The organism is Synechococcus sp. A10-1-5-9, assembly GCF_047716785.1.
Taxonomy (GTDB): Bacteria; Cyanobacteriota; Cyanobacteriia; order PCC-6307; family Cyanobiaceae; genus Synechococcus_C.
The window spans coordinates 2175422-2397926 of sequence record NZ_CP180406.1; the positions used below are offsets into that span (position 1 = coordinate 2175422).

233 protein-coding genes, 3 tRNA genes, 2 pseudogenes and 1 riboswitch (2 of these 239 cut by a window edge) are annotated in these 222505 nt (G+C 58.4%); of the genes and pseudogenes, 125 read left to right on the forward strand and 113 right to left on the reverse strand.

Features of this window, described 5'->3' with window-relative positions; all coding sequences use genetic code 11:
• From ACLM45_RS11455 to ACLM45_RS11490, 8 genes are all read right to left on the reverse strand, one after another.
• Nucleotides 1–593, reverse strand: the 5' portion of a protein-coding gene (locus tag ACLM45_RS11455) for a phospholipase D-like domain-containing protein (protein WP_415409383.1). The gene continues 838 nt to the left of window position 1, outside the view; the window shows 593 of its 1431 coding nt (coding positions 1–593); the start codon lies at nt 591–593; its stop codon lies beyond the left edge, outside the window.
• 39 nt (nt 594–632) lie between these two features.
• On the reverse strand, nt 633–815 hold the full coding sequence (locus ACLM45_RS11460; RefSeq protein WP_415409385.1) for a hypothetical protein: 183 nt from the start codon (nt 813–815) through the stop codon (nt 633–635).
• Between the two features lie 10 nt (nt 816–825).
• A complete protein-coding gene (locus ACLM45_RS11465) occupies nt 826–1902 on the reverse strand; it encodes a DUF4912 domain-containing protein (protein ID WP_415409386.1) in 1077 nt (358 codons plus the stop codon).
• A gap of 158 nt (nt 1903–2060) precedes the next feature.
• Entirely contained in the window at nt 2061–2819 is a 759-nt protein-coding gene (locus ACLM45_RS11470) for a phycobilisome rod-core linker polypeptide (RefSeq protein ID WP_006043123.1), read from the reverse strand.
• A gap of 92 nt (nt 2820–2911) precedes the next feature.
• Entirely contained in the window at nt 2912–3502 is a 591-nt protein-coding gene (locus ACLM45_RS11475) for a phycobiliprotein lyase (protein WP_006043124.1), read from the reverse strand.
• Nucleotides 3503–3562: 60 nt separating this feature from the next.
• Nucleotides 3563–3940 carry a hypothetical protein gene (locus ACLM45_RS11480; protein ID WP_006043125.1) on the reverse strand — a complete coding sequence of 126 codons (378 nt, stop codon included), beginning with the start codon at nt 3938–3940 and terminating at the stop codon, nt 3563–3565.
• Nucleotides 3940–4605 (reverse strand): iron-sulfur cluster biosynthesis transcriptional regulator SufR, encoded by a 666-nt coding sequence (sufR, locus tag ACLM45_RS11485; RefSeq protein WP_415409388.1) that lies wholly within the window; start codon nt 4603–4605, stop codon nt 3940–3942. Before sufR ends, ACLM45_RS11480 begins: the two co-directional genes overlap by 1 nt.
• 41 nt (nt 4606–4646) lie before the next feature.
• A complete protein-coding gene (locus ACLM45_RS11490) occupies nt 4647–5720 on the reverse strand; it encodes a class I fructose-bisphosphate aldolase (protein ID WP_415409389.1) in 1074 nt (357 codons plus the stop codon).
• 209 nt (nt 5721–5929) lie between these two features.
• On the opposite strand from ACLM45_RS11490, the gene ACLM45_RS11495 reads away from it, so the two are divergent.
• From ACLM45_RS11495 to ACLM45_RS11515, 5 genes are all read left to right on the forward strand, one after another.
• On the forward strand, nt 5930–6289 hold the full coding sequence (locus ACLM45_RS11495; RefSeq protein ID WP_006043128.1) for a ferredoxin-thioredoxin reductase catalytic domain-containing protein: 360 nt from the start codon (nt 5930–5932) through the stop codon (nt 6287–6289).
• A gap of 5 nt (nt 6290–6294) precedes the next feature.
• Entirely contained in the window at nt 6295–7734 is a 1440-nt protein-coding gene (sufB, locus tag ACLM45_RS11500; protein ID WP_006043129.1) for a Fe-S cluster assembly protein SufB, read from the forward strand.
• 68 nt (nt 7735–7802) lie between these two features.
• Nucleotides 7803–8591, forward strand: coding sequence for a Fe-S cluster assembly ATPase SufC (gene sufC / locus ACLM45_RS11505; protein ID WP_415409390.1), 789 nt, complete (start codon nt 7803–7805; stop codon nt 8589–8591).
• A gap of 2 nt (nt 8592–8593) precedes the next feature.
• Nucleotides 8594–9790, forward strand: a complete 1197-nt coding sequence (locus ACLM45_RS11510; protein ID WP_415409392.1) for a SufD family Fe-S cluster assembly protein — start codon at nt 8594–8596, stop codon at nt 9788–9790.
• Complete coding sequence (locus tag ACLM45_RS11515) at nt 9787–11055, forward strand: SufS family cysteine desulfurase (RefSeq protein WP_415409394.1); 1269 nt, start codon at nt 9787–9789, stop codon at nt 11053–11055. The genes ACLM45_RS11510 and ACLM45_RS11515 overlap by 4 nt, the downstream gene beginning before the upstream one ends.
• Here the strand turns inward: ACLM45_RS11515 and ACLM45_RS11520 are convergent.
• Together ACLM45_RS11520 and ACLM45_RS11525 are read right to left on the reverse strand one after the other, a co-directional pair.
• Entirely contained in the window at nt 11019–11765 is a 747-nt protein-coding gene (locus ACLM45_RS11520) for a class I SAM-dependent methyltransferase (protein WP_415409395.1), read from the reverse strand. The two genes, ACLM45_RS11515 and ACLM45_RS11520, sit on opposite strands and share 37 nt — an antisense overlap.
• A 76-nt stretch (nt 11766–11841) precedes the next feature.
• The gene (locus ACLM45_RS11525; RefSeq protein WP_415409396.1) at nt 11842–13347 is read right to left on the reverse strand and encodes a sodium/glutamate symporter; all 1506 of its coding nucleotides are present in this window, start codon (nt 13345–13347) and stop codon (nt 11842–11844) included.
• A 14-nt stretch (nt 13348–13361) separates the two neighbouring features.
• Between ACLM45_RS11525 and mtnA the strand changes: the two genes are divergently transcribed.
• The 3 genes from mtnA to ACLM45_RS11540 are packed head-to-tail and all read left to right on the forward strand — an operon-like array spanning nt 13362 to nt 16671.
• The gene (mtnA, locus tag ACLM45_RS11530) at nt 13362–14462 is read left to right on the forward strand and encodes an S-methyl-5-thioribose-1-phosphate isomerase (RefSeq protein ID WP_415409397.1); all 1101 of its coding nucleotides are present in this window, start codon (nt 13362–13364) and stop codon (nt 14460–14462) included.
• A complete protein-coding gene (locus ACLM45_RS11535) occupies nt 14455–15117 on the forward strand; it encodes a class II aldolase/adducin family protein (RefSeq protein ID WP_415409398.1) in 663 nt (220 codons plus the stop codon). The genes mtnA and ACLM45_RS11535 overlap by 8 nt, the downstream gene beginning before the upstream one ends.
• Nucleotides 15118–15153: 36 nt before the next feature.
• Complete coding sequence (locus ACLM45_RS11540) at nt 15154–16671, forward strand: alpha/beta fold hydrolase (RefSeq protein ID WP_415409400.1); 1518 nt, start codon at nt 15154–15156, stop codon at nt 16669–16671.
• A gap of 8 nt (nt 16672–16679) precedes the next feature.
• On the opposite strand, the gene ACLM45_RS11545 is transcribed toward ACLM45_RS11540, so the two are convergent.
• A complete protein-coding gene (locus tag ACLM45_RS11545) occupies nt 16680–18602 on the reverse strand; it encodes a prolyl oligopeptidase family serine peptidase (protein ID WP_415409401.1) in 1923 nt (640 codons plus the stop codon).
• Between the two features lie 63 nt (nt 18603–18665).
• Here ACLM45_RS11545 and def point away from each other — a divergent pair, with 63 nt between their 5' ends.
• The 5 genes from def (at nt 18666) to ACLM45_RS11570 (ending at nt 20544) form a co-directional block, all read left to right on the forward strand.
• Nucleotides 18666–19271, forward strand: coding sequence for a peptide deformylase (gene def, locus ACLM45_RS11550; protein WP_415409402.1), 606 nt, complete (start codon nt 18666–18668; stop codon nt 19269–19271).
• Between the two features lie 4 nt (nt 19272–19275).
• Complete coding sequence (locus ACLM45_RS11555; protein WP_415411426.1) at nt 19276–19473, forward strand: hypothetical protein; 198 nt, start codon at nt 19276–19278, stop codon at nt 19471–19473.
• A 58-nt stretch (nt 19474–19531) separates the two neighbouring features.
• Complete coding sequence (locus tag ACLM45_RS11560; protein ID WP_415409404.1) at nt 19532–20098, forward strand: DUF3747 domain-containing protein; 567 nt, start codon at nt 19532–19534, stop codon at nt 20096–20098.
• A gap of 44 nt (nt 20099–20142) precedes the next feature.
• On the forward strand, nt 20143–20313 hold the full coding sequence (gene rpsU / locus ACLM45_RS11565) for a 30S ribosomal protein S21 (RefSeq protein WP_006043142.1): 171 nt from the start codon (nt 20143–20145) through the stop codon (nt 20311–20313).
• 87 nt (nt 20314–20400) lie between these two features.
• Nucleotides 20401–20544, forward strand: a complete 144-nt coding sequence (locus tag ACLM45_RS11570) for a hypothetical protein (RefSeq protein WP_198005752.1) — start codon at nt 20401–20403, stop codon at nt 20542–20544.
• On the opposite strand, the gene ACLM45_RS11575 is transcribed toward ACLM45_RS11570, so the two are convergent.
• Entirely contained in the window at nt 20529–22106 is a 1578-nt protein-coding gene (locus ACLM45_RS11575) for a YifB family Mg chelatase-like AAA ATPase (protein WP_415409405.1), read from the reverse strand. The two genes, ACLM45_RS11570 and ACLM45_RS11575, sit on opposite strands and share 16 nt — an antisense overlap.
• 70 nt (nt 22107–22176) lie before the next feature.
• Here ACLM45_RS11575 and ACLM45_RS11580 point away from each other — a divergent pair, with 70 nt between their 5' ends.
• Genes ACLM45_RS11580 through ACLM45_RS11590 form a run of 3 tightly spaced genes read left to right on the forward strand, consistent with a single transcriptional unit; the run spans nt 22177 to nt 24753 of the window.
• Entirely contained in the window at nt 22177–22518 is a 342-nt protein-coding gene (locus tag ACLM45_RS11580; RefSeq protein WP_006043144.1) for a histidine triad nucleotide-binding protein, read from the forward strand.
• Nucleotides 22519–22543: 25 nt separating this feature from the next.
• Nucleotides 22544–24541, forward strand: coding sequence for an ABC transporter ATP-binding protein/permease (locus ACLM45_RS11585; RefSeq protein WP_415409406.1), 1998 nt, complete (start codon nt 22544–22546; stop codon nt 24539–24541).
• Between the two features lie 8 nt (nt 24542–24549).
• On the forward strand, nt 24550–24753 hold the full coding sequence (locus ACLM45_RS11590; RefSeq protein ID WP_415409408.1) for a chlorophyll a/b-binding protein: 204 nt from the start codon (nt 24550–24552) through the stop codon (nt 24751–24753).
• Here ACLM45_RS11590 and ACLM45_RS11595 read toward each other — a convergent pair whose 3' ends face one another.
• From ACLM45_RS11595 to psbX, 4 genes are all read right to left on the reverse strand, one after another.
• Nucleotides 24754–25245, reverse strand: coding sequence for a TolB family protein (locus tag ACLM45_RS11595; RefSeq protein ID WP_415409410.1), 492 nt, complete (start codon nt 25243–25245; stop codon nt 24754–24756). It lies immediately after the preceding gene.
• Nucleotides 25242–25745 carry a TolB family protein gene (locus ACLM45_RS11600; protein WP_415409412.1) on the reverse strand — a complete coding sequence of 168 codons (504 nt, stop codon included), beginning with the start codon at nt 25743–25745 and terminating at the stop codon, nt 25242–25244. The genes ACLM45_RS11595 and ACLM45_RS11600 overlap by 4 nt, the downstream gene beginning before the upstream one ends.
• A 20-nt stretch (nt 25746–25765) precedes the next feature.
• Nucleotides 25766–26713 (reverse strand): Ycf66 family protein, encoded by a 948-nt coding sequence (locus tag ACLM45_RS11605; RefSeq protein WP_415409413.1) that lies wholly within the window; start codon nt 26711–26713, stop codon nt 25766–25768.
• 81 nt (nt 26714–26794) lie between these two features.
• Nucleotides 26795–26917 carry a photosystem II reaction center X protein gene (psbX, locus tag ACLM45_RS11610; RefSeq protein WP_006043150.1) on the reverse strand — a complete coding sequence of 41 codons (123 nt, stop codon included), beginning with the start codon at nt 26915–26917 and terminating at the stop codon, nt 26795–26797.
• A gap of 87 nt (nt 26918–27004) precedes the next feature.
• On the opposite strand from psbX, the gene ACLM45_RS11615 reads away from it, so the two are divergent.
• Nucleotides 27005–27334, forward strand: a complete 330-nt coding sequence (locus tag ACLM45_RS11615; protein WP_006043151.1) for a YggT family protein — start codon at nt 27005–27007, stop codon at nt 27332–27334.
• 21 nt (nt 27335–27355) lie between these two features.
• Here the strand turns inward: ACLM45_RS11615 and accC are convergent, their stop codons facing one another.
• Complete coding sequence (accC, locus tag ACLM45_RS11620; RefSeq protein ID WP_006043152.1) at nt 27356–28699, reverse strand: acetyl-CoA carboxylase biotin carboxylase subunit; 1344 nt, start codon at nt 28697–28699, stop codon at nt 27356–27358.
• Between the two features lie 147 nt (nt 28700–28846).
• Between accC and ACLM45_RS11625 the strand changes: the two genes are divergently transcribed.
• The 3 genes from ACLM45_RS11625 to msrB all read left to right on the forward strand — a co-directional run bounded on the left by ACLM45_RS11625 (nt 28847) and on the right by msrB (nt 30679).
• Nucleotides 28847–28928, forward strand: a tRNA-Leu gene (locus tag ACLM45_RS11625).
• A gap of 25 nt (nt 28929–28953) precedes the next feature.
• Nucleotides 28954–30240 carry a glycosyl transferase gene (locus tag ACLM45_RS11630; protein ID WP_415409414.1) on the forward strand — a complete coding sequence of 429 codons (1287 nt, stop codon included), beginning with the start codon at nt 28954–28956 and terminating at the stop codon, nt 30238–30240.
• Nucleotides 30241–30265: 25 nt separating this feature from the next.
• Nucleotides 30266–30679, forward strand: a complete 414-nt coding sequence (gene msrB / locus ACLM45_RS11635; RefSeq protein ID WP_415409415.1) for a peptide-methionine (R)-S-oxide reductase MsrB — start codon at nt 30266–30268, stop codon at nt 30677–30679.
• Nucleotides 30680–30699: 20 nt separating this feature from the next.
• On the opposite strand, the gene ACLM45_RS11640 is transcribed toward msrB, so the two are convergent.
• From ACLM45_RS11640 to ACLM45_RS11650, 3 genes are all read right to left on the reverse strand, one after another.
• A complete protein-coding gene (locus tag ACLM45_RS11640; RefSeq protein ID WP_415409416.1) occupies nt 30700–31755 on the reverse strand; it encodes a PRC-barrel domain-containing protein in 1056 nt (351 codons plus the stop codon).
• Between the two features lie 60 nt (nt 31756–31815).
• The gene (gene smc, locus ACLM45_RS11645) at nt 31816–35367 is read right to left on the reverse strand and encodes a chromosome segregation protein SMC (RefSeq protein ID WP_415409418.1); all 3552 of its coding nucleotides are present in this window, start codon (nt 35365–35367) and stop codon (nt 31816–31818) included.
• A 117-nt stretch (nt 35368–35484) separates the two neighbouring features.
• Entirely contained in the window at nt 35485–35886 is a 402-nt protein-coding gene (locus tag ACLM45_RS11650) for a hypothetical protein (RefSeq protein ID WP_415409420.1), read from the reverse strand.
• Here ACLM45_RS11650 and ACLM45_RS11655 point away from each other — a divergent pair.
• Both ACLM45_RS11655 and ACLM45_RS11660 read left to right on the forward strand, forming a co-directional pair.
• Complete coding sequence (locus tag ACLM45_RS11655) at nt 35869–36381, forward strand: hypothetical protein (RefSeq protein ID WP_415409421.1); 513 nt, start codon at nt 35869–35871, stop codon at nt 36379–36381. The genes ACLM45_RS11650 and ACLM45_RS11655 overlap by 18 nt on opposite strands.
• Entirely contained in the window at nt 36378–36776 is a 399-nt protein-coding gene (locus ACLM45_RS11660) for a phage holin family protein (RefSeq protein WP_006043159.1), read from the forward strand. The genes ACLM45_RS11655 and ACLM45_RS11660 overlap by 4 nt, the downstream gene beginning before the upstream one ends.
• Before the next feature lie 3 nt (nt 36777–36779).
• Here ACLM45_RS11660 and ACLM45_RS11665 read toward each other — a convergent pair whose 3' ends face one another.
• A complete protein-coding gene (locus ACLM45_RS11665) occupies nt 36780–37952 on the reverse strand; it encodes a THUMP domain-containing class I SAM-dependent RNA methyltransferase (protein ID WP_415409423.1) in 1173 nt (390 codons plus the stop codon).
• A gap of 553 nt (nt 37953–38505) precedes the next feature.
• Here ACLM45_RS11665 and ACLM45_RS11670 point away from each other — a divergent pair.
• Entirely contained in the window at nt 38506–38835 is a 330-nt protein-coding gene (locus ACLM45_RS11670) for a hypothetical protein (RefSeq protein WP_415409425.1), read from the forward strand.
• Between the two features lie 173 nt (nt 38836–39008).
• Entirely contained in the window at nt 39009–39857 is an 849-nt protein-coding gene (locus ACLM45_RS11675) for an FkbM family methyltransferase (RefSeq protein WP_415409426.1), read from the forward strand.
• Between the two features lie 242 nt (nt 39858–40099).
• On the opposite strand, the gene ACLM45_RS11680 is transcribed toward ACLM45_RS11675, so the two are convergent.
• The 4 genes from ACLM45_RS11680 to ACLM45_RS11695 all read right to left on the reverse strand — a co-directional run bounded on the left by ACLM45_RS11680 (nt 40100) and on the right by ACLM45_RS11695 (nt 44600).
• Nucleotides 40100–41989: an AAA family ATPase gene (locus ACLM45_RS11680; protein WP_415409428.1), complete on the reverse strand. Its 1890-nt coding sequence runs from the start codon at nt 41987–41989 to the stop codon at nt 40100–40102.
• Between the two features lie 47 nt (nt 41990–42036).
• Nucleotides 42037–42246, reverse strand: a complete 210-nt coding sequence (locus ACLM45_RS11685; RefSeq protein ID WP_415409429.1) for a hypothetical protein — start codon at nt 42244–42246, stop codon at nt 42037–42039.
• A gap of 525 nt (nt 42247–42771) precedes the next feature.
• Nucleotides 42772–44001, reverse strand: a complete 1230-nt coding sequence (locus ACLM45_RS11690) for a site-specific integrase (RefSeq protein ID WP_415409431.1) — start codon at nt 43999–44001, stop codon at nt 42772–42774.
• A 272-nt stretch (nt 44002–44273) separates the two neighbouring features.
• Nucleotides 44274–44600 (reverse strand): hypothetical protein, encoded by a 327-nt coding sequence (locus tag ACLM45_RS11695; RefSeq protein ID WP_415409433.1) that lies wholly within the window; start codon nt 44598–44600, stop codon nt 44274–44276.
• 78 nt (nt 44601–44678) lie between these two features.
• Here ACLM45_RS11695 and ACLM45_RS11700 point away from each other — a divergent pair, with 78 nt between their 5' ends.
• The 3 genes from ACLM45_RS11700 to ACLM45_RS11710 all read left to right on the forward strand — a co-directional run bounded on the left by ACLM45_RS11700 (nt 44679) and on the right by ACLM45_RS11710 (nt 47094).
• Nucleotides 44679–44876: a hypothetical protein gene (locus ACLM45_RS11700; protein WP_415409435.1), complete on the forward strand. Its 198-nt coding sequence runs from the start codon at nt 44679–44681 to the stop codon at nt 44874–44876.
• Nucleotides 44877–44945: 69 nt separating this feature from the next.
• Nucleotides 44946–45488, forward strand: coding sequence for a hypothetical protein (locus ACLM45_RS11705; RefSeq protein ID WP_415409436.1), 543 nt, complete (start codon nt 44946–44948; stop codon nt 45486–45488).
• A 1060-nt stretch (nt 45489–46548) separates the two neighbouring features.
• Nucleotides 46549–47094: a hypothetical protein gene (locus tag ACLM45_RS11710; RefSeq protein WP_415409437.1), complete on the forward strand. Its 546-nt coding sequence runs from the start codon at nt 46549–46551 to the stop codon at nt 47092–47094.
• 21 nt (nt 47095–47115) lie between these two features.
• On the opposite strand, the gene ACLM45_RS11715 is transcribed toward ACLM45_RS11710, so the two are convergent.
• The 3 genes from ACLM45_RS11715 to ACLM45_RS11725 all read right to left on the reverse strand — a co-directional run bounded on the left by ACLM45_RS11715 (nt 47116) and on the right by ACLM45_RS11725 (nt 50480).
• Complete coding sequence (locus ACLM45_RS11715; RefSeq protein WP_415409439.1) at nt 47116–47241, reverse strand: hypothetical protein; 126 nt, start codon at nt 47239–47241, stop codon at nt 47116–47118.
• Nucleotides 47242–47640: 399 nt separating this feature from the next.
• The gene (locus ACLM45_RS11720; protein ID WP_415409441.1) at nt 47641–49716 is read right to left on the reverse strand and encodes a 4Fe-4S binding protein; all 2076 of its coding nucleotides are present in this window, start codon (nt 49714–49716) and stop codon (nt 47641–47643) included.
• A gap of 302 nt (nt 49717–50018) precedes the next feature.
• Nucleotides 50019–50480 carry a hypothetical protein gene (locus tag ACLM45_RS11725; protein WP_415409442.1) on the reverse strand — a complete coding sequence of 154 codons (462 nt, stop codon included), beginning with the start codon at nt 50478–50480 and terminating at the stop codon, nt 50019–50021.
• Between the two features lie 545 nt (nt 50481–51025).
• On the opposite strand from ACLM45_RS11725, the gene ACLM45_RS11730 reads away from it, so the two are divergent.
• Nucleotides 51026–51511, forward strand: a complete 486-nt coding sequence (locus ACLM45_RS11730; RefSeq protein WP_415409444.1) for a phosphoribosyltransferase — start codon at nt 51026–51028, stop codon at nt 51509–51511.
• A 361-nt stretch (nt 51512–51872) separates the two neighbouring features.
• Here the strand turns inward: ACLM45_RS11730 and ACLM45_RS11735 are convergent, their stop codons facing one another.
• The gene (locus ACLM45_RS11735) at nt 51873–52334 is read right to left on the reverse strand and encodes a hypothetical protein (protein ID WP_415409445.1); all 462 of its coding nucleotides are present in this window, start codon (nt 52332–52334) and stop codon (nt 51873–51875) included.
• A gap of 535 nt (nt 52335–52869) precedes the next feature.
• On the opposite strand from ACLM45_RS11735, the gene ACLM45_RS11740 reads away from it, so the two are divergent.
• Nucleotides 52870–53610 carry a hypothetical protein gene (locus tag ACLM45_RS11740; RefSeq protein WP_415409446.1) on the forward strand — a complete coding sequence of 247 codons (741 nt, stop codon included), beginning with the start codon at nt 52870–52872 and terminating at the stop codon, nt 53608–53610.
• Nucleotides 53611–53815: 205 nt separating this feature from the next.
• Nucleotides 53816–53944 carry a hypothetical protein gene (locus ACLM45_RS11745; RefSeq protein WP_415409447.1) on the forward strand — a complete coding sequence of 43 codons (129 nt, stop codon included), beginning with the start codon at nt 53816–53818 and terminating at the stop codon, nt 53942–53944.
• Between the two features lie 237 nt (nt 53945–54181).
• On the opposite strand, the gene ACLM45_RS11750 is transcribed toward ACLM45_RS11745, so the two are convergent.
• Complete coding sequence (locus ACLM45_RS11750) at nt 54182–54604, reverse strand: hypothetical protein (protein WP_415409448.1); 423 nt, start codon at nt 54602–54604, stop codon at nt 54182–54184.
• 435 nt (nt 54605–55039) lie between these two features.
• Between ACLM45_RS11750 and ACLM45_RS11755 the strand changes: the two genes are divergently transcribed.
• A complete protein-coding gene (locus ACLM45_RS11755; protein WP_415409450.1) occupies nt 55040–55576 on the forward strand; it encodes a hypothetical protein in 537 nt (178 codons plus the stop codon).
• A 43-nt stretch (nt 55577–55619) separates the two neighbouring features.
• Here ACLM45_RS11755 and ACLM45_RS11760 read toward each other — a convergent pair whose 3' ends face one another.
• Nucleotides 55620–55910 (reverse strand): hypothetical protein, encoded by a 291-nt coding sequence (locus ACLM45_RS11760; protein ID WP_415409451.1) that lies wholly within the window; start codon nt 55908–55910, stop codon nt 55620–55622.
• A gap of 912 nt (nt 55911–56822) precedes the next feature.
• Here ACLM45_RS11760 and ACLM45_RS11765 point away from each other — a divergent pair.
• The 4 genes from ACLM45_RS11765 (at nt 56823) to ACLM45_RS11780 (ending at nt 60711) form a co-directional block, all read left to right on the forward strand.
• Nucleotides 56823–57770 carry a calcium-binding protein gene (locus ACLM45_RS11765; protein WP_415409452.1) on the forward strand — a complete coding sequence of 316 codons (948 nt, stop codon included), beginning with the start codon at nt 56823–56825 and terminating at the stop codon, nt 57768–57770.
• 849 nt (nt 57771–58619) lie between these two features.
• Nucleotides 58620–59252 carry an outer membrane protein gene (locus ACLM45_RS11770; RefSeq protein ID WP_415409453.1) on the forward strand — a complete coding sequence of 211 codons (633 nt, stop codon included), beginning with the start codon at nt 58620–58622 and terminating at the stop codon, nt 59250–59252.
• Nucleotides 59253–59426: 174 nt separating this feature from the next.
• On the forward strand, nt 59427–59675 hold the full coding sequence (locus tag ACLM45_RS11775; protein ID WP_415409455.1) for a hypothetical protein: 249 nt from the start codon (nt 59427–59429) through the stop codon (nt 59673–59675).
• Nucleotides 59676–60342: 667 nt separating this feature from the next.
• A complete protein-coding gene (locus ACLM45_RS11780; protein ID WP_415409457.1) occupies nt 60343–60711 on the forward strand; it encodes a DUF3764 family protein in 369 nt (122 codons plus the stop codon).
• Nucleotides 60712–61031: 320 nt separating this feature from the next.
• On the opposite strand, the gene ACLM45_RS11785 is transcribed toward ACLM45_RS11780, so the two are convergent.
• Nucleotides 61032–61607 (reverse strand): hypothetical protein, encoded by a 576-nt coding sequence (locus tag ACLM45_RS11785; protein ID WP_415409458.1) that lies wholly within the window; start codon nt 61605–61607, stop codon nt 61032–61034.
• Between the two features lie 704 nt (nt 61608–62311).
• On the opposite strand from ACLM45_RS11785, the gene ACLM45_RS11790 reads away from it, so the two are divergent.
• Nucleotides 62312–62476 (forward strand): DUF3764 family protein, encoded by a 165-nt coding sequence (locus tag ACLM45_RS11790; protein WP_415409459.1) that lies wholly within the window; start codon nt 62312–62314, stop codon nt 62474–62476.
• Nucleotides 62477–63519: 1043 nt separating this feature from the next.
• Here the strand turns inward: ACLM45_RS11790 and ACLM45_RS11795 are convergent.
• Entirely contained in the window at nt 63520–65160 is a 1641-nt protein-coding gene (locus ACLM45_RS11795) for a SulP family inorganic anion transporter (RefSeq protein WP_415409460.1), read from the reverse strand.
• A 4-nt stretch (nt 65161–65164) separates the two neighbouring features.
• Nucleotides 65165–65533: a hypothetical protein gene (locus ACLM45_RS11800; protein ID WP_415409462.1), complete on the reverse strand. Its 369-nt coding sequence runs from the start codon at nt 65531–65533 to the stop codon at nt 65165–65167.
• Nucleotides 65534–65650: 117 nt separating this feature from the next.
• Between ACLM45_RS11800 and ACLM45_RS11805 the strand changes: the two genes are divergently transcribed.
• From ACLM45_RS11805 to ACLM45_RS11825, 5 genes are read left to right on the forward strand one after another with little or no spacing between them, the layout of a single operon-like run.
• Entirely contained in the window at nt 65651–66640 is a 990-nt protein-coding gene (locus tag ACLM45_RS11805) for a DnaJ C-terminal domain-containing protein (protein WP_415409463.1), read from the forward strand.
• A gap of 50 nt (nt 66641–66690) precedes the next feature.
• Complete coding sequence (hemB, locus tag ACLM45_RS11810) at nt 66691–67692, forward strand: porphobilinogen synthase (RefSeq protein WP_006043203.1); 1002 nt, start codon at nt 66691–66693, stop codon at nt 67690–67692.
• Between the two features lie 56 nt (nt 67693–67748).
• On the forward strand, nt 67749–68009 hold the full coding sequence (locus ACLM45_RS11815; protein WP_415409465.1) for a hypothetical protein: 261 nt from the start codon (nt 67749–67751) through the stop codon (nt 68007–68009).
• 21 nt (nt 68010–68030) lie between these two features.
• Nucleotides 68031–68429 carry a VOC family protein gene (locus ACLM45_RS11820; protein WP_006043205.1) on the forward strand — a complete coding sequence of 133 codons (399 nt, stop codon included), beginning with the start codon at nt 68031–68033 and terminating at the stop codon, nt 68427–68429.
• The gene (locus ACLM45_RS11825; protein ID WP_415409467.1) at nt 68429–70813 is read left to right on the forward strand and encodes an endonuclease MutS2; all 2385 of its coding nucleotides are present in this window, start codon (nt 68429–68431) and stop codon (nt 70811–70813) included. The genes ACLM45_RS11820 and ACLM45_RS11825 overlap by 1 nt, the downstream gene beginning before the upstream one ends.
• Before the next feature lie 19 nt (nt 70814–70832).
• Here the strand turns inward: ACLM45_RS11825 and ACLM45_RS11830 are convergent, their stop codons facing one another.
• Nucleotides 70833–72065 (reverse strand): ABC transporter ATP-binding protein, encoded by a 1233-nt coding sequence (locus ACLM45_RS11830; protein ID WP_415409469.1) that lies wholly within the window; start codon nt 72063–72065, stop codon nt 70833–70835.
• 59 nt (nt 72066–72124) lie between these two features.
• Here ACLM45_RS11830 and obgE point away from each other — a divergent pair, with 59 nt between their 5' ends.
• Entirely contained in the window at nt 72125–73114 is a 990-nt protein-coding gene (gene obgE / locus ACLM45_RS11835) for a GTPase ObgE (RefSeq protein WP_415409471.1), read from the forward strand.
• Nucleotides 73115–73208: 94 nt separating this feature from the next.
• Nucleotides 73209–73391 (forward strand): hypothetical protein, encoded by a 183-nt coding sequence (locus ACLM45_RS11840; protein ID WP_006043209.1) that lies wholly within the window; start codon nt 73209–73211, stop codon nt 73389–73391.
• A 94-nt stretch (nt 73392–73485) separates the two neighbouring features.
• On the opposite strand, the gene ACLM45_RS11845 is transcribed toward ACLM45_RS11840, so the two are convergent.
• From ACLM45_RS11845 to ACLM45_RS11860, 4 genes are all read right to left on the reverse strand, one after another.
• Entirely contained in the window at nt 73486–73704 is a 219-nt protein-coding gene (locus ACLM45_RS11845; RefSeq protein WP_006043210.1) for a CP12 domain-containing protein, read from the reverse strand.
• A gap of 438 nt (nt 73705–74142) precedes the next feature.
• On the reverse strand, nt 74143–76053 hold the full coding sequence (locus ACLM45_RS11850) for an ABC-F family ATP-binding cassette domain-containing protein (protein ID WP_415409472.1): 1911 nt from the start codon (nt 76051–76053) through the stop codon (nt 74143–74145).
• Nucleotides 76050–76688, reverse strand: a complete 639-nt coding sequence (locus ACLM45_RS11855) for a DUF2301 domain-containing membrane protein (protein WP_415409473.1) — start codon at nt 76686–76688, stop codon at nt 76050–76052. Before ACLM45_RS11855 ends, ACLM45_RS11850 begins: the two co-directional genes overlap by 4 nt.
• A complete protein-coding gene (locus tag ACLM45_RS11860; protein ID WP_415409475.1) occupies nt 76685–77674 on the reverse strand; it encodes a glutathione S-transferase C-terminal domain-containing protein in 990 nt (329 codons plus the stop codon). Before ACLM45_RS11860 ends, ACLM45_RS11855 begins: the two co-directional genes overlap by 4 nt.
• A 50-nt stretch (nt 77675–77724) precedes the next feature.
• Between ACLM45_RS11860 and ACLM45_RS11865 the strand changes: the two genes are divergently transcribed.
• Complete coding sequence (locus tag ACLM45_RS11865) at nt 77725–78648, forward strand: aspartoacylase (RefSeq protein ID WP_415409477.1); 924 nt, start codon at nt 77725–77727, stop codon at nt 78646–78648.
• A 2-nt stretch (nt 78649–78650) separates the two neighbouring features.
• On the opposite strand, the gene ACLM45_RS11870 is transcribed toward ACLM45_RS11865, so the two are convergent.
• From ACLM45_RS11870 to ACLM45_RS11880, 3 genes are all read right to left on the reverse strand, one after another.
• Nucleotides 78651–79019, reverse strand: a complete 369-nt coding sequence (locus ACLM45_RS11870) for a hypothetical protein (protein ID WP_415409478.1) — start codon at nt 79017–79019, stop codon at nt 78651–78653.
• A 494-nt stretch (nt 79020–79513) separates the two neighbouring features.
• Nucleotides 79514–79873: a type IV pilus modification PilV family protein gene (locus tag ACLM45_RS11875; RefSeq protein ID WP_415409479.1), complete on the reverse strand. Its 360-nt coding sequence runs from the start codon at nt 79871–79873 to the stop codon at nt 79514–79516.
• 23 nt (nt 79874–79896) lie between these two features.
• Nucleotides 79897–80037, reverse strand: coding sequence for a hypothetical protein (locus ACLM45_RS11880; RefSeq protein ID WP_415409481.1), 141 nt, complete (start codon nt 80035–80037; stop codon nt 79897–79899).
• Between the two features lie 211 nt (nt 80038–80248).
• Here ACLM45_RS11880 and psbA (ACLM45_RS11885) point away from each other — a divergent pair, with 211 nt between their 5' ends.
• The 4 genes from psbA (ACLM45_RS11885) to ACLM45_RS11900 all read left to right on the forward strand — a co-directional run bounded on the left by psbA (ACLM45_RS11885) (nt 80249) and on the right by ACLM45_RS11900 (nt 85995).
• Nucleotides 80249–81328: a photosystem II q(b) protein gene (gene psbA, locus ACLM45_RS11885; protein WP_006040880.1), complete on the forward strand. Its 1080-nt coding sequence runs from the start codon at nt 80249–80251 to the stop codon at nt 81326–81328.
• 160 nt (nt 81329–81488) lie between these two features.
• A complete protein-coding gene (locus tag ACLM45_RS11890) occupies nt 81489–83027 on the forward strand; it encodes a bifunctional orotidine-5'-phosphate decarboxylase/orotate phosphoribosyltransferase (RefSeq protein ID WP_415409483.1) in 1539 nt (512 codons plus the stop codon).
• 154 nt (nt 83028–83181) lie between these two features.
• Nucleotides 83182–84261, forward strand: a complete 1080-nt coding sequence (gene psbA / locus ACLM45_RS11895; protein WP_006040880.1) for a photosystem II q(b) protein — start codon at nt 83182–83184, stop codon at nt 84259–84261.
• 192 nt (nt 84262–84453) lie between these two features.
• Nucleotides 84454–85995 (forward strand): TRIC cation channel family protein, encoded by a 1542-nt coding sequence (locus ACLM45_RS11900; RefSeq protein WP_415409484.1) that lies wholly within the window; start codon nt 84454–84456, stop codon nt 85993–85995.
• A gap of 78 nt (nt 85996–86073) precedes the next feature.
• On the opposite strand, the gene ACLM45_RS11905 is transcribed toward ACLM45_RS11900, so the two are convergent.
• Nucleotides 86074–87231 carry a DUF389 domain-containing protein gene (locus ACLM45_RS11905; protein WP_415409486.1) on the reverse strand — a complete coding sequence of 386 codons (1158 nt, stop codon included), beginning with the start codon at nt 87229–87231 and terminating at the stop codon, nt 86074–86076.
• An 82-nt stretch (nt 87232–87313) separates the two neighbouring features.
• Nucleotides 87314–87386 (reverse strand) — tRNA-Thr (locus ACLM45_RS11910).
• 82 nt (nt 87387–87468) lie between these two features.
• Between ACLM45_RS11910 and ACLM45_RS11915 the strand changes: the two genes are divergently transcribed.
• On the forward strand, nt 87469–87684 hold the full coding sequence (locus ACLM45_RS11915; RefSeq protein ID WP_415411427.1) for a DUF3493 domain-containing protein: 216 nt from the start codon (nt 87469–87471) through the stop codon (nt 87682–87684).
• Between the two features lie 48 nt (nt 87685–87732).
• Here the strand turns inward: ACLM45_RS11915 and ACLM45_RS11920 are convergent.
• From ACLM45_RS11920 to grrP (ACLM45_RS11970), 11 genes and pseudogenes are all read right to left on the reverse strand, one after another.
• A pseudogene (locus tag ACLM45_RS11920) lies at nt 87733–88293 on the reverse strand (low-complexity tail membrane protein); the annotation flags it as partial.
• A complete protein-coding gene (gene infB, locus ACLM45_RS11925; RefSeq protein ID WP_415409487.1) occupies nt 88293–91712 on the reverse strand; it encodes a translation initiation factor IF-2 in 3420 nt (1139 codons plus the stop codon). The gene infB and the pseudogene ACLM45_RS11920, both read right to left, overlap by 1 nt.
• A gap of 63 nt (nt 91713–91775) precedes the next feature.
• A complete protein-coding gene (locus ACLM45_RS11930) occupies nt 91776–92057 on the reverse strand; it encodes a YlxR family protein (protein ID WP_006043237.1) in 282 nt (93 codons plus the stop codon).
• Nucleotides 92054–93466: a transcription termination factor NusA gene (gene nusA / locus ACLM45_RS11935; protein WP_415409489.1), complete on the reverse strand. Its 1413-nt coding sequence runs from the start codon at nt 93464–93466 to the stop codon at nt 92054–92056. Before nusA ends, ACLM45_RS11930 begins: the two co-directional genes overlap by 4 nt.
• A gap of 48 nt (nt 93467–93514) precedes the next feature.
• Nucleotides 93515–93982 carry a ribosome maturation factor RimP gene (gene rimP / locus ACLM45_RS11940; RefSeq protein WP_415409491.1) on the reverse strand — a complete coding sequence of 156 codons (468 nt, stop codon included), beginning with the start codon at nt 93980–93982 and terminating at the stop codon, nt 93515–93517.
• Between the two features lie 315 nt (nt 93983–94297).
• On the reverse strand, nt 94298–95449 hold the full coding sequence (grrM, locus tag ACLM45_RS11945) for a cyclophane-forming radical SAM/SPASM peptide maturase GrrM/OscB (RefSeq protein ID WP_415409492.1): 1152 nt from the start codon (nt 95447–95449) through the stop codon (nt 94298–94300).
• Nucleotides 95446–95778: a GrrA/OscA1 family cyclophane-containing rSAM-modified RiPP gene (gene grrA / locus ACLM45_RS11950; protein ID WP_415409493.1), complete on the reverse strand. Its 333-nt coding sequence runs from the start codon at nt 95776–95778 to the stop codon at nt 95446–95448. Before grrA (ACLM45_RS11950) ends, grrM begins: the two co-directional genes overlap by 4 nt.
• Nucleotides 95779–95812: 34 nt before the next feature.
• Nucleotides 95813–96751 carry an extracellular substrate binding-like orphan protein GrrP gene (gene grrP, locus ACLM45_RS11955; protein ID WP_006043242.1) on the reverse strand — a complete coding sequence of 313 codons (939 nt, stop codon included), beginning with the start codon at nt 96749–96751 and terminating at the stop codon, nt 95813–95815.
• A 113-nt stretch (nt 96752–96864) separates the two neighbouring features.
• A complete protein-coding gene (locus ACLM45_RS11960) occupies nt 96865–97134 on the reverse strand; it encodes a hypothetical protein (protein ID WP_415409495.1) in 270 nt (89 codons plus the stop codon).
• A 52-nt stretch (nt 97135–97186) separates the two neighbouring features.
• A complete protein-coding gene (gene grrA, locus ACLM45_RS11965; RefSeq protein ID WP_006043244.1) occupies nt 97187–97549 on the reverse strand; it encodes a GrrA/OscA1 family cyclophane-containing rSAM-modified RiPP in 363 nt (120 codons plus the stop codon).
• 47 nt (nt 97550–97596) lie between these two features.
• A complete protein-coding gene (gene grrP, locus ACLM45_RS11970) occupies nt 97597–98502 on the reverse strand; it encodes an extracellular substrate binding-like orphan protein GrrP (RefSeq protein ID WP_415409497.1) in 906 nt (301 codons plus the stop codon).
• Between the two features lie 128 nt (nt 98503–98630).
• Between grrP (ACLM45_RS11970) and ACLM45_RS11975 the strand changes: the two genes are divergently transcribed.
• From ACLM45_RS11975 to rpiA, 5 genes are all read left to right on the forward strand, one after another.
• Nucleotides 98631–99335 carry a LuxR C-terminal-related transcriptional regulator gene (locus ACLM45_RS11975; protein ID WP_415409498.1) on the forward strand — a complete coding sequence of 235 codons (705 nt, stop codon included), beginning with the start codon at nt 98631–98633 and terminating at the stop codon, nt 99333–99335.
• 401 nt (nt 99336–99736) lie between these two features.
• On the forward strand, nt 99737–100003 hold the full coding sequence (locus ACLM45_RS11980) for a hypothetical protein (RefSeq protein ID WP_415409500.1): 267 nt from the start codon (nt 99737–99739) through the stop codon (nt 100001–100003).
• Between the two features lie 370 nt (nt 100004–100373).
• Nucleotides 100374–103673 carry a glycosyl hydrolase family 18 protein gene (locus ACLM45_RS11985; protein ID WP_415409501.1) on the forward strand — a complete coding sequence of 1100 codons (3300 nt, stop codon included), beginning with the start codon at nt 100374–100376 and terminating at the stop codon, nt 103671–103673.
• 36 nt (nt 103674–103709) lie between these two features.
• Nucleotides 103710–104858, forward strand: a complete 1149-nt coding sequence (locus ACLM45_RS11990; protein ID WP_415409503.1) for a trypsin-like peptidase domain-containing protein — start codon at nt 103710–103712, stop codon at nt 104856–104858.
• 36 nt (nt 104859–104894) lie between these two features.
• Nucleotides 104895–105611 carry a ribose-5-phosphate isomerase RpiA gene (gene rpiA / locus ACLM45_RS11995; protein ID WP_415409505.1) on the forward strand — a complete coding sequence of 239 codons (717 nt, stop codon included), beginning with the start codon at nt 104895–104897 and terminating at the stop codon, nt 105609–105611.
• Between the two features lie 2 nt (nt 105612–105613).
• Here the strand turns inward: rpiA and hisD are convergent, their stop codons facing one another.
• The gene (gene hisD / locus ACLM45_RS12000) at nt 105614–106882 is read right to left on the reverse strand and encodes a histidinol dehydrogenase (RefSeq protein WP_415411428.1); all 1269 of its coding nucleotides are present in this window, start codon (nt 106880–106882) and stop codon (nt 105614–105616) included.
• 163 nt (nt 106883–107045) lie between these two features.
• Between hisD and rpsT the strand changes: the two genes are divergently transcribed.
• The 14 genes from rpsT (at nt 107046) to ACLM45_RS12070 (ending at nt 124229) form a co-directional block, all read left to right on the forward strand.
• Entirely contained in the window at nt 107046–107354 is a 309-nt protein-coding gene (gene rpsT, locus ACLM45_RS12005) for a 30S ribosomal protein S20 (RefSeq protein ID WP_413330948.1), read from the forward strand.
• A 59-nt stretch (nt 107355–107413) separates the two neighbouring features.
• On the forward strand, nt 107414–108199 hold the full coding sequence (locus ACLM45_RS12010; RefSeq protein ID WP_415409507.1) for a TatD family hydrolase: 786 nt from the start codon (nt 107414–107416) through the stop codon (nt 108197–108199).
• 275 nt (nt 108200–108474) lie between these two features.
• On the forward strand, nt 108475–111768 hold the full coding sequence (gene rpoB, locus ACLM45_RS12015; RefSeq protein ID WP_006043256.1) for a DNA-directed RNA polymerase subunit beta: 3294 nt from the start codon (nt 108475–108477) through the stop codon (nt 111766–111768).
• Nucleotides 111769–111816: 48 nt separating this feature from the next.
• The gene (locus ACLM45_RS12020; RefSeq protein ID WP_006043257.1) at nt 111817–113721 is read left to right on the forward strand and encodes a DNA-directed RNA polymerase subunit gamma; all 1905 of its coding nucleotides are present in this window, start codon (nt 111817–111819) and stop codon (nt 113719–113721) included.
• A 51-nt stretch (nt 113722–113772) separates the two neighbouring features.
• Nucleotides 113773–117873, forward strand: a complete 4101-nt coding sequence (locus ACLM45_RS12025; protein ID WP_415409509.1) for a DNA-directed RNA polymerase subunit beta' — start codon at nt 113773–113775, stop codon at nt 117871–117873.
• Nucleotides 117874–117941: 68 nt separating this feature from the next.
• Nucleotides 117942–118094, forward strand: a complete 153-nt coding sequence (locus ACLM45_RS12030; RefSeq protein ID WP_006043259.1) for a high light inducible protein — start codon at nt 117942–117944, stop codon at nt 118092–118094.
• Nucleotides 118091–119143 carry a 23S rRNA (adenine(2503)-C(2))-methyltransferase RlmN gene (gene rlmN, locus ACLM45_RS12035; RefSeq protein ID WP_415409510.1) on the forward strand — a complete coding sequence of 351 codons (1053 nt, stop codon included), beginning with the start codon at nt 118091–118093 and terminating at the stop codon, nt 119141–119143. Before ACLM45_RS12030 ends, rlmN begins: the two co-directional genes overlap by 4 nt.
• A 34-nt stretch (nt 119144–119177) precedes the next feature.
• On the forward strand, nt 119178–120941 hold the full coding sequence (locus ACLM45_RS12040) for a sodium:solute symporter family protein (RefSeq protein ID WP_415409511.1): 1764 nt from the start codon (nt 119178–119180) through the stop codon (nt 120939–120941).
• Nucleotides 120942–120943: 2 nt separating this feature from the next.
• The gene (locus tag ACLM45_RS12045) at nt 120944–121117 is read left to right on the forward strand and encodes a hypothetical protein (protein WP_006043262.1); all 174 of its coding nucleotides are present in this window, start codon (nt 120944–120946) and stop codon (nt 121115–121117) included.
• Nucleotides 121118–121132: 15 nt separating this feature from the next.
• The gene (locus ACLM45_RS12050) at nt 121133–121942 is read left to right on the forward strand and encodes a HEAT repeat domain-containing protein (protein ID WP_006043263.1); all 810 of its coding nucleotides are present in this window, start codon (nt 121133–121135) and stop codon (nt 121940–121942) included.
• A 70-nt stretch (nt 121943–122012) separates the two neighbouring features.
• A complete protein-coding gene (locus ACLM45_RS12055; RefSeq protein ID WP_006043264.1) occupies nt 122013–122216 on the forward strand; it encodes a DUF2997 domain-containing protein in 204 nt (67 codons plus the stop codon).
• Nucleotides 122216–122608: a DUF1257 domain-containing protein gene (locus ACLM45_RS12060; RefSeq protein WP_415409512.1), complete on the forward strand. Its 393-nt coding sequence runs from the start codon at nt 122216–122218 to the stop codon at nt 122606–122608. The genes ACLM45_RS12055 and ACLM45_RS12060 overlap by 1 nt, the downstream gene beginning before the upstream one ends.
• Complete coding sequence (locus tag ACLM45_RS12065) at nt 122601–123023, forward strand: ferredoxin (RefSeq protein WP_415409514.1); 423 nt, start codon at nt 122601–122603, stop codon at nt 123021–123023. Before ACLM45_RS12060 ends, ACLM45_RS12065 begins: the two co-directional genes overlap by 8 nt.
• A 48-nt stretch (nt 123024–123071) precedes the next feature.
• Nucleotides 123072–124229 (forward strand): aldo/keto reductase, encoded by a 1158-nt coding sequence (locus ACLM45_RS12070; RefSeq protein WP_415411429.1) that lies wholly within the window; start codon nt 123072–123074, stop codon nt 124227–124229.
• Here the strand turns inward: ACLM45_RS12070 and rsmG are convergent.
• Nucleotides 124205–124969, reverse strand: coding sequence for a 16S rRNA (guanine(527)-N(7))-methyltransferase RsmG (gene rsmG, locus ACLM45_RS12075; protein ID WP_415409515.1), 765 nt, complete (start codon nt 124967–124969; stop codon nt 124205–124207). The genes ACLM45_RS12070 and rsmG overlap by 25 nt on opposite strands.
• A gap of 60 nt (nt 124970–125029) precedes the next feature.
• Here rsmG and ACLM45_RS12080 point away from each other — a divergent pair, with 60 nt between their 5' ends.
• Nucleotides 125030–125560: a J domain-containing protein gene (locus ACLM45_RS12080; protein WP_006043269.1), complete on the forward strand. Its 531-nt coding sequence runs from the start codon at nt 125030–125032 to the stop codon at nt 125558–125560.
• The gene (locus ACLM45_RS12085) at nt 125547–125768 is read left to right on the forward strand and encodes a DUF3143 domain-containing protein (protein ID WP_006043270.1); all 222 of its coding nucleotides are present in this window, start codon (nt 125547–125549) and stop codon (nt 125766–125768) included. Before ACLM45_RS12080 ends, ACLM45_RS12085 begins: the two co-directional genes overlap by 14 nt.
• Here ACLM45_RS12085 and bioA read toward each other — a convergent pair.
• A complete protein-coding gene (gene bioA / locus ACLM45_RS12090) occupies nt 125752–127038 on the reverse strand; it encodes an adenosylmethionine--8-amino-7-oxononanoate transaminase (protein WP_415409517.1) in 1287 nt (428 codons plus the stop codon). The genes ACLM45_RS12085 and bioA overlap by 17 nt on opposite strands.
• Before the next feature lie 28 nt (nt 127039–127066).
• Here bioA and ACLM45_RS12095 point away from each other — a divergent pair, with 28 nt between their 5' ends.
• Nucleotides 127067–127384, forward strand: coding sequence for a hypothetical protein (locus tag ACLM45_RS12095; RefSeq protein WP_415409518.1), 318 nt, complete (start codon nt 127067–127069; stop codon nt 127382–127384).
• A gap of 16 nt (nt 127385–127400) precedes the next feature.
• Here ACLM45_RS12095 and ACLM45_RS12100 read toward each other — a convergent pair whose 3' ends face one another.
• The 5 genes from ACLM45_RS12100 to ACLM45_RS12120 are packed head-to-tail and all read right to left on the reverse strand — an operon-like array spanning nt 127401 to nt 130849.
• Nucleotides 127401–127556, reverse strand: a complete 156-nt coding sequence (locus ACLM45_RS12100) for a hypothetical protein (RefSeq protein ID WP_006043273.1) — start codon at nt 127554–127556, stop codon at nt 127401–127403.
• Nucleotides 127553–128224 carry a dethiobiotin synthase gene (bioD, locus tag ACLM45_RS12105; RefSeq protein WP_415409519.1) on the reverse strand — a complete coding sequence of 224 codons (672 nt, stop codon included), beginning with the start codon at nt 128222–128224 and terminating at the stop codon, nt 127553–127555. The genes ACLM45_RS12100 and bioD overlap by 4 nt, the downstream gene beginning before the upstream one ends.
• Entirely contained in the window at nt 128221–128979 is a 759-nt protein-coding gene (locus ACLM45_RS12110) for a methyltransferase domain-containing protein (RefSeq protein ID WP_415409521.1), read from the reverse strand. Before ACLM45_RS12110 ends, bioD begins: the two co-directional genes overlap by 4 nt.
• Complete coding sequence (locus ACLM45_RS12115; protein ID WP_415409522.1) at nt 128976–129704, reverse strand: alpha/beta hydrolase; 729 nt, start codon at nt 129702–129704, stop codon at nt 128976–128978. Before ACLM45_RS12115 ends, ACLM45_RS12110 begins: the two co-directional genes overlap by 4 nt.
• Complete coding sequence (locus ACLM45_RS12120) at nt 129701–130849, reverse strand: aminotransferase class I/II-fold pyridoxal phosphate-dependent enzyme (protein ID WP_415409524.1); 1149 nt, start codon at nt 130847–130849, stop codon at nt 129701–129703. Before ACLM45_RS12120 ends, ACLM45_RS12115 begins: the two co-directional genes overlap by 4 nt.
• A 72-nt stretch (nt 130850–130921) precedes the next feature.
• On the opposite strand from ACLM45_RS12120, the gene ACLM45_RS12125 reads away from it, so the two are divergent.
• Both ACLM45_RS12125 and ACLM45_RS12130 read left to right on the forward strand, forming a co-directional pair.
• Complete coding sequence (locus tag ACLM45_RS12125; RefSeq protein WP_006043278.1) at nt 130922–131839, forward strand: bile acid:sodium symporter family protein; 918 nt, start codon at nt 130922–130924, stop codon at nt 131837–131839.
• Between the two features lie 9 nt (nt 131840–131848).
• Nucleotides 131849–134623 (forward strand): DEAD/DEAH box helicase, encoded by a 2775-nt coding sequence (locus ACLM45_RS12130; protein WP_415409526.1) that lies wholly within the window; start codon nt 131849–131851, stop codon nt 134621–134623.
• Between the two features lie 18 nt (nt 134624–134641).
• Here ACLM45_RS12130 and fumC read toward each other — a convergent pair whose 3' ends face one another.
• Genes fumC through ACLM45_RS12150 form a run of 4 tightly spaced genes read right to left on the reverse strand, consistent with a single transcriptional unit; the run spans nt 134642 to nt 137717 of the window.
• Complete coding sequence (gene fumC, locus ACLM45_RS12135; RefSeq protein ID WP_415409527.1) at nt 134642–136039, reverse strand: class II fumarate hydratase; 1398 nt, start codon at nt 136037–136039, stop codon at nt 134642–134644.
• The gene (locus tag ACLM45_RS12140; protein WP_006043281.1) at nt 136036–136137 is read right to left on the reverse strand and encodes a hypothetical protein; all 102 of its coding nucleotides are present in this window, start codon (nt 136135–136137) and stop codon (nt 136036–136038) included. The genes fumC and ACLM45_RS12140 overlap by 4 nt, the downstream gene beginning before the upstream one ends.
• A gap of 15 nt (nt 136138–136152) precedes the next feature.
• Nucleotides 136153–137448, reverse strand: a complete 1296-nt coding sequence (gene purB / locus ACLM45_RS12145; RefSeq protein WP_415409529.1) for an adenylosuccinate lyase — start codon at nt 137446–137448, stop codon at nt 136153–136155.
• A 50-nt stretch (nt 137449–137498) separates the two neighbouring features.
• Nucleotides 137499–137717 (reverse strand): hypothetical protein, encoded by a 219-nt coding sequence (locus ACLM45_RS12150; RefSeq protein WP_006043283.1) that lies wholly within the window; start codon nt 137715–137717, stop codon nt 137499–137501.
• Nucleotides 137718–137776: 59 nt separating this feature from the next.
• Between ACLM45_RS12150 and ACLM45_RS12155 the strand changes: the two genes are divergently transcribed.
• Nucleotides 137777–138649, forward strand: a complete 873-nt coding sequence (locus ACLM45_RS12155) for a TlyA family RNA methyltransferase (protein ID WP_415409531.1) — start codon at nt 137777–137779, stop codon at nt 138647–138649.
• A gap of 8 nt (nt 138650–138657) precedes the next feature.
• Here ACLM45_RS12155 and ACLM45_RS12160 read toward each other — a convergent pair whose 3' ends face one another.
• Both ACLM45_RS12160 and ACLM45_RS12165 read right to left on the reverse strand, forming a co-directional pair.
• Nucleotides 138658–138996 (reverse strand): P-II family nitrogen regulator, encoded by a 339-nt coding sequence (locus ACLM45_RS12160; RefSeq protein ID WP_006043285.1) that lies wholly within the window; start codon nt 138994–138996, stop codon nt 138658–138660.
• A gap of 330 nt (nt 138997–139326) precedes the next feature.
• Nucleotides 139327–139536: a DUF4278 domain-containing protein gene (locus ACLM45_RS12165; protein ID WP_369776005.1), complete on the reverse strand. Its 210-nt coding sequence runs from the start codon at nt 139534–139536 to the stop codon at nt 139327–139329.
• A gap of 61 nt (nt 139537–139597) precedes the next feature.
• Nucleotides 139598–139673, reverse strand: a riboswitch (Glutamine riboswitch).
• 158 nt (nt 139674–139831) lie between these two features.
• Here ACLM45_RS12165 and queF point away from each other — a divergent pair.
• Nucleotides 139832–140242, forward strand: coding sequence for a preQ(1) synthase (gene queF, locus ACLM45_RS12170; RefSeq protein ID WP_415409532.1), 411 nt, complete (start codon nt 139832–139834; stop codon nt 140240–140242).
• Here the strand turns inward: queF and ACLM45_RS12175 are convergent.
• The 7 genes from ACLM45_RS12175 to ACLM45_RS12205 form a co-directional block, all read right to left on the reverse strand.
• Nucleotides 140214–141506: a cytochrome c biogenesis protein ResB gene (locus ACLM45_RS12175; RefSeq protein WP_415409533.1), complete on the reverse strand. Its 1293-nt coding sequence runs from the start codon at nt 141504–141506 to the stop codon at nt 140214–140216. The two genes, queF and ACLM45_RS12175, sit on opposite strands and share 29 nt — an antisense overlap.
• Before the next feature lie 2 nt (nt 141507–141508).
• Nucleotides 141509–142177 (reverse strand): cytochrome c biogenesis CcdA family protein, encoded by a 669-nt coding sequence (locus tag ACLM45_RS12180; RefSeq protein WP_415411430.1) that lies wholly within the window; start codon nt 142175–142177, stop codon nt 141509–141511.
• Between the two features lie 103 nt (nt 142178–142280).
• A complete protein-coding gene (locus ACLM45_RS12185) occupies nt 142281–143516 on the reverse strand; it encodes an FtsW/RodA/SpoVE family cell cycle protein (protein ID WP_415409534.1) in 1236 nt (411 codons plus the stop codon).
• Nucleotides 143517–143645: 129 nt separating this feature from the next.
• Entirely contained in the window at nt 143646–143846 is a 201-nt protein-coding gene (locus tag ACLM45_RS12190) for a phycobilisome linker polypeptide (protein ID WP_006043293.1), read from the reverse strand.
• 5 nt (nt 143847–143851) lie between these two features.
• Nucleotides 143852–144340 (reverse strand): allophycocyanin subunit beta, encoded by a 489-nt coding sequence (apcB, locus tag ACLM45_RS12195; protein WP_006043294.1) that lies wholly within the window; start codon nt 144338–144340, stop codon nt 143852–143854.
• Nucleotides 144341–144379: 39 nt separating this feature from the next.
• On the reverse strand, nt 144380–144865 hold the full coding sequence (locus ACLM45_RS12200; RefSeq protein ID WP_415409536.1) for an allophycocyanin: 486 nt from the start codon (nt 144863–144865) through the stop codon (nt 144380–144382).
• Nucleotides 144866–145287: 422 nt separating this feature from the next.
• Complete coding sequence (locus tag ACLM45_RS12205) at nt 145288–148227, reverse strand: phycobilisome rod-core linker polypeptide (RefSeq protein ID WP_415409537.1); 2940 nt, start codon at nt 148225–148227, stop codon at nt 145288–145290.
• 159 nt (nt 148228–148386) lie between these two features.
• Here ACLM45_RS12205 and ACLM45_RS12210 point away from each other — a divergent pair, with 159 nt between their 5' ends.
• From ACLM45_RS12210 to ACLM45_RS12275, 14 genes are all read left to right on the forward strand, one after another.
• Nucleotides 148387–149607 (forward strand): class I SAM-dependent methyltransferase, encoded by a 1221-nt coding sequence (locus ACLM45_RS12210; protein ID WP_415409538.1) that lies wholly within the window; start codon nt 148387–148389, stop codon nt 149605–149607.
• 86 nt (nt 149608–149693) lie between these two features.
• Nucleotides 149694–150029, forward strand: coding sequence for a hypothetical protein (locus ACLM45_RS12215; RefSeq protein WP_006043299.1), 336 nt, complete (start codon nt 149694–149696; stop codon nt 150027–150029).
• Nucleotides 150030–150051: 22 nt separating this feature from the next.
• A complete protein-coding gene (atpB, locus tag ACLM45_RS12220; protein WP_006043300.1) occupies nt 150052–150780 on the forward strand; it encodes a F0F1 ATP synthase subunit A in 729 nt (242 codons plus the stop codon).
• Nucleotides 150781–150934: 154 nt separating this feature from the next.
• Nucleotides 150935–151183 carry an ATP synthase F0 subunit C gene (atpE, locus tag ACLM45_RS12225; RefSeq protein WP_006911576.1) on the forward strand — a complete coding sequence of 83 codons (249 nt, stop codon included), beginning with the start codon at nt 150935–150937 and terminating at the stop codon, nt 151181–151183.
• An 80-nt stretch (nt 151184–151263) separates the two neighbouring features.
• Nucleotides 151264–151728, forward strand: coding sequence for a F0F1 ATP synthase subunit B' (locus tag ACLM45_RS12230; RefSeq protein ID WP_006043302.1), 465 nt, complete (start codon nt 151264–151266; stop codon nt 151726–151728).
• A 2-nt stretch (nt 151729–151730) separates the two neighbouring features.
• Entirely contained in the window at nt 151731–152252 is a 522-nt protein-coding gene (locus ACLM45_RS12235; protein ID WP_038004701.1) for a F0F1 ATP synthase subunit B, read from the forward strand.
• Complete coding sequence (atpH, locus tag ACLM45_RS12240; protein WP_415409539.1) at nt 152252–152800, forward strand: ATP synthase F1 subunit delta; 549 nt, start codon at nt 152252–152254, stop codon at nt 152798–152800. Before ACLM45_RS12235 ends, atpH begins: the two co-directional genes overlap by 1 nt.
• A gap of 60 nt (nt 152801–152860) precedes the next feature.
• The gene (atpA, locus tag ACLM45_RS12245; RefSeq protein WP_415409540.1) at nt 152861–154381 is read left to right on the forward strand and encodes a F0F1 ATP synthase subunit alpha; all 1521 of its coding nucleotides are present in this window, start codon (nt 152861–152863) and stop codon (nt 154379–154381) included.
• An 11-nt stretch (nt 154382–154392) separates the two neighbouring features.
• Nucleotides 154393–155343 carry a F0F1 ATP synthase subunit gamma gene (locus tag ACLM45_RS12250; protein ID WP_415409541.1) on the forward strand — a complete coding sequence of 317 codons (951 nt, stop codon included), beginning with the start codon at nt 154393–154395 and terminating at the stop codon, nt 155341–155343.
• 119 nt (nt 155344–155462) lie between these two features.
• The gene (locus tag ACLM45_RS12255; protein ID WP_415409542.1) at nt 155463–156164 is read left to right on the forward strand and encodes a TIGR02466 family protein; all 702 of its coding nucleotides are present in this window, start codon (nt 155463–155465) and stop codon (nt 156162–156164) included.
• Nucleotides 156165–156197: 33 nt separating this feature from the next.
• Nucleotides 156198–156533, forward strand: a complete 336-nt coding sequence (locus tag ACLM45_RS12260) for a 2Fe-2S iron-sulfur cluster-binding protein (RefSeq protein WP_006043308.1) — start codon at nt 156198–156200, stop codon at nt 156531–156533.
• On the forward strand, nt 156530–156724 hold the full coding sequence (locus ACLM45_RS12265) for a hypothetical protein (protein ID WP_415409543.1): 195 nt from the start codon (nt 156530–156532) through the stop codon (nt 156722–156724). Before ACLM45_RS12260 ends, ACLM45_RS12265 begins: the two co-directional genes overlap by 4 nt.
• A gap of 4 nt (nt 156725–156728) precedes the next feature.
• Nucleotides 156729–157787: a DUF3326 domain-containing protein gene (locus tag ACLM45_RS12270; protein WP_415409544.1), complete on the forward strand. Its 1059-nt coding sequence runs from the start codon at nt 156729–156731 to the stop codon at nt 157785–157787.
• A gap of 10 nt (nt 157788–157797) precedes the next feature.
• Nucleotides 157798–158232 carry a YchJ family protein gene (locus tag ACLM45_RS12275; protein ID WP_415409545.1) on the forward strand — a complete coding sequence of 145 codons (435 nt, stop codon included), beginning with the start codon at nt 157798–157800 and terminating at the stop codon, nt 158230–158232.
• 5 nt (nt 158233–158237) lie between these two features.
• On the opposite strand, the gene ald is transcribed toward ACLM45_RS12275, so the two are convergent.
• Genes ald through ACLM45_RS12300 form a run of 5 tightly spaced genes read right to left on the reverse strand, consistent with a single transcriptional unit; the run spans nt 158238 to nt 164048 of the window.
• Nucleotides 158238–159377 carry an alanine dehydrogenase gene (gene ald / locus ACLM45_RS12280; protein WP_006043312.1) on the reverse strand — a complete coding sequence of 380 codons (1140 nt, stop codon included), beginning with the start codon at nt 159375–159377 and terminating at the stop codon, nt 158238–158240.
• Between the two features lie 29 nt (nt 159378–159406).
• The gene (locus ACLM45_RS12285; protein ID WP_415409546.1) at nt 159407–161140 is read right to left on the reverse strand and encodes an NAD+ synthase; all 1734 of its coding nucleotides are present in this window, start codon (nt 161138–161140) and stop codon (nt 159407–159409) included.
• A gap of 6 nt (nt 161141–161146) precedes the next feature.
• A complete protein-coding gene (locus ACLM45_RS12290) occupies nt 161147–161728 on the reverse strand; it encodes a nicotinate-nucleotide adenylyltransferase (RefSeq protein WP_415409547.1) in 582 nt (193 codons plus the stop codon).
• Nucleotides 161725–163041: a GTP-binding protein gene (locus tag ACLM45_RS12295; RefSeq protein WP_415409548.1), complete on the reverse strand. Its 1317-nt coding sequence runs from the start codon at nt 163039–163041 to the stop codon at nt 161725–161727. The genes ACLM45_RS12290 and ACLM45_RS12295 overlap by 4 nt, the downstream gene beginning before the upstream one ends.
• Complete coding sequence (locus ACLM45_RS12300) at nt 163038–164048, reverse strand: CNNM domain-containing protein (RefSeq protein WP_415409549.1); 1011 nt, start codon at nt 164046–164048, stop codon at nt 163038–163040. Before ACLM45_RS12300 ends, ACLM45_RS12295 begins: the two co-directional genes overlap by 4 nt.
• Nucleotides 164049–164101: 53 nt before the next feature.
• Between ACLM45_RS12300 and ACLM45_RS12305 the strand changes: the two genes are divergently transcribed.
• Nucleotides 164102–165454: an aminopeptidase P N-terminal domain-containing protein gene (locus tag ACLM45_RS12305; protein ID WP_415409550.1), complete on the forward strand. Its 1353-nt coding sequence runs from the start codon at nt 164102–164104 to the stop codon at nt 165452–165454.
• A 423-nt stretch (nt 165455–165877) separates the two neighbouring features.
• Here ACLM45_RS12305 and ACLM45_RS12310 read toward each other — a convergent pair whose 3' ends face one another.
• Nucleotides 165878–166651, reverse strand: coding sequence for a TIGR01548 family HAD-type hydrolase (locus ACLM45_RS12310; RefSeq protein ID WP_415411431.1), 774 nt, complete (start codon nt 166649–166651; stop codon nt 165878–165880).
• 64 nt (nt 166652–166715) lie between these two features.
• On the opposite strand from ACLM45_RS12310, the gene ACLM45_RS12315 reads away from it, so the two are divergent.
• Nucleotides 166716–167219, forward strand: coding sequence for a 30S ribosomal protein PSRP-3 (locus tag ACLM45_RS12315; protein ID WP_006043320.1), 504 nt, complete (start codon nt 166716–166718; stop codon nt 167217–167219).
• A gap of 125 nt (nt 167220–167344) precedes the next feature.
• Here the strand turns inward: ACLM45_RS12315 and atpC are convergent, their stop codons facing one another.
• Together atpC and atpD are read right to left on the reverse strand one after the other, a co-directional pair.
• Nucleotides 167345–167758, reverse strand: coding sequence for an ATP synthase F1 subunit epsilon (gene atpC / locus ACLM45_RS12320; protein ID WP_415409551.1), 414 nt, complete (start codon nt 167756–167758; stop codon nt 167345–167347).
• Between the two features lie 82 nt (nt 167759–167840).
• Nucleotides 167841–169304 (reverse strand): F0F1 ATP synthase subunit beta, encoded by a 1464-nt coding sequence (gene atpD, locus ACLM45_RS12325; RefSeq protein ID WP_006043322.1) that lies wholly within the window; start codon nt 169302–169304, stop codon nt 167841–167843.
• Between the two features lie 217 nt (nt 169305–169521).
• Between atpD and groES the strand changes: the two genes are divergently transcribed.
• The 3 genes from groES to ACLM45_RS12340 all read left to right on the forward strand — a co-directional run bounded on the left by groES (nt 169522) and on the right by ACLM45_RS12340 (nt 171965).
• Nucleotides 169522–169833: a co-chaperone GroES gene (groES, locus tag ACLM45_RS12330; RefSeq protein ID WP_006043324.1), complete on the forward strand. Its 312-nt coding sequence runs from the start codon at nt 169522–169524 to the stop codon at nt 169831–169833.
• A gap of 88 nt (nt 169834–169921) precedes the next feature.
• Nucleotides 169922–171556, forward strand: coding sequence for a chaperonin GroEL (gene groL, locus ACLM45_RS12335; protein WP_006043325.1), 1635 nt, complete (start codon nt 169922–169924; stop codon nt 171554–171556).
• 133 nt (nt 171557–171689) lie between these two features.
• On the forward strand, nt 171690–171965 hold the full coding sequence (locus ACLM45_RS12340) for a hypothetical protein (RefSeq protein ID WP_415409552.1): 276 nt from the start codon (nt 171690–171692) through the stop codon (nt 171963–171965).
• Here the strand turns inward: ACLM45_RS12340 and secG are convergent, their stop codons facing one another.
• On the reverse strand, nt 171966–172196 hold the full coding sequence (secG, locus tag ACLM45_RS12345) for a preprotein translocase subunit SecG (protein ID WP_006043327.1): 231 nt from the start codon (nt 172194–172196) through the stop codon (nt 171966–171968).
• 24 nt (nt 172197–172220) lie between these two features.
• The gene (gpmI, locus tag ACLM45_RS12350) at nt 172221–173852 is read right to left on the reverse strand and encodes a 2,3-bisphosphoglycerate-independent phosphoglycerate mutase (RefSeq protein ID WP_415409553.1); all 1632 of its coding nucleotides are present in this window, start codon (nt 173850–173852) and stop codon (nt 172221–172223) included.
• Nucleotides 173853–174005: 153 nt separating this feature from the next.
• Here gpmI and pyrR point away from each other — a divergent pair, with 153 nt between their 5' ends.
• Complete coding sequence (pyrR, locus tag ACLM45_RS12355; RefSeq protein ID WP_415409554.1) at nt 174006–174566, forward strand: bifunctional pyr operon transcriptional regulator/uracil phosphoribosyltransferase PyrR; 561 nt, start codon at nt 174006–174008, stop codon at nt 174564–174566.
• On the opposite strand, the gene ACLM45_RS12360 is transcribed toward pyrR, so the two are convergent.
• The 3 genes from ACLM45_RS12360 to ACLM45_RS12370 form a co-directional block, all read right to left on the reverse strand.
• The gene (locus tag ACLM45_RS12360) at nt 174551–174772 is read right to left on the reverse strand and encodes a ferredoxin-thioredoxin reductase variable chain (RefSeq protein WP_006043330.1); all 222 of its coding nucleotides are present in this window, start codon (nt 174770–174772) and stop codon (nt 174551–174553) included. The two genes, pyrR and ACLM45_RS12360, sit on opposite strands and share 16 nt — an antisense overlap.
• A gap of 30 nt (nt 174773–174802) precedes the next feature.
• Nucleotides 174803–175648 carry a hypothetical protein gene (locus ACLM45_RS12365; RefSeq protein WP_415409555.1) on the reverse strand — a complete coding sequence of 282 codons (846 nt, stop codon included), beginning with the start codon at nt 175646–175648 and terminating at the stop codon, nt 174803–174805.
• Nucleotides 175649–175753: 105 nt separating this feature from the next.
• On the reverse strand, nt 175754–177382 hold the full coding sequence (locus ACLM45_RS12370) for an Hsp70 family protein (protein WP_415409556.1): 1629 nt from the start codon (nt 177380–177382) through the stop codon (nt 175754–175756).
• Between the two features lie 39 nt (nt 177383–177421).
• On the opposite strand from ACLM45_RS12370, the gene ACLM45_RS12375 reads away from it, so the two are divergent.
• The 4 genes from ACLM45_RS12375 (at nt 177422) to ACLM45_RS12390 (ending at nt 178925) form a co-directional block, all read left to right on the forward strand.
• Nucleotides 177422–177706: a hypothetical protein gene (locus tag ACLM45_RS12375; RefSeq protein ID WP_006043333.1), complete on the forward strand. Its 285-nt coding sequence runs from the start codon at nt 177422–177424 to the stop codon at nt 177704–177706.
• Nucleotides 177707–177731: 25 nt separating this feature from the next.
• Nucleotides 177732–177959 carry a DNA-directed RNA polymerase subunit omega gene (locus ACLM45_RS12380; protein WP_006043334.1) on the forward strand — a complete coding sequence of 76 codons (228 nt, stop codon included), beginning with the start codon at nt 177732–177734 and terminating at the stop codon, nt 177957–177959.
• Entirely contained in the window at nt 177956–178345 is a 390-nt protein-coding gene (locus ACLM45_RS12385) for a DUF1818 family protein (RefSeq protein WP_006043335.1), read from the forward strand. The genes ACLM45_RS12380 and ACLM45_RS12385 overlap by 4 nt, the downstream gene beginning before the upstream one ends.
• Before the next feature lie 298 nt (nt 178346–178643).
• Entirely contained in the window at nt 178644–178925 is a 282-nt protein-coding gene (locus ACLM45_RS12390) for a DUF2811 domain-containing protein (protein WP_415411432.1), read from the forward strand.
• Here ACLM45_RS12390 and ACLM45_RS12395 read toward each other — a convergent pair.
• The 6 genes from ACLM45_RS12395 to ACLM45_RS12420 all read right to left on the reverse strand — a co-directional run bounded on the left by ACLM45_RS12395 (nt 178877) and on the right by ACLM45_RS12420 (nt 182988).
• Nucleotides 178877–179650 (reverse strand): hypothetical protein, encoded by a 774-nt coding sequence (locus ACLM45_RS12395; protein WP_006043338.1) that lies wholly within the window; start codon nt 179648–179650, stop codon nt 178877–178879. The two genes, ACLM45_RS12390 and ACLM45_RS12395, sit on opposite strands and share 49 nt — an antisense overlap.
• Entirely contained in the window at nt 179634–180080 is a 447-nt protein-coding gene (locus tag ACLM45_RS12400) for an EVE domain-containing protein (protein WP_415409557.1), read from the reverse strand. The genes ACLM45_RS12395 and ACLM45_RS12400 overlap by 17 nt, the downstream gene beginning before the upstream one ends.
• A gap of 38 nt (nt 180081–180118) precedes the next feature.
• Nucleotides 180119–181507, reverse strand: coding sequence for a UDP-N-acetylmuramoyl-L-alanine--D-glutamate ligase (gene murD / locus ACLM45_RS12405; protein WP_415409558.1), 1389 nt, complete (start codon nt 181505–181507; stop codon nt 180119–180121).
• A gap of 28 nt (nt 181508–181535) precedes the next feature.
• Nucleotides 181536–181607: transfer RNA gene (locus ACLM45_RS12410), tRNA-Val, on the reverse strand.
• A gap of 74 nt (nt 181608–181681) precedes the next feature.
• Nucleotides 181682–182461, reverse strand: a complete 780-nt coding sequence (locus ACLM45_RS12415) for a photosystem II S4 domain protein (protein ID WP_415409559.1) — start codon at nt 182459–182461, stop codon at nt 181682–181684.
• Nucleotides 182458–182988: a hypothetical protein gene (locus tag ACLM45_RS12420; RefSeq protein ID WP_415409560.1), complete on the reverse strand. Its 531-nt coding sequence runs from the start codon at nt 182986–182988 to the stop codon at nt 182458–182460. Before ACLM45_RS12420 ends, ACLM45_RS12415 begins: the two co-directional genes overlap by 4 nt.
• A 137-nt stretch (nt 182989–183125) precedes the next feature.
• Between ACLM45_RS12420 and serA the strand changes: the two genes are divergently transcribed.
• The 4 genes from serA (at nt 183126) to ACLM45_RS12440 (ending at nt 186565) form a co-directional block, all read left to right on the forward strand.
• Nucleotides 183126–184712 carry a phosphoglycerate dehydrogenase gene (gene serA / locus ACLM45_RS12425; RefSeq protein ID WP_006043343.1) on the forward strand — a complete coding sequence of 529 codons (1587 nt, stop codon included), beginning with the start codon at nt 183126–183128 and terminating at the stop codon, nt 184710–184712.
• Nucleotides 184712–185605 (forward strand): 50S ribosomal protein L11 methyltransferase, encoded by an 894-nt coding sequence (gene prmA / locus ACLM45_RS12430; protein WP_415409561.1) that lies wholly within the window; start codon nt 184712–184714, stop codon nt 185603–185605. Before serA ends, prmA begins: the two co-directional genes overlap by 1 nt.
• A 141-nt stretch (nt 185606–185746) precedes the next feature.
• Nucleotides 185747–186046 (forward strand): ferredoxin, encoded by a 300-nt coding sequence (locus ACLM45_RS12435; RefSeq protein ID WP_006043345.1) that lies wholly within the window; start codon nt 185747–185749, stop codon nt 186044–186046.
• A 102-nt stretch (nt 186047–186148) separates the two neighbouring features.
• Entirely contained in the window at nt 186149–186565 is a 417-nt protein-coding gene (locus tag ACLM45_RS12440; RefSeq protein WP_415409562.1) for a hypothetical protein, read from the forward strand.
• 33 nt (nt 186566–186598) lie between these two features.
• On the opposite strand, the gene psbV is transcribed toward ACLM45_RS12440, so the two are convergent.
• Both psbV and rnz read right to left on the reverse strand, forming a co-directional pair.
• Nucleotides 186599–187111, reverse strand: coding sequence for a photosystem II cytochrome c-550 (gene psbV, locus ACLM45_RS12445; protein WP_006043347.1), 513 nt, complete (start codon nt 187109–187111; stop codon nt 186599–186601).
• An 87-nt stretch (nt 187112–187198) separates the two neighbouring features.
• On the reverse strand, nt 187199–188170 hold the full coding sequence (gene rnz / locus ACLM45_RS12450; protein WP_415409563.1) for a ribonuclease Z: 972 nt from the start codon (nt 188168–188170) through the stop codon (nt 187199–187201).
• A gap of 88 nt (nt 188171–188258) precedes the next feature.
• Between rnz and ACLM45_RS12455 the strand changes: the two genes are divergently transcribed.
• The 3 genes from ACLM45_RS12455 to ACLM45_RS12465 are packed head-to-tail and all read left to right on the forward strand — an operon-like array spanning nt 188259 to nt 194133.
• A complete protein-coding gene (locus tag ACLM45_RS12455; RefSeq protein ID WP_415409564.1) occupies nt 188259–189647 on the forward strand; it encodes a SpoIID/LytB domain-containing protein in 1389 nt (462 codons plus the stop codon).
• On the forward strand, nt 189638–190447 hold the full coding sequence (locus tag ACLM45_RS12460) for a glucosamine-6-phosphate deaminase (protein ID WP_415409565.1): 810 nt from the start codon (nt 189638–189640) through the stop codon (nt 190445–190447). The genes ACLM45_RS12455 and ACLM45_RS12460 overlap by 10 nt, the downstream gene beginning before the upstream one ends.
• Entirely contained in the window at nt 190444–194133 is a 3690-nt protein-coding gene (locus tag ACLM45_RS12465; RefSeq protein WP_415409566.1) for a hydantoinase B/oxoprolinase family protein, read from the forward strand. The genes ACLM45_RS12460 and ACLM45_RS12465 overlap by 4 nt, the downstream gene beginning before the upstream one ends.
• Before the next feature lie 204 nt (nt 194134–194337).
• On the opposite strand, the gene ACLM45_RS12470 is transcribed toward ACLM45_RS12465, so the two are convergent.
• The 3 genes from ACLM45_RS12470 to truB all read right to left on the reverse strand — a co-directional run bounded on the left by ACLM45_RS12470 (nt 194338) and on the right by truB (nt 196370).
• Nucleotides 194338–194565: a hypothetical protein gene (locus ACLM45_RS12470; RefSeq protein ID WP_415409568.1), complete on the reverse strand. Its 228-nt coding sequence runs from the start codon at nt 194563–194565 to the stop codon at nt 194338–194340.
• Between the two features lie 102 nt (nt 194566–194667).
• Entirely contained in the window at nt 194668–195414 is a 747-nt protein-coding gene (locus ACLM45_RS12475; protein ID WP_006043353.1) for a YebC/PmpR family DNA-binding transcriptional regulator, read from the reverse strand.
• Between the two features lie 53 nt (nt 195415–195467).
• Nucleotides 195468–196370, reverse strand: a complete 903-nt coding sequence (gene truB, locus ACLM45_RS12480; protein WP_415409569.1) for a tRNA pseudouridine(55) synthase TruB — start codon at nt 196368–196370, stop codon at nt 195468–195470.
• Nucleotides 196371–196449: 79 nt separating this feature from the next.
• Between truB and ACLM45_RS12485 the strand changes: the two genes are divergently transcribed.
• Together ACLM45_RS12485 and ACLM45_RS12490 are read left to right on the forward strand one after the other, a co-directional pair.
• Nucleotides 196450–197208 (forward strand): class I SAM-dependent methyltransferase, encoded by a 759-nt coding sequence (locus tag ACLM45_RS12485; RefSeq protein ID WP_006043356.1) that lies wholly within the window; start codon nt 196450–196452, stop codon nt 197206–197208.
• Between the two features lie 87 nt (nt 197209–197295).
• Nucleotides 197296–197675: pseudogene (locus tag ACLM45_RS12490) on the forward strand (DUF2127 domain-containing protein).
• A gap of 13 nt (nt 197676–197688) precedes the next feature.
• On the opposite strand, the gene rpmA reads toward ACLM45_RS12490, so the two are convergent.
• Together rpmA and rplU are read right to left on the reverse strand one after the other, a co-directional pair.
• A complete protein-coding gene (gene rpmA / locus ACLM45_RS12495; protein ID WP_006043358.1) occupies nt 197689–197958 on the reverse strand; it encodes a 50S ribosomal protein L27 in 270 nt (89 codons plus the stop codon).
• Between the two features lie 43 nt (nt 197959–198001).
• Nucleotides 198002–198376: a 50S ribosomal protein L21 gene (gene rplU / locus ACLM45_RS12500; RefSeq protein ID WP_415409570.1), complete on the reverse strand. Its 375-nt coding sequence runs from the start codon at nt 198374–198376 to the stop codon at nt 198002–198004.
• 125 nt (nt 198377–198501) lie between these two features.
• On the opposite strand from rplU, the gene ACLM45_RS12505 reads away from it, so the two are divergent.
• The 3 genes from ACLM45_RS12505 to kaiC all read left to right on the forward strand — a co-directional run bounded on the left by ACLM45_RS12505 (nt 198502) and on the right by kaiC (nt 201353).
• Complete coding sequence (locus tag ACLM45_RS12505) at nt 198502–199392, forward strand: circadian clock protein KaiA (RefSeq protein ID WP_006043360.1); 891 nt, start codon at nt 198502–198504, stop codon at nt 199390–199392.
• Complete coding sequence (gene kaiB, locus ACLM45_RS12510) at nt 199389–199748, forward strand: circadian clock protein KaiB (protein ID WP_006043361.1); 360 nt, start codon at nt 199389–199391, stop codon at nt 199746–199748. The genes ACLM45_RS12505 and kaiB overlap by 4 nt, the downstream gene beginning before the upstream one ends.
• 66 nt (nt 199749–199814) lie before the next feature.
• A complete protein-coding gene (gene kaiC, locus ACLM45_RS12515) occupies nt 199815–201353 on the forward strand; it encodes a circadian clock protein KaiC (protein WP_006043362.1) in 1539 nt (512 codons plus the stop codon).
• On the opposite strand, the gene ACLM45_RS12520 is transcribed toward kaiC, so the two are convergent.
• The gene (locus ACLM45_RS12520) at nt 201354–203405 is read right to left on the reverse strand and encodes an ATP-binding protein (protein ID WP_415409571.1); all 2052 of its coding nucleotides are present in this window, start codon (nt 203403–203405) and stop codon (nt 201354–201356) included.
• 24 nt (nt 203406–203429) lie between these two features.
• Nucleotides 203430–204746, reverse strand: a complete 1317-nt coding sequence (purD, locus tag ACLM45_RS12525; RefSeq protein WP_415409572.1) for a phosphoribosylamine--glycine ligase — start codon at nt 204744–204746, stop codon at nt 203430–203432.
• A gap of 101 nt (nt 204747–204847) precedes the next feature.
• On the opposite strand from purD, the gene ACLM45_RS12530 reads away from it, so the two are divergent.
• From ACLM45_RS12530 to ACLM45_RS12570, 9 genes are all read left to right on the forward strand, one after another.
• Nucleotides 204848–205852, forward strand: coding sequence for a hypothetical protein (locus ACLM45_RS12530; protein ID WP_415409574.1), 1005 nt, complete (start codon nt 204848–204850; stop codon nt 205850–205852).
• Nucleotides 205849–206601: a phosphoribosylaminoimidazolesuccinocarboxamide synthase gene (purC, locus tag ACLM45_RS12535; protein ID WP_415409576.1), complete on the forward strand. Its 753-nt coding sequence runs from the start codon at nt 205849–205851 to the stop codon at nt 206599–206601. Before ACLM45_RS12530 ends, purC begins: the two co-directional genes overlap by 4 nt.
• Nucleotides 206602–206647: 46 nt before the next feature.
• Entirely contained in the window at nt 206648–208945 is a 2298-nt protein-coding gene (locus tag ACLM45_RS12540; RefSeq protein ID WP_415409577.1) for a BamA/TamA family outer membrane protein, read from the forward strand.
• Nucleotides 208945–209799 (forward strand): UDP-3-O-acyl-N-acetylglucosamine deacetylase, encoded by an 855-nt coding sequence (gene lpxC, locus ACLM45_RS12545; RefSeq protein WP_415409578.1) that lies wholly within the window; start codon nt 208945–208947, stop codon nt 209797–209799. The genes ACLM45_RS12540 and lpxC overlap by 1 nt, the downstream gene beginning before the upstream one ends.
• A 32-nt stretch (nt 209800–209831) precedes the next feature.
• Entirely contained in the window at nt 209832–210275 is a 444-nt protein-coding gene (fabZ, locus tag ACLM45_RS12550) for a 3-hydroxyacyl-ACP dehydratase FabZ (RefSeq protein ID WP_050752040.1), read from the forward strand.
• A gap of 2 nt (nt 210276–210277) precedes the next feature.
• Nucleotides 210278–211132 (forward strand): acyl-ACP--UDP-N-acetylglucosamine O-acyltransferase, encoded by an 855-nt coding sequence (gene lpxA, locus ACLM45_RS12555; protein ID WP_415409579.1) that lies wholly within the window; start codon nt 210278–210280, stop codon nt 211130–211132.
• Nucleotides 211132–212325, forward strand: a complete 1194-nt coding sequence (gene lpxB / locus ACLM45_RS12560; protein ID WP_006043372.1) for a lipid-A-disaccharide synthase — start codon at nt 211132–211134, stop codon at nt 212323–212325. Before lpxA ends, lpxB begins: the two co-directional genes overlap by 1 nt.
• On the forward strand, nt 212325–212960 hold the full coding sequence (gene msrA, locus ACLM45_RS12565) for a peptide-methionine (S)-S-oxide reductase MsrA (RefSeq protein ID WP_415409581.1): 636 nt from the start codon (nt 212325–212327) through the stop codon (nt 212958–212960). Before lpxB ends, msrA begins: the two co-directional genes overlap by 1 nt.
• Nucleotides 212961–213116: 156 nt before the next feature.
• Nucleotides 213117–213299, forward strand: coding sequence for a hypothetical protein (locus tag ACLM45_RS12570; RefSeq protein ID WP_006043374.1), 183 nt, complete (start codon nt 213117–213119; stop codon nt 213297–213299).
• On the opposite strand, the gene ACLM45_RS12575 is transcribed toward ACLM45_RS12570, so the two are convergent.
• Genes ACLM45_RS12575 through ACLM45_RS12595 form a run of 5 tightly spaced genes read right to left on the reverse strand, consistent with a single transcriptional unit; the run spans nt 213296 to nt 217060 of the window.
• Nucleotides 213296–213544, reverse strand: a complete 249-nt coding sequence (locus ACLM45_RS12575) for a hypothetical protein (protein WP_415409583.1) — start codon at nt 213542–213544, stop codon at nt 213296–213298. The genes ACLM45_RS12570 and ACLM45_RS12575 overlap by 4 nt on opposite strands.
• A 24-nt stretch (nt 213545–213568) precedes the next feature.
• Nucleotides 213569–215059: a leucyl aminopeptidase gene (locus ACLM45_RS12580; protein WP_415409584.1), complete on the reverse strand. Its 1491-nt coding sequence runs from the start codon at nt 215057–215059 to the stop codon at nt 213569–213571.
• A gap of 37 nt (nt 215060–215096) precedes the next feature.
• On the reverse strand, nt 215097–215684 hold the full coding sequence (locus ACLM45_RS12585; RefSeq protein WP_415409585.1) for a GIY-YIG nuclease family protein: 588 nt from the start codon (nt 215682–215684) through the stop codon (nt 215097–215099).
• A gap of 4 nt (nt 215685–215688) precedes the next feature.
• Complete coding sequence (locus ACLM45_RS12590; RefSeq protein ID WP_415409586.1) at nt 215689–216240, reverse strand: hypothetical protein; 552 nt, start codon at nt 216238–216240, stop codon at nt 215689–215691.
• 34 nt (nt 216241–216274) lie between these two features.
• Entirely contained in the window at nt 216275–217060 is a 786-nt protein-coding gene (locus ACLM45_RS12595; protein WP_415409587.1) for a helix-turn-helix domain-containing protein, read from the reverse strand.
• 68 nt (nt 217061–217128) lie between these two features.
• Between ACLM45_RS12595 and ACLM45_RS12600 the strand changes: the two genes are divergently transcribed.
• The 4 genes from ACLM45_RS12600 to ACLM45_RS12615 are packed head-to-tail and all read left to right on the forward strand — an operon-like array spanning nt 217129 to nt 219156.
• Nucleotides 217129–217455: a DUF1825 family protein gene (locus ACLM45_RS12600; protein ID WP_006043380.1), complete on the forward strand. Its 327-nt coding sequence runs from the start codon at nt 217129–217131 to the stop codon at nt 217453–217455.
• Between the two features lie 41 nt (nt 217456–217496).
• Entirely contained in the window at nt 217497–218741 is a 1245-nt protein-coding gene (gene tyrS / locus ACLM45_RS12605) for a tyrosine--tRNA ligase (RefSeq protein WP_415409588.1), read from the forward strand.
• 18 nt (nt 218742–218759) lie between these two features.
• Nucleotides 218760–218972: a hypothetical protein gene (locus ACLM45_RS12610; RefSeq protein ID WP_415409589.1), complete on the forward strand. Its 213-nt coding sequence runs from the start codon at nt 218760–218762 to the stop codon at nt 218970–218972.
• Nucleotides 218973–218982: 10 nt separating this feature from the next.
• Nucleotides 218983–219156, forward strand: a complete 174-nt coding sequence (locus tag ACLM45_RS12615) for a hypothetical protein (protein WP_415409591.1) — start codon at nt 218983–218985, stop codon at nt 219154–219156.
• Between the two features lie 80 nt (nt 219157–219236).
• On the opposite strand, the gene ACLM45_RS12620 is transcribed toward ACLM45_RS12615, so the two are convergent.
• A complete protein-coding gene (locus ACLM45_RS12620; protein WP_415409593.1) occupies nt 219237–219674 on the reverse strand; it encodes a cupin domain-containing protein in 438 nt (145 codons plus the stop codon).
• Nucleotides 219675–219699: 25 nt separating this feature from the next.
• Between ACLM45_RS12620 and pyrF the strand changes: the two genes are divergently transcribed.
• The gene (gene pyrF / locus ACLM45_RS12625; RefSeq protein ID WP_369776006.1) at nt 219700–220452 is read left to right on the forward strand and encodes an orotidine-5'-phosphate decarboxylase; all 753 of its coding nucleotides are present in this window, start codon (nt 219700–219702) and stop codon (nt 220450–220452) included.
• A gap of 54 nt (nt 220453–220506) precedes the next feature.
• Here pyrF and plsY read toward each other — a convergent pair whose 3' ends face one another.
• From plsY to ACLM45_RS12640, 3 genes are all read right to left on the reverse strand, one after another.
• Nucleotides 220507–221118 carry a glycerol-3-phosphate 1-O-acyltransferase PlsY gene (plsY, locus tag ACLM45_RS12630; RefSeq protein WP_415409595.1) on the reverse strand — a complete coding sequence of 204 codons (612 nt, stop codon included), beginning with the start codon at nt 221116–221118 and terminating at the stop codon, nt 220507–220509.
• Nucleotides 221118–222056 (reverse strand): DUF3086 domain-containing protein, encoded by a 939-nt coding sequence (locus ACLM45_RS12635; RefSeq protein ID WP_415409596.1) that lies wholly within the window; start codon nt 222054–222056, stop codon nt 221118–221120. The genes plsY and ACLM45_RS12635 overlap by 1 nt, the downstream gene beginning before the upstream one ends.
• Before the next feature lie 101 nt (nt 222057–222157).
• Nucleotides 222158–222505: the 3' portion of a DUF3119 family protein gene (locus ACLM45_RS12640; RefSeq protein ID WP_415409597.1), read on the reverse strand. 84 nt of this gene lie beyond the right edge of the window; only the last 348 of its 432 coding nucleotides appear in the window; the start codon falls outside the window, past its right edge; it ends in the stop codon at nt 222158–222160.

Sequence of the window (222505 nt, forward strand, 5' to 3'; positions counted from 1 at the left end):
ATGAACTTGTGGTGCATCAGTCCACTGCCGCGGCTGCCGTCCTCGGTGTCGTCGATGACAGGGATACCGCCCTGTTGCAGCAGCCCCACTGCATCACCAGCTCGACGCTCGCGCGATGTCAACACGCCATCACTATCGAGGTCGGCAAGAGCTTTCAACCGTCGAAGCCTCTGGCGGGCGTGGGCTGGCAGATCCGATTCATGCAGGTCTGCCCAGGGTGCGCTGTAGGTGTTTTCAAGCACCACTTGCACGATGACTCCGCGTTGGTGGGCTCTCACCAGTGCGGAGGCGATCTGCGGAAGTGTGAGCTCCTGAACCGCCACAAGCAACTCATTCGTGGCACGGTCGATGTGTTCGACCAGGTGCCGCTCTAAATCGTCGCCATTGCGCCACTGGTCTCCCAGAGGAGATCGGTAGCGGTTGTTATCGCGGTGGTTGAACTGAACCTGGATTCCGGGTGGAACGGGAAGGTTGCTCGACACACTGCCGATCACAACCCCGGGCTGGCTGCAACCAAGCAATGTGATAGCCAGCAACGCGAAGGATGGTCGCGTTAAACACAGGAATTTCCGGGTGATTGGAGCGTTGTTCATCACGCTGGTGCGGATGACAGCAGGATTCCCCGGCCAAGTTCAGTGGGGCATTTCCGAGGTGCGAAGCATGGTGACAAACCAGAGACTGCTCAACACAAGAGCGAGGCCAACACCAGCTCCGATCCCAACCTTGGCCATCGTCAATGGAACAGCCACTGGAAAAATCATGGCCCCTGCTAGGGGTGTGATGGCCACAAACCAGCGCAGTGCGCGATTGTTCATCCCCACGCAATCAGAACCACTCAGCTTTTGCTTCGCTGGCGGGGTTGCTGTTGTCTTCTGGGGTCACCCGCTCGAAGTTGAGCGTGATATTGCGTTTCTGCTCCCCATCCGCTGCTGTGGCCTCGATCGCGTAGGTCTGCTCGCCATCACGGAAAGGAACCTGGATGCGGAATGTTCCTTCGCTGGAAAGGGGCACTTCCTCATCTCCGATGGTGAGGCGGGCAGAAGGATCCGTGGCTCCATAAACGATCAGTTCAGCATCGGCGACCAACCAGAAGCTGCGTTGACGTGGAGCCACGCCACCGAGGCCTGATTCGTTGCGGCCACTGGCCCAGAGCCCTGCCCCGGAGTCGCTGAGTCCACGTTGATCACTGGAGTAGGAGTCCTGCTCGTGCAGGACTTCAGAACCCACCCTTCGGCTACGGAAGTGGGTGGTTGCACTTTGGTAGAGGCGCTCGTGCAAGCCACTGTCACCGGACTCGATCGGTGTAACGATCGGCTCAGGAGCCGGCGTCGTCGTCGTTGTGTCGAGGCTGAAAGGAACAAACTGATCGAGGATCTGGTCGCTGGGATGAAGAGCAGGAACTCTTGCCACTGAAGAGAAGGCCAGAGAGATCCAGTTGCTGCCTGTACGGAAACCGAGCTCAACCCGATAATCGCGGTCGCACAGCGGAACAGGGAGGTACCACTCCGTGCTGTGGCTATCGACTGGAACTTCCTGGAGGGTGTGGGGATGGGAAGACCCGCCTTGAAGACCGGTCACGTCAGCTAAACGCAGGCTGAGGTGTGAAGCCCCCTCAGACTGCGCATGCCGGCGATCCTCATCGGAGATCTCCCAAAACACATAAGCCCACTGGGGATCACGGGGCAGAAAAACAACTCTGGTGCTTGTCTGGGGGCGTGCTGGTGGGTTCAGCTCGGCTTCGATCGCCTTGAGGTCTCCACCTCGACGCTCCTGCTTCTCCGCGATCGCTGAGACCAGAGCTTCCTTGCTCTTGCGGCTGTAGAGAGTTACGCCGAGATCACTAGCCATCTGACGCAGTTGACGAAGAGTCAGACGGGCGAGATTCGTGATGGCTTGCGTCACTGGAGGTCTACCGGGTTTCTTCGGGATCAGTCTGTAGGCAATTTCCTTTTTTCAAACAATCAGAACGCCTGTGGTCAGCATCTTCTGACTGCAGGTGGCCTTGTCCCACAAAAAAACGGGGCCAAAGGCCCCGTTGAACTGATGAAGCAAGCGATCGCTCAGCGTCCCACGCTGCGATAGGGGACCTTTGAGAGATAGTCGATGTCGGCGGATCCGCTGGGTGAAGCTCCAGTTGCTCCGGCCATGCCACGGACCCAGGGCAGGTAGTCCTCGGGGAAGCCACCGCGGACGCGCTTCGCTCTCGGGGGTAAGGCCTTGGCGATGCCGGTGTAGATGACCTGAGGGAATCCGAGAATGCCTCGGTAGTACTCGTCGTAACGGGGCGTGGTGATGTTGAAAGGGGTCTCACCGAGTTCGCGCCCTGGAAGGACACGGTTGCGCTGATAAGGAACCGTGTCGTATCCGAAGGCGTTGAGGTATTCCTCACTATCGAGAAGAGCGTCCACCATCCCCTCGACACCTTTGGTGGCGATCACGATCGACCAGGCAATCTCTTCGGATTTGCCATGGGTCTTGCGACCAAGAACCTTCTCAACCAAGTGGCGGACCACCTTGTAGTTGGAGTTGAGGCTGTAGAAACTGCGCTTGAACGTGTCCGAAAGACACAGGCCTCGAATGAAATCCCTGACGGTGATCTGACCGTTTCGCAGCTGGGATTCGAGAAAGGTCTCGCGGTCGCTTTTGAACGCGTGGAAGAAGATCTGCCGATAGGCCGACTCGATCACCGTTGTGAGGTTCTCCGCGTCCATCGAGATATCCATCTGGCGTGAACGCTGGTTCTCGTCAGAGGCGACCCGGATGGCAGCGACTCGGTTGTTTTGCGTGGTTGGGGCGTATTGCAGAAGGGGGAGTGCCACGCGTTTAGGAATCCACTGGCGTGATCGTAGAAGTGCGAGTCAACGCACCTCTCCACTGCCCACCTCCGCCTCACAGTCCGTAACAGTGAATCTCACCAGCCGAACAGCGAGTTCACTGGTCCAGGGACAGCAGCAACGGTTGTGGCTCTTGCTTCAGAGAGGCGTGTCTCGATGCAGAAGGATGCATTGTTCGACAAGCCTTCCACGGTGCTCGACCGCACTCTCACATCGGGTCCGCAGAAGCTGAACCGCTCCCACACCGTCATCATCTCGTAGCTCGTGCGCAGGATCAGGCCGTCGCGGTCATCCATGTTGAAGGTTGATGTCGCAGGAGCTTTCTCGGCGTAACCCTGATCTCTGAGCAAGGTGCCGCTGCGGTCACCATCACCGCTATCAATCAGGGCGAAGCAGGTTTCACCGTCGTGCGCATCGCCATCGCGATCCCACGCCATGTTGGCGCTCCAGCGAACATGGCTTCCGCCAATGATCCGTTCGGGATCTTGCCCATGTTGCCGGGCCATCGCCACAAGGCGGTCATCGCTTGGCAGAAGGTCGTCAACCACGATCAGTGACCCTCCGGCTTCCGCGCGCCGGTGCAGAAGGTGGTGAACGCTGCGCTGGGATCGCCATTGCCCGCAGCTGAGCCGGAAGAAGCTCAGCGCGTTGGGAATCTCCAGAGTCATGGTGGGAGCAGAGCTTCACTGATGATTACAGGAGGTCCGCAGCGATTGGGACCAGTAGCCTCAGCTTTTCTCTTGAAGACGTCGACGACTTGCGGCTTCGGCCTTGTCGATCAGTGCCTCGAGGGTGAGCTCGAGGGGGGTGAGTCCACAAGCGTCCGCCAGGGTGTTGAGCTGGTTGGAAATCACCTGAAACTGTCTGAGCAGTTCGTCTTGGAACTCCGAATCGTCGCGAAGCGCAGGTTGCTCCCCGCACCAGACCTGAATCTCTTCATTGCTGGGGAGCGGTCCCTGACGGCGCGGCGCTGCGATGGATTTCAGGGTTGCCAGGCAGTGCGCCTGCAAGCGCAGATGATGCCGATCCAGTGTTGGAAGGAGTGTGGCTTCGATCCTCTCGGCCTCTTCTCGGGTGAGAGGTCCGTTCAGTGTTGAAGACTCCATCACGACGGGGTCTTCGTTTCTGAATGGTTGTCCACAGGGCTGATCTGAAAGCCACAGGAGTGGCCCGATTCCAGGCGCCAGTGCACCCGCTCCACCCGGCAGTCGGGGAACGTGAGTCTGATCAACTGAAGTTCTTGATCACAAATGGCGGGGAATGCTTCAGCGATTCGCTGGACAGAGCAGTGAAATTCACTGATGCACCACCCGCATCCATCCTCCGCAGGCGCCATGTCACTGACGTATCCTTCGCGGCTGCGCAGATCAACGAGGGCACGGACCCGTTGCTCAAGAGGAGCATCACCGAGATGCCGCCTGTACTGATCGGCTTTTTCGTGAGCCTGCTGCATGAGCAGGGCGCCCAGCATCTCGGGGGGGAGGCTTTGGGCTAAGGAGTCCAGCAACCCGAGGGCGAAGGTTTCGCTTCCGTCAGGAAAGTGCTCATGCCCGCGGGCGGTCAGATGCCAGAGGTTGGACGGGCGCCCTGGTCCCGCGGTTACCGCGGTGGATTCCACCAGCCCTTCCTCTTCGAGCGTGCGCAGATGCCGCCGCATGGCTTGCACTGAGATTCCCAGCTGGCTGGCCAGTCCGGCCGCATCGATTTCACCCTGCCGAAGCAGCAGGGTGAGCGTCGCTTCGCGGGTGGGTGCCTGGGATGGAGCGCCCATGACGTCGGGATGGTCTTCTCACCATGCCACGGGATCAGGACTCAAGCGATGGTGACTTCGGGACTCAGATACACGTCCTGAACCGCGTGGATCAGATCCACGCCCTCCTGCCGAGGCTTCTGGAATGCTTTGCGTCCCATGATCAGTCCGCTGCCCCCGGCTCGTTTGTTGATGACGGCTGTACGGATCGCTTCATGCATGTCGTCACTGCCAGAGGCACCGCCGCTGTTGATCAGGCCGATCCGGCCTGCGTAGCAATTGAGAACCTGGTAACGGCACAGATCGACTGGATTCTCACTCGACAGCTCGCTGTAGATGCGATCGTCTGTCATGCCAAAGGAATGGCCGAGAGCTTTGGCTACAGCGGGGTAGCCACCGTTGTTGGCCGGCAGCTTTTGCTTGATGATGTCGGCACCGATTGTGACCCCGAGGTGGACCGCTTGACCGGTGAGGTCTGCGGAGAGGTGGTAATCGGCTTCGGGCTGTTTGAAGATCGGATTGCGCAAATAGCACCAGAGCACCGTGGCCAGGCCGCGATCGTGGGCATGTTCGAACAGGGCAGCAATCTGTTGCAGCTCCCTGTTGCAGTCGTCGCTCCCGAAATAAATGGTGGCACCGATGGCCACGGCACCCATGTCCCAGGCCTGGTCCACCGATGCGAACAAGATTTGCTCATGCACGTTCGGTGCCGTGAGCAGTTGGTTGTGGTTCACCTTCACCATGAAGGGAATGCGGTGCGCCCACTTCCGGGCCACGGAACCCAGAACGCCGAGAGTGGAGCACACGGCATTGCAGCCGGCCTCGACAGCCAGCTCGACGATTGCCTCGCTATCGAAATAGTCGGGGTTGGGGGTGAAGGAGTGAGCTGCAGAGTGTTCGATGCCCTGGTCGACCGGGAGGATGGACAGGTACCCGGTGTTGGCTAAGCGACCACTCCCATACATCTGTTGAATGCTTCGCAATACCTGCGGATTGCGGTCCGACAGGCTGAATCGATCCACCACGTGGGTGTTGGGTAGGTGGAGTCGTTCTCTGCTCACCCTTGGCGGCGTGTTCAGGATCAATTCAGCTTCGGCTCCAAGCCAGTCGCTGAGCGGGCGGTTGGCAATGGCCATGGCGGATAACGGTGGTATTGCGCCGAAGGTAATGACAGCCCGCCACTCCGTCAGTGCATGGGCGACATCGCCTCCTGAGATGGTGATCTGGTGTCATTCACAATGGGCGGATCCGTCGGGTGATGGATCCGTGCTCTAGGCTCCAAAAACGAAACCAATGGGTTTCGTATCTCCCCCGGTTCCGTTCCCCCAAAGCCCCATTCCGCGCCATGACAGACGCCCCTGCCGGCACTTCAGAACCGACTGTTGAGAGCCTTGAGGTCATCCGTAAATTTGCTGAGACCTACGCCCAGCGCACAGGGACTTATTTCTGTAGCGATCCTGGTGTGACTGCTGTCGTGCTGAAGGGACTAGCGCGTCATAAGGATGAACTCGGTGGTGCGCTCTGTCCCTGCCGCCATTACGAGGACAAGGAAGCGGAGGTGTCTCAGGCGTTCTGGAACTGTCCTTGCGTGCCGATGCGTGAGCGCAAGGAATGCCACTGCATGCTGTTCCTCACGGAGGACAACCCTTTCCGGGGTGACGATCAGACGATCACTACCGAAACCATTCACGCCACCGCCGGCTGATTGCCATGACCTCCACGTCCACACGGGATCTTGTCAGCCAGCCGTACAAATACGGCTTCGTGACCGAGATCGAGACCGACAAGATCGCTAAAGGTCTCAGTGAGGACGTGGTGCGTCTGATCTCGGGAAAAAAAGATGAGCCCGATTTTCTGCTCCAGTTCCGTCTGAAGGCATTTCGGCATTGGCTCACTCTCGAGGAACCCGACTGGGCTGCGCTCGGGTATCCGCCGATCGACTACCAGGACATCATTTACTACGCAGCCCCGAAGCAGCAAGACAAAAAAGCCAGCCTCGATGAGGTCGACCCCAAGCTTCTGGAGACCTTTGACAAGCTCGGAATTCCTCTGAGCGAGCAGAAGCGTTTGAGCAATGTGGCCGTGGATGCTGTCTTTGACAGTGTGTCCATTGCCACGACCTACAAGGAGAAGCTTGCAGAGCACGGTGTGGTGTTCTGCTCCTTCAGTGAGGCGGTCAAGGAACACCCCGCTCTGATCGAGCGCTACCTGGGCACTGTGGTGGCCAGCAACGACAATTACTTCGCGGCTCTCAATTCCGCTGTGTTCAGTGATGGGTCCTTTGTGTTCATCCCCAAGGGTGTGGAGTGCCCGATGGAGCTCTCCACGTATTTCCGCATTAATTCAGGGGATACAGGGCAGTTTGAGCGCACGCTGATTGTTGCCGAGGAGGGGGCTTCGGTGAGTTACCTCGAGGGATGCACCGCGCCGATGTTCGATACCAACCAGCTGCATGCGGCCGTTGTCGAGCTTGTGGCGCTGGATGACGCTTCGATCAAATATTCCACGGTTCAGAACTGGTACGCCGGCGATGAGAACGGGGTAGGCGGGATTTACAACTTTGTGACCAAGCGGGGCCAGTGCCGTGGCGCGCGGAGTCGCATCAGCTGGACTCAGGTGGAAACAGGCTCGGCGATCACTTGGAAATATCCGAGCTGTGTTCTTCAAGGAGCCGACTCGGTTGGCGAGTTCTATTCCGTGGCTCTCACCAACAACCGCCAGCAGGCCGATACCGGAACCAAGATGGTTCATGTTGGACCACGCACCCGCTCCACGATTGTGAGCAAAGGCATCAGTGCCGGTCACTCCAGCAATAGCTATCGCGGTTTGGTACAGATCGGCCCGGGTGCGTCCGGCGCTAGGAATTACAGCCAGTGCGATTCGATGTTGATCGGTGATCAGGCCGGTGCCAACACTTATCCCTACATCCGCTCCCAGCAGCCTGATTCAGCGGTGGAGCACGAAGCCAGCACCTGCAGAATCTCCGAAGACCAGCTCTTCTATCTTCAAAGTCGAGGAATCGGTTTCGAAGAGGCTGTATCGATGATGGTGAGTGGCTTCTGCCGCGATGTGTTCAACCAGCTGCCGATGGAATTCGCCGCTGAAGCTGACAAGCTCCTTGCCCTCAAGCTCGAGGGCTCCGTGGGCTGACGCCTGCACCGCTTCAGCTCAAGTTTCTTTCTTTTCACTCCTTCTTCTTTCCCACCTTTTCTTCCACCGTGATTCGTCCCGACGCCGAGCTGCTTCTCGACATTTCCGACCTGCATGCTTCCGTGGAGGATCAACCCATCCTCAAAGGCGTGAACCTGCAGGTTCGTGCCGGTGAGGTCCATGCGGTGATGGGACGTAACGGCAGCGGCAAAAGCACCCTCTCCAAGATTCTCGCCGGCCATCCTTCTTACCGCGTCACTGGAGGATCCGTGCATTACCGCGGTGATGATCTCTTCGCGCTCGAACCAGAGGAACGGGCACGCCTCGGCGTGTTCCTCGGATTTCAGTATCCGGTTGAGATTCCCGGGGTCAGCAACCTGGAATTTCTAAGGGTGGCCACCAATGCTCGCCGGGACACGCAGGGCCAGGAAGAGCTTGACACCTTCGAGTTCGAAGACCATGTGCGCGAGAAGCTCAAGGTGGTCCAGATGGATCCTGCCTTCCTTGAGCGAAGCGTCAATCAGGGGTTTTCGGGGGGAGAGAAAAAACGCAATGAAATCCTGCAGATGGCTTTGCTCGAGCCAGTGATCTCCATCCTTGATGAAACAGACTCCGGACTCGATATCGATGCTCTACGCATCGTTGCCGGCGGGGTGAATCAGCTCTCCAGCCCAGACACAGCATCGATTTTGATCACCCACTACCAGCGTTTGCTGGATGAGATCACTCCCGACTACGTCCACGTGATGGCTGCAGGCCGGATTCTGCGGACTGGTGGCAGGGAACTGGCGGTGGAGCTTGAGCAGATCGGGTACGACTGGGTGGATGAGCAGCTGGCGACCGAGGGAGTGGCCTGATCATGGTCAACACCGTGTTGGCACCAGTTCAGACGCGAGGGCGGGCCAACCTCGAGAAGCTCGGCTTGCCAACCCGACGTCAGGAAGCCTGGCGGCTCACGGATCTCAAGCGGCTGAAGGCGATGGCGTCCCTTCCACACGTCGCAGGCGCCGATCAGAGTTCCTGGCCGTCGGTTGACCAGGATGTCACCCGCCTTGTGATCGGGACAGATTCCGATCCCCTGGAGGGGATTCAGCTTCCAGAGGGCGTGTCGCCTCTGAGCGAGGCCGAGCTTGAGCAGGCCCTTGGACACACCCTGGATCGCTGCGGTTGTGCCGAGGTTTGGCCCGTGGAACTCAACCATGCCCACAGTCGGCGCGTCTTGGCTCTGCGGGTGCGTGGCTCGGTGGCCCCTCTCGAGATCGTGCTGGCTGCAGGCGATGGCCTGATTGCTACGCGGGTACTCCTGCTTCTGGAGGAAAAAGCGGAGCTGGACTTGCTTCAGGTGATTCCAGCCGAACGCGACAACGCAGCTGCACCTTTGGCCCACAGCCACGTGATTGAGGTGCATCTCGGGCAGGAGGCGCGTCTGCGCCACGGTCTTCTGGCCAGTGCGAGTGGTGACACCTCCCTGCTTGCTCATCTGGCGGTGGAGCAGGAACCTCGCAGCAGCTATGACTTCGTGAGTGTTTGCCGTGGTTGGCGCTTCGGCAGGCTGGAGCCCCGGGTGCTTCAGGTGGATGGACAGGCCACCACCCGGCTGAATGGTCTGGCGATGACCGGTGGGGATGAACAATTTGCCACCCATACCGGCGTTTGCTTTCAAGGCCCGGAGGGATCACTCGATCAGCTTCAGAAAGCAGTGGCGGCTGATCGGTCTCACAGCATCTTCAATGGTGCGATTCAGGTGCCCCGGGCTGCGCAGCGCACGGATGCATCCCAGCTCAGCCGCAATCTGCTGCTGTCCAGTCAGGCCCGCGTCGATGCCAAGCCAGAGCTGGAGATCGTGGCCGACGATGTGCGTTGTGCCCACGGAGCCACGGTCAGCCAGCTGCAGCAGGATCAGCTGTTTTACTTGCGCAGCCGGGGCGTGGCTGCTGATGAAGCTGCTGCGCTGTTGCTGAAGGGTTACTGCTGCGATGTGGTGGATCGTCTTCCTTCAGTGGCGCCCTCCTGGCTGGCATCCTCTGCCGTCAAGGATCCCGCCCGCCCCCTATGACCACACTTTCTCGTGATATTGGCGTAACGCTTGCGGAACGGACGCGTGCCGATTTCCCAATCTTGGCTCAGGCGTCCGCTCAAGGTGATCCTTTGGTCTATCTCGACCACGCGGCGACCAGTCAGAAGCCCCAGGTAGTGCTCGACGCCCTGCGCAGCTACTACAGCTGCGACAACGCCAATGTGCACCGGGGAGCGCATCAGCTCAGCGCCCGTGCCACGGATGCCTTTGAGGGGGCCCGCGCTGCTGTCGCCCGATTCGTGGGGGCTGCCGGCCCTGAGGAGGTGGTGTTCACCCGCAATGCCACCGAGGCCATCAATCTGGTTGCTCGCACCTGGGGAGATGACAACCTTCAGGCCGGCGATGAGGTGCTGCTCAGCGTGATGGAGCACCACAGCAATCTCGTTCCCTGGCAGCAGCTTGCCCAGCGCACGGGTTGCGTGCTGCGTCATGTGGGGATCACCGGGAGTGGAGAGCTCGACCTCGATGACCTTCGCCGGCAGCTCAACAAGCGCACTCGATTGGTGAGCCTTGTGCACATCAGCAACACCCTCGGGTGTCGCAATCCAGTGGAGGAGATCGCGGCTTTAGCTCATGGTGTCGGTGCTCTCATGCTCGTTGACGCCTGCCAGAGCCTGGCCCACCAATCCACCGATGTGCAGCGCCTGGGAGCTGATTTCCTCGTGGGGTCCTCCCACAAGCTGTGCGGTCCCACTGGCATGGGCTTTCTTTGGGCGCGAAAAGAGCTGCTCGAGGCCATGCCTCCGTTTCTGGGAGGTGGAGAAATGATCCAGGATGTGTACCTCGATCACAGCACCTGGGCGGCTCTGCCCCATAAGTTCGAGGCTGGTACCCCCGCCATTGGCGAAGCGGTGGGGATGGGTGCGGCGATCGCTTACCTGGAAGAACTTGGGCTTGAGCAGATCGCTGCCTGGGAAGCGCAACTCACGTGCCATCTGTTTCACAAGCTCGAGAGCATCGAGGGGCTGTGCATCCTTGGTCCCACCCCTGAGCAGCAGCCTGGACGGGGAGCCCTCGCCACATTTCTGGTTGATGGTGTCCACGCCAACGACATCGCCTCCATGCTGGATCTCGCTGGAATCTGCATCCGCAGCGGACATCACTGCTGCCAGCCCCTGCATCGGCATTTCAACGTGACTGGCTCGGCCAGGGCCAGTCTCAGCTTCACCACGACGTTTGAGGAGATCGATCGTTTTGCGGCTGAGCTTCAAGGCGTGCTGGCGTTCTTCAGGGAGCACGGCTGAAGCACGGCGAGAGCCTCGCTCCCATGGGAGCCCCTCCAGGCCCAGCGCCAGCTCCAGCCCTCTTGGGCTGCGATCGTCTCGATCGTGCCGCGTTGGGCCGGCCAGTCGAACTCCTGCATGTGTTCAATAATGGCTTTGGTCTGAAGGGTGTTGAGCGCGGGCCAGTCGCGCACCCGATCGATGTAACGATCGAGGTAGGTCTCCCTGGAATCGTCGGCGTTCTGGAACACATCCACCCACAGCAGCAAGCCGTCGGGCTTGATCCGATTCCTGGCTCCCCGCAGAAACTGAATTTTCTGGCTGTCGCTGAGGTGGTGAATCGCGAAAGCGGAATGAATCACATCCACGCGCTCAGGCTTGCTGCCCTCCGCCAGAGGAGTGGGCCGTTCCGCCCAATCGAGGAGATCGCCTTGCTGCCATGTGCAGGGGAACGGCGCCTCACCCATCGCTCTGGCGGCCAGAGGCAGTACCGACGCTGTCAGGTCCAGGCCTGTGTAGGTATCCAGTGGCAAGGTCCTGAAGATGTCGGCCATGCGGGCCAGGTCGCCGCAGCCAAGATCCACGAGGGATGGTGGGGACCGGTGAGCAGGTCGTTCCGCCAGCCAGGCCTGCAGCGCCTCGGCCGTAGCGGCCGCCGCCGCCCGGTGTTCCATGGCGTCGTGCTCGAGCACGGTGCGGTAGGTCTGCCACTGCTGTTCAAACAGGCTCACCTTTCCTGTCTCCCGTTTCCTTCAGGCTGACAGCGGCGTCCAGGGACAGGGGGCGGGGATCCCGACATCCCGACCGTCAGCTCCGTTGGCGCTGCCGCCCGAGACGCAGACCCAGCAGCAGCGAGGCCAGGGTGAGAAGCAGGGCGACCACGCTGAAGCGGGGCAGACCCCAGCTCACGATTAGCAAAGGGGATAGGGCTGTCACCAGCCCGCCGCCGAGGAAAGGTTCGAACAGCAATTGTTTGAAGGAGAACGCCTCCATGGTGCGGCTGCGTCCGAAGGGGTCAGCCATGCGCAGCAACAGCAACCCTGTGGCCGTCACGCCTGTGCCCTGACCGAAGTCTGCAATGCCACGCTCGAACCAGTGGTCGTCAAAAATGCGCGGCGCCAACCAGAGGAATGCGCAGACATTCCAGGTGAGACCTGCTGCAGCGAGCAGCGCGAATGGAAGCCAGTTCTCCTCCAGAAGCGGCAGGTTGAGGCTGGCCATGGCGGCTGTGATCAGGAGATCCATCGCCAGGGAGCCGATGCTGGCCTGGGCCACAGGAGACACCAGGCGGGTCTGGCGACTTCGCTGCAGCAGAACCTGAACGATCAATCCCCCCACCATCGCCAGAGGAAAGACGGGAATCGCGGCCAGCAGCCTGGCTGTGGCTTCGCCTCCAGCGAGTCCACCCAGCTGGATGAGCCCTGCTTTGAGCAGAATTCCTAAACCGACGCCGCCTCCGGCGAGCGCCACGTTCACCGTGAGCGCATCGATGGTCATCGACTGCGTTCGCTCGGACTCCACGGTTCCGGCAGCCGTCTCCAGAGCGAGTCGTTCATCCGCTGACATCGGATCGCCGTCGCCTGTCCGCATCAGCGGAGTGGCAGAGGCGCTGCTGGCGGCTTCGCTCTCACCCTGGGATAACCAGCGGCGACTGCGACCGATCACCACCAGGGTGCTGCCGAGCAGCACGGCGGTCAGAACCCCCACCGTGGCCATGGCAAGACCCAGGGTTTCTCCGGAGGGCAGCCCCAGCTCTGTGAAGGTGGGGCCCATGCCGGCGGCTGTGCCATGACCGCCCTCGAAGCCCACTTCAATCAAAGCAGCCATCAGGGGATCAGTGCCAAACAGGGGCTGGAGCACCCCCAGCACCAACAGTGCTCCCACCAGGTACTGACCGAAACCCAGCACCATGCCGAATGCGGTCTGTCCTGCAGCCCGATTCCAGATCACCCTTGGGCTGGGCAGTTTCTGTCCAAGGAACAAGGTGGCGAACACCAGGGAGATCAGCACGCCAGGTGTCTGGCTCCACACCCTGTAAACCGCATCAGGGAACACCGACCAAAGCCCGAAAGGACCGACCAGCAACCCCAGCAGGCCAGCGACCAGGGCCTCGGGAATGCCCAGAGCCCGCAGCCAGCGCAGCCTTTGACGAAGGGCCACCCCCGCCAGCAGCAGCAGGCTCAGGCCGGCAAAGGCCACCAGCACTTCGAACAGCTTGAGCCCCATAAAGGTTGCGTGAGTGCCGGCAGGTTGCCATCTCGGTGGCACCGTTGGTTCGCGGGGGTGACCGGCCAGGCAGATTGGCTGGGTCACCCATTGCGCATCAAATGAACATTGATGGCCAGGCCTGGCGCACCATCGGGCTTGAACCAGGCGGTCGCTCAGTGTGGGTGATCGACCAAACCCAGCTCCCCCATCAGTTTCGAACTCTCACCCTCAGCACCTGTGCGCAGGCGGCCGAGGCCATCCGCACGATGGTGGTTCGCGGCGCTCCGCTCATCGGCGTGACCGGTGCCTACGGGCTGATGCTGGCTCTGCAGGATGATCCCGAGGATGCGGCACTGACAGCGGCTTTTGACCAGCTCAACGCCACCAGGCCCACAGCGGTGAATCTGCGCTGGGCCCTGGAGCGCGTGCACGATCGGGTGCGTCCCCTGCCGCCGGAGCAACGGGCTGGCGCGGCTAGGCAGGAGGCGGGTCTGATCGCCGAGGAGGACGTGGCGATGTGTGCGGCCATCGGCGATCACGGCCTTGAGGTCTTCCAGAGGCTGGCGGCGGCTCGCCCCAAGGCACGGCAAGGGATGCCCTTCCAGGTGCTGACCCACTGCAACGCCGGCTGGCTGGCCACCGTGGATTGGGGCACTGCTCTGGCTCCCGTCTACAAGGCCCATCGCGCCGGACTCAACATTCATGTGTGGGTGGATGAGACCCGTCCTCGGAACCAAGGGGCTTCACTCACCGCCTATGAGCTTGGACGGGAGGGTGTCCCTCACACGGTGATCGTCGACAACGCCGGAGGCCATCTGATGCAGCATGGTGAGGTTGATGCGGTGATCGTTGGCACCGACCGCACGACGCGCCGCGGCGATGTCTGCAACAAGATCGGCACTTACCTGAAGGCCCTGGCCGCCCACGATAACGGCGTTCCGTTTTACGTGGCACTGCCTGCTTCCACGATCGACTGGAGCTTGGATGACGGAGTGGCTGACATCCCGATTGAAGCCCGGTCTGCCGAGGAGGTGACCCACATTCAGGGGCGCGGCACGGACGGAGTGATCACCCGTGTGCAGCTCACACCCGATGGCAGCAAGGGGTTCAATCCCGCCTTTGACGTCACCCCAGCCCGCCTTGTGACTGGTCTGATCACGGAAAGGGGTGTGGCGGAGGCCAGTGAAACCGGCCTTAGAAGGTTGTATGCGAATGCCTGAGCAGGCGCTGCGTGAGCAGATGGTGGCGTTGGCCAGGCGCATGAATGCCTCGGGGCTTAACCAGGGCACCTCCGGCAATCTCTCCGCCCGCATTCCCGGTGGCTTGCTGATCACACCCAGCTCGTTGCCTTACGAGCAGATGGAGTCTGATGATCTGGTGGCGATCGATTTCAATGGATCGCTTTCGGCCGAGAGTCGTCGGCGCCCTTCGTCCGAATGGCGCCTGCACGCGGATGTGCTTGCGGCTCGGCCAGAACTGCAGGCTGTGTTGCACTGCCATCCGATCCATGGAACAGCTCTGGCCTGCCACGATCGGGGCATACCACCGTTCCACTACATGACTGCGGTGGCCGGCGGCGACGACATCCGCTGTGCGCCCTACGCCACTTTCGGAACGCAGGAGCTCTCGCGCTTCACTGTTGAGGCGATGGTTGATCGGAAGGCCTGCCTCTTGGCCAGGCATGGTCTCGTGAGTGCCGGTGAAAGCCTGGATCAGGCTCTGAGCATTGCCGTGGAAGTGGAGACCTTGGCTCGGATGTACCTGCAGGCGCTTCAGCTCGGGGAACCGCCTCTGCTGACCTCGGCACAGATGGAGGCGGTGCATGCCCAGTTCCGTGGCCTCCATTACGGCCAGTCGCAGGGACGGACCCAGTGATGGATCCCTGCTAAACCCAGGGTCGAGAGCGGGGTGATGGCGATGCAGCGGAACTGCGTGCACATGCCGATCTTCAAGGGGTTACTCCCCTTGCTTGTGTTGGCGGGCCTGACACCGTCTGTTCTGTCAGCAGCCCGTGATTCAAAAGAGCTGCAGTGGGGGCCATGTCGTCTCGAGAGGCTCGCCAAACAGGGCTTTGATTGCTCCACCTTGCATCGACCGCTCCGTCATCTGAATCCGGACGGACCTCAGGTGGATCTGGCTGTGTTCCGGCTGCCTGCAACCGGGCCTGCTGACCAGAAAATTGGAACGTTGTTCTTCAATCCTGGAGGTCCTGGTCAATCAGGTTATGGCAGTTCCTGGAAAGGGCTGTTGCTGCCTGATGCCATCCGTCGCTCGTTTGATTTCATCACCTGGGACCCGCGTGGCATTGGTCAGTCTTCGCCCGCACTCAAGACTTGCTCGGTGGGCATGCCCCAGCGACCGGCTATTGGCAGGGTCACCTGGGATCAGGTGCTGATGACCCGCCAGCAGCAATTGTCTGCGGCCAACCGGGACTGCATCGTGAGACACCGGGAGTTCATTCAGGGCATGGGGACTGTGGAGACAGTCCATGACCTTGAAGCATTGCGGGCATCGGTTGGTGACACGACACTCACGTTCTGGGGTATTTCCTACGGAACGGTCATCGGCTCGACCTATGCCGCGCTGTTCCCAAACCGGGTCAGGGCTCTAGTGCTTGATGGCAACGTGAGCCCTTGGCTTGGTTTGGAGGGCCTGAGTCATTCCAGCCTTGCCCCTGACGACAGTCTTCGATTCTTCCTGCAGGCCAATCCAGATCTGGCGTACAAATTTGACCGTGCCCTGAAGTCCCTCGAGCGCCAGTCGTTACGCCTGCCCGATGGCTCGGTTTACACGCGCTGGGATTTTTTGGATCGCCTCATTCAGTTTCTCCCAATTTCACGCTTGGCAGGAAGTTATGGACGCACGCTGATCGTGACCGTGGATCAGGCCGTGTTCAGCAGCGGAACGCAATGGGCCGCAGCTCTTGAGGATCTGCAGCAACCTGTTTTTCGGAGTGATCCCGTGGATGGGAATGCAGCAGCAGGTTTCTCTGCCGTTGCGTGCCAAGACTTTCCGCAGCGTCCTGAGATGGAAGCTCAACGCCATGGCCTGTCGGAACTGACGCGTCGCGCTCCTATTTATGGAGGATCGCTAGCTGTGAATTTTCTAGCCATCTGCAGTGGCTATGAGGAGCTGCCCTCAACCGATCCCATTCCTCGCGCTCCATTCAATGTCTCCGATGTTTCCGGATTGATCACTGGATCGAACTGGGATGGTTCAACTCCCTGGCATTGGTCAATAGAGATGGCGGGAGCGTTCCCTTCAATGAGGACGTTGCAGGTTGTGGGCCAGGAACATGGCGTTTATCTCAATGCTCAGTCGGATTGTGTGGAGGTGGCGGTTACCGACTATTTGTTGACGGCTAGGGTTCCTGAGCAAGATCAGGTTTGTGCCTACGAGACGGCCAAAGATCTGCAGGCTGTGCCTTAGGTCTTCCCTTAAGGTTGATTGAGCCTGAGGTGATGGCGGAAGAAGGCTTCCGTTGCCTCGAGCACATCCACCTGCACGGCACTGTCCCGGAAGCCATGCCCTTCCTCTGCGTAGGTGTGCACCTCCACCGGAACGCCGTTGCTGCGCAGGGCCGCTGCCATCCGCTCCGTTTGCTCCGGCACCACCACCTTGTCCTGCAAACCCTGAAAGAAGATCACCGGACAGCGGATGCGATCGGCGTGGTGCAGGGGTGAACGCTTCTGATAACGGTTGCGTTCCTGGGGCCATGCACCCACCAGACCGTCGAGATAGCGGGCCTCGAAGCGGTGGGTTTCAGAGGCCAGCGCCATGAGGTCGCTGACCGCATAACGGCAGGCCCCCACCTGAAAGACATCCGTGAAGCAGAGGCAGGCCAGGGTTGTGAAGCCGCCGGCGCTGCCCCCTTCGATGGCGACCCGCTGCGGATGGGCGCGTCCGCTGGCGATCACGGCTTGTGCCGCAGCGGCGCAGTCCTGCACATCCACCACGCCCCATCCACCGTTGAGTCGTTCGCGATAAGCCCGCCCGAACCCAGTGGAGCCCCCGTAATTCACATCCACGACGCCCCAGCCGCGGGTGGTCCAAAACTGAATGCCGAGGCTGAGGCCGCGGCGGGCCATTGACGTTGGACCGCTGTGGCTTTTCACCAGCAGGGGCGTGTTTGGCGAGGCACCACCGCAGGGCGGGTAGTACCAAGCGTGGGAGCGTTGGCCGTCCGTCCCCTCGAACCAGAGTGGTTCGGCGATGCTGATGTGCTCGGGTTCCAACACCGCGTCTGAAGCCGGCGTATGGCTCCAGCGTCCACTGGCGATGTGCAGTTCCAACAGCCCCTGCCCAGTCGTGCTGTTGCTAGCGATCGCCACGGCCCGGCCTGCGTCGGCATGCAGCTCTGCAAGGTCGTCGAAGGGTTGGTTCACCGGGCTGACCGAGCCATCGGCTCCGAGACGCTTCAACTGCCAACGGCCTTCGCTACACACTGCGGCGAGCAGCTGCTCACCATCCCAGGCTGTAGTGCTCATGCCGAACACCCATTGCGGCATCGCCGTTTCCGCCTGCATGGGCCAGAGCCGTTCCCAGCTCTGCGAGGGGGCGCCGGGATCCGGGTGCCGCATCAGATTCCACCAGCCACTGCCGTCCTCCGCCACGATCAACTGGCCATCAGGAAGCCAAAGCGGCTGGAAGATGGAGGTTGGATGCTCAGCTCCTGGCCTGCTCCCGGCCAGCGTGCCAACGGTGCCGAGATCACCGTTGGCCTTGATGGATGCCCATCGCAGTGCGGCGGCATCCCAGGGCATGGCGGGTTGCTCCCACTCCACCCAAGCCAGCTGGTCTCCATCAGGGCTGATTGCTGGGTATCCCGCGAAATCCGCCGCGGGGTGCAGCACAACCGGCGTCTGATCTATGCAGTCGAGCGCCACATGCACCAGGTCGTCCCGTCCGCCCTGCTCCATCACGCCGATCCAGCGGTGCCGCTTCGAATCGATCACCCCACCGCCCAGCAGGCCATCTCCTGGCGCCGTCAGGCGCCTGGCAGCTCCTTCCGCCACCACCGATCGAGGGTCTCCGCCAGACAGTCCGCTCCAGGATCGGGCCCAGAGACAGCCATCGCTGTCATCGATCCAGGTGAAGAGGAGGCCATGCTCGAGGAGGGCCGCTGCACTCGCGCCGCCGCCGTATTCGTGGATCCTGCAACGCAGGTTGCAGGGGGCCGGCGTTAACTCCAGGGGCGGGTGATCAGGCTGTCCCCATCGCCGCAGCAGGGCTGTGGTGCGGCCTTTCTCCTGGGGGCGTTGCTCGAGCCAGAGCAGCCAGTCTCCGAGAACTCTGGGTGCTTTTAGTGAGGGTTGCCGCCCGAGTGCTTGACGGGCGGAGAGGGGCTGGCGGGTGGCCATCGCGCGCGATCCGATGGTTGAGGGGACTGCCTAAGATCAGCACAGCAGATTGCAGGAACGGTCTTGGCTAGGAGCTTTGCCCAATTAGCACGATCGGCTGAGAAGGCAGGTTCTCCTGTGGCCGTCCCCAAGGAGCCTTTAGAAACGGCTCCTCTGCAGATCCATACCCTCGGAGACGACGTGCTGCGGCTTGATGCACGGCGCATCGGCAAGGTGGATGAAACCGTGCGTGATCTGGCGCGCGACATGCTGCGCAGCATGTATACAGCTCGCGGTATCGGTCTGGCAGCTCCTCAGGTTGGCGTTCATCAGCAGCTGCTCGTGATCGATCTGGATCCGGAAACAGCCAGTTCCCCGCCGCTGGTGCTGATCAACCCGGAGATCATTTCTTCAAGTGCAAGTCTCGATACTTACGAGGAAGGCTGCCTGAGCATTCCAGGGGTCTACCTGGATGTGGTGCGCCCCAGCGCTGTGCAAGTGAGTTTTCGTGATGAGATGGGGCGGCCGAAAACCTTGAAAGCGGATGGCCTGATGGCTCGCTGCATTCAGCATGAAATGGACCATCTCACCGGTGTTTTGTTCGTCGACCGGGTGACCGATGCCGGAGGCCTGACCAAAGAACTCAAAGACCATGGGTTCCAGCCCAATGACGTTCGCTCTCTGGCCTGACGCCATGCCGATTAAACCCCTTGCAGGCCTCTTCCTGGCCCTCGCCTGTGTGCTTGGAATCGCTGCCACGGGTTGTGTGTTCGAGCTGGCCTACGGCGACCCAGACCTCGGTGTGCGCCTCACGCGTCTGATTTTCGGGCTGAGCCTTCCGGCCACCATCGGGTCACTTCTGGTTGCGATTCGGCTCAATAAACCGGCCTGATTGGGGCAGCTGAACCTGCACAAGACTTTTACCATCCACACACAACACCTTGCTCCGAATGGCCCTTTACCGGATCGCTGCAGCTGTTCTCACCGCCACAGTTGCTTCCGGCCTGCCCTCTCCGATCAGGGCTCAGGGCTCTCTTTTCACCACTGCAGAAGTGGATCAGACCAAGTTCGTGATGGTGGCGGCTCCGATCGGCAGCGGCGCCAGTTCTCAGCTCAACATCTATGAGCAGCGCACCAACGCTAGGCCCTGTTTCGAGATGTCAGGAAGTGCTCCGGCTGTGGTGAATCCGTTGCTGGCCACCTTTGATTTCACTGGGATCTGTAATCGCTACATCGATGGCAATGGTTATTCCCTGCGGATCGGAGGCGATGACCTGGGGACCCGTTACCGGCTGTCGGTGATCAAGTTGGCAAGCGATGTGCAGCTCATGGCCGTACCAACCCGAGATCCCTCTCAATCCTCCTATCTGATCGCCAAGGCAGGTGGATCGGGCAATGGCTTCATTCAGTTGGTCATGGAGCCCGGTTGGCGCCTGATGCGTCGCCAGTACGGCCAACGCACCCTGGGCCATCTGTATGTGTATCGGGATGCTGCTCCAGCAGCGGAAGCTCCCTGACCTTGGCTTGCTAAGTTGATTAGCTGGATATCCCTGCAGATTGCATGACTCAGGTCACGGTCGGAGAAAACGAAGGCATCGAATCAGCCCTGCGTCGCTTCAAGCGCCAGGTCTCCAAAGCCGGCATCTTCGCTGATCTCAAGCGTCTGCGTCACCACGAAACGCCCATCGAGAAGTACAAGCGCAAGGCCCAGCAGCGCCGTCGCCGTCGCTGAGTTCGCTGCCCGGGAAACCGGTATTTCAACCCGTTGGCACGACCTCACGTTGGCTTGAGACTGAAAGGAGAATGTGAGGCAAGAACAATGGGTCAGAAGCTTGAGGAATTCCGCTGCTGGGTTGCTGAAACCCTCTCCCACGCCATGGGCAATCCTCGGGAAGAGAGGCTGACGCAGCCTCCAACCATTGGTACCCAGCCCTACAAGGATCGCCCTCATTCAGCGCGGTGAGAGTGGCGTGCAGACTTGTCTTGGGTCTGTTCGTCGAAGCTGCGAAAACACAGCGCTGTTGCAAGGTGTTCCACGGTCACGTCTCCTTGACCGGCTAAGTCCGCAATGGTGCGTGACACTTTCAGCAGCTTCAACCCGCTGCGCAGGCTGAGCCGACGCGCCTTCAGCACCTGTTCCCAGGACGTGAGGGTCCCTGACTTGAACGCTCCGTGCCGCTTGAGGTCAGCGGTGGAGAGGTCGCGATTGCAGCATCCATTCGGGTTGCGTTGATGCATCTGCCGGCGTGCCGCTTCGATCGTCGCGGGCAGAGGGTCCCTGTCGATGAGTCCGTGGCGCTCTTCGATCACCTGACGCAACGAGTCCGCTGCCGGGGGTTCCAGTCGCAGCTGCAGATCCAGCCGATCCAGCAAGGGACCCGACATCCTGTGCCAATAGCGTTTCACCTGTGACTCGCTGCAGCGGCAGCGAGGATCGCCGTGCCAGCCACAGGGGCATGGATTGGTGGCGGCCACCAGGGTGACTCTGCAAGGGAAAGCACAACGCACCCGGGCCCGGCTCAACATCAGCACGCCCTCTTCGAGCGGTTGCCGCAACTGATCAAGCACTGCTCGAGGGAACTCTCCCAGCTCATCGAGAAACAGCACGCCTCCATGGGCGAGGCTCAACTCCCCTGGCCTGGGATTCGCGCCACCGCCAAGCAATGCAGCGGCTGAAGCGCTGTGGTGCGGAGCCCGGAACGGCCGTTGGCGTATTAGGTGCTTCTCGTTGCGAGGCAGTCCCGCGATTGAGTGCAGCCTGGTGATGTCGAGAGCCTCGTCATCGTCGAGAGGAGGCAGCAGAGCTGGCAATTGCTGCGCGAGCAGTGTCTTGCCGCACCCCGGAGGCCCCACCATCAGCAGGTGATGCCCGCCTGCCGCCGCGAGGGCTAACCCCTGGCGGGCCAAATGTTGAGCCGGAAGGTTCAGGGGTGGTGGTGCTGCGTTTCGCTCTGCAGCAGCGCACTGACCCCTCGGGGCTTGGTGTTGGTGCCCTGCTGGGGTCTGCACCAGGTCACCAGCGCGGAGGCGGTTTACCAGATCCTTCAGCGATGCCGCCGCCGTCACCTTGAGACCCTTCACCAGGGCAGCCTCTGCCGCGTCTTCGGCGGCGACCAGCAGCCCGCGGGCTCCTTGGGATTTGGCCAGGCAGGCAATGGCGAGAATGCCTCGACACGGCCGTAGGCAGCCGTCCAGGCCCAGTTCTCCTGCGCTCCAGAGGCCCTCTAGGCAGGGTGAATCGAGTTGACCGCTCGCGATCAGCAGGCCGAGGGCAATCGGCAGATCGAAGCAAGGGCCTTCCTTGCGCAGATCAGCCGGCGCCAGATTCACCACCACCTTCACGAGGGGGCCACGGAAGCCGCTGTTGCGCAGGGCCGAGCGCACCCGCTCTCTGGATTCCTGGATCGCCGTGTCCGGGAGGCCCACCAGTTGCAGGCCTGGCAGGCCAGGGGCCAGGTCCACCTCCACGGTGACCGGTCGGGCGTCAATTCCCAGGAGAGAGGCGCTGAGGCAACGTGCAAGCATTCATGGTTGAAACGGTTCAGGGATCCAATGCCCAGTCCGTCGCATGCCTTTCTCCAACGAGCCCAGCGCCATGGTTGAAGACACGATTTTTGCCCGCATTCTGCGGGGCGAGATTCCCTGCGATGAGGTCTACAGCGATGATCGCTGCCTTGCCTTCCGGGATGTCGCGCCGCAGGCACCGGTTCACGTGTTGGTGATTCCCCGTGAGCCGATTCCAAGCCTGCGTGAGGCGCAAGAGCAGCACGCCTCGTTGCTTGGACACCTCATGCTGGTGGCTGCGAGGGTGGCGCAGCAGGAGGGGCTGGACGACTGGCGCACTGTGATCAATACCGGTGCAGCTGCTGGCCAGACCGTGTTTCACCTGCATGTGCATGTGATGGGTGGGCGTCCACTGGCGTGGCCTCCCGGTTGAGCCTGGATCAAGCGAGAATTGCGCCATGACATCTCTTAGTCCCGTGAGAGCCGGATCGCTTCGGTCTCTGCAGCAGCAACTCAGCAGGTTGCGTCACCTCTCGCAGCCGTTTTTCCTTCCTCTTAATCAAGCGAATGGCTGGCAATTCGTCTGGCTGCTGATTTCACTTCTTTTTTGTGTTGGTGGAGTTGTCCTGGCTTTGCTGACAGGGTTGCTCAACGTTCTCGAGCGTTTGCAGCCTGCTCTAACCGAAAACTATTTCGGGGGTGTAGCCGCCACAATTACTGGGATCTGGTCATCTTGGTGGGGTGGCGCATTTGTCACTTTATTTTTAATTGGAATAGCAAGTTTTACGGCCTTTCGCAATCAGTTAAAGCAGCGACGTTGGTTGCATTGGCTTTTGCTTGCGGCCATCGTTTTGATGCTTCTCGCGGTCAATGGCATTAATGCTGGTATCGGTTTTATTGCCCGCGATCTCACGAATGCACTTGTGCAGCAGCAAGAAGCAAGTTTTTATCGGATCTTGATTATTTATGCGAGCTGTTTTGTGGTCGCTCTGCCCATCAGGGTGTCTCAGATATTTTTCACATTTAAGTTGGGAATTATTTGGAGAGATTGGCTTACGCGTGCGCTTATAAGCGATTACATGAGCAATCGTGCCTATTATATTTTGAATCCAAATGATGAGCAGGCGACTGATATCGATAATCCTGATCAAAGGATTACGGAAGATACTCGTGCTTTCACTGCTCAAAGCCTTGCTTTCACAATTGGCATCTTTGATGCACTTCTGACCTTCTTTCTGAATATTTTGATCTTGTGGGGGATCAGTAAGGAATTAACTTTGGGGCTGTTTTTGTATGCAGCATTCTCCACGACGTTATTGGTTATAGCTGGCAGGAAATTAGTGACTCTGCAGTTTGATCAGTTGCGTTATGAAGCGGATTTCCGTTATGGGCTTGTCCATATCAGGAATAATGCCGAGTCGATCGCTTTTTATGCTGGTGAGGCTCCTGAGGCTCACGAAACGAAGCGCCGTCTAGGAGAGGTTGTGCGCAACTTCAATTTCATTATCAACTGGCAGGTTGTTATCGATGTCATGCGGCGCTCCACAAACTATTCCGGAGTGTTTTTCCCGTATCTCATTTTGGCTCCTGCAATTTTCTCAGGTGAAACCGATTACGGCAGTTTCGTGCAGGCCAATTTCGCATTCAACATGGTTGAAGGTTCTCTACTTTTTGTTGTGAACCAAATTGAAGAGCTTGCCAAGTTTACGGCTGGTATTAACCGACTTGAAGGTTTCCAGTCGAAGGTTGAGCAGGTGGCTGATGAGCCAACCGCCGATGACCGGCAGCTTGTGCGCCCTGGTAGTGGCATCGTGATTTCGAATGCAGACCTCTATACCCCCAAGGCAAGAATTCCAATCATCCGTGATCTCAGTCTGACCGTTAGCGAAGACGACAGGATTTTGGTTGTCGGTCCCTCCGGCTGCGGTAAAACATCGCTGATGAGGATGATCAGCGGTTTATGGAGTCCTAGTGCTGGTTGCGTCGAGCGTCCTGCCACGGGAGATCTTCTCTTCATCCCTCAGAAGCCTTATCTACTGCTGGGATCCCTAAGAGAGCAGCTTTGTTACCCAAGTGATCAGGACTTGTTCACTGACTCGCAACTTCTGAATGTGATGGATAAAGTTAATCTCCCTCAGTTAGTGCGTCGATATCCTGATCTTGATGTGAAGCAAGATTGGCAGAGAATTCTTTCTTTGGGTGAGCAGCAGCGTCTTGCATTTGCCCGATTGCTTTTGAACTCACCTCGTTATGTGGTTTTAGACGAGGCGACCAGTGCTCTTGATGTGAAAACGGAGCGGCTGCTTTATGAGCTACTGCTTGAGCGCGAGATCTCCTTCGTTAGTGTTGGTCACCGCCCATCCCTGAAGCGTTTTCACTCCAGTGTGCTGGAGTTGTACGGCAACGGTGACTGGCGCCTTGTTGCGGCATCCAATTATCAACCTGAACTTGCCTGACTGATCTGATGACGTCTGATTCTTCGAACGCATCCACGGATAGCCCGGACCACACTCCCTCTGCCACCACATCGGATGTTCCGGCTTTCGGCTGGAGTGGGTACGCAGAGCGAGTGAACGGTCGTTTTGCGATGGTCGGATTTGTGGCCATTCTGTTCGTGGAAGCCATCAGTCATGACACCTTCCTGCACTGGGCTGGTTTCCTTCGCTGATCAGGGGAGTCGGATCACATCCACGTCCCAGCGTCCCTGGCGACTCACTTGGACGGCCAGACGCCTGCCTTCTCCATCCAGGCTTACCTCCCTGGGGACCCCTGAAGGTTCAATGGGTAATCGTTGCAGTCCAGCAGCGTCTCGTCTGTAGAGCATCAGCTCTGTGCGTCCCTCCCGGGTTCGGACGAAAGCAATGCGCTTGCCATTGCCGCTCACGCTCACGCTCACTGGCTGGCTTCCGGCTTGATTGAGTCCAGGCAGAGGAACCGGTTGGCGGGACCGTAGATCCACCAGCTCAATGCGTTCCCGCCCGTTTCGGCTTGCAATCGACACCAGCCACCGCTGCCCCAGGGCTGGCTGCCTGCGACTGTCTGCCCTGCGCTGCAGTGACGAATTTAAGCCCGGTTGCGGACGCAAGCCGGATCGGGAGCATCCTGAGATGCTGATTCCCAGCACCGAAGCCAGGACCACTGTTCCCTGCCATCTCTTCAAGGTTCCTCAGGGGCAGTCGTTTCTCGACGCCCTCCCGGTCGATCGGATTCAAGCAGCTCACTGAGGTTAAACACCTCAACCTGCCAGCGCCCCTGCTCAGCAGTCTGAACCGCCAGTTCGCGTCCATCGGGTGCCAGGCTGAGGTTCACAGGATCACGTCCTGCAGGAAGCCTCAGGGGATGTGCCCGGCCTGTGAGACGGTCCTCGATCAGCACAAGTCGTCGGTTGCCTCGCTGAATCACAGCGGCGAGATAGCGACCGTTCCAACTCAGCGATGGTGAGCTGTGAGGCTGGTGGCGAGAGAAGTGGCGGAGTTGCAGAAGCTGCCCGCTCTTGAGGTCCCTTACTTGCACGGTTGGGCGCCCGCGTTGGTCGGCGATGACAGCCAATTTGCTGCCATCGCCACTCAGACTGGGTTGCTGCTGTTGGGTTGGTGCCAGCCCACTCGGAGCACGACGGTTTCTGCCGCTGCAGCCAGCTGTGGTGAGACCAGCCAGCATTAGCACCAGGATCCAGCGGTTCAGTCGTCGAATCGGGAGCTGTTGTCCCGTGGACGGGAACTGCGGGGGGGAGTGCGTTCAGCACTGTCAGTTCGGGCGGCGGTGGGGCCTGCAGGCCTCCGTGGTGTGGGTGCTGAACGTTCGCTGGGGGTGTAGGCAGCATCTTCCGCCTTTTGGCGCAAAGGTGTCCCTTGGGGAATGCCGGCTTGAGACTGGCCGATGGGCCTGCTGCCCTTCTGCTGTTGGGTTGGTGGAGTGCTGCCCCGTCCCGGCGTTGGGGACGGATTGCCGGAACGCGTTGATGCGGGGTTGGGTCTGCTGCCTCGACGCTGATCGTCTCGCTGGCTGCGCCGGTCGCCGAAGCTGGGGCCTGAACGACTGGGTTCATCGTCACGATTGCCGAATCGCGCCATGCGTCGATCCTGCTCTGAACCGCCGTTCCAACCGCTGGACGCCTCGCTGCGTCCACGCCTGCGACTGGCAGCCTCTTCAGGGATCGCGGCACGGGGATTCCGGCGCGGTCGGTAAAAGTCTTGATCCTCTGGTTCTGCTTCGTCGAACTCTCTGCCAGCGAACCGGCGCCTTAGGGGTTGAGGTTCGTCGAAGCGGTCATAGGAATCGTCATATCCACCACTCAGGCCGCCAGCGGGAGCCCTGGTCGGAGGCTCGTCATCGAAATAAGCCGACCGTTTGGCCTGTTCTGCAGAAATACCTCGGAGACGCACGCTCTCGTAGGCAAAAAAGACTGTGGTGCCAGCAAGGAGAAACTGTCCGAACTGGAGGATTGGGTCAAGACGCCATCCCTGGAAGAACAGAATTCCTCCGCAGAGAAGGCCGATAGCCGCAAAAAAGACGTCGTAATCGCGGGCCAGCGCTGGCTTGAAGCTGCGCATGAAATACAGCATTGCGCCGCCAACGGCCAGCACGATTCCAACAATGCTGGCCCAGTTGAGACTGGCGTTAACCACGTTGAGGCCCCCGGGAAACGGTTGTCAGCTCTTGATGAAACAAGGTCTGACGTCTTAATTCTACGAAGCGTGTCAGAGCGATCAGAGTTTGCGATCGACGCGGTCGGTCTGGCTCAGGAAAAACAAACCGATGGATGCCGGAACAACAACAATGACGGCACCCCAGACCAGGCTGCTGAGGAAATTGGCGAGGGAGGGGGTCATAGCGAGTACGCCGGGGCTGACGATCTGGACGAAACCTGGTGATCCTAGGGATCGCTGGCTTGTTTCTACGATGTCTTCGCGATTGCTTTGAGGTTTGTGACGCCGACCTTGCTCCAGGTGCTTTCTCTCCTGAATCCGGTCCTGGGATTGCTGCTGGCAGCTTGGAGTTTGATGTTCCTTCTGCGCATCGTGCTCACCTGGTATCCCCAGGTGGATCTGAGCTCCGCCCCCTGGGCAGTGATCGCCTCACCAACGGAACCCGTGCTTGCGCTCACACGTCGCCTGGTGTCCCCCATCGGTGGGGTTGATGTGACCCCCGTGATCTGGGTGGGAATCGTGAGTCTGGTTCGTGAGCTGCTGGTCGGTCAGCAGGGGCTGTTCACGATGGTGTTGCTGCGTGCACAGGCGATCGCTTGAACTGCACTCCACGTGGTGTGTTCAGAGCATTTCCTGTTCCACGAATTTGGTGTGGATGTCACCCTGCAGAAACTCGGGCCGTTCCAGCATGCGCAGATGAAAATCCACCGTGGTGGGAATGCCGGTGATGGCACATTCGTTCAAGGCCCTGCGCATACGGCTGATAGCGGCTTCCCGATCAGGTGCCCACACAATCAACTTTCCGATCAGTGAGTCGTAGAAAGGAGGAATGTCGTAGCCGGTGTACACATGGCTGTCGACGCGCACACCCGGGCCTCCTGGAGGGAGCCATCCGGTGATTCGCCCAGGAGCCGGCCGGAAGTTATGGGTTGCATCCTCGGCGTTGATCCGACACTCGATGGCGTGTCCGCGCAGTTCGATCTGGTCCTGAGACACGCTGATGGGTTCACCTCCAGCGATGCGCAGCTGTTCCGCGATCAGGTCGATGCCTGTGACCATTTCAGTAACGGGATGTTCCACCTGAATGCGGGTGTTCATCTCCATGAAATAGAACCCGCCGTTGCGATCCAGCAGGAATTCAACGGTGCCCGCACCCTCGTAGTTGATGCTGCGTGCTGCAGCGACGGCGGCTTCGCCCATGCGTAAGCGCAGGTTCTGGTCCAGGGCTGGGCTGGGTGCTTCCTCCAGCAGTTTCTGATGCCGTCGCTGAATCGAGCAGTCGCGTTCACCGAGATGCACCACATGTCCGTGGCGGTCGGCGAGTACCTGAACTTCAACGTGGCGGGGTCTGTCGATGAATTTCTCCATGTAGAGCCCCGGGTTGCCGAACGCCGCCTCCGCCTCTCCCTGAGCTGCCTTAAACAAATTCTCCAGTTGATCCGGGGATTGCACGAGACGCATGCCACGGCCGCCACCGCCAGCTGTGGCCTTGATCATCACGGGGTATCCCATGGCCATGGCCAGGTCGGCTGCTTCGTCCGGCCCTGACAAGAGGCCCTCACTGCCCGGCACGGTCGGAACCCCCACGTTCTGCATGGTGGTTTTGGCCGTGGACTTATCCCCCATGGAGCGGATCGCATGGGGGGACGGGCCTACAAAGGTGATGCCGTGATCCCTGCAGATCTCGGCAAAACGATCATTCTCAGCAAGAAAGCCGTAGCCGGGGTGAATGGCATCGGCCCCTCGCGATGTGGCCGCAGCAAGAATGTTGGGAATATCCAGGTAGCTGCGGTTGCTGGGACCTTCGCCCACGCACACTGCTTCGTCTGCCAGCTGCACGTGCAGAGCATTGCGATCCACGGTGCTGTAAACAGCGACCGTGGCGATCCCCATCTCGCGGCAACTTCTCAGGATCCGCAGAGCGATTTCGCCGCGGTTGGCGATCAGCACCTTGCCGATGGACATCCCGCAGTTACCAAGCCAGGGCGGATCGTATCAGCGTCTGTTCTGCAGGTCTTTTTTCAGCCGGCCTTACATGGGCTTCTGGAATGGCCCGAACCATGAGCCGGTATGATCGATCCTCGATAAGGCCCGAGCGGCTGAGTCGACCACGCGGATGTGGTGGAATTGGTAGACACGCACGTTTGAGGGGCGTGTGGCTTCGGCCTTGCGAGTTCAAGTCTCGCCATCCGCACTTCTTTTCCCCTGATCTGTCGCGCGTGACGACGAGACCTACAGATCAGGCACTCTCCATCGTTTTTGTTTCGAACGGACCTGGAGAGCTCGCAACATGGGTGCGTCCTCTGGCAGAGCAGCTGCATCGCCGCCTCTTGATGAGGCCAAGGGCCCCTGGATCACCGGTCAGTCTCCGTCTGGTCTTGGTTCCCTGCCCGAATGCCACCGGTACGGAGGCTGAGGCGGCTGCGCGGTGGGGCCAGTTCGATCGCATTATTCCGGCGGGACGCTTCTGGACACTGTTGCTGAATCCCATCCGCTACGGACCCTGGCCATCGCGAGGTGTGGTGGTGTTTCTGGGTGGCGACCAGTTTTGGACCGTGTTGCTTTCGGCCCGTCTCGGGTATCGCCACATCACGTATGCCGAATGGGTGGCACGCTGGCCCCGCTGGAACGACAGGATCGCTGCGATGGCTCCAGCGGTGCTTGAAAAGCTGCCCAGGCGCTTTCGTCCTCGCTGCCGTGTCGTCGGGGACTTGATGGCGGATCTTACCGATGACGCCAAAGGCAGAGACCCATTGCCTGAAGGGCTCTGGGTGGCGCTGATGCCTGGTTCAAAGCCCGCCAAGTTGCGTGTGGGCATGCCGTTTCTGGTGGAGACCGCTGATCGTCTTGCGACCCAGCAGCCCGACTGCCAATTCCTGTTGCCGGTGGCTCCCACCACCAGTCCAGAGGAGCTTCTGCGCTTCTCCAGCGCAACCAATCCAATTGCCTCTAGCTACCGCGGTGGCATCCGCTCCTTGCTGCCTGCTGACGATGACTGGCCATGGCGTCGCCTGCTGACCCATGCCGGCACGGTGATCCATCTGCAGGAAGATCCGCCTGCCCATGGCGCGCTCAGCCAGTGTGCGCTTGCTCTCACCACCGTTGGAGCGAATACCGCTGAGCTCGGTGCTCTTGGGGTGCCGATGATTGTGCTTGTGCCAACGCAACATCTTGGGGTGATGCAGGCCTGGGATGGCTGGCTTGGTCTGCTTGCCCGACTTCCAGTTCTGCGACGGCTCATCGGACTTCTCCTCAGCGCCTGGCGCATGCGAAACCATGGCCTACTGGCTTGGCCGAACATCGCTGCCGGACGGATGGTGGTTCCCGAGCGTGTCGGGCCGATCACGCCTGAGGACATCGCCGGGGAAGCTCTCGAATGGCTTCAGGCACCTGAACGTCTGGATGGCCAACGCGAGGATTTGCGCAGACTGCGCGGACAGCCCGGTGCTGTGGCAGCTCTGGCTGAGGAAGTGCGGGAGCTGCTTCCCCTTGCCCTTTCCGATTAGGGTCCGCTCCACTTGCTGCAAATTGATGTCCAGCTCTCTCCCCGCCGAAGGCGATCGCGTGGAGCGTTCTCCGGACGAATGGAAACAGCAGCTCACCTCCGAGCAGTTCCAAGTTGCCCGGCAGGGGGGGACTGAACGCGCCTTCACCGGGGCCTATTGGAATCACAAGGACGACGGCACCTATCACTGCATCTGCTGTGATGCGCCACTGTTCAGTTCGAGCACCAAATTCGAGTCCGGGACAGGCTGGCCCAGTTTCTGGGATGGGGTGAGCTCAGGTGCGATTCGCACCAATGAGGACCGCACCCATGGCATGGTGCGCACTGAAATTCTCTGTGCCCGATGTGATGCCCACCTGGGCCATGTCTTCCCTGATGGTCCGACGCCTACAGGGCAGCGTTACTGCGTGAACAGCGCGTCGCTCCAGTTCAAGGGCTAGGACAATCGCTATCGATGGATCTACCAGGGATCATCCATCGGTTCCCTGGGGGCGCTGGATTGAGGCTCATCATCCAAGGGCTCCACATCCAAAGGTTCACCCGGTCGCTCGATCGGTCGTCGCGATGCCGGCCGCGGCCGCTGATCGCTGCGTGGTTGAGGTGGGGCCTCGTCGTAGCGAGGAGACTCGGAGTCGAAGTCTCGGGACTGATAGCTCTTACGAGGCTGGTAGCTCTCCTGAGGTTGATAGCGCTCAGGGTCTTCCTCGAGTGGCAGTTCATCGAGGTAGCGCCTGCGGCGGACCTCGTCCTGGCGGGGCTGCTCCAGTTCCACGTACTCGAGCTCGTCCTGATCCACGTCAAACCTCTGGGAGGAGGAGGCTCCCAGCTGCCTTGGAGTGTCTTCGGCGCTCTGACCAGAGCTCAACTGATTCTCCACAGGCACCACGTTCACCCTGTAGCGATCCCGCTCCTGTTCTTCCCAGCTGGGGCCACCAACGCCCAGCTTTTCGAGAAAGCCGCTGTTGAGTTGTTTGAGTTTTTCCTCAGCTCCTTCATAAACAATGATCCGGTCAGCCCCGCTGCTCACGATTTCGTCGACGGGGATTTCCCAGGTGCTCAGCACCCCTTCACCCAGAAGGGGGACGCCCACGGCCCCCATCACAAGCGTGGTGAGTTCTCCGGTTTCGATGTCGAAGGAGAAACCGAGCACCCTGCCGAGCTGCTGGCCCGATTCGGTGATCACCTGGCAGTTGATCACCCGGCTGTAGCGCTCGGGTGAAAAGGCTTCACTCAGGGAATCGGCTGAATCCACGAGGATCACGTCGCCCACCTGACGGATGCGATCCAGGGGCATCCAGCGAGGGAGCCCCGGCAGGAATCGGGTGAGGGGGTTATCACGCAGACCGAGGGCGACGACCTCGCGGCCGTCAATGTCCACGATCACCTCACCCACCACACCGAGGCGGCGCCCGGTATCGCGGGTGATCACCTGGGTGCCCATGAGCTCAGACCTCAGCCAGAGGCGATCACTGGGCACGTTGGCCAGTGGATCATTGGAAGACGACGACAAACTCAACCGCAGGCCTCAGCCGGAGGGATTTGCGTCATTTTGACGCAAGGAGTCGACGCCGGCCCGTCAGGCTGCATCCGGGAGGCCAACCACTTGGGTGTGGGCGCCTCGTGCCTGGGTCACACCGATGGTTCTGGTCGAGGCACCGATCATCGGTCGACGGTGACTGACCACGAGGAACTGGGCCTGCTCGGCCTGCCGGGCGATCAGCGCCGCCAGGCGCTCCACATTCACGCCGTCCAAGAAACTATCCACCTCATCGAGGGCGTAGAACGGCGATGGTCTAAAGCGCTGCAGCGCGAACAGGAAGCTGAGGGCGGTGAGGGATTTCTCACCGCCCGACATGGCAGCGAGGCGACGCACCGCCTTGCCCTTGGGATGCGCGACCAAGGTCAAGCCACCTTCAAGGGGGTCTTCGGGATTGTCCAGCTGCAACTTGCCGTCGCCATCGGACAGGCTCGCGAAAATCTCGCGGAAGTGTCCATCGACCGCTTCGAAAGCCTCCATGAAGGCTTCTTGGCGGAGCGTGGCAACGGTTTCGATCCGCAGCAGCAGTTCTTCCCGTTCCTGACTGAGCAACTCCAGGCGTTCGCCAAGATCTCCGAGGCGCTGCTCAAGTTCTTGCAGTTCTTCCAGAGCCAACATGTTCACTGGCTCTAAAGCTTCCATGCGCCGTTGAAGCTGTTGCAGCTGCTCTTGCAGCGCCTCGAGGCCACCGTCACGGACGGCGTCACTGATCTCCGGCAGTGGATCGGGGAGGGAGGATTTGAGTTCGTCCAGCCGAATGCTGCCACTGCGCAGCTGTTCCTCCAATCCAATGCGTTCCTCGCGCAACCGCTCCAGTTCCCAGCGGGCCTGCTGCAGCCCTTGACGTTGTTCCGCAACGGAGGCCTCCGCCTCATCGCGGGCACGACGTTCCTCTCCGAAGCGTGTCTGCAGCTCCTGTTGCTGGGCGTTGAGGGCATCACGACGTCTGTTCAGATCCTGGTGCTGCTGCCGCCAACGTCCGTGAGTCTCAGCGAGGGTCTGGACTGCTTCTTTGAGGGACTGTTCGTCCCGTTCGAGTCCTTGCCGCTGATCGGCCAGGCGTTGGGCTGTCATCTGGCGGTCACGGTCCTGCTGCAGCAGGGTGTCGCGTTGACGGCGGGCTGTTTCAAGGGCTGCATCGGCCTGTTCCAGGCTCTTTTGGAGCGCTTGCCAGCGCTCGGTATCGGCATTCGCTTCTCCCTTGCTCTCCTGCTGATCGAGTTGCTGGAGATCGCTCTGCAGGGGGCTGAGTGCTGTTTCGATCTCCTGGAGACGATGGCGGTCCTGGGCACCGGTTTCCTGCAGCTCCTGCAACTTGCGTTGATGGTGCTGCAGGCGTTCCAGCAGAGGGCCGTGGGAACGGCGTGCTGCCTGGCGTTCCGCCTCCAGGGCTGCCTGGCGTTGCTCGAGCTGGCGCAACCCCGGGCGTTGCTCCTCAAGCTGTGCTGTTAGGCGGTGTTCTTCTCGGCAGCAGGCGGCGAGGGTCTCTCCTAGTTCCAGCAGTCGTTGCCGCAGGGGAGCGGCCTCATCCCCTTCGCTGCTCAAACCGAAGCTGAGTCCGCCGCTCCGCTGACTCAGGCTGCCTCCGGTCATGGCGCCGCTCTTTTCCAGCAGCTCACCATCGAGGGTGACGGCACGGGAGCGGCCCAGCACGCGTCGGGCACTGCCCAGGTCTGTGAAGACTTGGGTGTCACCGAACACGTAGGCGAATACCTCCCCATAGATCGGTTCGTATCGAATCAGGTCGACGGCCCTGCCGATCAGGCCATCCGCGTTGCCACCGTCTGGCCTGCGCCCACGGGCCATGGCTGCGCCTCCGCCACTGCCGGGAGCGCGGATCTTGTTGAGAGGCAGAAAGGTGAGACGTCCGGCCCTGCGGCTCTTCAGGAGATCAATGGCCCTTGCGGCGATGCGGTCGTCGTCGACCACCACCTGGCCCATACGGGCGCCGGCCGCCACTTCGAGCGCCATGCGGTGGCGGTCCTCCACTTCCCCAAGCTGTGCAACCGGTCCATGGATGCCCTCCAGGCCGGACTCGAGCAGAAGGCGCAGGGCTCCGGTGCCGCGGCTTTCCTGAAGAGCTTCGCGCCGGCTGTCCTGGCGTGCGATCTCCCGTTCCAGTCGTGTCTGCTCCTGCTCAAGCCGGGCGCGGGTGCGCTGCTGAATCGCCACAGAGTCCGCCAGTTGTTGCAGCTGTTCCTGTCCGCTGCGGATCGCGTTGAGCAGGGTCTGCCACTCCTGCTCCAGTTGCTCCTGCAGCGTCTGAACCCTGCGGTCTTCTCCGCCGTCCTGGTCCCGTTCCAGCTCTAGGTCGTGCCTGCGCTCGTCGCTCTGGCGCAGCCGCTCCATCAGTTGCTGACGCTCTTCCTGCAGAGGTGCCAGGGAGGCCTGCAGCTGCTGCCGGCGGCGGCTGCGCTCACGCTGCTCCTCAATCCAGGTGCTCGAACGGCCGGCCACTTCCCCCAGCCGACGGCGCGAGAGCTCCACAGCTCCTTCCGCCCTGCGGCAGTCCTCGTCCGCACGTTCGAGCGCTGCCGGGTCGGCGCTGAGCCGCAGGGATTCGGATTCCGATTGAATCTGCCCCCTGCGCCCCTGCAGGTCATGGCGCAGGGCCTGCAGTCGTTCACCTTCCTGCTGGTGCTGCGCTGCCTGTCGTTCCAGTTCGCGGCTCTGAGGATCGAGTCCGGCCAGCTCCGCCTGCACTCCCAGCAGCTTGTCTTCGCCAAGGGCCTTGACGTTGTCCTGCAGTGTTTTCAGCTTGGCGGCCGCCTCTTGAAGCGTGGTCTCCCGTTCTTCGATGAAATGGGAGTCGCGGGCGTCCTGATCACCCAGCTGCTGGTGCCGCTGTTGAAGGCGGTGGCATTCGGCTTGGGCTGCGTCGTAGGCCAGGACTAGTTCCTGTCGGCGACCCAGCTGGAGCTGTTCCCGCAGCTCCTGATAGGCCCTGGCCTTGGCGCAATCTTTTTCGAGCCGCGCTCGCGTGGCCAGAAGTTCCTGCTCAACGATGCGGCAACGTTCCTGCCGTTCCTGCACGTCGTCTAGTTTTCTGCGGCTCTGTTCGATGCGGGTGTCAAATAGAGCCACTCCGGCCAGTTCATCAATGAGGCCGCGACGGTCACGGTTGCTCATCGAGACGATTCGGGTCACGTCCCCTTGCATCACCACATTGCTTCCTTCGGGATCGATCCGAAGCCGTCGGAGCTGGGTCTGAAGCTGCTGCAGATTGCAAGGGATCCCGTCGGCGCTGTAACTGCTGTTGTAAGAGCCGCCAGGCATCACCCGTAATTTGCGGGTCACTGTCCATTCGGTCTGATCGGACCGGATCCAGGGTCCCTCTGCCGGAGCTTCGATGCCTTCCTCAGCTGCATCCGGTTGCCAATCGGAGAGATCGAACCGCACGCTCACGGTGGTTTCAGCTGATTTGCCTGCCTTGAGAACCCCGCTGTTCACCAGGTCCGGCAAACGATCAGCCCGCATGCCTCGGCTATTGGCGAGACCGAGGCAGAAGAGCACGCCATCGAGAATATTGCTCTTGCCCGATCCATTAGGCCCGGTCACGACAGTGAAACCGGGCTCCAGGGGGATGCTCATCGCCCCCCCGAAGGACTTGAAGTGCGTCAGCCCTACCTGATTGATATGTACCAACAGGTGCCACAGCTGTCAGCATGCTGAAACTAGCGAAACACCTGAAAAGCTCAAGCGTCCTGTTCAGGTTTGTGACCTTGAGGACTGGCTGAACCGGCAAAGCCCGTCGCTCAGCGATACATAAACGGGTTCAGGCATGCCGATTCCTGCCATGCCGGTCAGCTCCAGGTTCACCGGCTGATCGGCCGCGGCTGGAAGGTTGCCGCGATAGGTACCCGCGACCACTCGTCGCGCCCAGCCCCGACCTCCGGAGACTGCAGCGGCTTGCCGGTCGAGCCACACCAGTCGGTGGGGGGGGAGCGGAGTTGCGCTCTGCGCAGGTCCGTTGAGGACGGGAATGGCGTCGAGCCGCCAGCTGCGGCAACTGTCACCGTCTTCAAGCAGCAGGTCGAGATGGCAGCCCCGAGGATCGTCTGGAGCACCGAAATGCTCAAGCAGCACGTAACGGTGTGGATCGGCGAGCATGGGTTTCCTGCGCAGGTCACCACCCCTAACCTGACGGTGTCTACAAGGATCGCCTTGGATTCAGCTCCATCCTCTGCCGAGTCAACTGCGGAACCTCAGGACCTAGCGACTCGATTTCGAGACCGCTTTGAGACGCTTCTCCCTGAGATCAAACGCCGCTGGCCGGAGGTGACGCATCAGGCGCTGGAAGCCACACGCGGAAGTCTTGATGATGTGGTGCATCTGATCTCCACCCAATCCGACCGCGCGTCTTCATCGGTGCAGCACCAGCTCGAGGAACTGCTGCATCAAGCCGGTGATCGAACGCGCAATCTTGTGGACAGCCTCGAGCCTCTTGAGGAACAGCTCGAGCAGTTGCTGGATGAACTGAACCGCACCCTGCGCCCGAAAATTGAGAAGCCCCTGCGGGAGCGCCCCCTGCTTTCTGTTGTTGTGGCTGCGGGTGTGGGGGTGTTGGTCGGAGCCTTTCTTACCAGCGGCCGGCGCTCCTCATGAGTGAACTGCCCCGGTCGCAGGAGCCTCGTCCTCGCGGGCTCGGCGCGGCAGCCAGGGTGACGGCCCTGGCGGGTTCGGTGATGGATCTTCACGTGCGCATTGCACTCCAGGAGGTTGATCGCGAAAAGCGACGCCTGATCAGTGGTGGAGTGTTCCTGGCGATGGGCGGAACCTTGATGCTTCTGGCACTGGTGGCCGCAGAAGCGGCGTTGCTGGTTTGGGTTTTGGAGGCCTGGGACTGGTCCCTGCTTCAGGCGTTGCTCGGTTTGGCTGTGCTCAACCTGGTGGTGGCTGGCATCAGCCTGCGCGTGGGCGGGCAACTTGCCAAGGGGCCTTACCTGCCACAGACCCTTGAGGGACTGTCGCGCACGACCCGCGCTGTTCTCGGCCGCTGAGCTTCAGCGCACGTCGTAGTGCAACCAGCGGCAGTCGATGCCGCCATTGCTGATCGGAATCCTGCGGGTGGCCTTCATGCGCAGGGCTCCCGTGAGCTGGGGGTTGCCGCTGAGTACCCACAGCGCCCAGCCCGATGCCTGCTCTTTGGCGTAGCGGCCCAGATCGGAGTAAAGACTCTCCAGATCGCTTCCAGCACCAATGCGTTCGCCGTAGGGCGGATTGCACACCAGCGTTCCAGGTCCCTGCGGCAGGGCGAAGTTGTGGAAGGATCCTGTGCGGATCTCCACCACGTTCTCCAGGCCTGCGGCCTGAACGTTGGCTCTGGCTTGATCGGCGATGCTGGGATCGGCTTCAAACCCCTGAATCGGGGGAAGGTCCCGCTGCCTGCATGCCCGGCCCTGAGCGCGTTGTCTCTCGGTGTCCCATTGCTCCAGGTTGAAGTCGGCCCAGCTTTCGAGAGCGAAGAAACGATCGAGTCCTGGTGCGAGCTGCAGAGCCATGGCGGCTGCTTCGATCAGAAGGGTTCCGGAACCGCAGAGAGGATCCACTAGCGGGCCTGTGCCATCCCAGCCGGAGAGCCGGATCAGCCCTGCAGCCAGGTTTTCCTTTAATGGCGCTGCTCCCATGGCTGCGCGATAGCCGCGCCGGTGCAGGCTGCCACCGGAGCCATCGAGGCTGAGCGTGGCCTCGCCGCGGTGGAGATGCAGATGCAGGCTTAGATCCGGCTCTTCAAGGTCGATTGACGAGCGTTTGCCCCAGAGGTCTCGTTGCCGGTCGATCACTGCGTTCTTCACCTGAAGGGCCGTGAAATGGCTGTGGTTCAGTCCAGGGGCGGTGCCGGTTACGTCCACTCGGAACGTCATCGAGGGATGTAACCATCGCTCCCAGTCGAGGGCTTGTTGGATGCCGTCGTAGAGATCATCACGCTCTCTGCAAGGGAAGTGGCTCATTTCGCGGAGCAGCCGAAACGGCAGTCGCGCTTGGAGATGCAGTCTGTAGAGGCAGGCCATGTCGGCTGTAAAAGAAGCGGCACGGCGGAGAGGCTTCACCTCCTTGGCTCCAAGAGCGTCTAGTTCTGCAGCTCCGATGTCTTCCAGCCCCTGGGGGAGGACAGCAATGCACGAGACCCGATTGACTGAATGGCGGTGTTCCCTCCCCACGCTGCTGTGCTCCACGTCACCACTGCTGTCAGAATGGCAAGGTCCGGTTTCGACCGGACTAGGTGATCCACACCAGTGTTTCGGACAGCGGTTCGATTCCGCTCAGCTCCATTCCCCCTTCCCGGGGCTGCAATGGTTTCGACGGGGCATGAGGAGGGTGACTGAAGCCTGCTCGGTGAGAGCAAACACGTAACTGCGAACAACATCGTTCGTTTCTCCCGTCAAGCAGCCCCTGTTGCTGCCTGACCCTTAGGGGAGATGGGGTGAAGTCAGCCTTATCACCCAAATGACTCATGGGGGCTGGAAGGCCCCCTCAAACATTCCAAGACAAGGGTTCTCGCTAACCTGGAATTGTGCTGACAGCTAATTAGGACAAATTTCAGGACAAGTTCATGGGTGCTTTGGCCGCGGCGGAACTTTCTGAGATCAGTGTTTTGGATTACGCGATCCAGATGTTGGATCAGAAGGATTTCCGTGTTCGCTTGAGGTCAGCCCTTGACGAGGTGGATCTGGATTCACACAGCTCGAAAGCTATCAAGCTTGTCCTTCGTCGTCGGGGGCTTCTTTGATGCCGAAGAGGGTCGAGGTCGTTGATCGAGTTCAGGTCGCTCACTCCAAGCTCTTGGAGGGCTTCAGCTGCACTGCTGTCGTGGCGTACCTGGCGGAGACCAAGGGGGTGAGCCGTAGAACAGCCCAACGAACAGTTCAACAGGCTTATGCACTGATCAGGGAGGACATCGACAAGGCGAACGTCCAGCGCAGTGACCTTGTGGCTCAGGCCATTCATTTGCTTATGGAGAGTGCACGTCTTGGTTTGGCGCAGAACAACCCTGGTGCAGTTGTTGGTGCAATTGCCCAACTCGACAAGCTCTGTGGGCTAAGGATTTATCGCAATTAGTTCAAGTAATCTTTGCAGTGGCGAGAAATCCCGATGATATATGCATGGAATATTTGTGTTAAATCCTCTTCATCCTGCTCTCTTGGAAGTGAATTCGGCTCTATGCTGATTGGTTAATTTTTCTTTTTTTATGGCGAGCATTAGATAAAGACTTTGCTTTGGCGGTCAACATATTGTTTTATATTGGTCCCATTTTGAGTAAAATGAAAAAATATATCGCCTTGGACGTTGGTGCAAGATGGGGGGCTGAAGAGGTCTTTTCCTCCTTTAGTGCCAAAGAGCTTGAAATGCATGGATTCGAGCCTGATCCCGCAGAATGCTCTCGACTAAATCATGAGATTAAGAATAGGGAAGGTGCTGAATCAATCTCTCATTTTTTTCATCCTGTAGCTCTTGCCGGGAGCAAGGGTCTGAGGAATTTTTATCATACAAAAAATCCGGCATGTAGTTCTCTTTATGCACCTAGGATGCACCTCAATGAGCGTTATCCTATTTTAGATGTTATTGAATTAGAGAGAGTTTCTTGCATTGAAGTTGACACGCTATCTAGCTGGGCGTCTCGTACTGGTATAGACTACATTGATTATATTAAGCTTGACACTCAGGGCTCGGAGTTGGAAATATTGCAGGGAGCGGGCAGTTTGGTTGAGACTTTTGTGTGCGCTGAGATAGAGGTCGAATTCAATCCTATTTATGAAAATCAGGCTCTTTTTTCTGATGTTGACGCATTTATGAGGGAGAAAGGTATGGTTTTGTGGGGATTTAAGCATATCCAGCATTATGTTTTTGGCGCTCAGCATCTCTCGATGGATAGAAAGTTATTGCTCAAATACGATGCGAATGAAGAAGTGACTAATGCGCGTGGAGGTCAGTTGTTTTGGGCAGATGCTTTGTACGTCAGGAGGAATCTGCTTGAGGAAAGAGCTTTGGACTTAGATATGCTTTCACGAGCAATTTATCTGCTTGACCGTCTTGGCTTTAAGGACATTGTTTGTCATTTGAATGCCTTGAATAAGCAATGAATCTTTGTGCAATTCTCCTTGAGTTTGCATTGGAATGTCTTAGGAAGCAGTTCACGTGCTTTTCTGCTTTCGCGGAGGTCGATTTGCGTTAGTAGATAAAGTTGGTTGATGATCTTTTCGGTTAATGACGCCTCCAATGCATGGTTTCATGGGCTGATTGTTGAAACTTCGTCGGAGGTGCCAAGGCTCAGTGTTTTTTGTGAGAAAATATTCTTATATTTGGCTTTGATGTAGCCCATTTATCACCCTGCCGTGAAGCCGTCTTGGGGTGAGTGCGTGACATGGGAAAAATCACCAACCCCATAGAGGTATTCGGGACGCCCACGCTTGCGAGTTCTCCGTGGATGGCGCTGCAGCCAACCCTGTTCAAACAGGTCTAAGCAGACCAATCGAAGGTGCTCTGCATTGCATTTGAGAGTCTTCGCCAACTCATTGATGGACTTGTAGCCGTATTGCCGCAAGTGCTTCAGGGCCTTAGCAGCAATCTCTTCTCGTTTGGCAGGCAGTATTTGGTCTTGTTCATCTGCAAGCCACCAGCAGTAGGTCTCACAATCGCGCTGAAGAACCCATCTGGTGCCAGGTTCGATATTCCTCTTGCCAAGGGCATGGAGTGACAAATGCTCACCCTTAGGGCCTGTTAGCCCCCAGCAGTCTTGAACAGCAGCACTGATTGTGTTGATACCGCTGATGTCTTCCCATTGAATCTCCGTACGCTTTCGTCTTGTGCCATTGCCGTCCTGGTGGGTCTTGTTGAGATGGGCAGTCGTTAAAAGCAGTACGTCGTTGTTAACCGCTGCTTTGTTGAGGCTGTACAGAAGGTCGATCATTTCAAAATCAACTGTCCGATGCCCTTCGCTACTCAGCACGGTGGTCAAGCTGTCAATCCCGATAGCGCCCCACTTACGCGACTCAATGGCGTCGAAAAGTTGTCGAAGCGGGAACGGACCTTCGGGGTAGATGACATCGAAGTTGCGTCTCAGCTCCTGTCGCCGGAACTTCCGTTCAGCGAACTTCTCAGGTTCATCCCCTTGGATCAGTAGTGCTTTCGCCTGTTCTGTCTTAAAAGCCCCCAGGAAGGGAGTTCCTTCTTGAATTGCCTCTATGCAGAGGTTCATCAAGGTGGTCTTGCCCGTTCCTGAATCGGCAGCCAGTAAAACGATGCCGCTTGCTGCGAATTGCTTAACCCGCCAGATTTTTCCTAGGTCCCGCACACCCCCCTGGGCAGGCTTGGCGATGAGTTCAGACAGGTGACTGAGTTCTGGTTCAGGCCGCTGCCTCAGAAAGGGATTGTTCTCCTGGACTCCCTTGAGCAAGTCCTCTACGGATGCACCGTCCGCAATCCAGTCGGCCACGTCCAGCCCGCCATCCTTTGGCATCGCACCATTCCATTCAGGTGTGCCGGGGTAAACCAGTAACCACCGACAGCCGGGATAGGCGCTCGCCACTTTGCGGGCGTACTTCACCCCCGCCTGATCTTGGTCAGCCACCACAACCACTCTTGTTGGATCGAAGTGGCCGCCATCCCGTTCTGGACTGAAGCCCTTACAACCTCCAAGGGTGGCCACAGCGTTCAACCCGAGTCGCCTCAAAGCATCAGCGCATGGCTCTCCTTCAGGGATGAACACGTAGGGCGCTCCATCTACGAGGGCTTGCTTTGCCTCACTTAATCCATAGGGAACAACCCGATTTGCCAGTTCCCTGGGTCGACAGCCATCAATCAGGCTCTCCTGCCAGATCCTGCGTTTGCCCTTGCCGTCATCAGTCCGGTGTACTTCCAGGGTTGGTCGGCCCACCTCATCGCGATAGACCCAGCTGCGGTGACCTTTGGGACGGATTGTCTTCTTGGATGGTGCTGTTGTCCCCTTTGTTTTGGATTGGGCTGCATGATCGTCCTTGCGGACTTCATTTGGATTGATGGCTGGAGCAAGAGCCTCACGGATTGCTCGCTTGCCTTTTTCAGTGCTGCTGCATTTGCAGCCATAAGCAGCCCACTTGCCAGTACCGAGGTTCACCTTGAAGTTTGGGGCTCCACAACCAGGTACTGGGCACAGAAAGCTGTGATCTCCATTGGGTGTGTTTGTGCCTCCGTCTGGTTGCAGCTTGGCTAGGTGGTCACGAATCTCAAATCCCATTGAGTCCCCCTACACGTTTGGTGATCGATTGACCGCTGATTGATCTCTTAAACATCCCGGCCTCCGTAGGTCTCCACCTCTGCAGGGTCGATGCGCTTGAAGTGAGTAAAGGACTCTTCCGTTGCTTCCAAATGCCACTGCAGGGGCGCACGCGTCGAGGCACCAGCAAACCGATAGTCGATGCCTTCTTCGAACATCGCTGTCGTGTTCTTGAGTCGTTTGAGCGTTTTTGGATGCACGCCCAAATGCGCGGCCATGGTGGCCGTGTCAATCCACTGAGATTTCATTGTTTTCCCCCCCCCCCCCTTACTTTTTGACTTGTCTGCTGTTCTTGCCGCCGCGGTGAAACACCATGAATTCGCGTAGATGGTGCTCTAGGGCGTCGTGAAATCGTTCTTTGAGGCAGCTTGGGAGCTGGGTGCCGTTCACAAAAACACGCCCGTCTCCAGGGAAGTGAAAGTGGCTTCCATCGTCAAGAAATGCCTGGTACAGCTCGTTTAACTGCTGCCTTGCAGGCTTTTCAGCTCCCTTTGGAGTGATGATCCCAGACTTTTTGTGATGCCTAAGTGGTTTGGGCATACCAATCCTGTGTGTTGTGGTGACAGGTGCGGCAGACCCCGGTTCGGTTCCTTGCTGGAGGCGCACTATCCAGTAGGCCCGAATAACTCCTCGTGGAGAGTCAGAGCACGACTGCCCGAAGGAATCGTGACGGTTGTGTGAATTATAGGGTGCTCAATTACTTCTGTTCCCGTTTGCTAGTCGTGCGTGCTTTCTCGCGGTGACTAGCTACCAATAGCCGCTTCAAAAGCTGCTCTTGTTGTTGCGTCTGTTGCTGATTCATAGGCTCTGCTGTGAGCGGCAAGGCCATGACCCATCGCTCTGCAGATTTGGGCAGTTTCGATGCCATATCGGTGGGCTCGCACGCTGTAGCCATCACGAAATGAATACGGTCTGAGCCACATCCGTTTCGCTTCGTATTGCTGCTTCAACTCAAGCCATTCAGGTTGGCGGTTCAAGTGGTTCAGCACGTATCGCCCGTTCAGTTTCCTGAGGTCGCCATCACGGCTAACCGGTAGCTCTAAGAGACCCGCATCCATGGCCTGGCAGAGATTCCATGAGACTTGCTCTCCTGATGGTTGCTCTAACGGCAGGGCCAGCAGCCATCTGGGATCGCAACGGTTTGGACCCGAGATCTTGCGGTAGCTGCACCACAGGCCGAGATCGCCTGCTTCTGTTCTCCTTGGAGCGAGGTACTGCAGCTCTACTGGTCTGAGGCCGAATAAGACCATCAGCCGAAAGACATTGCCCCAAGCATTGTTTCGGGCGTCTATCGCTTCGATCAGACGCAACACCTCTGCATCTGTCAGCGTCGCTTTCGTCTTCTTTTCAGCGGGCCGACCACGTAGTTCCTTGATGCTCGTCTGACTGATTCGCCATGACGCGGGCATCTGGTGTCGACTTACGGCATGGTCCATGAGATTCCGCAAGGCAAGGCAGCAAGCGGCTCTGCTCGAAGGTTTCCCCGCCCAACGCTTCAGGGTTTGCTTGAGGAGTTCATGGCCATCAGCTGGTGAAGACCTGCTGCGAAGCGCCTTCAGGGCTTCGTTGAAGTAGGGCTCGTAGTTGTCTCGGTAAGTCGAGTCCAGGATTTGGTTCCGACCTTCTTGCAGGGACTCCCGAAAGCTCTCAACTATTGATGGCCACCCTTTGTTGGCGGTTGGCGGTTGGCGGTTGGCGGTTGGCTTGAGCTTGTCGCTCGTGCCGGTCACCTCAGCAATGGCCTGCTTGAGGGAGACGTCACCTTGCATCCACAGCGGATAGACCCTGTTGATCAACAGCAGTGCATCCCCGACGGCTTCAGCCGCCCAGGGGAATGGAAGGTTTGCAGAGTCAGTTCGGAGATCCTTCGCCCGGATTTTCAGCCTGACCTTTCCGCTGTTGTTCCCGACCGTCCAGCCCTGACGTCCAGTTTTGACCGCTGCTTGGAAGCCTTCTTCCCATTTGGCAGCCATGACCAAGTTTCAGGACAAATTAGCTCCTCTTGCTTCCCATGCGTAATCCTCTGTCCCTTGTAATTCCGTCTTATGACTGGCTTGTTGGCCAAAGACTGAGTTCTTCTGGTCAGGTGATTAATCCGTATCACCCAAATGACTCATGGGGGCTGGAAGGCCCCTTCAACCATTCTAGGAGAGGCGATCTCAGCGGTCGCCTTTTTTAATGACAAGGCGCTTGGGGTCATAGATGGGGTCATAGACGCCGTAGACCCCGCTGGGGTCATTAGGGATCAGCGCTTGGGCGGTTTCCGGTTTTGAGGCTTGCGACCTGATTTCGGTGCCTTCGCCAGCGGCTTCTGCTTCTGCTGTTGCTGCTGCTCTTGAGGCTTGATGCCTGCTTCCTTCAGGGCATCGGCACGACCCTTCTGACGAGCCAGGGCAAGACGGGTTTGGCGCACGGTGCGCTCGTACATCTGATGCTCGAGCTTCTCGGTCTTCTCTCGAGCGATCTGGTCACGTTGGCGCTGCTTCTGCGCCGGGGTCAGCGGCTTTGCTGAGGGTTGCTTGCGATTCCTTGAGGTCTTGGCTGTGGCCACGATTTCAGGCGCTGCCCCCATTCTGATCAGACCTTGAGAGCAGCTCGAAAGAGTTGGCTTTCTCCAGCGGGGAACACTCAAGGCAGTCACGCCTGAACCATGACCTTCGACACACAGATGACCCTTGCACTGCTGCAGGAGCTACTCCTGGCGCTTCGTGCCAATGACCCTGATGACTTCAAGGCATGGTTGTCTCTAGGCATCGAACGGCTTGGTGAGCCTGTTGTTATGGAGCTGCTGCTCGATGGGCTGAACCCAATACTCACGACAGATGAGGCAGACAGTCTGGTGGGTTAGCACCTGGGCGTGAGCCTGTAACCAGATGGGGGATAGAGACCCCTGAAATTGGGCAGATAAATCCCTCAGTTGGGGGAGTTGCTTTCAGGCGAGAACGGCGATGGTGAATACATCGAAGGGACGACCTTCACAACCCACTACAAATCAATGAAACTCTTCAAAACAATCGCTGCTACCGCTGCTGTTATTACCTGCTGTATTGGCAACACAATTCCGGCCAATGCGTCAATTCGGTTTGATCTAGAAGGCGATATGCATAGCATGTTGATCTGTAATGACAATGATCCATATATCTATGCCAATAACGATAGAACATGGAATAAAGCCTATAGCACTAGCTCTTTCACTAAAACAGCAGACGGAACAATCCCTAGGGGAAACTGCGACCTGGTAATGCTAGACACTGCAAATGAATATACGCATGTAACAAGTTTCAAAGTCGCAAGTGGAACAAAAGCTCTAGAGATGCGTTCTATGGGGTGGGATATTCTATTCGACAAAGCCAAACCCAATCCGAGTAAATACAACAACCCCAGGCCGCTTGCTTCTTCCTGCATTGGTCAGCTTCAGAACATTCCAGTGGATAAAGTTAAAAGCTATTGCTTTAAATAATTTCTATTTAGTCGGGAAGCCTGAAGTCTTTGGGCTGAAAGCAATACAAGACCCGCAAGGGGAAAGCAAGGAGCGTGGTTGTCGCTATCGATCTCCCGACAGAACATTCACCCCGTCGCAAGGCGGGGTTTTTTATTACTTACCCAGCCCTTTGGTGATGTTCTGAACGGAAGCGATTGCTCTTGTAGTAATCCTTTGAAGCGTTGAGGGTCTGCAGCTCGCGCCTTCTGTGTCTCTTTAAAGAGTGTGGACTTTGAACTCTCGGCAGACCCCTGAAATCGAGACGTCAAAGAACCAATCTCGGCCGTCAGGGATTTTGCGGATCACTTTCCAGTGGTCAATCTTTTCTTCTTTTAAGGCCAAAAGAAGAGCGTCACCGCTGCATCCAGAGCACTCCACTTGCTTTGAGGGGAACTTTTGAGCAGATACCTGAAAAAGTTTTTTCATCTTGGGCGATCGATGGTTGTGAAGACTGTATGCAGTGTTGAACGGAAGCGGTTGTTCTTTCGATACTGATCAGCTGGGGGAGACAGACCGCTGAAATTGGGCGGGAAAATCCCCCAGTTGGGTGAGGCGTCTTTTTGCAGGATCGGCGAACGTACAGGAGTTCAGGAGAGATGACCTCCACAACTCACTTAATTGCAAATGAGACTAAGCAAACCATCGCTAGAGCAGATGGCAATTCATTCGCGGTCTCCGCCCTGTAAAAGCAAAATGCTTGACCTTGATGACTACAGCAGGCGGCTGGTTTGCTTTAAAGCTAATTACCAGCAAAGGGCTGAAAATACTTAGAAGCTTCTAATCAATCTCTAAGAAATGCCAAACTTCGGTATTGTGCATTTCCTCAAAGCATTTCACTATTCAAGATAGGATTTGCAATATTAATATTTCATTGGAATTGAACGCAGATGGTTCCTAGCGTGTCATCTGACGGGACAAGAGGCGTGCTTGCTAAAGATTAAGAGATTATAGATATTTGAGGCATGCAGCGAGTCTTGTGCTGAGCATCAGTGTTCTGTTCGATTGCTATGAATAGAAGGACTGCTAATGCGTGTCGCTCATGTTTAAGACGAGTTTTCTGATTTCAGCCCTGTTGGCATTGTTTTTTTTGCCAAACAAGGTTTTGTCTCAGATTAATTCTGTAGAACAGCTTGATGGTACAAAATGGTGCACTTTTGACAAGGCTAATTCTATTGCAAGGATTACTTACCGTGGAGATGTTAGCTATGCATCAAGCGGCAATACTTGCATGAGTCTTAACAGGGTGGGCAAAATGGGTGCTTGGAAGGTAGGTTTCGAATGGTGGAATCTAGAGTCAAAGATTAGGGTGAAAGAATATGCGTTGGCTTCAACGGTTACAGCAAAAGCTCTTGCATATAAAGAGGCTAAATCTGCTGAAGATCGTCGTATCCCTTATGCAAGCACGACTCCTGGTACGCGTGGTGCGGGATATATTCACCTTTTAGATAGCAAAACATTGAGGCTGTCTCAATTGGGTAGAGGTGCAAACGGAGATGTTACACTTCTCGTGTATTACCTGGAGAAAGTTTCTGCTTTCCCAAAACTGACTATTCCATTGACATTTCCTTCTCCGCGGGCCGACTAGTTGCTAGGGGTCGCTGTAGGTTCAGGGAAGTAATAACTCATATTTTTGATTTAAATGTTCTGGGTGTATGCTTTGTCTATCCAATTCTTTCTGACGAAAAAGCAAATATTTTCTACGAACTGCGCCTGCTTCTTGCAGGCGCAGCATATTTCGAGAGACTTGAATCTTATTTGTAAATTGGTCAACACCCCGACAAGGGGAAACCAGGGGGCGTAGGTGTCGCTATCGATCTCCCGGCAAAACATTCACCCCGTCTAAATGGCGGGTTTTTTTATTGCTCCCTCAGTTGGGGGAGGCAGACGGCTGAAATCGGGCGGAAAATCCCTCGGTTGGGGGATATGGACGAAACCATTACTTGCAATAATTCCCAGGAGGTGATTTCAATGAGTGACTTTAAAAAAGAAAAGTAACTATCCATGACGACCCTTCGGAAACCCCCAGGGGAACATAAGAGCGGAGTCCTGGTTGCCGAGCCGTTTGGCCTGAGACCGCAGAGTGATGGGTGTTCTGGTCAGGTTGATAGCCCCGAACCTTGTCAGACACAGTTCAGGCCGCCACCAACCAGCGGCCCGCCAAGGCGAGAACGAGAGCTAATCCCGAGGCTCCCATCCAAGCTGTCCGATGGTTTGCCAACTGGCGCCGCAGCAGCGCCACGCTCGCGCCCCACCCCAGCAGCACAAAAGTGCTTTGGCAAAAAGCAATGACGTGTGAGTCAGCGCTCCAAGTAGGCAAGGTCTGAGACCAACTCCAGTCCATTGGTGCAAGGCTGACGGGGAACAGCTGTCCTGCTTCGCTCATACCCAAAGGCAGATGCCGAGCCAGCAGCAGGGCCCAAACGAGTGGCAAAAGGCCATAAAGAGTGCGTCGAATCCGCTCGCGGCTAAAGGCCATCGAAGCGAGGCCATACAGAAGTGCTGGGATCGAAAGGGCAGAGATGGACAGGAGCAGACGAGGAAGAAGCGGACCATCCAACAGGCTTTCCGGGGTGCCGGGAATCCATCCGAGCAGTCGGTTTGCCTGGTGCAAGCAAACATCTCCCGCCAGGACCAGTAGCAATGCGGGCTCTCCGTAGGGCAACTGCATCTCACGCTGAATATCCGCGGCAGGTGGCCTGAGTGCGAGTTGAACCGAACGATGCGGGCAGGCTTGGGCGCAAGTCATGCACAAGACACAGTTGCGGTTGTCCTTCAGGTGAGCGGGATGAGTCCCCAGAGGGCAACCCTCCGTGGCCATTCCCTCGCCATCGGCTGGACCGCCTTTGAAGCAGGAGTAGCTGTTGCAACTGCCGCTGCAGGTTCCGACCTCAGCGCGTAGCTCCAAAATTGACAACTTTGCGAACAGACCGTTCATGCCTCCAACCGGACAGAGGTATCGGCACCAAAACCGCTTTTCAAAGAACAGAGAGCCAATCACTGCACCTGCTGTGATCAACAACAGCAGACAACTGCTCAGCCACGCCGTGTTCTGCAGGTTCCAGACCTCCTCCCAAAGCAGGATCAGTGCGAAGCCCGCCGCCAACAGGGGGGAGGCCCACCGGTCACTCTCCCCGCGGGGCCAGCGAGCGGGTTGCCAGCCCAAGGCTCGAACCAGACGTTGGCTGATCTCACCCCAAACCATGAATGGGCAGAAGGAGCACCACAGACGACCGACTAGTGGGTAGCCAAGAAGGATCAAGGGCCACCACCAAGCCCAGAACAGGTTCAATGCACCGTTATGGGCGCGATCTTGCGGTCCCAGCCATAGCCAGAGATTGGCCAGCACAAACAGCCAGCTGACCAAGCCAAAGAGCAACGTGTTCCAGAGCAATGGAGCCCGCATCCACTCCCTCAGTTGAGGCTTCCAACGCCAAATGTCGAAGCGGTAGCGCTGTTGGCGAGGCGGTGTCCAGAACACGTCCTCTGGAATTAGTTCCGGAAACGTGGAGCCGTCTTGCTGATTGATCTGCTGAAGCGCTCGATCAATCAAAGTTTCAAGCTCACGGATGTTGCTTGGAAAGTCGTAAGCCTGAAGACGTTTAATCACAGCCTCGGACACTCCAGGAGCTTTATGCCATCCGAGTTTCCGACTGCGCAGTCGGATGCCATACCGAAGCCACTCCCCGAGATCCTTTCGACGTACTCGAAGCGGCGGTACCCGAATCAGGCTGCAGCGCTGAACAATGTCGGGGCAGACCGTCTCTGAGGTGAAAAATAGGCGTCCTCGGAAACCGTGATGACCATCAAGAAGCTCCAGCAGCAAGTGTTTGAGCGTCTCTGGAGCACGGTCGACCTGATCGATGAGTAGTGATCCATCGCCAACAAGCTGAATCAGTGAACGACCATCTGAAGCTTCCAGCGGCTGCAGCAAATCGCTGCCATCCGCTTTTGTGAGGGCCGCATCGAGGCGAAGCATCAGCTCTTTGCGCTGAGGAGATCCGAAGTGGATCAGCGCCGCAATGTTGTCCTTCTCCAGGCCCGGTTCTCCGAGGATGAAGACCGCTCGCTGCTGAACATCCGCGGCAGCCTGTCGCACGGACTCCCTTAGCGTTTTGGCGTAACGACTGCTGCCCACCACGCCCCGTCGTGCGCGGCCCACCAGCAGGGGCGCCAAGCTAAGCAGTACGGGCGATGCGTCCAAAGCCATACAGAGGTTATGGACTGAAGTCTGAAGACAACTTGAGAAGCTGCCCGCGCTCTAGACGTTCAGTTCTCTTGGCTGTGATCATCGAAGCCAGCATCCGCTGCAAGCAACACAGCAATGCCATTGGAGCTCTGAAGCTTCAGGCGCAGCTCACAAGGCTGCAACAAAAACCCCGCCATTGCTGACGGGGGTGAATGTTTTTCGGGAGTTCGATAGCGACACCTACGCCCCCTGCTTTTCCCCGAAGGGTTTTGTATAGCTCTCAGCCCCGCTTTCATGGCTTCAGGCTTCCCGAAGCCTCAAAGTTATGCAGTCTCGCAAGCATGCTGTTCAATAATCTTCCAATCAACGAAGAACTGATTGAGATACTTGATGAAATACCTCGTCAGCTTGACCAGATAGGCGGGCGAAATAGTCTCGTCCTCCGGCAAAACATGATTGTAATGGAAGCACATCATGTGGTCGCCTGATTCGAAATTTGCAATGTATGTAGTGTCGACAGGATAATTATCCATATAGTCAGCAGTTTTTTTAAGCTTCTCCTGGTCGAAAGATTTGTCAAACGGGACGTACGCTCTAAAGATAATATCGTCAAATCGACCTGTGACAATTTCAAATGTCCATTGGTGCAATCGTGCTTGCGCAAACACATACTCGGTTTCTGTACCTTCGTTGCGGGTGATTAGCTCAGTTTTGATGTAAGCACCATTGAGGATTGTCGCGATGGTCTCTGGCGTCAGTTGTTTGGTTGTGAAAGCGAGGTTCATTTGAGTTTGGTGTTGAGGAGGTCATCCCTCCGAGGCATTCACCATCGTCGTTCTCGCCAGAAAGCACCTCCCCAAAAAGTGGTGACTTGAAGCCAGTTCAATGGTCACAATGGGGGATGTGCCGGAACAAAAGACGTCGCATTGTGGAAGGGTTCACGCATAGAGGAGGTTATGCACGTTTTCCTGTTCATCGCGGCGGCAGCATGTGTCAACCGCCCTTGGCCTCCAGCGTTGCTCGTGTCCTCACCCTGCTCACCACATCTTCCCCTTACTCCGACTTCCCTAATCCGCCCGGAGCAGGGCATTAGCCGACTAGATGGATCCAGCGGGATTCACTGCTGACCCTTCTTGCCCTAACAGTTGCTACTGCCGACTATGCCAACCCTGTTGAGGGAGGGCAGCACAGCAGATCATCCACCCATGGCTGCCCCTTTCAATGGACCAAGGAATCACTACAGACTGTATTAAATGGTCTTCTCGTGATGGCAGCGCTACCTCACCTAGAACCCCCGGCGGTCAGCGATAACACTTGTGACGAGCTAGTGGTGAGCTGGGAGCAGTACGACAGGCTGATCGAGCACTTGGCACTGCAATTGCATCAAGCCTCAGCGGACTTTGATCAGATCGTGGCCCTTTCCCGTGGTGGTTTACGGGTGGGGGATTTGCTTTCCCGCCTTTTTGAACGCCCTTTGGTCGTAATGGCAGCTACTAGTTACAGCGGCGATGACGAACGAATTCAAGGAAAACTAAAACTCGGCCATCAGCTTGCCCACACATGTGACCTGCTCGGACCACGACTCCTTCTTATAGACGATTTAGTGGATAGTGGAAACACCTTGGTTGAGGCCAGCGCTTGGCTGAAGAACCAAGTCAGCCCAACCCAACTGTTGACTGGGGTTCTGTGGCGAAAGGCTGGTAGCGCATTTATCCCAGATTTTTGGGCGATGGAGCTAACGGAAAATCCTTGGATCGTTCAGCCATTTGAACATTGGGAGAAGCTACAACCAGGCAAGCTCATGCCAATGCGTTAGTGATTTATTCAACGGTCTTGCCCAACCTTCCTGCGCTGGTTCTGGGTTGCGCAACCGTGCCCAAACGTTCACGGAATACCACCACCATCATGGGCGGAGATCGAAGAGCTGAATGTCAGTTGCTTGCGCGAAGGCGGTCACCCCTTCGTGACTCCGGCGGCAGAGTTGTCATTCAAGGCTGCTGATGATGGCGAGTTCTGAACTCTCCTAACAACCGAATCTTTAGGCCTTGCTCAACAGCGGGGCTTTTTATTGCCTGCAAGAGCGGGGAACACTTCAGGCAGTTACGTATGAACCATGACCTTCGACACTCAGATGACCCTTGCGCTGCTATAGGAACTGCGCCTTGGAAATTGACTGTTTAACGATTAATACGAATATAGATAGACCCACCATCGCTACACCTTTTGTCAACAATATTGGTAGAAGTATCTATACTCCACCAGCTGAGACAACCACCATCAGATAATGGGACTGGTGCAGGAGGTGCAACTGCTACATCAGCACTTGGATTAACTGAGGGATTACTGGATTTGTTAGTGGCAGAGCTGTCAACGATTAGACGAGTGAGCCGACAGCCTGATGAGCGAAGGGTGGCATTCCACTGCTTAGCCAGGGTTGCGTCAGCGTGGTCTTCCATCAACCATTGTGCGTTTTGTCTGGCACCTGCCAGTGCTCCGCATTTGTTTTCTCTATCCGTATAATTTCTATACTCATCCATCCAACTACTGTATTGATTTCTAAGTTTGATGGCATCAGAATTCGCCAATGCAGGCGCAGAAAAAGTGAAGGCTAAAAGCAGAAGCGAAGCAGCTTTAAACATAACTAAGAGAATATATCTCTCAATTCATCATGGCCTGCTGAAAGGCTATGAATCTGAATATAGGATTTAAAAAATATGAGTATTTGATAAGTCATCATGTCTGGCCACCCACGTGTTGCGGCAGGCGGGATTTTTTAGTTCAGCGGGGAATGCTTTCAGCTCGTACAACAGTGATGCTTGCTTCGTATGCAGTTTTGCTCTCGGTATCGTGTAAGTATCCAATCTCTTGGAGTTTCATTCTGCTTCGCTGGTTACAGCCTTCATAGCCCTTGGCCAGGGGCTGGTAATTGGGTTGTTCAACCTAGCGGTGATTCTTTTGTTGGAACTGCTAAATATTGCTTCAGTTCGAGTTGCAAGACAATCAAATTAATTGTCCTTATTGCGAATCGCCAACCTCTAGCTCGCCCTAAAAACGCAGCGCTAAGTCTTTGCGGCTTTGGGGTAGCTGCTCTCAAGCATTACCTTAAAATAATTGAAGATCAGGTTGCGGGATCAAGTTATAAAGCTATTTTGAATTGAATTCTCTATCCAGCAAATGGCTAAAGTCTTAATTACAGGATTTAGTAACGCACCAGTCAGTATTCCCTTTGTTGCTTCACAGACTACCGTTACTGATTTTTTCGCAAGACCTTGGCTTATCCGTCCGGAGCTTTCTGTTTCACTTTCAAGCAGAAGATATAATTTCACTGAATCAGTTGATAAAGGTGGTTTCACGGAATCTACAGTTTTAAAAGGAAAGCTCAATCAACTTTTGCCCTTTGAAGATAGAAAGATTAGATCTTTTAAAAGCGTGTTCAAAACTGCTGGTGATATTCAATTCAAGGTCGAAATTGATGAAATTACAGGTTTAAGCCTTGCGAATTTTACTGATCCAACTTTTAATTCTCTTAAAAAGGTATTAAGAGGGGATGATCAGGTAACCGGTGCAGAATTCTCGACGGGTTTGCTTAGGGGATACAAAGGAAATGATACTTTTTTCTTGAAATCCTTTAACGAAGCCCTTGGTGGCCCTGGCGCTGACGCATTCGTCCTTTCGACTGATATGAGAGATGCAAAGATTTTGGATTTTAAATTTGGGGTTGATAGTATTTTAATTGATGGAGACTTGAATGACTACACATTCGAAAGCAAGTTTGGATTCTTTAGTGTTGAGAATGCCGTAACTGGAGCTGTTCTTGCTACTGTGCAAAATATTAACCAGCCTTCGGATGCTGCCGACTTGGAATTGCTGCCATTTATTTCAGTTGATGAGGAATTGCCACCTGTTGTTTGGTGAGTATTCAGTACTTTAATGAATTTACTGCCGCAAGCTTGTAAGTTTCCCCGTCAACCATGGTGGGGCTTTTCTATCCTTTATAAGGGTGAATACTTCTAAATTTCACATCTTAACCATGATCTTCGTTGGCTAGCCGACCTTTGCGCTGCTTCAGGAACTGCTCCTAGCGCTTCGTGCCAACGACCCTGATGGCTTCAATGCTTGGTTGTCACTTGGCATCGAACGGCTTGGAAAGTCTGCTGTCATTGAACTGCTGGTGGAGTGGATGGACCCGATCTTCACGACAGACGACGCGGACAGGCTGGTCGGTTGGCACCTGGGAGTGTCCCTCTAGACACGCGCTGGTCTGCACTCAGCTAATTCTCAGACAACTCTGAGTCAACTCAAATTGTATTGAATCAATGAACAAGAGATGGTGTGTCTGCCAGATGGTCGGGGAGCCTGAAGCCGTTTAGCGGGGCTGAAAGCTCTACAAAACCCTTCGTGGAAAAGCAGGGGGCGCTATGTGTCGCCGACGATCTCCCGACAAAACATTCACCCCGTCTAATTGGCGGGGTTTTTTGTGGCTCCCTCAATTTGAGGAGGCTGATTCATCCCAATGCCATTCAGCAGCCTTTGTGTAAGGCCCAGCGACCATGATCGGTAGAAATAATTCCATTGCGATAAGTGCGAAAATAACAGGTATTAAATTTACGCCCCACCCCAGGATGAAAAGCGAGGAAAGGACGGGTGGTGCGAGAGAATCTGGTGTGATTGAGCTGATCAAATAGTCGAGAGAAGCATCGAGAACTGCCATTAATGACGCAATAAACATCAGGCTTGATGCCCGGTAGTATCGACTTGCCGGTGCGAATTTCTTGAGAGATATGTAGATCCGTGAAATGTTTAATTGATGGCTTGCCAAGATGAATAAAATGGCAAAAATTGAAATATTAGAGAGTTGCTTGGTTTCAATAACCTCATGGGCTTCGATGAACAGGTAGCCAGCACCCACAAACCAAAACACGATTCGTAGAAAGAATTGACTGAATTTGGTAAAATGGATTGTTGATAAGTGAAACTAGAGTAATCTTTTTCTTTCGACTCCACCACGAGTGTGTGTGGTAGTGCTTTTATAGGCCAGTTTTTTATTCAGCCCTTCCCGGGAGTTGGGGAGTGGGATTCATGTTTTGGGGCCTCCTAAGACATCATCTACTTCGGGGAGCGTCAGAGGCCACTCATCCGCCTTGGCAGGGTGGATTGGGGAGTGGTTCAGAACGGGAGACATTTCAATTGAGGAACTTGCCAGTCATCACTCGTCCCGACAGCAATGGCGGGGTTTTTTATGACCTGCTTCTGCGTGTGGCCAAGATCACAGCTGCGGATGACTGCGATCATCACTTGGGTCGTTGATTGCGGAGATGGTGTGTGCATCGAAAGGTCTCAAGCAATGAACGATTTCTTCAGGGGGTTAGGCAGTGTTTGTCTCGGTTCACGTGCTGGTGCTGGTGCTGGTGCTGGTGCTGGTCTGGGTGCGGCGTCGTTTTTCGCCATCGAAGCGGTTTTGCCGAAACAGGCCGACGCGGCACCTGCGCACACCGTTACCAAAGCCCTCAAGCATGAGACGAAGCTCAGTGCCAGGCAGACCATCCTTGAGGCGAACCGCCACTTGATCGCCAATGGCTGGCGTCCCGCGCCGGAAAAAACTCCAACACCGGAGGAACGGCGCTTGTCCTCTATTGCGCTCGAAAGCCTTTCGGTCTGCTCCAGCACGGGCGTTGGCTTCTGCCGCTTTGATTACCGCCGAGATCTGCAGCGGTTGTCGGTGCTAACGGTTCCCAGTGAGCCGGGCCGTCCGTCCGTTGGTCGCGTTGACCGTTGTGGTGAACAAGGATTCAACGGCTGCTCCCGTCAGCAATGGGGGGATTTTAATTGTCAAATATGCCATTGGCTAGTATCTCTGAGAGTTAGGTTTTGGAAATTATAGAAGATCAACTAATCAAGCAATTAGCGAGTCATAGGCTCTACATTTAATCAGTCTTGGAACTCGTTTTTTTGTAATGATTGCGAATGACGACGGGACGCTCGCCAGATTGAATAAGCACCAGTTCGATAGAACCATCATTTAATAGTTTGCCAGTATAATTTCCTGACTCATCAAATTCTGCCATGCCAATTTGGCAGCTGTAGGGATCGATAACGCCGATTATTTTTTCGGAATCAGACCTAGTGATTTGTCCGTCTTTCGTGTGACCGGAATGAATAGTAGACTCCCAAGAGCGCTCGCCTGTGATCACTCCATCGGTATCGACTTCAATCATAAGTTTAGAAGTGCCTTGGTGCTTGCCGTTGCTATTTATTCCTATATTTTCAGAGGAATATGAGCCTGAAAGCGTTGTTAAGTCTGATAGAGGTTTGCAGGGTGCATCTCGAGCGACTCTGTCTTTATTGGTAGAGCAGCCACTAGCGACGGTTGCGGCGCAAGCAATGAAGCACAATATTTTGAAATGCAACACTGTTTATTGTCAATTTTAAATTATATACTAAAGCTGTGGCAATAATTCGCGGGTTCATGGTCTGTGGCACTTTGAGGATTGGCTATAGATTCAGCTGCCTTGGTGTTGTCGGATGAATTAGTGAATCGAACCACTCGACACTTTCGTAGAAATGGGATGGAAACAAGACTCATTCGTCTATCTGTAGTCCATTTTCTCGTTATTCCTATTGCATCACTTTCAGAAATACGTGTAACGCCAGCTGCTTGCAATTTCATGTCGGTAAGCCCGAATGCCAGTTAGCAGAAAGCTATACAAGATCCGCAACGGAAAGCAGGAGGAGTTGATTGTCGCTGTCCATCTATCAACAAATTATTTGTGCTGTCAGCAATGGCTTGGTTTTGTATTGGCAGCGGGTAATGCTTTCAGCAGATGCACTTAACCATTGCCCCTCGACACTCAGATGACCCTTGCGCTGATTCAGGACCTGCTCTAAGCGACCGCTTCGTGCCAACGCCCCTAATGACTTCAAGGCTTGACTGAATCTAGGAATTGAACGCCTTGGAAAGCCTCCTGCCATTGAGCTGATGGTGGACTGGATCAACCTAATCTTCGCGACAGACGAAGCGAACAGTCTGGTTGGTCGGCACCTAGGGGTAAGCCTCTAACCCCAGTTATTGCAATGTTTTTGCACCCAAGTGACCAAGATCACAAGCTGCTTTGACGCAGGTCATCAAGTTGACCCGTCATTCCGGAGATGGTGTGTCCATCGAAGGGAACAATCCCAACGACACGAACCACACCGCCTCTCAATCCATGGACTTCAAACTTTCTGAAAAATTCAGCCACTTCTCAAACCCTAGTGAAAAGGAAACTGTTGAATATTTCGAAGTCAAAACAAAGTATCAAGAGCTTTTCGAGGCTGTCAGTGAAATTGTAATGAAAAGCATTGGAACTGAAGACGATGATCATATGGGAGCCGCCGATACTTTTAACGGCAATCTCTGGGGACTCGGCGGCAATGACATCCTCACGGGGGACAGCCGCAACAACATCATTTATGGAGGAAAAGAACAGGACGGAAGAGATGGGGAATACATAACAGATACGAATGGGTATTCAGACAACGACACGATTCACGGAGGAGGAGGAAACGACAGACTCTATGGACAGTCAGGTAATGACTGGCTGACTGCCGGGGCAGGCGATGACTACTTATATGGAGGTGACGATAATGATGTACTCATCGGGAATGGAGACGGTCAGAATATTTTCAATGGGGGACGCGGAGTTGATTCGATTTACCTGGCCAATCATGACAATCATGCACCAGATGAGATCTGGGATTTCGTAGATGAAGGTGATCGCATCTTCCTCAGCGAGGATTTCATGGCGCAAACAGGTGGAATTACCATCGTGGAAACAACACTCTGGAATGGCAATGCTCAACTTCCTCATCGAGAAGCTCGTAATTTTGGCGATTTTTACCAATCAACGCAGATCAAAAATGCCGAAGGGGAGATCTTATTTTTAGTCGAAGGTCCAACGCTGGATGGAATCACGATTGGTTGGAATGCCAGCGGCCTGGAGGTGATTGACACGAATGGAGATTGGGACGGAGCAAAGTTCAGGTTTATGGAACAACTGACTGGCACATCCCAGTGGCTTCAGGAAAACTTCAACTAATCCCAGAAAATAAAATCCGCCATCCCGCTCCCGTCAGCAATGGCGGGGGTTGTTACTGCTCTCCCAGTTGAGGGATGTGCACCCCAATCGACGCGGTGCAAAATCGCCCCCCGCAAACCAAGCTCACAGCTGAACATCAAACCCAAATGGCTTTATCGGAACAGCAGAGGAAAAAGGTGCACGAAAGGGGCATGAGCTCAAGGCTGAGAGAGAGGCGCGGGAAGCGGAATAGAAACCCCGCAGAACGGAAGAGAGAAGAGCAGCCTGCAGAGCAGAAGATCTTTTGCTGACAAAGGAGGCCGAGTGACAATCAACCCTGAACTACGGCAAAAGGCTTGGAGACTTACAAGGCTTGGCTGCAATATTCCACTGGAAAGGAGTCACAGGCTTATGGAACCTGTTTGAAAGAGCGGGGTTCGTTCGACCTGTAGGGGGACGAGACTTCGAAAGCTTTAGGAAGATCGCCGTCGAACGCGGGATTTGCAAGCCAAGCCCGATCAGGCTCCTGTTACTCCTCTTTGGGCCCCGCAAGGGTCCGCGTGGCGGTTGCTATAGAACCCTGTGCAGCAGCAGAACTGGGCCTCCTTATCGGCCGTTACATCTGAGGACGGCCGCAGACGTCCAAAATGGATTCCTTATCACTACCGATCGGCACGCCCCCGCGCTCAACTTTTCAAACAGTCATGCTGCACCTCGTGTTTTGTGACGGGCGTAGGCACGTCGCATCCGTTGGAGAGTGCAGAACAGCAAAGCTGAAACTGGCTATGGCAGCAGGCATCAGCATCACAAGCGATGCATAATTACGGAATTAAGTGTTGTCTCATGTTGTGTCGTCACTCCTTGGGGTTGTTGGGCTTCGCCATTGGTTTTGCTTCTCTGCCTGCCTTTGCTGAAGAAGATAAAAGTGTCAAGTTCCCCTATCTGTATTTAACGGGTGCAGCTGGAGCTAATAATCCAACGACCCGAACTAATACAGGAGAAGCAGGAACTTTTGAGGAATATACTAGTCCTGGTGCGTCTGCAGAGTTAGGATTAGGAGTGAATTTTGATGGTTTGAGAATCGAGGCGACTTATGCTCTCGATGCAAGCCAATTGAGTGGATACACAAACGTCAGAGGTATTGATTTTGACTATATTTCAGGCGGAGAAGTTCGAAAGCAATCAGCTTTCTTGAGCGGATACTGGGATATTTTTAGAAGGAAGAGCTGGACTCCATACCTCGGAGCAGGAATAGGGTATTCAAATTTGGATGTACGAGGTTTTTCTGATCCAGGTCTCTCTTATGAAGCATTCAATCGTTCCCTATGGGGGTATCAATTTAAAGCTGGCATTTCTGCAGATGTTTCAGCAAGTTCAAAGATTTTCGCTGAGGGTATTTACAGAGGAACATCGCGTTTTGACACTAATGACGGATTTAATGATTGGAATAATGCTTCTTGGAGTAGCTGGGGAGCTCAACTCGGGATACGAGTAGGGCTTTAAGTTTCGCTTTTGGGTTGATTCATCGCTAATCGTAAAAGTTTAAGTATTTATTTTGTTAAAAAGTTTGAGGTCATTAATTTTTTTCGAATTAAAGTCGCGCTCCTATCGCCAGGGTGAGCCTATCGGGCAAGATGAAGAGTGCAGACTGTAGAGCTTGGCATTTGTTTGTCATTGATGAGCCTGACCAAAGCACAAGAGTGCAATAGTATTCATGCCTTGCCAGAGATTCTTGTGAACAAGTTAAATCAGATGAAGCTGTTGCACTCAATGACTGCCGCTATTGTCGTTGCTTCTTTAATGACTTTCAGCTCTTCAGAGGCTTATGGGGATGATAAAGTTTCTGAACAACCCCATTTAACATTGGGAACTTGGAATTGCATCTTTAAATCAGGGGGGAAAGCAATTCCAACAGATAAGTTCTAATATAGTTTTCACCAAATGGCTCGCTGAAATCTGATCTGCAAGTGAGGAACAGTCGAGTGGTGACCAAAGGTGTATGGATGATCGATAAAGCAGAACAATTGGTTTTCCCCGGTCAGAAAAGTATCACCACAGTTAACTTGAAAACTGGAACAACTAAATCTCAGCGGACGGGAAAGAGAACGTCCTTTGATATAAAGACGTTGTCGAGTAAAAGACTGCTCTTTTTTGGTAAAGGTGGAAAAATTGCGAGCTGCAAAAGGTAATGTTCTCTCGACAGGAAGCTTGTTGCTAAAGCTGACACTTCCTGACAATTGACGATTAAAGTTCTCTTGTTATGGGGTAACAGGTTAGCGAGCCCCGCCCCTGCTGATCTCTCCGTAATTTCTTACAAGCAATAGCGGTTTCAAATTAATTCCAATGCTCTTTTTGTTAGGCCTCTGCGCCACCGAGAGTGATCGTTCTAGGCATGACAGGATTGCTTTGAGCTATTCTCTTTCTCGCCACAAATAGAATTGAGTTTTTCTGCTTAAATCTTTAACAGCCTCTATTTTGACATGTTGATTGCGCCTCCGATTACTCCTAAACGTACTGCTCTATTCGGTGAATGAGCTAAAGAATTTGATAGTTGACTTATAAAAGAACGTCATCCTGAGTCAGCCTCAAATCTTTGTACCGAGGTGTCAGGCATGCTGATTCCAGCGAAATTCTTGTGATTCACCAAGCTCCTAAAGGGCCCTTGAGTCCTTTATGGGAAAGTATTCGGAATGGCTCGCCAGTCATGCTACGGATGTCTCATCTGCACAATTCGGTGCGTGGTTTGACGCTTGGTGAACAGTACATTTCAGTAAGTCAGAGCGGCCTGCTGTGTATTTCAATGCTTTTTTTAGTCCGCTTGCTCCTCATTCAGGATCATCTCAGTCTTGATGTACATCTCGTTGATTGCTTTGCTTTTGACTGTATGTCTTGGCTTCTGCATCGACTCTTTCTCTTGAGGATCACGCAAATCGGTGTCCTTGTTAAATATATGAACAACTGATTTAAGAGGTCTCTTGATGACGCGATTTCAGTGCTCCATGCGCAAAGCGTTCGACCTTTCAGCCCTCGGTTACGCGATGCTCTCCTGCCTAGTCGATCGTTTTTCTCCTCATCGCATTCTGTCGATGGTTTCAATCTTTTAGATTTTTGATTAATTCAGTGGTGTTGATATGGAAGGCTTTCATCCAAATGTTGATGACGAGATCAGTCTATTGATTGGTCGGCGCTACCATCGAGTTCACAACTACTGAGTGGTACAGTTGTGCGTTTAGTCATAACCTTATCTTGCATAATGTTCAGAAGTAACTAATAATTGCTGATCTACCAGTCGGTTTTTCTGAGTTGTTTAACGTACATCATTTCTAGGTTTTTTAGTGGTTCTGCTGTGAGTTGCTTAGACTTCTTCCCGGACAATGATTTCGGCGCGATAGCCCAAAGGGCAATATCACCTTGTTGGATTTCTCCTCCTAAGCGATCTTCTTGAAACTCTAAAACGTAGTAAGGCGCTGGCTTTCGTTCGGGATGGTTGATCCAAAGAAATCCATCTTTAAACGCATATGTTTGATAGTTAGGGGATGGAAGAGATGCATTTTGCTTTAGATCATTCAAGTCAAGGTTTTCGCCACTGCTGATCATATGCTTGAAATTTCTATCTTCTGTAAAGGTGAAGGCTTGTAAGTCTGAAAACCAAAAGCTATTTTTAGGGATTTTGCTGGTATAAGTCTCAGATGATTTCATCACCCAGGTTCCTTGAAGTGGGCGTTCGCTAATAATTCTGCAGGGGAGATTTTTTTCTTTTGGGCAAATTTTTTGTGGTAACATGCCTGTTCCCTGATTGCTCCAGGCTATTGCTATTCCTAGAGTCCCAGTGATCAGGGCTGCAACTGGGACATTCATCTCGTCTCGTCCAGATCTATTGATCAGCTTATGATTAAGGTTTAGGTATTGGAACTGATTTCACTGATTTAAGGGTAAACTCTCATCTATCCCTAATCGACTCGTGGTCTCCTTTACCAGCTTTTTGATGGTATTGTTTTGGGTCTTATTTAGATTGGGGGAGGTTGATATCTTGCTGAATTGCGATGGGGCGGCCAATGTCTGATGAACATCCTGTGGCTAATGCAGTTTCCGCTTGTATCGATGCGGCTTTCATCGGCCTCCACCGATGAATGCAAAAGATACTGTTGCTGCTTATTTTGTCGTTGTTCTGCTTGGGAGACTGACCTTGTGCAGGGTCTCGTTGAGAGGCCTCCATTGCACGAGGTGGTTCGGATCGATCTGATGGGTGTCCAGGCAAGACCAGATATCTGTTCCTGAGAGGGTCGCCTTGGCCCAGTGATCACCTTCGCTTTTCATTTGCTTGCTATTGTCATCTTTCCAGTTGCTCCACTCGATTGTTGGATAGTGGTCAACAAACTGATTGAGAATGACGATTGAAAACTCCATGGTGTCTTTTAGATATAGCTACGCTAATCGTAAGGGGTCGTGAGTCTTGATTGGGTTTAAAGGTCCTCTGGTCGCTGGGTCCGTACGCTTCGTGTTGTGGCGCATAGGGATCAATCGCGGAATAAGTGCTTCTATCAATGATCTTCCAAAGTTTTATGGAAACCACCGTTGGGGCTTTGAACCTCAGTGTTCCATTTGCTAAGTGGGCTGTGATCTGCGACAGCGATGATGTTGCCAAGATGCACGCCGCTGCGGGTTTGAAATCACTTTTTCGCAGTGTTAGCAAAGACAATCCATGCAAAGTTTTCGCGGTTCAGTAGGGCCCTGTGGAAGTGGCGCACAAGATCTTTGAAGACAATATGGAGATGATCCTCGGCGCTAGCCACGTTATCGAAAGCACGGTGACTCGTTCCTATCTTGATGTTTGATCAGCGGTTCAATTGCTATTGACATTGATTCTTTTATTGAGAGATGTAATCTAGAGGGTCGTCAAAGGTTCCCTCCCCGCAGGGTGTTTGCGAACGTCCTCCCGGTAGATATTGTTGTTCGATCTTTCCGTCTTGGTACTCCTGGCACAGTTCTGCAGGGGTCTGACTGTCGACCCAGCCTTGGTAATCGCTTGCGAACAGAAGCTGTGCGATTAATAGCGAATGGATCATGGGTTAACCCGCCTTCCTCTGGTTTGGCTCTGAAGCTTGTGGACGGCTTCACGCTGATGTATTCATTCTTTGAGGTTAATCAGCTTGCTTTCTGCGCTCCAGTGCGGGTAAGCGCCCATTGGTTTCGGTCGTCCTCTCGAGGCGTTCCAATCCGGTCAGGTGAGCGGCGATCCACCATGAATCCTTGCTTTGTATGGTTTGTTTCGAGCTAACTCCCGCTTGCGCTGGTTCACCCTGGTGGCTTGGCGCCTCCTCGTGGCAATGGGTGTTGGCGTCAAAGTCGTCGGTTCATCCGAAGGCGCAAGAGCTCTTTGAATTGGTGGTTGGGTTGGAGGCAAAGTTCTGGTGCTCGTCCGGACTGTATGGAAATCTGAGTGGTGTCTTAAACAATTAGATCGATTGGATCCCGCTCCAAAGTGCAGCCTCGAGGTCCACAAGATGACAAACACTCGCCATTCGCATTTTGGGCCGTTGGATGCGGATGATCTGCATCACGAATCGGATCAGTGTTCCTCGCTCCATGGTTGATTGCAATGACGACTGCACGATGAACGGGTCTTCCTATCGCCACCGTTTGGTTGATCTCTGCATTGATGTCTGCGAGGACTTGATCCGTTTCACCGTTTTGATTCGTTCCAGTCAGCGCTAGCTGGAGGAGCCCATGCGGATCGTCTCTATCATCGAAAGACGATTAAGCTCATGATTCAACTGTTGAGACGTTGATCAGCTTCACGCAGAGCTGCCAGGCGGGTGTCCACGAGAGATGGAATCCCGAACATTTCTAGACGGCGTTTTACCTTGCCTGCCGCACCGGCCACGAGCACTTGTCGATCGTGCTGCGCAGCCTCCTGCACCATGCGTTCGATCGCCAGGCTGGCCGTCACTCCCAGATGTGGAACGTCAGTAATGTCCAGCAGCAGAATTGTGTATTGCCGCACCAACATCATCCGTTCACTGATGCCTTTGGCTGCACCGAAACTGAGTGGCCCTTGCATCCTGAACAACATGAGCTGGTCTCCGCAGCGTTCCAGCAGGGTCTGTTCCTCCTCATCCAGAGGAGCTGCATCCACGTTCATGGTGCCGAGCTGATGGTCGGTGAGTGATTCGATCGTGAGCAGGTTTGCTACGAACATGCCGACCAGCACCGCACCGATCAGGTCCCAGAACACCGTCATCAGCAGAACGCCCCACATCACCAGAGCTGTTTTGAAGGAGAGACGGTGCGCGCGGCGTAGGAAGCCCCAATCGATGATGTCGAATCCCACCTTGATCAAGATTGCAGCCAGTAGAGCGGTGGGGATTCCTTCTGCCAGGGGACCGGCTCCCAGCAGCAGTAGCAGGAGCACAACCGAATGGGTCATCCCTGAGAGGGGTGTGCGACCACCGGACTTGATATTGATCACCGTGCGCATCGTGGCCCCCGCTCCAGGAAGACCGCTGAGAAGACCCGCCACGCTGTTGGCGATGCCCTGGCCTACCAGTTCTCGATCGGAGCGATGGCGTGTGTAGCTGATGTTGTCGGCGACCAGTGAGGTGAGCAGGGAATCGATCGCACCGAGGACGGCCAGCACCACCCCGGCTCTCATCAGCACAGGCAGGTGGTCCCGCCAGTTGGGAACCATGAAGGTGAGCCCCCCTTCTGGAATGCTGCCGATGCGCGTCAACTGGTCTGGAAAGAGCCACAAAGACAGGGGTGTGATCACAACGAGCGCCAGCAGAGGCGAAGGAACCACCTTGCTGATCAAACGTGGAGTACCGAAGACCACCAGCAAGGTGGCGGCACTAACCAAAAGCGCCGACGGCTCAGGCCTGAAATCGGCCACCACCATCTGAAGAGACTGAATCGCACCACCGCGACTGTTGATTCCCAGCAGCGGACCGATTTGTAGGCACAGGATAATCATCCCGATGCCAGACATGAAACCCGAGACCACGGAATAGGGCACGAGGGTGATGTAACGACCGAGTCGCAGCACGCCCAGCAGGATCTGAATGAGTCCACCGATCACCACGGCAGCCATCACCAACGGCAGCAGCTCTCCGCCATTGAGTTCCCGGCTGACGCCAACGGTTGCGAGGCTGCCTACAACCCCTGCCACTGTGACGCTCATCGGCCCTGTTGGTCCGCTCACCTGTGCAGGGGTTCCCCCGAATAGGGCTGCAAGAAAGCCCGTCACGATGGCTCCGTAAAGACCGTAAATCGCACCACCCGGACCGAGGGCTGCATTGCCGAAGGCCAATGCCAGAGGTAGTGCCACGACCGCAGCAGTGAGACCGCCCGAGAGGTCTCCGCGCCAATGCTTCCAGCTAAAGCCGTGGATGAGAGCGTGCCGGCGTTTGTTCATCGCCTCAGGGTGTCGTGCTCATCCCTGTCCATACCTGAAGTTCCTCGAGCGACTGGACACCCTCGCGGCGTTCACCAGTCGGAAGAATCCAAGTTGGATAGGCTCGAATTCGAGCGTTTTTACAGGCAGCGGCCTGAATCGGAAGCTCTTTGGGTTTGCCGCATTCCACGTACGGAAGGTTGCTGACCGCGTCGCCGAACAGCCGCCCCTGAGCCTGGCAGGCTGGACAACGCCAGGAGCCGTAGTACAGAACCTGCGTTTTGCTGAGGTGGTCGGCAAGGACGGCCGGGTCGGGGGCTGAACGGACCAACCCTGCACCCAAAAGGCCGATGTTGGCACTGGAGATGATGCCGAGAAATAAGAATCTGATCATTTCGAGAATGTACGTGCGCTCAGGCGTACGGGCATCCGGCCTGACCTAACGGTGCCGAACCCCGGATGGAACTGGGAGACTCAGTGGCAGTGGAGTCCTTGGGACTGAAGGATCATCATGGCCGGCAGTGGGTACCGCGATTACTTCAAGGTGCTCGGGGTGGATCGTGGCGCTGATGCTGATGCCATTAAGCGGGCGTTTCGAAAACTGGCGCGCCAGTACCACCCGGATGTGAATCCGGGTGACAAGACGGCTGAAGCCAAGTTCAAGGAAGTGAGCGAGGCCTATGAGGTCTTGTCGGATCCTGAGAAGCGCAAGAGGTACGAGCAATTTGGGCAGTACTGGAATCAGGCCGGCAGTGGCGGTGCCGGGATGGGTGATGTTGATTTCGGCCGCTACGGCAATTTCGACGATTTCATCAATGACCTTCTTGGTCGATTCGGCGGACAAGGCGGTGGTGGTTTCGGCGGTGCACCGGGTGGTTTCTCGGGCGGTGGATTTCCTGGTGGTGGATTTCCTGGCGGTTTTGCTGGGGGCGGCTTTCCTCGAGGAGCTTCACGCCCTCCGGTGAATCTCGATGCTGAAGCCACGGTGAAAGTGAGTTTCGCCGAGGCTTTCCGTGGTGGTGAGCGCATGCTTTCCGTGAATGATGAACGGGTACAGGTGCGCATCCCTGCGGGAGTGAAGAACGGTTCCCGCCTCCGTCTCAAGGGCAAGGGCAACCTTCAGCCAGGAACCGGGCGTCGCGGCGATCTCTATCTGAACCTTGAGGTTCAGGCTCACCCCGTGTGGCGCTTCGACGGTGATCAGCTGCGTGCTGATCTTCCTGTGGCTCTCGATGAGTTGGCGCTCGGAGGCATCGTTACCGTGATAACACCGGACGGCGAAGCCGAAGTCTCGATCCCCGCGGGCACCAGCCCAGGCCGCAGTCTGCGGCTGAAGGGCAAGGGTTGGCCGCTGAAAACCGGCCGGGGAGACCTCCTTTTCACCCTCAGCCTGCAGTGGCCTTCCCAGTGGTCTGAGACGCAGCGCTCTCTGCTTGAGCGATTGCGTGAGGAACGCGGCGATGATCCGCGCCGCGATTGGATTCAAACCGCCCGGCTCTGAAGACCTGTCAGGCTTGCCGCCTACGATCACGTCCTCGATTTGTCCTGCTGATGGACCTCACTTACCGCCCACGTCGCCTGCGTCGTACTGCGTCTCTGCGGGCCATGGTGCGCGAAACCAATCTGTCGCCTGCTGATTTCATTTACCCGCTGTTCGTGCACGAAGGTGCGGAGGTGGAGCCAATTGGGGCCATGCCTGGGGCCAATCGCTGGAGCTTGCAGCAGCTCACCTCTGAGGTGAGGCGCGCCTGGGAGCTTGGAATCCGCTGCATCGTTCTGTTTCCGAAGGTCTCTGAGGGACTCAAAACCGAAGATGGTGCCGAATGCTTCAACGAGAACGGATTGATTCCGCGTGCCATTCGCCAGCTCAAGCAAGAGCTCCCGGAAATGGCGATCATGACGGACGTGGCCCTCGACCCCTACTCCTGCGACGGCCATGACGGCATCGTCAGCGAACAGGGTGTGGTTCTGAACGATGAAACGATCGAGTTGCTTTGCAAACAGGCCGTTGCCCAGGCCAGAGCCGGTGCTGACTTGATCGGACCCAGCGACATGATGGATGGCCGGGTCGGGGCGATCCGCGAAGCCCTCGATGACGAAGGTTTCGAGCATGTGGGCATCATCAGCTACACAGCCAAATACTCATCGGCGTATTACGGGCCCTTCCGCGAAGCTCTTGATTCCGCGCCCCGGGCTGCTGGAAGCAAGCCAATTCCTGGTAACAAGGACACCTATCAAATGGATCCGGCCAATGCCCGTGAGGCCATCACCGAGGCCCAGCTCGATGAACAGGAAGGGGCTGACATCATGATGGTGAAGCCCGGTCTCGCTTACCTCGACATCATTCATCGCTTGCGGGAAGAGTCGGAGTTGCCCATCGCGGCTTACAACGTCAGTGGTGAGTACTCCATGGTGAAGGCGGCCGCCGAGCGTGGCTGGATCAACGAGAAGGCCTTGGTGCTGGAGACTCTGCTCAGCTTCAAGCGTGCCGGTGCGGATCTGATCCTCACGTATCACGCTTGTGATGCCGCTGAATGGTTGAAGCAGGGTTAGCAGAAGCGAGCTAATCAGGAGTCAGTGCTCGTCGCTTTATGGCTTCAGGTCGTCCGATGCGTTTCTGGAGCCCTCTCCCTTTCGTCTGTGCATCCGTGGCCTTCATTCTCGCTGGGCATCTGCTGACCAGCGGTGATCGTCAGGATCGCTCTGAGGGATTTCTACTGCTGGGAAGTGGACTCATCTGCTTCTCGATTGGATGTGTCTGCCGCACGTCATGGGGAATTTCCTTTGCCCATGGCGCCCGTCCAGAGTCTCTAGCGCACGAGCGGAGCCCCGAATCCCTCTCGCCGGACGTCGGGCACCATTCAGAATGATTTTTATTCGAGAACCAGTCCATGCCTGTGGTGGAGCGCTTGGGGCACGTCGCCATCCGCGTTGAGGATATGGAAAGGGCTGTGGCTTTTTATTCTCAGCTGGGGATGGAGATGGTCTGGAAAGCAGACGACTGGTGTTACCTGGAAGCCGTCAAGTCACGTGATGGCCTGGCTCTGTTGGGACCGAATTACAAAGCCGCAGGCCCCCACTTTGCCTTCCACTTCCGTGACCGTTCTGAAGTGGATGTGGTGCATGATCAACTAAAGGCTTCGGGTGTCGCTGTTGGAGCCGTCCATGATCATCGCGACGGCACAGCCTCCTTCTATCTGCGTGACCCTGACGGCAATTGGCTCGAAATGCTCTATGAGCCTCCAGGTGGCATTCCTTCCAATCAATCAGGAGTGACGACAGCTGATTGATGTCTGCTCTTCAGGAAACCCTGGAGCTGCTGGAGTGGCCGCGGCTCTGTGACCATCTCGCCAGTTTCGCCAGCACCGTGCAGGGACGTCGTCACTGCAAAATCGATGCCCTCCCGGCCTCGCTCCAAGACAGCCTCGCCCTTCAGGCCCAGACCCAGGAGATGGGCTCTCTGGACGGTGTTCTCGAGGGTGGGCTGAGTTTCCAAGGTGTGAGTGATCTCGCTCGCACCCTGTTGCGCTGCAGTAAAGGGGGGACGGCTTCGGGTGAGGAGCTTTTAGATGTGGCCAACACCCTGGCCGCTGCCCGTCGCTTGCGTCGCCAGATCGATGAACCGGAGCTGCGCCCGGTGTGCACAACACTCCTCAGGGATGTGGCGACCTTCCCCGATCTCGAGCAGCGCTTGAAATTCGCCATTGAAGAGGGGGGACGGGTTGCTGACCGAGCCAGCCCTGGGCTTGATGGTCTGAGGCGGCAGTGGCAGGAGCTGCGGGCCAGACGCCGGGACAGGTTGCAGGACGTGATCAGGCGTTGGGCCGCCCATCTCCAAGACACCGTGATTGCCGAGCGCCACGGCCGGCCCGTGCTGGCGGTGAAAGCCGGTGCCGGTGGACAGTGCCCGGGAATGGTGCACGACAGCTCCGCATCCGGCAGCACGATGTTCGTGGAACCCAAATCGGTGATCGATCTGGGGAACAAGCTCGCTGATGTGGATGGCCGGATCCGTGAGGAGGAACAGCGGGTGCTCGCGGAGCTCAGTGCAGCTGTCGCTGAGCAGGTTGAGGGACTCCAGCATCTGATGCAGGTGCTGCTCAAATTGGATTTGGCTTTGGCCCGTGGCCGCTATGGGCAGTGGCTCGGTGCGGTTCCTCCCCGTTTGGAGTCCGCTGTTGATGCTCCATTCGAGCTGAGAACCTTGCGCCATCCGCTGCTCGTCTGGCAGGAGCGCAACGAGCAGGGGCCAACCGTTGTGCCCGTCAGTGTTGAGGTGTCGTCTTCTCTGCGTGTGGTGGCGATTACCGGGCCAAACACCGGTGGGAAAACAGTCACCCTCAAGAGCATCGGTTTGGCAGCTTTGATGGCGCGGGCAGGACTGTGGGTGCCGTGCAGTGGCAGCCCCACCCTTCCCTGGTGTGCCCAGGTGCTAGCTGATATCGGCGATGAGCAATCGCTGCAGCAGAGCTTGTCCACCTTCAGCGGTCATGTGAAACGGATCGGTCGCATCCTGGAGGCGATTCGTTCCGGGCCGGCTCCTGCTTTGGTGCTGCTGGATGAGGTCGGTGCCGGTACCGATCCCAGTGAAGGCACGGCTCTGGCAACAGCACTGTTGCGCACCCTGGCCGATCGTGCACGGCTCACTGTGGCGACCACCCATTTCGGCGAGCTCAAGGCTCTCAAGTACAGCGATGCGCGCTTTGAGAATGCGTCGGTTGCCTTCGACAGCGAGACGCTGTCGCCGACTTATCACCTGCTCTGGGGGATTCCAGGTCGTAGCAATGCGCTGGCGATCGCCACCCGGCTAGGCCTTGAAGGCAGTGTGATCGATGAAGCACGCGCCCTGCTTGCTCCTGTCGGAGATGGTGAGGTGAACACCGTGATTCGCGGCCTTGAAGAACAGCGCATGCGCCAACAGGCCGCAGCGGAAGATGCAGCGGCGCTCCTCGCAAGGACCGAACTGCTGCATGAAGAACTCCTGCAGCGTTGGGAGAAGCAGAAACAGCATTCCGCTGAACGGCAGGAACAGGGACGGCAACGCCTGGAGACCTCGATCCGTGCCGGCCAGAAAGAAGTGCGCCAACTGATCCGACGTCTCCGTGATGATGGGGCCGATGGCGAAACAGCAAGACAAGCGGGGCAGCGGCTGCGCAAACTCGAGGATCGCCACCGTCCTGAGCCGGAACGTCGCCGGCATCAAGGCTGGCGACCGCAAGTGGGAGAACGCATCCGCTTGCTGGCCCTCGGCAAGGCCGCTGAGGTTCTGAAAGTGTCTGACGATGGTCTGCAGCTTCAGGTGCGCTGCGGAGTGATGCGCAGCACCGTTGAACTGTCGGCTGTCGAAAGCCTGGACGGACGCAAGCCTGACCCCCCAGCCGCTCCAGTGGTGCAGGTGCGGGTGAAGGCTCGGCGGGGGAGCGGCAGTGCCGAGGTGCGGACATCAAGAAACACCGTGGATGTGCGCGGAATGCGCGTTCATGAAGCCGAGTCGACCGTTGAAGAGGTGCTGCGCGGGGCCAGTGGTCCTGTGTGGGTGATTCACGGCATCGGCACCGGACGGCTCAAGCGTGGCCTCAGGGACTGGTTTCAGTCCCTGCCGTATGTGGAACGGGTTGTGGATGCTGAACAGGGAGACGGGGGAGCCGGCTGCAGTGTGGTGTGGGTGCGATGAGGATCTTCTCGAGCGCCAGTCAGCCCAGGTTGGGCAGAAGCGGCTCGTTTTCACTTGATCGGGGGGGGAGAGGCCTGGCAATGGCCTCTCCCAGGCGATCAAAGAGTCGCCAGCCTGTGGGCTCGGCCTCAAGATGAACTCTGGATCCCGGTGTGGCGTCCAGGTCAGGATCGGCCCGAACCTGAATCAAATGTCCGCCATCCAGCAGCCGGCAGGTGATCAGTTGTTCGTTGCCTAGCACTTCACTGTGACTGACATCAGCTGGGAGGTTGCGGTTGGTGGCAGGTGCAATCCGAAGTTGTTCCGGGCGGATTCCGCCGTTTAACGATTGCCCCTCCAAAGCGGGCAGCGCATCGGCGAGGACGCCTTCGACCGGCAGACGTCGCTCACCGAGAAGCAATGTCCCCGCTGAGGCCACCGTTACGGGAAGCACATTCATCGGCGGGCTTCCGATGAACTGGGCGACAAACAGATTTGAGGGCCAGCGGTAGAGCTCCATCGGTGTGCCCAGCTGCTGCAACCGGCCCTGATTCAGCACCGCGATCCGGTGCCCCATGGTCATCGCTTCCACCTGATCATGGGTCACGTACAGCGTGGTGGTGCCCAGCTGTCGCTGCAGATCAACGATGCGCGTTCGGGTGCTTCCGCGCAACTTGGCATCCAGATTGCTCAGAGGCTCATCCATCAAGAAGACGTCCGGTTGCCGTGCCATGGCCCGTCCCAGCGCCACCCGTTGTTTCTGGCCCCCAGAGAGCTCCTTCGGGCGCCGGTCTAGAAGCTGATCAAGTTCGAGGGCCTCGGCGACCTCATTCACCCGGATTTCCAGGCGCGCTTCCCGGGGAGAACTCAGCGAGAGAGGCTGAGGAAAGCGTCGGGTGGTGCGATGCAGCTGGTCTTGGATCTGCTGCAGAACGGTGCGTTGACGACTGCGCCTCAATCCAAACCCCAGGTTGTCCCGCACGCTGAGGTGGGGATAGAGCGCGTAGCTCTGAAACACCATGGCCACATTGCGTTGGGCCGGACGCAGGCGACTGACGGGATGGTCTCCAATGAAGATTTCTCCTGAACTCGGGGTTTCCAGGCCCGCCATCAGGCGTAGGAGTGTGCTTTTCCCGCAGCCTGATGGGCCGACCAGCACCAGAAATTCCCCGTCTTCAATCGTCAGAGAGAGCTCACGGATCACCTCGACCGGATCGGACCCTCCCCGGGGTGGATAGCTCTTGCTGAGCGCCTTAAAGCAAACGCCTGCCAAGCCCAATCTCCGGCACTGCACGATCCTAGGGTTGGTGGTTGAACCCATCGAGGGGTTTCGTGCAGTTCATCGATCAGGCACGCATCACCGTGCGGGGGGGGCGCGGTGGCGACGGCATCGTGGCCTTCCGAAGGGAGAAGTATGTCCCTGCCGGGGGGCCTTCGGGCGGAGATGGTGGGCATGGCGCCGATGTGGTGCTGGAAGCAGACGCCAACCTCCAAACTCTTCTGGATTTCAAATACAAGCGTCTGTTCGCGGCCATCGACGGTCGTCGCGGTGGTCCCAACCGCTGCACCGGTGCTTCCGGACAACCTCTTGTCATCAAGGTGCCTTGTGGAACCGAGGTGCGTCATCTCAAAACGGGAATCTTGTTGGGTGATCTCACGAACCCAAGGGAGAGGCTCACGGTGGCCTTCGGCGGTCGAGGCGGTCTTGGGAATGCGCACTACCTCAGCAACCGCAATCGCGCTCCCGAGAAGTGCACCGAAGGCAGGGACGGCGAGGAGTGGCCGCTGCAGCTCGAGCTCAAACTGCTGGCTGAGGTGGGAATCATCGGACTACCCAATGCTGGCAAAAGCACTCTGATTAGTGTTCTCTCTGCAGCCCGCCCCAAAATTGCCGACTACCCCTTCACCACCCTGGTGCCGAATCTCGGAGTGGTGCGCAGGCCCTCGGGCGACGGCACTGTATTTGCAGACATTCCAGGATTGATTGCTGGAGCCGCTCAAGGCGCTGGCCTGGGCCATGACTTTCTGCGGCACATCGAGCGCACCCGCCTACTGATTCATCTGGTGGATGGAGGAGCCGAAGATCCCCTTGGTGATCTGCGAGTGGTGGAAAAGGAGCTCGAGGCCTATGGACATGGGCTGGTCAGCCGTCCGCGCTTGCTGGTGGTGAACAAACTCGAACTTCTCGATGAGCAGGGGAGAGACGATCTGCTGGAACGGCTAGACGCGTTGAGTGGGCGTCGTCCTCTGCTGATTTCCGCTGTGATGGGTAAGGGGCTCGATGCTTTGTTGGATCAGGTTTGGCAGCAGCTTGGTGTGTGACAGCTTCCGGTTTGCCCCTGTGTGGAGGGGCTCATCCGCCCTTGTGCTGCGCCGATGTCCTGGCCATAAAGGAATCGATGTCGAACCAGAATGAATGACCTTTTTCACTTGCTTTGACGATCAGGGTCAACTGATCGCCCGCTGCCAGACCCGTGAAGAAATTGAAGCGCTCCGACGCCGCGGTCGTCCGATCGCTGAAGTTCGTGAGTTGAAACCTGAGGAGTCGGTTGTTTGTAGCCTCACCGGCAGTCCCTCCGAGTTCAATGAGGATCTTTGACTCTCTTTTGCTGATTGAGACGGAGAATTAGAAACAAAATAGGCGGGGTGTTAGCCCCGCCTATTTGTGAGTGCTAATTCACTCTCGTTGCAGGTCAGTCGTCGTAGACACGGCATTCGTCAGCTTCTGGGTTGGCTTCGCAATACAGCTCCAAAGGCGTTGGGTCGTGGGAATCTTCAGGATGCTCCTTTTTGTACTCCTGCAAGGATTCCAGCTCCTCGCTGATGTGACGCACCTTGGCATCGTTCCCTTCTGCCTTGGCCGTCTCGAGTTCGGACTGGTCCTTTTTGATGTGCTCGTCGATGGATTTCATGGAATCGTTGGCGCGTCCAGGCCAATGGCGACAATCACACCATACGGCTGTTGGACAGACATGCCAGCGATGGGAGCGAAGACGAGGTTTCCGTAACAACACGCTTGTTACGCCCTTGTGTTAATCGCTACAAGAAGAGCTGCAGAGGCCTCAATTCCATGGTGAGGATCCAGCAGCGACAAGGTCGCCACTTCATGGATGAAGAGGGAAGGGTGTTCTGGATCAACGCTTCCGTTCCATTCCGGAAGCCTGCGAGGTGTTGGAACAGATTCAGGTGAAATGGTCACTCGATCTCGACTTGCAACAGATGGGGGATCCAATGACCTCGCATCATTTGGAGGTGGATCCAGTCCGGCTCCACGGGCTGGACGGCCACAGCTCCGCTGGGTTGCCCCTTGCCTATCGAGTCGTCATATCCCTGTCGACAGCGTTGTTCACTCAGGGAGCCAGTTCACTGAGTTCAAGCCAGCGCTCTTCGCTCTCCTGAATTCGTTCGAGCAGTGTCGCCAGATCTTGACTGAGGTTGGTGAGGTCTCCCTGGCCTGACCCGATCGCCTCTTCCAGATCAGCCTTGCGCTTTTCAAGGTCTGGCAATGTCTGCTCCAGAGTTTCCAGTTCTCTGGACTCCTTGAAACTGCGGCGTCGTGGGCCTGAATCGGAGGCTTTCTTCAGCTTCTTCTTGGAGCTGGCGGTCCCTTTCGGAACAGACGATGGCTCGGAGCTGTTCTTCTCCAAGGCACGTTTGTGGTCAAGGAAGGCGCTGTAGTTGCCTTCGAACCGCTTCAGACGACCGTCTTCGAAACAGAACAAACGATCAATCGTGCGGTCGAGGAAGTAGCGATCGTGCGAAACCACAACGACGCAGCCACGGAAATCCTCGAGCAGATCCTCGAGAACGCTCAAGGTTTGCACGTCTAAATCGTTGGTTGGCTCATCCAGCAACAGCACATTCGGAGCCTGGATCAACATCCGGCAGAGACTCAGACGCCTGCGTTCGCCACCCGAGAGTTTGTTCAGGGGGCTGTGCTGTTGGGCAGGGGGAAACAAAAACCGTTCCAGAAGCTGGGATGCACTCAACTGTTCGCCAGCTAGTTCGATCCTGGAGGCTGCTTCCTCTACAAATTCGATCACCTTCCTTTCGAGACCGCGTCCCTCGCTGAGAGCATCCGTGTGCTGATCGAGGTAGCCGAGGTGGACCGTGTCACCCAGCCGCAGGGAGCCGCTGGTGACCTGGCGGCGGCCAGCGATCAGATCGAGAAGGGTGGATTTGCCGCTGCCGTTGGGGCCGATGATCCCGACTCGATCCTCGGGGCTGAAGCTGTAGGTGAAATCCCGCAGCAGTGAGGGCCCGCCCGGCTGGCCATCCGTTGTGACGGTGAGCTCCTCAGCCTCAATGACGACCTTGCCGATGCGCCGACTGACGCTGCTCATCGCCAGCTCCTGCTTGGCTTGCTTCGTCGGTGACGCCTTAAGGGCCTCAATCCTTTCGATCCTGGCTCTCTGTTTGGTGCTTCTCGCTTTCGGACCTTGGCGCAGCCAGGCCAGTTCGCGACGCATCACACTTTTGAAGCGAGCGGCTTCCGCGGCATCGGCCACCTCCTGGTCGGCCTTGCGTTGCAGATAGGCGCTGTAATTTCCGTCGATGCTGCTGGCGACCCCCCGTTCGACTTCCACGATCCGACGGGTCACCTGATCCAGGACGTAACGATCGTGGGTCACGAGAACCACGGCGCCTGGATAGCGATCCAGCCAGCTCTGAAGCCACTCCACCGCCGCCGCATCGAGATGGTTCGTGGGTTCGTCCAGTAGGAGAACATCGGGGCAGGCCACCAGGGCTGAGGCCAATCCCACCCGCTTGCGGTATCCGCCGGAGAGATCCTCCACGGGCCGATGTAAGTCGGAGATTCCCAGGCGTTGCAGCACCTCCTGACACTGCTGCTCCAGCGCCCAGGCCTCCTCTTCATCCATGCGTTCGCTGAGCGCTCCCAGCTCACCCATCAGGGCCGTGTCATCCGGCGTTTTTGCAACGGCTTCCGAGACCTCGCTAAAGCGCAGAAGCAGATCCCTTTTCTTGCCGCATCCAGCCAGAACCTGCTCCAGCACCGTTAATCCCGGATTCACTCGGCTCTCTTGCCCCACCAGTTCCACCCGCAGTCGGGCTGAACAGCGACGCTCTCCGCTGCCGAGGGGCTCCAGCCCTGCGAGCACCCTCAACAGGGTTGATTTCCCCGCTCCATTGGGGCCAATCAGCCCGAGACGATCTCCCTCCTGCACATGCAGGGTGAGGCCCTCAAACAGTGTGCGGATCCCGAAGTCCTTGGACGCATCAACAAGGCTGATCAGACTCACGGGGTGACGACGTTGCGCTGCGCTTCCAGGTAAGCAAACACGCTCTTATCGCCGATATCGGCGGCTGGGTCCATTCCGAACTTGCGGACCGCCAAGATCACCAGGAGCAGAGCAGCCGTCGTGAGCAATGCAAGGCAGACGTCTGCTGGAAGCAGGTTGCTCAATCTCCCCAGGAGTGCCATGGGCAGTAACAGGGTGAGTCCGATGGCCTCAGGCCTGCGGAAACAAAAGAATTCTTTGAAACCGATGCCGGCCATTGCCGCGAATAGGGGACCGATCGCCAGGATCCACAAGGGGTGGCGTTGCAGGGTTGGCAGGGCAGCGGCTGGGCCGTTCAGAGCCAGCAAGGCGCACCATCCCAGACATCCCAGCAACCAGAACAGCTGCAAGGCCTGGTGCAACGGACGCAGGTAGATGTGGATCCAGCGCAGCGCCAATCCGAGGGCAGAGGCGAGTGGCAAGACCCAGAGCCAGGCCAGTTCACTGCCGAGCTGCCACCACTGCAGAAGACCGGCACTGAGTGCAAGGCCACTCACCAGCAGCGCAATCCGATACCGACGCACCTCCTGCCGATCCTGTTCGGTGATTGCATAGGAGCCATAGACGCCTTCAAACTGGGGATCGGCTTTGGTCATGGCAATGCCGGTGAACTCTTTATCAGTGTGCAGAGATCCGGCCCCGCTGGAATGATGCCGCCGGGATTCAACGGGAAAAGGGCGCCGAAGTAATCGGCGCGCCAGGCCTCGCCATCGCAGGTTTCTGCAACCCCTGGAAGGGCGTAGAAGGATTGACGCCAGCTCCATAGCGCCGGGAACATCCACAACGGCTGGGCGTTGCATCCAAAGAGTGGGGCGTAGACCAGCTCCCAGCGGATCAACGTGGGGAACAGGCACACATCCGCGATGGTGGGTTGCGCGCCGCAGAGCCAGGGGCCCTGGTGCTGCAATGCGGCCTCTACCTCGTCCAGTGCTGAGAACAAGGCTGCGCTGGCCTCGTCGTAAGCCTTCTGCGTGCGTGCGAAGCCGCATCGGTAGACGCCATCGTTGACGGCTGGCTGCAAGAGCTGGAGCCAGCGTTGAATGTTTGGCTCCAGAGCGGCGGGAGCCAAGTCCATGGCTCCTTTCCCCCCTGGCCATTGATTGAGCGTTTCGGTGAGTGCAGCGCTGTCATTCCCCAGAAGTTGGGGAGTGGGCTCAGCCTCCTCCCCTGGATCGATCAGGGCTGGAACGGTGGCCCTGTGATGGGGCGGAGTGCCGCAATGCCGATACAGAGCGAGCAGAGAGTCACAGCCCAGCCAGGCTGGAACGAGGGACCAGCGTCCGGCGCGGTGATCAGCTGTGGCCATCAACAGGGTGAGGGTGTCATCCAGTTGACGCAGTCGATGCATCAGCCAGGTGCGATGGGCCCAAGGGCAGCTTCTCCCGATCACCAACCGTGGACGTTGCGCGTCGGCACGGAATTGCAGGCCAGACTTATCTGGAATCAGCACGTCGATTCGGTCGCTCGCAGGACGCTGGTAACGCCCTTCGGTATCAGCCGGTCCAAGCCCCTGCATCAGCTGGCGCCACTGCCACCTCCAGCCCTCTCTGGCAGTAGCAACAACCAGAGGAGGTAAAGCCATGGTCGATCAGTGAAAAGTGGTGTCAGTCTGGGTGCGTTGCCAGGTGCTGGATGGTGAGGCCTCGGGTTTTGGTGGTGGCCGGTACCCACGGCAATGAGATCAATGGGCCCTGGTTGCTCGACCAATGGCGCCAACATCCGGCCTTGATTGATTCCGAGGGTCTCGACGTGCAGCTGGCGATCGGCAATCCTGCGGCTTGCGCGAAGGGCCGGCGCTACCTCGACCGAGATCTCAACCGTTCCTTCCACCCGGACCTCCACAAGGAGGCATCAGAGTCTGCTGCCGAGTCGGATCGGGAAATGGTGCAGGCACTCGAATTGCTGAAGCAATTCGGTCCGAAGGGGCAAACGCCCTGCGACCTGGTGGTGGACCTGCACAGCACCACCTCAGCGATGGGCAATTGCCTGGTTGTGTATGGACGCCGGCCTGTCGATTTGGCATTGGCGGCGTTGGTTCAGCACCGACTGGGTCTTCCGATCTATCTGCATGAAGCGGACGCGGCGCAGCAGGGCTTTCTTGCGGAGCGCTGGCCCTGTGGACTGGTGATCGAGGTGGGACCGGTTCCCCAGAACGTACGCCGTTCCGACATCGTGCTACAGACCCGCCTGGCTCTCGAAGCTGTGTTGGCGGCGATCACATCGGTGCGTGACGGGAGTGCTCGCTATCCCGACCAGGTTGTGATTCACCTCCATCTGGGCAGCCTGGATGTGCCGAGACGCAGTTCGGGTGATCCGGATGCCCTGGTGCATCCCAATCTTCAGGGTCGCGATTGGCAACCCTTGAAAGCAGGGGATCCACTGTTTATCGACGCCGAATCAAACACTGTTGTTTTTGACGGTGAGGATGGACTAGTTCCTGTGTTTATCAACGAAGCGGCTTATGCCGAGAAGGCGATCGCCTTGAGCCTCACAAAGCGGGAGACGTGGCCTCTTCCCAAAGACTGGAAAGAGGCGTTGGCCGAACTGCTGAGGTGAAGTCAGCGGGGGGATCCGTTGTAAATGATGTTGGTGACGCTTCGCCCGTCGGGAGCAACCTGAAGTTCGGTTTCCGTTGTGGGATTGCTTCCGTCCTCTGGCCAGCCTGGCTGTCCGCCTAGAAAGTTGAAGGTGTAGCCGTTGGCATCATCCTGCACCAGGCACTCACCACCTCCATCGCTAGTTTTGAACATGCAGGGCTGGGGGCGATAGACGCTGAGCCCGCCGTTTTCTGTGACAGCAGTGTTGCGGGCAAGGTTCAGGGCTCTGATCTGGGATGCAGGCACAGGCGCCTGAGCAAGCGCTGATGCACCTGAGAGGGTGCCTGCTCCAAAAATCAGGGCCAGTGCTGAAACAGTTGAAAGATTCATGGTCTTTTCACAGACTCTTCTATGGCACTCATTCAGCGGCGGAGTGTCAACAACATTGCGCTGAGATTGATTCGTCAGCACAGCGGGCCGTTGTAGGGGACGTCCAGCATTCGGTCTCCATCCCTGGAGACCAGAACCTTTGTTGCAACTGAAGGTTGTTGCGGAGGGATCTTCTGTTCCCACCCTGGTGAGCCTCCCTGAAAGCTGAACAGGAGCCCCTGCGCGGATTTGAGGCCAGACACGAGAGAGCACCCATTTCATGCATGCATTCCGCACGCATCCTGGCCAGATTGGCTGCCTTGGTCTGGGTGAACGGCAAGGATTGATTGGCGCTGGCCACCAGGCTGGAGCTGATCCTTAGAACCATCCTGATCGACAAAACCAAGCCTCGTATTACTGATGTGAGCCGAAGATCAACACGGTGAACGTTGGGGTCTGTTGATGCATGGCCAACCCCTCTTCCGGTCTTGTCCGTTTGTGACTGGGACGTCTCCCTATCCACAGGCCCAAGTGCCTTGCTCAAGCGTGCAAGGGAGATCAGTTCGTTCTCCGTTTGCCCAGTAGATACGGACTCGGTCATCCGCTGTGCCGCTGCGGAAGGTGATTGATTTGATCGGTCCCGGGGGCACACGATTCCCCTGATCCGATGCGCTCAATGGGGCCTTGACGCGTTGCTCGAGTTGTTGCAAGCGCTGTTCAAGTCGCTTTAGTGCTTCCGTTTGTTTTCTGGAATCACTCGAGCTGCGATTGGCTGTGGACTGGCAGGAGGTGAGAAGTCCGATCGCCAAGATCGCCAAGGCGCCTGAAGTCAGTTGTCTGAACGGTGGCGTGAACTTCAGGTGCATGACTGCCATAACAGCAAGTCCAGTTTGGCGCTTCAGTGGCTCTCAGCCAGTCTTTCGCTCCAGTACACAACGGCACCCTGGGCTTCCAACTCATTGCGCCGATGGCGTGCACGGTTGGTTGGCACTGTCTCTTCAAGACGTTGGCCAGCGATCAGCCATCGGATCAAGACCACACGCGTCTCCTAAAGACTCACGCTAAGAACCTTAAGCGATTCTTTAGCGATCGTCGATTCCTTCAAGTCTAGGCCGGGCTGGAGCTCAACGCTTCTTCACAACGACTTCATAAAGCACTGGATATCTTTCGCAATGTTGCTTTACACTGCGGGCTGGCAGGGCATTCCTGCCCTTCCGTAACCGCTCTTCGGAGCCTTCTTTTCCGTACTCATGACCACCACCATTCAGCAGCGCTCCGGCGCCAATGGCTGGCAGTCCTTCTGCGAGTGGGTCACCTCCACCAACAACCGCCTGTATGTGGGCTGGTTCGGTGTGCTGATGATCCCCACCCTGCTGGCTGCCACCACCTGTTTCATCGTTGCCTTCATCGCAGCACCCCCCGTCGACATCGACGGCATCCGTGAGCCCGTCGCCGGCTCCCTGATCTACGGAAACAACATCATCTCTGGTGCTGTTGTTCCTTCCTCGAACGCCATCGGCCTGCACTTCTATCCCATCTGGGAAGCTGCTTCTCTCGATGAGTGGCTGTACAACGGCGGTCCTTACCAGCTGGTTGTCTTCCACTTCCTGATCGGCATCTTCTGCTACATGGGTCGCGAGTGGGAACTTTCCTACCGCCTCGGCATGCGCCCCTGGATCTGCGTTGCTTACAGCGCACCTGTGGCTGCTGCCTCCGCCGTGTTCCTGGTGTACCCCTTCGGTCAGGGTTCCTTCTCTGACGGCATGCCCCTCGGCATCTCTGGCACCTTCAACTTCATGCTGGTGTTCCAGGCAGAGCACAACATCCTGATGCACCCCTTCCACATGATGGGCGTCGCAGGTGTGTTCGGTGGCTCCCTGTTCTCCGCCATGCACGGTTCACTGGTGACCTCCTCCCTGGTGCGTGAAACCACCGAGAGCGAGTCCCAGAACTACGGCTACAAGTTCGGCCAAGAGGAAGAGACCTACAACATCGTGGCTGCCCACGGTTACTTCGGTCGCCTGATCTTCCAATACGCCTCCTTCAACAACAGCCGCAGCCTTCACTTCTTCCTGGCTGCCTGGCCTGTGGTCGGCATCTGGTTCACTGCCCTGGGCGTCAGCACCATGGCTTTCAACCTGAACGGTTTCAACTTCAACCAGTCCATCCTTGATGGTCAGGGCCGCGTCCTGAACACCTGGGCTGATGTGCTGAACCGCGCCAACCTCGGCATGGAAGTGATGCACGAGCGCAATGCTCACAACTTCCCCCTCGACCTGGCTGCTGCTGAGTCCACTCCTGTGGCTCTGCAAGCACCTGCCATCGGCTGAGGCTGAAGTCTCTTACCCAAAGATTCAGCGTCAGTTGAATCGGAAAGCCCTCACCTCACGGTGGGGGCTTTTTGTTTTGGGCAATTGATTCATTTCATGCAGTAGCCATAACGAACGACGGGCAGACCGCGCAATCTGGATATAACAACACCTCGGGGCCATGGGTTTCTTCACGGCACTCACCGAGGCGATGGGCAGCAGGCAATCTCTGTTGGTCACCGGCCTTGACCCCAATCCGGAAATGCTTCGCAGCTGGGCTGAATCGTGCGGCCTTGGCGGTAGTTCTCTTCTCAGTCAGGCTCGCTCCTGGTGCAAGTCGGTGATTGAAGCCACCGCTGACCATGTCTGCGCTTACAAGCCAAGTCTGGGTTTCTATCAAGCCATGGGATCAGCAGGGGTTGAGCTGATGCTCGAAGTGCGTGAACTGCTGCCCAACGATCTTCCTCTCATCATTGATCTCAAGCACGGGGATCTGAACAGCTCCAGTGCCATCGCCGCTTACCTGTTCAAAACACTCCACGCTGACGCAGTCACCCTGAATCCTTTGGCAGGTCAAGACATCGCCGCGCCGTTTCTGCTTTATCCGGGCAAAGGTGTCTTGATCAATTGCCACAGCTCCAACCCGGGAGCCAGAAGCCTGCAGCATTTCCCCAGTGAGCAGCAGCCCCTTTACTTACAGGTTGTGAGGGAAAGCCAGAGCTGGGGGACTCCCGATCAAGTGCTTCTGGAAGTTGGCACAAGTGACCCCAGCGTTCTTGCGCGCGTGCGTAGGGAAGCGCCAGAACGGTTTGTCATGCTCCGCTCGCTTTGGGGTGAAGAGGGAAATCTGCAACGGCTCATGGCCAGTGGCCTGAATGCCACCGGTGATGGCTTGCTCTTGCCGTTACCCCAGAGCCTGCTTAATCAAGACGACATCCACGAACAGACCGCAGCTCTCAAGCAGCGAATCAACAACTTGCGTCAACAGCACCTGGTGGCTCGACGGGATTCGCAGGCAGTTCCATTAAATGATTGCCGGATCTGGCCCCATGCTCAGCCTTCGGTATCGATGCAGCAATCGCTTGCCGAGTCTGATCAAATGCAGCAAGGCATGACGCAAGAACTCAGGGATCTGGTGATCGACCTGTTTGATATTCGTTGTTTGCTGTTTGGCGAGTTCAAGCAGGCGAGCGGCGCAATCTTCAACTACTACGTTGATCTCCGCCAAATCATTTCCGACCCGGCCTTGTTTCGGCGTGTGCTGGATTGCTACGCCCAAGTGCTGCGGCCGCTTTGTTTTAACCGAATTGCTGGCATTCCCTATGGTTCTCTGCCAACGGCAACCGGGCTTTCACTCCAACTTCACAAGCCATTGATCTACCCGCGTAAAGAGGTGAAGGCCCATGGCACCAGGCGTTTGGTGGAGGGTGAATTCAATGAAGGTGAAACGGTGGCCGTCGTCGACGACATCCTGATAACCGGGGGCAGCGTGCTGGAGGGAATCGCCAAGCTCACCACCTCAGGCCTCACCGTCAGCGACGTCGTGGTGTTCCTCGACCATGGCGGTCGCCATGACACGCGAGCCAAACAACGCCTCGCTGATGCAGGCCTGAATCTTCAGGCGGTGCTCACACTCGAAAGTATCGGCGACCTGTTGGAGGAGGCAGGCCGAATCAGCAGCAGCCAAGCCGAGGCTCTGCGCTCCCAAAATGGCTATTGATCAGCGGGGCTGATCGCAGGGATGAGTAGCGCTGTTGTGCACAGGGGGTAGGTCGGCATTCACATTGCGCAAAGTCCCTTTACATTGTGAAGGTCGGTTAACCGACTTTCTTTACCGCCGACGGGTTTTCCCTGACGCTTTCTCCCCCGTACTCATGACCACCACCATTCAGCAGCGCTCCGGCGCCAATGGCTGGCAGTCCTTCTGCGAGTGGGTCACCTCCACCAACAACCGCCTGTATGTGGGCTGGTTCGGTGTGCTGATGATCCCCACCCTGCTGGCTGCCACCACCTGTTTCATCGTTGCCTTCATCGCAGCACCCCCCGTCGACATCGACGGCATCCGTGAGCCCGTCGCCGGCTCCCTGATCTACGGAAACAACATCATCTCTGGTGCTGTTGTTCCTTCCTCGAACGCCATCGGCCTGCACTTCTATCCCATCTGGGAAGCTGCTTCTCTCGATGAGTGGCTGTACAACGGCGGTCCTTACCAACTGGTTGTCTTCCACTTCCTGATCGGCATCTTCTGCTACATGGGTCGCGAGTGGGAACTTTCCTACCGCCTCGGCATGCGCCCCTGGATCTGCGTTGCTTACAGCGCACCTGTGGCTGCTGCCTCCGCCGTGTTCCTGGTGTACCCCTTCGGTCAGGGTTCCTTCTCTGACGGCATGCCCCTCGGCATCTCTGGCACCTTCAACTTCATGCTGGTGTTCCAGGCAGAGCACAACATCCTGATGCACCCCTTCCACATGATGGGCGTCGCAGGTGTGTTCGGTGGCTCCCTGTTCTCCGCCATGCACGGTTCACTGGTGACCTCCTCCCTGGTGCGTGAAACCACCGAGAGCGAGTCCCAGAACTACGGCTACAAGTTCGGCCAAGAGGAAGAGACCTACAACATCGTGGCTGCCCACGGTTACTTCGGTCGCCTGATCTTCCAATACGCCTCCTTCAACAACAGCCGCAGCCTTCACTTCTTCCTGGCTGCCTGGCCTGTGGTCGGCATCTGGTTCACTGCCCTGGGCGTCAGCACCATGGCTTTCAACCTGAACGGTTTCAACTTCAACCAGTCCATCCTTGATGGTCAGGGCCGCGTCCTGAACACCTGGGCTGATGTGCTGAACCGCGCCAACCTCGGCATGGAAGTGATGCACGAGCGCAATGCTCACAACTTCCCCCTCGACCTGGCTGCTGCTGAGTCCACTCCTGTGGCTCTGCAAGCACCTGCCATCGGCTGAGGCTGAAGTCTCTTACCCAAAGATTCAGCGTCAGTTGAATCGGAAAGCTCTCACCTCACGGTGGGGGCTTTTTGTTTTGGTTTTTTAGACAGATTGCTGCGCCTTGGTTCCTGCTTGTCAAGAATCGGAGCACAGCCATAAAGATTCATGAGGCGCCAAGGGTCAGTGTGGAGAGCAAGATGCTGTCTACTGGTGCTGCTGCTGCTGACACTCTCGCTTGGAGTGAGTGTCAGCGCTGCCGCTGTCTCAAAACTCCGTGGCGGCTGGTACCCGTGGATGCCATACCAATACGAGGAAAAAACAGACGAGGTTCAGAGACTGACAGGCCTCGATATCGAATTGTTTCGAGAGATCTTTGAAAATCAGCTTGACTTCACTCTCGAGTTACCCCAGATCAACTGGGATGAGCATCAGCAGCAACTGAAAGAGGGCAAGCGTGATATCGCCGGGGGAGCCTTCATGACCGAAGAGCGCGAAAACTATGTCTATTTTTCGACCCCCTATCGAACCGAAGATGTCGTTCTCGTAGCGAGTCGAAGAGATGCACAGGCGAGACGATTTATCAATAAAGATAAATTCATCAAAGACTTTCCCAACAGCAAGCTGCGACTCGGGGTCGTTGATGGTTATTTCTATGGCGATGTGATTGATGACTTCTTAAGTGCACCTGCTAACCGCAACCGGGTGCTCTCCAGTGCGAGTGTCCAATCAAATCTCCAGAACCTTATCGAGGGCAAGGTTGACCTGGTTCCTGTGGACCGATTGGTCGGCGCATCGTTGATTTGGGAAAACAAGTTCGCGAGTCAGTTGGTCATGGGTGAAACGCCCATTTTTAGTGGTCCAATCGTGGCTTTGTTCAGCCGAAGCAGTACCTCGCCTGCTCTAGTGAGCTCTTTCAATCAAGCACTTCAGACGATTCGCGAGAGTGGGCGATACAACATGATTGTCCGAGGGTATCTTTTCCCCACACTTCTTGGATTGGCCGCTGATCAGCCATGGTTTCGAATGCTCGACAACATTGGGACTGCAGCCTTCGCGTTCTCAGGGGTTCTTCTGGCACGCAAAGAGAAATTCAGCCTTTTCGGGGCGCTCGTTCTCGCCAGTCTTCCCGCAGTGGGTGGGGGAATCCTCAGGGATCTGCTTGTTAACCGGGATCGCCCTGCCGTGATGGACTCTCCCAATCACCTTGCGGTTGTCTTTGTTGTCGTGTTGATCAGCTTTGTCGCTCTGCGATTGCCTGAGCGGCATGTGCGCCTGCGATTGATTCCAACGATCGAAGAGAAGGGCAACTGGATCATTAAATTGTTTGATGCCGTTGGTCTTGCTTCATTCACTGTTGTGGGTGTGATTGTTGCTGTGGAGGAACGGTGCGATCCCCTGTTGATCTGGGGTCCGATTTTCAGTGCAATGACAGGGGCTGGTGGCGCGATCCTGCGCGACGTGATCAGAGCTGATGCCAGCCATCCGTCGCTTCATCATGAGTTTTACGCAGAGATTTCTCTGCTCTGGGGATTTCTATTTTCGCTCTTTATCGTCAGTTATGCGGACGTAGAGAGCTTCAATCTGATGTCGATCAAGATCGCCGTTGCTCTGACCGGTATCGGTTGTCTGTTGACGAGGGTTCTAGTGATTCAACGGGGCATCCAGGCTCCTGCTTTCGCGTCAATGCCAGACAGGGAAACGATGCCTCCAACCGCTCATTCAGAAGGGGAATACGGGCGAAGGCTTCAGTGACCGCTCATCTGCAAGGGTTCATTGGTCTTCTGCCGCCTGATTTTCCAACACGCTTCCTTTCACTCCAACGGGCTGTCGTCAGTTTGTAGGGAAATTTGGGGGCAGAATCGGCTCTGAATCAACGCTCAGGTTGTTCTCGGATGGAACGGCGTCCGACTCACCTGAACCAAGAGGCGGTTCTGGCTTTGGTGCAGGCGCCAACAATTGTTCGGCGGCGGGTGTCGCAGGATTTGGAGCTTCCTCAGGTCCGACGACATCGACTGCGGTGCGCTGTACGACCAACCGGAAACGTATGGCTTGCCTGCGGTTGATTTCTTCCTGGACTGCTGAGACCTGCTTGAAACTCGGCAGGGCTGGATCCGAGACCCGCACGATGACGCGGATGACCGGAGGATTTTGATTCCAGACGATATCAACACGCTCAACATCCACAGTTTCCCGATCGCCGAACGTCAGCGTCTCCCGCGTCAGGAAACCCTCGATGGTCTCCTGAACCATGTCCCGGGTGCTGTCCTTCTGGGCTCTGTCCAACAAATTCAGAAAACTACTGCCGAGTGGCACAAGGAGCAGGCCGGTGAGAGTGAAACTGGCTGCGCTGAGGTGGCTGCGTCGGAACACCTGTCTGAATTCGGGATCCTTCCAGGCCATCAGCACTAGGCCACCGGTGAGGATGCCCAGCAGGTTGGTGGCGAAAAGCAGGCCAGCACCTACTGCTTCGTTCCACTGTTGTTGTGAAAGGAGCAGACCCATCACGCACACCGGCGGAACAAGAGCCACGGCAATGGCGGTCCCTGCCAAGGAACTCACCGCATCGCTGCGAAGCTTGGCGTAGGTGGCAAGGCCGCCAGCCACCAGGGCGATGCCGAGATCAAGCAGATTCGGCGTTGTTCGGGTCAGCACTTCAGTGCCGAATCGCGGTAAATCCGCCAGGTATCCCAGCACCAGAGACAAGAGTGTGGTGCTCACTACCCCCACCATCAAGGTGCGCAGTGATCGCCCCAGCAGTTGAATCTCTCCAAGCAGGATTGCAAAAGCGGCCGCCCGCAGCGGCATGATCCACGGGGCCACCACCATGGCGCCGATCACCACGGCGGCGCTGTTCGCAAGCAGCCCGAGCGTGGCAATTAGGCTTGCCCCAACGCTCAACACGATGAAAACCTCATCAAGGCAGGCATCACGCATATGACTGCGGTGCAGTCGCCTGAGCATGCGGCTGTAGGCGCTCTCCGAGTCCATGAACCTTTCGAAAGAATCTCAGCAGCCTGATCGATTCAGCTTTCTGACAGACGATGAAGGACTGGAAACAACAGACTTTGCAAGCCGATGACCTGACTTGAACAGGCGACCCACGCTTTACGAAAGCGTTGCTCTACCAGCTGAGCTACATCGGCGTCCTATGGAAATTAACATTTGAGGCCACGCTTTCAGCCCGTGACATCAGATCAACAAGGAGACAGAGATCTGGATCCGGCTATGCGTCAGAGACTCCTTCAGGAGTCACGCACTCCCTGGAGGGGATTCAGGCGTCTTCTCTGGGTCGCTTTGTTCGGTTCCGGTGGTCTGGGTCTCTTCGTGATGGCTTTTCGCCTCAGTGCTGGGAACCCCGTCGTTCCCAGCGACTTGTTGATCCAGATCGGAGCGGTTGTTCTCTTTGGAAGCTTGCTCTGGTTTGATCGGCCCCGAACTTAGACCTGAGCTTTTGCTGGGTGATGACCATGTCAACGGTGGAAGAGTGAGCAGCCCGAAGCCAAAGCTGGTTCGATCGTTGCGCATCTGTTCGTCGCTGAGGGGCTCAACGGCGAGGACGTTTGCGTCAGAACGGGTGAGCAGCCAAAGGGCTGAGCAGAGCTGTTGCCACTGCCACAGAAGTAGAGAAAGAAGCAGGCCCGAGAGAAGTAATCCCGTGAGCCGGCTCCCTGCTCTGAGAGGCGAGAGATCGATCACCAAGAGGGCTGAACGATCGATCCACCAGAACACCATCAGCAGCAGCACCATGCCGAACACCGTGGCGATGCGCAGTGCGGGTGATTGTTGAAGCGCACTGATCCGCCGCTGGGCGATCTGACGGATTGAAAGAGGCTGGCGCACCAGCAGCAATGATCCCCAGTCCACCGGCCGTTGCACCAGCCAGTACCCCGGCGCCACCACAGACAGACTCCACACCAATAGGCGTTCCAGGGCTGGAGAGGGGCCGAAGGAGCTGCTTGCAAGAAGGAGCCTGAGCAGCTCGAGCTCCAGCGGAATCACGGCCAAGGCCATCAGCTGAAGCCAGAGGAGCGGCTCTCGGCGGGTGATCATCAGGTGGTGAGCTTGCGTCGCTGGGTGACCATCTTGAAGGCTTCGATCCGGTCACCGTCTTTCCAGTTGGCAAAGCGATCCGTGCCCACCCCGCACTCGAATCCTGTTGCCACCTCTTTGACGTCGTCCTTGTTGCGGCGCAGAGAGTCGAGAGCGCCTGAATAGACGATCTCCTTCCCACGGTGCACTCGGACTTTGCAGTTTCTCTGCAGTTTGCCCGTGGTCACGTAGCAACCGGCCACGGCGCTCTTGCCGATCGTGAACACGGCGCGCACCTCGGCCTCGCCGAGAGCCTCTTCGACGAGTTCAGGTTCGAGCAGGCCTTCCATGGCCAGCTGAATATCCTCCAAGAGCTTGTAGATGACGTCGTAATCGCGAACATCGACACCGGTCGCGTCCGCGGCCTTGCGCGCTCCAGAGGCCATGGAAGTGTTGAATCCCACGATCACGGCTCCAGATGCTGCGGCAAGGTCAACATCGGTTTCAGTGATCTCTCCAGGGGCTGAGAGCAGCACCCTCACCTGCACCTCGTCCTTCGGTAACTGTTCAAGAGAGCCAAGAATGGCTTCAACTGAACCCTGCACATCGGCCTTGAGGATGAGATTGAGTTCCTTGAGATCGCCTTCATTCGCCTGACCGGACATCGCGGTGAGGGAGACACGGCGCGAGGCCATCTGCTGGGCCAGTCGGGTGGCTCTGGCATCGGATGCACGGTCACCGACCACGGCACGGGCTGACTTCTCATCCGGGTACACCTCAAACTCATCACCGGCCGTCGGCACTTCGCTGAATCCAAGGGCTTCAACGGCACAGGATGGACCTGCCTCCTTGAGGCGAACGCTGGCGTCATCGACCATGGCGCGGACTTTGCCGAGCACAGGCCCCGCTGCCACAACATCGCCCGTTCTCAACGTTCCGTTTTGGATCAGCAAGGTGGCCACTGGACCTTTCGCCTTGTCGAGGTGCGCCTCGATCACCGTGCCGCGGGCCAGGCGATTGGGATTGGCCTGGAGATCCTCAACTTCGGTGACGAGCAGGAGCATCTCCAGCAGCTTGTCGACGTTCTCTGACTTGATGGCACTGACGGGCACCATCACCACATCACCGCCCCACTCTTCGGCCAGGAGATTCTGTTCAGAGAGCTCTTGCTTCACCCGATCAGGCGAGGCCCCTTCCTTATCGATCTTGTTGATCGCTACGACAATGGGTACTTCGGCAGCGCGCGCGTGGCTGATGGCCTCGAGCGTTTGAGGCCGCACTCCATCATCGGCTGCCACGACAAGAACAGCCACGTCAGTGACCTTCGTGCCGCGGGCGCGCATGGCTGTGAACGCCTCGTGGCCAGGTGTGTCGAGGAAGGTGAGCTTGCGAGGTTCGCCACCGTGCTCGATCTCCACTTGATACGCACCGATGTGCTGGGTAATGCCTCCGGCTTCGCCCGCCGCCACACGAGCTTTGCGAATGGCGTCGAGCAGGCTTGTTTTGCCGTGATCCACGTGGCCCATGACGGTCACGACGGGGGGCCGGCGGATCAGATGATCGCGGTCTTTTTCCTCGATCATTTCCACAGTCTTCTTCGCGGCTTCCTCAACGTCGTCCTGAAGGACGGGAACACCGAATTCCTCCGCCACGGCTTCGATCGTGGGCATATCGAGGGACTGGGTCACCGTGGCGATGATTCCCTTGAAGAACAGGGATTTGATGATTTCCGAGCTTTCGACACTCAACATGTCAGCCAGCTCTTGAACCGTGAGGTTGTCCTCCGGTACAACAATCATTTCGGGCCTGACCTGCTTGGCCTCACGGGCAGCACGCAACTCCATGGCCCGACGACGTTGTCGCTGCCTGGTGGTTTCTTTGCGGCGCTTGCGCATGGCCGCCACTGGTTTGGGGGCAGCCTTTTGTTGGGCTCTCGGCTTGGCCGGGCGCGCCAGGCTTGCCGACAGCACCATGTTTTCCTGTTCGCCTGCGAATCCCCCGGTCTGCGCGGCCAGTGAATCGTCGTTCTCGCCGATGATGTGAACTTTCTGGCGCTGCTTTTGCGGTGAACGATTTCGCAGTGCCTCGAGCTTGGCACTGTCGTCCCAATCGGGACGTCCTGGGCGCCGTTGTCCTCCAGGACCCGCGCCTGGCCTGAATCCACCTGGGCGTCTTGGTGCCGTCGCTGGCGAGGGCGGTGTCGCGGTTGGGCGTGACACCGGAGGAGTTGCTTTTGGCCCGTCCGCTCTGGGGCTGACCGGAGTTCCATCAGGCCGTCTCGGTGGCGGAACCCCTGGCCGTCCGGTTGGTTTCTGCAGCTGCATGAGCTCGCCGGGGGCAACCGGTTTGCGCATACCGGGCGGCATGGCAGGACGGTTTCCTCCGGGTCCGGGGCGTGGCCCTCCCCCGGGGCGGCCACCATCACCCCTGGTGCCGCCGCTATCTCTGCGGATCGGCTTACCGACGAGCTCAAGCGAGTTGCCACCCGGGCGGGATGGACGTCCCGATCCAGTCCCAGGTCGTGCGGGTGAGCCGGGACGTTGGGCACCGGCAGGCCGTTGAGGCATGTTTCGTTGGCTTCCTGGCGCACTGGGGCGAGGGCTTACGGCCGGTCTGGGAGACCCTGCCCCTGAATTTTGTCGGGTTGGTGGTCCAGCCGATGGTGGTCCTGCCGGCCGTTTGGGTTGAGGGCGGCCCACCAGTTCAGGTTTTGCCGCTGGCCGCTGCGGAGGGGGAGCATTCCTGTTGACAGGAGTTTTGGGTTGGGGACGGCTTGGAGGTGCATTGGCTGGCCGTTGTGCATCGTTGGGAGAACTCCTACGCATGGGAGCGGCACCGCGGGGCTTCGGGGAAGACGCGGAGGGTTGTTGGGGAACCGGACGCGCGGGAGGTGATGGCGGACGGCTGACTGTGCGTGCAGGTGCAGGTGCAGGTGCAGGTGCAGGTGCAGGTGCAGGTTTCGGCCTGGGAACCGGTTGCTGCGCTGTCGGTTGCTGTCGCACCACGGGTTTCTGGGGTGTGGTGCTCTGGGGACCAGTGGCTTTTGGCGCGGCCGGTCGTGAAGGGGCTGCAGGCCTCGCGGGCGGTTGCTGCGGTGAGCTCGCTTTGCTGGGGGAGGCTGGAGCTGGTGAAGCGAGGGGTTTGGTTGCTGCGGGTTTGGGCTGAGCTGGGCGCGCCGGAGTGTTACTGCTCTGACCGGCGGCTTTCTGAACGGAGAGGATGGCCTTACTCGGCGTGGGCTTGCCAGGAGAGGCTGCGGGGCGGGGCGTGCCACCTGCCTTTAAGAGGCTGCGGATCTTCCCAGCTTCCATCTCGCTGATCGAGCTGCTGTGGCTCTTGGCCGCAATGGACAGCTTCTCCGCGGCATCCAGCACGTCTTTGTTGTCCAGGCCAAGGTCCTTGGACAGCTCATAGATTCTGACTTTGCCGCTGCTGGTCATTCAGGTCTCCGGTCGGTCCGGGCACGGTGTGCCTCGGGGCATCACTCAAGGTGGGGCCAATGTTCATCTTGCCTCAGCGACTGTCTCCTTCTCAGAGAAGAGTCGCTGTTTCAACGTCGCCATCACGCTGTCAGGCACCTGGCATCGCAGGGCTTTTTGCAGTCGCTTCCGACGTTGTGCTTCTTCTAGACAGCTCTCCTGAGGACAGAGATAGGCAGAACGCCCCATTCCCTGTTCGAGGAGGACCCCATCCCGATGGTCACGCACAATCCGCCAGAGAAGGTTTCGATCCAGCAGCTGACGGCAGGCGACACAGCGTCGCAGGATGGGGCGCTGTGGCTTCACCGGGCTCCTACCTCGTTGGAGGATTCATCAGATTCTGGGGTCGGTTCGCTGGCCTCGTCGCTTGCACCTTCAGGCATTTCAACGTCGTCAACCGCTTCGTCGCCGTACTCCTCTTCGTCTTCCGGCAGGGGATAAAGCTCCCGCAGACGGGCATCCTCTTCCGCTCTGGCGGCCTGTTCGGCGGCAATTCGCTCTTCGGCTTCCCGCTGCAGGGCCTCTTCCTGTTCCCGCTGGGAAATCAGCTCGGATACGACCGCATCCTCGGAGGCCTGGTCGTACTCGCTGGCATTCTTGATATCAATCTTCCAGCCCGTCAGACGGGCAGCGAGGCGAACGTTCTGCCCTTCCCGTCCGATCGCCAGGCTCAGTTGATCCGGAGGTACCAGCACATGGGCATGCTGACCGACGGGATCCACCAGCCTCACCACATCCACGCGGGCAGGGCTAAGGGAATTCGCAATGTATTGGCCAGGATCGGCTGACCAGCGAATCACATCGATCTTCTCGCCCCTCAGCTCATTCACAACCTGCTGAATCCGTGATCCGCGTGCACCGATGCAGGCACCTACGGGGTCGACCTCGCGTTCGATGCTGTCAACAGCAACCTTGGTGCGTGGTCCAACGGAACGGGACGGTGGATTCGCTTCTCGTGCAACAGCAACGATCCTGACGGAGCCTTCCTGAATCTCGGGGACTTCGTTCTCGAACAGATACACCACAAGCCCTGCGTTGGCTCGGCTTACGAACAGCTGGGGACCACGACGGGGAACTTCACTGACTTCCTTGAGGAAGACCTTGAAAGTGGCGTTGGCGCGGTAGTTGTCGTTGGGAAGCTGATCCCTTCGCGGAAGCTCAGCTTCCACCTCTGGACGCCCAAGGCCAGAGCTCACGGCCATGATCACGGATTGGCGTTCAAAGCGGATCACGCGGGCTGTGAGGACAGGATCTTCAAGATCGGCAAACTCTTCCTGAATCATCCGACGCTGCTGGTCTCGCAACTTCTGGGCGAGAACTTGCTTGGTCGTGGCAGCTGCCATTCGCCCGAAATCTTCTTTTTCCGGGGTGACATCCAGAACCACAGTGTCACCAGCCTGGGCGTCATCGGCGACTTGCATCACTTCTGCCAAGGCGATCTGGTGGTCCTCGCTTTCGACCTCGTCAACAATGATCTTGCTGGCGAGTACGCGGTAACCCTCCTCATCCAAGTCGAGGGCGACATCGAAGTTGCTGAAGTATTCCTCATCGAAAGGGTCTTCACCCAGTCCTAGGTAAAGCGTGCGGCGATAACGCTCATATCCCTTTAAGAGGGCTTCCCTCAAAGCTGCTTCCACCACCTGGGGAGGGAGCTTCTTCTCTTCACTGATGTCTTCGATCAGGTTGCTGAGTCCGGGAAGAAGAACGAGAGCCATCGGGTGGAGATCGTAAAAGAGAAAAGGAGATGAGCGGGCGGAGGTGATTCAGCTAGTGGGGCTGATGAGCTGAACGGAAATCACAGAAGGTCTGGAAATGCGTTTGATGCGTCCACGCACATTCACGTGCACGTGGTCGTTGTCGCGTTCGAGAAGGGAGCCTTGTTGCCGTAGTTCCCTGCCTTCGTTATCGCGGTAGAGGACTTCAACCGGATAACTGCGAAACGTCTGGAAGTCCCGATCGCTCTGGAGCTGATCCCCGATTCCAGGACTGCTGATCTCCAAAACATACGCCTCAGTGAGCAGTGTCTGCGATTCGAGCGCTTCTCCCATGGGTCTACTGAAACCTGCGCAGTCATCTAGAGACACGTCAGAACCATCACTGCGACGGATCTGCACCTGCACCGTCATCGGCTGAAGGTGGGTGAGAATCTGAATGCCTGCCAGCTCAAAACCTTGAGCTGCAGCTGTGGCTGCAGCAACGGAGGTGATGTCCGGCAGCAGTGGATGGGGCAAGGGCTAGGCGAGAGTGATTCGGGCTCAGGCCCGATGGTTGATGCTGTGATCACCCTCCCGGAGAGAGGTACTCACCAGGCCTTTCCTAAATGTAGGTGATCGAGGTTCGGCTGCTGGCTTCTGGATCGTTGTCGCGCTGATTTTGAAATCACCTGATTCACGGCCTTCCCAGGCGGGACTGTGGGCTATCAGAACCGTGTGCTGCTTTCATCAGTGAATGGAGATGAGCCTCGATTGCATAGGCACCCTGGTTGCCTACGAGATCCTGCCGACGATCGCAGCGAAGCCCAGGGTGGATGGTGGCGAGCGAGTGATTCAGGTGCTGGGTGCACTCTCCAGTTCCATCTTGTTCAGCACCACGTCAACAGGAATTTGGCTCGAGAAGCGGCAGGCGCAGGTCTCTGCAGCATCAAGACTCCCATGCTCCCAGTACTTGTTGCTGCCGTTTCCGCCTCCGCAAAACCCGTAGTACTCGCAGGTTTGTTGACAGCGCTCTGTTCCGGCCTGCATCTCCTGCAACAGACGCTGAAATGTGGGGCTTTGCGTCGCATCCAAGAGTGAGAGATCGCGGATGTTGCCAAGGTTGAACAATCCGTATCGCTCGGTTTCCACCGAGAGCAGCTCCGGGTCGAAGGTGGAAAAGTTGCCCTTCGCATCCACGCTCAGAATCGCGTAAGGACGGTTCATTTCGTTCTGCAGCAGACGTTGGCCGCCGGCGATCATTCCCATCACCTGGTCGAATTCCCGGATGCGCAAAGGAAAACCGTCCTGTTGATTGAGGGCCCAGAAACGGGAGAGAAACTCGCGGTAACGACGTTCCTTGGCCAGTCCCTGCATCGAGGAGTTGGTATGAACACCCTCCTGCTCCTCCACGTTGAACCCAAGTGCATGGATCCCTTCATCGCGGAAGAAGGTGTACATGCGCTCGGGTTGATCAAGAGCATCCTCAGTGAGCACGGCGATCGCGTGAAAGTCGATGTTGTGCTTTCTGAGGGTGTGGATGCCATTCAGGGTGTTCGCATAGGAGCCCTGGCCATTGCGGAATCGCCTGTGGCTGTTGTGAATGTCTTCGGGACCGTCAATGCTTACGCCCACCACGATGTTGTTGCGTTGAAAGCAGTCACACCAGGCGTCATTGATCAACGTGGCATTGGTCTGAATGTGCTGCTCAATCACCACCCCCTGGGCCTGAAGATCAGCAGTTTCCCGATTGATGATGACGCTGGCTTCGTCATAAAAAGCAGCCGGCAACGTCAGGGGTTCTCCGGCGTGCCAGAGAATCGAAAGATGGGGACCCCAAAACGGACTTTCGTACACCCGCTCCAGCAGCAGGGGTAGCTGCTGCTGGAGGTTGAAGATGTTCCGCTTCTGTCGGTCTGGCAGGTAGCAGTAGCTGCAGTCGAGATTGCAGAGGGAGGTCGACTGGATCACCAGAAGACCGATGGGGCCGTAATCAGACGTGTTCACCAGTTCGCGAATCCGCCGCGGTAGCCATTGGCGAATCCGCCGCCGCCGCCGTTAGCAAAGCCCCGGCCACCGTTGCCCCAGGCCCGGCCACCGTTACCCCAGGCCCGGCCACCGCCGTTGCCCCAGGCCCTGGCAATGGAGTCGGGGGTGCTGCCGGTGATGCCGTTGCTGTCGAGGAGAGCCCAGGCCTTCGTTCCCATCCGTTCAATGCGCTGTTCGAGCGCATTGCCGAGATCAGGCTCGCGGTGCACGGCGGCTTTCGAGGACTCGCAGAGAACGGCGCTGGTCGCAAGGACGGCGATAAGGCTCAGCAGACTTGTTTTGTTCATGGTTCAGAAATGGGAATGGACGAACGGGTCAGGGTCAGGACTGCTTGTTGAATTCGGCTGCAGTGGACAACACGATCGTGAAGAAGCTGCCGATCTGGTCATCACTGAGGCCCAAGGTGCTGCCGGTTCCGATCCAGCGGTTGATCTCAGTGCGGACTTCGTCGTTGTCGTTGACATAGGCCGAGAGCAGACGTCCGATGGCCAGGTTGCTCATGTTCAAAAGCTTGGGTGTGGTTCCAGCCACCACGCAGCCGATGCCGGAGCGTGCATAGGGCAGTGCGGGGACCAGGGCTGCTTCGGGCGCGGTTGCAGCTTGGTTGGCCTTCAGCCAGAGACTGTCGCCGCCGAGAACCTTCACTGTTCCATCCTTGAGCGCGGCAAGCGCTTCGTCGGGGGTGTCGAAGAACTGGAAGGAGGCGTCATCCACCGATGAGGCCAGAACATTGGCAGCCACGCTGTCTTTCACCACACCAACCGTCTGCCCATTCAGGCTGTCGGGGGTTCCATCGTTGCCTTTAGGGGCCAACACCCTTACCCCACCCATGGCGAAGGGAAGGGTGTAGGTGAGGGTGCGTTGGCGTTTCCAGCTGAACGCTACGCCACAGGCGATATCAGCCGCTCCGGAACGGATTTTGTTGAGTCCTTCCTGCGCCGATCCAACGGCAACCGGTTCGATGTCGATCTCCTTGTCTTTTTTCAGAGCGGACACATTGAGTTGATCCCGGATGGCCTCGAGAACCACGAAGGACAGGCCGTCGTAGTTGTCACCATCCTTCTTAACCATCGGCAGGGCATTGCCAATGACAACTGCACGAAGCTTGCCTGAGTCAAAAACGTTGCTGGTCGATTGCTCTGGAGCTGATGCGGAGGATTGTGAGCCAGTCGTTTTGCTTGCTTCTTTGTTCTGGCAAGCAACCAGAGCCAATGTGGAGAAGGCGAGCAGGCCGGTGGCGGCTCTCTTGATCAGACGCATGACGACGCAGTCAGGACGTATCTCGTTTACGTCTAGACACGCGCGGCAGAAGCGTCCACTACATCTGGACAAATGATGCCTGATTCGGATCGGTGCAGGACTTGATCACGCCATCAAGCCGCGCCACCATCGCCGAGCTGAATGGCGCTGATTTCCTCGAATCCATCACCTGGCTGGGGTGTCCCACGCAGGGCTGGATCCTGGTTGATGCACTGCTGCTTCTGCTCGTCGCTTTTGAGGTACTGGCAAACCCTCGCCCAGAGTTTGCTGCGAGTGCCGGGAGTTCCTCTGCTGAAGATCACTCGGTCAGAGGTGGAGCCTTCTACTTGGATCTCGACTTGGCAGAGCGCGCAGCGTTGAAATCCCGGTTCAGTGCTCGTCATGGAAAGAGTTCATCAGTCCGAGAAGGTTAGAGGCCTCTCCTCGACAGCTGCCTCACCAGCGGATGACGACCCCGGGGCCACCATTGCCCCAGCCGATCCCGCCGCCATTGCCCCAGCCGCCATTGCGGAACCCACCGTTCCGCCACCCTCCATTGCGGAACCCACCATTGCCCCAGCCGCCATTGCGCCATCGCCGTCCGCCGCCGTTGCCCCAGCCACCACCGTTTCTCCAGTGGCGTGCAAGGAGTTCCTTGTGCTGATTTTGGAGCTGTTCAAGATTGAGAGCATTCACGCGCTGCTCGAGAGCCAGACTCGGATCCGGTCCGACGAAAACGCTGGCAGAGGCGCCCTGTTGGAGTGTGCTGCAGGCGGCCATCAAGGTGAGCAGGCTGAGCAATGGGTTTTTAAAGGTCATGGTGATTTGGAGGTGTGGGGTCATAGCAGCTATGCGTGAGCGGTGTTTCAGTCGGTGCGATCCGTGTCCTTCCGGAATCCCGTCACCGTTGCCAACACAACGCTGTAGTAGTGAGCAATATCGTCATCGTTTAAGCCCACATCACTCCCACTGCCGATCCAGCTGTTGATCTCCTTGCGAACGGCTTGATCCCCGTCCACGTAGTCCTGCAACACCCGGCCGATGGCAATGTTGCTGGCGTCCAAAAGGGATTCGTGGCCTTCAGGTACCACGCAAGCCACGGCTGTCCGGGCGTAGGGCTGATCAGGCACCAGATTGTCCTTGGGTGCAGCTGCTTTACGGCTGGCTCGAAGCCAGAGGCTGTCTCCGCCAAGGATGCTGATTGTCCCGTCCTTGAGGGCTTCCAGTGCTGCTGCGGGAGAGGGGAAGAACTGGAACGTCGCTGCTTCAAGGTTGTTCGCCAGCACCGAGGCGGCCACGCTGTCCTGCACCACGCCGATGGTCTTGCCCTTCAGGCTGTTCGGGGTGCCGTCATTCCCTTTAGGCGCCAAGAGTCGGATTCCAGTTGTGGCAAAAGGCAGTGTGTAATCGACCCGGGTCTGTCGTTCCCAGCTGAAATCCATGCCACAGGCAAGGTCTGCCTTGCCTTGTTCCAATAGCGACAGTGCTTCGCGCACGTTTGTTACTGGAACCGTCTGAATGGCAATCTTCTTGCCATCGGTGTGGATGAGCTGATCGCGGATTGCTTCGAGGAACACAAAGCTCAAGCCGTCGTAGCCCGCGTCTGTTTTCGTCGTTAAAGGAAGCTCTTCTCCTACAACGACGGCCCGGAGTTGCCCTGCAGTCCGGCGGTTTGTTCCAGTGTCAGTTGAAGGAAGCTTGGCTTGGCAACCAAAGGCCATAAAGCCAAGCGCACAGACCAGTGCGGGCCTCAGGACACGATGGAAAGGCATGGGGCACACGTTGCTGGTGGGATGTCCCTCTCATTGGTAGGGAAATCCGGTTCAATTGGCCATGCCCTCTAGCGCTGGCATGTAAGGAGCACCCATGCTGATGACGTGACGAGAAGGGTAGAGAGTGCATGTTGATCACCATCGACGAGTCCTTCCGCACGCTCAGTCAGCACCTTCAGGGTCTGGCTCGGCACCATCAGATTTTGGTGGCCACTGACAATCGCCCCTATGCCCTGGCTCTGGCCAGTTGTTTTGCTCTGCATCACGACGAACACCCCAGTCGGCTGGTCGGAATTGCCACGACGCAGCGAGAAGCGTTGGCATGTCTCGATGAAGTCCGCGGACCTTTGTTGGCTTTCGTGAGTGAGCGTCTGGATGAGGGCAGAGGGTTCGACCTCATCACCGAGCTCAAGCAGCGCTCTGTTCATCAGTCACCCATCGACACCGTGTTCACCCTGGAGCAGACGAATCCACTCTCAATTAAACAGGCAATTGCAGGTCCATCCAATGTGATTCTCACCCGCGGAAGCCTTGATCTGATGACCATCGTTAATGCGGTGGAGTCGATCCTTGAGGGCGTGCGGTTTGTGGATCCTTCCATTTTTCCAGCCCTGCAGTCGAGGAATTCGGGACAAGCCCATGCTCTCTCCGACAGAGAGCGAATGGTGCTTCAGCAACTTTGCAATGGTTTGACCAATCGGGAGATCGGTGAGGCACTCACAATTGCCGAGACCACAGCGAGAGGGCATGTGCAATCGATCATGCGCAAGTTGAATGTGAAGGATCGAACCGCTGCTGCGGTTGAGGCAATGCGTCGTCACTGGGTGGATTGACCAGGTTGGACCGGCTTTAAAACTGACGTATGTCTCGGTTATTCGTTGCGAGATTTTTGTGAGCTGTGACTCGTGAAGCAAGTGGCAAAATCGAGTATCAGCCTTTAGTCCTCATGATTTCTCTCGCCGAGTCTCACTGATGATGGGTATGGATCCCAACGCCCCATGATCAGTTTCAGAGTTGGGCCGGTGGTGTCATAGTTGAAGATGCAGGGAATGGTCTCAATTGTGTGACCTTTACTCCTGCCTCGTGCAATGACACTGTCCCCGCTAATTGCGAGATTTTAATCAGCTTCAATGTGCAGGTTGTAGGGCTGCCTCACAGTGGCCTTTTGAAGAGAAGTCAATTCTGTGCGCCTGCACAGGCTTCGATGAAGTTGGCCTCTATGTCATCCGATGGCATGACGGATGATTTGATGGTTTTGTCAAACTTTAGGCGTGGCGATTGTCCAGAGCTCATTCATGGTGAGGATGCTTTCTTCACCTCCAGTGATGGAGTGTCCATTGGTTTGGATATCCACTCCGGCCAGGTCCGATCTGAAAATATGTCGCTTCGCTGGAATGTCCTGGCTGTGAAACAGGCAGGGTCCGTTGGTTTCAATGTCCATGTTCCATCTTGGCGCGGACAAAGCGATTCGCGCAGGATTGAAAGCTCTCTGCGTTCTTGATATCAACGGCGAAGGCGAGCCGACGGGGCTGTTGGATTTTCCTATGCACGGGATGCTTGGGCGCGATTCTGGTATAGCTGTTTGAGGAAGACCCTTCTAGGGCTCCTCGCGATGCGAATCACCCTTTCCCCTGCGGGGGTAGGGGCTTTGCCTGTGAATGTCATTCGAGGGTTGCAATCCATTGCGCCATGCTGTACTCATGTGTGGATTGAGATGTTGAAATGCTTGCAAGTACGAAGATCTGCAACGAATCTGAATTGTGACTGATATATCAATGAATTTGACTGGATCTTACCGATAACCCTCCAATTGAAGGGTTTCATTGAAAGGCAGACAAAGTCCAGAATTTTAGAAGTTCTGAGTTCTTTTTGTGGCTTTCATCGGTGGTGGTGTTGATCGTGTTGTTGGCACGTCAGGTGTGGTGGCAGGGTTTGATCCCCTGCGTGATCGACTGGACTTTGGTGATATCTCTGTTCACGGCATGATTCTCGGCAAGCTGGTTGATGGATCGGCTGTCATTGTGAATCCATGGCAGCAGGATTCTTATCAGCGCATCACTGATCTGAATGGTGATCCTGTGCGCTGGGATCAGTTGGCTATTGAGAATTTTGCTCCAGTCGGTAACGAGCATCTCAGGGCTGATGCGGGAGGCGTGATTTCCTGGGAGCTCGGTGTGGGGCCTCGCAGTGATGCGATCGCTGCTGATGCAGAGGGACGCATCGATTTCACGGAGCCTGGTGCTGCTGTGAGCGAAACAGTTTATATCCGCTCCCATGAGTATGGAGTGCAAGAAGTTGTCAGTAACTTTGATCCTGAAAATGACAAGATCAGTTTCATCTACCTTGGAACACGGGAGCGTGTTTCGGCTGTTGATACTGATCAGGGACTACTGATTTCTGTGGAGACCAGTGGTCAAAGTGTGTTGATTGAAGGCGTGCAATCAACGCAGCTGCGGGCTGACAATGTCGAGTTTCATTTTGATCAGGTTCGAGAGGACAATTTGGAAGCGGTTCTGGGGTTCGATCAGAACGATGTCGCGCTTGTTGATCGCACCGTCTTGCTCACTCCGGCCGCACCCACTGGTGCCAGCACGGATGGTTTTCAGGTTGAGCTTGGGAATCCCGTTTATTCCATCGGCGCTCAGCTCGCCAGCGCTGACCCTGCTGACCACTCTGGTCATGGGGATCAGGACCACTCCGGCGGTCATCACCATAACCATGGTTATGCCGCGGGCACCTTTCATCTGCAAGCGAGCGGAACTCTTTATTGGGGCGGGATGAGTGGAACGCTCACGATCACCAACATGTCGGATCGTGCGATTGAAAACTGGTCCGTGAGTTTCGAAACGCCCCACAGGGATTTCCAGAGCTGGGCCGGTGATGCAGTGGTTGAGGCCCTTGAGGGTGGCGGCAATCGGGTCACCCTGACCCCTGCGGCCTGGAACAGCACCATCGGCGCAGGCCAGAGCATTGCTGTGAGTTTCAACGCCGAGAGTGTGGGCTTGGACAACAGTGGTGAGCTCAGCAGTGCTCTGTTCTTTCTTGCTGGGCAAGGCCTTGTTGAGGAAGGACCAGATCAAGACACCACTCCGCCGTTCGAACCTCCCAGCCCTGAGGATGCTTTCGTTGATGATGGGGATGACAACGCTGGTTCTGGCGATGGGGCTGCTGAGACCAACACTCCGGTCGCCCCTTCAGAGACAACACTGCCGCCAACGCCTCAGGGCGATCGATTCAGCGACCTCAACATTATTCAACCGAAAGAAAAAAAGACAGGCCAGTACCGCTTCATTGGAACAGCGCAACCGGATGCCCTGATCAGCACAGCCCAAAAAGACATCATGACCGGGCGTGGCGGTGCCGACCTCTTTGCATTCATCAGAACTGGAGGTCCCATTGATGTCGTCACCGATTTCAATCGTCTAGACGAAGACAAGATCGGCATTGACGTCGAAACATTTCCTGGTATTGACACAATTGATCTGGCCATCGCCAACAACAAAACGGAATACCAACAACTCAAGCAGTCAGATGCAAGCATCATTTATCAAGCCTACATAGGCAAACTTGTCTATAACGAAAATGGCTCAAGGAAAGGACTCGGCAGCGACGATGCTGTGATTGCCAAATTCAAGGGCAATCCCTTGATCAACAGTGATGACATTGTTCTTATCAAAGCCAGTTCCACGCCAAGCAGCCCACAGGACGACCCAGACTCGAAGCCCCCGACTGAGCCTGCAGATTCATCCCTGGTGGAAGAGCCAGAACCTGGAGAGGGCTCTGCGGAGGTGATTGCCGATCCCGGTAAGAGAGTGGTGGCTTATTTCGAGGAATGGGGGATTTACCAGCGTGATTTTCTGGTGAGTGATATCAACGTAGGAGAACTTACCCATGTCAACTACAGCTTCTTTGATGTGAAAGCCAATGGTGATGTGCAGTTGTTTGATTCCTGGGCCGCGACGGACAAACGCTTCAGTGTTTCTGATCAGGTGACTCGAACATTCTCTGCAGCTGAGTGGAAGGAGCTAAGTAGCAACCAGCGTAATGTTTATTCGCAAGGTGGAGAGTTCAAGGCCAATACCAACGGTGATGGGTCCGTCACGGTGACAGGTGTGCCAATGGATTGGAATACGCCAGTGGATTACGTGGGCAATCTGCGTCAGTTCGATCTGCTGAAACAACTCAATCCCGAGATCAATCTCGGTCTCGCTCTTGGAGGCTGGACACTCTCGGATGAGTTCAGTCTGGCCGTTGATTCAGCGGCGGATCGGGAGGCATTCACCAGCAGCATTGTCGACACACTTCAACGCTTTGATTTCTTTAACACAGTGGATTTTGACTGGGAATATCCCGGTGGTGGCGGCGAGACCGGGAATGCTGTTAGTCCTGAAGACGGGGTTAACTTTGCGCTCACTCTTGAGCTGTTGCGCACCAAACTCGATGCCCTGGAAACTTCTACAGGGGAGGAGTATGAGATCTCCGTGGCCACGGCCGGTGGCTATGACAAACTCGCCAATCTCAATCTCACAAGAATCGATCCCTACGTTGATTTCTATAATGTTATGACTTACGACTTTCATGGTGGCTGGGAATCGGTCACCGGTCATCAGGCAGCGATGGCGAATGATCCCGGTGGATATGACGTTGTCACAGCGATCCAACAATTCCAGGACAATGGCATCGATTTAAGCAAGGTTGTTTTGGGTGCTCCCGCTTACACGCGAGCCTGGGGCAATGTCGATGCCGGTGGGACCCTTGGTCTCGGGAATCCAGGTGATTCCAGGCAGGCTCCAGGATCTTTCGAGCCAGGGAATTACGACCAGAAGGATCTGATTACCGGGGTTGCTGATGGCTCGTTCACCTTGGTTTGGGATGACGATTCCAAAGCGGCATTCGTTTACAACGCAAACACGCGCGTTTGGAGTTCCATCGAAACTGCTGCCACGATTGCTGGCAAAGCGGCCTACGTGGATGCTCTTGGTCTTGGCGGGATGATGTTCTGGGCACTGTCCAACGACAGCAATGGCGATCAGAGCCTGATCAGCGCTGCCTCCGACCTCCTGTGGGGTGGTGCCACCCCGGATGAGGTGATGGCCCGCAGTCTGCAATTTGACTACGTCCTCGGTGGTGATGGGCAGTTCGGTCTCGACGACTTCACCCTCCTTGCCTGAAGGACGGCCCTAGCGTGAGTTAAGACGTTTCACTCAATGTCTGTGGGTTCTGGTCGGTCATTGATTCTCAGGCTCTTGAAGGTTCAAGCAGTTCTCGCCGCCATGCTTTTGAGCCTGTTGCAGCCGATGCAGGTGATAGCAGCTTCAGCTGCGTTGCCGGGTAGCCATAGCTTTGTCGCCGATGCGGTCCGTGATGTGGCCCCGGCCGTCGTTCGGATCGACACCGAGCGTGTGGTGGAACGTCAGCCTTTTGACCCCAACCTGATCGACCCACTGCTGCGTGATCTTCTCGGTGAGCCTGGCTTCGGTTACGGCCCAGAGCGCCAACGCGGTCAGGGGTCAGGGGTGGTGATCGACCGTCAGGGGCTCGTTCTCACCAACGCCCATGTTGTCGAGCAGGTGGAGGACGTGAACGTGACCCTGGCCAATGGCGATCAACGCGATGGTGAGGTGATCGGTCGTGATCCGGTCACCGACCTTGCTCTGGTTCGATTGCGTGGCACCTCTCTTCCGCCTTCTGCTCAGCTGGGCGATTCTGAGGCTCTCGAGGTTGGTGACTGGGCCATCGCCCTCGGCACCCCTTACGGCCTGGAACGGACAGTCACGCTCGGGATCGTGAGCAGCTTGCACCGCAATATCAGCAGCCTTGGGTTTTCCGACAAGCGTCTTGATCTGATCCAGACCGATGCTGCGATCAACCCAGGAAACTCTGGTGGTCCTCTGGTGAATGCGGAAGGCCGCGTGATCGGGATCAATACGTTGGTTCGCTCTGGACCTGGGGCTGGACTTGGGTTCGCGATTCCCATCAATCTTGCCCGTCGTGTAGCCGAGCAGCTTCAGGCTTCCGGTGAAGTTGTGCATCCTTATCTCGGCGTTCAGCTGATTGCGCTCACCGCTCGCATCGCTCGGGAGCACAACGAGGATCCCAATGCCTTGGTTGAGCTCCCGGAACGAGCGGGAGCCCTAGTGCAGTCCGTCCTCCCGAACAGTCCGGCCCAGAGGGCGGGACTTCGTAGAGGAGACCTTGTGATCCAGGCCGGCGATGTCCCCATCGCCGATCCCCAGGATTTGTTGCAGCAGGTGGATGATGCTGAGATCAACAAGCCCCTCGCCCTATCCATCATTCGCGGGGAACAGGATCTGCAACTTTCAGTCAAACCGGAGCCCTTGCCGGGAATGAGCTGAAACTCTTGCTACGGTCGCGCCGATTACTAGCGGACCATGTCGGAACTTCAGAATCAGATGAAGCAGGCCGTCGCTGATGCTGCAGTGGAGCAATTCCAAGACGGCATGGTGGTCGGGCTTGGGTCCGGCTCAACAGCGGCCCTCATGATCAAGGGATTGGGTGAACGCCTTGCAGCAGGTCAACTGAACGACATCGTGGGAGTCACAACGTCTTTCCAGGGTGAAGTTCTTGCAGCTGAACTAGGGATCCCTCTCCGCAGCCTCAATGCGGTGGACCGAATCGATCTGGCGATCGACGGTGCTGATGAGGTCGACCCTTCGTTCCAACTCATTAAGGGTGGTGGTGCTTGCCATGTGCAGGAGAAACTTGTCGCTGCTCGAGCTGACCGTTTCATCGTGGTGGTCGATTCCACCAAGCTCGTGGAGCGTTTGAATCTTGGGTTTTTGCTTCCCGTCGAGGTCCTGCCCGGTGCCTGGGTGCAGATTCGCCAGCAACTGAATGCCATGGGTGGCGAAGCCGAACTGCGCATGGCCACCCGCAAGGCCGGTCCTGTGGTGACCGATCAGGGCAACCTGGTTCTTGATGTGCGATTTGAGGGTGGCATCGCTGATCCCGCTTCTCTTGAAAAGGAGATCAACAACATCCCCGGCGTCCTTGAGAACGGTCTGTTCGTCAACCTTGCTGACGAGGTCTTCGTTGGACAGGTTGATGATGGTGTTGCCAGCGCACGCAGCCTTGAGAGGGCCCGCTGATTTCAGCTAAGACGAATCTTCACCGAATTGGCATGGCTGTGAAGTCCTTCACTGCCGGCCAATTCCATAACAGCACCACCGGTGGCTTCGAGGGCTTCACGGCTGAATTCAATCAGTGAGGTGTGACGCATAAAGGTTTCCACGCTGAGAGCACCGCTGTAACGCGCTGCGCTACAGGTGGGCAGCGTGTGATTCGGGCCAGCGAGGTAGTCCCCCACAGCCTCCGGACTCCAGGAACCGATGAAAATCGCACCAGCCTGTTGGATTCGGTCCGCCAGCATGCGAGGCCGTTCGACTAAGAGCTCGAGGTGCTCGGGGGCAAACCGGTCACTCAGCGACGCGCAGGTTTCGAGGTTGTCGCAGACCACGACGAGTCCCCACTGCTGCAAGGATTGCCGGCAAATGGCTTCCCGTGGGTGCTTTTGAAGTTGTTGCTCCAATTCAGCAGGAAGCGCCTCTGCCAGAGCGCTCGCGGTGGTGAGCAGGATCGCAGCCGCCAACGGATCATGTTCTGCTTGGGCCAAGAGATCAGCTGCAACCTGTTTCACGTCTGCCGACGCATCGGCAATCACCAGCACTTCGCTGGGGCCAGCGAGTGAGTCAATTCCCACCTGCCCGTAGACGAACTTCTTGGCCAGAGTCACGTAAAGATTGCCAGGCCCGCTGATCACGTCGACCTTCGGGATGGTTTCGGTGCCGAACGCCAGGGCCGCTATCGCCTGAGCCCCTCCGATTCGATACACCTCGCGGATACCCGCTAGGTGGGCGGCTGCCAGAACGGTGCGGTTCACCGTTCCGTCGGTGCCACCGGGGGTGACCATCACAAGCCTCTCCACCCCTGCCGCGCGTGCCGGTACAGCGTTCATGAGCACTGTGCTTGGGTAAGAGGCACGCCCTCCTGGGACATAAAGGCCCGCGGCTTGAACAGGACGCCAGCGTCTCCCAAGACGCTCACCATGCACTCCTTTGACATCGAGGTCCAGAGGTTTCTGCCGCTGGTGGAAATCCTGGATCCGTCGATGGGCGAGTTCCAGAGCGTCCCTGAGATTGGCAGGCGTTTCGTCCCAGGCGCTCTGCAGCTCTGAGCCAGGGACTTGGAGTGGATCAGGGGCAAATCCATCGAACTGCTGCGTGAGCGCCATCAGGGCCTGATCGCCATCCATGCGCACCTGGTCAAGGATGGATTCGACGCTTTTTGCCGCTTCTCGCTGGGATTGGCCGGCTGTACGGGTCGCGATGCGATCGAGTTGCAGCTCCACATCGCCCGTCATGTCAATGCGATTAATCACAGAGGCATCAATGCTTTGAGGAGGGGGCGCTGTGGCGGCCACCGGCTGGTCATTCATTGGGTCACGTTAGTTCCAAAGCGGAACGACGGATGAGAAAGGATGCGCTGCGTTATGGTTATGGATTGTCGATCAGATCAAAGGCTCTGTGGCCAATAACAAGTCCTCAAAGAAGCGCGTCGAGATCGCTGAGCGCAACCGCCTTCAGAACAAGGCCTACAAGTCGTCGATGCGCACGCTGATGAAGCGCTGCTTCAGCGCTTGTGAGACCTACAGCGCCACTCCCGGGGATGAGGCGAAGTCCACGGTTCAATCCAGTATGAGTGCAGCGTTCAGCAAGATTGACAAGGCCGTGAAGCGCGGTGTTCTCCATCGCAATGCAGGGGCCCATCAGAAAGCCCGTTTAAGCATGGCGGTGAAGAAGGCGATTGACCCGGCTCCAGCAAGCGCTGGTTGACTTCCAGAAAGATTCAGACTTTCGGCAGAATGGGTTCTGAAGGCGCGTTTCAGGACCCGATGCCCACACCCACCCTGATCGACAGTCACTGTCACATTGTCTTCAGGAATTTCGATGAGGATCTCGACGCAGTTGCGGAACGATGGCGTAACGCAGGCGTTGCGTCACTGTTGCATGCATGCGTTGAGCCCGCTGAGATTCCGGCAATCCGTGCATTGGCGGACCGGTTCCCTGAGTTGCGTTACTCCGTGGGAGTTCATCCGCTTGATACTGAGCATTGGGCTGATGGCACCCAGGCTGTGCTGCGCGAAGCCGCCTGCACTGATGATCGGGTGGTGGCCATCGGTGAACTAGGTCTCGATCTGTTTCGAGACAAGAATCTGTCTGAACAACTCGCCATTCTTCGACCTCAGCTGGATTTGGCGGTAGAGCTCAACCTGCCTGTGATCGTGCATTGCCGCGATGCAGCTGAGCCCATGCTTGAAGAACTGCGCGCCCGTCGGGCCCAGGGATGTTGCCCCGCTGGGGTGATGCACTGCTGGGGTGGAACTCCAGAGGAAATGCATCAGTTCCTGGAGCTCGGCTTCTTCATCAGCTTCAGCGGCACGGTTACCTTCCCGAAGGCTGTCCCCACCCACGATTGCGCCAGGCAAGTGCCCCGGGACCGCTTCCTCGTTGAAACGGACTGTCCTTTTCTGGCCCCGGTCCCTCGTCGGGGTAAGCGCAACGAGCCAGCTTTTGTTGCGGCGGTAGCGACCCGTGTCGCTGAGCTGAGGGAGCAATCGATCGAACAAGTCGCCATGGACAGCACAGCCAACGCACGAGCCCTGTTCAAGCTGCCTTGACCATCAAGAAGCTCTTTTCGCGCCAAAGTGTAAGATGTTTTATTGGCCTGGTCAGATGCAGTTCACTGTTCTCTGGCTCCCGAAGCGTCCATTACCGATCGGTGCATTGACGACGTCAGCTGTTCTGACCCGAGTGTTCTGAAGCCAGTGTCGCGGTCGTTGTTCCCCGTCAGGGTGCCACTGCCGCTGTTTTGGTTGAAAGCAACAGTGCGGTCCGTACAGCTCCTCCTTCTAGGCCCTTATTACGTCCACCTTCTGATACTGCAGGTCTCCGCATGAGCAGCAGAGCGATTCAGGTCGCCAAGACCGCCACCTATCTCCCCGATCTGGTGGAGGTACAGCGGGCCAGTTTCAAGTGGTTCCTGGAGAAGGGCCTGATCGAAGAGCTGGAGAGTTTTTCTCCGATCACCGATTACACGGGGAAGCTAGAGCTTCATTTTGTAGGTAGTGAATACCGGCTGAAGCGTCCTCGTCACGACGTTGAGGAGGCCAAGCGACGCGATGCCACTTTCGCTTCGCAGATGTATGTGACTTGCCGGCTGGTTAACAAGGAGACCGGTGAGATCAAGGAGCAGGAGGTCTTCATCGGCGAGCTCCCGCTGATGACCGAGCGCGGCACGTTCATCATCAATGGCGCAGAGCGCGTGATCGTGAATCAGATCGTGCGCAGCCCCGGTGTCTATTTCAAAGATGAGCAGGATAAAAACGGACGCCGCACCTACAACGCGAGCGTGATTCCGAACCGTGGCGCCTGGCTGAAATTTGAAACGGACAAGAACGATCTGCTGCACGTTCGTGTTGATAAGACTCGGAAGATCAATGCCCATGTGCTCATGCGTGCCATGGGTTTGTCCGACAACGATGTGATCGATAAGCTCCGTCATCCGGAGTACTACAAAAAGTCGATTGAAGCGGCCAACGACGAAGGCATCAGTTCTGAAGATCAAGCTCTGTTGGAGCTTTACAAGAAGCTGCGTCCGGGCGAACCCCCTTCAGTGAGTGGTGGCCAGCAACTGCTTCAGACCCGTTTCTTCGATCCCAAGCGCTACGACCTCGGCCGGGTCGGTCGCTACAAAATCAACAAGAAGCTTCGCCTCACGATTCCGGACTCGGTTCGCACCCTCACCCATGAGGACGTGCTGTCCACGCTCGACTATCTGATCAACCTTGAGCTCGATGTGGGTGGCGCCAGCCTTGATGACATTGATCATCTCGGCAATCGTCGCGTGCGTTCTGTCGGTGAGCTTCTGCAGAATCAGGTGCGTGTTGGTTTGAATCGGCTCGAGCGGATCATCAAGGAACGGATGACCGTTGGTGAAACCGACTCACTGACACCAGCACAGCTGGTGAATCCCAAGCCTCTTGTTGCGGCCATCAAGGAATTCTTCGGCTCAAGCCAGCTCAGCCAGTTCATGGATCAGACAAATCCATTGGCCGAGCTCACGCACAAACGCCGCATCTCCGCCCTCGGTCCAGGAGGCCTCACAAGGGAAAGAGCCGGTTTTGCAGTGCGTGATATACATCCTTCCCACTACGGCCGCCTCTGCCCGATCGAAACTCCTGAAGGCCCCAATGCCGGCCTGATTAATTCCTTGGCGACCCATGCCCGGGTGAATGAATACGGCTTCATTGAGACCCCATTCTGGAAAGTGGAGAACGGACATGTCCTGAAGCAGGGGAATCCTATTTATCTGTCTGCCGACCTCGAAGATGAGTGTCGTGTGGCCCCAGGCGATGTCGCAACTGACAGTGAAGGCGCGATCCTTGCCGATCTCATCCCCGTGCGTTATCGCCAGGATTTCGAGAAAGTTCCCCCTGAGCAGGTGGATTACGTGCAGCTTTCACCTGTTCAGGTGATCTCTGTCGCGACTTCGCTGATTCCCTTCCTGGAGCACGATGACGCCAACCGTGCCTTGATGGGGTCCAACATGCAGCGTCAGGCGGTTCCTCTCCTGCGCCCCGAACGCCCCTTAGTGGGTACGGGTCTGGAAACTCAGGTAGCTCGGGACTCCGGCATGGTTCCGATCTCCCGGGTCAATGGCACTGTGACCTTTGTGGATGCCACCGCGATCGTCGTCCGAGACGAAGACGGTGTTGATCACTCCCATTATCTCCAGAAGTACCAGCGCTCCAACCAGGACACTTGTCTCAACCAGCGTCCAATCGTTCACCAGGGTGACCCGGTGATCGTGGGGCAGGTACTCGCGGATGGCTCGGCTTGCGAAGGCGGCGAAATCGCACTTGGTCAGAATGTTCTGATCGCCTACATGCCATGGGAGGGGTACAACTACGAGGACGCGATCCTTGTCAGCGAGCGTCTGGTCAATGACGACCTGTACACCTCAGTGCATATCGAGAAGTACGAGATTGAAGCCCGTCAGACCAAGCTTGGTCCTGAAGAGATCACCAGGGAACTTCCCAATGTTGCTGAAGAAAGCCTTGGCAACCTTGATGAGATGGGAATCATCCGCATCGGAGCCTTCGTAGAGAGCGGCGACATTTTGGTCGGCAAAGTCACTCCCAAAGGTGAGTCCGACCAGCCTCCTGAAGAGAAGCTTCTCAGAGCCATCTTTGGTGAGAAAGCCCGTGACGTTCGCGACAACTCCCTGCGTGTTCCCAGCACTGAGCGTGGACGGGTCGTGGACGTTCGCATCTACACCCGAGAGCAGGGTGATGAGCTGCCCCCCGGCGCCAACATGGTGGTGAGGGTGTATGTGGCGCAGCGTCGCAAGATCCAGGTGGGCGACAAGATGGCCGGTCGCCATGGCAACAAGGGAATCATCAGCCGGATTCTTCCTCGGGAGGACATGCCTTATCTCCCGGACGGGACCCCGGTCGACATCGTTCTGAACCCTCTCGGTGTGCCAAGCCGTATGAATGTCGGTCAGGTGTTCGAGCTGCTGATGGGCTGGGCTGCAGCGAATCTGGACTGCCGCGTCAAAGTTGTTCCATTCGATGAAATGTACGGGGCTGAAAAGTCTCAACAAACGGTGGAAACATTCCTAAAGGAGGCCGCCAAGCAGCCGGGCAAAGAATGGATTTACAACCCGGATGATCCCGGCAAGCTTCAATTGATCGATGGCCGCAGCGGCGAGCCGTTCGATCAACCTGTGGCTGTGGGGTACTCCCATTTCCTCAAGCTTGTCCACCTGGTGGATGACAAGATCCACGCCCGTTCCACCGGTCCATACTCCCTGGTGACCCAGCAACCCCTGGGTGGTAAGGCCCAGCAAGGCGGCCAGCGTTTGGGTGAGATGGAAGTCTGGGCTCTAGAGGCCTATGGCGCCGCTTACACCTTGCAAGAACTGCTCACGGTCAAGTCCGACGATATGCAGGGACGAAACGAGGCCCTGAACGCCATCGTCAAGGGCAAGCCGATCCCCAGGCCCGGTACACCGGAATCCTTCAAGGTGTTGATGCGCGAACTCCAGTCTCTGGGTCTGGACATCGCCGTGTTCACTGATGAAGGAAAGGAGGTGGATCTCATGCAGGACGTGAATCCCCGTCGCAGCACACCCAGCCGTCCTACGTATGAATCCCTCGGCGTCGCGGATTACGACGAAGACTGACGGATTGACGAACGATCTGACACAACGCTCCTTCTCCCTTAATCGTCAATGACCAACAGCAATCTCCGAACCGAAAACCACTTCGACTACGTCAAGATCACTTTGGCCTCTCCTGACCGGGTCATGGAGTGGGGGCAACGCACCTTGCCCAACGGGCAGGTGGTGGGTGAGGTCACCAAGCCCGAAACCATCAACTACCGCACGCTCAAGCCGGAGATGGACGGCTTGTTCTGCGAAAAAATCTTCGGGCCCTCTAAAGATTGGGAGTGTCACTGCGGCAAATACAAGCGTGTCCGCCACCGCGGCATCGTTTGTGAGCGTTGTGGTGTGGAAGTCACAGAGAGCAGGGTGCGTCGCCACCGCATGGGCTTCATCAAGCTCGCTGCTCCCGTGTCCCACGTTTGGTATCTGAAAGGCATACCCAGCTACGTGGCCATCCTTCTGGACATGCCCCTGCGGGACGTTGAGCAGATTGTTTATTTCAACTGCTATGTGGTGCTGGATCCCGGCGATCACAAGGATCTGAAGTACAAGCAGCTCCTCACTGAAGATGAGTGGCTGGAAATTGAGGATGAGATCTACGCAGAAGACTCAGAGATTGAAAATGAGCCTGTTGTGGGTATCGGCGCCGAGGCTCTCAAGCAGCTTCTCGAAGATCTCACCCTTGATGAGGTAGCCGAGCAGCTGCGCGAGGAGATCGCTGGCAGTAAGGGGCAGAAGCGGGCGAAGTTGATCAAGCGCCTGCGCGTGATTGACAACTTCATCGCGACCAATGCCCGTCCGGAATGGATGGTGCTGGATGTGATTCCGGTGATTCCTCCCGATCTGCGTCCCATGGTGCAGCTCGATGGTGGTCGTTTCGCAACGTCTGATCTGAATGATCTCTACCGCAGGGTCATCAACCGCAACAACCGATTAGCACGTCTGCAGGAGATCCTGGCCCCTGAAATCATCGTCCGTAATGAGAAACGGATGTTGCAGGAGGCTGTTGATGCACTGATCGACAACGGCCGGCGTGGCCGCACTGTGGTTGGTGCCAACAATCGCCCCCTTAAGTCACTTAGCGACATCATCGAGGGCAAGCAGGGACGTTTCCGTCAGAACCTCCTCGGCAAGCGAGTCGACTACTCCGGTCGTTCCGTGATTGTGGTCGGTCCAAAGCTGAAGATGCACCAGTGCGGTCTTCCCAAAGAGATGGCGATCGAGCTCTTCCAGCCGTTCGTGATCCATCGCTTGATTCGCCAGAACATCGTCAACAACATCAAAGCCGCCAAGAAGCTGATTCAGCGCGCCGATGATGAGGTGATGCAGGTGCTGCAGGAAGTGATCGACGGGCACCCGATCATGCTCAACCGTGCGCCCACACTTCACCGCTTGGGCATTCAGGCTTTCGAGCCCAAGCTGGTGGACGGTCGTGCCATCCAGTTGCATCCTCTGGTTTGTCCGGCCTTTAACGCTGATTTCGATGGAGATCAGATGGCCGTGCACGTGCCCCTGGCCATCGAAGCCCAGACCGAGGCACGCATGTTGATGCTGGCCAGCAACAACATCTTGTCTCCAGCGACTGGTGAGCCGATCATTACGCCATCCCAGGACATGGTTCTTGGCGCCTACTACCTCACAGCCCTTCAGCCCGACATCCAACCGGTTGAATTTGGCGATCGGTCACGCACCTACTCAGATCTTGAAGATGTGATCCACGCCTTTGAAGACAAGCGTCTTGGCCTGCATGACTGGGTCTGGGTGCGCTTCAACGGTGAAGTTGAAGATGACGATGAGCGCGAGGAACCCGTAAGCACTGAAACGCTCTCAGACGGCACTCGATTGGAGCAGTGGACTTACCGAAGGGACCGTTTTGATGACGATGGAGCCCTAATCAGTCGTTACATCCTCACGACTGTGGGCCGCGTCGTGATGAATCACACGATCATCGACGCGGTGGCAGCCACCTGACGCTCACGTTCGATCCGCTCGTCTTTTCATTCCTCCTTTCTCAGCGCTGTCATGACCTCCACTCCTTCTAAGTCCCGTAAGTCATCCTCCAAGGGCTCAAAGGCTGCCAAGGCTGCCGCCGCCGCCGCCGCTCCCAAGACTCGCCCTCTGGCGAAGACTCCACCCCCCTTCCGCAACCGTGTTGTTGATAAGAAAGGCCTCAAGCAACTGGTGGCCTGGGCTTACAAGCACCATGGCACTGCGGCCACGTCTGCTATGGCCGACCAGCTCAAGGACCTTGGGTTCCGCTACGCCACTCAGGCTGCCGTTTCCATTTCGGTGAACGACCTCAAGGTGCCTGAAGCAAAGCAAAACTTGCTTGGTCAGGCCGAGGAGCTGATCACCGCCACGGAGGAGTCCTATCGCCTTGGTGTGATTACAGAGGTGGAGCGCCACACCAAGGTGATCGATACCTGGACGGAGACCAATGAACGCCTTGTTGATGCGGTCAAGAAGAACTTCAACCAGAACGATCCGCTCAACTCGGTGTGGATGATGGCGAACTCTGGCGCCAGGGGAAACATGTCCCAGGTGCGCCAATTGGTGGGCATGCGTGGCCTGATGGCCAATCCCCAAGGGGAGATCATCGACCTGCCGATCCGTACCAATTTCCGGGAAGGACTCACCGTCACGGAATACGTCATTTCCTCCTACGGCGCCCGCAAGGGTCTGGTGGATACGGCTCTGCGCACCGCTGACTCCGGTTACCTCACCCGTCGTCTTGTGGATGTGGCGCAGGATGTGATCGTCCGTGAGGACGACTGCGGGACCAGCCGCTGCATCTTGGTGAAGGCGGAAGACGGCAAATACGGCAATCGACTGGTGGGGCGTCTCACGGCCGATCAGGTAGTGGGTTCTCAAGGGGAGGTGCTGGCTGAGCGCAACACCGAAATCGATCCTCCTCTCTCCAAACGTTTTGAGAAAGCTGGCGTTCAGGCAGTGAGCGTGCGTTCACCGCTCACTTGTGAGGCCAACCGTTCTGTTTGCCGCAAGTGCTACGGATGGGCCCTGGCTCATAACGAGCTGGTGGACCTCGGTGAGGCGGTTGGGATCATTGCTGCTCAGTCGATTGGTGAACCTGGAACCCAGCTCACCATGCGGACGTTCCACACTGGTGGTGTGTCCACCGCCGAGACCGGTGTGGTTCGCTCAAAGCTTGAGGGGACGGTGGAATTCGGCGCCAAGGCGCGCGTTCGTCCTTACCGCACCCCCCATGGCGTTAATGCTCAACAGGCAGAGGTTGATTTCAACCTCACGATCCAGCCATCCGGTAAGGGCAAGCCCCAGAAGATTGAGATCACCAACGGTTCGCTGCTTTTCGTCGACAACGGCCAAAGCATCGACGCCGATGTCACCGTTGCCCAGATCGCTGCTGGCGCGGTGAAGAAAAGTGTGGAGAAGGCCACCAAGGACGTGATCTGCGACCTGGCTGGTCAAGTCAGCTACGACCCCTCCATTCAGCCCCGTGAGGTCACCGACCGTCAGGGCAATATCACCCACAAGGCCCAGAGACTCGGCCGAATGTGGGTGCTGGCCGGTGATGTGTACAACCTGCCTCCGAATGCCCATCCGGTGGTGACCGCTGGGGCGACAGTGACGGAGGGTCAGGTGCTTGCTGAGGCGAGTCAGGCCAGCGAGTACGGCGGCGCCATTCGCCTGCGTGAAGCCCTAGGCGATTCCCGTGAGGTGCAGATCGTCACAACGGCCATGACCCTCAAGGATTTCAAACTTCAGGGTGAGTCCACCCATGCTGGAGAGATCTGGCATCTGGAGGCCAAGGACGGTACCCGTTATCGCCTCAACACCATCCCGGGGAGCAAGATCGGCAGCGGCGAGGTGGTTGCGGAACTCAATGATGATCGGTTCCGTACCCAGACCGGTGGTCTGGTGCGTTTTGCTCCTGGACTCGCCATCAAGAAAGCCCGCTCTGCCAAGAATGGCTACGAGGTGAACAAGGGAGGAACACTGCTGTGGATTCCTCAGGAAACCCATGAGATCAACAAGGACATCTCCTTGCTGATGATCACTGACGGCCAGTGGATCGAGGCCGGCACTGAAGTGGTTAAGGACATTTTCAGTCAGACAGCTGGCATTGTCACTGTCACCCAGAAGAACGACATCCTGCGCGAGATCATCGTTCGCGGAGGCAGTTTCCATCTCTGCACCGAGAAGAAGGCGCTTGAGCGTTTTCAAGGTGATGGCGTGATGGTCAACCCCGGTGAGCCAATCGCCAAGGGGATCAGCACCGAGACGATGGTTTATGTGCAGACGGTGGAAACACCTGAAGGCAGCGGTCTGCTGCTTCGACCCGTTGAGGAGTACACGATTCCCAACGAAGCTCAGCTGCCTGATCTGGGCCACGTCAAACAACCTAATGGACCTCATCTCGGCCTGAAGGCCAGCCAGCGTCTTGCCTTTAAGGACAACGAACTGGTTAAGTCTGTGGAGGGTGTTGAGCTGCTGCGTACGCAGTTGATGCTGGAAACATTCGACACCACGCCTCAGATGACCGTGGATGTGGAAGCGGTCCCCGACAAGCGCGCCAAGACGATCGAACGTCTTCAACTCGTCATCCTGGAGAGCATTCTTGTTCGACGTGACACCATTTCCGACTCCAGCCACGGATCCACTCACACCGAGTTGCAGGTGGAAGATGGCCAGTCGATCAAGGCCGGTGAGGTGATTGCCACCACGCAGATTCTCTGCAAGCAAGAGGGTGTTGCTCAGATGCCTGAGGCCACGGCCGATGAGCCTGTGCGTCGATTGATTGTGGAGCGTCCGGAGGACACGCTCACCATCAGCACCAACTCTCAGCCTGTTGTGACTGTCGGTCAGCGGATCGTGGATGGCGAAGAACTCGCTGCAGGTCAGCCCTCCGAATGCTGCGGTGAAATTGAGAAAGTCGAGAGCCAGAGCGTCACTCTGCGCCTGGGCCGGCCTTACATGGTCTCGCCGGATTCTTTGTTGCACGTTCGCGACGGTGATCTGGTGCAGCGCGGGGATGGACTTGCTCTGCTGGTGTTCGAACGCCAGAAGACGGGTGACATCGTTCAGGGCCTGCCGAGAATTGAGGAACTGCTGGAAGCTCGCCGTCCGCGTGAATCAGCGATTCTCTGCAAGAAGCCAGGCACCGTTGAGATCAAGCAGGGTGAAGATGATGAGAACACCACGGTGACGGTGATCGAGGCGGACGATGCCATCTCCGAGTACCCGATCCTTCTTGGGCGCAACGTGATGGTGAGTGACAGTCAGCAGGTGACTGCTGGAGAGCTGCTCACTGATGGACCCATCAACCCGCATGAGCTTCTGGAGTGCTTCTTTGAGGATTTGCGCAGCCGCAAGCCCTTGATGGATGCGGCGCAGGAGGCCATCGCCAAGCTCCAGCACCGTCTGGTGACCGAAGTTCAGAACGTCTACAAGTCCCAGGGCGTCTCCATTGACGACAAACACATCGAAGTGATCGTTCGTCAGATGACCAGCAAGGTTCGCGTTGAGGACGCAGGGGATACGACCCTGCTGCCCGGTGAGCTGATCGAGCTCCGTCAGGTGGAGGACACCAATCAGGCGATGTCGATCACCGGCGGGGCTCCTGCCGAATTCACTCCTGTTCTGCTGGGGATCACCAAGGCGTCCCTGAACACCGACAGCTTCATCTCCGCGGCATCCTTCCAGGAAACCACCCGTGTGCTCACCGAAGCGGCCATTGAAGGCAAGAGCGATTGGCTGCGTGGACTGAAGGAGAACGTGATCATCGGTCGCCTGATTCCTGCCGGCACCGGGTTCAGTGGTTTTGAAGAAGAACTGAAGGCCGAGGCCGGCCCGCACCCGGACATCCTGGCGGAGGATCCTGCTGGCTACCGCCGCATGCAGAATCTGCGTCCTGACTACACCGTGGACATGCCTGCGGCGCCAGCCGCCGATGCCACGGCCGTTCTTGACGATCCCAGTGATGCTGACCTGGAGGCCACCCGTAGCCGCCACGGCATCGATGCTGGCAGCAACTTCGCTGCTTTCGCCCGGCCTGATGCCGACAACGAGTTGAAGGAAGAGCAGGTGGTGGATGCTGAGGCGGTGGAGGGTCTGCAGGAAGAGGGGCTGCTCAGCGATGAATGAAGATTGCGCCTTTCACCGCGATCGTCAGTCCAATCTCCCCAAACTGTCCCTCCAGGTCAGCCCTGCTCATGATTGAACCCACCACGATTCCCGTACGCCGCCTTCCCCGGTATGGGTTCCATACCCATACCGAAAGGCTGAATGGCCGCATGGCCATGCTCGGGTTCATTGCACTTTTGGCTGTGGAGATCAAGATTGGCCATGGACTGTTGGTCTGGTGATCAGCACTGCCCAGTCCAAAACGCTGCTCGGGCTCGGGTCTTCCGAGCTTGAACGCTGGGCTGTCACTCAGGGACAATCCGCCTTCCGGGGCCGACAGCTGCACGACTGGCTCTATGCCAAGGGAGCCAGAGATCTTCAGGAGATCACGGTGCTTCCGAAATCTTGGAGGGCGTCCCTTCAGGACAGTGGGGTGAGCATCGGACGCTTGAAGGAGCAGGACCGCAGGGTGGCCGCCGATGCCACGACCAAACTCCTTTTGGCAACTGACGACGGTGAAACGCTGGAGACGGTTGGGATTCCCACTGATCAGCGCCTAACCGTCTGTGTGTCAAGCCAGGTGGGATGCCCGATGGCCTGCCGCTTCTGCGCCACCGGGAAAGGGGGACTGCAACGCTCGCTTTACACGCACGAAATCGTTGCACAGGTGCTGAGTGTGCGTGAAGTGATGCAGCGCAGACCATCTCATGTGGTGTTCATGGGCATGGGGGAACCGCTGTTGAACATCGAGGCGGTTCTGGATTCGATTCGCTGTCTCAACGATGATCTCGGAATCGGTCAGCGCCGGATCACGGTGAGCACGGTGGGGGTGCCTCGCACGCTTCCAAAGCTGGCGGAACTGGCCATGGAGCGACTCGGTCGCGCTCAGTTCACCTTGGCCGTGAGCCTGCATGCTCCCAATCAGACACTCAGGGAAGAGCTGATTCCCACGGCGCATGCCTACCCCTACGACGCGCTTCTGGATGATTGCCGGCACTACCTGGCCATCACCGGCAGACGGGTGAGCTTTGAATACATCTTGTTGGGCGGTCTTAATGACCACGCAGCTCATGCTGAGGAACTTGCTGATCGGGTCGGTGGCTTTCAGAGTCACGTCAATCTGATCGCTTACAACCCGATCGAAGAAGAGGAATTTCAGCGTCCTACGCGGGATCGCATCGAAGGATTCCGGCGCGTGCTGGAAGGCCGTGGGGTGGCCGTGAGTTTGCGTGCCAGTCGCGGGCTTGATCAGGATGCCGCCTGCGGACAGCTGAGACGTTCACGCCAGTAGTAAGGGAGACTCAGCGGATTACCCGTCTGTCCCCATGGCACGCATCGATTGGTGGATTCTGATCGCCTATCTGGCCAGCACGCTGGTTCTGGGTCTCTGGTTGGCACGGAGGAACCGCGGCGAAGATGATTATTTCGTGGCCGGTCGCCGGCTCAGTGGTTGGCTTGCCGGCGCTTCCATGGCCGCGACCACCTTTTCTATAGATACACCCCTCTATGTGGCAGGCATCGTCGGGACGAGGGGACTGGCGGCCAACTGGGAGTGGTGGGGATTCGGACTCGCGCATGTGGCCATGGCGGTGGTGTTTGCTCCCCTTTGGCGCCGCAGCGGTGTACTCACCGATGCGGCCTTCACCGAACTTCGTTATGGAGGTGCTGCGGCCGCTTGGTTGCGGGGAATCAAGGCCTTTTTGCTGGCACTTCCTGTGAACTGCATCGGCATCGGCTACGCATTCCTTGCCATGCGCAAGGTGGTCGGTGCTCTGGGCATCGTTTCCGACCAGCCCATTCCCGCTGTCGGTGGTCTTTCCGACACGCTCCTTCTCTTGATCATCGTGGCGGCGCTGGTGCTGGCCTACACCGTGGCCGGGGGACTCTGGGCTGTGGTGATTACGGATTTCATTCAGTTGATCCTTGCTTTGCTCGGTGCCGCGGCTGTCGCCTGGGCTGCGGTGCACGCAGCAGGTGGGATGGGGCCTCTCCTGGAGCAACTGGATGCTTTAGGCCGGCCTGAATTACTTTCCATCGTTCCCTGGCGCTGGGACGACAGCGGGTTCAACTGGATCGGCGGTGCAGGAATCAGCGTGTCCACCTTCCTGGCCTATCTGACCGTGCAGTGGTGGAGTTTCCGCAGGAGTGACGGCGGTGGTGAGTTCATCCAACGCATGCTGGCCACCCGAAATGAGCAGGAGGCACGCCTTGCCGGCTGGGTGTTTCTGGTGGTGAACTACCTCGTGCGTAGCTGGCTCTGGGTACTCGTTGCCTTGGCGGCGGTTGTGCTCCTCCCTGATCAGGCGGATTGGGAGCTCAGCTACCCGGCTCTGGCTGTTCAATTTCTGCCGCCTGTGGTGCTCGGCCTCGTTGTGGTGTCCTTAGTGGCAGCTTTCATGAGCACGGTGAGCACTTCGGTGAACTGGGGTGCCAGTTACCTGACGCATGATCTGTATCAACGTTTTCTACGCCCGGATGCCTCCCAGCGGGAGCTCTTGCTGGTGGGTCAGCTGATGAGCGTGATCTTGCTCGTGTTGGGCGTGATCACGGCTTTGATCAGCGACAGCATCGGCACTGTTTTTCGGTTGGTGATCGCCATCGGCACGGGGCCTGGTGTGGTTTTGGTGCTGCGTTGGTTCTGGTGGCGGATCAATGCCGCCGCTGAACTTGCCGCCATGCTCTGCGGCTTCGTGGTGGGTTTGGTGACTTCCGTCGTTCCTCTTCTACAGATTGCTGATTACGGCCAGCGCTTGATGGTCACGACCGGGCTGACGGCTTTGGTCTGGCTGACGGTGATGCTGCTGACACCACCGGAATCCCCTGAAGTGCTTGAACGCTTCGTGCAAACGGTTCGCCCGCCTGGACCCGGCTGGAATCGGTGGCGTCGTCGTTTGGATGTTCAAGCAGTCGAATCGCTATCGACGCTGATGGCCCGTTTTCTGTTCAGTTCCGGCATCCTCTTCGGAGCTCTCCTGGGCTCTGGAGCGTTTCTGCTGCACCAGCAGGTGTTGGGTTGGACGGGACTGGTCGTCGCCGCAGTCAGTCTGGTCATGCTGCGCAGGTTGGGGCGTGTCGCCACCTTGGTCTGAGCGTGGTTCAGTCGCTCTGGCAGTCACAATGGGTCGAATTCTTCGATGTCGTGGCGTTCTTCCGTTCCACCTTGCTGCCCATCCTGATCGTGGCGCTCTTCGCTCTGGCCCTGGTGGCCGTCAGTGCACGCATCTGGCTTCCCGGGGACATGCTGGCTCCCGCACCGATCAGCTGAGATTACGATCAGCAAATGGGTGACGCATTCAACTCCAAGAGGAATGATGCGATGGCTGATCTGGCCATTGATCCTGATGTGCTGGCCAGTGAGCTGGCCGCTGAGCTTCAGGGGGATCCCCTCGATGAGATCGCTCCGGATGACCCGGAGCATGATGCGCTTCAGGCGGCCAGAGCCTGTGATGAGGGACTGGCATGGCTGAATCAGGGGCATGACCAGTCCCTGCAGGGTTTGCGTGTGTTCTGTGAGCACCGGGATCCCCGTGCTGTTCCCCTGCTGCTGCCGCTTCTTGAAAATTCCTGCCCCGTGGTGCGGATGAGTGCGGTGTATGCCCTTGGGCGCAATCCTTCAACCCAGGCTGTTCAGCCCCTGCTTGGGCTTCTTCAACTGGACAGCAATGCGTACGTCCGAAAGGCCACAGCTTGGAGTCTCGGTAACTACTCGGATGCTCCTGTCCTCAATCCCTTGATTCGCGCTTTGCAAACCGATGTGGCATCGGTTCGTCTTTGGGCCTCTGTATCCCTTGCCGAGGCTGGCGCTACCTCTGAAGCGAAGGCCGATTTGGCGGCGGGGCAGTTGCTTGTCAGCCTCCAGATCGACAGTGAGCCCGTTGTGCGCAGCAACTGCATCTGGGCCCTGGCCCGCTTGCATGAACATCTGGTGAAATCTCGCCAGGATCAGGTGGTGGAGGCGTTTGTCAGTGCACTGCTCAAGGATCGTGAGGCGACCGTGCGCGATGAAGCCCGCACTGCTCTTGAGCAGCTTGATGATCCTGAGCTTGTGGACCGGTTGAAGACCCTTCTTGATGAGGGACTGCTGCTCTGAACGGATCGGTTACAGGGCTCTCCAGCTGAGGTCTCTCGCCTCTAGCATCTGTCCAACTTTGTGGTGGTGCATGCCTCAGCGCACAGTGCGATTCAAAATCCGTCCCGACGGTCGCGTCGAGGAAACGGTTGAAGGAATCGCCGGTGACGGCTGTCTGCAGCTCACGGATCGCCTCGAAGCGGCCCTTGGAACCGTTGAACGGCGCCAGTCCACATCCGAGGCCTTTACCACCGCCCAAGACCTCCACCAGACCCAGTTCGTCGAGCCCTCCTGATGTCTCACTTCAGCACCGTCAAGACTGAACTCCGCCAGCTCGAGCCTCTCCGTGGCGCACTCGAAGACCTTGGCTATACACCTGATGCAGGTACGCAGACCGTGCGTGGTTACCGCGGCCAGACCGTGGACGCGGAGTTGTCAGTTGCCATCGAGGGTGGTGCTGATTTCGGGTTCCGCTGGAATTCAACAAGCCGTGCCTACGAATTTGTGACCGATCTCGATCTATGGCGCCAACCGATCCCTGTGGAGCGTTTTTTGTCCCAGCTCACCCAACGCTACGCACTGCGCGCCGTTCTTGAAGCCAGTCGTCAGGAGGGGTTTGACCTGGCTCAACAGACCACTGGTCAGGACGGCTCGATTGAATTGGTGGTGACCCGTTGGGATGCCTGATGAAGGTTTTCTCGGAGTGAAAAATCCGGCTGCAGCGGCTTATTCAGCGTCCTCTCTGGAAGGTCCCGATGTTTCGGGTTTCGAACCCGTTCTTGGCGGCGATCTGCGTGAACGAGCTGTTTGGGTTGATGAAGCGGTGTGTATCGGTTGTCGTTACTGCGCCCACGTCGCCACCAATACTTTTGCGATCGAACCCAACCTCGGACGTTCACGGGCGATTCGCCAGGATGGTGACAGCAGTGAGCGAATTCAAGAAGCGATCGAAACCTGTCCTGTGGACTGTATCCACTGGGTCCAGTTCGACGAATTACCTGCCCTGAGACGACAGCTTGATGCTCAGGAGCTGCTCCCCCTCGGATTGCCTTCACCGGCAAGGCCGCGGCGCCAGATTCCCCGCGGCACTCAAACGGACTAACGCTTGACTGGTCTTCCGACCCGACGTTTTGGACGCACCGAGCTCTCGATGCCGGTTCTTTCCCTAGGAGGAATGCGCTTTCAGCAGAGCTGGAGTGACCTCGAGGCCCAGGCGATCACGGTGCGGTCTCAGCAGTTGCTGCAGCGCACCCTCGAACGTGCCGTCGACCTTGGCTTTCATCACATCGAAACGGCAAGGCATTACGGAAGCTCAGAGCGGCAGCTGGGCTGGGCCATGCCTGATTGTCCTGATCCAAGCCGCATTCTGCAAACCAAAGTTCCTCCCCAACAGGACCCTGCCCTGTTTGAAGCTGAGTTGGAGCTCAGCATGCAGCGGTTGGGTGTGCAGCGCGTGGACCTGCTCGCCATCCATGGCATCAACCGACGGGACCACCTCGCCCAGACGATCAGGCCAGGAGGTTGCTTGGAGGTGGCGCGGCGTTGGCAGCAATCAGGGCGCATCGGTCATGTCGGCTTTTCCACCCATGGGGACACCGATGTAATTGTTGAAGCGATTGAGACAGACGCCTTCGATTACGTGAACCTGCACTGGTATTTCATCCGGCAGGACAACGAGCCGGCAATTGCCGCTGCGCATCGACACGACATGGGCGTGTTCATCATCAGTCCCACAGACAAGGGTGGGCACCTGCACACGCCTGCGAAAAGGTTGGTCGAACTGACCGCCCCTCTCCACCCCATCGTTTTCAATGATTTGTTCTGTCTGCGAGATCAGCGTGTTCACACCCTCAGTGTGGGTGCGGCATGCCCTCAGGATCTGGACCTCCATCTAGAGGCTGTCAGTTGCCTGGAGGACGCCCTGGCTCTGGTGAGCCCCATTGAGGCCCGCCTTCATCAAGCCGAGGAGGAGGCCCTTGGACCCGACTGGTTGAGCAGTTGGCGGCAGGGTCTTCCTGGTTGGCAAGACACGCCCGGGGAGATCAACTTGCCCGTTCTCCTCTGGCTCCATAATCTTGTTGAATCCTGGGGTCTGGAGAGTTACGCCCGAGCTCGTTATGGCCTTTTGGGCAGGGCGGGACATTGGTTTCCTGGCGCCAATGCTGACGCGCTTGATCGTGATGTGAGTGAGGAGGAGCTTGACTCTGCCTTGCTGGATAGTCCTTGGAGGTCCTCAATCCCAGAGCGTCTGCGCAATCTGCGTGAACGGGTGGGTGGCGAACGTCAAGAGCGGTTGTCGTCAGCCTGAGTGCCGAGAGGCTGCTTGCCGGGAATGCCAACGGCACGCGGAAACTGGTTCGGAGTGGGCTTCTCAGGCATCAGTCGGATCACGGTGCGGGCGCCGCGTGCCGACGGCAGCTCACACCGTTCTATCGCCACTGTTTTTGCTTTCAACATGGCGAGAGCAGGATCCAAATCCCTCTGGTCCTCCGCCTGCCAACGCCCTCGATAAAGCAAGGCTTGCCCGTCGGCATGCAGGAGTGGAACCAGGTATTCGGCCACCACAGGAGCCGAGGCCACGGCCCGGGCCATCGCCAGATCAAATCGGCCTCTGCAGGTGGGGTCCTGCCCTGTCCGTTCCACCCGTTCCGTGCGGACGCTGACCCGTTCTGCCATTCCGAGTGAACGGGCCATGGCCGCCACCGCTGCAGTTTTGCGGCCAACAGAATCCACCAAGGTCACTTCCGCTCCTGGTAGAGCAATGGCGACCGCAAGGCCAGGGAATCCGCCGCCAGTGCCGACGTCGATGCAACGACGAGGCTTGTTAGCGGTGTCCAGTTCGGCTTTCAGAGGCCAAAGACTGTCCAGCACCTGGGCGATCCAGAAGTCTTCCCCCTCGATGAGCCTGGTGAGGTTCACCCGACTGTTCCAGTCACGCAGTAACTGCTGGAGAGTGATGAGTTGCTCGAGTTGCACCGAGTCAGGCGTCCAGTCGAGCCTGGACCAGAGCTCCGGCCCCTGGGCAGCGAACGGCGTTGACTCAGGCATAGCGGCCTCCCCCTCTCTCCTTTCTAGAGTGTCTTCATGACTGGGGACTCAGCTCAACGCATGCCATCCTCGGTTCAGGACCTCAGCCATTACGAGCGCCTTGGCGTACCCAAAGGCGCAGATTCCGAAATGCTGCGCCAGGCCTTCCGCCGGCGCAGCAAAGCAGTGCATCCCGACACAACCCGTTTGCCGGCACAAGATGCTGCCAGGCAATTCCGTCTGCTCCGGGAAGCGTATGAGCAATTGGCCGATCCACGTTTGCGACGTCTTTATGACGCGGCATTGGAGGAGCGGAATGCCAGCCCTGTTGCTGCCATAGAGCCACCTTTGCCGGTGCCCCACGCAATTGGTCAGCGCCGTCCACTGTCCGGAGGGGAATGGACGTCACTGCTCCTGCTCACGGGAGCGATGTTGATCTGTCTTCTGCTGGGTGTTGGTGTGGCCTGGAATCGAGGGCTTGCGCTCCAGGTCCAGCCGAGTTGGTTGGTGGCAGAGCAGACTCGGATCACCGATGTCGATCCTGGTGGTTTTGATGGCACCACTCCCTCCGTCAGAGACTCCGCTGAACCAGCATTCGTTGCGGGCTCTTGAAGAATGGCTGCGGGTTTTGGGGGCTGGACGCAGTGAGGACGATCCCTGTGACTGGATCTGGGAGCAGCCTGGATGGAGCGCCCGCTTAAGGCTTGCTCAGGAGGACCTGGGTGTGACCTGGACGTCTTCCCAGCCAGCGAGGTCCTGCTCGTTTCCTTACGGACTGTCACGGGCGGATGTGGAAGCAGCCCTCAGGCTTGGGCCCTGAGGACGTCAAGTCCGCTCTCGATGCCCTCGTAGCACTGATCCAGCTGAGCATCGCTGATGCACAGCGGGGGCAGTAGATACACCACATCCCCAAGAGGACGGATCAGCACCCCGTGCTCCCGCACCAGGCCGCGCAAGATTTTTCCAGCGGGATTGAGGTACCCCTGGCTGCCATCGGTCACAAGGTCGAAGGCTGCAATCGTTCCGCACAGCCTTGGTCTTTGAACCTTCGGGTGGCGGGCCAGGTGTTCCAGACGGGGCTGGTGCCTGTCCTGAAACTGCTGATATTTTTCTGGCTCGGCTTCAAGCAGGTCCAGACTGGCATTGGCGGCTGCACAGCCCAAAGGATTGGCTGTAAAGCTGTGACCATGCCAAAGCGTTCGGGTGGGATCGCTCCCCAGGAATTCCTCAAAGATCGCCTCTGTGGCCATTGTGATCCCCATGGGTAGGAATCCGGCGGTGAGTCCCTTGGAGAGCGCGACCAGATCGGGGTGGATGCCTGCCCGCTGGGATGCAAGCAGGGTGCCGCATCGTCCAAAGCCCGCCAGCACCTCATCGGCGATCAACAAACTCCCTGCCTGGCGAACCAGTTGTTCCACGGCTTGAAGAAAGCCAGGACGGACCATGCGCATTCCTCCGGCTCCCTGGACCAGCGGTTCAAGGATCACGGCGGCTGTGGGTGTGGTCAGCGCTTGCTCCAGAGCCGTCAAGGCGTTCTGTTCGCGTCGGTCCACCGCGTCGTCGTCCCAGTGCGTGTGCGGCCAGGGCACCCGCGCGACGGGGAAGAGGAGTTGATCGAAGGGTTCGCTGAACAGACTGCGGGCTCCAACAGCCATCGCGCCGAAGGTGTCACCGTGATACGCCCCGTCAAAAGCGATCAGCTGTTGGCGAGGCTCTCCGCGGTTGTGCCACCACTGCACTGCCGTTTTCAGAGCCACTTCCACCGCAGTGGATCCGTTATCCGAGAAAAACACGCGATCGAGGCCGGTGTGCTGAGCGAGTCGCTGTGCGAGCCGTTCGGCCTGGGGATGGGTGAATTCCGCGAAGATCACTTGCTCGAGCGTGGCAGCCTGCTCGGCGATGGCTGCCGCCACCACTGGGTGTGCATGGCCATGCAGGGTCACCCACCAGCTGCTGATCGCATCGATGAGGGGTTCACCTTCTGCACGGTGCAGCAAGGCCCCTTCTCCTCGCACCACCTGCTCGAGTGGCGGAGTGGTGGTGATGGATGTGAAGGGTGGCCAGAGGTTGGGGTGGTGGTTCCGAGACACTGGGCACGCGCGACTGCCTGTTGTCATCATGAGTTGGCGTCCGGATGGTGCATCAATGGCCTTCATTGAAGGAAGCCGCCGTTATGGACAGCCCAAGTCGAGGCGGTTTGTGGATCCCCCGAACTCCCAGCCCCGATGCCAGGAAGGCAGCGAGGGCTGTCGCAGCATCTTTTTTGAAGGGGGATGGCCCTCGATGAAGGCACGGCTTGAGATGCGTGGATGGTCCCCTTCTCAGGTGGAACAGATTCACGAACAGCTCCGCCAGGGTTGGCCCTTGACCATGGCCGTTCGTAACGTTGCCCTCATGCTTGGCAGCTGTCCCATTCGCTCCAGGCCCATGGGTTGAACCGCAGAGGGAGTGTTCAGCGGCAGACCTCGCTATCCCGTTCCCCCTGGGTGGCGATTGGTCCGCAGTTGAACCAGCGCACCAGCTGAACCTCAACATCCGTGAACAGCACAAGGATGCCACCACAAAGCAGGGCAACGGCCACAGTGGCCCAGGTCTGGCGGCTGGTCATCGGCGATCCGGGCGATTCATCGTCGCCCTGAACTTAAGGCCCAGTCCCTGCTTCTGCCATGCAGATTTGAGTGTCTCTGCGCTGAGTGGGTGGAGGGGAGGTAGCTCTGCCAGCACTGGAACTTTCCCCAGATCTTCCAGAGTTCGAGGGTTATCAGCATGCAGTGGACCGTTGAGGATCAGTCCGAGCACGGGAATCCCTCGGCTTGCCAAGGCTTCCAAACTCAGCAGGGTGTGATTGAGCGTGCCCAGGCCGCTGCGGCAGACCAGAACCACCGGGAGATTCCAGTGCTGCAGCTGGTCGATCTGACTCCAGGTGCGGGTAAGCGGCACATGCAGACCTCCGGCCGTCTCCACCACCAGAGGGTTGGACCCGCTGGGCGGCAACTGGAGCATTGCCGGTTCGAGAACCGTGTTCTCAAGCTCCGCCGCCCAATGGGGCGAGACCGGAGCCTTGAAGGCGTAAGCCTCTGGGATCCAGCGGTGCTCGGGCAGTTCCAGCAGATCAACCACTCTCTGGCGATCGCCGCCTCCCTCCAGTCCGCTCTGCACCGGCTTCCAGTACGTGGCCTCCAGTCCCTGAACCAGCAACGCACTCACGACGGTCTTCCCGACGTCAGTGTCGGTGCCGCAGACCACGAGTCGGAGAGGATCAGAACCTGGATTCATCCGCGAATCAGCAGCAATTGGATCACCCAGGTGAGTCTTAGCTGGCCGTCATTCTGGCGGTCGCTCCACTCGTGCTGAAGACGACGCCAGTCACGCAGTGGAAGGGGTGATTGAGGGCTGGTGCCAGCCCCAATCCGGCGCAGAGGCTTGAGCAGTAATGGCAGGCTCGATGACGATACTGTGTAGGACACCCGGTGCGTCATGCGGAGCTGTTGCGCTGGGATCGTTCTCAGTAACGCGTCAGTGGAAGGGAAGGGCAGAGCAGTGCAGCGCACCCTGCAGCGCCTGGCGCTTTCATGCCACTGGGGGAAGCATCCCTCCACCGGAAGGGCAACCGCCAGGAGCCCATCAGGGGACAACCGCCGGATCCACTGCTGCAGACAACGCTGCGGTTCAGGAAGCCAATGCAAGCAGAAGCTCGAGGCGAGAAGGGTTGGAGCCTCGCTCCAATCCGGCAGCCCCGTCGTGAGATCCCAGTGCAAAACCTCGGCTTCGTCAGGATGACCGCGCAGCATCGCCTGACTGCCATCAAGACGCTGCACCTTGTGGCCTGGATGCAGTTGCTCCAGCGCTGTTGCAAGATGACCGGTCCCGGTCCCTAGATCAACCCAGAGACCCTCGGGGATCCCTTCCCGCCGAGTGAGTTGGGCCAGTCGCCAGGCCACCGAGCGTTGCAGTCCTGCCGATCGGTCATACCGTTCGGCCGCGCGATCGAATCCCCGCAGAACGCGGTCTTGCCAGGTGGTCGGTTTCATCCGGGTGGCCCGATGTCCTGATCCAGCCACTCTCTGACGTGAATGAGCAGGTCCGGCATCAGCAGTGCGTGTCCCATGTTGGGGAGGCACCAGTGCTCGGGTGCCTCCTCAAGAAGATTGTTGAGTTCGCTGAGCAGGCACTTGCTCGCTTCCGGAACCACGATGGCGTCAGATGCTGCTTCCACGATCAGCACGCGGGCGGTCCTCGGCAGACCTGGTGGGAGCCCTGCGGTGGTGGTCAGATGGTCGAGATCGGCTCGCAGTCGTTCCCGTCCTGCAGCTGTAAGGCCCTGCATGCCAGGGCTGGGTGGCAGAGCGGTGACATCCGTGGGCGCGGCAGCGCGCTGCAGAAACGTTTGCAGCATGGCGGCTTCTTCGGGACTCCCAATCGCGCGTCTCATGCCTTCAAGCCCAGCCCTCAACGCACGTCCCTGCCGTCCTTCGGGAACGAAGCGTCCGAAGCTGGCCAGCAGCACGGCGTCTGTGGCCTGGGCCAGCACGGCGGCGTCCAGCAGATGCGATCCAAGGGAGTGGGCGATGACCGCCCGTCGCTGCGGCGTTGCGTCATCGGGTGATTCACTCCAGGCGGGAGCGACAGGGCTACGGCCGCCATAACCACGTTCTCCATTGATCCAGTGCCATCCATGGCGCTGGAAGGATCGCTGCCACGGAGCCCAGACGGTGCCATCAGAGCTCCATCCATGCATCGCAATGACCTGTTTCATGACCGGAGGTCGCCGTGCCCAAGGGCGTTCACCAACGCGTCCAGGGCCTCATCAGACTGGCGGTGATGCAGCACCAGTCGCAGACGGGCCGTTCCCTCCGGAACGGTTGGCGGGCGGATGGCAACGGTGAGAACCCCTGCTGCCTCCAGCCGTTGCTGGTACTCCAGCGTTGGCTGATCACCCCCCACCAGCAGCGGCAGGATCGGTCCAATCCCGGCGGGACGGGACCAGCCCTGGGCTTCCAGGCGATGTCTCCAACGATTGCTCTTTTTCACGAGGTCCGATCCCCAACAGGGGTGGCCTTTCAGAAGGTCCAATGCAGCCAGAGCAGCAGCTGCCAGGGGTGGCGCCAGGGCTGTGGTGTAGCGGAATGCTCCGCTGGTCTGCAGCAGAGCGTCGGCCTGCTCTCGGCCGCAGGCGATGAAGGCTCCACCGCTTCCAAAGGCCTTGCCGAAGGTGCCACTGATCATGGTGATGCCCTCCAGGCCCAGGCCAAGCCCTCGCCCTTCAAATCCAAGGACCCCGAGAGCATGGGCTTCATCTAGAAGCAGGCTGGCGCCATAGTTCCGACAGAGTGCGGCCAGGGCCGGTACGTCCGGGCTGGTGCCCTCCATGCTGAACAGGCTTTCGCTGATCACCACCAGGCGTGCGTCCTGGCGCTGGCTGCGACATGCCTGAAGTTGCTGGTGCAGAGCGTGGAGATCGTTGTGGGCGAAGCGCTTCAGCTGGGCTCCGCTGGCCTGCACTCCCACCAGCAGCGAATGGTGGATCAAGCGATCCGCCAGCACCGTGGTGTGACGGTTGGCCAGGGTCAGGACCGCGGCGAGGTTCGCTTGAAATCCGCTCGGGAACAGAAACACCCTGTCGCGTTGCAGCCAACTGGTCAGGGCTGACTCAAGACGGTCATGCACGGGCCTGCTTCCTGTGACAAGCCTGGAGCCACCGGCACCGACACCACTGCGCTGCAATTCGGCCTCGGCCGCGGCGATCAGCTTTGGGTGGTGGCTGAGCCCGAGGTAGTCATTGCTGGCCAGATCCACCAGGGCTGGGCCCGCCACGCTGTCGACCACGGGGTGCAGGCCTTGGCCATCCAGGGATGGCTCCCAGGTGCGCAGTCGTCGACGGCGGGTGGGTGGGACAGTCATGGTCTCTACTTTGAGCCCCGGTCGCCCTGCAGAGTGAGGGTGAATTTGCTGCCGTTTCCATCGGAAGCGGTTATGGGGTTGGAGCGCTTCACTCTTTTCTTCCCTTTATGGACCCTGCTGGCAGCGTTGCTCTCACTGCTGCAGCCCGACTTGTTCACCTGGGTGGCAGGCCCGGTGATCGTCTGGTCTCTCGCGCTGATCATGCTGGGCATGGGGCTGGGGCTTTCTCCGGCTGATTTCCGCCGGGCCATGATTCCGCCGCGAGCTGCCCTGATCGGTGTGGGAGCTCAGTTTCTGGTGATGCCTGCTCTTGCTGCATCGCTGGCTTGGGCCCTGAAGCTGGAGCCGCCTCTGGCGGTTGGGTTGATTCTGGTGGGGTGCTGCCCAGGAGGGACAGCCAGCAATGTGGTGGCTTTGATCGCCCGGGCCGATGTGGCGCTGTCGGTGGTGATGACATCCCTGAGCACCCTTCTTGCCGTTGTGGTGACGCCCCTGCTGACCAGTGCACTGGCGGGGCGCTACGTCCCAGTGGATGGCTGGACTCTGCTGGTGAATGTCCTGCAGGTGGTGTTGGTTCCGGTCACGGTCGGCGTGGCGATCAAGCAGGGGTTGCCCCGACTGGCAGCCAGAGTGCAGCCTGTGATGCCGCCGCTGGCGGTTGTGGCGATCGCCTTGATTGTCGCCGGAATCGTGGGCAGTCAGCGCGAGGTGCTTCTGCGTCAGGGAGGTCTGCTTGTGCTGGCCACGGCTCTTCTTCACGGTGGTGGTTTCCTGCTCGGCTTCTTGCTGCCGGCACTTCTGGGTGAACCCAGGGCAGTGCGCCGCACCATCAGCATTGAAGTCGGAATGCAGAACTCCGGACTGGCGGTTGTGCTGGCTCGATCCGGTGGCTTCGCGAGTCCGCTTACCGCCCTTCCAGGTGCGATCTCAGCCGTGATGCACTCCCTACTGGGCAGTCTCCTGGCGGCCCTGTGGCGAAAGCGTCCCTAAGATCACTCCATGATGGATCAGGCTCCCCAGGCTTCACAGCCCGCCAGTGTGGGATCCCCTGATCCGGCGCAACTCTTCCCCTTCCCGCTGGATGACTTCCAGCTGGAGGCGATTGATGCCCTCAATCAGGGGCATTCCGTTGTGGTGAGCGCCCCAACGGGATCCGGCAAGACCCTCGTGGGTGAATACGCCATCTACCGAGCCATTGCCCATGGCCAGAAGGTTTTTTACACCACGCCTCTCAAGGCCCTTTCCAATCAGAAGCTGCGCGACTTCCGTGAGCAGTTTGGAGCCGACAACGTCGGTTTGATGACCGGTGACCTCAGCGTGAACCGTGAGGCTTCGATCGTGGTGATGACCACGGAGATCTTCCGCAACATGCTTTATGCGGAGGCTGATGAGTCCGACGACCCGTTGGCGGATGTGGAGGCGGTGGTGCTCGACGAATGCCACTACATGAACGATTCCCAGCGCGGCACGGTCTGGGAGGAGTCAATCATTCACTGCCCACTGCCGGTGCAGCTGGTGGCGCTTTCCGCCACCGTTGCCAATGCCGGTCAGCTCACCGACTGGATTGAACGGGTCCATGGACCCACGCATCTGGTGCACAGCGATTTCAGACCCGTTCCCCTCCAGTTCAGTTTCTGCAGTGCCAAGGGACTGCATCCGTTGCTGAATGACCAAGGCACCGGCCTGCATCCCAACTGCAAGGTGTGGCGTGCTCCAAAGGGAAACAAGCGCAAGGGACGTTCACAACGCCCTCCCCAGCCAGAGCCGCCTCCAATCAGTTTCGTCGTGGCTCAGATGGCTGAACGGGAGATGTTGCCGGCGATCTATTTCATTTTCAGTCGCCGGGGGTGTGACAAGGCCGTGCGCGATCTCGGGGTGCAGTGTCTGGTCAACGAGTCTGAGCAGGCACGCATCCGTGAACGTTTCAAGGCCTACGCAGCGGCCAATCCCGAAGCCGTGCGCGATGGCTTGCATGCTGATGCGCTCCTGCGGGGCATCGCGGCTCACCACGCTGGGGTGTTGCCAGCGTGGAAAGAGCTGGTTGAAGAATTGTTCCAGCAGGGGTTGGTGAAGGTCGTGTTCGCCACGGAAACCCTGGCGGCCGGGATCAACATGCCTGCGCGCAGCACCGTGATTGCCGCACTCTCTAAGCGCACCGAGCGGGGCCACCGGCCGCTGATGGCTAGCGAATTCCTGCAGATGGCCGGTCGTGCCGGTCGGCGGGGCCTTGATTCCAAGGGCTATGTGGTGACGGTGCAGAGTCGTTTTGAAGGGGTGCGAGAGGCGGGACAGCTGGCCACAAGCCCGGCTGATCCTCTCGTCAGTCAGTTCACACCCAGCTACGGCATGGTGCTCAACCTGTTGCAGCGCCACGATTTGGCCAAGGCACGGGAGCTGGTCGAACGAAGTTTCGGCCGCTATCTGGCCAGCCTCGATCTAGTTGAGGAGGAGGAGATTCTTCAGCAGCTGCGTCTTCAGCTCGGACAGTTGCAGGGAACGGCCGGTGATGTGCCCTGGGAAGATTTTGAAGACTATGAAAAATTGCGCGGCCGTCTCCGTGAGGAAAGGCGCCTGTTGCGCATCCTTCAACAGCAGGCCGAGGAGACCCTCGCCCATGAGCTCACGCTGGCGCTTCAATTTGCCAGTGTTGGCACGCTGGTCAGTCTTAAGTCTCCGCAGTTGCGCGGTGGAGTCACCCCGGCGGTGATCGTCGAGAAGTGCGAGGGCCCCGGTCAGTTTCCGCTTCTTCTTTGCCTCACCAACGACAACGTCTGGCTTCTGCTCCCCTGTCAGGCAGTGGTCAGCCTGCATGCCGAACTGAGCTGTCTGCAGGTGGAGGGGCTGCGGACCCCTGATCTGGGGCGTGCTGGAGAGCTTCGCCATGGAGATCAGCACAGCGGTGGCCTCGCTCTTGCTGTGGGGCACATGGCCCAACGCCATGACATGACCACGCCCCAGTACGACCTCGCCGGGGAGGTTCTGACTCAGATGCAGTCCGTTCAAGAGCTTGAAGCTGAGCTGGAAACCCATCCAGCCCATCGTTGGGGGGATCGCAAGCAGCTCAAGAAGCATCGGCGTCGCATGGAAGAGCTGGAACTGGAGATCACCGAGCGGCAGCAACTGCTCCATCACCGTGCCAATCGGCACTGGGAGACATTCCTCGCCCTGATGGAGATCCTTCAGCACTTCGGTGCTCTCGACGACCTTGTGCCCACCGAAATCGGCAGAACCGTGGCGGCTCTACGAGGCGACAACGAGCTTTGGCTCGGTCTCGCGCTGATGAGTGGCCATCTTGATGATCTGCCTCCGGCGGAGCTTGCAGCGGTGTTTGAAGCCATCAGCACCGAAGTCAACCGCCCTGACCTCTGGAGTGGCTTTCCACCGCCGCCGCGGGCGGAAGAGGCGCTTCATGACCTCTCGGGAATCCGCCGGGAACTGCTGCGGGTTCAGGAACGTCACCAGGTTGTTGTCCCCGCATGGTGGGAGCCTGAACTCATGGGACTGGTGGAGGCCTGGGCCCGCGGTGTGGCCTGGAATGATCTGATCGCCAGTACCTCGCTGGATGAAGGTGATGTGGTGCGGATCATGCGACGCACCATTGATCTGCTGGCGCAGGTGCCCTATTGCGAGGCGATCAGCGAGCAGCTGCGCAGCCATGCCCGTCAGGCTCTGAAAGCGATCAATCGTTTCCCTGTGGCGGAAGCGGATGATTTGCTCAAGGCTGCGGCGGCGGAATCGGAGTCGTTGAATCCAGCTACCGAGAGGGCTGCCTGATCTCCCCGCGAAACACTCTTAGCCCTTTGGAGAGGCCATGGAGGCTGGGTCGACGACGCGATCGAATTCTTCAGCACTGACGTAACCCAGGTCGAGTGCTGCACTCCTGAGGTCCATCCCCTGTTCGTGCGCGTACTTGGCAATCGCGCTGGCTTTGTCGTATCCAATCACCTGGGTGAGCGGGGTGACGAGCATTAGAGACTGTTCCACATCTCTCTGGATGCGGGTGCGGTTGGGTTCAATCCCTTGAACCATGGCCACCCGAAAACAGTGACAGGCATCAGTGAGCAGGGTGATGGACTGCAGCAGGTTGAAGCCGATAAGCGGTTTGTACACATTCATCTGCAGATGACCACCCGCGCCGGCCATCGCTACCGCCACGTCAAGGCCGATCACCTGGGTGCAGACCATCGCCATCGCTTCGCACTGGGTGGGATTGACCTTGCCCGGCATGATCGAACTCCCAGGTTCGTTCTCCGGAAGATGCAGTTCGGCGAGCCCGGCTCTTGGACCGCATGCCAGCAGGCGGATGTCATTGGCAATCTTGAGCAGGCTGACGGCCAAAAGCCTGAGTTGTCCCATGGTGTTGACGAGTCCATCGTGGCTGGCCATCACGGCGAACTTGTTGGGGGCTGTGCTGAAGGGGAGGCCTGTGAGCCGCTTGAGCTCCGCTGCCGCCTCGATGGAAAAGCCTTCGGGGGCGTTGAGCCCGGTTCCCACCGCTGTGCCTCCCAGGGGCAGAGGCAGGATTTCCTCCAGGCTGGTGTCGATGCGTCGCGCTGCGGTTTCGATCTGATCTCTCCAGGCGGATGCTTCCTGGCCGAGTGTGAGCGGCACTGCATCCTGAAGGTGGGTGCGGCCGATCTTCACGATGGATGCCCAGTCGTTCGCTTTGGTGGCAAAGGCCTCTTTCAGCTGTTGCAGTTCCGGGTGAAGGCGGCGGCTGATCCCTTCAGCTGCTGCCACATGGATGGCGGCCGGGAAGGCATCGTTCGTGGACTGAGAACGGTTGACGTGATCATTCGGATGGATGGGCCGATGGCTGCCGAGAGCCTCCCCAGCACGCAGCGATGCCAGATTGCTGATCACCTCGTTGAGGTTCATGTTGGTCTGCGTGCCGCTGCCGGTTTGCCAGACCCTCAGAGGGAATTGAGCGTCGTGGCGCCCTTCGGCGATTGCGGCCGCGGCTTCAACAATCAAGTCGCATTGGTCGTTGCTGATCAGACCATGTCGCGCATTCACTATCGCCGCTGCCTGCTTGATGCGAGCGAGCGCATGAATCAGTGGGGTGGGGATCCGATCCTCGGCGATGGCGAAATTCTTTAAGGAGCGCTGGGTCTGAGCACCCCATAACGCCTGCTCAGGAACATGCACGCTCCCCATGCTGTCGTGTTCGATGCGCGTCGGATTGGTCATGAGTTCGAGTCGGGCCTCAGCACAAGGGCAATGATCAGCAGCATCCCGCTGACGCTCACCACCACATAGATCCAGTCTGCGTAAGGGGTCCAGAACATGATGCCGTCATCTCATCAGAGCTTCAGCCGGTCCCAGATCACCCCCAGGTTGGCTTGATGCAGCTCTGTGCTGAAGCAGTTCTCCAGTTGTTGGGGGCTGAGTTTTGCGGTGACCTCAGGATCTCCGCCGAGGTTGGCGCGGAAATTGCCCCCCTCGGTATTCCAGGCGCTGTGTGCGTTCCGCTGCACCACTCGGTAGGCGTCTTCCCGGCTCATTCCGGCATCGACAAGGCTGAGCAGGACTCGCTGGCTGAACACCACACCCCCATAAACATTCATGTTGCGGCGCATGTTGTCTGGGTAAACGCCAAGACCGGCCACCACAGCCGTCATCTCCCTGAGCATGAAATGCAGCGTGACCGAACAGTCCGGAAGCATCATCCGTTCGGTGGAGCTGTGGCTGATGTCCCGTTCATGCCAAAGAGCAACATTCTCAAGTGCAGCGACGACATAACTGCGCAGTACCCTTGCCAGGCCGCTGATGCGCTCACTGCGGATCGGATTGCGTTTGTGAGGCATGGCTGAACTGCCTTTCTGCCCCTTGGCGAAGCTTTCCTCCACTTCGAGCACATCGGTGCGCTGGAGATTGCGGATTTCGGTCGCAAACCGGTCGAGGCTTGCTCCCACCAGAGCGAGGGTCTGGATGTAGTCCGCATGACGATCGCGTGAGATCACCTGCGTGCTGGCCGTGTCGGGGTTCAGGCCAAGACGTTCACAGGTGAGTCGTTCCACCTCCGGGTCGGTGTTCGCGTAGGTGCCCATGGCGCCACTCACCTGGCCCACAGCCACATCCTGTTCGAGGCGTTCGAGTCGCTCAGCATTGCGACGGGTTTCTGCTAACCAGCCTGCGAGCTTGAAGCCGAAGGTGATGGGTTCACCATGAATCGCGTGGGAGCGGCCGATCATCACCGTGCTCTTGTGCGCTTTCGCCAGCACGGCGATGGCCTGATCCAGGGCCATCAGTTCCTGTCTCAACAGCGCCACCGAAGCTTTGAGCTGAAGGGCTAAGCCGGTATCCAGTACGTCACTGCTGGTCATGCCCACGTGGATATACCGCCCGGCATCCCCGACATGCTCATTCACATTGGTGAGGAACGCGATCACGTCGTGACGCACCTCGGCTTCGATCTCGAGGATCCGTTCCGGTTCGAAGGCCGCTTTGTTGCGGATCTCCTCCATTGCAGGCTCCGGGACGCGCCCTAGTGAGCAGTTGGCTTCACAGGCCGCGACCTCCACATCGAGCCAACTCTGATATTTGGCACGGTCGGTCCAGATCGCGCCCATCTCGGGCAGGGTGTAGCGCTCGATCAAGGGCTCGCAGACGAACGGTCAATCCATGACCATACGGCGACGTCGGAGTTTTAAGCCGAACGTAGGCGACGGTGCTCAACCTCCCACTGCACATGCTGGCCCCAAGATTGCTGCCGGACCAAGCAAAAACCTCCGCTGCACTCGATCACCTGGAAAGGGGGGAGATCATTGGGATGATTGTCGATCGTGACGAAGGTTCCAGGATGTAGGAGCTCCAGAACGTTGCTGTTGTTGTGGCAGCGGCGGTGGGGGGGCTGCTTGGCGGACATGTCCGTGGGGCGGCTCGCGACGATCCTCTCGGACATCAATCGGTTCATCGCTGAACCCCATGACTTTGTTCGGATTTGAACTCTGCTTTTATGAAGCTGTGCCCCGAAAACAACGGCTAGATCTGCATTTGCTGACGCTGGGCCTGGCGGCATCCCGTCAGCAGGCGCAACAGTTGATTCGTGCGGGGAAGGTGCGCGATCGCCATGGTCAGCGCTTGGAAAAACCCGGTTTTGAAGTGGCTGAAGACATGGTTGTTCGCGTGGAACAGCCGCCTCGATTTGTTTCACGGGGAGGGGAGAAACTTCTTGCCGCGCTGCTGGCTTTCCCCTTTGAGGTGCAGGGACGTGTGTGTGTGGACGGAGGAATTTCGACCGGTGGCTTCACCGATTGCCTTCTTCAGCATGGAGCTCGCCGTGTCTACGGCATCGATGTTGGGTATGGACAAACCGCCTGGAGCCTTCGCACCGATCAACGTGTGGTGTTGCAGGAACGCACCAATTTGCGACGTCTGATTCCGGAACAGCTCTTCGCTGAGGATGATCCCAGGCCCACACTCGCCGTGGCCGATGTCTCGTTCATCTCTCTACATCTTGTGCTTCCGGCTCTTTCCGGCCTGCTGCAGGTAGATGACCAAGGTGATCGGTGGTGCGGGTGTGATGCTGTGCTGCTGGTGAAGCCGCAGTTTGAGGTAGGGCGGGACCGCGTGGGGAAAGGTGGCGTTGTTCGCGACCCAGCTGCGCATTGCGATGCCATTACCCATGTGATTGCCGCAGGCAATGCCCTGGACTGGAGGGCACGAGGGCTTGTGGGATCACCAATCACCGGACCTGCTGGTAATCACGAATATTTGTTGTGGCTGAGCGGCTCAGGTGATCCCTCGGTCACCCGTGATGTGATAGAGGGAGAGGTGACAGCAACGCTAAACCGTTAACGCTTGCCTCAGAGTGCAGCCCCGTCACGGTCGCCGGTCCGGATTCGAACCACTGTTTCAACGGAAGAGATGAAGATTTTTCCATCGCCGATCTCGCCAGTTTTCGCGGCTTCAGCGATGGCGGTCACGACCGTGTCCACCCTTGCGTCGTCAACGACCACTTCAACCTTGAGCTTCTGAAGAAATTCAACAGTGAACTCGGAACCCCGATAGCGCTCGACCTGCCCCTTCTGCCGACCGAATCCGCGCACTTCACTCACAGTCATGCCGACAATTCCCGCATTGACCAAAGCGAGCTTCACATCTTCAAGCTTGAATGGGCGAATAATGGCTTCGACTTTTTTCATGACGAGATCTTCGGGCAATCAATTGTGAATCAGGTCTGACTCACCGGGAGGGTGAGAGGGCTGGAAGAGGGTCGATATTTAATCCTGCTCCGGTGGCGTCCTGCCAGAGGGCTTCAGCATCCATTCGAGACACTGTGACAAGTCCGTTGGCCAGAAGCTCCCAGTGCTTTGACTCAAAGTGTGTTTGGAGCCAGAGAATTCCGTGAATGCTGGCAGGGGTCAATCGAAAAGAGAGGCCATCTGCCAACAATTGGAGATCCATAAAAAGGGCTCGGTCTATACCCATTACGACTGGTCTATGGTCCAATCGTTGTTCGTTTTGATACCGAATCAGGATTTGGCCTGGTGCTGTCTGTGCTGGTAGACGCTGCCGCGGTAGTGCAGTTCAACCGTGGCGCTCTCAGCGGCTTGGTGGTGCAGAGGAGCCTCGTAGTGGCTTCCGCGGTAGGTGTGCTCCACTCGGCTGTCGCTCAGCTGTTCGTGCTGGGCTGGGTCGTAGGCGATGCCGCGGTATGTGCGTTGAAGAGTAGTCATAGTCATGAGATGGGCCTCGAAGGGGATGGTGGTTGTCCCGATCAGTGATCGGGCCGCTTCGTGGGAAGGAGCGTTGCTTCGCCGCGCGAGTGGCTACTTCCGGCTGGAAAGGCGACGCATGACCGTTGCCTGAGCTCAACGTTTTGTCCTTCGATGCAGTTCTATCTCAAAACCGATGTTCATAGTGAACACTTTGCGGCTTTTAGTTGGAAGAGATTCCGTAAATGTCTCGCTCTGATGGGTTTGCCCCTCTCCCGTTGGGATTTAGGTTCTTTACAAACCGTTGCTTCTGATGCCTGCTATGGGCGCATCTCCTGCAGAAACGACCCGAACTCCTCTCTATGGCGAGCGAGCGATTGCCGAGGCCCAGTTGATCTGCTTCGACAACCCTCGGCCTGGTAGGCCCTATGAGGTCTCGATTGAATTGCCTGAATTCACTTGCCTCTGTCCTTTTTCGGGGTATCCAGATTTCGCTGTTTTGAGGCTTCTCTACCAGCCTGGCCCACGCGTCGTTGAGCTGAAGGCGATCAAGCTGTATGTGAACGGTTACCGCGATCGCTCCATCTCCCATGAAGAGGTGGCCAACCGGATCCTTGATGATCTGGTGTCAGCCTGCGACCCGGTTTGGATGCAGCTTGAAGCTGATTTCTATCCAAGAGGCAATGTCCATACCGTGGTGCGTGTCAGCCATGGGACACGTCAAGCCTGTTGATCAGTTGGGGCAGTTCCGCTGCGAAACCCAGCAGGTTTCGATTGCAAAGCCCGCCGATATGCAGGCGCTGATGCGTGCTGTCGCTGATGACCCAGATCTGACGCGTCGCAACCATGCTGAGCGCTCCACCCAGGAGCGTGATGGCAAAGCCGGCATAGACCAGGGGAACGCCGGGGTCACGTTTGAGCAAAAGACCACTTGCGGGAAGAATGTCGATCACCCTTAGGGGCAAACCCCTCACGTCGGCTCCTTCGCCTCCGGGTCTCAAATTGCTGAGAAGTGCACCGTTCGCGTCGAAGACCTGCACCGGACCCTGCTCACTGCTGGTGCTTAAAAAGACGGGTTCACTCCCGTCCGGACGCGTCGGTAGAACAAGTCCCCAAATCTGGTCTCCCAGCTCCGGGAATGTGCTGAGAGGGAGCTGCAGCATCGGACTCCTGCCGATCTGCACCGTGATTGCTGCCAAGGACCAGTCGGCTTGGTACACCGTCATTCCCTGATAGCGGAGTGGATGGTTCACGCTGATTGTTCGGAGCTCTTCCTCCTTTCCCGGTGGTGAAAGGGTCAGCGTGGACTGGAACTGCTCGGGGCGTCCGGCAGGGTCACGCGTGATCGAAAATTGCTCGAGAGTGAGGCTCAGTCGATTGGCTCCTGCAGGATCGAGAAGATCCAGAGAGCGTCCTGGTGCCAGAAAACGTTCCAGACGCTGACCGGCGAGGGCTCCCCAGGCAGCGCCGATCAGCAACAACACCAAGCCCGTGTGAACTAGCAGAGGGCCGACCCGTCCCACGACGCCGCGGCGCGCTGCTAAGCGATCCTGATGCTGCCTGACCTCCCAGCCCTGTGATTTCAGCTCTGAGGCAAGGCTGGATAGTGCTCCATCGCTGCTTTCACAGCTGACAGTTTCCGCAAGGGCCAGCTTGCTGAGCTGACGCGGGCGGGTGTAATCGATCCAACGCATCGCTGCTTGTAAAGCCGGCCATTGCCTGCGCCAACTGCAAAGCATCAGGGCCACACCGAGCCAGGCCAGCAAGATCAGAAACCACACGCTTGAGTAAAGATGATCCAGCTGAAAGGCCAGCATCTGGTCACCGTTGATCACTCCAAGCCACGGATCGGAATTGAACCGTTCCAGATAAAGCTCAGGGGCTTCTTGTTGAGGAAGGATCGTCCCCACAGCACTCGCCGCCGCGATGAGTAGCAGCAGAACAATGGCCAGGCGTAGATCCGAAAGGATCGCCAGTAAGCGACTCAAAGCACGCATTGTCAGACCAGTCGCGAAAGCAGCGTGAGCGATCCCACTGTGATCAGCACGGCTCCGCTGATGCTCGGGATCCATTGGCTCACGGACCGAAGTGCCATCAACTTCGGCAAGGAGGCTGCCACGCTGCCTGCCAGCAGCAAGGGCAGGACCTGGCCGATCCCGAAGCTGCTTAGGAACAGAATGCCAACAACAACATTGCCCGTGCTCGCGATCCAGCCCAGCAGAACGGCCAGAACGGGGGTTGTGCAGGGTGAGGCCGCCAGGCCAAAGGCCAGACCAGCTGCCAGGGGAGCCAGAGGTGCGGGGACCCGCTTGCTCCAGGCCATGGGGTCAGGTCCGGCGGGCAGTGGAATTCGAATCATGCCCAGAAGATTGAGGCCCATCACAATGGCCAGCCCCGCCACCAAGGTTGGGATCAGGCCAGGAACCTGGCCATAGATTCCACCCAACAAACCGCTGAGGCTTCCGAGCATCACCAGCGCAGCAACAATTCCGGCTGAAAAAGCCAGGCTGCGTTGCCATGGGGCTTGTCGACCTTCAAAACCTGCCAGATAAGCGAGGGTGACCGGAAGAAGGGAGAGGGAGCAGGGGCCGAGGCTGGTGAGGGCTCCACCGATCAGAACAATGCCGAGGCTCAGGGGTCCCGGTTGTTGCAGGGCTTGATTCAGCAGCAGCTCACCATTTCGTGCCAGGTCGGAAAGAGCTAGTTCGAGGAAAGCGATGGTCGTGCCGGTCGGCCGGAAATTGCAGAGTTAAAGACTATCGATAAGGGCATCAATGCCGCTGAAGAGACCTACTCGTTGCTCTTTGGCCGCGGCCTCCGATCAGCCCGGTGGATTCCAGCGAACAGCGGATGAGTAGTCCCACGATTACGAAGCTCGACAGCAGCGAGTTCCCCCCGTAACTCATGAGGGGAAGAGGCAGGCCTGTTGTTGGCATGGCCCCGGAGGCTACAGCCACATTCATGATCGACTGGCCGACAAGCAGAGTGGAACAGCCGATGGCGACTAGACGCGCCTGATTGCTGCGGCAGCGCATTGCCACGCGAAGGCCCAGGTAGCCGATCAGCATCAGAAAGAGCAGAAGAAGCAGCGAGCCGACGAGCCCGAATTCCTCGGCGTAGACAGCAAAGATGAAATCTGTGCTCTGAATCGGCAGATATTGCATTTTTTGTGTGGAGAGGCCGAACCCTTGCCCGAACAACCCTCCTGACCCAATCGCTAAGAGGCTCTGGATCAACTGATAGCCATCACCCTGGGGGTCCTGCCAAGGATTCAAGAAGGAAATCACCCTCAGGCGTTGATATTCGTTGATCAGAATGCTTGCTGTCCCTAGAAAGCCTCCTCCGATCGCTGTTCCGAACAGTAGAAACAGTGGAAGGCCCGCTGAGAATGCCATTAACCAGATCAACAGTCCGCTCAGGGCTGCCGTGCTCAGGTTTGGTTGTTTGAGGATCAGAAGGACTAACACTGCAAAACTGCTGAGCCACAACAGCTTTTGATCCAGGCCCGTGCGTTTCCAGTGCGCGAAGAGGTTGGCGGCTTGCAGCACCACAAAAGGCTTGACGAGTTCGGATGGCTGGATCTGGACGGGGCCAACCACGAGCCAACGACTTGCGCCATTCACTGTGGTTCCCATTACCAGCGTTGCAGCGATAAGCAGGCATCCAATCCAGAGGGCAGGTCCGGCCAACTTGAGCCAGCGTCTGAGATTGGTGGATGCTGTGAACGCCATCAGACTCCAGCTGGCAGCCATCCACACCAGTTGGCGTTTGACGTAATAGGCACCTTCACCCTGCTCACGCACTGCAACCCACCAGCTGGCCGAGGCAAGTACCAGCAGGCCTGCGAGGCTCCAGATTGCAGTCAGAGTCAGTAGGAGCCGTGCTTCAGCGGGCCATGACGACCAATCGAGGGGGAGATGGCGTTCCCAGAACGCCCTTGAATCTTGTTCGGGGATCTGGCGTGTCCTAACGCTGCCCGATCGTGAGGATCGACTCCTCCTTGACATCACGGACGGGCTGCTCAATGGATTAACGAGGTTTAAGTGTATTGAGGCGCTTTATGCACGATTTGCAAGGGGATTGGTCATAAAAAAAACCCGACCGAAGGCCGGGCTTGCACACGTTCGAGGCTCCTTTCAGTTCCCTACGTTCACCTGGCGTGAGCCAGTGCAGAGCTCAACCTTGATGATTCGTCCACCTTGTTTTTGGATCCGCTGTTGTTCAGCGAACCAGCTGTCGTAGGGAACCCACTTGGTGAAGAAGGTGTTCTGTAATTCGCGCTGGGTCCGAACCTTTTCAGGGCTTGGAATGCAGGCAGTGACTTTGAACAACCGCATCGATCTCAGTTGCCGAGACCGGAACAGATGTAGTCGAAATAAACACCCATTTCCTTTCCAGCATCCGGGCCTACGAGCGAGGCGGTGACCTCTTTCATGGCTTGAATGGCCTGGACGGTGGCTCCGATGGGTACTCCCAAAGAGTTATAGGTCTCTTTGAGACCGTTCAGCACCCGCTCATCGAGGATGGAGGTGTCTCCAGCCAGCATGGCGTAAGTGGAATAGCGCAAGTAGTAATCCAAATCGCGGATGCAAGCTGCATAGCGACGGGTGGTGTACATGTTGCCACCAGGACGGGTGATGTCCGAATAAAGAAGCGCCTTGGCGACAGCATCACGAATGATCGATGAGGCGTTGGCACTGATGGTGGCAGCAGCCTTGACGCGCAGCTCACCACTGGCGAAATAGTTCTCAAGGCTGCTCATGGACGTCGTGTCCAGGTAAAGACCCTGGACATCGGACTTGTTGATGACGTTGGTGATCGCGTCTTGCATGGATCAGGAGTGACGGATAGGGGCGTGAAGTCCAGTGATTCAGGCGAGTGCGCCGACCACGTAGTCGAAGTAGAAGCCAGCTTCCTCGGCGTCGGTACCACTGAGGATGCCCATGGCGACGGTCTTCATTTCACGGACCGCTTCAGCCATGGCTTCGAGAGGGGTACCCAGGGAGCGGTAGAGCTCGCGGGCGCCGATCACTCCGATTTCTTCGATCGGGGTCACATCACCTGCGACAACCCCGTAGGTAACAAGGCGCAAGTAGTAATCCATGTCCCGCAGACAGGTTGCGGTCATCTCCTCGCCGTAGGCATTGCCTCCGGGGGAGATCACGTCAGGACGCTTCTGAAACAGCTGACCGCCAGCGGTTTTCACGATGCGCTCACGACTCTCGCTGAGAACCTGAGCGACACGTAAACGTCGTTGTCCGCCGCCGACGAAGGCCTTGATCTGGTCCAGTTCTCCTGGACTCAGATAGCGGGCTTCGGCGTCCGCGTTGATGATCGAGTTGGAGACGATGCTCATGCAGTTCTACCTCGAAGCAAGCGGCCGCCCGTAGGAGACCGATATCCGGTGTGTGGTGGTGGTGATCTCGACTGAGATCGGAGAGCAGCTTAATGGCCGCAGGTGCTCAAATCGTGGAGATCTGAGCTTGAAAGCCTCAGATGTTGTATCTGTTGACCTTCGGGGATGGAGTCGGCCATCACTTGAAAGGTGAAGCCGATCGAATGTGATTCTCAGGCAGCTGCCAAACAAGGTTTGGTGCTGGTAACAGATCTTCATTCCTTGGTACCGAGAAGCAAGGTTGTCACTTTGAGAAGCGTTTTCAGATCCGCGGTTTTTGATTGTCAGGCATCAAAAAGCCAGCAGTAAAGATACCGCTGGCTTTGTTATTTGAAGTCTTCGTGATTATTGATTAAAGGTGCTAGAAGCCTGTTGGGAAGGGCTTACAAGCTTTGTCTGGGCGGTGGTGTGAGTCCGGCATTTCCGCTGTAGAGGGAGGCTGTTCGGGTCAGTGTTGACTGGGGCACGCCTGGCTGTGAGTTCAGACCCCGGAGGTCAGGAACCTCAGAAGGCTCAAATCCCAGCTTGGAGCGAAGCTCGAGCAACTCCTGAACGGCTGCGCTTTGCCCTGATTCGGCTCTCACGACCAGGAAACGACTCGTTTCTGCTGGAGTGGATGCCCTGCCAACCAGCGCCATCGCAGCTGCGGTGGCAGCGCGTAGAGGCGCCATTCTGGAAAGTCTCTCCAGGAAAGCTTCACTCGTGGCGACCGCTGCTACGAATCCCTCGAGATCGATCTGGCCATCTCTCAGTCGGGATTCGCTGGTGATGAGTCGTTCGCTTTCAAGAGGCACTCGGTTAAGAAGCTGCCGATACGTGGCATCAGCAACTTCTCTCAGCTCCGATTCGCTTGGATTGACAGGGAGCGAGAGCTTCACGGGCAGTCCTGAGCGACGCTGGAAGCCCAGTGCGTTCCCCACCTGTAAAGCCGCTGGAAGCCCTGTCTTGCCCTGGTCCTGTTGGATGGTTCGGGTCAATCGTGAGTCGAGCGTGCGACTCCAGGAATTGGCGCCTTCCTCGGCAGAGCCTGATGTCGTCGTGCCCCGCTGTGGGCGGCGACGCATCAGCGCCGTCCACTGGGACGCTGGCACGGAACCCACGTCCGCACGCCACTGACCAGCAATGTTTTGCGTTTGACCCTTCAGATTTCTATTGGTGACATCGTTCGTTGTGCGCAGGCGATCATCCCGGATTGAATCTGGACGACGTCCCATGGCCAAGTCGACAACAGCTGTGAGATCGATGGGGCGTCGCAGGGCGGGCGCCCGGCGCGTGTTCAGATCAGCTGGCGTGATGTATCGCTCGTAGGGAACGGTGTCCTCACCAAAGCAATCCTTGTAATCCTGTCCGTTGATCAACGCATCAACGAGACCGTAGAAGCCTTGTCGGGCAGCGGTATCAAACAGAGCATCAATTTCCCAGCGACCAAAGGTGGGTCGCCCCAGAAGTCTGCGATGCATCACTTCGATGGCTTTAGTGATGTAAAGACCTTCCCAGTAGCGACGACGGAACGCGTTAGAGCGGGCGACGGATCGCACGAAGTCGCGCAGGCTGATGTCTCCGTTTTCGAGTCGAGCTTCTTCTGAGCTGAGTCGCTCTCCTGCGTAGCCGGCTGTTCCGAGAACCTGCACGTAAACCGCTTTGATCACAGCCTGGGTGGAGGATTCGGTGTTGCGAATGCTGGGCTGGCCCCCTCGGCGAGGAACGGCGGCGCCACCCGTTGCGATCTGCTGGAGGCGCATGACCCTTGGGCCGACCTTGCGAGGGCGGCTTCCCCGGAATTGCGGGCTGTCCATCTGACCAGGCTGGGCCATGCCATTGCTGACCAGCAGTCGGCGGGTGTCGTAACCAAAGGGTGCCGGTCGCGTTGCGACCGAAGCCGTTGACGAGGGGAAGATCGCGCCGTATTGGTTGCCAACGGGATCATTCCCTCCGCCGTAGACATGCTGATCCCCGAGAGGCTGGCGATAGGAGGCGTAGAGGGTGACGTACTGAGGAGCCCCCTCGAAGGGTGCGCTGAACCGGAACAAGCGACGGTTTGATCCCCAGCCCGCACTTTCCTGGGCTTCTTCGCCGAGATCGCGCAGATAGGGAACTGTTTCCTCTCCAAAGGTCTGGGCGTACTCACTGCCGTTGACGAGGACATCAACGAGTCCGTTCAGACCTTGAGAACTGACGATGGAAAAGGCTTTGCGGAATTCTTCGAGAGAACTGATGCCGCGGCCGAGAAAATGTCGGTAAGCCAATTCCACGACGCGACTGTTGACAAAACGTCCGTAGAACTGATTTCGATATTCCTTGCTTCGGCCCAGAGCGCGAATGAACTCGCGCATTGAGATCTTGCCCTGCAAGAGCTGGCTTGCCTCAGCGCGACAGGGTGTTTGGGAGTAGCCCTTGGCGATGTCCCGTTCAAAAACTTGTCGATACGCGGCTTTCACCACCTCTGCTTTTTCAGCACCGGATAGACCGGGACGCATCTCAAAACGCTGGGCGGACTCGGCGGCTAGGGCATAGATCGCCGGCAGCTGCAGACCCTGCCGTACGGCACTTCCAGGCTTCTGCCGAGTTGATGGTGTGGCGACGGCCAGTTCCTGTAAGAGAACGTTGAAGCAGTCGATGGTGAGACGGCGAGCTTCCGGAAACTCTCGAAGCAGCTGGGCAGACGCGGCACGCATCTCCTGCAGCGCCACATTGGTCGCCGTCAGCGAGCAGTTTTTCAGAAGAATGTCGCGAAGTCCCCGGGTGTTCACCGAGAGAATGCTCGGGTCTCCTGCAACGAGGGCATAGCCCACATATCGAAGAAACCAGCCCATGTCGCGCACAGATTTGCGCATGAACGCCGGGCCGTATTTGGCCACGCTGATGGGGTTGAACCCGGTGGGGAGTACCACGCGCACATCGGCATCACCGCCTGTTCCTTCCAGAAGTCTGGAGAGAAAGTTGCCGCGTCTGGTGGTTCCGCTGTCTCCGGTGAAGGTACGGACCGATTGCTCAAAGGCGACTTGATCCGCCGCCAGGGGTGTTCCATCGCCTGACTTTCGATCCTCTCCTGTTGTGAGAGGGCTCTCAAGAAAGGAGAGAGGGGTGCCGCCCACGAAGATTCTGTTGGCTGCACGGGCCACGATCGACTCGGCATTCGCAGCGATGACCCGTGAGGCTTCGAGCCTGTCGTTTCCGCTACGGAAAAAAGTGATGAGCGAGTCCAGCTCCCCCAAGTCGGGGAAACGATCCTGCTGCTCCGCTTGGCGAACGCTGGAGAGCGGCAGTGTGTCGTACAGCTGGGGGGAAACCCTGGGGCTGCCGCTGCTGGCGGTCACTGTCATGAACGGGAGCAAGCCGATCCAGCCAGGTTACGGCTCGTGCCGAGAGCACTTGGAGTGCCATGAACAAATGTTTGCAGGGGTTGCTGTCAGCAGTGACGCATTGCGACGGCGCATGAAATGCTCCATCTCAAGTTGCTCGACCCCTGGAGACCGCTGCTGATGAAACCAACTCCATCCGACGCCGCCACTCCAGTGGTGAGTGATTTTTACGACCGTTTCCCCTATCCGGGTGATCCTGTCCAGGACGGTCCGCCTCCCGGATACAACTGGCGATGGTGTTTGGAGAGCGTCAATGGCGCTGTGAGGGGAGAAAGTTCTGCCCGAGATGACGCAGCGAGACCACCCCGGATCCTTGATGCAGGCTGTGGCACAGGCGTCAGTACCGACTATCTCTGCCACCTCAATCCTGGAGCTGAGGTGTTGGCCGTCGACATCAGCGCCGGTGCCCTGAACCTGGCCAGAGAACGGTTGCATCTCTCCAGAGGAGCGCAGCAGGTTCGATCACTGCGTCAGGAACAGCGGAGCCTTTTGGATCTGCACGGTGAGGGACCGTTCGACTACATCAATTCCGTCGGTGTCCTGCACCATTTGCGTGACCCTCTCGCTGGCCTCAAAGCGCTTGCTGCGCTGCTGGACGATGACGGCTTAATGCATCTCTTCCTGTACGCGAATGCAGGGCGTTGGGAGATCCACCGCACGCAGAGGGCCCTGACCAAGCTTGGCGTGGGGCAGGACAGTGAGGCCCTGCGCCTTGGCCGACAGCTGTTCGATGTGCTGCCTGAATCCAATCGCCTTCGCCGCAACCATGAACAGCGCTGGTTGATTGACACCGCTGCTGATGCCAATTTCGCGGATATGTATCTGCACCCACAGGAGACAAGTTACGACCTCAAAACGCTTTTTGCCTTGATTGAGGCCTCCGGGCTTCATTTTGTTGGTTTCTCCAACCCGTCGGTCTGGGCTCCGGCTCGACTTCTAAGCGGTGATCTCCTCGCACGGGCGCAATCACTCCCCATTCAGGATCAGTGGTTTCTGATCGAGGATCTCGACACGGAGATCAGTCATTTCGAGTTTTTTGTTGCACGGAAGCCGATTCAGAAGCGGTGCTGGGACGACGACGGGGAGCTGTTAGGAACACGAAGCCGCCGCCAGTCCTGTTTGTGGGGTTGGCCTTCCGCCAGCCTGCTGGGTCCTGATCTTGAGCCGATTGCTTTGTCTGCGCAGGAAAAACAGCTGCTTGAAGCCGTGGACGCCCACCCTGAGCATTCTCTCGGTGAGCTCGCTTTAGGCGCTTGGACCGCTGATGTGGCAAGGACTCTGATCCAACGTCGTCTGCTCTTGCCTATCGCCGAAGCAGGGGGGGGCGGGGAAAACGCGTGATAGATTCCGCGCGCTTTCTCAGGCGTTGTTTGCTGGCTACCACTCCGATCGAATCAAGTGCGGCATCTGTTGCGACCGATTCGGGTATGGGTGAGTACGCCAAGCTCCAGCGACGCCTGATGCTGGCCACCCTCACCGTTTCCTTGATCGCGGCTCTGGTCGCCCTTGTTCGATTCGATGTTCTGGTGGCTCGCAGCCTGCTGGTGGGCTCGTGTGCTGGTCTTCTGTACCTGCGCTTACTCGCCCGCAGCGTGGCCAGGCTCGGCGGAGGTTCCCGTCAGGTTGGGCGATTTCAGCTGGTAGTGCCAATGCTTCTCATCGTGGCGGCGGCCAAACTTCCCCAGCTTGAACTTCTTCCAGCCTTCATCGGTTTTCTTCTCTACAAGCCCGCTTTGATTCTTCAGATCGTCATCGACGCCTGAATTCGCGCACTCAATCACCGTCATGGTTCCGTCGCTCCTCAATCTGCCCTTTGCTGAACTCGAGGTCGGTCAGCATCTCTATTGGCAGATCGGCAATCTGAACCTGCATGGCCAGGTTTTCCTCAGCTCTTGGGTCGTGATCGGCTTGCTGCTTCTGCTCGTTGTGAGTGGGACCCGCAAGATGGAACGCGATCCCAAGGGTGTTCAGAACCTCCTTGAATACCTTTGGGATTATCTTCGTGAGCTAGCACGGGAGCAGATCGGAGAGAAGGCTTACAGAGATTGGCTTCCTTTCGTGGGAACCCTGTTCCTGTTCATCTTCGTTTGCAACTGGGGTGGTGCCTTGATCCCCTGGCGCCTGATTGAGCTTCCTAACGGAGAGCTCGGTGCACCCACAGCCGACATCAACACCACAGTGGCCATGGCGCTGCTGGTGTCCCTGTCGTATTTCTACGCGGGGCTGAGCCGCAAAGGGCTGCGTTACTTCGAGTACTACGTGGAGCCGACCCCGATCATGCTCCCCTTCAAGATCATCGAGGATTTCACGAAGCCTCTCTCGCTCTCATTCCGTCTTTTCGGCAACATCCTTGCCGACGAACTGGTAGTGGCCGTTCTTGCCTTCCTTGTGCCTGTGCTGGTACCGCTACCCGCCATGTTCCTCGGTTTGTTCACCAGTGCCATCCAGGCGCTGATTTTCGCCACTCTCGCCGCGAACTACATCGGCGAGGCTGTGCATGAAGAGGCCCACTAGGTCTCTTTGTGCCTTTCGTAGGTCCCCAGTGATCTGCTAAACACTTCGCGCGCAGGTCCGGGTGGAACCGGGCCCGCCCTCCATCGTGAGGGTGTCCCGGGCGCGTCCTGCCCTTTCCGCGCTCATCCTGCGCACCTCTAACCGCTTTCCACCAATGAGTGATCTGACCTCCGCCGCTTCCGTTCTGGCCGCCGCTCTCGCGGTGGGTCTCGCCGCCATCGGCCCTGGTATCGGCCAGGGCACCGCAGCCGGTCAGGCTGTGGAAGGCATCGCCCGCCAGCCTGAAGCTGAAGGCAAGATCCGCGGAACCCTGCTGCTCTCCCTGGCCTTCATGGAAGCTTTGACCATCTACGGCCTGGTGGTGGCACTGGTTCTTCTGTTTGCCAACCCCTTCGCCGGCTGATCAGATTCGGTTGCGGGGTGACCTCGTGTCACCCCACTCCACTGATCCGCTCGATTTGACTTACCCAATCGCATCCTTCCATGACCTGGCTTCTGCTCGCTGAAGCAGGTGTTCCGGAGGGAGGTCTTTTTGACCTCGATGCCACCCTTCCGCTGATGGCGGTTCAGGTGGTTCTCCTCACCTTCCTGCTCAATTCCCTGTTCTTCCGGCCGGTCGGCAAGGTCGTGGAAGATCGAGAGGGTTACATCGCGACCAGTCGTGCTGACGCCAAGCAAAAGCTTGAGCAAATCAATCGACTGGAAGCCGATCTCCAAGATCAACTTCGTGGAGCCCGTCAGGCCGCTCAGGCCGCCATTGTCGAGGCTGAACAGGACGTTGATCGTCTCTACCGCGAGGCTCTTGCTGAAGCGGAGACCGAAGCCAATCGCACTCGCGAAAAAGCACGGCGTGAGATCGAGACCCAACGAGAATCCGCCCAGGCTCAGCTCATGAGTCAGGTGGATCAGCTCAGTGCCCAGATCATCAACAGACTTCTGGCCGCCTGACGATGACCATGTCTCTTCCACTTTTTGCCTCTGAAGGTGGGTTCGGACTGAACCTCAACCTTTTCGAGACCAACCTCATCAACCTCGTCATTGTGATCGGGGTTCTTTACTGGTTCCTGAAGGGCTTCTTAGGGGGCATCCTTGAGCGTCGCCGGCAAGCGATTCTGAAGGACCTTGAGGATTCCGAGGGCCGTCTACGCAAGGCCACCACTGATCTGGCTCGCGCCCAAGAGGACCTTGCTGCTGCTCAGCAGAAAGCAGAGAAAATCCGCTCCGACGGCAAAGCCAGGGCTGAAGCGATCCGTAAGGACGGTGAACTGCGCACGATCAATGCCATGGCTGCGGTCAAGCAGGATGCTCTGGCTGATCTGAATGCAGAAGGTGCTCGCCTCACCGAACAACTTCGCCGCGAAGCTGCGCTGGCCGCCATCGACAAGGCGATGACAGAACTTCCTGGACGTCTTGATGCAGCGGGTCAGTCCCGTTTAATCGATGCCTCCATCAGCAACTTGGAGGACGCCTAATGCCACTGCTGAATACTCTGGCGACTCCCTACGCCGAAGCTCTTCTGCAAGTCACTGACGCTCGCAGCGAATCCGAAGACGTCGCAGGTCAGTGCAAGGAACTCCTTTCGGTCTGGGATTCCAGCACCGCCTTGCGCGAAGCCATGACGTCACCGGTGCTTGAGCCTGCTGCCAAGAAAAAGGCCCTTGGAAAACTTTTGGCAGAGCAGATCAAGCCGTCACTCATGAACCTTCTCAAGGTTCTTGCTGATCGGCAGCGCTTGACGGCTCTCGATGCCGTGCTGCGCCGCTATTTGGAGCTGTATCGGGAATCCCGCAACATCTCCCTGGCTTATGTCCGCAGCGCTCAGGCCCTGTCTGACGAGCAGACCAAGGCCCTCACGGCAAAGGTTCAGTCCATGGTCGGAACCGGTTCCGTTGAGATTGACCTCACCATCGACTCCAGCCTGATCGGTGGCTTCGTGATCAATATCGGCTCTCAGGTCATCGACGCCAGCCTGTCTGGTCAGGTTCGTCGCCTTGGGCTTTCGCTCGCGAAGGCGAGCTGAGAACCTCCCTCTTCACCCCCACGCTCCTCCTCTCACGCCCCTTTCCAGGGTTTACCCGCCATGGTTTCCATCCGTCCCGACGAGATCAGCGCCATCCTCAAGCAGCAGATCGAGGACTACGACAAGTCCGTTTCGGTCAGCAATGTGGGTTCCGTCCTGCAGGTGGGCGACGGCATTGCCCGTGTCTACGGCCTTCAGCAAGTGATGGCTGGTGAACTCGTCGAGTTCGAAGACGGCACCGAGGGCATTGCTCTCAACCTCGAAGACGACAACGTCGGCGCTGTGCTGATGGGTGAGGGCCTGGGGATCCAGGAGGGGAGCACCGTTCGTGCCACAGGCAAAATCGCATCCGTGCCTGTCGGTGATGGTCTTCTCGGCCGTGTGGTGAATCCTTTAGGGGTTCCCCTCGATGGCAAGGGTGATCTGGGTACCTCTGAAAGCCGTCTGATCGAATCACCTGCTCCCGGCATCATTCAGAGGAAGTCGGTGCATGAACCGATGCAGACCGGTATCACCGCCATCGACGCGATGATTCCCATCGGTCGTGGTCAGCGTGAGCTGATCATTGGAGACCGTCAGACTGGCAAGACGGCCATTGCCATCGACACGATCCTCAATCAGAAGGATCAAGATGTGGTTTGTGTTTACGTGGCAATCGGTCAGAAAGCTGCATCTGTTGCTCAGGTGACTGAGGTGCTACGTGAGCGTGGTGCCCTTGACTACACCGTGATTGTGGCGGCAAACGCCTCAGACCCTGCGGCACTGCAATACCTGGCTCCTTACACCGGTGCATCGATTGCCGAGTACTTCATGTACAAGGGCAAAGCCACGTTGGTGATCTACGACGACCTCTCCAAGCAGGCGCAGGCTTATCGCCAGATGTCACTTCTGCTCCGTCGTCCGCCCGGTCGTGAGGCCTACCCCGGCGATGTGTTCTATTGCCACAGCCGTCTGCTTGAGCGTGCCGCCAAGCTGTCTGATGCCATGGGCAAAGGTTCGATGACAGCACTGCCCATCATCGAGACCCAGGCTGGTGATGTGTCGGCCTACATTCCAACCAACGTGATTTCAATCACCGATGGCCAGGTGTTCTTGAGTTCCGATCTGTTCAACTCTGGTCTGCGGCCTGCGATCAACGTGGGTATTTCCGTTAGCCGTGTTGGCGGTGCTGCGCAAACCAAGGCCATCAAGAAGATCGCTGGCACGCTGAAACTAGAACTGGCTCAGTTTGATGAACTGGCTGCCTTCTCTCAGTTTGCTTCCGATCTTGATGCGGCAACCCAGAAGCAGCTCGGTCGTGGAAAGCGTCTGCGTGAACTGCTCAAGCAGTCCCAGTTCAGTCCGCTGATTCTCGCTGAACAGGTCGCCATTGTTTACGCCGGTGTGAAGGGTTTGATCGACGACGTTCCTGTGGATCAGGTTGTTCAGTTCTCCCGCGAGCTCCGTGAATATCTCAAGAGCAACAAGCCTGAGTTCATCGAAAAAATCCAAACCGAGAAGGTACTCAGTCCTGAGGCGGAGACCATGCTCAAGGAGGCTGTTGCTGAAGTCACCTCCACCATGCTGGCGACGGCCAACTGAGGTCCTGAGACATGGCAAATCTCAAAGAGATCCGCGATCGGATCAAATCAGTCAAGAACACTCGCAAGATCACCGAGGCCATGCGTCTCGTGGCCGCAGCCAAGGTGCGTCGTGCCCAAGAACAGGTTCTTCGCAGCCGTCCTTTTGCGGACCGTCTGGCCAGGCTTCTGGAAAATCTTCAGGCGCGCATGCGTTTTGAGGATGCCGATGCTCCTCTGCTTGAGGAACGTGAGCTGGAAACCGTCACCCTTATGGCGGTGACCGGTGATCGTGGTCTGTGTGGTGGCTACAACGCCAACATCATCAAGCGCACCGAGCTACGTTTTGCTGAACTGCAAGGCAAGGGCTACAAGGTGAATCTTGTGTTGATCGGTCGAAAGGCCATCAGTTATTTCACCAATCGCAGTTATCCGATTCAGGCCACATTTACAGGACTTGAGCAGGTCCCTACGGCTGATGAAGCTGGATCTGTGGCGAACGAAGTGTTCGCGGAGTTTCTCTCCGAAACCACCGATAGGGTTGAAATTATTTTTACCAAGTTCATCAATCTGGTGAGCTGCAAGCCTGTCATACAGACCCTTCTTCCGCTTGATCCTCAGGGTATAGCTGACGTGGATGATGAGATCTTCCGCCTTACAACCAAAGAGGGCGATCTCAGGGTGGAAACAGGTTCGGCTCCTGCCAACACGCAACCGGAGATTTCTTCCGAGATTGTGTTTGAGCAGAGTCCCGATCAGCTGCTGAACGCTCTTCTGCCTCTTTATTTGCAGAATCAGGTGCTTCGTTCACTGCAGGAGGCAGCCGCTTCTGAGTTGGCGAGCCGAATGACGGCGATGAACAATGCCAGCGATAACGCCAAAGCGTTAGCTAAAACTCTGACCCTCGACTACAACAAAGCCCGTCAGGCAGCCATTACCCAGGAGATCCTGGAGGTTGCTGGCGGTGCAGCAGCAGTCGGTTGATAGAGCGTTGATTCATCGGAATCGATCAAGCCGGTCCAAGGACCGGCTTTTTTTTGGTTTCGAAGCATCCATCGGCTCCCCTGCATGACCGATGCTGAAGATCTGCTGCCGCTCATGTTGTGGAGCTACACGCCCTTTTCCCCACGGTGGTGGCCACCGATCGGATGGCGATGGACCCCTTGATGTTGGCGGGTCAGTTGCAGACACTTCTGAGCCTGCGGGGCGAGGCGTACAGCAATCCTGATGAAGGTTGTGCTTGGACCGGCGACTTATATGGCATCTGGCAGCTTCATGAGCATCACGACTTCCGGTTCCTGGCGGATGAAGTGATTACAAGGGTTTGGATCTACCTTGAACAAACAGGATTTGATCTGGACCAAATCGCTTTGCATCTCCAACGGTGTTGGCCTGTGCTCAGCGCGGCTGGGCAGGTGGTGGGTCGGCATCACCATCCCAATGCCCATGTGAGTGCCGTTGTTTATTTAAGTGGCGATGGCCAGGGACGCGAGGGAGCACTCTGTCTTCATGCAAGGCATCAACTCAATGAGTTGGTCCCAGGGCTTTCTGTGGGGCATGGAGGGCCGATTCGGGACCATCACCCTCACAATCAGCATCTCTGGACTTTCAACCCTGAACCCGGTCTTGTGGTGATTTTTCCTTCTCGGTTGGATCACAGCGTTGGCGAGAACATGGATGAGGAGTCGCTACGGGTGTCACTCAGTTTCGACTTCGTGCTCACGGCCCAGGCTTCGTCTGCGCCAGCGGAGTACCTGGCGCCCCATCCCCATCAGTGGCATCGCTGTGAGCGCCCGTTGTCCTGAGAGGATGCGGTCTTCCAGGACAATCTCGAACGGATGAGCGACTCCACGGCAGCGACCTTCGCCATCAGTGTTGAGCTGGATGGGCAGAGCCATCAGTTCCAATGCAGCGCTGATCAAACCGTGCTTTCAGCTGCTGAAGCAGCGGGAGTTGCAGTACCAAGCTCCTGTTGCGCCGGTGTGTGCACGACCTGTGCCGCTCGGATTCTCGATGGGACCGTGCATCAGCCCGATGCCATGGGCGTGAAAGAAGAGCTTCGCAAGGATGGTTTTGCACTGCTGTGTGTGAGTTATCCACGCTCCGATCTCAAAGTGATGGCCGGCCAAGAGGATGCCCTCTACGAAGCGCAGTTTGGTCAGTATCAGAAGTGAGGATTGAGTCGCTTCAGCTCCAGCTGCCACTTCCGGCCCACCAAACAGCCTGTGATTGGCGTCGACGGATCCTGGAACGCTTGCAAGTTCATGGCGAGCCGCTGCGCTGGGCGATCACGTCGGTGCTTGATTCACCTGAGGGTGGCTCTCAGGTGGTGATTGAAGCGGTGATGCTTCAGCACAGGGAGTGACCGGATGGCTGAAGTCTTCCCCACGCTCATGATCGTCCCCACGGGGATTGGATGCGAGATCGGAGGGTACGCCGGCGATGCGCTGCCAGCTGCACGGGTACTTGCGGCTGCCTGCGGCTGCCTGGTGACCCACCCCAATGTGATGAATGGGGCCGCCCTCTACTGGAGCGACGACCGCATTCTTTATGTGGAGGGGTGGGGGCTTGATCGTTTTGCCGCCGGGGAGCTGGCGCTTCGTGGAGGACGGCGGCAGCGTGTTGGCTTGCTGCTTGACGCTGCGATCGAACCGTCTCTGAGGGATCGCCACCTTCAGGTTGCCGATGCCTGTCGTGCAACACTCGGATTGGATGTCGGGCCCGTGATCACCACGGATGTCGCTCTTGGCGTCACGCTGCGGCAGGGGGAGAGTGGGGTGAGCTGGGGCTCGCTCGAGCGTCCGGATGCTCTGCTTCGCGCTGGGGAGAAGCTCCGTGACGTGGGTGCATCGGCGATCGCCGTTGTGGCTCGATTCCCGGATGATTCCGGTAGCGAGGCGTTGCAGGCCTATCGCCATGGAAGCGGTGTGGATGTCTTGGCTGGTGCGGAGGCGGTGATCAGCCATCTGCTCGTGCGCCATCTGCAGATCCCCTGTGCCCATGCACCGGCTCTGGCTCCCTTGCCCCTGGATCCTCAGCTGGATCCGCGAGCAGCAGCTGAAGAGCTGGCGCATACCTTTCTTCCCTGCGTTCTCGTCGGGCTCAGTCGCGCACCCGATCTGATTCAGCCGGCATCAGCAGAACCAGGAGATCTGCTGGCCTCCGGCCTCGGGGCCGTTGTTGTGCCGGAGGGTGCCTTGGGGGGGGAAGCCGTCCTGGCCTGTTTGGAGCGGAACGTCCCTGTGATCGCCGTGACAAACCCTTCTGTTCTTCAGGTGTCATCCCAATCCTTGGGGCTTGAGCGTGGGGTCGTTGCGGCTGCGACCTACGCCGAAGCCGCCGGGCTGGTGCTGGCGATGCGGGAGGGGGTGGCATTGCCATCGCTGCAGCGGCCTCTTCCTGCTCTGGATCGTTTGACCACCGTCTGAGACCGATCGCATGGCCAGAGGGTTTGCGGATGCCACTGCCGATCGCGCCGCTTGTCCTTGTGGTTCAGGTGCCAAGTTGGGTTCATGCTGCGGCCCTTTTCATCAGGGATTGATGAAGGCGCAAACGGCTGAACAACTGATGCGGTCGCGGTACAGCGCTTATGCGCTGGGTGAGATTGAGTATCTGATCGCCTCTCACCCTGAGCCAGACATATCGATTCAGAAAAGGCGTCGTGAGCTACGGATCAACAGCCGCCAGATCCGATGGATTGAACTCGAGATCCTGGCCGTGGAGTGCGGTGGCATCGAGGATTGCCAGGGCACTGTTCAGTTTGCGGCGCATTTCATCGCGGCTGGACAACGCAGGTGTCTTCAGGAAACCTCTTTGTTTCAGAGAAGGGATGGGCAGCTTAGTGGTGATTGGCTTTATATACGAGCCCTGTGATTGCTTCAGCGCAGGCATGCCATGGGGTGGCGCGGCGGAACTCCCAGGGCCTTCGCCACTCCTGGATGACACACAGCCCCTTTCACGGTGTTCAAGCCTGAAAGCAATTCAGGCCGCTCAGTGACGGCTTCCTCCAGTCCGCGGCCGGCGATGCCAAGGATGTACGGGAGCGTGACACTAACCAGGGCCTCCGTGGAGGTGAACGGCACAGCTCCAGGCATGTTGCCCACGGCGTAGTGCTGAATCCCATGGATGCAGACCGTGGGATCGGTGTGGGTGGTCTCCCGGCTCGTGGCGATGCAGCCGCCCTGGTCGATCGCCACATCCACGATGGCTGAACCTGGCCTCATCTGTTTCACCATCTCCTCGTCCACCAATGTCGGAGCCCGCCCTCCAGGTGTGAGCACGGCACCAATCAGTAGGTCGGCGGTGGGCACGAGTCGCTCCAGTAGCCCTCGGCTGCTGACCACGCTCATCAACCGTCCGCGCCGGTCGGCTTCCAGGCTGCGCAACCGCTCCGGTGACCGATCCAGCAGCATCACCTCGGCATCCATGGCTGCTGCAAGCCGAGCTGCATTCCAGCCGACGGTGCCGGCGCCGAGCACTACCACCCGTGCCGGTTGAACCCCCGTACAGCCACCGATCAGTACGCCACGACCGCCGTTTGGACGTTCCAGTAACCGTGCGCCCACCTGTGCTGCTAAGCGGCCGGCAATCTCGCTCATCGGTGCGAGCAGCGGCAGGCTGCCGTTTTCCAGTTGCACCGTTTCATAGGCCACACCCGTAGTGCCCGCCTCTAGTAGTGCCTGGCCCACCTGGGGATAGGCAGCGAGATGAAGGTAGGTAAAGAGCACCATGTCGTCGCGCAAAAGGCCGAATTCCTCCGGTTGCGGCTCTTTCACTTTCACCACCAGGTGAGCGGCCCAGGCGTCGTCCCTGTCGACCATGCGTGCACCTGCTGAGGCGAACGCGTCATCGCCGATGCCTGCACCGGCACCGGCACCGTGCTGGATGCGCACTTCCAGCCCTTGGGTCACCAACTCCCGCACCCCATCCGGTGTCAGGGCGACCCTCTGTTCATCAGCTTTGATCTCAGTAGGCACCCCGATGCTGGCCATCGGGGCCGTCAGAACGGAATGAGCCATGGAAGGCACAGTTGTGCTCTCAATCTGGCTCAGATGGCTGCAATCGGCAGCCGCCAGCCACTGCCGAAGGCTTGATTGCTCACTTTCAGCAGCGGAGGCGCCTGTCGCCGCTTGAATTCAGCCCGACGGAACAAACGTTCAATTCTGGTTACGTCATCAGGGTCATGCCCAGCGTTAATCAGCTGGACACCACTCATACGGTGTTCGATCAGATCCACCAGCAATGGATCCAGCACTCCGTAATCGGGCAGTGCGTCACTGTCTTTCTGGTCTGGCCGCAGCTCGGCGCTCGGCGGTTTTTCAAGAATGGCCCGGTCGATCAATGGGCCATCGAAGGACAGCCCAAGTTCGGATCGACAAGCCCCAGCATCTGGGCTATCTAGCCAGTGGCAGAGGGCGAACACGGTTGATTTGTAGAGATCACCGATCACCGCCAAACCGCCGTTCATGTCGCCGTAGAGGGTGCAGTAGCCCACGGCCAGTTCAGATTTGTTGCCCGTGGAGAGCAGCAGGTGCCCCTGCTGATTGGCCATGGCCATCAGCAGGGTTCCGCGGATGCGTGATTGCAGATTTTCGGCTGTGATCCCTGATGGCTCGGCGTCGAGGGCTGGTGTGAGCGTGGCTTCAAAGCCGTCCATCAGGGTCTGAATCGGCACGATCCTTGAGGAGATTCCCAGGCGTGTTGCCAGGGCTAGTGCATCCTCGATCGAGCCTGAGGAGCTCCAAGGGGAAGGCATCAGGAGGGTATGAACCTGTTCAGGGCCCAGGGCGGCGGCGGCGATCACCGCCACCAAGGCCGAATCAATGCCGCCACTGAGTCCGAGAAGCGCCTTTTTGAATCCGCATTTGGTTGCATAGTCCTCGACTCCAGTCACCAGTGCTCGGAACAGCGCTTCCAGGCCAGCGTCTTGGTCTTGCCCGTGTTGATGGGGATGGAGGTTCTGCTCGCTTGGGCTTGCTGGTAATTGCGCAGTCCACACCGCTGTGCTGACGCAGAAGTCGGGCAGCTGCAGCTGTGGGGTGCTCTCCCCTGGAGCCATCACGAAGCTGGCGCCATCGAAGATGAGTTCGTCGTTCCCCCCGACCTGATTCACGTACACCACAGGACATTGCAGGCGGCCAGCGGCTCGGGAAGCAAGCTTCCGGCGTAGGGTCGCTTTGCCTCGGCTGAATGGGGATGCCGAGCAGTTGATCAGTGCATCAATCCGTTCGTGCATCAGGGCAGCGATGGGATCTGGGCCCACCAGGCGACGCTTCTGGAGTTCCTGATCCACCCAGAGGTCTTCACAAATGGTGAGGCCCAGGCGCCAGTCGTGGTTGTTGACGCGCAGGCTGATGGTGGATGGACTGCAGCTGGCGCGGAAGTAGCGGGTTTCGTCAAAGACGTCGTAGCTGGGCAGGAGCTGCTTGCGGGCGACCACGTTCCAGCCGCTCGCCTGCACCAGCGCCATCGCGTTGTAGAGCCGGGGGTGTTGCTGGTCAGAGGCAACCTCGGCCATGCCAACGAGAAGGGCCGCGTCTTGTTGTTCGGCATCCAACCGCTGTTGCAGTCGGTCTAAGGCTTGCTGTTGCTGCTCCAGGTGAGCGTTGCTGAACAGGAGATCCCGCGGTGGGTAGCCCCAGAGGGACAGCTCCGGCGTCACCAGCAGGTCTGCCGAGGTCTTGCCGTCCTCTTTGGTGGCGTCCAAGGCGGAGTGGATGCGATCGGCATTCCCAAGAAGGTCTCCCACCACTGGATTGATCTGGGCCAGGGCGATACGCATCAGCACTCAGGCGGAGGAGGAGTGGAAGCCGTAAAGATTGTGCTCCAGCAGCAAAGGCCAGAGCGTCTCGGGGATCTGGTTATCTCCTTTGGCCTGGCGAACAGCGGAGCTTGCGGTTGCTGGGATGTCGAGGGACAGAATCCTTGGGCGGGCACCGAGGCGTTCGAGCGGTTGCAAGTCGCCATCCGTCAAGGACCAGCCTTTGCGCGGAACAATCCCGAGTTCGCAGAGACCGAGCCACTGTTCGCTGTGTTTCCAGCGAGGGATTTGAGTGGCCAGATCGCTTCCCACAACAAAACAGAGAGGGGATTGAGGCCAGCGCTGTCGCGCTCGCTCCAGGGTGGTGATGGCATAGGGGCTGCTGAGATCCTGGCCCAGTTCCAGGCGAGGGTCGCCGATGGTCTGAACGACACGATTCAGCAGGTCGCTGCGCTGCTTGAGCTCGGCACCATGGCGTTTGGATGGGTTGTCACTGGCCCAAGTCACCACTTTCGGGAACTCCCTTAAAAGACCCTCCAGGAGGGCCTGATGTCCAATGGTGGGTGGATCTGCACTGGTTCCCAGAAGTGCAATCGAGTCTCTGCTCATGGCAGCAGCGTTTTCAGGGCCGGACGCTTCGTGGCATCCGGCCAGCGATGCATCAATCCGACCAGACCACGGTCCGTGCGGGACAGACGGCGCATCAGGCTGATCGGAATTGGCTGATTGCGGCGTCCACGACCGCGTTCCTCCAGCAGCCATCGGGCTGTCAGTCGGCCGGTGCGGCGGGTGGTGTGAACCGCCAGAGCCGCTTGGGCCACCGCCACCGGGGCCGCAGGGGCCAAGGTGAGTCCGGCGCTGAAGGGTGCTGCCAGAAGTAGCAGTTGGCGTATCACTCCCAGACTCATCTGCAGCCCCAGCTGTGTCCCCCCGATCAGTGCATTCTGACCACCGAGCTGACGGAGCAGTCGGCGGGCTGCTGGGCCTCCTAGGGGCAGGTCATACAGCGAACAGAGCTGGCTCACCAAGGCGGCATCACAGGCCATGCCTCCCGCAAGATCCAGCAGCATTAAAGGGTTGGCTGCCAACGCCGCCGCCTTGAGGGCGGCGTAGCGACCAATCAGGCCCTGTGCTTCCCGACGGCGTCGCAGCAGGCGTCCGGTTTCGAGCTGCTCCTGAATGCGCGTTGCCTGCCTCAGGCCGTTCAAGAGCAGCAGGCTCTCGCCGTGCTCTGTCAGCAGCGATGTCAGGTGAGCCTCAAGGCGCGCTATGTCGGCTGGTTGCTGCTGGCTTCGGATGCGTCCGTCGCTGAGCTGTACAGCCTGCCGCGGCGCTGCCGCCGCGACGACTGGTCCCGGGAGCCCGTTCGGCAGACGGCGTTTGATGCTGGCGAGCAGAGGGGCTAGCTCTTCCGCTGGCCAGCAATCGCTGCGATTCAAAACGGTGATCACCGGTTTCCCCTTGTTCTGCAGAACGGTGAGAGCATCAAGCTCAACCTGGGTGATGTCCCCATCCAGAACCAGCAACACCAAGTCGGCGTTCAAGGCCACGCGGCCTGCTAGGCGAGCCCTCGCTGGGCCGTTGACCTCATCGATCCCCGGTGTGTCAACCAGGTCGACGGCCTGCAGGCCTGGGACTGGTGTCGGCCAGGGAGTGCTCTGCTGTTGTCTTGTGCAGCCATGGGCTACATCGGTGGCCATCAGCGACTGGCCCACAAGGGCATTGACCAGGCTGGACTTGCCGACGCCGACTCTGCCGAACACGGCGATGCGAATCCGGCTCTCCTCCAGGCGCTGCAATTGGTGATCCAGCGTTTTGAGGGCACCGCTCAGCAGACCCTGCTCAAGGGCGGTCAGGTTGAGCTGGTCTTTCCACAACCGCAACACCTGCGCCTTGGATGCCATCGCAGTGGAGGTGGTCATGGGGTTCCGCCACCTCCGCCCTTGCGCCACCAGCCAGCCAGGACGGCCAGGACGGCATCGGGGCCGATCACACCGACGAAGCCACCAAATTCATCCACGACGACGCGCACGCCGGCATTGTCACGTCGAAACGCGGTTAACAGTCGGTCAGCGCGGATCATTTCCGGAACGAATTCGGCGGGTTCGCTCAGATCCAAAGGGGTGAGCTGACCGCGGTTCTGAACCAGCGCACTCAGGAGGCTGTCCCGGTTGGCCACCCCCAGCACCTTGTCCACCGCGTCGCCGAGCACGACCCACCACTGAGCTTCATTCTCGATCAGGGCGTCCCGCAGTTCATCCAGGCGGGTGGCGCCATCAAGGGTGGGCGCTGCCACACGCGGGATCATCAGATCGCGGGCGGTGAGATCGTTGAGCTGGAACACCTTGGCGATCATGGCGGCCTCATCCGCTTCGATCTGACCTTTTTGGGAACCGAGTCTGGCGAGAAGTCGGATCTCTTCCTCATCGGTGCTGATCTCGCTCTCCTCCGTGATGGCCGGCAGCAGTCGCTCGAGCAGCAGAACCAGGGGGCGCATCATCACTCCCAGCCAGTGCAGCACCGGGGCACTGGCCAGAGCCACCGGCAGAGCTAGGCGACTGCCGATCGCTTTGGGAAGGATCTCTCCAAGCAGGATCACCAGGACGGTGAGGCTGATGGAAAACAGCGGCAGCGCCACGCTGCTGCTGTCCATGCGTTTAAACAGCCAGGCGGCATAGCCACCAAGCATCAGGCTGCCAAAGATGTTGAAGCCGTTGTTGGCAATCACCAGCACAGACAGGGTGCGTCCGAGGCGTTGTCGCAGCTGTGCAAGCCTGCGGGCACCAGCAACCGGACGCGGACGTGCGGCGAGCTCATGGACGCGGATGGGATTGACCGTGAGCAGCGCTGCTTCAACGCCCGAGCAGAGGGCTGATCCAGCCAGCACCACCACCACCAGGATCAGCAGGATCAGCAGGTCGGAGGTCATGGGGGTGCGCTTTGCCTGCCATCCTGACCGTTACCCGGCGACATGTCTCTTCCGTGGCTGATTGCACCTCCCTCATTGATGTCGCTTGTCATGCGGATCGTCGTCAGCGATTCATGCACGATTTGGGCAGTGCTGCTGCGGTGATCCCCGCAGCCTCTTTGGTCACTCATCATGCCGATACGGAATGGCCGTTCCGTCAGGACAGTGACTTCTGGTATCTCACCGGGTTTGACGAGCCCGATGCCGTCGCCTTGTTGCTTCCTCATCGCCCGGAGGGAGAACGTTTTGTGCTGTTCGTGAACCCCCGTGAACCGGCCGCTGAGGTTTGGACTGGACGTCGCTGGGGGTGTGAGGGGGCTGTTGAGTGTTTCGGTGCCGATATCGCCCACCCCCGCTCTGAGCTGGAGCAACGACTGCCGGATTATCTGCAAGGCGCTGAGGGAATCGCCTTCCGTGTTGGCCGCCATCCTTCCGTGGAGCCTCTCGTGGTCGCCGCCTGGGCGGGGCAGCTTGATCGAGCATCGCGGATCGGCAGCGCGGCTCTGGCCCTGGTGGCTCCCTGTCCACTGCTGCATCGCATGCGTCTCCGCAAGGAGCCGGCAGAGCTGGAGCGTCTGCGCGAGGCCGGACGGATTTCGGCAGCCGCTCATGAACTGGCTCGCTCTGTTGTGAGACCCGGAATGAGGGAACGTCAGGTTCAGGCTTTGATCGAGGAGCATTTCCTTAATCAAGGCGCCCGTGGTGCCGCCTATGGATCGATCGTGGCCGGTGGTGATAACGCCTGCGTGCTCCATTACGTCGAGAACAATGCCGTGCTGCAGGACGGCGATCTGTTGCTCATTGATGCCGGTTGTTCGCTGCCCGACTACTACAACGGAGACATCACGCGAACGTTCCCGGTCAACGGTCGCTTCAGCGGCGAGCAGCGTGAGCTCTACAGCCTTGTGCTCGAAGCGCAGCAGTCTGCGGTTGAGAGTGTCCGGCCAGGGCAGACCGCTGAGGGTGTGCATGACACGGCATTGCGAGTTCTGGTGGAGGGATTGGTAGGCCTCGGTCTCTTGCAGGGGGATGTGGATGGACTGATCGAACAAGGCGCCTATCGCCATCTCTACATGCACCGCACTGGCCATTGGCTTGGACTGGATGTCCACGATGTCGGTGCCTATCGATTAGGCGAGCATCACGTGGAATTGGAACCTGGCATGGTGCTCACCGTGGAGCCTGGGCTCTATGTGAGCGATCGTTTACCTGTTCCTGTAGGGCAACCCAGCATCGAGGAGCGTTGGAAGGGCATCGGCATCCGCATCGAGGACGATGTGGCCGTGAGGAACTCAGATGAGGTGCCCGAAGGCCATGAAGTGCTCAGTGCTGCAGCCCTCAAGTCGGTTGAGGCCATGGAGCGCTGAACTCAACCCAGATCCAGCATCAGTCAGAACAGGAACACCACAAGAAGCATCAACCCTTCGCTCCTAAGCACCTTCGGATGGGGGCGAAGCAGAAACACGGTGAGGCTGATTGCGGCCAGAACCGATCCGAAGAGGGTGTTTAGAGCTCCTTGAGCGCTTCCTCCAGCACTTCCGTCTGATTGGCCACTTGCTGGGAGAGAAGAATCACAACGGCTCCCAAGATCAGTAGTCCAGCAATGATCAGTCCTGGGTCGCTGGCCAGCAGCCACTCCAGAACTCTGCTGAAACTGAGCAGGGCAAGGACACTGCACCAAGGCCGAGGGTCGATAGCTCTTTGCTGATCTCCATGAACGGGGAGGACAGGGCCGATCGGCTGTTTATGGACGCCTTGAGGGGCTCACAATCCACGCGTTGGCAATCCCTTCAGTGCTGTGCCGTGGATCGCAGCCAATCAGTGACGGCCATGGTGCTGGTCAGGATGTGGTCAGCGCCGGCATCCTTCAACCTCTGCTCGTAGGCACTGCGCTCAGCAGGTTGATGGTGCAGGTGAGGAGGCGCGACAGCCAGGCTGATCCAGGTTCGTCCCGGCCACTCAGCTTTGGCTCGGATGACGGTTTGAATGTCGGCCACGGTGTCCCCTAGATAGGCCACGGTTGTTGCTCCGCTGCCAGTGAGTAGGTCGTGACTGAGCTGCAGCAGTCCGGTGGGATCTGGTTTGTCGGGGGCATCTCCCATGGCGATCAGAGGAGGTGCTTCAAGACCCAGGCGCTGCTCGAGCACAAAGCGGGCGGAGGGAGGTTCCGCACCGCTCACGAACCCCCAAGACCAACCGAGCGTGTGAATGCTCTGAAACAAGGACGCATCCACAAGAAGAGGCTCATCGCCGATGTACCCGCTCCAGGTTTCGGGTGAGGCTTCCGGATCGCCGCCGAAATAAAAACCGCTGAACACATCGATCAGGGACTGGCGTTCCGGCAATGGCGAGCCGTGCCGTTTCAGCAATTCAATGCTGGCATCCCAATCGTTGTTCCATTGTCCTTCTCCCTTGAGAGCGTCAATTTCAGAGGGGAGCGGCCGCCAACCGCTGTAGTGCTCAACTGTTGCTTGCAGAGCACGGCGGTAGCTTCCGGCGACATCCCGAATCACGCCGTCAATATCGAACAGCAGGAGCTGGCGAGGAGCAGTGGGGAGGCTCAGGTTGGGACGAATGAAGGCGGCTGTTAGGTTAGTTGTTTGTCCTTAATCCTTGAGCGCTGACACCATGACGGTTTCCGAAGGCGCTGCTGCCGACCAGGAGGTCGCGACCGCAGCTCCAGCAGTCGAATCGGCTCCTGAAACTGCGGCGGCCGAGCAGGCTCAGGAGGCTACGGAAGGCCGTCCGGTGATGCGGGGCGGAAGCGCTGCGCTGGCCTCCGCCACCATCGACGCCGACGGTGTGCCTTCTGGCTACACACCGAAGGCGGATGAAGGACGCTTCCTTCTGAAGATTCTCTGGCTCCCTGACAACGTGGCTTTGGCTGTCGATCAGATCGTGGGTGGCGGTCCGAGCCCTCTGACGTCTTATTTTTTCTGGCCTCGTGAAGATGCCTGGGAGACGCTGAAGGGTGAGTTGGAGGCGAAGTCCTGGATCACCGACAACGAGCGCGTTGAAGTGCTCAACAAAGCCACTGAGGTGATCAATTATTGGCAAGAGGAAGGCAAAGGTAAGAGCCTTGAAGATGCCAAGCTCAAGTTCCCCGATGTCACCTTCTGCGGTACCGCGTGAATCAGCGGTCCAATGATGTGTTTCAAACGACCTGCCAAGGCAGGTCGTTTTTTGATTCGTAGTTCAAACACAAAAAAGCCGGGGTTTTTGGACCCCGGCTTGTCAAGAATTTTATGGAATGAGGATCATGAATCCTGGTTTTTTGCTGCCTGCACGCGGGCGCGAGCACGATCGAGGGTTTGCTGCGCTTTCACTTTGTCGGCTGAAGCGGGCTGCCCTTCCATTTTGGAAACTTCGTTCCTTGCCGCCTGCAGGTCTGATTCTGCACTGGATGCGTCAATGGTACTGCCGAGCTCAGCGGAATTCACCAGAACGGTGACATCATCGGCGTCCACTTCAGCGAAGCCACCCATGAGGGCGATGGACTTCCAGCCACCTTCGGCACGAACACGCAAGACACCTACGTCCATCGCTGCAAGTAGGGACACGTGGCCGGGGAGAATTCCAAGCTGACCGGTGGTGCTTGGCAGAATCACCTCATCAGCTGAACCGTCGAACACACTCTGGTCGGGTGCCAGCACGCGGAGGGTGAGGGACATGGAAAAGGAGAACTTGGGGGCGGGGCGTTAGATCTGGATCAAGGGTTCGGGGACCTTTAGCGAGTGCTGGTCCCCGAATTCCTCACTTGGCTTCAGCCGCGATCTTCTCGGCCTTTGCTTTGACCTGGTCGATGTTGCCGACGAGGTAGAAGGCCTGTTCAGGGAGGTGGTCGAGATCACCAGCCAGGATCTGGTTGAAACCGGAAATGGTTTCTTCCAGTTTCACGTAGACACCAGGCATGCCGGTGAAGATCTCAGCCACGAAGAAAGGCTGTGAAAGGAATTTCTCAATCTTGCGGGCACGATCCACAATGCGACGGTCGTCTTCTGAGAGCTCATCGAGACCCAGAATGGCGATGATGTCTTGAAGCTCCTTGTAACGCTGCAGGGTGGACTGCACGGCGCGAGCTGTCTTGTAGTGGTCTTCGCCCACAACGGCGGGCTGAAGCATAGTGCTTGTGGAATCGAGAGGATCCACAGCGGGATAGATGCCCTTGGAGGCCAGGCCGCGACTCAACACCGTGGTGGCGTCGAGGTGAGCAAACGTGGTGGCAGGTGCTGGGTCGGTCAGGTCGTCAGCGGGCACATAAACCGCTTGAATCGACGTGATGGAGCCTTCGAGGGTGGACGTGATGCGCTCTTGAAGTTCACCCACATCGGTGCCGAGGGTGGGCTGGTAACCCACAGCTGACGGCATGCGGCCAAGCAGCGCGGATACTTCAGAGCCGGCCTGGACAAAGCGGAAGATGTTGTCCACGAACAGCAGCACGTCCTGCTTGTTTACGTCGCGGAAATGCTCAGCCATGGTCAGAGCAGAGAGACCCACGCGCATGCGTGCACCGGGGGGCTCGTTCATCTGGCCGTAGCAGAGAGCCACTTTCGACTTGGACAGGTCCTCGGCATTAATCACGCCGGAGTCCTTGAATTCCTCATAGAGGTCGTTGCCTTCACGGGTGCGCTCACCCACACCGCCAAAAACAGAAACACCACCGTGCTCTTTGGCGATGTTGTTGATGAGCTCCTGAATCAGAACGGTCTTACCCACGCCAGCACCACCGAAGAGGCCGACTTTTCCACCCTGGCGATAGGGAGCCAGGAGGTCGATCACCTTGATGCCGGTTTCGAAAACCTTGGGCTTAGTTTCCAGCTCGGTGAGCTTGGGGGCTGAACGGTGGATCGGTGCTGTCGCAGAGGCGTTCACAGGGCCCTGTTCGTCAACAGGCTCGCCCAAGACATTGAAGATGCGTCCGAGGGTGGCTTCACCCACTGGAACGCTGATCGGTGCGCCTGTATCAAGGGCTTCCATGCCACGGACCAGGCCGTCGGTGCCGCTCATCGCCACAGCACGAACACGGTGATCACCCAGCAACTGCTGCACTTCTGCGGTGAGGGCTACTGGTTGACCTGCTGTATTGGTTCCTTCAATGCGGAGCGCGTTGAGAATCTTGGGCAGCTTGCCGGCAGGAAATTCCACGTCCAGAACCGGGCCAATGACTTGGCGAACAACGCCATTGGTACCTGCGGAGGCGGGAGCAGCAGCGGCCATAGGAAAGGAGGTGTGTGAGGGACGCGACGTGCGCACCCTTCTCGAGCGGCGCAACGATACCACCGCAATGAGCGGGATCGAAGGGTTCGGTCACCCGCACACTCAATTCGTGGTCTGAGGGAGACAAGCGCGCATAGGTTGGCAGTCGGTGACCTTGAGTGCCAGCTCGGGTCGCTTTCGCGCTTCGGCGCCCTGTCCCTGCTCCCGCAAGTCCCCCATGGCAGCTGTTTCTCTCAGCGTCTCCACCGTCAAGCCTCTCGGCGATCGTGTGTTCGTCAAGGTCTCCGAATCAGAGGAGAAGACCGCTGGTGGCATCCTTCTCCCTGACACCGCCAAGGAAAAGCCCCAAGTGGGTGAGGTGGTTCAGGTTGGCCCCGGCAAACCCAACGATGACGGCTCCCGTCAAGCTCCTGAAGTCGGCGTCGGCGACAAAGTTCTCTACAGCAAGTACGCCGGAACCGACATCAAACTCGGTAGTGACGAGTATGTGCTCCTGTCCGAGAAGGACATCCTGGCTGTCGTCAACTGAGACAGCGCCGAATGGAATCGCCTTCAGCCCTTGAAGCTGCGATCCAGACAAGCTGATCATCATTCCAACTCTTTAAACATCGCCTCCCATGGCTAAGCGCATCATCTACAACGAGAACGCACGCCGCGCTCTCGAGAAAGGCATCGACATCCTGGCTGAATCCGTTGCCGTCACCCTCGGCCCTAAAGGTCGCAACGTGGTGTTGGAAAAGAAGTTCGGCGCCCCTCAGATCATCAATGACGGTGTCACCATCGCCAAAGAGATCGAGCTCGAGGATCACATCGAGAACACAGGTGTTGCTTTGATCCGTCAGGCCGCCTCCAAAACGAACGACGCTGCCGGTGACGGCACCACTACCGCCACTGTCCTGGCCCACGCCATGGTGAAGGCCGGTTTGCGCAATGTGGCTGCTGGAGCTAATGCCATCACGCTGAAGAAAGGCATCGATAAGGCCTCCGATTTCCTCGTGGCCGAGATCAAAAACAAGGCCAACCCGATCAGCGACAGCAACGCCATCGCTCAGGTGGGCACCATCTCCGCTGGTAACGATGAGGAAGTGGGTCGGATGATCGCCGACGCCATGGACAAGGTCGGTAAGGAAGGCGTGATCTCCCTGGAGGAGGGCAAGTCGATGACCACCGAACTGGAGGTCACCGAGGGCATGCGTTTCGACAAGGGCTATATCTCTCCCTACTTCGCCACCGACACCGAGCGCATGGAAGCGGTGCTGGATGAGCCTTACATCCTGCTCACCGATAAGAAGATCGGCCTGGTGCAGGATCTTGTTCCGGTGCTGGAACAGATTGCCCGCACTGGCAAGCCTCTGCTGATCATTGCTGAGGACATCGAGAAGGAAGCTCTGGCCACCCTGGTGGTGAACCGTCTTCGTGGTGTGCTGAACGTTGCTGCCGTGAAGGCTCCTGGCTTCGGTGACCGCCGTAAGGCCATGCTCGAAGACATGGCTGTGTTGACCAACGGTCAGCTGATTACTGAGGACGCCGGCCTCAAGCTCGAGAACGCCAAGATCGAGATGCTGGGCACTGCCCGCCGCGTGACGATCAACAAGGACACCACCACGATCGTTGCTGAGGGCAATGAAGTGGCCGTGAAGGCCCGCTGCGAGCAGATCAAGAAGCAGATGGACGAAACCGAGTCCACCTACGACAAGGAGAAGCTGCAGGAGCGTCTGGCCAAGCTGGCTGGCGGTGTCGCCGTGGTGAAGGTGGGTGCAGCCACCGAAACTGAGATGAAGGACAAGAAGCTTCGTCTCGAGGACGCCATCAATGCCACCAAGGCTGCGGTTGAGGAGGGCATCGTTCCTGGTGGCGGTACCACCCTGGCTCATCTGGCTCCCGCCCTTGAGCAGTGGGCCTCGTCCACGCTCAGCGGTGAAGAACTGATCGGTGCCAACATCGTGGCTGCGGCTCTGACCGCCCCACTGATGCGCATCGCTGAGAATGCCGGTGTCAACGGTGCTGTCGTTGCCGAGAACGTGAAGGCCAAGTCCTTCAACGAGGGCTACAACGCTGCCAATGGCGAGTATGTCGACATGCTTGCTGCAGGCATCGTTGATCCTGCCAAAGTGACACGTTCCGGTCTGCAGAACGCGGCATCAATCGCTGGAATGGTGCTCACTACCGAATGCATCGTGGCGGATCTTCCCGAGAAGAAGGAAGCAGCACCTGCCGGCGGCGGCATGGGTGGTGGCGACTTCGACTACTGATCAGCACGAATCAGTTCATCAAGCGCGATCGGTTCTGTTCAACCTCAAGACCCCTGCTTCAGCGGGGGTCTTTTTGTGTGTAGCTGCGAGCTTTGTTACCAGAGAGTTGTTGGCTTGTGATGAACCTCCGTCGTTGATTGCGCGAATTCACAGAGTTCTTCTTCCGAAAAATGGCAATGCCCTCAACTCTTTTGTGCGTGGAGAGGACTGGCACAACCTAGTGATTCTTTATAACGGGGGAGACATCGCGATCGGAATCATTCTCGATGTCTTGCTCAACTCCCTGATTGTTGGTTGGGCACTGTTCATCATTATCAAAGTGAACAACCCGACACAGCGCACCATTGAGAGTGGAGTGAACATGATCAGAGAGTCGGTGAACCCGATGCAGGTCATCGACGGGGATTGATCATTTCAACCAGCCAGCGCTGAGGATGATGGCCAACGTGAGAAAGACTGCCAGCGTGGTCCAAGTGATGCGGTTGAGCGTTGCCTCTGCGCTGCTTGAGCTCGTGAATGTGGAGCTGCCACTGGCCGCCAGACCTCCCATGCCATCACCCTTGGGGCTGTGAAGTAGAACAAAAAGAATGAGCAGCAGCCCGCTGCTGATCCAGATCCAGGAAAGAACGGTTGTAATCATGGTTTGATCCTATGGCTGCTCGGGTCAGACGGGTTGGGGCAATCTTGCCGTTGATGGAGCTGCCGTATCAATGGCTTCGATCAAGCTGTGACCTGTCATGGCATCCGGTTTTTCGAGGCCTAGAAGCTGAAGCAATGTTGGGGCTATGTCTGCCAGGCCCCCTTCGTTACGTAAACGCAGGGAATTGCCCATGCCGACCATCTTGCGCTTCTCACCTTCAACGAGAATGACTGGGACAGGGTTTGTTGTGTGTGCTGTCCAGGCTTGTCCGTCATCACCGCGCATGCATTCAGCATTGCCATGATCGGCGGTGATCATTAACGTGCCACCCGCACGACCCACCGCATCAAGCAGGCGACCAATGCAGTGGTCCACGGTCTCGATCGCCTTGGTGGCAGCCTCCATTACTCCTGTGTGTCCCACCATGTCGGGATTGGCGTAGTTGATGACCACCAGGGAATAGACACCCGTTTCGATCGCGGCAATGCAACTGTCTGTGAGTGTTTCCGCTGCCATGGCTGGAGCCTGGTCGTAGGTGGCGACACGCGGAGATGGAACCAGATGGCGGTCTTCTCCTTCGAGGGGCTGCTCGATGCCGCCATTCATGAAATAAGTCACATGGGGATATTTCTCGGTCTCTGCCGTGCGGTATTGCTTGAGCCCGTCGGCAGCAACCACCTGGCCGAGAAGGTCGTCGAGGGATTCTGGAGGGAAGGCGACCTTCACAGGTAGCCCGCTTTCGTACTGGGTAAAGGTGACGACATCTAGCTTTGGATGGTGTGGACGAGAAAAGCCCTCAAAGTCTTCAAGGGTGAGGCTCTGAATGATCTGACGGGCGCGGTCGGGCCGGAAATTGAACATCAGTAGCGAATCCCCCTCCTGGACATGGCAAGCGCTTAGTCGCGTCGGCTCGAGGAACTCATCGGTGGTTCCAGCGGCGTAACTTGCCTCGAGCACAGCGGTGGGGGATTCCGTGCTGACAGGAAATTCTGGGTCGGTCAGAAGGCTATGGGCGCGTGAGGTTCTCTCCCAGCGTTGGTCGCGGTCCATGGCCCAGTAACGACCACAAAGACTGACAATCTCACCGATTCCGCTTGCCTGCATGGCTTCTTCAATCGCGTGGATATAACGCGGTGCGCTCTGTCTAGGAGTGTCTCGTCCATCCGTGATTGCATGAATAGCCACGGTCTGAATACCTTCTGCTGCAGCCCAGCGCAGAAGGCCGCAGAGGTGATCAACGTGGCTGTGGACGCCACCATCGGAACAGAGCCCGAACAAGTGAAGGGTTCGACCGGACTCACGCAAGCGCTCAGCCAGAGATCTGAGTGCTGGCACTGCTGGAAGTTGATTGGTGCGAACCGTATCTCCGATGCGCACGAGTTCCTGACGGATGATTCGCCCTGCACCGATGGTCAAGTGGCCGACCTCGGAATTTCCCATCTGCCCGTCAGGCAGTCCCACGTGGGAGCCGCTGGCCTGGATCAACGTGTTCGGGTATGCATGCTTCAGTGCATCCATCACAGGAGTTTCTGCGGATCGGATGGCGTTGAAGTCGCTGCCGTCACAATCTCCCCAACCATCCAGGATCGCCAGGACCACAGGGGCAACAGACAGCCTCTGTTTGTGATGTCCAGCCAGGCGATCAACAGCGTTCACTCAGCGATACTCCCTTCTTAAGAACATCTCTAGAATCACAAGGTACCTCTAGATCCTCCCCGAGGTGAACCGTACCCAGCGGAAAGGTCAGCTTTCTCGGACTCTGCGCTGTGAAAACTGCATAAAATCGACTCTCTTAGAGGGGCTTAAGCCATGGGGTTGGGCACTCAGGGCGAACGAATCGAGATTCTCTCTTCCGATGAACTGAGGAGAACGTTGATGCGCCTCGCCTCTCAAGTGCTTGAGAGCGTTGGAGGGCTTGATGATCTTGTCCTTCTTGGGATCCCCACTCGTGGAGTGCAGCTGGCCTCGGTTTTAGCGCGTTCGCTGGAAGAGCAGGTCGGCCGCCCAGTGGCAAGGGGAACCCTGGATCCCACTTTTCACAGGGACGATCTGGAGCGGGTCGCTATGCGACCAATGACAGGCACAGACCTTCCCGTGAGTGTTGAGGGGCGTGAGGTGGTGCTCGTTGATGACGTGATTTTTACCGGTCGCACGGTGAGGGCTGCCCTTGAAGCCATTCAGGCCTGGGGACGGCCCCGCAGAGTTCTGCTGTTGGTGCTGGTGGATCGCGGGCATCGAGAACTGCCCATCCAGCCTGATTTCTGCGGGCGAATGGTTCCAACGCGTCGCAGTGAAACGATCGAACTGCGTCTGCTCGACGTGGATGGTGAAGAGGGGGTTTTCCTGCGCAGAACTCAGGACGCAACCTGAAGTTCGTCACTGCGGAAATGGGCCTTGTAGCGACCGAAGGCCACGATTACAGGAAGGGTCGGGCTGATCGGGCGCCCTTTCCATTCCGTCAGCACGGTCACCACCTCTCCCTCACTGCCCTGGAGATCGAAGGATGTGCCCCGATGTTCCGGATGGTTGTAGACCACCACTGATGAGGCGACGACGACCTTGTCACCAGGCTGCATGAAGTCACGAATCCAATGGGGCGAATTGTCTCACGGCCCCTTCGCTTTGCAGAGGCTTTCAGGCCCTTCCTCCACGAGGACACCGCCTAGATCTGAACACCCTGCAACGAAAGCGCTCCAGGGATCCATGCCCTCGCTAATGCGTTGTTCAACGGCATCGTTCAAACGCTCCGTGTCCACGGTGTGATCTGGCAGATCACCATGACTGGTATGACTTTGCTGATCGCGAAGATCTTTGATAGCAGTCTCTATCTGACGTCGGAGCGGCAGGGCATGACGCTGCCACCAGGGATGGTCCAGTTGATTCAGCGCACTCAAGGCTTCCCACCATTGCCGCCGCCGCACACGTTCCTGCAGTCGCTCGTGATCTATGCGATTGCGATTCCAGGTCTCTTTCAAGCTGTCGCTGAGTTGGGCTCCAGTCCGTTGCCCCCTGGCCTCCAAAATTGACAGGGTGGCTAGAGCCTTGTTGAGGTCTCCGGCACGGAACTGGGACAAAGCCTTGTCACGCACCTCACGGCGCCAATCCTGAAGCTGCTTGCGATCGGCAGCTTGCTGGGCCTTGGTGCCGACTGTTGAATTCACAAGTTGCGCTTGAAGTTCCAGTGCCTTGCTTGTGTCTCCGGCGTTCCACATGATCTGTGCCTGGCGCCGTCTGCAGACAGCCTGTTCCAATGGGGCCTCATTCCCTAACCAGCGCAACGCAGCCAATTGCTCTCCGTAGCGCAGGCAGGCTTCCAGGTCGCCAGCTTTGGCAGCGTCCCTGAGACGTTGGGGAAGTTGTCGCTCCCACCAATACGCGGTGCCACAGAGAATGGCCACACAACCCAGCGTGGCGATCAGCCAGAAGCGGGGGAGGGGGCGTCTGAGCGCCAAGGAACACTCATTGTTGAATCAACCCATCTTGTCGCATTGGCGCAGAAGTCCAAGGTTGATCGAGTTCAGATGGGAGCCAGTGCCTCGATCTTCGCCCTTTTCGTATCACCGAATGGTTCCAAGGTTGATCGAATTCAGATGGGAGCCAGTGCGTAAATCTTCACCCTCCATGATCAGATCTGCATGCTCATCGATGCGAAAGCGCAGTTTCAGGCAATCCTCTCCAGGCTGAGCCGGAGGGTTGAGCATGAGCTTGTAGTGAGGTGAAGGGCATGCCCTGACCTCTGCTGCTCCAGGGTTGCGTTCGACAACCTGGGGAAGTCCATCGATCAGTCTCACTTCATGGCGCGTGTCCAGCTGAGGCTCTCCGAGCACGAACTCGATGGTGGTTTGATCGACAGCACTGGCACTCAACACCAGCTCAAAGGGTTGGCTGGATGGCCAGGGCTGGCCTGCCATAAAGAGCGGATGCCAGTGATGTCGGTTGCTGCGCCGGTCCCAGCAGCGCAATGAGATGCCCCTTTGCAGAAGATCGAGGATCTGCACGCCTGGTGTGAGGCTTAGGGCTCCGCTGGCAACGGCTTCCATCGGAGGAGGCGTGCGAAGTGGGATTGGGCTCATAACGGCGGTGAGCCATGTCCTTAGCTGAGGAAGATGTGCACCTCCACCCACCACCACAACAGCGTGAAGGTCGCTGCGGCGACAGCCGTGAACCTCGGCAGCGCGCAGAGTCCGTTGAAGAAGATCCTCCAGGAGTTCAAACAGTCCGCGTTCCTTCAACAGTTCACTAAACCGCCTGCGGTTCATCCGCAGGGGCGTGGGGGTCGCCAGCTCTGGACTGCTGGCTAGTTCCGTCAGCTCTTCGTCGTCGTTGATCTCGGTGCTTGAAAGCCGGCATTTGAGCCGTTCTGCCGCATCGAGAAGCGCAGTTAAACCATTCCCACTGGATGGGAGGCCTTGCGGCTGGAGCGCGTCAAGGATCCATCGGTCGAGATCTCTCCCTCCCAGATTGATACCAGCTTTGCCGAGAACACGTGCCTGGCGGAGGGTCTGGCGGCTTTCTCTGAGGTTTCGGCTCCGGAATCGCAGAAGCTGCGCCAGGGGGGCGGCGCGACCTTCGCCTCCTTCCAGAGCCACCAGCGACAGATCGAGCGTGCCACCACCAAGGTCAACAACGAGCATTTTCGCTCCAGCGGGTAACCCAGCACCGAGGGCTGCCGCCGTCGGTTCATCCACCAGTGCGATTTCAGGAATCCGCAGCGGAGCACAGGCATCCAACAGCCACTGCCGGTAAGGCGCGTCGGTCTCGACCGGTGCGGTGAGCACGAGGCGCTCGATGGTCAGATCCTGGGGAATGCGCTTGCAGATTTCTTGAAGCAGGCGAGCCCCCGCCTGATCAGGACTAAGCCGCTGGCGCCATTCCGGCGGAGCCGGTTGGCCAATCAAGCGCTTGAAGTCCCGGTGAAGCTGGGGGGCATCGCGGTGGCCGAGACCACTTTCAATCACTTGGCGCCCCACGAGAGCACCGGTGGATTCGCGATCTTCAAGCCAGAGCATGGAGGGGACTGCCCCTGATTCGCGGCTGATCGGCGCGAGGTCGAGCAGTTGGATGTGAGGGCTATCGCAGGCTTGAAATGCCACCACGGTGGTGGTGTTCCCCAGATCGATCGCCAGGGTTCCGCGTTGGGAAAGATAAAGGTTTTGTTCGCCAGCGAGGGGTTTCGCCATCCCCATGGGCAGGTTGGAAGAACGACGAGGCTACGGAGATTAGTAATGGATCGGTTGCGTCGACTGGTGTTCTCCTTTTATCGGGAAGATCCAGAGATTGAGGCAGAGCTGGAACCCCTGCGGGACTGTCGTATGTCCCGTAGCTGGGGCACCATCCGCGTGGAGTGTGTTGACGCCGGTCATCTCGAAGAGGTGAGTGCATTGCTCAGTCATCTGCGTCGTCCGCTTGTGGCCATGGGACTCGGGCGTCAGATCGTGCTGCGTGTACCGGGCAGACCTCAGCGCTGCTACCCGATGCATATTCCATTTCACAGCGACATGTTCACTTAGAGTTGGCAATTAACAGGGAAAGGGCATGCTCACGGCAGGTGTTGACCATCAGGATCTCGCCAAGAGAGGAGAAAGCCTGATCCGTCAGTCCAGCAACCGCTACCTGACCACGGTTCGCATTGCGTTTCGTGCCAAGCAGCGTCGTTTTGACGATTTCGATGGGTTGCTCGAAGAATCCAGCGTGAAGCCTGTACAGCGGGCCATCGTTGAGCTCAGTGATGAGCAGGATCAGCCCGATCTCCTTCCGGGATGATTCAGCAGGAGGGTTCTGGCTGGAGGCTGGCCAGGGATCCTCAGCGCTGTCCCTTCAGCGTTTTGATTGGTGGTGATACCTGGGCAGTAGAGCTCACTGAAGATGAGGCCGGCGCGTTGGCCTCTCTGATTTCAGACCTTGTCGACAACCATGCTGCGCTGCAGGGACAGCTGATGGCGGAGGAGGAGATCACGCTCGAGCTTGATCGCAATCCCTGGTGGGGGTGTCTTGAGGGGGATTGCCATGCATGGTCGTTGCGGTTGATTCTCAGCTCTGCCAACTCCGAGAGTCGGGGGGTGGAGGTCTTCTGGCCAGCTCCTGCGGCAGCTGCGGCGGCTGCGACTCTGAGATCCCTGTGGGACATCCCCATTGATCAGCTGAGCTGATCAATGGGGATTCCACTGATTTCCCCGAGGCTTTCCCACCGTCTCTCGGGAGTTTTCCACAGGAGGATCCGAGAAAATGGCGTTGTGGTCTTGGCTTGTGGAAAACACCTGAGAATTTGTTCTTTCGGGTTGACGATGAGCGTTGTTGGTTCGCTGTGTCTCGATCGTGGGAATCGCCGGCTGGGAAAGCACTCTGTTGCTCAAGTCTCATCAAGAGAGCTGCTGAGATTCGTTAAAACGCGATGCCTTGACAGGGTGTCGTTCATGTGGAGAACTGGTGTCATTCGAATGGAATTGGATGCAGGTAATCGACAACGTTGCGACCACTGTTGACAGCCCGGTTGCTGTGTCGACTGAATCAGTTGAGTCCAGTGTTGTGAGTTTTCAGACGGAGCTGCCCCAGCCGCTGCAGCAGGCCATGGTTGGGTTTATTGAGCGTTGTCCCAACTGGGATCAGTACCGCCTTGTCCAGGCTGCAATCGCCGGTTTTTTGATTCAGAACGGTGTCGAGTCCCGCGAGATCACCCGCCTTTATGTGGGAAGCATGTTTCGGCGTGAATCCCTGTCCCAAGGGGTCTGAGTCCGGCAGCTTGCCATCAGGAGCAGGGCTGAGAGCGGAATGCTCAGCAGAAGTCCCAGGCAGGCGCCCATCAGGCCAATCAGGTTGACGCCTAGAAGAAGCCCCAGCAGGGCAAGCACCTTGATGCGGTTGGCTTGAACAATTTTCCGGCTGTGCTCCATCGCCGCTAGTGGTCGATGCCCGTGATGCACCAGCAACGGAAGGGCCAGGATCTGGCTGAGGGCCCAGGCCGCCAGCGCCAGGAGTCCGAAGACCAGAACCGCTGTGGATAGAACTCCGCTGTGGGACGCAATGAGCCTGCTGAGGAGGCGGGTCACATTCAAGCCACCAATGAGTACGACCCCCTCGAGCAGTACGAGCGCTGTGGTTTGGCGCAATAGCCAGCGGAGAGATCGCCTCTCGCCGGGACTCGCCTCCGCTTCGGATCCAGCACCCGTCGGCAGAAGCTGATCGGCCAGTCGCAGCAGCGACACCAGCGGGCCGAGGGATGCAGGGATGGTCAGTAGTAGCAAAGCATTACCCGTCATTTCGAGACCTTTGCTCCCGCTCTCCTGAAGATCCTGAGCCAGGACGCCAAGACCGGTCAGGACGATCAGGGCGAGTGCGGTGAGCCCGACGCATTGCCAAGGGGCTTTCCCGAACCCGATCCAGGCTCTCGGAATGATGGTGGTTAGCGGCAAGCGCTCCAAGCTGGACGCCTGACGAGGATCACTGGAGAGGGCCAAGTCGCTTCAGCAGATCGTGAGCGATGGGCTCGTCGACAGGGAGGATCGACAGCCGATTGCCACGCTTCACCACGGCAAGTTCTTCGGGTTGGTAATCCTGGCGTAGCTCATCGAGGCTTAAAAGGCGTTGAAAACGGCCTATGTAGGCGAGACGGACGCAGTCCCAGCGGGGCTTTTCCCGTGTTGAGGCTGGATCGTGATATTTGGAGGAAGGATCGAACTGGGTGGGATCAATAAGACCCGTTTCGGTGACCTCCATCAGGCCAATGATTCCAGGGGGTTTGCAGTTCGAGTGATAAAAAAAAGCCTGATCACCGATAGCCATCGTGCGCATGAAATTGCGGGCCTGGTAATTGCGAATTCCATCCCAAAGGGTGGAGTGCTCCTGTTGGAGATGGTCAATCCCGTACACATCGGGCTCACTTTTCATCAACCAGTAGGCCACGTTTCTTGAAAGTTTTCAGCAGCCTAGAGATCTTTTACTGCATTGATTAACTGCCGGAAATGATCGCCTCTGGCCTCGAAGTTCGGGTATTGGTCGAAACTCGCACAGGCCGGTGACAGCAGCACGCTGTTGGCCTGGCAGTTCCTGGCAAGGCTCAGAGCCTGCGACACTGCAGAGTTCAGGTCGGCGCAATGAATCATTGGACCTGCGAAGCCAGAGGTCTCGATCAGATCGGCGAGCTCCCCGGCTCCTTCTCCAAACAGCACCACGCCTGCGACCTGGGACTGGATGAGTTTCAACCATGGGACTGCATCGCCCTTCTTCGTCTGACCACCTGCCAGGAGAACCACAGGCGCCTGCACTGATCGCAAACCCACTGCTGCGGCGTCGTAATTCGTGGCCTTGCTGTCGTTGAACACGGGAATGCCGCCAACGGATCCCAGAGGTTCGAGCCTGTGCGGTACTCCAGTGAAGCAGCGCAGTGCCGCCTCGATGGTCGAGGCGGAAACCCCCGCTGCCAGAGCAGCAGCAGTCACCAACAGCATGTTCTGACGGTTGTGCTCGCCGGGGAGGGGCAAGGAATCGGCAGGAAAAAGATGTTGCTCGCCACGGCTGACCCAGCCCTGCGCGTTCACGGTGAGCTGGGGGTTTCCCTCCTCTGGGCTGTGATCTCTGCAGGACACCCAGCGAATGCAGGACTGCGACCAGTGGCCGCAGTGTTGGCGGATGTCAGCGTCATCTGCATTCAAGACGGGGATCTCTGAACGTTCCAGGAGCCCTCGCTTGATGGCCCGGTAAGCCTCGATGGTTCCGTGCCGTTCGAGGTGATCAGGAGTGAGGGTTGTCCAGATTCCGATGCGTGGAGATACCTCCGCAGCAGCTTCGATCTGGTAGCTGCTCATCTCCATCACCACCCAGTCGGGCTTGGGCCTGGTTCCTTGCAGGACTTCGAGGGCCAGTTCGGCTGCTGAATACCCCACGTTGCCGGCCATGGGCGCTTCCAGTCCGGCATGGGCCAGTACGTGCTGGAGAAGATGAGTCACCGTGGTTTTGCCGTTGGTTCCGGTGATGCCAATCCAGGGGATGCCTCGGAGGGCATCCCAGGCCACAGACATCTCACCTCGGACCCGGAAGCCATGGGCACGAAGGGCATGGAGGGTGTGGTGATCCCAGGCAATTCCAGGACTGATCACCACCTCCCCGGCACTGTCGAGCCAGGGGGTGAAGCTGTCGAGCTCCAGAGGGCATCCCAGTTGGATGGTGATGTTCTGTTGGCGCAGGGCATGGGCTTTGTCTCGCAACGCTGGTTCATCACCGCTTTCGAGCACGACGACGTCGTACCCCTGAGCCTGCAGCAGCCGAGCCGCACCTGATCCGGAACGCCCCAGGCCCACGACCACCGACCGTGACATAAGGAAACTCCTCTCCCGCCAAGGGAAATGGGCGATACTGGAATCGAACCAGTGACTCCTACCGTGTCAAGGTAGTGCTCTACCTCTGAGCTAATCGCCCGGATTGTCACCCTTCAGAGAATCTGCGGTGATCGGTTGGATCGAAGTCCACCGGGTGAAAAAGAAGTTAGCAGCTCATCGGCGCATCATTTCGACTCTCCATCGCTCTCGCTTAGTCAGCGTCAGGCTCAGCACCTCCACGCTTCCTCTGTCTTGAAGTTGCAGTTGATCGCCCACCTTGAGGTCTCGACTGGCCTGACGGATCGCCCCCCAATTCAGCCTGAGACGTCCATCCTTGATCTCGCGCGTCACTTTGGAACGGGAGAGTCCGAAGCCCGCTGAGGCGATGGCATCTAGACGGCATGACGCCTCCACACTGCGAAGGAGCCGCGGGGTTCGTCTGGCTGGCCACTGCAGGGCTTCGAGAGGAACCGTTTCCAGCAGAAGCGGCACATCGCGGACCTGTCCGGTCAATCCGTTGAGATGCTCCCCGGCTTCTGGTGTACAGACGGCTTGCGCTCCCCGGTCACCCCGTAGCCAGAGATCACCGATGGCATCAGCGCTCACATCAAGACACATCAGCGCTTGGCGCATGTCATCGGGTTCAGCGCGGTCAAAGAGAAAGTTGCCTTCCAGGCGGAGACCACATAGCGGGGCTGATTCCGAGTTCGTCTCCTGGTCGCTGCGGCTCAGCTGAAGTCGGCAGCGCTCGGCACCTTCCCGTCCTCCATCGCGCACCATCCGTAGCTCCGAGAGGGCTTCGAGCTTTCCTGCATCCTCCAGTTCAGGGCCACTGAGAAATGGACTCCAACTCGGTTGCCAGGTGCGCAGCACCTCTTCAGCCTGATCGAGTAGCCGAGCCATCACTGGTCGATGGTCGGAGCCAGCGAGGAGCGCATCTCTTGGAAGCGTCATAACTCGCTGAGTCGCACGACCTGCTGCGGGCGGACCTTCTGGACGAGAGTCCAGGGAAGCTCAACGCCTGGCCTGGTCTCGAGCAGGAGTAGCCACGAATTCTCTTTGTGACGGTTGCGCAGAATCCGCACCCCGTCCTCATTGTCAGATGGAACGCTTGCCGCAGCGGCATAGCTGCCCATCAGACCGGATCCAAGACCAAGCAGTCCGCCAATTACCACTTCTCCAATCGTTCCGAAGCGGGCAAAGGTGTCCAGCGTTGTGATCTGGGTAAACGTTGCTCCTGCCAGGAAACCAAAGGGCATCAGCCAGCGCGACATGGAACGCTGACGCCGGTTTCTGGCCAGGCTCGGATTCAAAAGGTCGACGTCGTCGATGCGCTCAGCTGTGAGGCCTCCGGACGAGGTGGGTTCAGCGTCAGGGGCCACCAGGGCCACCCGCAGCAGATGGGTGCCTGCATCCCGCAATGATGTCACCAGGCTTTCAGCGGCGTCACGTTCATTGAGCACCAGGACACAGACGGGCATGGACGGACTCGGTGCGCCGACTCATTCTCCATGGTTCGAGACCGAATCAGGAGTCTGCGACGCAGGGTGATCTGCAAGGCCCCATGGGGCAATCGGATCAATCTCTAGAGTGGATAGCGGCTTTTTCACGCCGCTGGATGACCAAAGTTCTCGTTTCAGACCCCATTGATCAGGCGGGGATCGACATCCTCGGGCAGGTGGCTCAGGTGGATCAGCGAACGGGCCTGTCGGCCGAGGAGCTGAAGGCCGTGATCGGTGAATACGACGCCCTGATGATCCGCTCTGGCACACAGGTGACTGCGGATGTGATCGCTGCTGCTGATCGCCTGCGCATTATCGGCCGGGCTGGCGTGGGTGTTGACAACGTGGATGTTCCCGCTGCGACCCAGCGCGGCGTGCTTGTTGTTAACTCACCCGAAGGCAACACAATCGCGGCGGCTGAGCATGCCCTCGCGCTGCTTCTGTCACTGTCGCGCCATGTGCCCCAGGCCCATGGCTCCATGCGCTCCGGTGCCTGGGACCGCAAGAAGTACGTGGGAAATGAGCTCTACAAGAAGGTCCTCGGCGTTGTCGGTCTTGGAAAGATTGGCTCCCATGTGGCTCGGGTCGCCAAGGCGATGGGAATGGAGGTAATCGCCTTCGATCCCTTCATTTCTGCCGATCGCGCCCAGCAGATGCAGGTGCGACTCACCACGCTCGAGGATCTGTTCCGTCAGGCCGACTACATCACGCTGCATATCCCCCGCACGCCGGATACCGAAAACCTCGTCAATGCTGAGCTGCTCCGCTCGATGAAGTCCACGTCCCGCATCGTGAACTGCGCCAGAGGCGGAATTGTGGATGAGGCGGCTTTGGCCGAAGCGATCGAGAACGGAGTCATCGCCGGAGCAGGACTGGATGTGTATGCCTCAGAACCTCTGGCAGAGGATTCTCCGTTGAGGACCGTGGAACGCGGATTGGTCCTGACTCCTCACCTCGGCGCTTCCACTGAGGAAGCGCAGGAAAATGTGGCGACGGATGTGGCAGAGCAGATTCGTGATGTGCTGCTCGGTCTTCCGGCGCGCAGCGCTGTGAATATCCCTGGGCTGAGCGCGGAGATCATGGAGCGGCTCAAGCCCCATCTCCAGCTCGCTGAGACGCTTGGACTGCTAGTGAGTCAGCTCAGTGGCGGGCAGGTTCAAGAGCTTGAGGTGAGGCTTCAGGGTGAATTTGCGCTCCATCCCTCACAGCCTCTGGTGGTGGCAGCGCTGAAGGGTCTGCTGACCAGTGCTCTCGGCGATCGCATCAACTACGTGAATGCCTCTCTGGAGGCCAAAGGGCGCGGCATTCACGTGCTGGAGGTCAAGGATGACGCCAGCCGCGATTTTGCCGGTGGTTCGCTCCAGCTGTCCACCCGAGGCGGTCAGGGAGGGCACAGCGTGACCGGGGCTGTGTTCGCGGATGGTGAGCTGCGGGTGACCAACATCGATGAGTTCCCTGTGAACGTGCCCCCAAGCCGTCACATGTTGTTTACCCGCCACCGAGATATGCCTGGGATCATCGGGCACCTGGGTTCATTGCTGGGTGAGCACAACGTGAACATTGCGTCCATGCAAGTGGGGCGTCGGATCGTGCGCGGTGATGCGGTGATGGTTCTGAGCATCGACGATCCAATTCCGCCCGCCTTGCTGGCCACGATCCACGGCATCAATGGGATCCAGGAAGCTCACCCCGTCACGCTGTGATGTGGTGGCGCCTGTCTCTGCCCCTGCAACCAGAGCTGGAGGAATCTCTCCTCTGGAAGCTCACGGCTATGGGACTGCACCGGGTGGCGGTTCAGCATGCCCCTGAGGCTCCTGATCAACGCACGCTTCTGGCCTGGCTTCCTGCCCACGAATGGACTGAAGATCAGCGTCTTCAACTGATCGGAAGTCTCTCTCCGATGGCTGAAACGTTCGGCCTTCAGCTCGCTGTTCCGCAATGGGACGAGCTGGCTGATGAAGACTGGAGCCGCAGCTGGAAGCAGCACTGGCAGCCGGATCCTGTGGGGAACGAGCTCCTCATCCTTCCGGCCTGGCTCAGCGTTCCCGAGGAGCATGCTCAGCGTCTCGTGTTGAAGATGGATCCAGGGAGTGCCTTCGGTACTGGAAGCCACCCAACAACACGCTTGTGCTTGGAAGCTCTTGAAGCCGCTCCTCCACGGGGGCTGCGGGTGGCTGATCTCGGCTGCGGCAGCGGTGTGCTCGGTCTTGCCGCCCTCGGCTTGGGAGCCCATGAGGTGATCGCAGTCGACACCGACTCTCTGGCCGTACGCGCCACCTCCGATAACGCTGCTCTCAACGGTCTTGCTTCCGAAGCTCTGAGCGTCCGTCAGGGGTCTCTGGAAACTTTGGAGACTCTGCTTGATGGCAGGCCTGCTGATCTTCTGCTCTGCAACATCCTGGCGCCGGTGATCGAGGCCTTGGCGCCAGGCTTTCAATCCATCCTCAGCGCAAAGGGGCGTGGACTCCTCAGTGGTCTTCTTGTGGAGCAGGCTCCGCGCCTGACAGATGTGCTCGAGGTGCTGGGCTGGTCTGTGCAGGCCCTGGGCAGCCAGGGTCGCTGGGGACTCCTGGAGATTCGCCGGCAAGCCTCATAAGCAGGGCTTATGCAAGCACCGGCTTTGATTGGCCTTGCTCCCAATGCTCGGTTGAAGTGTGTGGGTGGAGGCCTGTCCGATGTAGAAGGGTGCGGTCCTGCGAGTCCGATTGATTCGGGTCTCTGCACACTTCATCCATCCATGGCTTCTTACAAGGTCACTCTGGTCAGCGAGAGCGAAGGTCTCAACAAGACCATCGAAGTACCCGACGATCAGTACATCCTCGATGCCGCTGAAGAGCAGGGCATCGACCTGCCCTACTCCTGCCGCGCCGGCGCCTGCTCCACCTGTGCTGGCAAAATCACCGCTGGCACCGTTGATCAGTCGGATCAGAGCTTCCTGGACGACGACCAGATCGAAGCTGGTTTCGTTCTGACCTGCGTGGCATACCCCACTTCTGATTGCACCATCAAGACCCACGCAGAAGAAGAGCTCTATTGAGCATCTCCGCAATCATCAGCTCTCTCTAACCAGAGAGTCATTCGCCACCCCCCAGGGGTGGCTTTTTGTTGGCAGGGTGGTGCGTGTCTGGCCGATCGAAGGATGTCCTCCGCTACCTCTGCTACTCCCTTGCGACCTGAAGTTGATGGGCTCCTCGCCCACGGCACTGTGCACACCAGTCCTGGCGGCCAGTACAGCTTCAGGGTGATCGGACCTTGCTGCCGTCTGTTCGATCGCAATGAGCTTCCCTGGCCCTGCTGTCGTCTCGTGTGGCGCAGCAAGGAGCCGAGTTGGCGTCGGGTGGGCCGTCGTTTTGTTCCCGACCTTGCCTCCCGTCGTTGTCCCTCCTATGCGGTTGAGCTGCTCCAGCCCGGTTCCAGACCCACCGTCACCGTGCTGACGCTCTTTTCCATGCGTTTCACGGCGAGCCTTCAGGAATGGTGGTACAGCCGCCATCCCCGCTCCTTCGACGCCTCCAATCAGTGCCCGTTATCAAACCCGGCTGAACCGAGGCACTAAAAAAGCCCGCCTTTGGCGGGCTTGGTGTGTTGATCAGAAGTAAATCTTGCCGCCGCCCCACTCTGCTCCGAGCACTTTCGGAGCCACAAGGATGTAGGCCGACATCAACCTGAGATCCTCATCCGTGAGGTCGCGCATAGCGGGATAGAGATCGCGGCTGCGCATGCTGGGATGTAGGTCGGCAATGCTGTATTCACCGTCGTAAGAGGTCGGATCCTGGAGGTAGTCAATCAGGGCTGCCACATTGTCCCGGGCTGGTGTGGCCAAGGCGAGGGTCTCGGGGTCGAGGCCAACATTGTGGTTGGTCTTGGTGATACCACCGGCATGACAGGTTCCGCAGCTGGTGTTGAACACCTTGCGCCCGGCTTTGACCTGTTGCTCAGTGAAGGTGACTGTGCTGCCCTCGGAGTCTGCAGGAACCGTCAAGGTCTCTGCGTCCCACGAAGCGGCCTGGGCAGGGGTGCCGATCACCAGGACGGCGAAGGCCGACAGCACGATCAGCAGTCGGCTCAGGGAGCGACGCAAGTTGAGGAGAAAAGAGGCCATGAAGAATGCCGGAGACTGGTGAAGACAGCGCACAACGCTCTTGTATCACGGGGTGGGATCCTCTCGTGGGCAATCCCGCTCAGGCGATCACGAACTGTTGCAGCTCCAGGGCTCCATTAACGGGGTTACGTCGATCGACAGGAAGTCTTTGGCAAGAACCGTGGCTGGGAAAATCGCCTGGGCTTCGGCAAGAAGATCGTTAGCAGTGACAGCATTCCCAGGGGCATAACGGGGGCTGAGGTGGGTGAGCACCAACTGGCTGACACCCGCCTCAGCTGCCGTTTGCGCCGCCATGGTGCTGGTGGAGTGCTGGCGTTGAAAAGCCATCTCCGCCTCGGCATGGGAAAACGTTGATTCATGAATCAGGAGATCCGCCCCTCGTGCCAGCTCCACGGCGGCTTCGCAGAACACGGTGTCGGTGCAATAGACCACGCTTGCTCCGCGACGTTGGGGGCCGCACAGGTCGCGACCGTCAATGCTGCGGCCATCGTCGAGAGTGACAGTTTCGCCGCGCTTCAGAGCGGCATAAACAGGCCCTGGCGAAATGTTCAGATCGCGGGCCCTGGCTACGTCAAACCGGCCTGCACGGGGCTTCTGATCCACCCGGTAGGCATAGGCGGGGACCCGGTGATGCAGTGGTGTGGCGCGTACCTGCAGGTCGTCGTCTTCGAAGACGATCCGTCCGGCTTCTGCAGCTCCGCGCACTGGATGCACGGCCAGCGGGTAGCCGATGCGCGTGGAACTGGTTCGCAGCACGCCCTGCAGGTAGGCATCCAGGGGGTCCGGTCCGTAAAGATCAACCCCTGAGCTGCTGCCGCTTAGCCCCAGGCTGGCCAGCAGTCCCGGCAGCCCGAACACGTGATCGCCGTGCATGTGGGTAATGAACACCCTGCGCAGCTGCGAAAGACGTAGGTCGCTGCGTAGGAACTGATGCTGGGTGCCTTCACCACAGTCAAACAACCACAGCTCCGACCGTTGGGGCAGTCGCAGCGCCACTGCAGACACATTGCGGGCGCGGGTCGGAACTCCGGAACTGGTGCCGAGAAAGGTGACCTGCACGGCGGAGCGGGCTCAATGGCCAATCTGCCACGGAGGCCTGGCCCACCCTCGGCGGGAGGGGCACACTGGGCGCCCATCTGTTTCTGGAGTGCTGACGTTCGTCTCCATTCTTCGGCCAGGGCTCAGAGCCGCATGGCTGGCTCCCCTTGCCGTGGTCGCCCTTGTCAGCGAGCCGCGGGCAGCGGTGACCGCTCAGGAGCCGATGATGCGGGTTCTTGTGGCAGAGGGACAGTCCCTTCATCTCAGGGCCGACGATGCGGTGCCGCTCCTGGTGCGTGGACTCGGCGGTCGGGAACGCTCCCTGCAGAGGTTGTCGGTCAGCCTCCGTGGAGGTTCACTTGTCCTGGATGGCCTAGGTCAGGCCCCATCCGTCCGCGTGTCCACGGAAGATCCGCGGGGGTTCTGGCTTGGCAAGCGGCGCTATCGCGGTGATGTGGTGCTTCTGCCCCGGGGCGGTCGCGTGATGGCCATCAACCGGCTGGGCATCGAAACTTATTTGCCCAGTGTGGTGGGCAGTGAGATGCCAACCGGTTGGCCGCTCGCTGCACTGCAGGCCCAGGCGGTTGCCGCACGTACCTACGCCCTGCGGCAGCGGGGTAAAAAGGGCGACTTCGATGTGAAAGCCACCGTTGCCAGCCAGGTGTACAAAGGCATCGAATCGGAGACGCCACGCACCCTGGAAGCCGTGAAGACCACCCGATCCCTAGTTCTTGTGCATGGGGGGCGTCTGATCAATGCGGTGTTCCACAGCAGCTCGGGGGGCGCCACCGAGCCCAGCGGCGAAGTGTGGCGTCAACAACTCCCTTATCTGGTGAGCGTTCGGGATCACGACAACCACAGTCCTGTTCACCGTTGGAACAAGCGGTTCGACGTCAGCGATCTTCAACGGCTCTTCAAAGAGACCGGTGGCGTGGAGGGTGTACGTGTTCTCAGCACAAGCTCCACCGGACGGGTGCGTTCGGCTCGAATTAAGGGGCCGCGTGGGTCGTTGGTGCTGTCAGGGCGTGAGCTGCGTCGGCGGCTCGGCCTCAAAAGCACGATGGTGCGCTTCGACATGGTTCGCGATGCCGACATGCAGCGTTTTCCGGAGATTCCGTCGGATTCCGAGCCGTCCCGCGAGCCGCCAGCTCTGATCGGCCTCTGGAGCGATTCGGCCACCGGCTCCATTGAACCTGCGGATCCGGGGCTGGCGCCACTGCCACCGCCACCGCCACCTCTGCAGACGCCTCGCAGCAGCCTCGACCGACCGAGCAGCCTTGTTCGTTCAGGCAGCCTGGTGCTTGAAGCGCGGGGACAGGGGTATGGGCACGGCGTGGGCATGAGCCAGTGGGGTGCCCACGGGCTGGCAGAGCAAGGGGCTGATTTCCGCCAGATCCTTCTTCACTACTACCGAGGGGTGCAAATTCGTCCCTACCGGCCTGGCGATGATCCATCGCTGGCATTCAGCCCTAGATCGGAGCCAGCCTGGTGGGGTTGATCCCCGCCCCATCTGTGCCGCAGCTTCCCCCATCCATTTCGGTTCAGCGCCGCCAGGATCCCGCTGCGCTAATGGCGGTTGTGGTGGATGCTCTGGACGCTTTCCTGCAAACGTGTGTTCAGCAGCAACAGTTCTGCCCCCTGGGACTGGCCACCGGCCGCACGATGGAGCCCCTCTATGCGGCGCTCTGTGAGCGGCTCAGGGCATGGCCCGCGCCGCATCTGCAGTGGCTGCGGGACCATTGGTGCAGTTTCAATCTCGATGAATACGTCGGTCTGCAGGCCGGAGATCCGCGGAGTTTCACGGCTTACATGCAGACCCACCTGGCGGGGCCCCTGGATCTGCCGACCGATCGGGTCAGGATTCCTGACGGTATGGCCTGCGATCCAAGCTCGGAGGCCCGTCGCTACAGCATGGCGCTGCGCCAGGCCGGCGGGATCGGGCTTCAGCTTCTCGGCCTTGGCAGCAATGGCCATGTGGGTTTCAACGAGCCGCCCTCAGGATTCGACAGCCCGTGCCGCGTTGTGACTTTGCAGGCAGCGACCAGGATTCAGAACGCTGAGGCCTTCGGCGGTGATTCCGAGGCCGTGCCAAAGCAGGCGATCACGCTCGGGCTGCAGGAGATTCTCAGTGCCAAGGTGATTCATCTGATCGTGACGGGCAGCGCTAAGGCGGAAATTCTGCGGACGGCCCTGTTGGAGCCCAGTACTGGCCAGGTTCCCGCCAGCTGGCTTCAGCAGCACCCACAGGTGCACCTGTGGGTTGATGATGCCGCCCATTCCCGTCTTTCGGCACCTTGACCCGCTGGCAGTTCTCGATTGACCGCGGCGGCACCTTCACCGATGTGGTGGCACGCCGGCCTGACGGAGGGCTGATCGTCCGCAAGGTGCTCTCGGTGCAGCCTGGTAAGGAGGGTGATCCGGCGGTGGATGCGATCCAGTCGCTCATGGAGATGGACAGCCTTGATTTCACATCAGGCATCGAGGAGCTGCGACTGGGAACCACCGTGGCTACCAATGCCCTGCTTGAGGGCAAGGGGGAGCCAGTGCTTTTGCTCGCGAACAAGGGCCTGGCCGACCTGCTGCGCATCGGTGATCAGCACAGACGGGATCTCTTCGCTTTGGAGATTCCTCTGTCTCCCTCCCTGATCGCGGAGGTTGAGGAGGTGTCTGGACGTTTGGATGCGGCGGGGACCGAGCTGGAGCCGCTGGTGATCGATGCTGCTCTCATCAGCCGGTTGCGGGCCCATCGTCTGGCGGGTCTGCGCAGTTGTGCCATCGCCTTGATGCATGCCTGGCGGACGCCTGCCCATGAACAGGCTCTGGCGGAGGTCGTGCTCGCCGCTGGCTTTGAGACGGTGATCTGTTCCCACCAGGTGAGCCCTCTGCCCCGCCTGGTTCCCAGGGGGCAAACCACCCTGGTGGAAGCTGCTGTGCGGCCGGTTTTGGTGACCTATCTCAACCAGGTACAGGCTGCGCTGCAGGGACACCCCCGGCTGCGGGTGATGACCTCCAGTGGAGGCCTGCAGGCTCCAACGTCTCTGCTGGCCAAAGACACCATCCTGTCTGGGCCGGCGGGCGGCATGGTCGGTGCTGTGGCCGCGGCCCAACAGGCCGGTGTGGGGCATCTCCCCCTGGTTGGCGTGGATATGGGAGGCACGAGCACCGATGTGTTCTGCCTGCCGGCGGGGGCGGCCGATCGCGACTGGGACCGCAGCCCCGAAACGGAGATCGCCGGTTTGCTGCTCACGGCATCCCGATTGCCGATTCATACGGTGGCTGCTGGGGGAGGCTCGATCATCCACGACGATGGCGGCCGGGTGCTGGTGGGGCCCCGCTCGGCAGGAGCGGATCCAGGCCCTGCTTGTTATGGCAGGGGTGGCCCCCTCACCATCACCGATGCTCATCTGCTGCTGGGCCGGCTACAGGCTCAGGCCTTCCCGGCGGTGTTCGGGCCGAACCGTGATGCCCATCCGAACCTGGAGATCGCGCGGAAGAAGTTCGCTGTTCTGGCTGAATCGCTGCAGCGAACACCGGAGGTTTTGGCGGAGGGGGCCCTCGACCTCGCGATTGAGGCCATGGCGGCAGCCATCCGTCAGGTGTCTCTGTTCCGCGGTCATGACATCCGCGGGGGCGTCCTGGTTGCCTACGGCGGTGCGGCCGGCCAGTTGGCCTGCCGCGTGGCAATAGCCCTTGGGCTGCGCCAGGTGTTGCTGCACCCCCTGGCCGGGGTGCTCTCGGCCTATGGGATTGGTCAGGCCCGTCCGCGTCAGCTGCGTCAGGCAGCGGTTCGCGAGCCCCTCGATGGCTCCTGCTTGACTCGGTTGTCAGCGCTTGTCGCAGAACAGCTGGCCTTGGCTCACGCTGCCCTGGAGCAGGTGTGCGGTCGTTCCGTGGCGGTGGGGGAGCAGCGGATCCACCTAGAACTGCGGGATGTGGCCGCGGAGCAGGGACTGCTCATCGCTCATGAGCCTCCTCCGCAACAGCCCTCCCTGGAGGATCTGTTGACAGCCTTTGCCCAGGCGCATCAGCAGCGCTTCGGCTATGCCCCATCCCCAGACACTCGGTTGGTGGTTGAGCGGGTCGAAGTGGAGGTGCTGGCTGCGGCGGAGCTCCCGGCGGAGGGCCGGGAAGCTTGTTCTGAGCATGCCGGCCACCTCGCCAGCGTTCCTGATTCGGCCATGGTGCATTGGCCGCAGAGCGGATGGTGTGCCGTTCCGGTAGTGCAACGGCTGCAACTTCCAGTGGATCGATGCCTGGAGGGTCCGGCATTGATTCTTGATCCCACGGCTGGAACCGTTTTGGAACCTGGCTGGTCAGCTCGAAGATTGCAGAACGGCAGTCTGTTGCTGGAGATGAACGGGGCGGTGCCAGTGGCTGCGACGATGCCTGTCGGTGCGCGTCGCGAGCCTTCCTTCGATCAGGGGGCCGATCCTGTGGATCTGAGCCTGTTCCATCACCGTTTCATGCAGATCGCGGAACGGATGGGAGAGCGGCTCCGTCAAACCAGCCGCTCGGTGAACATCCGCGAACGGCTTGATTTTTCCTGCGCCCTGTTCGATGGGGAGGGTGCCCTGGTGGCCAATGCCCCGCATATTCCTGTGCACCTCGGCTCAATGGGCGATGCGGTGGCGGATCTGCTGCTGCAGGTGCGCCGAGGCGAACGCCCTGCTCTGCTCGCGGGCGACACGATCATCAGCAATGACCCCTTCCACGGGGGCACCCATCTGCCTGATATCACCGCCATCACACCGGTGTATTCCGATCGGCAGGACGCGCCGTTCGCCTTTGTGGCCTGCCGCGGGCATCACGCTGATGTGGGAGGTCTCACCCCAGGTTCGATGCCACCGTTCAGCCGGCGGATTAGCGAGGAGGGCCTGCTGGTGCGCAATTGGTGGTTGGTGAGGCAGGGTGTTCCTGATGAAAGAGGTTGGGGCGAGCTGTTGCGCCATCAGCCCATTCCCCCGAGGGCTCCAGACCTGCTCTGGGCTGATCTGCAGGCTCAGGTGGCGGCGAACCACCTCGGAGTGCAGCTGCTCAAAACACTTCTTCAGACTGAAGGGCGGGCTCGTGTGGATCTCTATTTCCAGCATGTTCAGGACCATGCAGCCAGTACCGTTCGCCGCTTGATCGATCGTTTGCAAGACCGGAACTGCGAGGTGCAGCTTGATAACGGGGCCTGGTTGCGTCTGGCTTTGCGGGTGCAACGGCACCGATGCCAAGCGGTGTTGGATTTCAGCGGCAGCTCTCTGCAAGGCGATCACAACTTTCATGCTCCGCTGGCGGTGACCAAAGCCGCAGTGGTTTATGTGCTGCGCTGTCTGGTGGAGGAGCCGATCCCCCTCAATGCCGGTTGTTTTCAGCCCCTGACGTTGGTGGTGCCGGAGGGGTGTCTGCTCAATCCCCAGTCGCCTGCTGCTGTGGTGGCGGGGAATGTGGAAACCTCCCAGGCGCTTTGCAACCTCCTATTCGCCTCCGTGGGCGCCATGGCGGCGGCTCAGGGCACCATGAACAACCTCACCTTTGGCGATGGGCGTCGGCAGTACTACGAAACGATCGCAGGGGGCGGTGGTGCGGGCCCGGGTTTCCCTGGATCCTGTGGAGTGCAGACCCACATGACCAACTCAAGGCTCACGGATCCTGAAATTCTTGAACAACGGTTTCCCGTGAGGCTGGAACGGTTTGGATTCCGCCCCGGCAGTGGCGGTGCCGGCCGTTGGCCAGGGGGTGATGGTCTAGTGCGGGAATTCAGATTCCTGGAACCGATGACAGCGGCGCTGTTGTCGGGTTCACGGTTGATAGCACCGTTTGGGCTCGAGGGTGGAGGAGATGGTGCAGCTGGTTGTGCGGTTCTCACGCGCGCGGATGGTTCATGCGAACAGCTTCAGGGGTGTGCCCAGCTTGAGGTGAGACCGGAGGATCGTCTGCTGATCGAAACGCCTGGAGGCGGAGGTTGGGGAGCGCCTGATGAGCAGGCTCATCACTGATTGTTTTTCTGTCAAAAACAGCATCCAATCGTTCACAGTGTTGATCAAAAGCCTGCCCTCATCTTCACTGGTGTGAGGTCGAATGCATTTGAATCTGAGGTGATTGTCTCGAGCGCCTGTCGCTTTAGGTAGATCGCTGCCCAGGTCTTTTAAGCCTTTGTGATTTGGTTTGTTTCCCGAGTGATTTTCGCTCTTGTTTTGAGCTTAGTCGCCAAATCCATTCGATTTCTTTTGGGCTTTTTTGCTTTTTTTCTTTTTTACAGTGGCTGGAGTCGATTCCGGCGTCTCATCCTTGAAGATCAATCCATCGATCCATGTTGTGATGATATAAACAACGATGAGTACAGGAATGATGACTCCCCATTCATTGGGGAAGTCGTAAGGGATTTGTCTGACTCCGTAGATCGCTAGGTATCCAGTGATCAGAGTCAAGATGAATCGTCTGATGGTTGTTGTATTCAACTCGCTTTGGCCCTTGGAGACATTTCAGTCTCTCATCGGGCTGCCGGTCAGGTCACTCTGAAGTTTGCTGTGTCAGTCGATCTCCATGGAATCGTCGATTTCCAGATTGGCGCTGACACTGGATACATCATCCAGTTCTTCCAGTGCCTCCAGCAGCTTGAGGCACTGCCGGATGGTGTCTGCATCCTGTGGGCTTACCTGCGTGAGGGGATGCCATGCGTGGGTCCATTCCTGAACCTGCCAGCCCTGCTGTCTGAGTCCGCTTTGCAAGGATTCAAGGACTTCGAAGGGACCGTGAACCAGGGCCTGGTTGTCGTCGCTGAGCTCGTAGCCATCGGCCTCGAGGCTTAACAGGTTTTCCAGAAGAGCCTCCTCGCTTCCAGAATCTGCCTGGATCCTCACCTCACTGCGATGCTGAAACAGATAGCTGACGCATCCGTTTTCGCCGAGATTTCCGCCGTGTTTGCTGAAGGCGAGGCGTAGTTCAGCTGCTGTGCGATTGCGGTTGTCGCTGAGGGCTTCCACCAGCACGGCAACACCGCCGGGGCCATATCCCTCGTAGCGGATGGATTCCAACTTGATGGCCTCTCCGCCTTGCCCGGATCCCTTGGCGATGGCCCGTTCGATGTTGCCGGCCGGGACGCCAGCGGCCCGTGCCTTGGCAATGGCTGTTCTGAGTTGGAAGTTGCCATCGGGGTCAGCACCCTGTCTGGCCGCAACGGTGATCTCGCGACCGATCCGAGTGAAGACTGCGCCTCGCTTGGCGTCCACCACCGCTTTGGTGCGTTTGATCTGGGACCATTTGCTGTGGCCAGCCATCGGATGCGTTGGCGTCCATCTCTGGCACAGCACCGTACCGACTCGCCTTCTTCTCAGCCTCTGGCTTCGAACACCACTTTCGGTCGCAACCCACCGGTCTCATCCGGTAACCCCACGCCGAGCATGCGCCCGTCGTCGCTGAGCACCACGACCGCATCGCTTTCGCTGTCGGCACCAGGCATGATCCTGCGACCACAGCTCCAGTCCTCCTGCTCACCGGCTGAGAGTCGGCGCTGAGGCAGGTGCTGAAGGGCGGCCTCCGGGGGAAGTAGGGAGAGGGCCTCTGGATCTTCAGGAGCCGCTCCAGGGCCTGGCCGCTCCGGTAGGGGAACCGCCTGGGACTCTTGAAAACCCAGTGCCTGGGTGCGGCGTAGGTTGGCTAGGCAGCCGCCGCAGCCCAGGTTCATCCCCAGGTCCCTTGCCAGTGAACGGATGTAAGTCCCTGCTGAACAGTGCACTTCAACGCTCAGCTGGGCCTGTTCCGGGGCCCAGTTGAGGAGGTTCAGATTGTGAATCGTGATGGCACGTTCCGGCAGATCCATGTGTTCCCCACGCCGTGCTCTGGTATGAGCGCGTTCTCCATCAACGTGAACAGCTGACACCTGGGGTGGGCGCTGTTGGATTGGACCTCGAAACAAGGCCAGTGCCATCTCCAGCTGGTCGATGCTCAGATCCGGACAGGTCTGGCGACTCATCACCTCTCCTTCAAGGTCATCGGTGCTTGTGGTGATGCCCAGTTGGATCACCCCCCGGTAGGTCTTCTCTCCCGGGAGATAGGGCAGCAATCGTGTGGCCTGACCCACGGCGATCGGCAGCACCCCGGTTACGGCAGGATCCAAGGTGCCGCCATGGCCAACTCGCCGAATGTTGAGCAGGCGCCGGATCCGGGCGACGCAGGCGTGAGAGGTGAGGCCAGGCGGCTTGTCGATTACGGCGAAGCCAATGGGCGCAGTCAACAAGCGGGCAGAGACAGTGCAAGCACCTGACTGTGGCACCCGGCTTGCACGTAAGTTTGCCGACATCAGTACGCAGGTCATGCAGCCAGTGATTGCTTCAGAGGCCGTCGATCTCCAGGCGTTTCTGGCCAGCGGCTTTTCGGTGAAGGACCACCTTGCTGCCTACCTTTCGCTTTCAACCGATGAGGTGGAACTCCGGCTTCCTCAGAGCAAGGAAGATCTGGCTGCCATGCATCCAGGCGCCTTCGATCCCAAGCATGCGGAGATGTTCTATGAGGACACGGTGGGGACAGGTCACCTGTTAGAGCTGGCGGCTTGGCATCTCAGCAGCGCTGACTACATCGCCGACACTCTGCGGCTGCAGCAGCAGTTCGCCACTGGAGATGTGCTGGATTTCGGTGGAGGCATCGGCACCCATGCGCTTGCTGCCGCTGGGTTGAGTGACGTGCGGCATGTGTGGTTCGTGGACCTCAACCCCCAAAACCGGGCGTTTGTTGCGCAACGCGCTGCAGCGCTTGGCCTTTCGGATCGGCTGTCGGTGCATCGCGACCTCGACAGCCTTCCAGGCCAGACTTTCGACACGGTCGTTTGCCTGGATGTCCTTGAGCATCTGCCCGACCCAGCCGCTCAGTTGATGGAGTTTCATCGCCGGCTTAAGGCCGGAGGTCGCGCTGTTTTGAACTGGTATTTCTTCAAGGGGCACGATGGTGAATATCCCTTCCACTTCGATGATCCAGGCTTGGTGGACAGCTTCTTCCGCTGTCTGCAGGCCAATTTCCTGGAGGTGTTTCACCCTCTGCTGATTACAACGAGGGTCTACCGTCCGCTGGACATCTGAGGAGGCCGGTGGCGCAGCCGAGGGGGCAAGGGCGTTGGCTCATCAAGCTGATTGTTCTGAAGAAAGTTGTTCTCGCTTGTGCTTCTGATGATCAGCCTTGATGCGTTGTTTGGGATCAACAACTATGCCGAACTCTCGGACTTTGCCCAATCCTGGGCACAGGCGGATCGGGAGCTCCTTTCCGGCATGGCGGAACAAGGAACCCTTCTTGGGCCGACCCGCCTGATACGGCTGGCGGTTGCTTCGGCGGTGTATTCGGGACTGATCCTGATGGCTGCTTGGGCCACATGGGCAGGCCGGCATTGGGGGAGTGGCTGTTGGTGGTGGTCCTCGCGCTAGCGCTGCCCCTGGAAGTTGTTCATCTTCTCCATAAACCAAGCCCCAGAACGGCAATCGTCCTGGGGCTTACGGTTCTTGGGATGGTCATAACCCTGAAACAGGGCTTGCACTTATCCCAACATCATTAAAGAAACAGCGCGTTCAACCGACTGCGGTGGCCACGTTGATCCGTTTGCGATTGCGAAGGCCGCGGCGAATGGTTTCGAACTTCACCACCCCATCAGTCAACGCAAAGAGGGTGTCGTCCTTGCCTTGGCCGACATTCACACCTGGAAGAACGGAGGTGCCGCGCTGACGGATCAAAATCGAACCTGCCGTAACGGTTTCTCCGCCGTAGGCCTTTACGCCAAGACGCTTGGAGTTGGAATCGCGTCCGTTACGGGTTGAGCCTGTGCCTTTCTTATGTGCCATGGGGTGGGAAGGGAAATGGGGGTGGGGCGAAGGGTGGTTCTGATCAGCTGATGGCCTTGCCGCCAACGGAAATGGACTGAACCATCACCCGGGTGAGCTCCTGCCTGTGACCATTCTTACGACGTGTTTTCTTCTTGGGGCGCATTTTGTAGACGATCACCTTGGGCCCGCGGCGATGGGCCATCACCTTGAGTTCAACGCTGGCATCTTTCACAAAGGGCTTGCCAAGAGTTGTGCCCTTGGCGTCCTTCACTAAAAGCACGTTGTCGAGTGTGATCGTGGCATCGACCTCAGCCTGAAGTCGGTCAAGGTCGTAGTAACGATTGGGTTGAAGCCAAAATTGCTGGCCCGAGGCCTCGGCAATGGCATAGACCCCGGTGTCGGGAGCTTCGGATCGACTGGTACTGGTTTCGGCCATGAACGAAAAGACGCGGTCAGGCTCGGAGAACCGATTTGGCCTGAGCCGCAATCGAAAGACAAACAAAGATCTTCGGACTTTGCAGCCCCTTTCGTCAAGATTCAGCTCATGACCTCGCGCGGTGAATGGCCCGTCCGGCACTCACGATCGCTTTGCTGCTCACGACTCAGGAGCTGGTGGATGCCTGCAGGCAGTGGCTGCCTGTGAATCGATACAAACCCGTGGATCTGCAGCAGACCGCTTCGGGTCAGGCACTCCTGGAGGTTCTGTCGCACCAGCGTGAAGCAGTGGATGCTGTGGTCATCGAACAATCCCTTCTCGATGAGAGCACCCGCGAAGGCCTACGTCGTGAAGGGCTGCTCTTCCCGGCTGTGGTGGTTGGGGAACTCATGGGCCGGGTTGATTACCACCCGGAGGAGGTGCATCTTCCAGTGGATCAGCTTGAGCAACTGGGTTACAACGTGGATGCCGCCATCTCGCGCTTTCTGCGTCAGGGACAGAAGGAAGCAAGACCTGAGGACGGGTCGGATGCAAACACACAGCCCTCCGGAGAGAGCAGTGCATGGAAGCTCTCGAGCCGTCTTCAGGAGCGTCTGGGCTACCTGGGTGTTTTTTACAAGCGGGACCCCTCCCGTTTTCTCGCCAATCTCCCTCCTGAGGAGCAGCGCGAGCTGGTGCAGTCGCTGCAGCGCACTTACCGCGACCTTTTGATCAGTTACTTCCGGGACCCCGCCGCTGCCAACCAGGCTCTGGAGAGTTTCGTGAATACGGCCTTCTTTGGCGACCTTCCAATCACCCGCACTGTGGAGATCCACATGAATCTGATTGACGAGTTCTGGAAGCAACTCAGACTTGAAGGGCACAAGAACGATTTTCTCCAGGACTATCGACTCGCTTTGCTCGACGTCATGGCCCATCTCTGTGAGATGTATCGACGCTCAATCCCCCCCGAGGTTGCTTTGGCGACATCAGCGGAGTACCGCCAAGCTCTGATGGATTCGCAGGTTTCCCCATGAGCCCACGCAAGACCTACATCCTCAAGCTGTATGTGGCCGGCAATACGCCTAACTCGATGCGAGCTCTGAAAACCCTTCGCAACATTCTTGAAACCGAATTCAAGGGTGTCTACGCCTTGAAGGTGATTGATGTGCTGAAGAATCCTCAGTTGGCGGAAGAAGACAAGATTTTGGCAACCCCGACCCTCTCCAAAATCCTGCCGCCCCCTGTGCGCCGCATCATCGGTGATCTGTCCGACCGGGAGAGGGTGCTGATAGGTCTGGATCTTCTGTATGACGAACTTTCCGACAACAGCCTGACGTCGACGTTGATGGATGCGTTGGAAGACGCAGACACAACAGATTCAGATTCTTAAGCCCGACCGTGTGCCTGACCGCCCGCTTCGTTTTTCTATTTAGCGTTTTCTCATAAGCTCGCCATCATGCAGATCTCCAGCTCCAGTGGTTCGCCACAGATGCAGGTTCAGAAGCTCCCAACAGGGATTGAGGGGTTTGATGATGTCTGCCATGGCGGGCTGCCGATCGGTCGCAGCACCTTGATCAGTGGTACGTCAGGAACTGGTAAGACCGTTTTCTCTTTGCATTTTCTGCATAACGGCATTGCTCACTTTGACGAGCCAGGCATTTTTGTCACCTTTGAGGAGTCGCCCCTCGATATCTTGCGTAACGCCGCCAGTTTTGGTTGGAATTTGCAGGAGATGGTGGAGCAGGACAAACTCTTCATCCTCGATGCATCACCGGATCCCGATGGACAGGATGTGGCTGGCAGCTTCGATCTTTCCGGTCTGATCGAACGAATCAATTACGCCATTCGTAAATACAAAGCCAAACGGGTGGCGATCGATTCGATCACAGCGGTTTTCCAGCAGTACGACGCGGTGTTTGTCGTGCGTCGCGAGATCTTCCGTCTGATTGCCCGTCTCAAAGAGATCGGCGTCACCACGGTGATGACCACGGAACGGATTGATGAGTACGGTCCGATTGCACGGTATGGCGTGGAGGAGTTCGTCTCCGACAATGTGGTGATTCTGCGCAACGTGCTTGAGGGCGAGCGTCGCCGGCGCACGGTAGAGATCCTCAAGCTCAGGGGAACAACGCATATGAAGGGCGAGTTCCCATTCACCATGGGAGCTCATGGCATCAGCATCTTCCCCCTCGGAGCGATGCGCCTCACCCAGCGCTCTTCGAATGTGCGGGTCAGTTCCGGTGTGCCGCGACTGGATGAAATGTGCGGGGGTGGTTTCTTCAAGGACTCAATCATCCTTGCCACCGGTGCCACCGGAACCGGCAAGACCCTGCTGGTCTCGAAGTTCATTGAGGATGCGTGTCGGAATAAAGAACGGGCGATCCTGTTCGCCTATGAGGAGTCACGCGCTCAGCTGTTGCGTAACGCCACAAGCTGGGGCATCGACTTCGAGCAGATGGAGCAGGACGGACTGCTGAAGATCATCTGTGCCTATCCCGAGTCGACAGGTTTGGAGGATCACCTGCAGATCATCAAGACTGAGATCAGCCAGTTCAAGCCATCACGGATGGCGATCGATTCTCTCTCCGCCCTGGCTCGTGGCGTCAGCCACAATGCATTCCGTCAGTTTGTGATCGGTGTGACCGGTTATGCCAAACAGGAGGAGATTGCAGGGTTCTTCACGAATACATCGGAGGAATTCATGGGCAGTCACTCAATCACTGATTCTCATATCTCCACCATCACCGACACGATTCTGCTGCTGCAATATGTGGAAATCCGAGGCGAGATGGCCAGGGCCTTGAACGTGTTCAAGATGCGTGGATCGTGGCATGACAAAGGAATTCGTGAATTTGTGATCACGGGCAACGGTCCTCAGATCAAAGACTCCTTCTCCAATTTCGAGCGGATCATTTCCGGTGTTCCCCATCGGGTGACCACTGATGAGCGCAGCGAGCTTTTACGCATTGCCCGTGGCGTGGATCCAGATGCCTGATTAAGGATCCTGCTTCTGCTGCCGTTCGGCCTTCCACTGCACTTCTTCGGGGTCTTCCTGAGCTAGAGGCAGATCGAACCAGAAGGTGGTGCCAACATCGAGTTCACTGGCCATGCGCACGTCGCTTCCATGTTTTTCAAGGATGCCGCGCACGATCGAAAGCCCCAGACCTGTTCCAACTTCTGTATGAACGGCATTCTCAACCCGGTAGAAACGTTCGAAGATGCGCTGTTGATTTTCGGGACTGATGCCGTACCCGGTGTCGCAGATCTCCACCCGCATGCGAGGAAGCGGTGACGTGAGCGGGCATGTTGGCCACTCGTTCTCCTGCTGAGGCGGTGTCATCTGGCAACTGTCCGGCCAGGTGTAGGCACGGATCAACAGCTGACCGCCCTTGCGATTGAATTTGAGCGCATTGCCCACAAGGTTGTCGAAGACCTGGAGCAGAAGATCCCAGTTGCCGAGAATGTCGGGAAGGTCCGGATCCGCTTCAAGGCTTAGATCCACTTGCTTGTCTGATGCATTGAGCTGATAACTGCGCAGGGTCTGCTCCAGTCCAGGACGCAGCTCAATCGGCGTGAAGGTGACGCTGCGGTTGGATTCCAAACGCGACAGATCGAGCACATCATTTACCAGTCGCGTCAGGCGATCGGTCTCGGAGTTGGCAATGCCGAGAAAGTCGCGGCGGTCTTCATCGCTGAGCTGATCCCCCATGTCGTGGAGGGTTTCCACGTAGCTCTTGATGTTGAAGAGGGGCGTGCGCAGTTCGTGGGACACATTGCTGATAAAGCGGCTCTGAGCAGCGTTTAACTCCACTTCGCGGGTTAAATCCTGGATCGTGACCGCCAAACCTTTCAGGGTTTCTCCACTGGGTTCTCGCACGGCTTGCAGAACGAATCGGAGGGTTCGCGGTGGATCGCCGATGCTGCTGCGCAGCTCATTGGTGTCGGTGCGGTTGCTCGACACGGCCTCGATCGGCTCATGCAGCTCCACGGCGAGGAGCTCGGGGAGTTCGTTGAGAAAGTCCTGTCCCTCGAGGTTGCGTCCTTCCCAACGAAACAGACGCCGAGCCGTTGGATTGGCCAGCACGATGAGTCCGTCGCCGTCCAAGAGAACGGCACCGTCAGCCATGGTGGCGATCAGGGATGCCTGTTTCACCTGCGCGGCCTGCAGTTCCTCGATGTTCGCCGCGTCATAAACCTGAAGCTGGGAGGCCATGGCGTTGAAGCCCTCGAGTAGTTCTCCCAGCTCACCGCCGACGGGGTGTCCGATCCGAGCGCGGAAGTCGCCATCGGCGATCGACCGGACGCCTCGAAGCAGCTCCTTCACCGGTCGGGTGATCGTGAGGGCATTGAACACGGCCCCCAGGATCACCAGCACCCAGATAGAGATGAACACGGCCACAGTCACTTCCCGGGTGAGAGCCGCACTCGCCAGAGCCGTTTCGTTGGGATTGACTCCCAAGGCCAGCACACCCAGATAGCGGTTTTGCTCCACCAGTGGAACGAAGACGTCGGTGACCAGACCCTGGGGAGTGATGTGCTGCCGCACCAGTGGATTCTTGGGCCGGTTCTGCATTTCTGCGGGCAGTTCCAGTCGTCGATTGAGACGGAGATCACCGTCTGAAGCGCTATCGCTTCCGCTGATGGGGATCCCCAGATAGACGATTCCCTCTGGGTCTGCAAAAAAGATGTAGCGGAGGCTTCGGCTTGATCGCCAGAACGTTTCGGCCACATTGGCCAATTCCCGATCGCGACCCTCGGCGACCAGCTCGCTCACATTGCCCGCCAGCAGCAGCCCGAGATCTCTGGCATAGCGGGTATCGTTCATTGCCGCATCGCGCTGGATGCCATTCAGCGCGAAGAAGGTGATGCCCGTCATCATCAGGCTCACCACCAGGGTGGCCACCGCCAACAGTTTCGTTTGAAGGCTGAATTCTGCCCACCAAGCCCCGATCCGCTCTCTCCAGCCCTGGACTTCACCCTGATTGGGTTCGATCACCGCCCACGAGGCCAGGCCGTCGTTCGTGGCCGTCGCTGGTTCGCTGGCCATGGCTTCGACTCGCGTTTGCAGAGCCTAAGACCGGCGCACCTGGTGGCCAATGTCCCGGCGGAATTGCATTCCTCTGTAGTTCACCGTGTCGAGGGCTTGGTAAGCGCGAGCGAAGGCCTGGTCGAAACTGACACCCTGTGCCACCTGGGTTAGGACCCGTCCTCCGCTGGTGAGGAGGCGACCGTCCTGATCTCGACGGGTCCCGGCGTGGAACAGCTGGCGCTGGGGATCGGCATCCGCTGCGATGTGAATCACATCTCCTTTGCTGGGAGCCTCGGGGTAGCCCTCCGCGGCTGTCACCACGCAGGCACTGCATGCTTCGTTGATGGCGAGCGGTGGTGCCAGATCAAGGCATCCCAATGCACAGGCCTGAAGCACCTGGGCCAGTTCTGGCCCCATCAGCGGCATCAGGGTCTGGCACTCCGGATCCCCAAATCGGCAATTGAATTCGATCACCTGGGGGCCAGCGTTGGTGAGCATGAGGCCGGCGTAGATCACACCTCGGTAGTGAATGCCGCGGTTGCGTAGAGCGTTCAGGGTGGGTGTCAGCACCTGCTCGCTCACTTGTTTGAGGCCGGCGGCGTCGAGCAGAGGGGCTGGGGCATAGGCGCCCATGCCGCCGGTGTTGGGACCCCGATCACCTTCGAGAAGACGTTTGTGATCCTGAGCAGGGGGGAGCAACACCATGCGCTCGCCATCGCAAAGAGCGAACACCGAAACCTCAGGCCCTTGTAGACGTTCTTCGAGCACCAGGCGTTCGCCCGCGCTGCCGAACCTGCCCGCGAAGGCCTCCTTGATCGCTGCTGCAGTGGCTTCGATGGTCTCAGCCACAGTGACTCCCTTTCCGGCGGCCAGGCCATCAGCTTTCACCACCAGAGGCCTCTGCAGGCGATCGAGCAGAGCCAGTGCTTCGGATAGCTCCGACACAGCCCAGTGGCCTGCGGTGGGGATCCCTTCTTCCTGCATCAGCTGCTTGGCCCAGGCTTTGCTGGCTTCCAGCTGCGCACCATCGGCACCCGGTCCGAACACCGCCAGTCCAACTTCTCGGAGACGATCGGCCACCCCTGCAGCCAGGGGTGCTTCCGGGCCGATCACAACGAGATCAATGGCGGTGTTACGGCAGTGTGCGATCAAGCCGTCGGCATCCAGCTCGCTGATGCCAAGAGCCCGACAGCCTTCGAGATCCACGGTGCCGCCGTTGCCAGGGGTGACCCAGACGTCCTCCACCCCAGGGCAACGGCGTAGCGCCCAGGCCAGGGCCTGCTCACGGCCGCCACCGCCTACCACAAGCAGGTGGCGCAGGGGGGGCAGGGACTGAGGACGGGAGCTGGAATGGGCCATGGAGGCGGGCGTGATGGTCGAAGACCCTTAGGTTTGAACGCCCCATCACGGTCATGGACGGTGATGGGATTCATCCATCTTTGTTGAGTGCCTGCCGGCCCATGGGTTTTCTCCCCCTGTCTTTGACGCTTCTGCTGGCGGCAACCCCGATTGCGGTGCAGGAGCCTCCGCTGCAGGACAAGGCTTCTCCTGTGCTTGAGCAAGCGATGGCGCCAGAGGCATTCGAGGCCGTGCTTTTGGAGGGTGATATTCCTGCGCTGCAGCTGGCGTGTGCTGATGCCGTTCAGTTCGGGCTGCAGGAGCGTCTGCGGTTGCTTCGCAATCGTTTGATGGAGGTGGCACCGGCTCCCCAGCCCTTCGAAGTGGTCATGGCCAACGCCCAGGCGCTGATGCAGTGCAAGGCGCCCGACAGTGTTCCTGTGGTGCTTGCTCGATTCGGACCGGCGCCGGGCCGGCAGCGCCGGGAGTGGTTGCTGCTGTCTTGGCAGGCGGCTGACGCGGCCTTTGATCAGGACCGAGCGGTCTTGGCCCTCATGCGACTTGTCGAGGGCGATCGGTCCCGTTTGGAGGAGGAGCGTCTGATTGTGGGACTGGATGATGAGGGTCAACCCCAGACCCGTTCTGCTTTGGATCTTCTGGCGGAGCATCAGATCGCAAATGGCCAGGAATCCGAAGCAGTACTCACCTTGCTTGCGGCTCGCACTCCGGGGGTTGCGGCCGCCCGCCGACTTGGTTTGGCGTCCGAGCTGCTGGGAGCGCTGGAACCTGAGCGCAGTGGCCCCCTCCTGGAGGCGGCTCTTGATCAGGCGGCGGCAGCTCAGGCCTGGAATCTCGCTGAGGATCTTCTGCGTCTGCAGCTGGCGCTGGAGCTTGAGAATGGTGGCAGTGGCGATCGTCCGCGCGAGCGTCTGCGCCGACTTGCAACGCGGGTGGATGACCGCTTCACCCTGCTAGATCTCGATCGTGAGTCCTCAGACCTGGGATCTGAGGAGCGCCAGCAGCTTGACCAGGAGCTGCGCTCTCCCCGCGCCCCTAGAGGGCACGCTGCACTGGGAGAATCAAGACCTTCCGAGGTCGAAGCGGCCGTCGACCCCCCTCAGCCATGACCATCACCCACGGCGAACTTCTCTACGAAGGCAAGGCCAAACGCATCTTTGCCTGCCAAGATCCCCAGCAGGTTTTGGTTGAGTTCAAGAACGATGCCACCGCCTTCAATGCCCAGAAGAAAGCCCAGTTGGAGAACAAGGGCCGTTTGAATTGCCTGATATCAGCTTGTTTGTTCGAGTTGCTCGAGCGCCATGAGATCCCCACCCATTACCTCGGTGTTTCGGATGACACCTGGATGGTCGTGCAGCGTGTGGACGTGATTCCGATCGAGGTGGTGTTGCGTAACACCGCGGCCGGCTCGCTTTGTCGTGAAACCCCAATTTCCCAAGGCACCGCTCTCGATCCAGCGCTTCTCGATCTCTATTACAAGGATGATGATTTTGGGGATCCGCTGCTCACGGACGCTCGCATTGCTCTGCTTGGAGTAGTGAGTTTCGAATTGCGCCAGCGCATGGAGGATCTGGTCCGCCGGGTCAACGCTGTGTTGCTGCCTTTCTTTAAGGATCTGGGGTTGCAGCTGGTGGATTTCAAGCTCGAAATGGGTCTGAATCAGGCCGGTGAGTTGCTTGTTGCCGATGAGATCAGCCCTGATACCTGCCGCTTTTGGGATATCAACTGCGCAGACGCCAATGAGCGGATTCTCGACAAGGACCGATTCCGTAAGGATCTTGGCGGTGTAATCGAGGCCTACGGTGAGGTCTGCAAACGGGTACAAGGGGCATGCCCACAACCCCGGAACTGCAGGTAGGTTCTCCAGACGTTTGTGGCCCTCCGGGCCGACTTCCGTCTCCCCCATGGTGACCTTCTCCTCCAGCCGAACCAGGACGTCCGTTCGGAGGAGCGTTCTGGGTATGGCACTCTCACTTCCACTGATGACCGCCCTGCCGGCCAGAGCCCAAGCGGAGGCTGAGACGGTTCAGGTGGAAGCTTCTCAAACTGAAGAGGTTCAGGTTGACGATGCAGCCGGTGAAATAGAGGTAAATCAGACTACGTCTGAAGAGATCGAGGTGGCGCCTGTTGCGCCGGCTGAAACGCCACCCGCCAATCAAGCACCCTCCGCAGAAACCCTTCCTGAGGAACCGGCTCGACCAAGGGTGTTGATCACTGAGGTGATCATCGAAGGTATCGCTGATCATCCCGAGCAGGAACGCCTCGAGCTTGAGGCCTATGACGCGATGACTGTGCGTCCGGGCAGCAGGGTGACTCGTGAGGAGCTCAAGCTCGATCTTGATGCCATTTATGCCACCGGATGGTTTTCGGATGTTCGCATCGAGCCCATCAATGGCCCCCTCGGCGTTCAACTGGTGGTGAAGGTGGTGCCTAACCCGGTGCTCACGCGGGTTGAACTCGATCCGGAGGACAACAAGATCAAGCCGGAGGTGCTCGTAGACACGTTCAGCTCCGACTACGGCCGCACGCTCAACCTCAACGAGCTGCAGCTGCGAATGAAGGAGTTGCAGAAGTGGTACGCCGATGAGGGCTACTCCCTGGCCCGGGTGAGCGGTCCGACCCGTGTGAGTCCTGATGGTGTCGTTCAGCTCAAGGTGTTAATTGGCACTGTGAACGGTGTGGATGTTCAGTTCCTCACCAAAGAAGGTGAAACCACGAACGACAAAGGCGAGCCTTTGAAGGGCAAGACCAAACCCTGGGTGGTGACCCGAGAGATTTCCATCGAGCCTGGCGAACCCTTCAACCGCAAAAAACTCGAGGAAGACATCAAGCGGCTCTACGGCACCTCACTGTTTAGTGACATCAAAGTGACCCTCAAGCCTGTGGCTGGAGAGCCTGGGACTATCACGATCGTCCTGGGCATAGTGGAACAATCCACCGGATCTCTCTCTGGCGGTTTGGGTTACAGCCAGAGCCAGGGTGTGTTCGGTCAGGTGCAGCTGTCTGACAGCAACATGTTCGGCCGAGCCTGGAACCTGGCTCTCAATCTCACCTATGGCCAGTTTGGAGGACTTGCCAACTTCACCTTCACCGATCCCTGGATCAAAGGTGACAAGTACCGCACATCATTCCGGACATCCATCTTTCTGAGCCGAGAAGTCCCCCAGGTTTTTCAGAGCCAGAACGAGGGTGACATTGTCACCGTGACTGACTACCAGGACAACAATTCCAAAAAAGCTTTCGATATCAGGAACCGCAACAATCCTGCTGATCGCCGCTTCGACAATGTGGCTCAAGCGAGCAAGCAGTTCCCTGACGAGAGCTGGTTTGAGTTCGAAGGTGATTCCGTTGCGCTTCAGCGAGTGGGTGGCAACATCGTTTTAGCTAGACCTTTGAATGGTGGTGATCCCTTCAAAAAGGTTCCCTGGCAGGCGCTGGTCGGAGTGAATGTTCAGAACGTTCGCCCGATTAATTTTAACGGCGATACCCGTCCCTACGGAGTTCCCAACGAAAACATCCGCAATGGTGAGATTCCCAACAACGAGGTGATCTGCATTGCCTTTAATTGCGCGAATGAAAACAATCTGGCCAGTGTGCGCTTCGCTACCACCTACAACACGCTGAACGACGCGCGCAACCCAACTTCGGGCAACTTCTTCAGTTTCGGCACCGAGCAGTATGTGTCGGTGGGAGAGAATTCACCAACTTTCAACCGCGTACGAACCACCTACACCAAGTTCTTTCCTGTGAATTGGTTGAAGTTGTTCAAGGGATGCCGCCCAAAACCCGGTGAAAAAGAAAACTGCCCTCAAGCTATTGCTTTTCAAGTGAAAGCTGGCACGATTCTTGGCCAATTGCCTCCTTACGAAGCGTTTTGCTTGGGTGGTTCTAATTCGGTGCGTGGTTGGTTTGACTGTGACCTGGCAGTAGGCCGCAGTTTTGGTGAGGCCACCATCGAATATCGCTTCCCGATCTTCAGTATTTTCTCGGGCGAAGTGTTCATTGATGCCGGCACGGATTTTGGCTCTCAAGCCAATGTTCCCGGCAAACCCGGTGAACTACTCGATAAGCCAGGATCGGGGGTTTCGCCTGGATTGGGTGTGATCGTGACCACCCCAGTGGGTCCGTTGCGACTGGAATTGGCGAGCCAGAACTTCACGGGCGAGGTTCGCTTCAATTTGGGTGTGGGCTGGAAGTTCTGATGGTTTGCTGGCCCGTTGATTACGACGGCGCTTGGACCCTTGCTGGAACTGTGCGTCGTTGTGGCATTGGTTTGCACAGTGGCAAGCCTGTGTCGGTGACCCTCAAGCCGTCGGCCGATCCCGGCATCTGGGTGCGATGGTCATCAGACGATGCCGCGCCCGTGCAGTTGAAGCCGTCCCAGGTTCGAGACAGCCAGCTCTGCACCACCCTCGAACTTGGGGATCGCCGCTTGGCCACGGTGGAACATCTCCTCGCAGCCCTGGCTGGATGCGGGCTGACCCAGGCCCTGCTGGAGGTTGATGGGGAAGAGATTCCCCTGCTCGATGGATCAGCGATTGGATGGGTGGAGGCGATCGCTGAAGCAGATCTGGCGGAGGTTTCCGGCGAGCGTTCCCACCGCCCCACCCTTGAGCAACCAATCGCCCTGCACCGCGGCAGCAGCGTCATCACTGCAACGCCGGCTGAGCAGTTCAGTGTTGTGGGCGTGATTGATTTCCCACAGCCGGCGATCGGCCGGCAACAGTTCGCGCTTGAGCTCACACCGCAGCGTTTTGTTGAGGAAATTGCCCCAGCCCGCACGTTTGGTTTCCGCGAGCAGGTGGAGCAGCTGCGTGCTGCGGGGCTGATCCAAGGAGGAGCTCTTGATAATGCCCTTGTTTGTGATGGAGACCACTGGCTGAACCCACCGCTGCGCTACCCGGATGAACCGGTGCGCCATAAGCTGCTTGACCTGATCGGTGACCTGGCGCTCGTGGGATTCCCGCGTGCACAGGTGCTGGTCTACCGCGGCTCCCATGGTTTGCATACGGACCTGGCGGCGGCCCTGGCCGATCGTTCCCCTGTTCAGCCCTGACTGTTTTGACCTCTTCCTCCGCCAACGACGTTGTGACGTCCCAGCCCGTGCTCAATGCGGAGCAGATCATGGGTCTGTTGCCGCACCGCTACCCCTTTGCCCTGGTCGATCGGGTGCTCGAGCATGTTCCAGGTGAAAAGGCCGTGGCCATCAAAAATGTGACTCTGAATGAGCCCCAGTTTCAAGGGCATTTTCCGGCACGACCGCTAATGCCTGGCGTGCTGATCGTGGAGGCGATGGCTCAGGTGGGCGGCCTGATCGTGACCCAGATGCCCGATCTCCCCAAGGGACTGTTCGTGTTTGCCGGCATCGACGGCGTGCGTTTCCGTCGTCCGGTGGTCCCCGGTGATCAGCTCTGCATCAGTTGTGAACTCCTCAGCCTCAAGCGCAAGCGCTTCGGCAAGGTGAAGGCGGAAGCCACCGTGGATGGTCAGCTGGTTTGTTCCGGCGAGTTGATGTTCTCGCTGGTGGATTGACGATGATGAGCGAACAGCGTTCCACTGTTGTGACTGCCGAGAGCCGGCCTGCCCAGGTCCACCCCCTCGCTGTTGTCGATCCGCGCGCCGAGCTTGCAGCTGGTGTGGTGATCGGTCCTGGTGCCGTCGTCGGTCCCGATGTCCAGATTGGTGCTCACTCTTGGGTCGGCCCCAATGTCGTTCTGGATGGCAGCCTGATCATCGGAGAGCACAACAAGATCTATCCGGGTGCCTGCTTGGGGCAGGAACCACAGGATCTGAAATACAAGGGCGCGCCCACAGAGGTGGTCATCGGCAATCACAACACCATTCGCGAGTGCGTCACGATCAATAGGGCTACTGATGAGGGCGAGCAGACTCGGATCGGTAACCACAACTTATTGATGGCTTACTGCCATCTCGGCCATAACTGTGAATTGGGCAACGGCATCGTGATGTCCAACAGCATTCAGGTGGCAGGTCATGTCTTGATCGAGGATCACGCTGTGATCGGGGGGTGCCTCGGCATTCATCAGTTTGTGCAGATCGGTGGCATGGCAATGGTGGGTGGCATGACACGGGTCGATCGTGATGTCCCCCCTTACTGCCTTGTGGAGGGACACCCCGGACGGGTGCGCGGACTGAACCGGGTGGGATTGCGCCGGCGGGGCCTTGATCGCAAGGACGATGGCCAGGACCTCAAGCAACTGCAGGAGATCTGGTCGCTGCTGTATCGCTCCGACCATGTGATTGCCGAGGGCCTCAAACTGGCTCGAGAGCAGTCCCTCCTGCCTCTGGCGGATCACCTCTGCACCTTCCTTGAAGGGTCCATTTCCTCTGGGCGTCGTGGTCCAATGCCGGCTGTTGGCTCTCGTTGATGGTGCGATTGCTGATCAGCACCGGTGAGGTGTCGGGAGATCTGCAGGGAAGTCTGTTGATCGAGGCCCTGCACCGGCAGGCCTCCCTCAGAGGGTTGGATCTGGAGGTGCTGGCTCTCGGCGGCAGCCGGATGCAGGCGGCTGGAGCGGAACTGCTGGCGGATACGTCGCCGATGGGGGCGATTGGCCTCTGGGAGGCCCTTCCTCTGGTGATGCCCACCCTCAAGCTGCAGGCCCGCGTGGATCAAGTGCTGCAGCAGCGTCCACCGGATGGGGTGGTGTTGATCGATTACATGGGGGCGAATGTGCGCCTGGGCAACAGTTTGCGGCGGCGGTTGCCGTCGGTTCCGATCACCTACTACATCGCACCGCAGGAGTGGGCCTGGCGCATCGGTGACGGAGGTACCACCCAGCTGCTGAAGTTCACCGATCGGATTCTGGCCATTTTTCCGGAGGAAGCTTCGTTCTATGCCAGTCGGGGGGCAGATGTGACGTGGGTTGGCCACCCCCTCCTCGACAGTGTGGCCAACCGTCCGGACCGGGTAGCCGCCCGCGCGCGGCTGTCGTTGCCGCCGGAAGGCCGGCTGCTCTTGTTATTTCCAGCATCCAGGCCCCAGGAGTTGAAATACCTGATGCCGGTGTTGGTGCAGGCGGCAGCCCGGCTACAAGCTCGCGATCCCTCCTTGGATGTGATGGTTCCGGCCGGACTGGCTTCCTTTGAACAGCCCCTCAAGGAGGCCCTGTCTGCTGCTGGTGTGCGGGCCTCCGTGGTGCCGGCCGCAGAGGCCGACACCATGAAGCCGTGGTTGTTCGCGGCGGCGGATCTGGCCCTGGGCAAATCAGGCACGGTGAATGTGGAACTGGCGCTCCATGGAGTGCCCCAGGTGGTGGGGTATCGGGTGAGCCGGGTTACGGCCTGGGTGGCACGCCATCTGCTGCGCTTTCAGGTGAAGCACATCTCTCCCGTGAATCTGCTGTTGGATGAGCGCCTGGTGCCGGAGCTCCTGCAGGATGCCTTTGATGCCGACCAACTCGTGGAGTTAGCGGCTCCGCTTCTGGATAACCCCGCCGCGCGGGAGGTCATGTTGAGTGGCTACAAACGGCTCACAGAAACGCTTGGCAAACCCGGCGTCACCGATCGCGCCGCCTGCGCCATTCTCGACCAGCTTCCCCCCACCCCAACCGCCTCGTGATGCGCCTCGTTCTGCCTCTGCTCATGGTGGGAGCCCTGCTTCTCGGGGCTCCTGGTTCCGTGTTCGCGGCCGTGGAGAATGCGGTGCTTGCTGGGGGCTGTTTCTGGTGCTTAGAGAGTGACCTGGAGAAACTTCCCGGGGTGCTTTCGGTGGAGAGTGGCTACAGCGGTGGGACTGTGGCCCGGCCCACGTACCGGCAGGTGACGAGCGAGACCACCGGTCATCAGGAGGTGGTGGAGGTGCGGTTCGATCCTGCCAAGATCAGTTATCCCCGCCTGTTGCAGTCGTATTGGCGCAATGTGGATCCCTTCGATGGCGGTGGTCAGTTCTGCGACCGCGGCGATTCCTATCGGCCGGTGATTTTTACTAACAGTGAGGCGCAGGCTCAGAGTGCTCGGGCCAGCAGGGCTGCGGTTGCCAGGGAGCTGGGGGTGCCTGAATCGAAGCTCAAAGTCGAGATCAAGCCTCTTAAGACGTTCTGGCCCGCTGAGAGCTACCACCAGAACTACGCCAAAACCAACACACTCCGCTACCGCTTCTACCGGTTCAGCTGCGGTCGTGACCGCCGGCTCGATGATGTATGGGGGAGTAAAGCCCGCAGCGGTGCTCCATGGAGCACGCCGGCGAAGCGTTGACAACGCCCGTCGATCTGGCGTAGTGAAATCTGAGGAAATTCTGTAGTCGCCGGTACGCTCTGACTCACTGACTTCTCAGTGAAGGTGCGGGTTTTACCCTCTCCTCTGCCTAGATAGATCTGCGTACCATGGCACGGGAATGAGTAGGAGGTCTGTATGTATCTGCTGACCATCAAAGACGGTCTTGTGACTCGTCACGTTGGTCCGTACCCATCGCCGAAACAGGCCTCCGACGATCTCGATCGGGTGATGGCCAGTTGTTCGGAACGGGCCCGCTGGCAGATTCATGCCCTCGAACACCCGTTGTCAGTTGTCAAAACTGCGGCCTTGGCTTCCTAGGGCGACCCTTGATCTGAGCGCTGGCCGGGATAGCCGCGCAGAAGGCCAGATTCGATCATCAGACCCACTCCAGTGTTGATGGCAATCAGGCTGAGGGTTCCATACCAGAACCAGGGGCCTCGGTCCTGACCGAGCATCTGAACAATGCGGCGACTGATGGCTTCACCGAAGAGGCAAAGCCCTGCTGGAAGCAGCAATACCCCTAATTGGGCTCGGATATACCAACGCAAGGGTTTGGAGGCCATGGCGTGTGGTGACTATCCACGAACTTAAGTGCCAGTGGTCCCGGCTTGGTTGCGGATCCAGTTCACAAGGGTGCGAACCCCGTAGCCGGTGGCTCCCGATGGGTTAAGGCCTCGGCCCTTGTCGCTCCAGACCGTGCCGGCGATATCGATGTGAGCCCAGGGAATGCCAGAATCCACAAATTCTTTGAGGAACAGGGCGGCTGTGATCGATCCGCCCGGCCGTGGGCCGGTGTTTTTCATGTCCGCCAGCAGTGATTTGAGTCCTTTGCGGTAGGGACTGTGCAGCGGCATGCGCCAGAGACCTTCGCCGGAGGCCATGGCGGCCTGCTCCAGATTCGAGGCGAGGGTGTCGTCGCTGGTCCAGAGGCCAGCAATCTCCTCCCCGAGGGCAATCACGCAAGCACCTGTGAGCGTTGCGAGGTCGACGATGGCGTCAGGCTTGAGCTTGCAGGCATACACCAGAGCATCGGCGAGGGTCAGCCGCCCCTCGGCATCGGTGTTGTTGATTTCAATCGTGGTGCCGTTGGAGGCGGTGACGATGTCGCCGGGGTGCACGGCGGAGCCATTGATCATGTTTTCGCAGGAGGCCACGAGCATGTGCACTTCCACACCGGCGGGACGAAGCTCGGCGATCGCCCGCATCGCGCCGATCACGGCAGCACTACCACCCATGTCGTACTTCATCATGTCGATCTGTGCGGCACCCACCTTGAGGTTGTATCCACCTGAATCGAAGGTGAGTCCCTTGCCCACCAGCACCAAACGCCTCTTCACCTCATCGTTGGGTCGGTAGGTGAGATGGATGAATTTGGGATCCATATCCGACCCCTGGCACACCGAGAGGAAGGAGCCCATGCCGCGTTCTTCGCAATCGGACCGCTCGAGGATGGTGAGCTCAAGGCCATGTTCATGGGCCAGGTGGCTTGCGGTGCGTGCCAGTTCCTCCGGAGTGACACTGTTGGGAGGTGCGGCGACCAGCTCACGGGCCAGCTCCACGCCGGCACACACAGGATGAACGGCTTCCAGTCCGTGGGCGAACCCTCCGGGTAGAGGTCCCAGTAGCTCAAGTTGGTCGGGTCTGGGGCTGGGTTCGGGCTTGCTGCGGAAGCGGTCGTCGCTGTAAAGCGCCAAACGCACCGCTTCAGCTGCTGCGGCGGCATCCTCTTCCGGAGTTTCGTTGCTCCAGGGGAGCAGCAGGCCCAGGGTTCCGACCTGACCGATGGCAGCCCCTGCTGCGGCAGACGCTGCCAGGCGCAGTCCGTCACGATCGACGTCGTCGGCGGCCCCCAGTCCCACCAGCACCAAGGTTGTGCAGTCACCTCGCAATAAAGGCAAGCTGACGCAGTCGCCGGGCTTGCCGCTGAAAGGTTTCTGCTTCAGCCAGTCGGCGAGCTGAAGGCTGAAGCGCTGCTCCATCGTGGCCACCAGCCCCTGGGGGTCGTTCTCAACGATGCCGAGGGCCAGAACGGAACCGCTCCAGGCCTCAGGTGTGGCCGGAGAGAGGGAGATCTTCATAGGAAGCCGATGCCTGCACCGATGCTAGAAGCCACCCTCAGGCCGCCTGGAAAGGGGTAGCCCATCGCTCTCGTGTTTCCTTGTTGAAGGGTGGGTGCCAGCGCTGGATCAGTGTTTGCTCCAGCTGCCGGCGAGGCCGGGTGGCCTTGGGTACATCGCTCCAGAAGCGGATGCTGGTGCTGCAGTGCAGACCACAGGCCCTGCAGGCTTCTTCATAAGCGGCTAGGTAAGCCTTGCAGTCGTGATCTCCCTTCCAGCGGCGATCGGCCGCCATCGTTTCCCCGATATAAAGAAGCAGTGGATGCTTGAGGTCGACTGGTCGGTCCATCACGAGGTATAATGCCGCTCCCCGATGCTGCCCTTGTGGCCAGCGCCAGAAACTCAGCGGAAGCGGTTTGAGTTGTAGAGGGTCAAAGTTCGCGAGCGGATCCTGCTCTGCCTCGAACAGGCCAACCTGCAGCGCGTCCGGCGGGGTTGGCTGAAACAGTGGTGCCTGGAAGGCATGCACCCGTTGCTGCCAGCGGCGCATCTGGGTCGTCGTGATCGCCAGCTCTGCGCTGGTGCTGGCCTCGCTGGCCGGGGGGGGTAGAGCAAAGAGATCGCCCTGGCGGTGCGCATCAGCCATGGCATCAACTCCGCGGCGGCAGGCTGGGGCCGCGGGGCCTAGCCCCGAAGCTCACCCGGCCGATCAAGGCTTCGACTGCATCGGGCGGTAAGCACAGCCGTTCCTGCAGGTCTGCCAGGTGCTGGAAGGGCTGACGTCGTCGCTCGCTGATCAATCGCTGCAGTCGCTCCTCCGGCCATCCCAGCCCGGCAGCCAAAAGGGAAGGGCTCTCGGCATTGAGATCCAGTGTCGTCTGATTCGGCAGCAATGGTGCGTCGCCATGCCAGCGGAACACCAGATGGGGCCGCCACTGGTCGCAGAGCTTCGGCGGAAGCTCGAGCAGACGGGCCAGATCCTCAAGCTGACTGAACTGCACCCCGCCTTGCTGTAGACGCATCAGCAGGTCAATCATGGCGTCGCTGCAACCTGGAAGTTGGCGCCAGTCGTCGGCTGCGGCACGGTTCACATCGATGCACCAGCGAGGTTCTTCCGCCGCACGTTTCGGATCAGGCGGCAGATCGCCGATGGCCTGGAGCACCTTGCGCGCCAGGGGATCGAGCCAGTGCCGGCGGGCCATTGCCGCGTGTCTCCAAAGCAGCCTGGTCTGGACCCTAGGTCCAGCGGGGCGGTCTGGAGGGGACCTGCACCAGCCCCTCACGGAAGGCGGTCACCACCGCCGCGGTGCGGTCCTTAGCAGGCAGCTTGCGCAGCAGGCTGCTCACGTGGCTTTTCACGGTCTCGATGGACACCAGCAGGTCTTCGGCGATCTCCAGATTGGTCATGCCACGGCATAGCCCGCGCAGCACGTCTTCTTCGCGCATTGTTAGGTCCTTCAGGGGCAGCTGCTGGCCGCTGCTGCTGCTGAGCCGGCTGTGGTGGAGCACGCCGCTGATTACAGGATCGAGATATTGACCATCGCTATCGATGGCGGTGAGGGCGGCGGCCACCGCTCCAGTGCCAGCGCTCTGAACGGCGCAGATGCCATGGCATCCGGCCTCGATCGCGTCCAGGATCGTGCGGGCGATTGGCCTGTGCAGCAGGATCAGGGCCTTGAGCTTGGGCTGAACAGCAAGGGCGCGCCGCACCAAGCTGATGCCGCTGCCGCTTTCCAGCAGGTCAGTGCACAGCAGCAGGCTGGCTGCGTGGCTCTGAATGTTGCCGAGGCAGTCGTCTTCGCTAGTGCAGGCGGCCACCAAAGGCCCCTGACCTTCGAACCAGATCGTCCAGCTGGCGAGCAGCACAGGGTCGGCGGTGGCGATGGCGCTGCGGCTGCGCCGCAGCAGGCTGTGGCCCTGACGGGATTGCTGCTGCAGAGAGGGGATCCGGGAGCTGAGATCCATCGGGAGAAACGGTCGGGAACCAAGGCCGCTGGCGTTTTCATGGTGGCTCGAATCCATGGGAGTGGATCCGCACTGTCAGTGACGGCTGCCATTGTTCAGAATTTCTCAAGTAAACGGATGGAGCCATGGCGTTCTTCGACTCCGAAATCGTGCAGGAGGAAGCCAAGCGGCTGTTTGGCGATTACCAGCAACTGATGCAGCTGGGCTCCGATTACGGCAAGTTCGACCGTGAGGGCAAGAAGAAATTCATCGACACGATGGAGGAGCTGATGGAGCGCTACCGGGTGTTTATGAAACGCTTTGAGCTCTCGGAAGACTTCCAGGCCAAGCTCACAGTGGAGCAGCTGCGCACCCAGCTGGGGCAATTCGGGATCACTCCGGAACAGATGTTCGAGCAGATGCACGGCACGCTGGAGCGAATGAAGAGCCAGCTGGATCTGCCCCCCAGCTGAGGCGACCCGTACGATTCAGCCCGCAACCGCCCCGCCTGTCCATGGCCCCGACCCCGTCATTGCCGGCTTGGCTGTCAAGAGGCATGGCTGATCTCTTCCCAGCGGGCGATCCCGCTGATGCCGATCAGGCCCTGGCGGCGCGTCTGGCGAAGGCTGAGACGGACGGCAGGCCACTGCGGGTGAAATTGGGCATCGACCCCACCGGCAGCAGCATCCATCTGGGCCACAGCATCCTGTTCCGCAAGCTGCGGGCCTTCCAGGATGCTGGCCATACGGCGGTTCTGATCATCGGCGATTTCACGGCACGGATCGGTGATCCCACTGGCAAAAGCGACACCCGGGTGCAGCTCACGGCTGAGCAGGTGGACGCCAATGCCGCCACCTATCTCGCCCAGCTGGGCCAAGGGCAGCCGAAGGACATGGCCCTGCTGGATTTCGAGACACCGGGCCGTCTGGAGGTGCGCCGCAACAGCGAATGGCTGGAGGGGATGGACCTGCCGGCCGTGATCAACCTGCTGGGGACGGCCACCGTTGGCCAGATGCTGGCGAAGGACGACTTCTCCAAGCGCTACGGCAGTGGCACGCCTATTGCCCTGCATGAGTTTCTCTATCCCTTGCTGCAGGGTTACGACTCGGTAGCGGTGAACGCCGATGTGGAGCTGGGGGGCACCGATCAGAAGTTCAACGTGGCCATGGGCCGCGATTTGCAGCGCCATTTCGGCAAGGGCACCCAGTTCGGCTTGCTACTGCCGATCCTGGTGGGTCTAGATGGTGTGCAGAAGATGAGCAAAAGCCTCGGCAACGTGGTGGGTCTGGAGGAAGATCCACTGTCGATGTACTCCAAGCTCGAGAAGGTTGGCGATGGGGCGATTAACGACTACGTGACCTTGCTCACCGATCTGGATTTGGCGGTGTTGCCGGAGAATCCGCGAGAGAAGCAGAAGGCGATGGCTCTGGCGGTGACCGCCAGCCGTCATGGACTGGCGGCAGCCGAGAAAGCCCAGAGCGATGCCGCCACCCTGGTGGGCGGAGCCGGTGATGCGGCGGCGGAGGTACCCGAGGCCTCCTTGGAGCAGGTGAACTTCCCGGCCAAGGCCTTCTATCTGCTCAGTGCCGTGGGCATCTGCGCCAGCAGCAGCGAGGCGCGCCGCCAGATCAAGGGCGGTGCGGTGCGGCTCGAAGGGGAGAAGATCAGCGATCCCAACCAGGAGTTCGCCTCAGCGGAGGAGTTGGAGGGCAAGGTGCTGCAGCTGGGCAAGAAAACCTTCCGGCGGCTGACCGCCTGATCAACCCGTTTTCCCCCATTGGGGGGATCCGCTAATGGGATCCCAGTGTTTGATGCTGAGTTCAGATCAGATGCGCAGATTGCCGTTGATTTTTTGGCGTATTGGCAATCGGAGTTGACGGGCGATGTCGCTTCTGCCCTTGCGCCGATGCGGCTGAAAGGTGGTGCTGATGCCCGCCTGTATCGCTACCAACTGGTCGGTGAGAAACCGAGTGTTCTGCTTGTGTTGTGACCTGCATCAGATGCTCAATCAGCAGGGCCTGACAGCACCGGTGATTCAGAGCGTGTGTGGCGACCCATCGGTGCTGGGCGGTGTCGCTGTCCCAGAGTTCATGCGAAGGTCTGAAGCGCGGCGTGAGTATCTGTCTTTTATCGAGCAAACGACTGGCCTCAAGCTGCTGCCAACTGCAGCCTGAACGTCGCCAGGGTTAGTGCTGCCATTCTCGGATTGCTTCTGGATTACAGGGCTTAAGCGGTGACGGCGAGTCGTTTGGGCTCAGAGCGAGCGCAGCACCTCAAGATCCTCGGGTTCGAGGGCAGTGGGAACGCCCCGGCGCAGGGTCTCTGAGAAGCCCTCATCGCGGTTGAGCACAGTGAGTAGGTAGAGGCGGTCGGGACCAGGATTTTCGAAATCGTGGATGGCATCGGCAGGAACCACCACGAAGTCGCCGGTATTCGCCGTGATCGAGCGTTCCTCGATGTGGAAGATCACCGTCCCCCGCAGCACGAAATAAAACTCTGCGGAGTGATGGTGGGTGTGCAACGGCACCCGATCGCAGGGATCATGAATTTCCAGAAACAGGCTGACCGCTTCCTCAGAGCCGCGGTCGTCATCCCCATCGGCGGGTGAGCTGAGCAGGGCGAGAAAACAGTGGTCCTGATCGTTAAAGCGGTAACCCTGCAGCTGTTCAGGGTGAATGATGCGCGGCAGCATGGCCTGGGGCCGGTGTGGATTCAGGATGGATGCTGCTCGTGTAGCTGTCTTGGCTCCGTTGCGTTCTGCTCACCCCGCCGATCGGATCATCGTGGCCCTGGATGGCATGGCCCCACCTCAGGCCCTGGCGTTCGCTGCTCAGGTGCAAGGGCTGCGCTGGGTGAAGGTTGGCCTGGAGTTGTTCGTGCAGGCTGGGCCTGAGGTGGTGACCCAGCTGCGCGATCGGGGCCTGCGCGTGTTTCTGGATCTCAAATTTCACGACATTCCTGCAACGATGGCGGGAGCCTGCCGGCGGGCCGCGGCGCTGGGGGCCGAGCTGATTACGGTGCATGCCTGCGCCGGCAGCGAAGCACTTAAGGCTGCGCAGGCAGCGTCGGTGGAGGGTGCCCAGCAAGAGGGTCTCAACGCTCCAATCTTGCTAGCGGTGACGGTGCTCACCAGCTGGGAGGAGCAGTGTCTGCAACGGGAACTCGCCATTGCCCAGGGCATCGCCGAACGGGTGCCGGCGTTGGCTCAGCTCTCGGCTGCCGCCGGCATCGGTGGCTGTGTGTGCTCACCCTTGGAAGCCGCGGCATTGCGGGCCCAGCACCCCGAGCCGTTTGCGTTGGTGACGCCGGGGATTCGCCCCAAAGGGGCAGCGGTGGGCGATCAGGCTCGGGTGATGGGGCCCGCCAAAGCGATTGCAGCCGGCGCTAGTCAGCTGGTGATCGGTCGGCCGATCACCAAGGCTGAGGATCCCAGCGCTGCGTTTGCGGCCTGCTGCGATGCCTTGGGTTGACTCTGTTCTGTTCCAACGTCGAAACTTGCAGCTGAGGTCCCCTAACAGCGGCGCTCAAGGCTTCTGTCCCACCTTTGGTTCGCTGCCGTCGATCAGGCGCTGCAGGTTGCTGCGGTGGCGCCAGAGCACCAGCACCATCGCCACCACCGCCACCAGGATGTAAGGGGGGCTGCCTGTGGAGAGCACCATCAGCAGGGGCAGGCTGAAGGCGGCGATCACGCTGGCCAGCGACACGATCCGGCTCAGGCTAAATACGGCCATGAACACCCCGAAGCAGGCCAGGCCCACCGGCCAGGCCAGGCCCAGAAACATCCCGAAGCCGGTGGCCACTGCTTTGCCGCCCTTGAAGCCCAGCCACACCGGCCAGATGTGACCGGCCAGGGCCGCCAGACCAGCCAGCACCTCCAGCCAATTGCGCATCAGCTCCATCCCCACCAGGCCTTCGCTGAGGGCCCGGGCCAGCAGCACAGCCGCCGCTCCCTTGCCCACATCCACTAGAAAAACAACGAAGGCTGGACCCTTGCCCACATTGCGCAGCACGTTGGTGGCGCCGGTGGACCCCGAGCCGATCGTGCGCAGGTCGATGCCCTTGCACCAGCGTCCCGCCAGGAATCCGCTGGGGATGGAACCGAGCAGATAGCCCAGCAGCAAAGAGAGGAAGCCCATCACAGCAGGTCGTCGATGGTGTCGGTTTCGCCTGGTCCGGCAGCAAAGGCCAGCCAGAGCGGGAACTGAAGCACGGGAATGTCCACCACCTGTTCTGAGGCATCGATCAGGATCAACGGCACCTCGCCCCGTTCCTCCAGACGGTCGGCCCGCTCCACCAGGGCGTCGCCTCGTTCAAAGAGCACGATGCCGCTGTTGGGTCCGAAATCCTCTCGGCTCAGGCCCAGGGCATCCTGCAGGCCCCGTCGCCAGTCGCCGAGCCGTTCGGGTTGGCCTGCCAGCACCAGGGTCTGGAATTGATCGCCGTAAAGCTCACCGATCACCGCGATCAGCGCGGCCGCCAGCAGCACGTTGCGGGGCCGGCTGCCGCGGCTGGGCTGAGCCCCGCGTCCTCCCTGATTGAAGAACCAGTCCTCGAGCACGGCGGTGTCAGCTGCGTCCAGGCTGCGGCGCAGTTTCCAGGGGTCGGCGTAGAAGTCGGGCTGCTCCAGGAAGCCTTTGAGGTTGGCGCGGATCAGCTCCTCGTCGGGGCGGAAGGTGTCGGCCAGTGCCGGTGCTGCGCCTGCTTTGGCCCCCTGATCGGCGGCATCGGCTGCGGCCTGCGCGTCCAGAGGAGAGGGCTGCACCACAACCGGCTGGACCACTAGGTCGAGTGTTTCCACCGACTGGGCTAAGCCCTGGAGGGCGCCGCCCAGGTAGTCCTGGAAGCCCTTCACGCGTCGGGCTATCGCATCGGATTGCCCGGCGAAGCTGGCGGCCATCTCCGTTTCCAGCTGCTGTTTGCGTTGCGTTAGGGCCTCGATCTCCTGTTGCAGAGCGTCGCGTCGCTCATGGAGTTCGGTGAGGGCCAGTTGGATCAGGGGATCGTGGCCCTGGGGTTGAGGGTCTAGCTCCTGGGTGGCCGGGTCTTGTGGCGTCAGATCGGTGTCGTCAGGCATGGCGCACTTGTCCTTTCACTATTCCAGCTGATCGACGCCTATCTGGCACGGTAGGCACGTCCTCGTGTTGGTTTGGTTTCTTTTGCGTAACGTGAGCGTGTTTAATCAGCTGTCTCTCGGGGCTTCGGTGTTTCCAGGGCCCCCACCCGCTGCACCAGCTGCTCGCGTAGCTCCGCTGGGTTAAACAGGATTGGTAGAAAGTGGATGCTGTTCACTTCGCGGAAGTACAGCAGCCCCGGCAACCAGGCTGCAAACAAGCGCCAGCTCTGCCACTCCGTGTAGGGAAAGCGACGCAGTTCGTTTTGTCCCCGCCACACCATCAGCGTGTCGGCCGTGAACTCCAGTCGCAGGCTGTAGGTCTGCACAAGCAAAAACAGGCCAAACAGCCCGACCACCAGGGTGGGCCACGGGCGAAGTGGCAGGGGCAGCAGCGTGGCGCTGAGCATGAC

Coding starts and splice junctions, on each gene's coding strand:
- ACLM45_RS11460 (WP_415409385.1), bottom strand. CDS start 815: ATGAACAATCGCGCACTGCGCTGGTTTGTGGCCATCACACCCCTAGCA.
- ACLM45_RS11475 (WP_006043124.1), bottom strand. CDS start 3,502: ATGACTCTGGAGATTCCCAACGCGCTGAGCTTCTTCCGGCTCAGCTGC.
- ACLM45_RS11480 (WP_006043125.1), bottom strand. CDS start 3,940: ATGGAGTCTTCAACACTGAACGGACCTCTCACCCGAGAAGAGGCCGAG.
- sufR (WP_415409388.1), bottom strand. CDS start 4,605: ATGGGCGCTCCATCCCAGGCACCCACCCGCGAAGCGACGCTCACCCTG.
- ACLM45_RS11490 (WP_415409389.1), bottom strand. CDS start 5,720: ATGGCCATTGCCAACCGCCCGCTCAGCGACTGGCTTGGAGCCGAAGCT.
- ACLM45_RS11495 (WP_006043128.1), top strand. CDS start 5,930: ATGACAGACGCCCCTGCCGGCACTTCAGAACCGACTGTTGAGAGCCTT.
- sufB (WP_006043129.1), top strand. CDS start 6,295: ATGACCTCCACGTCCACACGGGATCTTGTCAGCCAGCCGTACAAATAC.
- ACLM45_RS11510 (WP_415409392.1), top strand. CDS start 8,594: ATGGTCAACACCGTGTTGGCACCAGTTCAGACGCGAGGGCGGGCCAAC.
- ACLM45_RS11515 (WP_415409394.1), top strand. CDS start 9,787: ATGACCACACTTTCTCGTGATATTGGCGTAACGCTTGCGGAACGGACG.
- mtnA (WP_415409397.1), top strand. CDS start 13,362: ATGAACATTGATGGCCAGGCCTGGCGCACCATCGGGCTTGAACCAGGC.
- ACLM45_RS11535 (WP_415409398.1), top strand. CDS start 14,455: ATGCCTGAGCAGGCGCTGCGTGAGCAGATGGTGGCGTTGGCCAGGCGC.
- ACLM45_RS11540 (WP_415409400.1), top strand. CDS start 15,154: ATGGCGATGCAGCGGAACTGCGTGCACATGCCGATCTTCAAGGGGTTA.
- ACLM45_RS11545 (WP_415409401.1), bottom strand. CDS start 18,602: ATGGCCACCCGCCAGCCCCTCTCCGCCCGTCAAGCACTCGGGCGGCAA.
- ACLM45_RS11555 (WP_415411426.1), top strand. CDS start 19,276: ATGCCGATTAAACCCCTTGCAGGCCTCTTCCTGGCCCTCGCCTGTGTG.
- ACLM45_RS11560 (WP_415409404.1), top strand. CDS start 19,532: ATGGCCCTTTACCGGATCGCTGCAGCTGTTCTCACCGCCACAGTTGCT.
- rpsU (WP_006043142.1), top strand. CDS start 20,143: ATGACTCAGGTCACGGTCGGAGAAAACGAAGGCATCGAATCAGCCCTG.
- ACLM45_RS11570 (WP_198005752.1), top strand. CDS start 20,401: ATGGGTCAGAAGCTTGAGGAATTCCGCTGCTGGGTTGCTGAAACCCTC.
- ACLM45_RS11575 (WP_415409405.1), bottom strand. CDS start 22,106: ATGCTTGCACGTTGCCTCAGCGCCTCTCTCCTGGGAATTGACGCCCGA.
- ACLM45_RS11580 (WP_006043144.1), top strand. CDS start 22,177: ATGGTTGAAGACACGATTTTTGCCCGCATTCTGCGGGGCGAGATTCCC.
- ACLM45_RS11585 (WP_415409406.1), top strand. CDS start 22,544: ATGACATCTCTTAGTCCCGTGAGAGCCGGATCGCTTCGGTCTCTGCAG.
- ACLM45_RS11590 (WP_415409408.1), top strand. CDS start 24,550: ATGACGTCTGATTCTTCGAACGCATCCACGGATAGCCCGGACCACACT.
- ACLM45_RS11600 (WP_415409412.1), bottom strand. CDS start 25,745: ATGCTGGCTGGTCTCACCACAGCTGGCTGCAGCGGCAGAAACCGTCGT.
- psbX (WP_006043150.1), bottom strand. CDS start 26,917: ATGACCCCCTCCCTCGCCAATTTCCTCAGCAGCCTGGTCTGGGGTGCC.
- accC (WP_006043152.1), bottom strand. CDS start 28,699: ATGTCCATCGGCAAGGTGCTGATCGCCAACCGCGGCGAAATCGCTCTG.
- msrB (WP_415409415.1), top strand. CDS start 30,266: ATGTCCAGCTCTCTCCCCGCCGAAGGCGATCGCGTGGAGCGTTCTCCG.
- smc (WP_415409418.1), bottom strand. CDS start 35,367: ATGAGCATCCCCCTGGAGCCCGGTTTCACTGTCGTGACCGGGCCTAAT.
- ACLM45_RS11650 (WP_415409420.1), bottom strand. CDS start 35,886: ATGCTCGCCGATCCACACCGTTACGTGCTGCTTGAGCATTTCGGTGCT.
- ACLM45_RS11660 (WP_006043159.1), top strand. CDS start 36,378: ATGAGTGAACTGCCCCGGTCGCAGGAGCCTCGTCCTCGCGGGCTCGGC.
- ACLM45_RS11670 (WP_415409425.1), top strand. CDS start 38,506: ATGCCGAAGAGGGTCGAGGTCGTTGATCGAGTTCAGGTCGCTCACTCC.
- ACLM45_RS11680 (WP_415409428.1), bottom strand. CDS start 41,989: ATGGGATTTGAGATTCGTGACCACCTAGCCAAGCTGCAACCAGACGGA.
- ACLM45_RS11685 (WP_415409429.1), bottom strand. CDS start 42,246: ATGGCCGCGCATTTGGGCGTGCATCCAAAAACGCTCAAACGACTCAAG.
- ACLM45_RS11690 (WP_415409431.1), bottom strand. CDS start 44,001: ATGGCTGCCAAATGGGAAGAAGGCTTCCAAGCAGCGGTCAAAACTGGA.
- ACLM45_RS11695 (WP_415409433.1), bottom strand. CDS start 44,600: ATGGGGGCAGCGCCTGAAATCGTGGCCACAGCCAAGACCTCAAGGAAT.
- ACLM45_RS11700 (WP_415409435.1), top strand. CDS start 44,679: ATGACCTTCGACACACAGATGACCCTTGCACTGCTGCAGGAGCTACTC.
- ACLM45_RS11710 (WP_415409437.1), top strand. CDS start 46,549: ATGTTTAAGACGAGTTTTCTGATTTCAGCCCTGTTGGCATTGTTTTTT.
- ACLM45_RS11715 (WP_415409439.1), bottom strand. CDS start 47,241: ATGCTGCGCCTGCAAGAAGCAGGCGCAGTTCGTAGAAAATATTTGCTT.
- ACLM45_RS11720 (WP_415409441.1), bottom strand. CDS start 49,716: ATGGCTTTGGACGCATCGCCCGTACTGCTTAGCTTGGCGCCCCTGCTG.
- ACLM45_RS11725 (WP_415409442.1), bottom strand. CDS start 50,480: ATGAACCTCGCTTTCACAACCAAACAACTGACGCCAGAGACCATCGCG.
- ACLM45_RS11735 (WP_415409445.1), bottom strand. CDS start 52,334: ATGTTTAAAGCTGCTTCGCTTCTGCTTTTAGCCTTCACTTTTTCTGCG.
- ACLM45_RS11740 (WP_415409446.1), top strand. CDS start 52,870: ATGGCTAAAGTCTTAATTACAGGATTTAGTAACGCACCAGTCAGTATT.
- ACLM45_RS11755 (WP_415409450.1), top strand. CDS start 55,040: ATGAACGATTTCTTCAGGGGGTTAGGCAGTGTTTGTCTCGGTTCACGT.
- ACLM45_RS11760 (WP_415409451.1), bottom strand. CDS start 55,910: ATGATTGAAGTCGATACCGATGGAGTGATCACAGGCGAGCGCTCTTGG.
- ACLM45_RS11775 (WP_415409455.1), top strand. CDS start 59,427: ATGAGCCTGACCAAAGCACAAGAGTGCAATAGTATTCATGCCTTGCCA.
- ACLM45_RS11785 (WP_415409458.1), bottom strand. CDS start 61,607: ATGAATGTCCCAGTTGCAGCCCTGATCACTGGGACTCTAGGAATAGCA.
- ACLM45_RS11790 (WP_415409459.1), top strand. CDS start 62,312: ATGGAAACCACCGTTGGGGCTTTGAACCTCAGTGTTCCATTTGCTAAG.
- ACLM45_RS11795 (WP_415409460.1), bottom strand. CDS start 65,160: ATGAACAAACGCCGGCACGCTCTCATCCACGGCTTTAGCTGGAAGCAT.
- ACLM45_RS11800 (WP_415409462.1), bottom strand. CDS start 65,533: ATGATCAGATTCTTATTTCTCGGCATCATCTCCAGTGCCAACATCGGC.
- ACLM45_RS11805 (WP_415409463.1), top strand. CDS start 65,651: ATGGCCGGCAGTGGGTACCGCGATTACTTCAAGGTGCTCGGGGTGGAT.
- hemB (WP_006043203.1), top strand. CDS start 66,691: ATGGACCTCACTTACCGCCCACGTCGCCTGCGTCGTACTGCGTCTCTG.
- ACLM45_RS11815 (WP_415409465.1), top strand. CDS start 67,749: ATGCGTTTCTGGAGCCCTCTCCCTTTCGTCTGTGCATCCGTGGCCTTC.
- ACLM45_RS11820 (WP_006043205.1), top strand. CDS start 68,031: ATGCCTGTGGTGGAGCGCTTGGGGCACGTCGCCATCCGCGTTGAGGAT.
- ACLM45_RS11825 (WP_415409467.1), top strand. CDS start 68,429: ATGTCTGCTCTTCAGGAAACCCTGGAGCTGCTGGAGTGGCCGCGGCTC.
- ACLM45_RS11840 (WP_006043209.1), top strand. CDS start 73,209: ATGACCTTTTTCACTTGCTTTGACGATCAGGGTCAACTGATCGCCCGC.
- ACLM45_RS11845 (WP_006043210.1), bottom strand. CDS start 73,704: ATGAAATCCATCGACGAGCACATCAAAAAGGACCAGTCCGAACTCGAG.
- ACLM45_RS11855 (WP_415409473.1), bottom strand. CDS start 76,688: ATGACCAAAGCCGATCCCCAGTTTGAAGGCGTCTATGGCTCCTATGCA.
- ACLM45_RS11860 (WP_415409475.1), bottom strand. CDS start 77,674: ATGGCTTTACCTCCTCTGGTTGTTGCTACTGCCAGAGAGGGCTGGAGG.
- ACLM45_RS11865 (WP_415409477.1), top strand. CDS start 77,725: ATGGTGAGGCCTCGGGTTTTGGTGGTGGCCGGTACCCACGGCAATGAG.
- ACLM45_RS11870 (WP_415409478.1), bottom strand. CDS start 79,019: ATGAATCTTTCAACTGTTTCAGCACTGGCCCTGATTTTTGGAGCAGGC.
- ACLM45_RS11875 (WP_415409479.1), bottom strand. CDS start 79,873: ATGGCAGTCATGCACCTGAAGTTCACGCCACCGTTCAGACAACTGACT.
- psbA (WP_006040880.1), top strand. CDS start 80,249: ATGACCACCACCATTCAGCAGCGCTCCGGCGCCAATGGCTGGCAGTCC.
- ACLM45_RS11890 (WP_415409483.1), top strand. CDS start 81,489: ATGGGTTTCTTCACGGCACTCACCGAGGCGATGGGCAGCAGGCAATCT.
- psbA (WP_006040880.1), top strand. CDS start 83,182: ATGACCACCACCATTCAGCAGCGCTCCGGCGCCAATGGCTGGCAGTCC.
- ACLM45_RS11905 (WP_415409486.1), bottom strand. CDS start 87,231: ATGGACTCGGAGAGCGCCTACAGCCGCATGCTCAGGCGACTGCACCGC.
- ACLM45_RS11915 (WP_415411427.1), top strand. CDS start 87,469: ATGCGTCAGAGACTCCTTCAGGAGTCACGCACTCCCTGGAGGGGATTC.
- infB (WP_415409487.1), bottom strand. CDS start 91,712: ATGACCAGCAGCGGCAAAGTCAGAATCTATGAGCTGTCCAAGGACCTT.
- nusA (WP_415409489.1), bottom strand. CDS start 93,466: ATGGCTCTCGTTCTTCTTCCCGGACTCAGCAACCTGATCGAAGACATC.
- grrA (WP_415409493.1), bottom strand. CDS start 95,778: ATGAACAAAACAAGTCTGCTGAGCCTTATCGCCGTCCTTGCGACCAGC.
- grrP (WP_006043242.1), bottom strand. CDS start 96,751: ATGCGTCTGATCAAGAGAGCCGCCACCGGCCTGCTCGCCTTCTCCACA.
- ACLM45_RS11960 (WP_415409495.1), bottom strand. CDS start 97,134: ATGACGAGCACTGAACCGGGATTTCAACGCTGCGCGCTCTGCCAAGTC.
- grrA (WP_006043244.1), bottom strand. CDS start 97,549: ATGACCTTTAAAAACCCATTGCTCAGCCTGCTCACCTTGATGGCCGCC.
- grrP (WP_415409497.1), bottom strand. CDS start 98,502: ATGCCTTTCCATCGTGTCCTGAGGCCCGCACTGGTCTGTGCGCTTGGC.
- ACLM45_RS11975 (WP_415409498.1), top strand. CDS start 98,631: ATGTTGATCACCATCGACGAGTCCTTCCGCACGCTCAGTCAGCACCTT.
- ACLM45_RS11980 (WP_415409500.1), top strand. CDS start 99,737: ATGACGGATGATTTGATGGTTTTGTCAAACTTTAGGCGTGGCGATTGT.
- ACLM45_RS11990 (WP_415409503.1), top strand. CDS start 103,710: ATGTCTGTGGGTTCTGGTCGGTCATTGATTCTCAGGCTCTTGAAGGTT.
- rpiA (WP_415409505.1), top strand. CDS start 104,895: ATGTCGGAACTTCAGAATCAGATGAAGCAGGCCGTCGCTGATGCTGCA.
- hisD (WP_415411428.1), bottom strand. CDS start 106,882: ATGACGGGCGATGTGGAGCTGCAACTCGATCGCATCGCGACCCGTACA.
- ACLM45_RS12010 (WP_415409507.1), top strand. CDS start 107,414: ATGCCCACACCCACCCTGATCGACAGTCACTGTCACATTGTCTTCAGG.
- rpoB (WP_006043256.1), top strand. CDS start 108,475: ATGAGCAGCAGAGCGATTCAGGTCGCCAAGACCGCCACCTATCTCCCC.
- ACLM45_RS12020 (WP_006043257.1), top strand. CDS start 111,817: ATGACCAACAGCAATCTCCGAACCGAAAACCACTTCGACTACGTCAAG.
- ACLM45_RS12025 (WP_415409509.1), top strand. CDS start 113,773: ATGACCTCCACTCCTTCTAAGTCCCGTAAGTCATCCTCCAAGGGCTCA.
- ACLM45_RS12030 (WP_006043259.1), top strand. CDS start 117,942: ATGATTGAACCCACCACGATTCCCGTACGCCGCCTTCCCCGGTATGGG.
- ACLM45_RS12040 (WP_415409511.1), top strand. CDS start 119,178: ATGGCACGCATCGATTGGTGGATTCTGATCGCCTATCTGGCCAGCACG.
- ACLM45_RS12050 (WP_006043263.1), top strand. CDS start 121,133: ATGGGTGACGCATTCAACTCCAAGAGGAATGATGCGATGGCTGATCTG.
- ACLM45_RS12055 (WP_006043264.1), top strand. CDS start 122,013: ATGCCTCAGCGCACAGTGCGATTCAAAATCCGTCCCGACGGTCGCGTC.
- ACLM45_RS12060 (WP_415409512.1), top strand. CDS start 122,216: ATGTCTCACTTCAGCACCGTCAAGACTGAACTCCGCCAGCTCGAGCCT.
- ACLM45_RS12065 (WP_415409514.1), top strand. CDS start 122,601: ATGCCTGATGAAGGTTTTCTCGGAGTGAAAAATCCGGCTGCAGCGGCT.
- ACLM45_RS12070 (WP_415411429.1), top strand. CDS start 123,072: ATGCCGGTTCTTTCCCTAGGAGGAATGCGCTTTCAGCAGAGCTGGAGT.
- rsmG (WP_415409515.1), bottom strand. CDS start 124,969: ATGCCTGAGTCAACGCCGTTCGCTGCCCAGGGGCCGGAGCTCTGGTCC.
- ACLM45_RS12080 (WP_006043269.1), top strand. CDS start 125,030: ATGCCATCCTCGGTTCAGGACCTCAGCCATTACGAGCGCCTTGGCGTA.
- ACLM45_RS12095 (WP_415409518.1), top strand. CDS start 127,067: ATGAGTTGGCGTCCGGATGGTGCATCAATGGCCTTCATTGAAGGAAGC.
- ACLM45_RS12100 (WP_006043273.1), bottom strand. CDS start 127,556: ATGACCAGCCGCCAGACCTGGGCCACTGTGGCCGTTGCCCTGCTTTGT.
- bioD (WP_415409519.1), bottom strand. CDS start 128,224: ATGAATCCAGGTTCTGATCCTCTCCGACTCGTGGTCTGCGGCACCGAC.
- ACLM45_RS12110 (WP_415409521.1), bottom strand. CDS start 128,979: ATGAAACCGACCACCTGGCAAGACCGCGTTCTGCGGGGATTCGATCGC.
- ACLM45_RS12115 (WP_415409522.1), bottom strand. CDS start 129,704: ATGAAACAGGTCATTGCGATGCATGGATGGAGCTCTGATGGCACCGTC.
- ACLM45_RS12120 (WP_415409524.1), bottom strand. CDS start 130,849: ATGACTGTCCCACCCACCCGCCGTCGACGACTGCGCACCTGGGAGCCA.
- ACLM45_RS12125 (WP_006043278.1), top strand. CDS start 130,922: ATGGGGTTGGAGCGCTTCACTCTTTTCTTCCCTTTATGGACCCTGCTG.
- ACLM45_RS12130 (WP_415409526.1), top strand. CDS start 131,849: ATGATGGATCAGGCTCCCCAGGCTTCACAGCCCGCCAGTGTGGGATCC.
- fumC (WP_415409527.1), bottom strand. CDS start 136,039: ATGACCAATCCGACGCGCATCGAACACGACAGCATGGGGAGCGTGCAT.
- ACLM45_RS12140 (WP_006043281.1), bottom strand. CDS start 136,137: ATGTTCTGGACCCCTTACGCAGACTGGATCTATGTGGTGGTGAGCGTC.
- ACLM45_RS12150 (WP_006043283.1), bottom strand. CDS start 137,717: ATGTCCGCCAAGCAGCCCCCCCACCGCCGCTGCCACAACAACAGCAAC.
- ACLM45_RS12155 (WP_415409531.1), top strand. CDS start 137,777: ATGACTTTGTTCGGATTTGAACTCTGCTTTTATGAAGCTGTGCCCCGA.
- ACLM45_RS12160 (WP_006043285.1), bottom strand. CDS start 138,996: ATGAAAAAAGTCGAAGCCATTATTCGCCCATTCAAGCTTGAAGATGTG.
- ACLM45_RS12165 (WP_369776005.1), bottom strand. CDS start 139,536: ATGACTATGACTACTCTTCAACGCACATACCGCGGCATCGCCTACGAC.
- queF (WP_415409532.1), top strand. CDS start 139,832: ATGGGCGCATCTCCTGCAGAAACGACCCGAACTCCTCTCTATGGCGAG.
- ACLM45_RS12175 (WP_415409533.1), bottom strand. CDS start 141,506: ATGCGTGCTTTGAGTCGCTTACTGGCGATCCTTTCGGATCTACGCCTG.
- ACLM45_RS12185 (WP_415409534.1), bottom strand. CDS start 143,516: ATGTCAAGGAGGAGTCGATCCTCACGATCGGGCAGCGTTAGGACACGC.
- ACLM45_RS12190 (WP_006043293.1), bottom strand. CDS start 143,846: ATGCGGTTGTTCAAAGTCACTGCCTGCATTCCAAGCCCTGAAAAGGTT.
- apcB (WP_006043294.1), bottom strand. CDS start 144,340: ATGCAAGACGCGATCACCAACGTCATCAACAAGTCCGATGTCCAGGGT.
- ACLM45_RS12200 (WP_415409536.1), bottom strand. CDS start 144,865: ATGAGCATCGTCTCCAACTCGATCATCAACGCGGACGCCGAAGCCCGC.
- ACLM45_RS12205 (WP_415409537.1), bottom strand. CDS start 148,227: ATGACAGTGACCGCCAGCAGCGGCAGCCCCAGGGTTTCCCCCCAGCTG.
- ACLM45_RS12210 (WP_415409538.1), top strand. CDS start 148,387: ATGAAACCAACTCCATCCGACGCCGCCACTCCAGTGGTGAGTGATTTT.
- ACLM45_RS12215 (WP_006043299.1), top strand. CDS start 149,694: ATGGGTGAGTACGCCAAGCTCCAGCGACGCCTGATGCTGGCCACCCTC.
- atpB (WP_006043300.1), top strand. CDS start 150,052: ATGGTTCCGTCGCTCCTCAATCTGCCCTTTGCTGAACTCGAGGTCGGT.
- atpE (WP_006911576.1), top strand. CDS start 150,935: ATGAGTGATCTGACCTCCGCCGCTTCCGTTCTGGCCGCCGCTCTCGCG.
- ACLM45_RS12230 (WP_006043302.1), top strand. CDS start 151,264: ATGACCTGGCTTCTGCTCGCTGAAGCAGGTGTTCCGGAGGGAGGTCTT.
- ACLM45_RS12235 (WP_038004701.1), top strand. CDS start 151,731: ATGACCATGTCTCTTCCACTTTTTGCCTCTGAAGGTGGGTTCGGACTG.
- atpH (WP_415409539.1), top strand. CDS start 152,252: ATGCCACTGCTGAATACTCTGGCGACTCCCTACGCCGAAGCTCTTCTG.
- atpA (WP_415409540.1), top strand. CDS start 152,861: ATGGTTTCCATCCGTCCCGACGAGATCAGCGCCATCCTCAAGCAGCAG.
- ACLM45_RS12250 (WP_415409541.1), top strand. CDS start 154,393: ATGGCAAATCTCAAAGAGATCCGCGATCGGATCAAATCAGTCAAGAAC.
- ACLM45_RS12260 (WP_006043308.1), top strand. CDS start 156,198: ATGAGCGACTCCACGGCAGCGACCTTCGCCATCAGTGTTGAGCTGGAT.
- ACLM45_RS12270 (WP_415409544.1), top strand. CDS start 156,729: ATGGCTGAAGTCTTCCCCACGCTCATGATCGTCCCCACGGGGATTGGA.
- ACLM45_RS12275 (WP_415409545.1), top strand. CDS start 157,798: ATGGCCAGAGGGTTTGCGGATGCCACTGCCGATCGCGCCGCTTGTCCT.
- ald (WP_006043312.1), bottom strand. CDS start 159,377: ATGGCTCATTCCGTTCTGACGGCCCCGATGGCCAGCATCGGGGTGCCT.
- ACLM45_RS12285 (WP_415409546.1), bottom strand. CDS start 161,140: ATGCGTATCGCCCTGGCCCAGATCAATCCAGTGGTGGGAGACCTTCTT.
- ACLM45_RS12290 (WP_415409547.1), bottom strand. CDS start 161,728: ATGAGCAGAGACTCGATTGCACTTCTGGGAACCAGTGCAGATCCACCC.
- ACLM45_RS12295 (WP_415409548.1), bottom strand. CDS start 163,041: ATGACCACCTCCACTGCGATGGCATCCAAGGCGCAGGTGTTGCGGTTG.
- ACLM45_RS12300 (WP_415409549.1), bottom strand. CDS start 164,048: ATGACCTCCGACCTGCTGATCCTGCTGATCCTGGTGGTGGTGGTGCTG.
- ACLM45_RS12315 (WP_006043320.1), top strand. CDS start 166,716: ATGACGGTTTCCGAAGGCGCTGCTGCCGACCAGGAGGTCGCGACCGCA.
- atpC (WP_415409551.1), bottom strand. CDS start 167,758: ATGTCCCTCACCCTCCGCGTGCTGGCACCCGACCAGAGTGTGTTCGAC.
- atpD (WP_006043322.1), bottom strand. CDS start 169,304: ATGGCCGCTGCTGCTCCCGCCTCCGCAGGTACCAATGGCGTTGTTCGC.
- groES (WP_006043324.1), top strand. CDS start 169,522: ATGGCAGCTGTTTCTCTCAGCGTCTCCACCGTCAAGCCTCTCGGCGAT.
- groL (WP_006043325.1), top strand. CDS start 169,922: ATGGCTAAGCGCATCATCTACAACGAGAACGCACGCCGCGCTCTCGAG.
- secG (WP_006043327.1), bottom strand. CDS start 172,196: ATGATTACAACCGTTCTTTCCTGGATCTGGATCAGCAGCGGGCTGCTG.
- pyrR (WP_415409554.1), top strand. CDS start 174,006: ATGGGGTTGGGCACTCAGGGCGAACGAATCGAGATTCTCTCTTCCGAT.
- ACLM45_RS12360 (WP_006043330.1), bottom strand. CDS start 174,772: ATGCAGCCTGGTGACAAGGTCGTCGTCGCCTCATCAGTGGTGGTCTAC.
- ACLM45_RS12370 (WP_415409556.1), bottom strand. CDS start 177,382: ATGGGGATGGCGAAACCCCTCGCTGGCGAACAAAACCTTTATCTTTCC.
- ACLM45_RS12375 (WP_006043333.1), top strand. CDS start 177,422: ATGGATCGGTTGCGTCGACTGGTGTTCTCCTTTTATCGGGAAGATCCA.
- ACLM45_RS12380 (WP_006043334.1), top strand. CDS start 177,732: ATGCTCACGGCAGGTGTTGACCATCAGGATCTCGCCAAGAGAGGAGAA.
- ACLM45_RS12385 (WP_006043335.1), top strand. CDS start 177,956: ATGATTCAGCAGGAGGGTTCTGGCTGGAGGCTGGCCAGGGATCCTCAG.
- ACLM45_RS12390 (WP_415411432.1), top strand. CDS start 178,644: ATGCAGGTAATCGACAACGTTGCGACCACTGTTGACAGCCCGGTTGCT.
- ACLM45_RS12400 (WP_415409557.1), bottom strand. CDS start 180,080: ATGAAAAGTGAGCCCGATGTGTACGGGATTGACCATCTCCAACAGGAG.
- murD (WP_415409558.1), bottom strand. CDS start 181,507: ATGTCACGGTCGGTGGTCGTGGGCCTGGGGCGTTCCGGATCAGGTGCG.
- ACLM45_RS12415 (WP_415409559.1), bottom strand. CDS start 182,461: ATGACGCTTCCAAGAGATGCGCTCCTCGCTGGCTCCGACCATCGACCA.
- ACLM45_RS12420 (WP_415409560.1), bottom strand. CDS start 182,988: ATGCCCGTCTGTGTCCTGGTGCTCAATGAACGTGACGCCGCTGAAAGC.
- serA (WP_006043343.1), top strand. CDS start 183,126: ATGACCAAAGTTCTCGTTTCAGACCCCATTGATCAGGCGGGGATCGAC.
- prmA (WP_415409561.1), top strand. CDS start 184,712: ATGTGGTGGCGCCTGTCTCTGCCCCTGCAACCAGAGCTGGAGGAATCT.
- ACLM45_RS12435 (WP_006043345.1), top strand. CDS start 185,747: ATGGCTTCTTACAAGGTCACTCTGGTCAGCGAGAGCGAAGGTCTCAAC.
- ACLM45_RS12440 (WP_415409562.1), top strand. CDS start 186,149: ATGTCCTCCGCTACCTCTGCTACTCCCTTGCGACCTGAAGTTGATGGG.
- psbV (WP_006043347.1), bottom strand. CDS start 187,111: ATGGCCTCTTTTCTCCTCAACTTGCGTCGCTCCCTGAGCCGACTGCTG.
- ACLM45_RS12475 (WP_006043353.1), bottom strand. CDS start 195,414: ATGGCTGGCCACAGCAAATGGTCCCAGATCAAACGCACCAAAGCGGTG.
- ACLM45_RS12485 (WP_006043356.1), top strand. CDS start 196,450: ATGCAGCCAGTGATTGCTTCAGAGGCCGTCGATCTCCAGGCGTTTCTG.
- rpmA (WP_006043358.1), bottom strand. CDS start 197,958: ATGGCACATAAGAAAGGCACAGGCTCAACCCGTAACGGACGCGATTCC.
- rplU (WP_415409570.1), bottom strand. CDS start 198,376: ATGGCCGAAACCAGTACCAGTCGATCCGAAGCTCCCGACACCGGGGTC.
- ACLM45_RS12505 (WP_006043360.1), top strand. CDS start 198,502: ATGGCCCGTCCGGCACTCACGATCGCTTTGCTGCTCACGACTCAGGAG.
- kaiB (WP_006043361.1), top strand. CDS start 199,389: ATGAGCCCACGCAAGACCTACATCCTCAAGCTGTATGTGGCCGGCAAT.
- kaiC (WP_006043362.1), top strand. CDS start 199,815: ATGCAGATCTCCAGCTCCAGTGGTTCGCCACAGATGCAGGTTCAGAAG.
- ACLM45_RS12520 (WP_415409571.1), bottom strand. CDS start 203,405: ATGGCCAGCGAACCAGCGACGGCCACGAACGACGGCCTGGCCTCGTGG.
- purD (WP_415409572.1), bottom strand. CDS start 204,746: ATGGCCCATTCCAGCTCCCGTCCTCAGTCCCTGCCCCCCCTGCGCCAC.
- ACLM45_RS12530 (WP_415409574.1), top strand. CDS start 204,848: ATGGGTTTTCTCCCCCTGTCTTTGACGCTTCTGCTGGCGGCAACCCCG.
- purC (WP_415409576.1), top strand. CDS start 205,849: ATGACCATCACCCACGGCGAACTTCTCTACGAAGGCAAGGCCAAACGC.
- ACLM45_RS12540 (WP_415409577.1), top strand. CDS start 206,648: ATGGTGACCTTCTCCTCCAGCCGAACCAGGACGTCCGTTCGGAGGAGC.
- lpxC (WP_415409578.1), top strand. CDS start 208,945: ATGGTTTGCTGGCCCGTTGATTACGACGGCGCTTGGACCCTTGCTGGA.
- lpxA (WP_415409579.1), top strand. CDS start 210,278: ATGATGAGCGAACAGCGTTCCACTGTTGTGACTGCCGAGAGCCGGCCT.
- lpxB (WP_006043372.1), top strand. CDS start 211,132: ATGGTGCGATTGCTGATCAGCACCGGTGAGGTGTCGGGAGATCTGCAG.
- msrA (WP_415409581.1), top strand. CDS start 212,325: ATGCGCCTCGTTCTGCCTCTGCTCATGGTGGGAGCCCTGCTTCTCGGG.
- ACLM45_RS12570 (WP_006043374.1), top strand. CDS start 213,117: ATGTATCTGCTGACCATCAAAGACGGTCTTGTGACTCGTCACGTTGGT.
- ACLM45_RS12575 (WP_415409583.1), bottom strand. CDS start 213,544: ATGGCCTCCAAACCCTTGCGTTGGTATATCCGAGCCCAATTAGGGGTA.
- ACLM45_RS12580 (WP_415409584.1), bottom strand. CDS start 215,059: ATGAAGATCTCCCTCTCTCCGGCCACACCTGAGGCCTGGAGCGGTTCC.
- ACLM45_RS12585 (WP_415409585.1), bottom strand. CDS start 215,684: ATGGCTGATGCGCACCGCCAGGGCGATCTCTTTGCTCTACCCCCCCCG.
- ACLM45_RS12590 (WP_415409586.1), bottom strand. CDS start 216,240: ATGGCCCGCCGGCACTGGCTCGATCCCCTGGCGCGCAAGGTGCTCCAG.
- ACLM45_RS12595 (WP_415409587.1), bottom strand. CDS start 217,060: ATGGATTCGAGCCACCATGAAAACGCCAGCGGCCTTGGTTCCCGACCG.
- ACLM45_RS12600 (WP_006043380.1), top strand. CDS start 217,129: ATGGCGTTCTTCGACTCCGAAATCGTGCAGGAGGAAGCCAAGCGGCTG.
- tyrS (WP_415409588.1), top strand. CDS start 217,497: ATGGCCCCGACCCCGTCATTGCCGGCTTGGCTGTCAAGAGGCATGGCT.
- ACLM45_RS12615 (WP_415409591.1), top strand. CDS start 218,983: ATGCTCAATCAGCAGGGCCTGACAGCACCGGTGATTCAGAGCGTGTGT.
- ACLM45_RS12620 (WP_415409593.1), bottom strand. CDS start 219,674: ATGCTGCCGCGCATCATTCACCCTGAACAGCTGCAGGGTTACCGCTTT.
- pyrF (WP_369776006.1), top strand. CDS start 219,700: ATGGATGCTGCTCGTGTAGCTGTCTTGGCTCCGTTGCGTTCTGCTCAC.
- plsY (WP_415409595.1), bottom strand. CDS start 221,118: ATGGGCTTCCTCTCTTTGCTGCTGGGCTATCTGCTCGGTTCCATCCCC.
- ACLM45_RS12635 (WP_415409596.1), bottom strand. CDS start 222,056: ATGCCTGACGACACCGATCTGACGCCACAAGACCCGGCCACCCAGGAG.